This is a genomic window from Methanosarcina sp. UBA289 (genome assembly GCA_002496565.1).
Classification (GTDB): Archaea; Halobacteriota; Methanosarcinia; order Methanosarcinales; family Methanosarcinaceae; genus Methanosarcina.
Window position 1 is genome coordinate 173,015 of the sequence record DAKJ01000018.1, and the last position, 208,411, is coordinate 381,425.

The 208,411-nt window shown below is 39.9% G+C and carries 176 protein-coding genes, 3 tRNA genes, 2 pseudogenes and 1 CRISPR repeat array; of the genes and pseudogenes, 94 read left to right on the plus strand and 87 right to left on the minus strand.

Annotated elements, in window-relative coordinates:
- Positions 1-349: 349 nt before the first annotated feature.
- The 4 genes from BP549_RS08680 to BP549_RS08695 form a co-directional block, all read right to left on the minus strand.
- Entirely contained in the window at positions 350-724 is a 375-nt protein-coding gene (locus BP549_RS08680) for a hypothetical protein (protein WP_292373371.1), read from the minus strand.
- Positions 725-833: 109 nt separating this feature from the next.
- Positions 834-1,340 (minus strand): hypothetical protein, encoded by a 507-nt coding sequence (locus tag BP549_RS08685; protein WP_292379848.1) that lies wholly within the window; start codon positions 1,338-1,340, stop codon positions 834-836.
- A gap of 98 nt (positions 1,341-1,438) precedes the next feature.
- On the minus strand, positions 1,439-3,235 hold the full coding sequence (locus BP549_RS08690; protein ID WP_292379850.1) for a glycosyltransferase family 4 protein: 1,797 nt from the start codon (positions 3,233-3,235) through the stop codon (positions 1,439-1,441).
- A gap of 198 nt (positions 3,236-3,433) precedes the next feature.
- Complete coding sequence (locus BP549_RS08695) at positions 3,434-4,261, minus strand: ABC transporter ATP-binding protein (RefSeq protein WP_394339074.1); 828 nt, start codon at positions 4,259-4,261, stop codon at positions 3,434-3,436.
- A 375-nt stretch (positions 4,262-4,636) separates the two neighbouring features.
- Here BP549_RS08695 and BP549_RS08700 point away from each other — a divergent pair, with 375 nt between their 5' ends.
- Positions 4,637-4,993, plus strand: coding sequence for a hypothetical protein (locus BP549_RS08700; protein ID WP_292379855.1), 357 nt, complete (start codon positions 4,637-4,639; stop codon positions 4,991-4,993).
- Between the two features lie 86 nt (positions 4,994-5,079).
- Here BP549_RS08700 and BP549_RS08705 read toward each other — a convergent pair whose 3' ends face one another.
- The gene (locus BP549_RS08705) at positions 5,080-5,574 is read right to left on the minus strand and encodes a GNAT family N-acetyltransferase (protein WP_292373363.1); all 495 of its coding nucleotides are present in this window, start codon (positions 5,572-5,574) and stop codon (positions 5,080-5,082) included.
- 145 nt (positions 5,575-5,719) lie between these two features.
- Here BP549_RS08705 and BP549_RS08710 point away from each other — a divergent pair, with 145 nt between their 5' ends.
- Positions 5,720-6,448, plus strand: coding sequence for a DNA alkylation repair protein (locus tag BP549_RS08710; protein ID WP_292379858.1), 729 nt, complete (start codon positions 5,720-5,722; stop codon positions 6,446-6,448).
- A gap of 46 nt (positions 6,449-6,494) precedes the next feature.
- On the opposite strand, the gene BP549_RS08715 is transcribed toward BP549_RS08710, so the two are convergent.
- Positions 6,495-6,644 (minus strand): hypothetical protein, encoded by a 150-nt coding sequence (locus tag BP549_RS08715; protein WP_292379860.1) that lies wholly within the window; start codon positions 6,642-6,644, stop codon positions 6,495-6,497.
- Between the two features lie 303 nt (positions 6,645-6,947).
- Positions 6,948-7,550 (minus strand): CRISPR-associated CARF protein Csa3, encoded by a 603-nt coding sequence (gene csa3, locus BP549_RS08720; protein WP_292379862.1) that lies wholly within the window; start codon positions 7,548-7,550, stop codon positions 6,948-6,950.
- A gap of 222 nt (positions 7,551-7,772) precedes the next feature.
- Here csa3 and BP549_RS08725 point away from each other — a divergent pair, with 222 nt between their 5' ends.
- The 8 genes from BP549_RS08725 to cas4 all read left to right on the plus strand — a co-directional run bounded on the left by BP549_RS08725 (position 7,773) and on the right by cas4 (position 16,477).
- A complete protein-coding gene (locus tag BP549_RS08725; protein ID WP_292379867.1) occupies positions 7,773-9,659 on the plus strand; it encodes a TIGR02556 family CRISPR-associated protein in 1,887 nt (628 codons plus the stop codon).
- Positions 9,634-10,638 carry a type I-B CRISPR-associated protein Cas7/Csh2 gene (cas7b, locus tag BP549_RS08730; protein WP_292379869.1) on the plus strand — a complete coding sequence of 335 codons (1,005 nt, stop codon included), beginning with the start codon at positions 9,634-9,636 and terminating at the stop codon, positions 10,636-10,638. The genes BP549_RS08725 and cas7b overlap by 26 nt, the downstream gene beginning before the upstream one ends.
- A 9-nt stretch (positions 10,639-10,647) precedes the next feature.
- A complete protein-coding gene (gene cas5b / locus BP549_RS08735; protein ID WP_292379871.1) occupies positions 10,648-11,349 on the plus strand; it encodes a type I-B CRISPR-associated protein Cas5b in 702 nt (233 codons plus the stop codon).
- Positions 11,324-13,759 carry a CRISPR-associated helicase Cas3' gene (gene cas3 / locus BP549_RS08740; RefSeq protein WP_292379873.1) on the plus strand — a complete coding sequence of 812 codons (2,436 nt, stop codon included), beginning with the start codon at positions 11,324-11,326 and terminating at the stop codon, positions 13,757-13,759. Before cas5b ends, cas3 begins: the two co-directional genes overlap by 26 nt.
- 1 nt (position 13,760) lies before the next feature.
- Entirely contained in the window at positions 13,761-14,420 is a 660-nt protein-coding gene (locus BP549_RS08745) for a CRISPR-associated endonuclease Cas6 (RefSeq protein ID WP_292379876.1), read from the plus strand.
- Positions 14,408-15,379, plus strand: a complete 972-nt coding sequence (gene cas1 / locus BP549_RS08750) for a CRISPR-associated endonuclease Cas1 (protein WP_292379878.1) — start codon at positions 14,408-14,410, stop codon at positions 15,377-15,379. The genes BP549_RS08745 and cas1 overlap by 13 nt, the downstream gene beginning before the upstream one ends.
- A gap of 73 nt (positions 15,380-15,452) precedes the next feature.
- Positions 15,453-15,758: a CRISPR-associated endonuclease Cas2 gene (gene cas2 / locus BP549_RS08755; protein ID WP_292379880.1), complete on the plus strand. Its 306-nt coding sequence runs from the start codon at positions 15,453-15,455 to the stop codon at positions 15,756-15,758.
- Positions 15,759-15,772: 14 nt separating this feature from the next.
- Positions 15,773-16,477 (plus strand): CRISPR-associated protein Cas4, encoded by a 705-nt coding sequence (cas4, locus tag BP549_RS08760; protein ID WP_292379882.1) that lies wholly within the window; start codon positions 15,773-15,775, stop codon positions 16,475-16,477.
- Positions 16,478-16,589: 112 nt separating this feature from the next.
- A CRISPR array of direct repeats spans positions 16,590-20,769; the repeat unit is 37 nt; unit sequence ATTCGTGAGCAAGATCCATTAAAACAAGGATTGAAAC.
- A 92-nt stretch (positions 20,770-20,861) separates the two neighbouring features.
- On the opposite strand, the gene BP549_RS08765 is transcribed toward cas4, so the two are convergent.
- Both BP549_RS08765 and BP549_RS08770 read right to left on the minus strand, forming a co-directional pair.
- Positions 20,862-22,637: an RNB domain-containing ribonuclease gene (locus BP549_RS08765; RefSeq protein ID WP_292379883.1), complete on the minus strand. Its 1,776-nt coding sequence runs from the start codon at positions 22,635-22,637 to the stop codon at positions 20,862-20,864.
- 534 nt (positions 22,638-23,171) lie between these two features.
- Positions 23,172-23,570: a cupin domain-containing protein gene (locus BP549_RS08770; protein ID WP_292379884.1), complete on the minus strand. Its 399-nt coding sequence runs from the start codon at positions 23,568-23,570 to the stop codon at positions 23,172-23,174.
- A gap of 221 nt (positions 23,571-23,791) precedes the next feature.
- Here BP549_RS08770 and BP549_RS08775 point away from each other — a divergent pair, with 221 nt between their 5' ends.
- The 3 genes from BP549_RS08775 (at position 23,792) to BP549_RS08785 (ending at position 26,198) form a co-directional block, all read left to right on the plus strand.
- A complete protein-coding gene (locus BP549_RS08775) occupies positions 23,792-24,112 on the plus strand; it encodes a hypothetical protein (protein ID WP_292379886.1) in 321 nt (106 codons plus the stop codon).
- A 427-nt stretch (positions 24,113-24,539) separates the two neighbouring features.
- Positions 24,540-24,896 (plus strand): hypothetical protein, encoded by a 357-nt coding sequence (locus tag BP549_RS08780; protein ID WP_292379889.1) that lies wholly within the window; start codon positions 24,540-24,542, stop codon positions 24,894-24,896.
- Between the two features lie 999 nt (positions 24,897-25,895).
- Positions 25,896-26,198, plus strand: a complete 303-nt coding sequence (locus BP549_RS08785; RefSeq protein WP_292379891.1) for a hypothetical protein — start codon at positions 25,896-25,898, stop codon at positions 26,196-26,198.
- A 1,189-nt stretch (positions 26,199-27,387) separates the two neighbouring features.
- Here the strand turns inward: BP549_RS08785 and BP549_RS08790 are convergent.
- Entirely contained in the window at positions 27,388-27,564 is a 177-nt protein-coding gene (locus BP549_RS08790) for a hypothetical protein (protein WP_292373995.1), read from the minus strand.
- Positions 27,565-27,894: 330 nt separating this feature from the next.
- Positions 27,895-29,130 carry a cation:proton antiporter gene (locus BP549_RS08795; protein WP_292379892.1) on the minus strand — a complete coding sequence of 412 codons (1,236 nt, stop codon included), beginning with the start codon at positions 29,128-29,130 and terminating at the stop codon, positions 27,895-27,897.
- Between the two features lie 608 nt (positions 29,131-29,738).
- Here BP549_RS08795 and BP549_RS08800 point away from each other — a divergent pair.
- From BP549_RS08800 to BP549_RS08825, 6 genes are all read left to right on the plus strand, one after another.
- Positions 29,739-29,999, plus strand: coding sequence for a hypothetical protein (locus tag BP549_RS08800; protein WP_292373992.1), 261 nt, complete (start codon positions 29,739-29,741; stop codon positions 29,997-29,999).
- 308 nt (positions 30,000-30,307) lie between these two features.
- Complete coding sequence (locus tag BP549_RS08805; RefSeq protein ID WP_292379894.1) at positions 30,308-30,439, plus strand: ChaB family protein; 132 nt, start codon at positions 30,308-30,310, stop codon at positions 30,437-30,439.
- Between the two features lie 791 nt (positions 30,440-31,230).
- Entirely contained in the window at positions 31,231-31,944 is a 714-nt protein-coding gene (locus tag BP549_RS08810; RefSeq protein WP_292379895.1) for a transglutaminase-like domain-containing protein, read from the plus strand.
- Positions 31,945-32,100: 156 nt separating this feature from the next.
- A complete protein-coding gene (locus BP549_RS08815) occupies positions 32,101-32,676 on the plus strand; it encodes a hypothetical protein (protein WP_292379898.1) in 576 nt (191 codons plus the stop codon).
- 242 nt (positions 32,677-32,918) lie between these two features.
- Positions 32,919-33,509, plus strand: coding sequence for a hypothetical protein (locus tag BP549_RS08820; protein WP_292379900.1), 591 nt, complete (start codon positions 32,919-32,921; stop codon positions 33,507-33,509).
- 214 nt (positions 33,510-33,723) lie between these two features.
- Positions 33,724-34,125, plus strand: coding sequence for a DUF2267 domain-containing protein (locus BP549_RS08825; protein ID WP_292373982.1), 402 nt, complete (start codon positions 33,724-33,726; stop codon positions 34,123-34,125).
- 242 nt (positions 34,126-34,367) lie between these two features.
- Here the strand turns inward: BP549_RS08825 and BP549_RS08830 are convergent, their stop codons facing one another.
- On the minus strand, positions 34,368-36,305 hold the full coding sequence (locus tag BP549_RS08830) for a heavy metal translocating P-type ATPase (RefSeq protein WP_292379902.1): 1,938 nt from the start codon (positions 36,303-36,305) through the stop codon (positions 34,368-34,370).
- A gap of 425 nt (positions 36,306-36,730) precedes the next feature.
- Here BP549_RS08830 and cfbA point away from each other — a divergent pair, with 425 nt between their 5' ends.
- From cfbA to BP549_RS08895, 13 genes are all read left to right on the plus strand, one after another.
- Entirely contained in the window at positions 36,731-37,123 is a 393-nt protein-coding gene (gene cfbA, locus BP549_RS08835) for a sirohydrochlorin nickelochelatase (RefSeq protein ID WP_292379903.1), read from the plus strand.
- 26 nt (positions 37,124-37,149) lie between these two features.
- Entirely contained in the window at positions 37,150-38,718 is a 1,569-nt protein-coding gene (gene cfbE, locus BP549_RS08840; protein WP_292379904.1) for a coenzyme F430 synthase, read from the plus strand.
- A gap of 328 nt (positions 38,719-39,046) precedes the next feature.
- Complete coding sequence (gene cfbD / locus BP549_RS08845; RefSeq protein WP_292373974.1) at positions 39,047-40,159, plus strand: Ni-sirohydrochlorin a,c-diamide reductive cyclase catalytic subunit; 1,113 nt, start codon at positions 39,047-39,049, stop codon at positions 40,157-40,159.
- A gap of 50 nt (positions 40,160-40,209) precedes the next feature.
- Positions 40,210-41,007, plus strand: coding sequence for a Ni-sirohydrochlorin a,c-diamide reductive cyclase ATP-dependent reductase subunit (cfbC, locus tag BP549_RS08850; protein ID WP_292373972.1), 798 nt, complete (start codon positions 40,210-40,212; stop codon positions 41,005-41,007).
- Between the two features lie 94 nt (positions 41,008-41,101).
- Complete coding sequence (cfbB, locus tag BP549_RS08855) at positions 41,102-42,601, plus strand: Ni-sirohydrochlorin a,c-diamide synthase (RefSeq protein WP_292379906.1); 1,500 nt, start codon at positions 41,102-41,104, stop codon at positions 42,599-42,601.
- Positions 42,602-42,865: 264 nt separating this feature from the next.
- Positions 42,866-43,918, plus strand: a complete 1,053-nt coding sequence (gene endA, locus BP549_RS08860; protein WP_292379908.1) for a tRNA-intron lyase — start codon at positions 42,866-42,868, stop codon at positions 43,916-43,918.
- Positions 43,919-44,078: 160 nt separating this feature from the next.
- Positions 44,079-44,474: a DUF2209 domain-containing protein gene (locus BP549_RS08865; RefSeq protein ID WP_292373966.1), complete on the plus strand. Its 396-nt coding sequence runs from the start codon at positions 44,079-44,081 to the stop codon at positions 44,472-44,474.
- Positions 44,471-45,781 carry a GTPase HflX gene (hflX, locus tag BP549_RS08870; RefSeq protein ID WP_292379910.1) on the plus strand — a complete coding sequence of 437 codons (1,311 nt, stop codon included), beginning with the start codon at positions 44,471-44,473 and terminating at the stop codon, positions 45,779-45,781. The genes BP549_RS08865 and hflX overlap by 4 nt, the downstream gene beginning before the upstream one ends.
- 457 nt (positions 45,782-46,238) lie before the next feature.
- Complete coding sequence (locus tag BP549_RS08875) at positions 46,239-46,913, plus strand: PHP domain-containing protein (RefSeq protein WP_292373963.1); 675 nt, start codon at positions 46,239-46,241, stop codon at positions 46,911-46,913.
- A gap of 766 nt (positions 46,914-47,679) precedes the next feature.
- Positions 47,680-48,009, plus strand: coding sequence for a hypothetical protein (locus BP549_RS08880; protein WP_292379911.1), 330 nt, complete (start codon positions 47,680-47,682; stop codon positions 48,007-48,009).
- A 496-nt stretch (positions 48,010-48,505) separates the two neighbouring features.
- Positions 48,506-48,868 (plus strand): hypothetical protein, encoded by a 363-nt coding sequence (locus BP549_RS08885; RefSeq protein ID WP_292373959.1) that lies wholly within the window; start codon positions 48,506-48,508, stop codon positions 48,866-48,868.
- 403 nt (positions 48,869-49,271) lie between these two features.
- On the plus strand, positions 49,272-51,197 hold the full coding sequence (locus BP549_RS08890; RefSeq protein ID WP_292379912.1) for a metallophosphoesterase family protein: 1,926 nt from the start codon (positions 49,272-49,274) through the stop codon (positions 51,195-51,197).
- Entirely contained in the window at positions 51,194-54,418 is a 3,225-nt protein-coding gene (locus BP549_RS08895) for a DNA double-strand break repair ATPase Rad50 (RefSeq protein ID WP_292379914.1), read from the plus strand. The genes BP549_RS08890 and BP549_RS08895 overlap by 4 nt, the downstream gene beginning before the upstream one ends.
- Before the next feature lie 171 nt (positions 54,419-54,589).
- Here the strand turns inward: BP549_RS08895 and BP549_RS08900 are convergent, their stop codons facing one another.
- From BP549_RS08900 to BP549_RS08925, 6 genes are all read right to left on the minus strand, one after another.
- Positions 54,590-55,378 carry a C15orf41 family protein gene (locus BP549_RS08900; protein WP_292379915.1) on the minus strand — a complete coding sequence of 263 codons (789 nt, stop codon included), beginning with the start codon at positions 55,376-55,378 and terminating at the stop codon, positions 54,590-54,592.
- Positions 55,379-55,885: 507 nt separating this feature from the next.
- Positions 55,886-56,599, minus strand: a complete 714-nt coding sequence (locus BP549_RS08905) for a hypothetical protein (protein ID WP_292379917.1) — start codon at positions 56,597-56,599, stop codon at positions 55,886-55,888.
- 60 nt (positions 56,600-56,659) lie between these two features.
- Positions 56,660-57,511, minus strand: a complete 852-nt coding sequence (locus BP549_RS08910) for a ribose-phosphate diphosphokinase (protein ID WP_292374007.1) — start codon at positions 57,509-57,511, stop codon at positions 56,660-56,662.
- Positions 57,512-57,587: 76 nt separating this feature from the next.
- The gene (gene moaC / locus BP549_RS08915; protein ID WP_292379918.1) at positions 57,588-58,055 is read right to left on the minus strand and encodes a cyclic pyranopterin monophosphate synthase MoaC; all 468 of its coding nucleotides are present in this window, start codon (positions 58,053-58,055) and stop codon (positions 57,588-57,590) included.
- A 186-nt stretch (positions 58,056-58,241) separates the two neighbouring features.
- Entirely contained in the window at positions 58,242-58,427 is a 186-nt protein-coding gene (locus BP549_RS08920; protein WP_292379920.1) for a hypothetical protein, read from the minus strand.
- A 21-nt stretch (positions 58,428-58,448) separates the two neighbouring features.
- Complete coding sequence (locus BP549_RS08925) at positions 58,449-59,957, minus strand: NAD(P)H-hydrate dehydratase (RefSeq protein ID WP_292380779.1); 1,509 nt, start codon at positions 59,955-59,957, stop codon at positions 58,449-58,451.
- Positions 59,958-60,414: 457 nt separating this feature from the next.
- Here BP549_RS08925 and BP549_RS08930 point away from each other — a divergent pair, with 457 nt between their 5' ends.
- The gene (locus BP549_RS08930; RefSeq protein ID WP_292374219.1) at positions 60,415-61,881 is read left to right on the plus strand and encodes a DHH family phosphoesterase; all 1,467 of its coding nucleotides are present in this window, start codon (positions 60,415-60,417) and stop codon (positions 61,879-61,881) included.
- Between the two features lie 238 nt (positions 61,882-62,119).
- Here the strand turns inward: BP549_RS08930 and BP549_RS08935 are convergent, their stop codons facing one another.
- Entirely contained in the window at positions 62,120-64,609 is a 2,490-nt protein-coding gene (locus BP549_RS08935) for an oligosaccharyl transferase, archaeosortase A system-associated (protein WP_292379922.1), read from the minus strand.
- Positions 64,610-65,403: 794 nt separating this feature from the next.
- Here BP549_RS08935 and BP549_RS08940 point away from each other — a divergent pair.
- The 8 genes from BP549_RS08940 to BP549_RS15880 all read left to right on the plus strand — a co-directional run bounded on the left by BP549_RS08940 (position 65,404) and on the right by BP549_RS15880 (position 75,422).
- Positions 65,404-66,501 carry a glycosyltransferase gene (locus tag BP549_RS08940; RefSeq protein WP_292379923.1) on the plus strand — a complete coding sequence of 366 codons (1,098 nt, stop codon included), beginning with the start codon at positions 65,404-65,406 and terminating at the stop codon, positions 66,499-66,501.
- 76 nt (positions 66,502-66,577) lie between these two features.
- Entirely contained in the window at positions 66,578-67,366 is a 789-nt protein-coding gene (locus BP549_RS08945; RefSeq protein ID WP_292379926.1) for an ABC transporter permease, read from the plus strand.
- A gap of 25 nt (positions 67,367-67,391) precedes the next feature.
- The gene (locus BP549_RS08950) at positions 67,392-68,645 is read left to right on the plus strand and encodes an ABC transporter ATP-binding protein (RefSeq protein ID WP_292379928.1); all 1,254 of its coding nucleotides are present in this window, start codon (positions 67,392-67,394) and stop codon (positions 68,643-68,645) included.
- 188 nt (positions 68,646-68,833) lie between these two features.
- Entirely contained in the window at positions 68,834-70,186 is a 1,353-nt protein-coding gene (locus tag BP549_RS08955; protein ID WP_292379930.1) for a class I SAM-dependent methyltransferase, read from the plus strand.
- A 64-nt stretch (positions 70,187-70,250) separates the two neighbouring features.
- Positions 70,251-71,420 (plus strand): glycosyltransferase family 4 protein, encoded by a 1,170-nt coding sequence (locus tag BP549_RS08960; RefSeq protein ID WP_292379932.1) that lies wholly within the window; start codon positions 70,251-70,253, stop codon positions 71,418-71,420.
- A 2-nt stretch (positions 71,421-71,422) separates the two neighbouring features.
- On the plus strand, positions 71,423-72,472 hold the full coding sequence (locus BP549_RS08965; protein WP_292379935.1) for a glycosyltransferase family 4 protein: 1,050 nt from the start codon (positions 71,423-71,425) through the stop codon (positions 72,470-72,472).
- The gene (locus BP549_RS08970) at positions 72,472-73,653 is read left to right on the plus strand and encodes a glycosyltransferase family 4 protein (protein WP_292379936.1); all 1,182 of its coding nucleotides are present in this window, start codon (positions 72,472-72,474) and stop codon (positions 73,651-73,653) included. Before BP549_RS08965 ends, BP549_RS08970 begins: the two co-directional genes overlap by 1 nt.
- A gap of 674 nt (positions 73,654-74,327) precedes the next feature.
- The gene (locus tag BP549_RS15880) at positions 74,328-75,422 is read left to right on the plus strand and encodes an acyltransferase (RefSeq protein ID WP_394339075.1); all 1,095 of its coding nucleotides are present in this window, start codon (positions 74,328-74,330) and stop codon (positions 75,420-75,422) included.
- Positions 75,423-75,823: 401 nt separating this feature from the next.
- Here the strand turns inward: BP549_RS15880 and BP549_RS08975 are convergent, their stop codons facing one another.
- The 5 genes from BP549_RS08975 to BP549_RS08995 form a co-directional block, all read right to left on the minus strand.
- Positions 75,824-76,231: a DUF1699 family protein gene (locus BP549_RS08975; protein ID WP_292379939.1), complete on the minus strand. Its 408-nt coding sequence runs from the start codon at positions 76,229-76,231 to the stop codon at positions 75,824-75,826.
- 676 nt (positions 76,232-76,907) lie between these two features.
- Entirely contained in the window at positions 76,908-77,762 is an 855-nt protein-coding gene (locus BP549_RS08980) for a helix-turn-helix transcriptional regulator (RefSeq protein WP_292379942.1), read from the minus strand.
- Between the two features lie 870 nt (positions 77,763-78,632).
- Positions 78,633-80,006: an MFS transporter gene (locus BP549_RS08985; RefSeq protein WP_292379944.1), complete on the minus strand. Its 1,374-nt coding sequence runs from the start codon at positions 80,004-80,006 to the stop codon at positions 78,633-78,635.
- Between the two features lie 179 nt (positions 80,007-80,185).
- The gene (locus BP549_RS08990; RefSeq protein WP_292374032.1) at positions 80,186-81,220 is read right to left on the minus strand and encodes a uroporphyrinogen decarboxylase family protein; all 1,035 of its coding nucleotides are present in this window, start codon (positions 81,218-81,220) and stop codon (positions 80,186-80,188) included.
- A gap of 75 nt (positions 81,221-81,295) precedes the next feature.
- Entirely contained in the window at positions 81,296-82,090 is a 795-nt protein-coding gene (locus BP549_RS08995) for a corrinoid protein (RefSeq protein WP_292379948.1), read from the minus strand.
- 561 nt (positions 82,091-82,651) lie between these two features.
- On the opposite strand from BP549_RS08995, the gene BP549_RS09000 reads away from it, so the two are divergent.
- Positions 82,652-83,905, plus strand: coding sequence for a chromosome segregation ATPase (locus BP549_RS09000; RefSeq protein ID WP_292379950.1), 1,254 nt, complete (start codon positions 82,652-82,654; stop codon positions 83,903-83,905).
- 33 nt (positions 83,906-83,938) lie between these two features.
- Here BP549_RS09000 and BP549_RS09005 read toward each other — a convergent pair whose 3' ends face one another.
- The 13 genes from BP549_RS09005 to BP549_RS09065 form a co-directional block, all read right to left on the minus strand.
- On the minus strand, positions 83,939-84,394 hold the full coding sequence (locus tag BP549_RS09005) for a DUF1699 family protein (RefSeq protein ID WP_292379953.1): 456 nt from the start codon (positions 84,392-84,394) through the stop codon (positions 83,939-83,941).
- 225 nt (positions 84,395-84,619) lie between these two features.
- Positions 84,620-86,917: a carbamoyltransferase HypF gene (hypF, locus tag BP549_RS09010; RefSeq protein ID WP_292379956.1), complete on the minus strand. Its 2,298-nt coding sequence runs from the start codon at positions 86,915-86,917 to the stop codon at positions 84,620-84,622.
- A gap of 427 nt (positions 86,918-87,344) precedes the next feature.
- Positions 87,345-87,971, minus strand: a complete 627-nt coding sequence (locus BP549_RS09015) for a V-type ATP synthase subunit D (RefSeq protein ID WP_292374042.1) — start codon at positions 87,969-87,971, stop codon at positions 87,345-87,347.
- Positions 87,972-87,976: 5 nt separating this feature from the next.
- On the minus strand, positions 87,977-89,359 hold the full coding sequence (locus tag BP549_RS09020; RefSeq protein WP_292374043.1) for an ATP synthase subunit B: 1,383 nt from the start codon (positions 89,357-89,359) through the stop codon (positions 87,977-87,979).
- A 2-nt stretch (positions 89,360-89,361) separates the two neighbouring features.
- Positions 89,362-91,098: an ATP synthase subunit A gene (locus BP549_RS09025; RefSeq protein ID WP_292374045.1), complete on the minus strand. Its 1,737-nt coding sequence runs from the start codon at positions 91,096-91,098 to the stop codon at positions 89,362-89,364.
- Positions 91,089-91,391 (minus strand): V-type ATP synthase subunit F, encoded by a 303-nt coding sequence (locus tag BP549_RS09030; RefSeq protein ID WP_292374046.1) that lies wholly within the window; start codon positions 91,389-91,391, stop codon positions 91,089-91,091. The genes BP549_RS09025 and BP549_RS09030 overlap by 10 nt, the downstream gene beginning before the upstream one ends.
- Positions 91,391-92,473 (minus strand): V-type ATP synthase subunit C, encoded by a 1,083-nt coding sequence (locus BP549_RS09035; RefSeq protein ID WP_292374048.1) that lies wholly within the window; start codon positions 92,471-92,473, stop codon positions 91,391-91,393. Before BP549_RS09035 ends, BP549_RS09030 begins: the two co-directional genes overlap by 1 nt.
- A gap of 6 nt (positions 92,474-92,479) precedes the next feature.
- The gene (locus BP549_RS09040; protein WP_292374050.1) at positions 92,480-93,031 is read right to left on the minus strand and encodes a V-type ATP synthase subunit E; all 552 of its coding nucleotides are present in this window, start codon (positions 93,029-93,031) and stop codon (positions 92,480-92,482) included.
- A 205-nt stretch (positions 93,032-93,236) separates the two neighbouring features.
- Positions 93,237-93,482 carry a V-type ATP synthase subunit K gene (locus tag BP549_RS09045; protein ID WP_292374052.1) on the minus strand — a complete coding sequence of 82 codons (246 nt, stop codon included), beginning with the start codon at positions 93,480-93,482 and terminating at the stop codon, positions 93,237-93,239.
- Positions 93,483-93,486: 4 nt separating this feature from the next.
- Entirely contained in the window at positions 93,487-95,433 is a 1,947-nt protein-coding gene (locus tag BP549_RS09050) for a V-type ATP synthase subunit I (RefSeq protein ID WP_292379957.1), read from the minus strand.
- Positions 95,426-95,755: an ATP synthase archaeal subunit H gene (gene ahaH / locus BP549_RS09055; protein ID WP_292379959.1), complete on the minus strand. Its 330-nt coding sequence runs from the start codon at positions 95,753-95,755 to the stop codon at positions 95,426-95,428. The genes BP549_RS09050 and ahaH overlap by 8 nt, the downstream gene beginning before the upstream one ends.
- 754 nt (positions 95,756-96,509) lie before the next feature.
- A complete protein-coding gene (locus BP549_RS09060; protein WP_292379961.1) occupies positions 96,510-97,691 on the minus strand; it encodes a radical SAM protein in 1,182 nt (393 codons plus the stop codon).
- 141 nt (positions 97,692-97,832) lie between these two features.
- Positions 97,833-98,720: a geranylfarnesyl diphosphate synthase gene (locus BP549_RS09065; RefSeq protein WP_292379963.1), complete on the minus strand. Its 888-nt coding sequence runs from the start codon at positions 98,718-98,720 to the stop codon at positions 97,833-97,835.
- A gap of 1,185 nt (positions 98,721-99,905) precedes the next feature.
- On the opposite strand from BP549_RS09065, the gene BP549_RS09070 reads away from it, so the two are divergent.
- The 4 genes from BP549_RS09070 (at position 99,906) to hdhA (BP549_RS09085) (ending at position 102,706) form a co-directional block, all read left to right on the plus strand.
- Positions 99,906-99,977, plus strand: a tRNA-Gly gene (locus BP549_RS09070).
- 82 nt (positions 99,978-100,059) lie between these two features.
- Positions 100,060-100,144 (plus strand) — tRNA-Leu (locus BP549_RS09075).
- A gap of 396 nt (positions 100,145-100,540) precedes the next feature.
- A complete protein-coding gene (gene hdhA, locus BP549_RS09080) occupies positions 100,541-101,320 on the plus strand; it encodes a 7-alpha-hydroxysteroid dehydrogenase (RefSeq protein WP_292379965.1) in 780 nt (259 codons plus the stop codon).
- Between the two features lie 618 nt (positions 101,321-101,938).
- The gene (hdhA, locus tag BP549_RS09085) at positions 101,939-102,706 is read left to right on the plus strand and encodes a 7-alpha-hydroxysteroid dehydrogenase (RefSeq protein WP_292379967.1); all 768 of its coding nucleotides are present in this window, start codon (positions 101,939-101,941) and stop codon (positions 102,704-102,706) included.
- A gap of 433 nt (positions 102,707-103,139) precedes the next feature.
- On the opposite strand, the gene BP549_RS09090 is transcribed toward hdhA (BP549_RS09085), so the two are convergent.
- A complete protein-coding gene (locus BP549_RS09090; protein WP_292374067.1) occupies positions 103,140-103,373 on the minus strand; it encodes a DUF2795 domain-containing protein in 234 nt (77 codons plus the stop codon).
- A 469-nt stretch (positions 103,374-103,842) separates the two neighbouring features.
- Between BP549_RS09090 and BP549_RS09095 the strand changes: the two genes are divergently transcribed.
- Positions 103,843-104,178 (plus strand): DUF2795 domain-containing protein, encoded by a 336-nt coding sequence (locus BP549_RS09095; RefSeq protein WP_292374069.1) that lies wholly within the window; start codon positions 103,843-103,845, stop codon positions 104,176-104,178.
- 312 nt (positions 104,179-104,490) lie between these two features.
- Here the strand turns inward: BP549_RS09095 and BP549_RS09100 are convergent, their stop codons facing one another.
- The 6 genes from BP549_RS09100 to BP549_RS09125 form a co-directional block, all read right to left on the minus strand.
- On the minus strand, positions 104,491-106,038 hold the full coding sequence (locus BP549_RS09100; RefSeq protein WP_292379969.1) for an MBL fold metallo-hydrolase: 1,548 nt from the start codon (positions 106,036-106,038) through the stop codon (positions 104,491-104,493).
- A 97-nt stretch (positions 106,039-106,135) separates the two neighbouring features.
- Positions 106,136-106,645, minus strand: coding sequence for a GIY-YIG nuclease family protein (locus BP549_RS09105; RefSeq protein WP_292379972.1), 510 nt, complete (start codon positions 106,643-106,645; stop codon positions 106,136-106,138).
- Between the two features lie 77 nt (positions 106,646-106,722).
- Positions 106,723-107,691 (minus strand): ADP-ribosylglycohydrolase family protein, encoded by a 969-nt coding sequence (locus BP549_RS09110; RefSeq protein ID WP_292379973.1) that lies wholly within the window; start codon positions 107,689-107,691, stop codon positions 106,723-106,725.
- Between the two features lie 1,189 nt (positions 107,692-108,880).
- On the minus strand, positions 108,881-109,597 hold the full coding sequence (locus BP549_RS09115) for a DUF4332 domain-containing protein (RefSeq protein WP_292379974.1): 717 nt from the start codon (positions 109,595-109,597) through the stop codon (positions 108,881-108,883).
- Positions 109,598-109,639: 42 nt separating this feature from the next.
- The gene (locus BP549_RS09120) at positions 109,640-109,960 is read right to left on the minus strand and encodes a hypothetical protein (RefSeq protein ID WP_292379976.1); all 321 of its coding nucleotides are present in this window, start codon (positions 109,958-109,960) and stop codon (positions 109,640-109,642) included.
- Positions 109,961-110,293: 333 nt separating this feature from the next.
- A complete protein-coding gene (locus BP549_RS09125; RefSeq protein ID WP_292379980.1) occupies positions 110,294-111,220 on the minus strand; it encodes a hypothetical protein in 927 nt (308 codons plus the stop codon).
- A 474-nt stretch (positions 111,221-111,694) separates the two neighbouring features.
- On the opposite strand from BP549_RS09125, the gene BP549_RS09130 reads away from it, so the two are divergent.
- A complete protein-coding gene (locus BP549_RS09130) occupies positions 111,695-112,210 on the plus strand; it encodes a hypothetical protein (RefSeq protein WP_292379983.1) in 516 nt (171 codons plus the stop codon).
- 104 nt (positions 112,211-112,314) lie between these two features.
- Here BP549_RS09130 and BP549_RS09135 read toward each other — a convergent pair.
- Positions 112,315-112,389: transfer RNA gene (locus tag BP549_RS09135), tRNA-Glu, on the minus strand.
- A gap of 215 nt (positions 112,390-112,604) precedes the next feature.
- A complete protein-coding gene (locus BP549_RS09140) occupies positions 112,605-113,846 on the minus strand; it encodes a proteasome-activating nucleotidase (RefSeq protein ID WP_292374081.1) in 1,242 nt (413 codons plus the stop codon).
- A 762-nt stretch (positions 113,847-114,608) separates the two neighbouring features.
- Between BP549_RS09140 and BP549_RS09145 the strand changes: the two genes are divergently transcribed.
- From BP549_RS09145 to BP549_RS09155, 3 genes are all read left to right on the plus strand, one after another.
- Positions 114,609-114,857 carry a TIGR00304 family membrane protein gene (locus BP549_RS09145; protein WP_292374083.1) on the plus strand — a complete coding sequence of 83 codons (249 nt, stop codon included), beginning with the start codon at positions 114,609-114,611 and terminating at the stop codon, positions 114,855-114,857.
- Between the two features lie 11 nt (positions 114,858-114,868).
- Positions 114,869-115,219: a TIGR00304 family membrane protein gene (locus BP549_RS09150; protein ID WP_292379985.1), complete on the plus strand. Its 351-nt coding sequence runs from the start codon at positions 114,869-114,871 to the stop codon at positions 115,217-115,219.
- A gap of 567 nt (positions 115,220-115,786) precedes the next feature.
- Positions 115,787-117,061 carry an adenylosuccinate synthase gene (locus BP549_RS09155; RefSeq protein WP_292379987.1) on the plus strand — a complete coding sequence of 425 codons (1,275 nt, stop codon included), beginning with the start codon at positions 115,787-115,789 and terminating at the stop codon, positions 117,059-117,061.
- A gap of 254 nt (positions 117,062-117,315) precedes the next feature.
- On the opposite strand, the gene BP549_RS09160 is transcribed toward BP549_RS09155, so the two are convergent.
- From BP549_RS09160 to nadE, 4 genes are all read right to left on the minus strand, one after another.
- Entirely contained in the window at positions 117,316-120,969 is a 3,654-nt protein-coding gene (locus BP549_RS09160; protein WP_292379988.1) for a PAS domain S-box protein, read from the minus strand.
- A gap of 325 nt (positions 120,970-121,294) precedes the next feature.
- Positions 121,295-121,423 carry a hypothetical protein gene (locus tag BP549_RS09165; protein ID WP_292374091.1) on the minus strand — a complete coding sequence of 43 codons (129 nt, stop codon included), beginning with the start codon at positions 121,421-121,423 and terminating at the stop codon, positions 121,295-121,297.
- A 300-nt stretch (positions 121,424-121,723) separates the two neighbouring features.
- Positions 121,724-121,897 (minus strand): cation transporting ATPase C-terminal domain-containing protein, encoded by a 174-nt coding sequence (locus BP549_RS09170; RefSeq protein WP_292380781.1) that lies wholly within the window; start codon positions 121,895-121,897, stop codon positions 121,724-121,726.
- Positions 121,898-122,976: 1,079 nt separating this feature from the next.
- Entirely contained in the window at positions 122,977-123,933 is a 957-nt protein-coding gene (gene nadE, locus BP549_RS09175) for an NAD(+) synthase (RefSeq protein ID WP_292379991.1), read from the minus strand.
- 587 nt (positions 123,934-124,520) lie between these two features.
- Between nadE and BP549_RS09180 the strand changes: the two genes are divergently transcribed.
- The gene (locus tag BP549_RS09180; RefSeq protein ID WP_292379993.1) at positions 124,521-124,754 is read left to right on the plus strand and encodes a hypothetical protein; all 234 of its coding nucleotides are present in this window, start codon (positions 124,521-124,523) and stop codon (positions 124,752-124,754) included.
- Positions 124,755-124,929: 175 nt separating this feature from the next.
- Here the strand turns inward: BP549_RS09180 and BP549_RS09185 are convergent, their stop codons facing one another.
- A complete protein-coding gene (locus BP549_RS09185; RefSeq protein ID WP_292379995.1) occupies positions 124,930-125,604 on the minus strand; it encodes a nucleotidyltransferase domain-containing protein in 675 nt (224 codons plus the stop codon).
- Positions 125,605-126,246: 642 nt separating this feature from the next.
- On the opposite strand from BP549_RS09185, the gene BP549_RS09190 reads away from it, so the two are divergent.
- Positions 126,247-127,122: a hypothetical protein gene (locus tag BP549_RS09190; protein WP_292379998.1), complete on the plus strand. Its 876-nt coding sequence runs from the start codon at positions 126,247-126,249 to the stop codon at positions 127,120-127,122.
- A 68-nt stretch (positions 127,123-127,190) separates the two neighbouring features.
- On the opposite strand, the gene BP549_RS09195 is transcribed toward BP549_RS09190, so the two are convergent.
- Positions 127,191-127,415, minus strand: a complete 225-nt coding sequence (locus BP549_RS09195; RefSeq protein ID WP_292380001.1) for a hypothetical protein — start codon at positions 127,413-127,415, stop codon at positions 127,191-127,193.
- A 372-nt stretch (positions 127,416-127,787) separates the two neighbouring features.
- Here BP549_RS09195 and BP549_RS09200 point away from each other — a divergent pair, with 372 nt between their 5' ends.
- The 4 genes and pseudogenes from BP549_RS09200 (at position 127,788) to BP549_RS09215 (ending at position 132,480) form a co-directional block, all read left to right on the plus strand.
- The gene (locus BP549_RS09200; RefSeq protein ID WP_292380003.1) at positions 127,788-128,804 is read left to right on the plus strand and encodes a TIGR03557 family F420-dependent LLM class oxidoreductase; all 1,017 of its coding nucleotides are present in this window, start codon (positions 127,788-127,790) and stop codon (positions 128,802-128,804) included.
- A 45-nt stretch (positions 128,805-128,849) separates the two neighbouring features.
- Entirely contained in the window at positions 128,850-131,033 is a 2,184-nt protein-coding gene (locus BP549_RS09205) for an amylo-alpha-1,6-glucosidase (protein ID WP_292380005.1), read from the plus strand.
- A 64-nt stretch (positions 131,034-131,097) separates the two neighbouring features.
- Positions 131,098-131,376 carry a glutaredoxin family protein gene (locus tag BP549_RS09210; protein ID WP_292380007.1) on the plus strand — a complete coding sequence of 93 codons (279 nt, stop codon included), beginning with the start codon at positions 131,098-131,100 and terminating at the stop codon, positions 131,374-131,376.
- An 82-nt stretch (positions 131,377-131,458) separates the two neighbouring features.
- A pseudogene (locus BP549_RS09215) lies at positions 131,459-132,480 on the plus strand (alkene reductase).
- A 341-nt stretch (positions 132,481-132,821) separates the two neighbouring features.
- On the opposite strand, the gene BP549_RS09220 reads toward BP549_RS09215, so the two are convergent.
- A complete protein-coding gene (locus tag BP549_RS09220) occupies positions 132,822-133,886 on the minus strand; it encodes a pentapeptide repeat-containing protein (RefSeq protein ID WP_292380010.1) in 1,065 nt (354 codons plus the stop codon).
- A gap of 286 nt (positions 133,887-134,172) precedes the next feature.
- On the opposite strand from BP549_RS09220, the gene BP549_RS09225 reads away from it, so the two are divergent.
- Complete coding sequence (locus BP549_RS09225) at positions 134,173-134,775, plus strand: HPP family protein (RefSeq protein ID WP_292380012.1); 603 nt, start codon at positions 134,173-134,175, stop codon at positions 134,773-134,775.
- 273 nt (positions 134,776-135,048) lie between these two features.
- On the opposite strand, the gene BP549_RS09230 is transcribed toward BP549_RS09225, so the two are convergent.
- Together BP549_RS09230 and BP549_RS09235 are read right to left on the minus strand one after the other, a co-directional pair.
- A complete protein-coding gene (locus BP549_RS09230; RefSeq protein WP_292380014.1) occupies positions 135,049-135,369 on the minus strand; it encodes an antibiotic biosynthesis monooxygenase family protein in 321 nt (106 codons plus the stop codon).
- Between the two features lie 582 nt (positions 135,370-135,951).
- Entirely contained in the window at positions 135,952-136,209 is a 258-nt protein-coding gene (locus BP549_RS09235) for a hypothetical protein (protein WP_292374114.1), read from the minus strand.
- Positions 136,210-137,025: 816 nt separating this feature from the next.
- Here BP549_RS09235 and BP549_RS09240 point away from each other — a divergent pair.
- The gene (locus BP549_RS09240; RefSeq protein WP_292380017.1) at positions 137,026-137,436 is read left to right on the plus strand and encodes a hypothetical protein; all 411 of its coding nucleotides are present in this window, start codon (positions 137,026-137,028) and stop codon (positions 137,434-137,436) included.
- A 579-nt stretch (positions 137,437-138,015) separates the two neighbouring features.
- Here the strand turns inward: BP549_RS09240 and frhB are convergent.
- The 4 genes from frhB to frhA all read right to left on the minus strand — a co-directional run bounded on the left by frhB (position 138,016) and on the right by frhA (position 141,606).
- Positions 138,016-138,894, minus strand: coding sequence for a coenzyme F420 hydrogenase subunit beta (gene frhB, locus BP549_RS09245; RefSeq protein ID WP_292374128.1), 879 nt, complete (start codon positions 138,892-138,894; stop codon positions 138,016-138,018).
- Positions 138,884-139,663: a coenzyme F420 hydrogenase subunit gamma gene (frhG, locus tag BP549_RS09250; RefSeq protein ID WP_292374130.1), complete on the minus strand. Its 780-nt coding sequence runs from the start codon at positions 139,661-139,663 to the stop codon at positions 138,884-138,886. Before frhG ends, frhB begins: the two co-directional genes overlap by 11 nt.
- A gap of 87 nt (positions 139,664-139,750) precedes the next feature.
- On the minus strand, positions 139,751-140,230 hold the full coding sequence (gene frhD / locus BP549_RS09255) for a coenzyme F420-reducing hydrogenase, FrhD protein (RefSeq protein WP_292380782.1): 480 nt from the start codon (positions 140,228-140,230) through the stop codon (positions 139,751-139,753).
- A gap of 5 nt (positions 140,231-140,235) precedes the next feature.
- Positions 140,236-141,606, minus strand: a complete 1,371-nt coding sequence (frhA, locus tag BP549_RS09260; RefSeq protein WP_292380019.1) for a coenzyme F420 hydrogenase subunit alpha — start codon at positions 141,604-141,606, stop codon at positions 140,236-140,238.
- Positions 141,607-142,688: 1,082 nt separating this feature from the next.
- Between frhA and BP549_RS09265 the strand changes: the two genes are divergently transcribed.
- The 9 genes from BP549_RS09265 (at position 142,689) to ftsY (ending at position 147,663) form a co-directional block, all read left to right on the plus strand.
- The gene (locus BP549_RS09265; RefSeq protein ID WP_292374136.1) at positions 142,689-143,138 is read left to right on the plus strand and encodes a 30S ribosomal protein S19e; all 450 of its coding nucleotides are present in this window, start codon (positions 142,689-142,691) and stop codon (positions 143,136-143,138) included.
- 101 nt (positions 143,139-143,239) lie between these two features.
- Positions 143,240-143,608 (plus strand): DNA-binding protein, encoded by a 369-nt coding sequence (locus BP549_RS09270; protein ID WP_292374138.1) that lies wholly within the window; start codon positions 143,240-143,242, stop codon positions 143,606-143,608.
- A 5-nt stretch (positions 143,609-143,613) separates the two neighbouring features.
- Complete coding sequence (locus tag BP549_RS09275; RefSeq protein WP_292380021.1) at positions 143,614-144,231, plus strand: DUF7411 family protein; 618 nt, start codon at positions 143,614-143,616, stop codon at positions 144,229-144,231.
- 259 nt (positions 144,232-144,490) lie between these two features.
- Complete coding sequence (locus BP549_RS09280) at positions 144,491-144,646, plus strand: 50S ribosomal protein L39e (RefSeq protein WP_082086800.1); 156 nt, start codon at positions 144,491-144,493, stop codon at positions 144,644-144,646.
- A gap of 18 nt (positions 144,647-144,664) precedes the next feature.
- Entirely contained in the window at positions 144,665-144,934 is a 270-nt protein-coding gene (locus BP549_RS09285; RefSeq protein ID WP_292374144.1) for a 50S ribosomal protein L31e, read from the plus strand.
- A gap of 32 nt (positions 144,935-144,966) precedes the next feature.
- Entirely contained in the window at positions 144,967-145,626 is a 660-nt protein-coding gene (locus BP549_RS09290; RefSeq protein ID WP_292374146.1) for a translation initiation factor IF-6, read from the plus strand.
- 48 nt (positions 145,627-145,674) lie between these two features.
- Positions 145,675-145,851: a 50S ribosomal protein L18Ae gene (gene rpl18a, locus BP549_RS09295; protein WP_349681008.1), complete on the plus strand. Its 177-nt coding sequence runs from the start codon at positions 145,675-145,677 to the stop codon at positions 145,849-145,851.
- A gap of 5 nt (positions 145,852-145,856) precedes the next feature.
- A complete protein-coding gene (gene pfdA / locus BP549_RS09300) occupies positions 145,857-146,288 on the plus strand; it encodes a prefoldin subunit alpha (protein WP_292380024.1) in 432 nt (143 codons plus the stop codon).
- A 109-nt stretch (positions 146,289-146,397) separates the two neighbouring features.
- The gene (ftsY, locus tag BP549_RS09305) at positions 146,398-147,663 is read left to right on the plus strand and encodes a signal recognition particle-docking protein FtsY (RefSeq protein WP_292374150.1); all 1,266 of its coding nucleotides are present in this window, start codon (positions 146,398-146,400) and stop codon (positions 147,661-147,663) included.
- A gap of 144 nt (positions 147,664-147,807) precedes the next feature.
- On the opposite strand, the gene BP549_RS09310 is transcribed toward ftsY, so the two are convergent.
- The 4 genes from BP549_RS09310 to BP549_RS09325 all read right to left on the minus strand — a co-directional run bounded on the left by BP549_RS09310 (position 147,808) and on the right by BP549_RS09325 (position 151,667).
- Positions 147,808-147,996 carry a PspC domain-containing protein gene (locus BP549_RS09310; RefSeq protein ID WP_292380027.1) on the minus strand — a complete coding sequence of 63 codons (189 nt, stop codon included), beginning with the start codon at positions 147,994-147,996 and terminating at the stop codon, positions 147,808-147,810.
- Positions 147,997-148,309: 313 nt separating this feature from the next.
- Positions 148,310-148,951 carry a serine O-acetyltransferase gene (locus BP549_RS09315; RefSeq protein ID WP_292374154.1) on the minus strand — a complete coding sequence of 214 codons (642 nt, stop codon included), beginning with the start codon at positions 148,949-148,951 and terminating at the stop codon, positions 148,310-148,312.
- A 605-nt stretch (positions 148,952-149,556) separates the two neighbouring features.
- Entirely contained in the window at positions 149,557-150,648 is a 1,092-nt protein-coding gene (locus tag BP549_RS09320; RefSeq protein ID WP_292374156.1) for a hypothetical protein, read from the minus strand.
- A 35-nt stretch (positions 150,649-150,683) separates the two neighbouring features.
- A complete protein-coding gene (locus tag BP549_RS09325) occupies positions 150,684-151,667 on the minus strand; it encodes a YbgA family protein (protein WP_292380030.1) in 984 nt (327 codons plus the stop codon).
- 414 nt (positions 151,668-152,081) lie between these two features.
- Here BP549_RS09325 and BP549_RS09330 point away from each other — a divergent pair, with 414 nt between their 5' ends.
- Complete coding sequence (locus BP549_RS09330) at positions 152,082-152,771, plus strand: peroxiredoxin (protein ID WP_292380033.1); 690 nt, start codon at positions 152,082-152,084, stop codon at positions 152,769-152,771.
- Between the two features lie 223 nt (positions 152,772-152,994).
- Here BP549_RS09330 and proC read toward each other — a convergent pair whose 3' ends face one another.
- From proC to BP549_RS09345, 3 genes are all read right to left on the minus strand, one after another.
- Positions 152,995-153,813 carry a pyrroline-5-carboxylate reductase gene (proC, locus tag BP549_RS09335; protein ID WP_292380036.1) on the minus strand — a complete coding sequence of 273 codons (819 nt, stop codon included), beginning with the start codon at positions 153,811-153,813 and terminating at the stop codon, positions 152,995-152,997.
- A 223-nt stretch (positions 153,814-154,036) separates the two neighbouring features.
- Positions 154,037-155,194 carry a glutamate 5-kinase gene (proB, locus tag BP549_RS09340; protein WP_292374164.1) on the minus strand — a complete coding sequence of 386 codons (1,158 nt, stop codon included), beginning with the start codon at positions 155,192-155,194 and terminating at the stop codon, positions 154,037-154,039.
- Positions 155,195-155,334: 140 nt separating this feature from the next.
- Complete coding sequence (locus BP549_RS09345) at positions 155,335-156,678, minus strand: glutamate-5-semialdehyde dehydrogenase (protein WP_292380038.1); 1,344 nt, start codon at positions 156,676-156,678, stop codon at positions 155,335-155,337.
- Positions 156,679-157,755: 1,077 nt separating this feature from the next.
- On the opposite strand from BP549_RS09345, the gene BP549_RS09350 reads away from it, so the two are divergent.
- Positions 157,756-158,172, plus strand: coding sequence for a DUF356 domain-containing protein (locus BP549_RS09350; protein WP_292374168.1), 417 nt, complete (start codon positions 157,756-157,758; stop codon positions 158,170-158,172).
- Positions 158,173-158,263: 91 nt separating this feature from the next.
- Here BP549_RS09350 and BP549_RS09355 read toward each other — a convergent pair whose 3' ends face one another.
- The gene (locus BP549_RS09355) at positions 158,264-158,695 is read right to left on the minus strand and encodes a toprim domain-containing protein (protein WP_292374170.1); all 432 of its coding nucleotides are present in this window, start codon (positions 158,693-158,695) and stop codon (positions 158,264-158,266) included.
- 138 nt (positions 158,696-158,833) lie between these two features.
- Positions 158,834-159,151 carry a DUF167 domain-containing protein gene (locus tag BP549_RS09360; RefSeq protein ID WP_394339076.1) on the minus strand — a complete coding sequence of 106 codons (318 nt, stop codon included), beginning with the start codon at positions 159,149-159,151 and terminating at the stop codon, positions 158,834-158,836.
- A gap of 859 nt (positions 159,152-160,010) precedes the next feature.
- Here BP549_RS09360 and BP549_RS09365 point away from each other — a divergent pair.
- The 4 genes from BP549_RS09365 to BP549_RS09380 all read left to right on the plus strand — a co-directional run bounded on the left by BP549_RS09365 (position 160,011) and on the right by BP549_RS09380 (position 163,397).
- Positions 160,011-161,120 (plus strand): amidohydrolase family protein, encoded by a 1,110-nt coding sequence (locus BP549_RS09365; RefSeq protein WP_292380041.1) that lies wholly within the window; start codon positions 160,011-160,013, stop codon positions 161,118-161,120.
- Positions 161,121-161,138: 18 nt separating this feature from the next.
- On the plus strand, positions 161,139-161,591 hold the full coding sequence (locus BP549_RS09370; protein ID WP_292374174.1) for a universal stress protein: 453 nt from the start codon (positions 161,139-161,141) through the stop codon (positions 161,589-161,591).
- Positions 161,592-161,676: 85 nt separating this feature from the next.
- On the plus strand, positions 161,677-162,531 hold the full coding sequence (locus BP549_RS09375; RefSeq protein ID WP_292374176.1) for a CBS domain-containing protein: 855 nt from the start codon (positions 161,677-161,679) through the stop codon (positions 162,529-162,531).
- Positions 162,532-162,707: 176 nt separating this feature from the next.
- Positions 162,708-163,397 carry a 2,5-diamino-6-(ribosylamino)-4(3H)-pyrimidinone 5'-phosphate reductase gene (locus BP549_RS09380; RefSeq protein ID WP_292374178.1) on the plus strand — a complete coding sequence of 230 codons (690 nt, stop codon included), beginning with the start codon at positions 162,708-162,710 and terminating at the stop codon, positions 163,395-163,397.
- A gap of 89 nt (positions 163,398-163,486) precedes the next feature.
- Here BP549_RS09380 and BP549_RS09385 read toward each other — a convergent pair whose 3' ends face one another.
- Entirely contained in the window at positions 163,487-164,203 is a 717-nt protein-coding gene (locus tag BP549_RS09385; protein ID WP_292380042.1) for a YkgJ family cysteine cluster protein, read from the minus strand.
- Positions 164,204-164,561: 358 nt separating this feature from the next.
- On the opposite strand from BP549_RS09385, the gene BP549_RS09390 reads away from it, so the two are divergent.
- Complete coding sequence (locus tag BP549_RS09390; protein WP_292374182.1) at positions 164,562-164,735, plus strand: DUF5350 domain-containing protein; 174 nt, start codon at positions 164,562-164,564, stop codon at positions 164,733-164,735.
- Between the two features lie 157 nt (positions 164,736-164,892).
- On the opposite strand, the gene crcB (BP549_RS09395) is transcribed toward BP549_RS09390, so the two are convergent.
- The 4 genes from crcB (BP549_RS09395) to BP549_RS09410 all read right to left on the minus strand — a co-directional run bounded on the left by crcB (BP549_RS09395) (position 164,893) and on the right by BP549_RS09410 (position 167,457).
- Entirely contained in the window at positions 164,893-165,261 is a 369-nt protein-coding gene (gene crcB, locus BP549_RS09395; protein ID WP_292380045.1) for a fluoride efflux transporter CrcB, read from the minus strand.
- A 4-nt stretch (positions 165,262-165,265) separates the two neighbouring features.
- Positions 165,266-165,646: a fluoride efflux transporter CrcB gene (gene crcB, locus BP549_RS09400; RefSeq protein WP_292380787.1), complete on the minus strand. Its 381-nt coding sequence runs from the start codon at positions 165,644-165,646 to the stop codon at positions 165,266-165,268.
- Positions 165,647-165,949: 303 nt separating this feature from the next.
- Positions 165,950-167,143, minus strand: a complete 1,194-nt coding sequence (glp, locus tag BP549_RS09405) for a gephyrin-like molybdotransferase Glp (protein ID WP_292380048.1) — start codon at positions 167,141-167,143, stop codon at positions 165,950-165,952.
- A gap of 20 nt (positions 167,144-167,163) precedes the next feature.
- On the minus strand, positions 167,164-167,457 hold the full coding sequence (locus BP549_RS09410) for a ubiquitin-like small modifier protein 1 (protein ID WP_292380049.1): 294 nt from the start codon (positions 167,455-167,457) through the stop codon (positions 167,164-167,166).
- A 77-nt stretch (positions 167,458-167,534) separates the two neighbouring features.
- Between BP549_RS09410 and BP549_RS09415 the strand changes: the two genes are divergently transcribed.
- From BP549_RS09415 to BP549_RS09425, 3 genes are all read left to right on the plus strand, one after another.
- Complete coding sequence (locus tag BP549_RS09415; RefSeq protein ID WP_292380051.1) at positions 167,535-169,163, plus strand: flippase activity-associated protein Agl23; 1,629 nt, start codon at positions 167,535-167,537, stop codon at positions 169,161-169,163.
- Positions 169,164-169,251: 88 nt separating this feature from the next.
- Positions 169,252-169,869, plus strand: coding sequence for an HPP family protein (locus tag BP549_RS09420; protein WP_292380054.1), 618 nt, complete (start codon positions 169,252-169,254; stop codon positions 169,867-169,869).
- A gap of 85 nt (positions 169,870-169,954) precedes the next feature.
- The gene (locus BP549_RS09425) at positions 169,955-171,145 is read left to right on the plus strand and encodes a cation:proton antiporter (RefSeq protein WP_292380056.1); all 1,191 of its coding nucleotides are present in this window, start codon (positions 169,955-169,957) and stop codon (positions 171,143-171,145) included.
- A gap of 45 nt (positions 171,146-171,190) precedes the next feature.
- Here BP549_RS09425 and BP549_RS09430 read toward each other — a convergent pair whose 3' ends face one another.
- Entirely contained in the window at positions 171,191-173,956 is a 2,766-nt protein-coding gene (locus BP549_RS09430; RefSeq protein ID WP_292380058.1) for a cation-translocating P-type ATPase, read from the minus strand.
- 259 nt (positions 173,957-174,215) lie between these two features.
- On the opposite strand from BP549_RS09430, the gene BP549_RS09435 reads away from it, so the two are divergent.
- Together BP549_RS09435 and BP549_RS09440 are read left to right on the plus strand one after the other, a co-directional pair.
- On the plus strand, positions 174,216-175,550 hold the full coding sequence (locus tag BP549_RS09435; protein WP_292380060.1) for an NAD(P)/FAD-dependent oxidoreductase: 1,335 nt from the start codon (positions 174,216-174,218) through the stop codon (positions 175,548-175,550).
- Positions 175,551-175,983: 433 nt separating this feature from the next.
- A complete protein-coding gene (locus BP549_RS09440; protein ID WP_292380061.1) occupies positions 175,984-176,256 on the plus strand; it encodes a DUF3303 domain-containing protein in 273 nt (90 codons plus the stop codon).
- 169 nt (positions 176,257-176,425) lie between these two features.
- On the opposite strand, the gene BP549_RS09445 is transcribed toward BP549_RS09440, so the two are convergent.
- The 3 genes from BP549_RS09445 to BP549_RS09455 all read right to left on the minus strand — a co-directional run bounded on the left by BP549_RS09445 (position 176,426) and on the right by BP549_RS09455 (position 179,766).
- Positions 176,426-177,856: an aldehyde dehydrogenase family protein gene (locus BP549_RS09445; protein ID WP_292380064.1), complete on the minus strand. Its 1,431-nt coding sequence runs from the start codon at positions 177,854-177,856 to the stop codon at positions 176,426-176,428.
- Positions 177,857-178,027: 171 nt separating this feature from the next.
- On the minus strand, positions 178,028-178,432 hold the full coding sequence (locus BP549_RS09450) for a MarR family winged helix-turn-helix transcriptional regulator (RefSeq protein ID WP_292380066.1): 405 nt from the start codon (positions 178,430-178,432) through the stop codon (positions 178,028-178,030).
- Between the two features lie 131 nt (positions 178,433-178,563).
- Complete coding sequence (locus BP549_RS09455) at positions 178,564-179,766, minus strand: MFS transporter (protein WP_292380067.1); 1,203 nt, start codon at positions 179,764-179,766, stop codon at positions 178,564-178,566.
- An 816-nt stretch (positions 179,767-180,582) separates the two neighbouring features.
- Here BP549_RS09455 and BP549_RS09460 point away from each other — a divergent pair.
- On the plus strand, positions 180,583-182,748 hold the full coding sequence (locus tag BP549_RS09460; protein ID WP_292380069.1) for a DUF2298 domain-containing protein: 2,166 nt from the start codon (positions 180,583-180,585) through the stop codon (positions 182,746-182,748).
- 124 nt (positions 182,749-182,872) lie between these two features.
- Positions 182,873-184,597 carry a flippase-like domain-containing protein gene (locus tag BP549_RS09465; RefSeq protein ID WP_292380070.1) on the plus strand — a complete coding sequence of 575 codons (1,725 nt, stop codon included), beginning with the start codon at positions 182,873-182,875 and terminating at the stop codon, positions 184,595-184,597.
- Positions 184,598-184,959: 362 nt separating this feature from the next.
- Here BP549_RS09465 and nikR read toward each other — a convergent pair whose 3' ends face one another.
- A complete protein-coding gene (nikR, locus tag BP549_RS09470; protein WP_292373957.1) occupies positions 184,960-185,382 on the minus strand; it encodes a nickel-responsive transcriptional regulator NikR in 423 nt (140 codons plus the stop codon).
- Positions 185,383-185,947: 565 nt separating this feature from the next.
- Complete coding sequence (ftsA, locus tag BP549_RS09475; protein WP_292380072.1) at positions 185,948-187,306, minus strand: coenzyme F390 synthetase; 1,359 nt, start codon at positions 187,304-187,306, stop codon at positions 185,948-185,950.
- A 247-nt stretch (positions 187,307-187,553) separates the two neighbouring features.
- Here ftsA and BP549_RS09480 point away from each other — a divergent pair.
- Positions 187,554-187,853 (plus strand): annotated as a pseudogene (locus BP549_RS09480) (DUF134 domain-containing protein); the annotation flags it as partial.
- Positions 187,854-188,070: 217 nt separating this feature from the next.
- On the plus strand, positions 188,071-188,445 hold the full coding sequence (locus BP549_RS09485) for a NifB/NifX family molybdenum-iron cluster-binding protein (protein WP_292380074.1): 375 nt from the start codon (positions 188,071-188,073) through the stop codon (positions 188,443-188,445).
- Between the two features lie 204 nt (positions 188,446-188,649).
- Here BP549_RS09485 and BP549_RS09490 read toward each other — a convergent pair whose 3' ends face one another.
- Positions 188,650-188,979: a pyrimidine dimer DNA glycosylase/endonuclease V gene (locus BP549_RS09490; RefSeq protein ID WP_292380077.1), complete on the minus strand. Its 330-nt coding sequence runs from the start codon at positions 188,977-188,979 to the stop codon at positions 188,650-188,652.
- 141 nt (positions 188,980-189,120) lie between these two features.
- On the opposite strand from BP549_RS09490, the gene BP549_RS09495 reads away from it, so the two are divergent.
- Together BP549_RS09495 and BP549_RS09500 are read left to right on the plus strand one after the other, a co-directional pair.
- Positions 189,121-190,137 (plus strand): hypothetical protein, encoded by a 1,017-nt coding sequence (locus BP549_RS09495; RefSeq protein ID WP_292380079.1) that lies wholly within the window; start codon positions 189,121-189,123, stop codon positions 190,135-190,137.
- A gap of 252 nt (positions 190,138-190,389) precedes the next feature.
- Positions 190,390-190,872, plus strand: a complete 483-nt coding sequence (locus tag BP549_RS09500) for a peroxiredoxin (protein WP_292380081.1) — start codon at positions 190,390-190,392, stop codon at positions 190,870-190,872.
- Positions 190,873-191,123: 251 nt separating this feature from the next.
- On the opposite strand, the gene BP549_RS09505 is transcribed toward BP549_RS09500, so the two are convergent.
- The 3 genes from BP549_RS09505 to BP549_RS09515 all read right to left on the minus strand — a co-directional run bounded on the left by BP549_RS09505 (position 191,124) and on the right by BP549_RS09515 (position 194,354).
- The gene (locus BP549_RS09505) at positions 191,124-191,357 is read right to left on the minus strand and encodes a DUF378 domain-containing protein (protein ID WP_292373948.1); all 234 of its coding nucleotides are present in this window, start codon (positions 191,355-191,357) and stop codon (positions 191,124-191,126) included.
- A gap of 974 nt (positions 191,358-192,331) precedes the next feature.
- Positions 192,332-193,072 (minus strand): MBL fold metallo-hydrolase, encoded by a 741-nt coding sequence (locus BP549_RS09510; RefSeq protein WP_292373947.1) that lies wholly within the window; start codon positions 193,070-193,072, stop codon positions 192,332-192,334.
- 1 nt (position 193,073) lies between these two features.
- Positions 193,074-194,354: an AAA family ATPase gene (locus BP549_RS09515; protein ID WP_292373946.1), complete on the minus strand. Its 1,281-nt coding sequence runs from the start codon at positions 194,352-194,354 to the stop codon at positions 193,074-193,076.
- A 481-nt stretch (positions 194,355-194,835) separates the two neighbouring features.
- On the opposite strand from BP549_RS09515, the gene purC reads away from it, so the two are divergent.
- Entirely contained in the window at positions 194,836-195,549 is a 714-nt protein-coding gene (gene purC / locus BP549_RS09520) for a phosphoribosylaminoimidazolesuccinocarboxamide synthase (protein WP_292380084.1), read from the plus strand.
- 147 nt (positions 195,550-195,696) lie between these two features.
- Here the strand turns inward: purC and BP549_RS09525 are convergent, their stop codons facing one another.
- From BP549_RS09525 to yciH, 3 genes are all read right to left on the minus strand, one after another.
- On the minus strand, positions 195,697-196,923 hold the full coding sequence (locus BP549_RS09525; RefSeq protein WP_292380087.1) for an Nre family DNA repair protein: 1,227 nt from the start codon (positions 196,921-196,923) through the stop codon (positions 195,697-195,699).
- Positions 196,920-197,285 carry a transcriptional regulator gene (locus BP549_RS09530; protein WP_292380090.1) on the minus strand — a complete coding sequence of 122 codons (366 nt, stop codon included), beginning with the start codon at positions 197,283-197,285 and terminating at the stop codon, positions 196,920-196,922. Before BP549_RS09530 ends, BP549_RS09525 begins: the two co-directional genes overlap by 4 nt.
- Before the next feature lie 216 nt (positions 197,286-197,501).
- Positions 197,502-197,810: a stress response translation initiation inhibitor YciH gene (gene yciH, locus BP549_RS09535; RefSeq protein ID WP_011032808.1), complete on the minus strand. Its 309-nt coding sequence runs from the start codon at positions 197,808-197,810 to the stop codon at positions 197,502-197,504.
- Positions 197,811-198,334: 524 nt separating this feature from the next.
- Here yciH and BP549_RS09540 point away from each other — a divergent pair.
- The 7 genes from BP549_RS09540 (at position 198,335) to BP549_RS09570 (ending at position 206,768) form a co-directional block, all read left to right on the plus strand.
- On the plus strand, positions 198,335-198,583 hold the full coding sequence (locus tag BP549_RS09540) for a transcriptional regulator (RefSeq protein ID WP_292372084.1): 249 nt from the start codon (positions 198,335-198,337) through the stop codon (positions 198,581-198,583).
- A 335-nt stretch (positions 198,584-198,918) separates the two neighbouring features.
- Positions 198,919-199,074 (plus strand): hypothetical protein, encoded by a 156-nt coding sequence (locus BP549_RS09545; protein WP_292380141.1) that lies wholly within the window; start codon positions 198,919-198,921, stop codon positions 199,072-199,074.
- Between the two features lie 141 nt (positions 199,075-199,215).
- Positions 199,216-201,363, plus strand: a complete 2,148-nt coding sequence (gene purL / locus BP549_RS09550) for a phosphoribosylformylglycinamidine synthase subunit PurL (RefSeq protein WP_292380143.1) — start codon at positions 199,216-199,218, stop codon at positions 201,361-201,363.
- A 230-nt stretch (positions 201,364-201,593) separates the two neighbouring features.
- Positions 201,594-202,709 carry a glycoside hydrolase family 57 protein gene (locus tag BP549_RS09555; protein ID WP_292380145.1) on the plus strand — a complete coding sequence of 372 codons (1,116 nt, stop codon included), beginning with the start codon at positions 201,594-201,596 and terminating at the stop codon, positions 202,707-202,709.
- Positions 202,706-203,902: a glycoside hydrolase family 57 protein gene (locus BP549_RS09560; protein ID WP_292380147.1), complete on the plus strand. Its 1,197-nt coding sequence runs from the start codon at positions 202,706-202,708 to the stop codon at positions 203,900-203,902. Before BP549_RS09555 ends, BP549_RS09560 begins: the two co-directional genes overlap by 4 nt.
- 38 nt (positions 203,903-203,940) lie before the next feature.
- On the plus strand, positions 203,941-204,750 hold the full coding sequence (locus tag BP549_RS09565; protein WP_292380149.1) for a V4R domain-containing protein: 810 nt from the start codon (positions 203,941-203,943) through the stop codon (positions 204,748-204,750).
- Complete coding sequence (locus BP549_RS09570) at positions 204,747-206,768, plus strand: glycoside hydrolase family 15 protein (RefSeq protein ID WP_292380153.1); 2,022 nt, start codon at positions 204,747-204,749, stop codon at positions 206,766-206,768. Before BP549_RS09565 ends, BP549_RS09570 begins: the two co-directional genes overlap by 4 nt.
- A 54-nt stretch (positions 206,769-206,822) precedes the next feature.
- On the opposite strand, the gene sppA is transcribed toward BP549_RS09570, so the two are convergent.
- Entirely contained in the window at positions 206,823-208,004 is a 1,182-nt protein-coding gene (gene sppA, locus BP549_RS09575; RefSeq protein ID WP_292380156.1) for a signal peptide peptidase SppA, read from the minus strand.
- Positions 208,005-208,411 lie beyond the last annotated feature (407 nt).

The following is a 208,411-nucleotide window of genomic DNA, read 5'->3' on the forward strand; positions in this document are numbered from 1 at the left end:
GAATTCAGCTGTATTAATTAGGTAATCAGTTATATTAATTAGGTAATCAGCTATATTAATCAATTTTATTAATCCCAAGTTTACTGAACTTAGGTCATTGCAGTCTTTCCTAATACTATGCTCCTTAATCCTTCAATCGGCTATATAAAGTCAAAAAGGGCATAGTTTTGATTATATGATATAAAAATGGTTTTCACGTTAAGGATACAGATTTTATACTTCCCTAACTTTATTCCTTTTTAATGGTAGATAAACATATCTGTTAATATTTCATACAACTTTGTCTAAAAATTTAATAACTGTTCTCAGCTTTTCTTTTTGAGTTTATTTTACAGACTTCATTCTATACTCATAAAATCTCCCTCAAATAATAGGCTGCCCTTTCCGGAGAAACCGTATTGATATAAGTTCCTGTACCCAGTTCAAAACCTGCGTTAACGGAAATTCTCGGGAACAACCTGATGTTCAGGTGATATTCAGGAGCTTCGGAGAGCTGGTAAAACATATAGTTGAATGCTGGATTTCCGAGAACTCGTCCGTAACTTTTGAGAATATTTTTAAGGATGTTCCCTAGAGCAAAAAGTAATTTATCACTGCAATCTCCAAGATAACTATAATGCTTTCTGGGAAGAATCCATACTTCAAATGGCCCCATTGAGGAATAAGGAGTAAAGGCTATCCATTCGTTATTCTCAAATATCAGACGGGGAGATGCCTTTTCCATATCAAAGATAACACATTATGGGCATATCTCTTTTTTACTGATAACCTCCAATTCCCTTGCCAGAAGAGGGGGGCAAAACGGAAGGGCAATAAGCTGGCTATAAAGGTGGTTAATCGAAGCCCCTGTTTTTTCCCAGAATTTTTGAACAGGGAAACATAGCGTATCTTTTTACGGGTGGTAAGCTGCATGTACGGTCTCTATAAACCTTCATAAGTCTTGAGATTTCAGAATCGGAAAAGTCATCGAGCCGTCTCCCATGCAAAGGCGATTCTACGATGATTTCATGAAAACCATATCCAGATTCGACTTCTTGACCATTTTCCTGTTTCTCCGGAGATTCCGGAGATGGCGAAAAGACAGGATAAAGATTAGGAAAGCAGCGAAAATCCCAGTTGCTTACCCTTTTTTCAGGGTTATCGGAATAGATTTTCCCACTTTTATATACAGCAGTAGCAAGCGGAGTGTTTTCCTCGGCACCTCCGCAGAAAAGACAGGTTTCAGAGTCGTTTTTTCCATGATCTTTATCTGCGACTGCAAGGTCCGAAGGCCTTTTAGCTCTTTCTTCAGCAATTATACAGTACTCGGAAAGAAAGTAATGCTTTCTGATTTCTGACATTTTAGGAAAACCTCATTAGATCTTGTTTCCTTATTCAGAAGAATTAAATTATCCTCTTATTCAGAAGAATTAAATTATCCTCTTATTCACTGCCAGCATCATTTTTCTTCTTTACAGAATCGGGCCCCACTTATAAGCTCATAATATTGTTCAGTAGGAACTTCCCAGTCCATATCTTTTGCAAGGAGGAAGGCTTCCCTACAGAGCAATTTGTACTTTACCCTATCTTCTATAAAATTCCGTGTAAAATAGCTGACTGCCAAGGCATAATCAAGGACTGTTTCGTAGTAGGAAAGATTAATATTGTCTACTACTATCACTCCTCCAAGTACTTCTTTAAGAGACTCAATGGTCTTTATGGCGTCACTGAATCCACAGACCCGGCTTACCACGCTTGGGGTCCCTTCTTTTCCGGCTTCAAGCCCTGTGAGTAAGAAAGGATCGTAGCGCGATGGAAAAATGCCTGCACAACAACCTGCCATAAACTCCCCGACTTCCATGCCCAGCCCTCCATCGGAGCTTGAAAGGATCTGGGGATATAGAAGTGCTGCAACCGAGCGTTTTCCCCTCACCATTTTCGAAAAATCAAGTCCCTTTTCCTCGATCATCTGCTGAATTCTCAGCTCGCTTCCTACAAGCACTTCTTTTGGCAGGTTCACAGGAAATCCCAATGGGAGGTTCCTTTTGGGCCCTTCTGCCGTAACAAGGAAACAGATTACCCTTATTCCCTCCTGCAGATGTCCTTCGAGAATGCTGTTCTTTATTATATGCTCAAGATCAACAAGAGAATCCAGAAGGTCAGGATACCCTTTATTTTCCACTTCCAGACGGGAGATTGTAAAAATCGGGATTATTTTTTCAGGTTCTATCCTTTCCCCTCCATGATATTTGTACAGATTTTCGGAAAGGAATTTTCGGATTCGTTCAAGGGAACTTTCTTTCAGGTCCCAGTCTATTTTATCGGATTCTATAGTTATTCCGTTTCGGATCACAATCCCGTTAATGCCGTAAAAGAGTTTGGCTTCCTGTCGAGTCGACTCCCCGACTGCAGTAACCGTATCGGCATATGAAGCAAGAGCCTCCAAAGCAGCCAGGTTTTCAGGTACGCCTGGAGGCCATGTTCTATCATTATTCCTTCTTTTCAGGATGGAATTATACCCTGCAGTCCTCCCGGGCAAAGTTGCATGCAGGGTTGCAACCGTATTTACAGGAATTCCGAGTTTCTTAAGCCTGGCTGGCGCATAAAACACCCCAAATTCGTGGCAGTGTAGAGATACACCGGGACAGGGAATGAAATCCTGAGTTGAAACTGCGCCGGAGGTTTCGGAATTTTCCGATGCTGTACTTATAAGGAGCCGAACAAGCTCAGAAATCGCATAGGAAAGGCAGAGGTAATGGGTATATTCAGGTCCGTTTGGCATGTTCTCGTATCTCAGAGAATCAAGCCCAAGATGCTCATAGGCTTCAGCTTTTATCCTGCTTTCAAGGGTCATCTCTCTTCCCAGATACATTGAGCGGATTTTCCCAAAATCCGAGGTTTGAAACTGCAAATAGCCTATCTTCTTTTTTCCTACGAACTTGCTTCCTGTAAATACCTTGATACCTGATTTTTCAAGGGATTCAAGGCTTTTCTGGAGTTCCTCGCCAGGATTGAGGGAGTCAAACTCTCCCATATCCGTAATCCGGTTCAACCCCCTATTCCAGTCCGCACCCCTGTGCGCATAATAAGGGCCCACAACAAGGATCTCTTTGTCTTCTTTTGTATCGAGTTTACCAGAATCGAAAAGGGCGGCAAGAGTTTGTGCTTCTTCATGAATAACATTCCAGATTCCGCCCATTTTATTAGATTTAGGGCCTGCTTCTTCTCCGGCAATTATAACAAAATGTTTTCCCAAATCTTAATCCCCCAAGACCTTTTGCCGTTTCAGGTGTAATTTATATTTTTAATTCACCTGTGAATATTAAAATGTATCAATCAAAAGATAAATTTGTAAGGGATGAAGCATGCATGAAGAAACGATTGAAACTTGTAACTTCGGTCTGAGGGAAGAATTGGGAGATAGATAGAAGTTAAAGAGAAAAAGGAAAATTACTTAGATCAAGGCCTGGTAGTAACCGTTCTTTTCCATGACTTCGACCGGCAGGGAAAAAAGTTCTGAGAGGTTTGCATCGGTCAGGATTTCTTTCTTTTCTCCATCCATGAAGATTTTTCCATTTTTTATGAGGATTACACGGTTAATTTCGGGAATGATATCTTCAAGGGTGTGAGTAACGAGAATAATACTCTTTCCCGAGCCTGCAATTTTCCGGACACTTTCACGGAAGCTGTGAAGGGCTTTGAGATCAAGGCTATTTGCAGGCTCATCTAAAATAAGGGCTTGTGGATCATGAACAAGGGCTCTCCCTATAAGTACCCTTCTGGCTTCTCCTGAGGAAAGTTCGGACATCAACCTGTCTGCAAGGTGGGAAATCTCAAGAAACTCAAGCACGTCCCGTGCTATGGTTTCCATTTCAGGAGTAACTTTATGGTTATAGTAAATTCCTATGCTGCTGAAAAACCCTGAAAGTACAACATCCAGCACACTTACTTGGCGGCAGTACGTCTGTTGAAGATCGCCGGAGACAATTCCCAGTAATTTCCTGAGCTCAAAAACATTCCAAGTTCCTTTGCCCATGATATTCAGAACAAGTCCATCTGCTGCTGCAAGAGGGTGATATTCCTTTGTAAATGTCTTGATGAGGGAAGATTTTCCCGAACCATTAGGCCCTATTATTGCAACATGTTCTCCCTGCTCAATAGACAGGGATATCGAATCAAGGATTTTTCTCCCGCTTCTGACAACGGTTACATTATTCAGTTCCAGCAAGGAAGGAGAATCAGACTTCCCTAGAGAATCCATGTTTTGAGTCATTTTTACCATCTATCTGAAAATCTAGATAAAAATTTCACGAACGCTGTGAATTTAAGATTCCACTCATTTTTTCTATGAGCAAACTAGCCTATACTATTAATATTAAGTGTTTACAGTTAACTATTTCAAAAGGTAATAACAAGGAAAATAAACCTGAATAAATCTATGAGTACAACAACTGACAAGCGTAACAAGTTCACTGATTATACTTACACCCTTTTAACACGTTTTTGTGCTCTGAATTGTCCAAAGATTCTTTACAGGCCCTTTCTAAAAATTATTAACCTCTATTTTAGTTTCTTGTTTTTGTTTCTTGCGTTTATATAATCTTATAATATAGTTTTGCTTCTACTGAAAAACGGGGAAGTTCTGGGGGGTTCTTCGTTGGAAGCTTGCAATACTCGGGGTTCGTTCAGTTCCTACCTTTACGAGATACGTTTTATTATTCTGTTCTATGTAATAGGAGATTGGGCCTCTACTGTTTACGCCCTACCGAGAGGAACAGAATATAATCCGGTTCCTGCCATGATTCTGGAAAATTACGGGATTTATCATCTTCTACTTGTAAAAGTAGGGTTTATCTTCCTGCTTTTTTATGTAGCTCCCGTGATAAAAGCATCAAGAGAAAGATGGGTCTTTACAAAACATATCATAGAATCCGTTGGTATTTTTGTAACCGTAAATAATCTTATGGTTATTTGGTATGGGAACAGCCTAGTACAGGCTATTGGGCTTGTCTGATCAGATCCAGGTATTCTGCATATTTATCCTTCTTTACAGGCTGATCTGAATTTTTCCAACCTGTATAACATTTTTTTCTTTCTGGCTTACCTAGTTTTCGCATACAAGAAACAGTCGTAATAATCTTCCCCAACACGATGGACTCTTTTCATAATTCCTTCTTTTTCGTACCTGCATTTCTGGGCCACTCGCTCGCTTGCAAGATTTCGTGTATCCATAAGAATAACAATCCTCTGTAAATCCAGTTTTTCAAATCCAAATTTTTCAAGCTGTCTTACAGCCTCAGTTGCAATCCCCTTTCCCTGATATTCCCTGTCAATAAAATACCCGATTTCTCCTATCCAGGGCCTATGCTGGTCAACCCTGATCCCACAGGCACCCACAAGTTTTCCGTAATAGAGAATGGAAAAATTGTGCTCAAAGTTAGCCTCTCTTTTAGCTTCATTCAGCTGCAGAAAATACCTTTCTTCTTCAAGAGTTTTTATAGGAAACTCAATGAACTCAAGGTTTGTGTGTGTAATTATGTCAAAGAGACGCTCGGCATCAAAGAGTTCCTGAGGACGAATTTTTACTTTGGGCATAAACAGAAATTGAATTTCCCTCATGAAAAACTTTTTCAGAATCTGTTTTAATTTATCTTCTTTTTTATTTTCTCCGGAAGCTCAAAATAAAAATATGGTTAATATATAAATAAAAATAAATACACCTCTTATTAAATAGAAGAGTGTGGAACCTAATATTATACTCAGAATCAGAGAGGACCTGACCTTCAATGTAGATGAGAAAACGAAAGCCAGCTCTTCTCGTTTTTTTAAAGAAGAAGTCCGCTGCTATGGGATAAAGACTGCAATTGTGGGAAGAATTGCGAAAAATTACTTTAATGAGATAGAGTCTGAAAGCAAAAAAGAGATCTTTGCCCTATGCGAAGAACTCTTTCGGTCTGATTACTGCGAAGAAGCCTACATTGCAGCCGAGTGGGCCTACCAGGTAAGAAATGATTACTCTGAGGACGATTTCTTTACTTTTGAGCGTTGGGTTGAAAACTATATCAACAACTGGGCTAAATGTGACACTCTCTGCAATCATTCAGTGGGATATTTTATAGAGAAATTTCCCAAGTATGTGGAAAATCTTAAAGCCTGGACCCAATCGGATAACAGGTGGGTAAGGCGGGCAGCCACAGTAACCCTGATCCTGCCTGCCCGAAAAGGCAATTTCCTTAACGAGGTTTTTGAAATCTCAGATCTCCTGCTCAAAGACAAGGATGACCTGGTCCAGAAAGGTTACGGCTGGATGCTCAAAGAAGCCAGCAAACTCCACAGGCAGGAAGTCTTCGAATATGTCATGAATAACAAAAAAGAAATGCCTAGAACCGCTCTCAGATACGCAATAGAGAAAATGCCAGAAGATTTGAGAGCTAAAGCTATGGAAAAAAACTGGAAAAAACGAAGCTAAGTACGGGAAATTTTACAGAAGACCAAAAATGAAAAGATATTAAAAATTAGAGACGAAAAGTGAGAGGTAGAAGGGAGTAAGAAACTTTTCCGACACAGTACCCCCATACTGCATCTTTGCCCCTTACTCCCCGGGTGTTCCCCTTTATTCCTGTATCTTTTGCCTGCAATTCAATTCTGCAGGAGCTCTCATTCATACAATTTTGGTCTACGTTACAGTTAAAAGGATCTCTTCACAAGTATTTTGTTCTATTTACCCAGCTATGATACGAGTTTAACATTTAGAAACGTTTTAATAATAACGTTCTCTTCATCTTGATTTTTTAGAGATTACTTTAACTGCATAGGATTTTTAACACTTTCGTTATTAGTTTTTTGAGAAAAAATGTGAATGATTAGGGAGAAAAGTAAGAAAATAGGCTATTGAGAGTTTTATCCGATCAAGAAAGGCATTCCTTGATTGATCTGCCGAAATGATTTTTAAAGCCTCATTCTCAAAATCAAATCGATGCTATTCTTCCGGCATCCGTAATAATGTATCCGTTTTCTCCATCGGCTATATATCCCATTGATTTGAGTTCCCGAAGGTGGTTGTAAGTCATTCCTTTAGAAATTCCGGCAGTCGCCGCAATCTGGGTAACCGAAGAAACTCCTTTCTGGATCTCTTCAAGTATTAATTTCTTTGTTTCCGAGAGATTAAAACTCAACACAGGAAAATCAATCATGAAACTGTCTTCTTCAGTTACATACACAACTCTCTGCACCATATCGTTCCTTGCATAAGCCCCGAAAAGTGCTCCAAAAGCCTGTGGCTTCCGCCCGCCAGACACATTTACAATTACCTGGTTGCCCCTATCATGTTCCTGTTCAATTAGTTCAGCAACATCCTTTGCCACGCGCACTGTGTCATAAACAGATGTGTACTTTTTTTCAATCTCAAGCGCGTTTTTAAACGTTTTTTCGATCATTTCCTCAGACTGCATCTTCTTTTCAGGCGCCCCTTCCTCTGACAGCAGTATAATTTTTGAAGGGGAAAGCCTAGTCACGCAGATGATGACAGGCTCAAGGGAATAGATTGTGGAGATAAGTGTAAGTTTTGACATTAAGTGCTTAGTATTGCGGGGTTGGGTTAAATGGTTTACTATGTGAGTAGTATCCTACATATTAATTTAATTCATTTGTTATTATAATTAATATTAGAAATAGATATATACAATGTAAACAATGAACGTTTATGGTTCACAAGCTCAATCTAAATTTGAAAAATACAGTCTTAATAAATAAAGTAGAAATATTGTTAGACTTTCCATGAGGGTGTAATTTCTGTGATCGAAGCGATGAAAGAAATTGGTGAGTATGCGCTCGAAAAAGAAAACAAGGATTTAAATGATTTTGTGTCAATTCTAGTTGAAAACCCTGCAAGCAATGAAACTTATAAACATGTATTTTGCATTAAGTTGGTTTCTTGCCAAAATAGTTTTGAGTTTAAAGAAATCGAGCATCAGGAGTACTCAAAAGAAAAAATTGTAAAATATCTCTATAAGAGAGGGTCCTCCAATGGTCCAGACATTACTCCTACTGCGCGAGTCACAGAAATCAAAAAAACGTTCTCTAACAAGATTATAGGCTGGTTTTCAAAACCCTTGAAAGAAGCAAAGCCTATATTAAATAGTGGAGAAATCCAATTTTTGGAGCTTCTTGGAAAGTGTATAAAAGAGAATGAAGAGAAAATACTCTTAGATCTGGAACCTAAAGTTAATTCCGTTGATGCAAAGGAGAATTCGATATTAACCTTAGTTCTTGAAGAAAATAACTTCACCAGATATGTCGGAGATTTTGAAGTATTTCGTAAGATCCTTAAGAACAATGGGGCTTCCAAGTTTTACAGTAAATATGATATTATTTCTAAAGCCGATAATAAAACATGTTCTGTTTGCAAGACACATAAAGAAGTTTATGGTTTCGTTACGCCCTATGAATTTTATACTGTAGATAAAAGGGGATTTGTTAGTGGAGGATTTGACCAAAGTAAGGCATGGAGAAACAATCCCGTTTGCCTAGAATGCGCCTTGAAAATAACAGCGGGAAAAGAATATATTGAAAAATATATGTCTTTTGGTTTTTATGGATTCAATTTCCTCCTTATTCCTAAGCTACTTAATAATAGCACTAGCGAGAATCTTTTTGATATTTTTGAGAAATTCAATGAGAAGAAATTCACATTTAGTAAAGAGTATAAGAATTTCTTACAGGCCAATGAAAGCGATATCCTTGAAATTCTAAGTGAGGAGGACGATTATCTTAACCTTAATTTTCAGTTTTATGAAAAATCCAATTCAGCATATAGAATTCTTTTGTATATAGAGGACATCCTTCCTTCAAGATTAAGAGAGCTTTTCGAATCCAAAGAAATCGTTGACAAAAGAAGAATATTTAGTAATTATGTGTCTAACGATACTGAAGTAAAATCCATCCAGTTCACATTAGGTAATGTAAGATGGTTCTTCCCGAATACTCTAGATGACCCTGATTTAAATAAATATTTTTTAGAAATCACAAACGGGATATTTGCAGGAACATCAATTGATTATAATTTTCTGTTAAAGTATGTTATGCAGCGTATTAGAAAAGATTTCAGGAATGAAAATCCAACAAGGTACTCTCTATTTCTGGGATTCCAAATGTTAGACTTTTTAAGTAATTTATGTTTGCTTGGGAATTATACAGGAGGTAATTGTGTGAACTCTAAGAATTTATCGACTTTATTAGGTGACATGACACAAAAGGAAAACAATGGTTATGAGGTGCGAACAAATGTTCTCTTTTCGGAATTTGAACATTTCTTCAATACCGATTCAAAGAAAGCTATTTTTTTAGAAGGCACGCTTGTCCAGTATCTGCTAAACATTCAAAAATTCCAGCGTGGGAGCACCCCTTTTAGAACTAAACTTCGAGGCCTGAATCTTGATGAACGTTATGTGAAGAAAATCCTCCCAGAGATTGAAAATAAACTAGAAGAGTATGATTCCAACTATTATAAAGAACTCGAAACTCTGATCTCAAAATACATGATTCAATCTGGAACTGATTGGAAAATGTCAAATGATGAAATCAGTTTCTATTTTGTTTTAGGTATGAATATGTCAAATCTCTTAAAGTCACCGAAATCTGAAAAGGAGATAGAAAATGACGGAAGTAAGCAGAAGATCTGAAATTGTATTCTTATATGATATAAAAGATGGGAACCCAAACGGAGATCCACTTGATGAAAACAAACCGAGGGTTGACGAAGAGACAGGGATAAACCTTGTAACGGATGTTAGGCTCAAGAGAACCATCAGAGATTATCTCAATAAGTTTAGAGATGCAGAAATTTTTGTGAGAGAAATTTCAGACGAGAAGGGAGATATCCAAGATGCAAAACTGAGAGCTAGAGATTTTTTAACGATCAAAGAGCCTCTCGATGCTTTTGAAACAGGGAAAAAGAATATTGACGAAAATATTTTGAATAAATGTATTGATACTCGTCTTTTTGGTTGTACCGTACCTATAGAACTCAAAGTCCAAAACAAAAAAGACAAAGACAAAGACAAGGAAAAAGAGAAAACCGGCTCTATAACTCATACTGGTCCTGTACAGTTTAAGATTGGTAGATCAATGCACAAGGTCTTTATGAAGCATTTCCGCGGAACAGGAGCTTTTGCTTCAAAGGAAGGAGCCAGTCAGAAAACGTTCCGTGAAGAGGATTTCTTACCTTATTCTTTGATAAGTTTTTACGGAATTATTAATGAAAATGCTGCTAAGGATACAAAACTTTCAGAGGAAGATATAGATCTGCTTCTTGATGGAATGTGGAATGGAACTAAGAACCTTATTTCCAGGTCAAAAGTCGGCCAGGTTCCCCGTCTCCTGTTCAAAGTAAATTACAAAGAAGGAAATTATCATATTGGGGATCTGAACAACCTTTTCAGTCTTAAATCTGATTTGATAGATGAAGAGATTCGAGAGATTTCACAGGTAAAGATTGAGGTCCATAGGCTGATTGATATGTTGGGTAAAAACAAAGAAAAAATTGAAAATGCCCAGATTTGCTCGGATGAGTCGATTACGTTTACATACGACGGAGAAGAGATTGACTTTGAAAAAAGCCTAATGGAAGCTGGGATAAATACTGAAATATTGTCAATGTGAGCTAAGAACATGAAAGTATTAGTGTTCGATGTATGGGGAGAATTCGGCCATTTCCGAAAACACTATACTACAACCTCTCCCCTTACATATTCTATTCCTCCTAGGACGGCTATTGCGGGAATGATTGGTGCCATAGAAGGATTTGGAAAAGATGAGTATCTGCAGTATTTCTCTAAAGAAAAGGCAAATATTGCGGTAAAAATAAGTCATCCTATCAAAAAGACCAGAATTGCAGAAAATTTAATAGATACTAAAATTGCTCCTTTAATGAGCAGGATAAAGACCAGAACCCAGATAAGATTCGAAGTATTAAAAGATGTAAAATATAGGGTTTATGTTTCTCATTCCTCTGAAGAAGTATATAACAAACTTTACTCTATGTTAAAAGAACACAAATCGGTGTATACTCTGTGCCTCGGTCTGAGTGAACACATTGCTAATTATGAATTCATAGGAGAAATGGAAGCTGTCAGTGAACTTTCAGATTACGAGGGAGAAATTCATTCTGTAATTCCTGAAAAAGATCTAATAAAAATCAGTTTTGAAGAAGGAAAAGAGTATTTTTCAGAAACTATTCCACTAGAAATGCTTCCAAATAGGGAAGTTACAGAATATGGCAAAATTTTGTTTGAAAAAAATGCAAAATGCATTCTTGCTAATGTAAGTAATCTCTGGAGGCTTGAGAATGGAGAAGGAATTGTCTTCATGTGATTTCCATCTCCGTTCCCATCCCGATAAACTATTGTTTAAACACTTATCCAACGTAGGAAACAAATCTAGTTCGACCAGTGAGGAGAAAAGTTTATCACTGGAAAAGTTTGGAATTGATGAAAATGTTTTTTCTAAAATAACATTTCTTATAGGGATTTGTCACGATTTTGGGAAAGGCACAGAGTATTTTCAAAGATATCTTTTGGAGACTAATCCTTCCATCCAAAGGAGCTTAAAAAATAAAAAAGAATACCATCATGGCCTTATCTCAGCTATTTTTACCTATTACATATTAAAAAAGTATGTAAATTCACTCAATGATAAAAATATTCTGGAATATATTCCTATCATAGGATACCTAATTGTAAAAAGGCATCATGGGAACTTAAAAGACGCCGAAGATGAAATAAGAGAACTAATAGATGAAAATACTCTTGAAATTATTGATCTTCAAATAAAGTCATTAGATACAAGTGAATTGAAAACAATATATGAAGAGTTACTCGATGAGTATGATATTTCTCTTGACATAGATACTTTCTGCAATGAGTACCATTCCATTGCTAAAGAAATTTTAAAAAATAGAAGGAAATTCATAAAATTGCTCAAAGAGGAGCAATTTACAGGCTATTATTTAGTTACATTAACTCTTTACTCAATTCTTATAAACTCTGATAAGATAGATGCATCTTCTATCGATGTTTCCAGTGAAATCGAAATTTCACCTGAACTTGTGGATAAGTATAAGGTGGAAAAGGGTTTCCAAAATAATGAAGGTATAATGAATAAAGTTCGTAACGCAATTTATGAGGAAGTCACAGAAAATATCGAGAAGCTTGATCTTGATAATAAAATATATTCAATAAGTGTCCCTACAGGTTCAGGAAAAACTCTCACATCACTTTCTTTTGCATTAAAATTGAGAGCAAAATTAAGAGAGGAAAAAAGAACCAAGGCAAAAATAATTTATTCTCTACCTTTTCTGAGCATCATAGACCAGAACTACGATGTTTTTGAAGATGTCTTTAAAATAGTTGAGACTGCAAATCCTTCTGAGGAGGTGTTACTTAAACATCATCACCTTGCAGATATATTTTATAGAACGCAAGACGATGAAGAATTTGAAGGTCTTAAAGGTTTATTTTTAATCGAGGGGTGGAACGCTGAGATAATCGTAACTACATTTGTCCAGTTTTTTCACACAATTGTGTCTAATAAAAATCGCTCACTCAGGAAATTTCATACAATTGCAAATTCGATTGTAATACTTGATGAGATCCAGTCAATTCCTCATAAGTACTGGCTATTGTTAAAACGGATCATTTCGGGTTTTGCAGAATATTTTAATACGTACTTCATTTTTGTAACAGCAACTCAACCCCTCATTTTTGATCCTGATAAGGGAGAAATTGTTGAGCTGGTAAAAAATAAAGATACGTATTTCAGAGAATTTGACCGAGTTAAGTTAAATATAAATCTGAATCCAATGGATATGGATCATTTCAAGGAAATAATTGAGTCTGAAGTCAAAAATAATTCTGAAAAGGACTTTTTGTTTGTATTGAACACTGTTAAATCTTCGCTTGAGGTGTTTAACCATTTAAAAAATTTAGAATTTGAAAATAGTGATTATTATTATCTTTCTACTAACATTATCCCAAAAGAGAGGCTTAAGAAAATTAAGAAGATTAAAGAAAAGTCGGAAAAAAGAAAAATTATTGTTAGCACTCAGCTTATAGAAGCTGGAGTAGATATCGACGTGGATGTTGTTTACAGGGATTTTGCCACAATTGACTCGCTAAATCAGGTTTCAGGGAGATGTAACAGGAACTCTTCCAAGAATTATCAAGGACAAGTAAACATTGTGGTTCTGAAAGATGAAAGGAAAGAGTTTCATCGATATATATATTCGAGTTTTCTCATTGACAAAACAAAGGAAGTATTGAAAGAATTTCCTTCAGAAATTTATGAAAAAGACCTGCTTTTTTTAAATAACAACTATTTCAGGAAAGTTAAAGATACTTCAAGTGAAGATGAGTCCAAAGAGCTACTCTCATACATAAATGAGCTTAAATTCAAAACTCTTACATCCGATTTCAGGCTAATAGATGATAAAACAGGATACGAAAAAATAGATGTATTTGTAGAAAAAGATGAAGAAGCTGCTGAAATCTGGAAAGAATACCTCGTAATGAAATCTCTTAAAAATCCACTGGATAGAAAAGAGAAATTTCTATCCATCAGGAAAAAATTCAATGAATACGTCATCTCGGTGCCTAAAAAAGACTTTTTCTGTGAAGAACTAGAGGATCTCAATATAGGATATATTCCTTTTGAACAAATAAAACATTATTATGATTCTGAAACCGGTTTTGCCTTTGAATTGAAGCCCACCATGATGTGTGATTAACATGAAAGTTGAAACGCTAACTTTAACTCTCGTTCCTGACCGAAAAGTAGAAACAAACGCCTCAAAACTTCGAGGGTTTTTCGCAACCCGATTTAATGAATACACACTTTTGCATCAACATACTTGTGATAAAGTAATTTACATGTATCCTTTAGTTCAATATAAAATTTTGAAAGGTATTCCTCTAGTTCTCGGGATAAATGAGGGCGTAGAAGTCCTGCAGGAAATTTTCAATAAATATGAAAAAATCGAGCTAGATGAATCGACATATGAAATCCTGGAAAAGAAAATATCTTTTAAAGAACAGGATTTCGGCATTTCAGACAAATTCCATACCTATAGATTTGAGACTCCCTGGTTTGCTCTCAATCAGGAAAATTTTACCGATCGATACAAGAAAATAGGAACTGCCGAACAAAAAGAACTCCTTCGAAAGACCCTAGTCGGAAATATACTTTCAATGTCCAAGTCCCTTAGTTATACTGTTCCGAAACAGATCAAATGCGAGATTAATTTGAACCCAAGTTCTAGTAAAATGAAAGGAATGGAAATCGCTACGTTCAAAGGGGAGTTTATGGTAAATTTTCTTATCCCTGACTATTTCGGCCTTGGAAAATCCGTATCTCGCGGTTTTGGAACGGTGAAAAGATGCAGCTTGTAATCAACACCCACGGCTCCTATCTTAAAAAACAAAACAACTGTTTTCTTGTAAAAGTTGACGACAAGACCTTCGAAGTCTCTGAAAGGAAAGTTGAAAGCATTTTAATTACAACATCTGCAACCATAACAACCGATGCGATCAAATTTGCAGTAGAAAACAATATCGACATCATTTTTCTGGATAACTTCGGGGACCCTTACGGCAGAGTCTGGCACTCAAAACTTGGAAGCACAACTTACATAAGAAGAAGGCAGCTTGAAATTTCGGAAGAGCCGGAAGGGTTCAGGCTTGCAAAAGGCTGGATTGAACAGAAGATTGACAGCCAGATCCTTTTCTTGAAAGACCTCAAAAAGAACAGGCCTGACCAGAAGGACGAGCTTGATGATTATATTTCCGGAATGGAAGATATGAAAGCCCAGCTTGAAGCTCTTGAGGGAAAACTTGATGAGATGAGGGGAAAAATAATGGGCCTTGAAGGAATGGCTTCCAGGCACTATTTTGAGGCTTTGAGTTTTCTTTTGCCTGACAGGTGGAAATTCAATGGCAGAAGCCGAAATCCTGCAAAGGATGAGTTCAATTGCCTTTTAAATTATGGATATGGGGTTTTGTATTCAAAGGTGGAAAAAGCGTGCATTATAGCAGGGCTTGACCCTTATGTAGGTTTTAACCACACAGATGACTATAATAAGAAATCTTTTGTGTTTGACCTTATTGAGATGTATCGCATCCACATTGACAGGACAGTTTTCAACCTTTTTTCGAAAAAGCAGGTTTCGGACAGCTTTTTTGATGAGATCCCGAATGGCATGACCCTCAATAAGGAAGGTAAAGCCGTCCTCATCCAGGCTGTCAATGAAACTTTTGATAAAGAAATAAGCTACAAGGGAAGGAACATAAAAATTGGAAACACAATCCAGTTCGATTGCCACAGGATTGCAAACAGCCTGATCGGGAAATAAAATTTTTAACGCGATAAGTTTGTGAAATGATAACATAATAATTTGATAGAGTAATAATTCGATAAAAGTAAAAATGAGGGGACTGGGTTTGCTTGTCTGGGTAATATATGACATTACGGATAACAGGACTCGCCAAAAAGTAAGTGACCGTTGTAAAAGCTATGGGCTTTACAGGGTTCAGAAAAGTGTATTTTTAGGAGACCTGAACACAAATGACAGAGACTCTCTGGGCCTTGAGTGCGAAGAACTAATTGACGCCGAACATGATTCTGTATATATTTTCCCGATGGACGAGCAGTCATTCAAGAAAGTCCAGCTGCTTGGTCAGGCTTTTGATAAGGAGCTTGTCAGTGATGAAGTGATTACCAAATTCTTCTGAGTTTTGAGGTATTTATGACGAATTCTGAATGTACGGTAAGTAATCAGCGGGCTGAAATAGGCTGTGAAGAAATAGCTCTTGAAAATGACCCCGATGGTGAAGAAAGGACATATATTGAGCCTGATTCTGATAAAGATTCCGGGTCAATAATTAGAATTTCGGATGTGCTTGAATACCTTTTTTGCCCCCGCTTTATCTACTATATGTACTGTCTCGATATTCCCCAGCATGAAGAGAAAAGGTTCAAGGTTATCAAAGGCCGCGAGGTCCATGAAACAAGGAAACTAACCAACAGGGATTACGTGAGGAAAAAACTTAACTGCATGAGGAAAGAAAGTGACGTCTTCATTGCTTCAAAACAACACCATATAAAGGGAATAGTTGACGAGGTGCTTTTTCTTGAAGACGAGACTGCTGCTCCTCTTGAATACAAATTTGCCGAGTATAAAGACAAGATTTTTAAAACCTATAAGTTTCAGCTGGTTTTGCAGGCTCTTTTGATCCGGGAAAATTACAATATTGAAGTAAACCGTGCTTACATCTGTTTCACTCGCAGCAACAGCCTGGTCAAAGAAATGGAGATTACTATTTCTGATTTCAAAAAGGCTGAGAAAATTATCGAAGAAATACTCGATATCGTTCAAAAAGGCTTATATCCCAAGACTTCCAGATCTTCTAGAAAATGCGTAGATTGCTGTTATCGGAATATCTGCGTATGAGAAGTTTTTCTTGTATTTATAAAGGGTTTGATAATTTTCCAGCAAGAATTTTAGTCCCAAAAAAGGGCTCATTTCAGGCCTTTTCTGGCCAAATAGCGGAAAATTTTGCCCTATTCGTGAGCAAGATCCATTAAAACAAGGATTGAAACAATTCATTAAACGCTCTTCCTATGTAATATGACCATTCGTGAGCAAGATCCATTAAAACAAGGATTGAAACTACAGCTTCATGTCGTGAATTCGGATGTTTTTTGCATTCGTGAGCAAGATCCATTAAAACAAGGATTGAAACATATTTTTTACCTCGATTTCAATAACTATTTTCTTATTCGTGAGCAAGATCCATTAAAACAAGGATTGAAACTTTAGAGGCCCTATCTGAGCAGTCAATACAGCATCAATTCGTGAGCAAGATCCATTAAAACAAGGATTGAAACTGAATTACATCACGTCTTCCAAACATCGATCTTGGATTCGTGAGCAAGATCCATTAAAACAAGGATTGAAACTTATGAAAATAAAGAGTCCTCGAAAGGTTATACAAGCATTCGTGAGCAAGATCCATTAAAACAAGGATTGAAACTCTCCGAGAAGGTGATCCCATACGCCATCGACAGGAGAATTCGTGAGCAAGATCCATTAAAACAAGGATTGAAACATGAATTTGGGACAGGCGTTGGCACAGAAACAAACGGGATTCGTGAGCAAGATCCATTAAAACAAGGATTGAAACACTTTTGGGGATAATCAACCCCTTCTTTTTTTGGAGTATTCGTGAGCAAGATCCATTAAAACAAGGATTGAAACATTGTTCAATGTCAGCATCAGGATCAAGAGCAAGTGTATTCGTGAGCAAGATCCATTAAAACAAGGATTGAAACTAAGTGAATGTATACTCCATGATATATCATCCTGATTATTCGTGAGCAAGATCCATTAAAACAAGGATTGAAACGTTTTACCGGCATCTCTACCAGTCTGAAGAGCCTTAATTCGTGAGCAAGATCCATTAAAACAAGGATTGAAACAAGGATAATATGCCTTTGTTCTTTTTCCTGGATGAAATTCGTGAGCAAGATCCATTAAAACAAGGATTGAAACATTACTAATGCATCTACAATTCCGTCTGGGTCATTATTCGTGAGCAAGATCCATTAAAACAAGGATTGAAACCATTATAAGTGGGGTAAATTATGTTTGGTATCTTGATTATTCGTGAGCAAGATCCATTAAAACAAGGATTGAAACCTGTCTTTCGATTTTTGAACCGATTTGACAACACATTCGTGAGCAAGATCCATTAAAACAAGGATTGAAACTCGAATGTGGAGAAATCGTATACAGTCGAGGTATTATTCGTGAGCAAGATCCATTAAAACAAGGATTGAAACAATCTGAAGTACATGGTTTTGGTGCAAGTGGGCGGATTCGTGAGCAAGATCCATTAAAACAAGGATTGAAACGACCCTAACAAATTGCAGATACCTGTACCTGATGCAATTCGTGAGCAAGATCCATTAAAACAAGGATTGAAACCCTTATCAGTTTCCAGATTCAATACAAAATCTGATTCGTGAGCAAGATCCATTAAAACAAGGATTGAAACTTTTATCGATGTGATATTATTAAATGGTGAATCTATATTCGTGAGCAAGATCCATTAAAACAAGGATTGAAACATGTTTTATTCGCGTCCATACTATCCATACACTACAAATTCGTGAGCAAGATCCATTAAAACAAGGATTGAAACTGGCTTTTTCGTATGAAGTAGCCTTATTAAAAATTCGTGAGCAAGATCCATTAAAACAAGGATTGAAACCAGGCGAAAGTTCGTCAACTGCCTCAAATAATAATTCGTGAGCAAGATCCATTAAAACAAGGATTGAAACGACGAAATTGGGGCAATGGAATTTCAAGCGGGAATTTATTCGTGAGCAAGATCCATTAAAACAAGGATTGAAACTGGCGATTCAAAAACGAAAATCTGAAGAACAAAATTCGTGAGCAAGATCCATTAAAACAAGGATTGAAACATTACGGAATGTTATTTTTTTTCCGGTTATAATTCAAATTCGTGAGCAAGATCCATTAAAACAAGGATTGAAACTTGTATCGGATAATGACGAAATGACTCCAAACTGTATTCGTGAGCAAGATCCATTAAAACAAGGATTGAAACTATTAGTCAGCTCATACCCGAATATCCTGCGATAAAATTCGTGAGCAAGATCCATTAAAACAAGGATTGAAACTTCTCCTGAAGTGCGTGAGAAAGAAGAGGCGAAAAATTCGTGAGCAAGATCCATTAAAACAAGGATTGAAACCTCGTACGGCACTGCATTATCGTATGGGAAAGATTCGTGAGCAAGATCCATTAAAACAAGGATTGAAACTCAAACCGTCGATGGAATCAGTCAGATCCTCTCTGAAAATTCGTGAGCAAGATCCATTAAAACAAGGATTGAAACCGCATTCAAGGAACTCGGGCAAACTACTAAATCTTCATTCGTGAGCAAGATCCATTAAAACAAGGATTGAAACACTTTATAAATGGAGATAAATTTATGTTTGGTATCATTCGTGAGCAAGATCCATTAAAACAAGGATTGAAACCACAATCGAACGCATACGTTCAATATATAATCTCCAAAAATTCGTGAGCAAGATCCATTAAAACAAGGATTGAAACACACGTTCAGGAAAGTAAGTAATAGTTCTTTTTTCAATTCGTGAGCAAGATCCATTAAAACAAGGATTGAAACCTAAATAATAAAAACGCTGTTAAATTCCTACAACTCATTCGTGAGCAAGATCCATTAAAACAAGGATTGAAACCATTTTCTGCTTCATTCAATGTTAGACCATGGCCTATTCGTGAGCAAGATCCATTAAAACAAGGATTGAAACGTATAAATGTTTTTAATTTTTGAAACATTTTAGTGAATTCGTGAGCAAGATCCATTAAAACAAGGATTGAAACATAGCAAGTCCATTTTCCACACTATTTGAGAATCTATTCGTGAGCAAGATCCATTAAAACAAGGATTGAAACTTTTATTTTCCAAACGATTTAGAGTCGGAAACAAATTCGTGAGCAAGATCCATTAAAACAAGGATTGAAACATCACCCTCTATAATCTTAAATCCAAGAATATTACTCATTCGTGAGCAAGATCCATTAAAACAAGGATTGAAACTCTTGGGGAGCACGGAGGTACAGCGAGAAGGCCTTGATTCGTGAGCAAGATCCATTAAAACAAGGATTGAAACAATCGGTCTCGTTTTTCTTCAGTCAAGGGTGTAGTATTCGTGAGCAAGATCCATTAAAACAAGGATTGAAACTATTGCAACCTTGTTTTGTATGTTTGTGGACAGGATTCGTGAGCAAGATCCATTAAAACAAGGATTGAAACCAGATGACAATGCTTTGACAGTACTTGTGTTTTCCACATTCGTGAGCAAGATCCATTAAAACAAGGATTGAAACAGAGTTGCAACATCACAAGTATAGATTTCGGATCTATTCGTGAGCAAGATCCATTAAAACAAGGATTGAAACATGTTTTCTGTACATGGATTATTATAAGGTTACTTATTCGTGAGCAAGATCCATTAAAACAAGGATTGAAACTGGAATAGTTCAGACTATATGAGGAGGCCAGGCCGTGGATTCGTGAGCAAGATCCATTAAAACAAGGATTGAAACTAAAAATGACCCAGTTGCCCCAATTTTTCAGATTGTATTCGTGAGCAAGATCCATTAAAACAAGGATTGAAACCTGAGTCGCTTCGCGCATTGCCCGCTGGAGCGCCTCAAACTATTCGTGAGCAAGATCCATTAAAACAAGGATTGAAACACATAATAATTTTCGGAGAACAGAACATATGATAAATTCGTGAGCAAGATCCATTAAAACAAGGATTGAAACATAGTTTAACATTTTCCAACTCGTATAACCCAATGTATTCGTGAGCAAGATCCATTAAAACAAGGATTGAAACTTTCCAACATTCGCAAGATCCAACGGCAAAACAACATATTCGTGAGCAAGATCCATTAAAACAAGGATTGAAACAGGCTCCCGCCCGAAGCATACAGTTCAAAAAAGAATTCGTGAGCAAGATCCATTAAAACAAGGATTGAAACCTTCTTCCTGAGTCTGAGATCCCTCGCTTTCCAAATTCGTGAGCAAGATCCATTAAAACAAGGATTGAAACTACAAGGTTTAGCGATCCCACTCGGAGTAAAAAAATTCGTGAGCAAGATCCACTAAAACAAGGATTGAAACAGGGATAGTTTTCGGGCTATCCAACAAAATTCTTATTCGTGAGCAAGACCCATTGAACCACGGCGCTTCCCATTACAACCTCGAACTCGATATCAACTTCCGGACACTAAAGTGTATATCATTTCTCTAGCCGCTAGCCGTTTAGCCCTTTGCTTTTTTCCTGCCTGTCCGAGGCTAGTCGAGGAGCCAAAGGTGCAGGTACAGGTAAAGATAGGTTTGCAGGTAGGCCCTTCCGCCTTAAATGAATAAGCTGGCAAGGGAAGTTTCTTTGCCTGACAATACTCCTGCAAGGCAAAAATCGGATCTTTTGATGTGTTAATCGTCACTTCTTCATTACTGGCCGACGAATCTATTATCATGATCTCCAAGTCCGGAGCTGGTAAGCCCAGAACAGCCGCGAGCAGGCCTACGGATGCCCGCTGAGTGGCGCCTTTCTTTGTCAAGTCCTCGTATACAGCAGACTGGTACTCTCTATTACTTATTCTGATGGCGCTCTGGGCAGTGAACACCGGTAAATTGCCACGGATATTTTTGGTTACTTCGTATACGGGCATCTGCCAGCCCAGTATATGTTGCGCAATGTCGAAGATCGAGACCGCCTTGTGAGGAGCAGTTGCAATTTCCTCCAGCAATGCTCTTCTAAGTTCAGTCCATCTTTCGCCATCAGGGGCTTGCAATAGTACTAGCTCTGCACAGATGATCGGCAGCTTGCCAAGGCGTTTCCGGAAAGCATCGCAGTAGGCCTCGGGGCAGTCCTCCCCTCCACGAATAAGGAGTTTGGTGATGCGCTCGAAGTCTGTATCGCTTGCATCCTCTATCCAATTCCTCAGGATGGCCGACTCAGCTTTTCTATACGCCTTTTCCTTCATGTACTTGCTTTTAGCTCTGTCGTTTTCAAGGTGCATCAGATTGATATGCGATGCAATTGCCTGAATCTTCTCTTTAGAATGGGGCAAGGGTTCGTTCTGGATGTACGCCCGGATCTGTTGGTGATTCACAAGATCAGCATACCTTCGGATGGGCGAGGTGAAGTGGGTATACGCACCGAGGTTCAGTCCGAAATGGCCCAAGATGACGGGGCCATATTCCGCTCTGTTGAGCATCATGTACGTAGTATGCCTGACAGTAGCTATGTTTACCTCGGGGATGACAGTGATGCTTTCGAGCAACTTCATTAAATCCCCCCGCTCAGGGGTAGCGCTCCGGGCTGTATGGTTACGGAAAAGGATAGGAATGTTATTTTTGACTGCGTACTCAGCTACGGCCATATTAGCGAGAATCATCAGCTCCTGGATGATGATGTAGCCGATGGTATCCTCCCTGTGTCTCAGTTGCCTCAGAGATCCTTCTTCGTTTGTCACCAACCCCCGCCCTAAATCGTAGAATGCCAGAGCACCACGGTTGCGGCGCTGCGTTAAAAGGTCATTCGCGAGCTGGCTTGCGAGCTTGATGAGAGCGTGCTGCGTGTGCTCCCTATCAGAGAGAATGTGGGGGATGTCAGAAAAGGCTAACTGGGCTTCGCTGATCATAACAGTCCGCAAAAGCCTTGTTTCGAGGATTGACAAGTTCATGCCGAGGACGATATCCACGGCGAGGACATACTTCGACTCTTCTGGCCACAGGGAAAGCTTCTCGTCTGCAAGCCGCAGGGGTAACATCGGGCTGTTACCATTTGCATAATACCTGGTCTCAATCCGAGACATTGCAAGTCGATCAAGCTCTGAATGCTTGGAAATTACCTTTGCGACATCCGCGATCATAACTACGACGTGCCAGCCACCGTTTTCCGTGATTTCCACCCAGATTGCATCATCCATATCTCGGGTTGTCACGTCATCGATCGTAATGCCTCTGAGCATATCTGGCATAGTACCACTTAGATGCAAAATTGGGTATGCTTTCCTTATATGTATATTGGTCAGTAAAAAAATGGTAAGAGATGACCATATTTATAAGTCATTGTTTCTGCCGCGCCGAAGTGATGAAAAAAGAAATGTTGTTCCATCGTGGTAAATTATTCCAGATCTGAGAGCAAGATCCATTAAAACAAGGGTTGAAACTATCTATCACTAATTTTCGTTGATATACGATCATTTAATCGCGAGCAAGATCCATTAAAAAAAGGATTGAAACTTCGCAAGTTTCGTCAAAACAATGGCAATCGCAAACTTTATTCGCGAGCAAGATCCATTAAAACAAGGATTGAAACATCGATGGGTTGGACGCAAACGTATCCGGGCTAAATTCGCGAGCAAAATCTACTAAGTATAGAGACAAAAGATAGTTACAAAAAAGAAGAAAAAAATAAAAGTGCTTCATAATAAAAGCACTTAATGCTACATATTCTGTTGTATCTTCAATGACCGTAGCAGGAATTAATCGTTATTCCCGCTCCCTAGACCTTATTCTGTAGTTATTCCGTCGAATTCGGCTTCATTGGCTTCGGCTTCTTCTTTCGTGGCACGCACAATTCCATCCTTGTGATGTGCCGGCGAATAGATCGTATAGAGCTTCAGCTCTTCCGTTTCCGAAGTGTTGATGATATTGTGCTGAGCACCGGCTGGCACAACTACCGCAACTCCGTCACTCAGTTCGTATTCATTGCCGTCAATTATGCATTTCCCCTTCCCCTGTTCAAAACGGAAAAACTGATCATTTTCCTCATGCACTTCCATCCCGATTTCTTCCCCGGGCTTGAGGCTCATAAGTACCAGCTGGCTATACTTTGAGGTATAGAGTACCTTGCGGAAATTGCCATTCTCCAGAGTGGCTTCTTCAATATTTATAGAAAATCCTTTCATATATTTAAATTTCTAGTTATTTGTATATAAAATTATTTGTGAGCAAACTTTTCTAAATACATACCATGATCAATATTGAGGAAATTAGTTGCTCAGCTTTAACCCAAGTTACTTATTTATATTTTTGAATATAATCATTAAAGCGAGTATAGATGTAAATAATCAGCTTCAGGAGTCTATAAAAGTGTATAATGTTAAGTTAAATGGGAGTAAAAGGCGGCATGAAAGAGACACGTGATATTCCCTCCCTCGAAAAGAAATTAAGAAAATATTACGCATGGATTTTTATAATAGCTTGCTACTCAGTGTTCAATCTGTATATAGACCAGGGATGGCAGCAATCTCTATATCCTACAATTTTTATTTTTGCTCTTATGGAACTCTCCCTTTGCTGGTGCATCAAGAAGACAAATGACACTATTAAAAACGGTGGGATGGATCCCAGTGGACCGTTCAAATTAAAATTTAAAACTCAATCTCAGGCAAGGATCGCATTAATAGGATTTTTCCTGTGTGGAATGCTTTTTTTGCGTATCTCATAATTAATTTTGTGGAACTTTCTAAAAACTATATTTATGGATTGACCGGGTTTGTTGCAAGTGGGTTTCTGATGCGTATAATTTATGTAGATAATGATGGGACTTTCTAGATACTCATTAAAATTATTTCCTATATTTTAGTTAGATCTGAAATACGATAGTCTCCAATTATATCTCAAAAGTTTAATATACCTGTAAATACTATTTTTATATATAAGAATTTATTTTAATGCCGTACATTTTTTTTATGCAAAGTGCAAAAAGTACCTGATTTAATTTTTTTACGATAACTAATATTCAAGACTCATAATTTAAACTTGTAGTTTAGTGTTTCTACAAATTTGAAATTCTTGTAAACCCTGTATTTTCAACCTAAAAAAGTAGTTTAAAAATCAAAATCATTAAAAAAGGAAAAAAGGAAGCGAGGATTTTGGATACACAAGAAATAAAGAATCTAATTAGGAAATTTAACACTTATATTGAAATGAATAAAGATTATCAGGCTTATTCAGACTTTAAAGAGGGAATTAATAAAGGCTTGGATATAGCCAAATATACTTTCGAGGATAATTTGGAAAAACTTTCTCTTTCCGTCCCGGACGATGATCCGGCTGAAAAAGTAAGAGACCTAGAGAACAACTTTAACCAGCTCTTAGATGGCATCGCCCTGTCAAAAAAACCGAACTGTTCGGAGCAGCGTTTGGACGGAGTACATACTGGATTTGAAAGATCTAAAAAAATATTTAAAGAATTCATACAAGAATCATTTCTTCCAGAGAATACATAAAAATTTTCACAGCCGTTATTTAGCTTAAAAGCTCTATTATTTTTTGGATTGAGCTTAGAATTTTTACTGTTATTGAGTGTAATCGTCGCTACAGAAAATAAGGAAGGAATAGAAATCTAGAAGAAGGGTATTCGAAAATCGAAGGAAAGAAACAGGCCAGGTAAGAGAAGAAGCTAAGTTTATGGAAGAATCCAGGTAGATTGAAAAGGAACCTTTGAACTCACTCCTGGGAACCCAGAGTGTAGGGATATTACAAATTTGTAAAGTATCGCCAGAACCAGCCCGCTAGTCGAGGAAAAAAGCTAAGTTTGAAGCCTTCTGGAAGATTATCACCTGCGGAAACTGCAACCCTGCCAGAAAAAAAATCCGAAAAATAAGAATATTCACAAGCAAGAGCCAGTAAAACCAGGATTAAGCGAACTTCTTCCGAATCTACCTTGCCGGCTGTAAAGGTACTTAAATAGATTTGAAATCTTTAAAGAGAGATACATACCGAAAATAATAAATAAGGATGTACAATATCGTGCTCTTAATACTATATTGAAGGTAAGAAGGAGCAAGTAAAACGTCGCCGATCGAAATACAAATCTCAATATGCACATTGTTGTTTTTGTCTATATGTTTTACAATTTTGTTCTGCAGCTGTAAGCTTTTTGCCTGGAGATGTTTGAAATATAGTAAAATAGAAGGAAAGAATTAATCTAATTTTTAGATCTGGATAAAACCAGCTTTACCTATTTAATTCTCTAAATTTTTCTTCATTTTATACTTTTTATATTCTTTACATTTTTCTTGATTATCTACGCTTTCTGCATTCTCCAATTAAAATGAAGATATGCACTATTCTGAAAAGCAAGTAGAATAATGTCAAAATGTGCGAGCAAGGGAAATTAAAAAATATTGAAATTCAGACAAAAATAGATATATAAAATGGAATATATAATTTCCTATGCAATATTTAGATGAATTGGAATTTTTTCAGTCATAAAGGGGGAAGTTATGGACCAGAAAGAAGAACAGACAATATTCGGAGTATGTCCGAACTGCGGAAAACCATTCAGGATAGAATCAACAGGCGGTGGGGAAGAATGGCGGTACTGTGCAGATGTTTGCATAAACCCTGTAGCAATACCAACAGGAGCAAGACTGCAGCCAGATCAGGCTACATTACGCTTCGTAGACGGAAATATGAATGAGTATATGCGGGAAGAATATATCAAAGTTCATGGCATTGATCCTCTGCCCATCTGGAAAGCAATGGAAAAATGGCGTGAAGAGCAGATGAAGAAGTGGAAGAGGTAAACTTAATATTTATAAATTTCCCTTTCTATTTTTATCTTAGATTATATTTCACTTCTCTCTGCTTTTTAATTTTTTAAACTTCACTTTTTAGCTTGCATTATATTTTTTATTTAACATAGGCTGTTTCCAAATATTTTTATATTTGCATATGTTGATAGAAAATATCATAAGCTTTCCCTTTACTTTATAATTTTTCTCATCTCTCAATTTTTCAATTCTATTTTCCCAAGTATGCCAAATTATAGAAGGCTTTAGAGACTGCAAAGTGGAATAATCGTTATAAAGTTGTATTACTAACCGGAAGAAAAGAAGAAAGCGCATTCAGATTATATGAACGAGTTGGATTTGAAAGAGGGGTAGAAGCAGAATCTATGAAAAGTTTATAATTTAAAAAGGAAAGTTAATCCATTTAAAAGCAAAAATTCCTGAAACTGGAACTGAATAAAGTATAATAAATAGTGTATCAATTAATTATCTGGAAACAAGATTAATTTAAGCAGGGGTCAAGACTTCTTCTATGGCATGAATAGTTTTTTTGTTTTTAAAAATAGGGAGAGGGTAAATTGAAGGAGCAAAAAGCTAAAGATGCAGTCAAAGTATTCAGTAAGCTGATTTAGAGGAATAAAGAGAGACAACCTTATTCAGATTATAAAGAAGGAATAAACTAAGGACTTGAAATAGCTAAGGATACTTTTGAAGAGAATGCGGAAAAATTTGTTTATTTCAATCTAAAAGAAGATTGGAATTCAAAGATAAAGAGCTTACAAGATAGATTTGGCCTTCTTTTAGGCACAATCGTTTTTGAAAAACTACATCATACCGAAGATTACCTAGATGGGATAAGCAAAGGATTCGAGGAATCTAAAAAATTGTTTGCAGAGTTTATAAAACATTTCGTATAATAGAATTAAAGCTGAATTATTTTCTACTTATTTGGCATAAAAATACTCTCAAGTATTTTCACTTATTTGTGCTCATCATTCGAAGAATCTCATGGCCTTTCTAATAATAGTGATCTTTATTTTTTAGTTTGATATAAGGGATTAAGTTGGCACATCAATATTTTGGACTATACCTACGTTCATAGATTTTCATTTATTGATAATATTCTCCAATTGATACCAAGTTTCATATAATGACATTAAATACATATAGTAGCGTAAATACTCACTTATTTTCACATATAGACTCATTTATTGTCATTTAAAGCCACACCCCTTATTTCTAAGAGCTCAGATAATCTGTTCAAAGCATATTTTTTTTCGTTTATCATAATTTGCAATTTATTAACCTCAGCTTCTAACTGCGAAATTTCTATTTTTAGCTGTAGTATCTGCTCTTTAATAAGATCATTACTTTGCATCATATCCGCCCAATAACTATGTATTAACCCCTTAATTCAATGATATTGGTTATGTATAAATCGGTATTATGTATAAACCAATTCGTTATCACTTTTTAGATATTAACTTTACTGTATTTGTATTGCCATTATTGTTTTTCTAGTCATACTCGCGCCAGTTCAAACCACTAATAGAAATTATGGATAAGATCTGGTAAAACAGGAATTGGGATCTCGACATTTCCGTGAAAATTTTTCTAAATATTAAAAAGATTCCTGAAATAGGAAGAGAACTACTTCCTAAACAGGAATAAAAATAAAAAATTTCTTGGCTTTAAAAAAGCTTGATAACATTTAATCAGCCTCATAATGACCAAAACCACTTAATCGGCTGACTGCCGGGCCTGTTAATAAGGATGTAAGCAGCGCCATAATAATCAAAGCCACGAACACTTGGTCGTCGATAAGTCCAGCATCCTTGGCAACGGTAGCAAGTATCATCTCCATAGCACCCCTTGCGTTCATGGCAACGCCTATGACGGCAGACTGCCTCAGTGGTAGTTTACTGATTATCAAACCAAGTGTCACACCGAATATCTTTCCTATACATGCGATCATAAGAACTGCAAGCACAAGAGTTAGGTCAAAAGATGCCACAAAATCCGCTCGCAGCCCAATTGAAACAAAGTAAAGAGGGGCAAAAAAATACATGACAAACTGGTGAATCATTTCATGCGCATCATCACGCTTTTCCAGACCTTGGGAAAATGCCAGACCTACCAAGAAAGCGCCAAAGACAGCGTGTATCCCAATTGCTTCAGCACAAGCTGCAGCTAATAGAATAAAAACTGTTGTAATTCCGAGGAAAGAACCCGGCCAAGTCAGAGAAAACTCCAACCGTTTTTGAACTTTCTGAGCCAAGGTTCTACCTACCGTGAGCATGAAAGCAAATAGCAAAAATACCAGAACGAAGGTCATGTAAGGAGGGATGTCTAATATGCTCTCAGGTGCGAAATTGCTCAAAATAAAGGCAAATAATGACCATCCTACAAGATCATCGATGGTTGCGGCGCCGGTAATGATCATTCCCATGTCTGTCTTCATCAAATCCAGATCCATAAGAGTTCTAGCGATAACCGGAAGGGCGGATATTGATAGTGCTGTACCCATGAACATTGCGAAAAACATTAATTTACCCTGGAAATGATCTCTCCATATATCCGGGAACAGGAAAATCATCCCGAAACCCAATACAAACGGTATCACTATGCCCATCAAACTTGCCCAGGCTATGTTAACGCTCCGTTTCTTAACCAAGCTCAGGTTCATCTCCAAGCCTGCTGCAAATAAAAAGAACAACATGCAGATCTGGATAAGGGCATCCCTGCCATAGAAAATGGCCCCTGATTCTGGGAATAACCAGTTATAAGTGCTTGGACTGAGCCATCCCCAGACTGTCGGCCCGAGGATGATACCACCAAAGAGTTCTCCAAGGACTGCAGGAAGGCGAAGCATACGCATTCCTTGTCCGCATAATAGTGCCATAAAGAGCATTACAGCGATCTCTAGGAAAAAGATCATCATATCCATCGGTGCTATAAAAATTCACCTCAATTTTTTACATTTACCCCGGCTATTTTTTAAAATCATGAATACATAATGGAGTTATACGACAATTAGTATAATATTAACTCGTTGATTACAGATAAGGAGTGTTCCCGCTTACTACTATTGATTTGGGGGTAAAATTAGTGTCAATTCAAACATAAAAGGGATATTTATATTTTTCCAGCCTTATATGAAGAATAAGAATAAATATCAAAATAGGATACGTTGATACACAAACATGGAAAAAAACTGCAGACTTTAATAAGTGTATGCTAGGTCTTTTAATCTGCTTATAAGGGCCATAAATCCCAGAAACCAGAAATTTACAGTTCTAAACCACTAAAACCAATTCTGGAATCTGTAAAAATGTAAGTTTCTCGCAGTGAATCCTCTTTTCGCCTGACTCTTTCTTCTTAAAATATATACTTATAGTTTGAAAGTTGAGTTATATATGAGAGAAGGACAATATAAGACTAGTATAATACTATAGGCAAAAGCTTATAATAATAATTAAATTTGATAATTAATGAGTTTTTATTTTTTGAGTGTGAAGTCTGAATGGACAATGCACATTTGAGAGGGGGTACACTATGTCAGTTAAAATCGAATGGCAAATTTTTGAAGCCGAGACCCGGAGCGACGGCACCTGGAGCTCGAACAGCCCTGCACTTGCGGAGCTGCTCAATGCCATAGCAGGCCCGGATAAGATTAGGGAGCCTGCATCCGATATTGAGGATGCTATGGCCCATCTGGCCATCAGAGGGCTGCCATATTTCAAAATAACCGAGGTCACTTCCAAGAATACCAGGGGGAAAAACATCAATAAAAAGTCTTCAGGAGCTATATACTAAATAAACTCTTACAGGAAAAAATCAATAAAAGCAGTTCATTGGTGTTAAAATATAGCCCGAAGGAAATGTGTTATTTTCGTTGTTTTCATTAGCTTATAGTATTAAAATGGATAAAATATTATAATATTTACATAAAGTTAGTATTTATTAATTTTATTATTTTTACATTATATGTAACCTTTAATTTGGTACGGCGCACTTGTAATACGAGTGTCAATTATATAAGTATCAAAAAGCTGCGAGAGATAGAAAGTTGTTTCCTACTGTTCCCTGAGTTTATACTGTCGAGCCCGACAAAATCAGTTTTTTTGGCAAAAAACGCTGAGAGGCCCTTTGTGCCATTCTTTACAAGAGAAGAGACTGCATATAAGATTGCTTGGAGCAAGGTTAAGAAAGTATACGAGAAGAATTCCAAAGGAAACTGGGCAAAACGAGATTGAGTTTTTGATTTCGACGTTCTACCTATTCATCTTTTTAGATTTAAATGGATGCTTTTTTCCTAAATCAGCAAAATAGTCAGCTTGAAGATAACCTATGATGCTGCTTAATTAATAGAAGCTGAAATTAAGGCAATATAAACGAAGATATAAACAAGATCAGGGATATGGAACATTTTATATATCTAAACAAAGTATATAATATATGTTGGAAAGTGTAAAAATGAGCATACTATCCTTTATAATGAAAAATAAATGCGAATATCGCACTTCATGTCCCAATTTTCAAAAGGGTGGGAAATATTGTGAAGGATTGGATTACTGTAAGTGTGGGCTTTTTTTGAAAAATAAAAGAAGAATTTAAAAGTTTTAAGTTTCATTCTTGAAGTACAAACTCTCCATCATAATCAAATATTTTTAAAAATGTAAATTTACAGAGCTTTCAGCTTATAGTATGGATTTATAAGCAACTGTTACAAATTATAGCTTACAAGACCGTACTTATAAATTTATTTAGCAATGAAAGAGCTTACAAATTTATACTTTGTATGTTTTATAGCATAAACCTGCAGATATAAATTAAGACCTTGTTTATGTGTATGTATTTATTCATATTGATCTAGGAAGTCGACAAAGTGATCAGGACGAAATTTTTCAAGTTATTAAGTTTCCTTTTTCTTATTATATTTGCTTCCGGATGTATAGGTCCTACCGCTACTGATGATAACATTCCAATTTCAGATCTGAACCCCGAAGATCTGGTAAAGAGTTTACAGGAGTTAATACCCGGCAGAATGGATAGCCCTTTGCCCGATGAGACAGGCTTAGGAGAACAAAACAAGACCGAGGAAAATGATAGCACTGCACACCTGGCTGATTACATTTCTCCTGAGGTACCAGAGATCCCGACTTATACCGAAGAAAAATCAAATGTCGTTTATCCCAAAGAATACAGACGACTATCCCTAAACTTCCAGAGAGGCATCGTGTCAGACGATGAGAAAATTGCATCTGAAGTTTTCAATATAACCGGAAAGACTTCAGGATACAATATTAAAGACGCCTGTAATGTTTTCGATTACGTGAACCAGCACTGGGAATACCGTTATGAAAAAAACTCGGATTTTTTCTTTAAGGCCTCTCAGACTATAAATGAAGGTTATAAAGGGGATTGTGACGACTACTCTATAGTAATATCTGCCCTTTTAAAAAATATGGGGTTCAATACAAGAGTCGTAACTGCAACAAATGAGACTTACGGGCACGCCTATCCCGAACTTTACATAGGAAATAACCAGGAAACTTTATCTGAAATTCTCGGGTATGTACAGAGCAGATATTACTATGCCGAAAATATCTGGTATTCAAATCGAGAGCTTGAAGACGGCGAAATTCAATACTGGCTGAACTTTGACTGGAGTGGATCAAACGAATACAGGCATCCTGGAGGCGTATATTTTGAAGGAGTGGAAGTAATTTACTATCCTACTGGATTGATCGAATTCTGAGACAGGAGGTAAACCTGAAATTATCCTTCAGGATTTATCCTCTGTGCATAAAAATGCATTTTTCTCTTTGCAGTGACTAAGAAAATAAGAAATGGGAAAAAGTGCATTTAACTCTTTTATTTCTATTACAAAAACGAGTATTGAAAGTTCATTTTTATGATTAAATTTATATGGGCTTATATCTACTTTCTTTTAATAAAAGGTAACTTAGGTCTATATACTGAAAAATGGTTATTAAGAGGGGGGAATTTAATCGAAATGATCGATTACAGCGAGCTCATTAGAGGAGACAGGGTACGGGCTAATACGCCTCCTGAGATTAATCAGGCAATCGATACAGAGATAGCTGCAATGGTCAGGTTTTATGCGAGTAAGACTGATTATGAAATAAGCAAAAGAATTGAAGAACTTGATATGGAGTGGGATATCGGACGTTATATTGAAGTCCGTGCATCTATGATTTCTTTAGTAGGGTTGGTACTTGGCTTAAAAAAAAGTAGAATATGGTTCACTTTACCTGCAATAGCTTCAACCTTTATGCTTCAGTACGCCATACAGGGCTGGTGCCCTCCCGTATCTATACTCAGGAGATTTGGCATTCGAACGAGGCAGGAAATAGATTTAGAAAAATACGCACTTAAAGCTTTGCGTGGGGATTTTGACGAGATATCGTCAACTGATAAAAATACGGATCGCGCAAAGAAAGCTTTCAATGAAAGTAAATGTGTTTAAGATAGATCACATAACTAAAGCTTATTTTTGATATTCAAAAAGGTTAATTTTTAATTTACATATTTTTACAATTAAGTATCTCGATATTCATGATATCAATCTGCCTTCTTGTGAATCTCTGATGACATAATTATAATTATATAAGGTCACATATTTGGAATTATGTCACATGTTAGGGATTATATCACTATTTGGAATATAATTCTCACCTAAAAAGTAAAAAAATTAGGTAGCGTGGAAACATGAGAAAGCTTGTATATGTAAGGATTGTCCACACCTCTGCAGATATGGGATCTTTAGGTGAAAAACTAATACAGGAGACTATTTCTAAAATTGGCAGGGAAAAATGGGAAGAAAATAAGAGGCTTATCGAAAAATTCTGGGAGGAACTTGAAAAGGAAATTTTTCAACTCAATTTGGATCTTGAGCATACTATAATTTATCAAGACGGCTTACCATGTGGAGGGGAAATAGGGATGAAAATTGTTCACAATACAGCAGAGCTTGGAAGTAAAAATTATCAGATTATCGAAAAAATGGTAGCAAAGGGAGCCAAGATCACTGCCACTGAGAATCCCGAGCTTCTGATTGAAGAACGTAATCTATTGCTTGAGATTTTAAAGGATTCTTCCACGAAAGAAAAGGAAGAGGCAAAAATGAAATACATTGCAAAAAAAGAATTTTTACTTGAACAAAGAGATGCATACATAGCTTCAAGGATAAACAAGACCCTAGATAATGAACAAACCGGGATATTATTTATAGGAGCTGAGCACAACGTGATTTCAAAATTGAATGATGACATAGAAGTTCTTGATCTGGTAAAGCATTGAAATACCTTGCTGATCTGTTAAACCAGAGCGTCTTTTTCAGCCTATTAATTATGAGATCTGGCTGTGCCCCGGATATTCCTTTTCTAATTTTGTTCTTAGATATTATTTATATAAATACAGATCGTAATTTAATTCTGCCAAACGATATTTATTTTTAATCTAAGGGGGATTTGAAACGAGTACAGGAGTAAGGAATCTTGACAATAGTATCGACTTGACCAATATATGGCTCAGGGATATTCTGAGCCAATTAAGATGGCAGAGTAAAGAAAGTGCATATCAGGCACTGAGGGGTACACTGCATGCAATAAGAGACAGGCTGCCGGCAGAAGAGGCGGTTGATCTCGCGGCACAGTTGCCCCTTCTAGTTAAAGGGATGTATTATGACGGCTGGACTCTCAGAGATAAACCAGAGAAGTTTAAGAAAGAGGAGTTTGCAAGAAGGGTGCATGCTCAGTTTGAGTTCGATGACAATGTAAACCCGGCTGAAGTAATTCGGGCTGTTCTGCGGGTTATGTACAGGCACATGAGTGAAGGGGAACTTCGGGATGTAAAATTCAATATGCCAAAAGAGATTCAGGAGTGGTTCCCTGAAGAGCTTGCGCCGAAAGGATGAAAACGCGTGTATTTAAACTGAAATTTTCTCAGGAATCCCTTAACCTTTTTATCTATTTAGGGTTTCTCTTCTTCCTTCTCTTTCTTGTAAAAATGTCTTTCTTCAGATCCTTATAGACGGCCTCCAGCTATTGTTTTTTCAGAAAGATTACATTTCCTTATGGATGAGAAAAGCCGTATATATCAACCACCTGCTAATGCCCAACCAAGAAGAAATAGACCTGATAGAATTTTAGTTCATTCTCAGTCTTTTGGACTATATGTAATTAGTCTTGCTGAGTTCATTATCACTGGAATTGATGAGAGTTCATGTAGTAATGCTCCTGTTACGGGTGTAAGTATGCCCGGTATAGTCAATATAACTGCCATTGAGAGCACGCTAAGCGAGAATACAACGTTTTGCCAGATCGTACTTATTGCCTTCTTGGATACACTTATAAGATATGGAATTTTTAAAAGGTCATCGGATAATAGTCCAACTTCCGCTGTTTCTATTGCCACATCTGTTCCTGTAAGTCCCATGGCTATTCCTACATCAGCCGTGACAAGGGCCGGACCATCATTAACACCATCGCCTACGAAGATAATTTTATGGCCTTCAAGCTGTAGACGTTTTACGATTTCGACTTTTTCCTGGGGCATTACTTCAGCATATACCTCATTTATATCAAGAGTTTTAGCTGTCTGTTTCGCAACTACTTTGCTGTCACCTGTGATCATTATTGTCTTTATTCCGAGTCTATGAAGATTCATTACAGACTTTTTTGACTCCGGCCTAATTTTATCCTCAAACGTTAGCAACCCGGCGATTTCATAATCAATTCCTATCATGACTACATTATGACCCGTTTGAGATTGTTTTGTAATGCTTTCTTCAACTTCATTAGAGATTGATACATTAAATTCAGATGCTTGTTTTAGACGGCCTACAAAAATGCTTTTTCCGTTGGTTTTAACCCTTATGCCTATTCCTGATATGGATTCAAATGATTCTGGATCCGGGACTAATAATCCCTTCTCTTCCGCAGCTTTGACAATAGCTTTTCCAAGCGGATGCTCACTGAATTTCTCTGCGATGGCAGCCAGTAACAATAAGTCTTCATCTTTATTGTTATTCAATGCTATGATACTGGCAAGTTTTGGTTCACCTTGGGTAAGTGTACCCGTCTTATCAAAAATAACGGTATCTATCTTGGCCATAGATTCTATCGTAGCTCCTTTTTTAATAAGATTACCTCTTAACGCTGCGTTACCAACCGAAGCCACCAGTGCTGTAGGCGTAGCAAGTACCATCACGCATGGACAAAATACGATAAGCATAGTTATTGCTCGTGTCAGATCCCCACTCCACCACCAAAGCAAGCCGCCTAAGATAATTGCAGTAGGGGTGTAAAATTTAGCATGTTTGTTCAGGAGTCTTTCTACGTTTGGTTTCTGAGTCTGCGCTTCCTCAATCAAACGATGGATTTGTCCAAGAGTCATTTCACTTCCAACTTTAGTGGCCAATATTTCCATTGCACCTACTTCATTAAGAGTGCCTGCAAAAACAGTATCTCCTTCCTGTTTATCGATTGGCAGACTTTCGCCGGTAATAGCAGCCTGATTTACTGAAGCAGTGCCTGAAAGAACAGTTCCATCAACAGCAATACGTTCTCCCGACTTGACCAAGATAATATCCCCTACTTTAACTTCCTCAAGAGGCACTACAATATCATGTCCGTCACGCCTGACTGTGACTCTATCAGGCAATAGTTTCGCCAGAGATTCAAGCGCCTTTCCTGCCCTCGCAGAAACAAGCTCCTCCAGCATACTCCCAAGAAGCAAAAGTACGGCTACGACTGCAGCAGCTGAATACTGCCCGATAGCAATAGCAGCAATTGTTGCGATAGTAACCGGGATATCAGCAGTAAAGTCCCTTTCTTTAATCCCCTGGTAGGCAGACCACCATATAAACGATGATCCAACCAGTGCAGATAATAGATATAACCAGTTACCTTCATCCGTGCTATTTCCTTCTGACAGCATGTTTTCTGGATAAGCAGCTATCGCTATTATAAGCAAGACCCCGCTTGCCACAGTAAACAATGTTCCGGGATCAAGTAAAAAATCCTGATAACGAACTGCCAGATTACGGATGCTGCTCCAAAAGTCTCTAGTATGACTATAAGTGTTGTCTGTCATGTTATCTACCCAAATAAAAACAAAATTTTAGATGTTAAAATCTTTAAATATTAATAACATAAAACTATTACGATTTAATACGAAATAATAAAATTTGATTTAATAGTAAGAAACTAAAGTTGCGCTGGCGAGAATAGATCCAAAGCGCCTATGGGAATTCGACTGAAATAACAACTTTAGCTCCAGGGCAAATGGCGCTTATCAAAATTGAAAACAAAAAACCTGAAATCAACCAGATAAATGTAGACAGTTACATTACGAATTTTATATAACTGTTGGTTATGCCCAGATCTACCAAAACTTTCTCCCGTTGTTACTTTCTCAAAAGGATTATATCATATAAATCCTAACTATGTTAAACTCTTCATTATTACAAATCCGAACGATTGTGTTAAGCCTGAATAGACAAGATTGAGGTTTTAAAAATGACAGAAAAACTCGGAATTTTGGCCATAGGCCACGGGAGTAAGCTGCCTTACAATAAGGAAGTAGTTACCCAGATCGCAGATTATATCGCACAGAAGCACTCTGACATTGTTGTAAGAGCAGGCTTTATGGAAAATAGTGAGCCAACCCTTGAAAAAGCAATTGAAGGCTTTTCTGGTACTGGAGTGACAAAAATTGCAGCAGTGCCGGTTTTCCTGGCTTCTGGAGTTCATATCACAAAGGATATCCCCGAGATCCTGAGCCTTGACGAAAAGGGCTGTGGTACCCTGGAGATTGATGGAAAAGCAGTCCCTCTGTGCTATGCAAAGCCTCTTGGGGCCGATGAACTTATCGCTGACCTTGTGTTCAAAAGGGCTCAGGAAGCCCTTTAAATTTATACATAGGGTCCGGTTTTATCATGGACCTAGACAGAAAGAAGCTTGCCGTACTCGATTTGACTCACGGCGGCATTTCTATTTCAAAATGTCTTGCAGCCGCTGGAAGCGAAGTAACCGGAATAGATGTCTATGGGACAGTGGAGCCTGGAACACTGCTTGAACTTGAGGATAAATACAGGATACACTGTTCAAAAACTTCTCTTCCTGTCTCTGGATTCGATATTTTGGTAGCGCCTGTGCACCTTGATTCTACCTATCCGATGCTTGTAGAAGCTAGGACGCAGGGAAAAAAAATCCTCTCGCACCATGAAATTGTCGGAGAAATCCTCAAAGGCGACTCAAGACTATCTGACATAAAGACGGTTGAGGTTACAGGCGTAAAAGCAAAAACGAGTACTGCCTCCCTCCTTGCTGATATGCTCTCCAGGCAGTTTGAAGTAGTACTGCACACTTCACGGGGGCTCGAGTACTGGAAAGCGGGTACTTCTTCCCTTATTTACAGAGGCCTGAGCATAACTCCCGGAAGCATTCTGGTTGCAGTTGAGAAAGCTTTCAAAGCCGGGTTCAGACCAAATTTTTTTGTCTTTGAGATCTCAATAGGAGGCACAGGCACTGCTGATTTAGGGATTCTTACAACCCTTTCGCCGGACTATGGGATTGCAAACAATAAAGCCCTTGCAAGCGAAGCAAAACTCCAGCTTATCAGGCACGCAGAACCTGGAAGTACCCTTCTCATTAATGCAGGAGCCGAAAAAGCCCTCAAAGCTGCAAAAACGACTGAAACTAAAGTTCTAACCTTCAAAGATCCGTTCATTGCTGAACTTTCCATAACCCCAGACCAGGTAGCCGACTTTGTGCTGGAAACCGGACTCAAGCCTGAAGCACTAGCAGTCTCTTCAGAGTTGGAAATGCTCTCAAGCCCATCAGGGTTATCAGAGTCAGCCAATCTATCAGGTTCGTCGAGATCAACCAATCTATCAGATTCATCAAAGTCAGCAGGCTCACCCGAGCTCCAGGCTTCGCCGATGTCCTCAGATTCTGGTATTCGCTTCATGCACAAGGAAAAAGAAATATTTTCAGCTTCCTTGCGACCAGGGTATAATATTTCGGCTTACAGGACTGCCTTTGTTGCGGCGTCGGCAGCTGCCCTCGAACTTGGAATTGACCCTGAAGCTATTATATCGGTAATTGAAGGATTCAAGGGGCTTTCAGGCAGGATGCAGGAAAGGGAAATGAACGGCATCTCCCTTATAGATAACTCTAACTCCGGCATGGATATCCTCTCAGCCGAAAAAGCCCTTGAGCATGCTCTCCTTAAGAAAAAGGACGAAAAAAAGGAAGGCATCATCCTCGTGCTGGGAGAAGAAGCTTCTCAAGTCTGTGAAGGATTACCCCCTGAACTCGTGCAGTGCTTTGTAGAAAAGTTCGGAAGAAAATGCAGGCAGGTCATTCTAGTAGGAGAACGGATGAAGGCAGTAGCTGGCGAAAACATATCTTATGCACAGGATCTTCCGGAAGGACTCTCAAAAGCCTTGGGATTTGCAGAAGACGAAGATATAATACTCTCTTCGGTAAAATGCTTCCGTTAAGAATTCCGTTTATGGAGGATTTTCACTGAGGAATTATTGAGAAACTATTCTCCGATGTGACCATATAAATTGGACATAAACTAGGGTCAGGCTGCAGGCGTTTTGCCGAAATTTTGATGATAGAGTTTTATACAGGCTCTTCCAATCTGTACTCGTTTCCATTACTCGTATAAAGTTCAACTGATCGTGTTTCACAACCCCGTTTGTGGTACAGGAAGTAATCCAAATTCCGTAGGGTACATTAACTTTCAGAAGGAAATGCATTATTTCAGAAGGAAATGCATTATTATTCTTATCAGCACCAATTATCTGAAAAAGAGGATTTTTCATGGCTGGAAAAGAGATTTCAATTATTCATCCCCGTCCAAGTTCCATAGTAGCGGCTCTTTACACTCTGAGAGACTTAAATGTCGATGTCGCTATCCTGCACGGGCCTCCAGGATGTTCCTTTAAACATGCAAGGCTGCTCGAAGAAGATGGTATACATGTCGTTACCACAGGCCTTGATGAGAACGGTTTCGTTTTCGGAGGGCATGACAGGCTTGTACAACTTATTAACAAATCCGTGGAACTCTTTAACCCTAAAGTTATCGGGGTTGTAGGAACCTGCGCCAGCATGATTATCGGGGAAGAAATGCACGAAGCCGTGCTCGAGGCAAATCCAGATGTCCCTGTAATCGAAGTTGAGGTGCACGCAGGCTATCACAATAATACAAAAGGAGTGCTCTTTGCCCTGGAATCCGCACTCGATGCAGGGATTATTGACCATAAAGAATTCGAGCGTCAGGAATACCTCCTTGCAAAAGCCACAGATGTGGAAAAAAGGTTTGGGGCTGCTAGCCGGGAATACCTTGCCCCCTCCCGCGGGGATGTCAAATATAAAGCTGCAAAGCGTGTAATTCAACTCCTCAAGGAAGGCAAGAAAGGCCTTGTCATCATGAATGCCAAAAAAGAAACCGGCTACATGTTTGCAGACATTACCCTTGCAGTCAATGAAGTTGCAGCAGCTCTCGGGAAAAAAGAAAACCTTATCAACATGGCAAATATCGACCCAAAGCTCGGGCTTCCCAGAGTAAGGCAGCATGCCGAGTATATAATGAGAGACCTCAAAGCACACGGGGTTGAGGTGCATGAAATTATTGGCGGTATGGATGAGTACCCGATTGCAGGCGAAAAGGTAAGCGAATTAATAAAGGAAAAATACAGTGATTTTGATTTTGCGGTCATTACGGGTGTTCCGCACGCAATCCCTATGGAGCACATAAGGAACATGGAGCTGATTTCGGTTACTAACGGCCCGAGACAGGTCCTGCCCTTAAAGGAAATGGGGCATGAGTATGTGCTAGTAGAAATTGACCTCCACCCAAAAACGCTGGGAGTCAGTGAGATTGTAGAATCCGAGTTTGGGGCTACCTTAAGGGAAGTTGCAAAGGAAGCCTGAACAAGAAGAGCCAGGATAAAGAACCAGAAAAAAATCAGGAGGAAAATCCTTTGAAAAACCAGAAGGTCATAGCGATCTACGGAAAAGGCGGCATAGGCAAATCGAGTACGGCTTCAAACGTTGCCGCCGCTTGCGCCGAGGCAGGAAAGAAGGTCATGATCATAGGCTGCGATCCTAAAAGTGACTCATCAATCACCCTGCTTGGAGGCAGGAGAATTCCAACCATTCTCGACCTCCTGCGTGAGGGTGTGGATGTAAAAGAAGAAGATGTAGTCTTTGAAGGATACGCAGGAGTCAAATGCGTAGAAGCCGGCGGCCCCGAGCCCGGCATAGGGTGTGCAGGGCGAGGAATTATTGTTGCCATCCAGAAACTGAAAAGCATTTCAGGAGAGCTCTTAAAAGAGCAAGATTTGATCATTTACGACGTGCCCGGAGACATAGTCTGCGGAGGGTTTGTTGCCCCTGTCAGGAAAGGGTTTGTAAATGAGGCTTACGTCCTGACCTCAGGTGAGTACATGCCCCTTTATGCAGCAAATAATATCTGCAAAGGCCTGTCGAAGATAGGAATGCCGCTTAGCGGGGTAATCTGTAATTCCAGAAATGCGAGCAGGGAAGAGGAAATCGTCTCGAAGTTTTCGGAAGAGATAGGCAGCCAGCTTATGGCTTTTATCCCTAAGAGACAGGCAGTTCAGGATTGTGAAAGGGAAGGTTACTCGGTAATGGAAAAAGCTCCCGAGTCAGATATTGCAGATATATATCGCAAGCTTGGGAAAACAATTCTTGAAAACGAAAAAAGAGTTACAGCCGATTCCCTGAGCGATGAGCGGCTGAGGGAATTGACAAAATAAACCAGAGCGACAAAGGTCGACGAAATTTCCGTTAAGAAGTGCAAAAGTAGTTAACTACTAGCCGTCGTGTAAAACAAATCAGGGGTATCGAAAAATGCTTAATGACAGGCAACCCATTACAGGGATTCCAAGGGTTCTCATTTCCGCAGACCGTTCCTCTTCAGGCAAGACTACAATCTCTATGGGTCTGATGGCTGCTCTGGTTTCAAGGGGATACAAAGTCCAGCCCTTTAAGGTCGCCCTGGATTATATAGATCCAAGTTACCATACTGAAATAACTGGCAGGTTCTGCCGGAACCTTGACGGCTACCTTATGGATGAGAATGGGATTCTGGATGTCTATACCCATGCCTGCGAGGCCGGCGAAAAGGCTGATATTGCAATTATAGAAGGGGTTCGCGGGCTTTATGAAGGTTTTGAAAGCTTAAGCGACCTTGGAAGCACTGCCCAGATCGCAAAGATCCTTAATTGCCCTGTAATTTTTGTAATCAATGCACGGAGTATTACCCGTTCAAGTGCTGCCCTTGTCAACGGATATAAGAACTTCGACCCTGATGTGGAAATTGCAGGCGTTATTCTTAATAACATAGGAAGCCGCCGCCATGCCGAAAAAGCAAAGGAAGCAATCGAGTATTACACTGGCATTCCGGTAATAGGAATAATTCCAAGAGACCCCTCGATGCAGATCTCCATGCGCCATCTCGGACTTATACCAGCTCTTGAAGGCCGAAGGCGATTTGGGGATGGAAACTTTGAAGCCCGCCTTCACGGTATCGAGGAAATCATCAATAAAGGAATTGATGTGGACCGCTTCCTGGAAATTGCAAAAAGCGCAAAGCCCCTGAAAAGTCCTGAAAACAGTGTTTTTTCTTCGGTTTCCGATTCCGGAGCATCCAGACCAAAGATAGGGGTAGCCCTGGATGAGGCTTTCAACTTTTACTATCGCGATAACATCGATCTTCTGAAACTTGCAGGTGCAGAAATCGTTTACTTCAGCCCTGTTAAAGACCCAACTCTGCCTGAGGTTGACGGGCTCTATATAGGGGGCGGTTATCCCGAACTCTTTGCAGCCGAACTTGAAGCTAACGAGTCCATGCGCCAGGATATAAAAAAGGCGTCTACTGCAGGCATGCCTATTTATGCCGAGTGCGGGGGGCTTATGTACCTTACGGAAAAAATAAGCACAGGCATCCCCGGAAAAGGCACCTATCATGATGCCTCAATGCCGGCCTCCACATATTCAATGGTTGGGGCGCTCCCAGGGCATACCATTATGGGCCAAACAAGAGTAGTCAGTTACAATATCGGAACCCTTAATAAGGACTGCATTCTCGGGAAAAAAGGCAACAGCTTCAAGGGACACGAATTCCACCATTCAGAGATAAGGGAAATTCCTGAAAACGCTGAATTTGCAATAACCCTGTCAAGGGGAACAGGCATAAAGAATGACATGGACGGGCTGATTTCTGGAAATACCCTTGGCTCTTATGCCCACCTGCACGGAGTTGCATATAGGGAGCTTGCGAGCTCACTTGTAGAGACTGCAAGAAAGTTTCGTGATCCAGGCTTATTCCGTGATGCGTGCATTCCGTGACATCTCCAGGCTTCGTCAACAACGTCTACAAGTCCTGCCCCTTCTATATGCCGGTCGAAAAAGCAATATTATATTAATCGATTATAACAAGATTAGATTACAGCAGATTAGATTACAATAAACTGGATTACAACAAACTTGATAATAACAAATTATGTAATTAGACTCCAGATTAAGAGAAATTACGCTATAATAAATTAGACTGCAGCAAACCAGACAGGTAAAGAACTTATTTTCATTTCATTTTCTTTTCAGGTGAATCTATTGAAAACACAACTTAAAGGAGACCGGGTCCTTGCCGGAAAGGAAGCGGTAGCCGAACTTTATAAAACTGGGTACTTCGGGCGTCCTAAAGGTGAAGGACTTGAACTCTCACTTGTAGAAGCTGCTTTTCTTCTATCCAGAGGAAAGCTCGATATCGAACTCGAAGGTATACTGCTCGATTTTAGAGCCTTTTTCGAACAGGCTTCTTTGAGACAGCCGAATTTTGAGCTGAAATATATAGTTTATAAGGATCTTAAAGAGAGAGGGTATTATGTCCAGCCGTCAGCTGCTGATTTCCGGGTGTATCCCAGAGGCAGCCACCCTGGCAAAAGTGCGGCAAATATTTTTGTCCACGTCCAGTCGGAAAGGCAGCTCCTTTCTGTAAAACTCCTTCAGGACTCGGTTGCCTCGGCAGAGAATGTGCATAAACAGTTCATCCTTGCTGTGGTGGATGAAGAAAGTGACCTTACTTTCTATGAAGTTAAAACCGTAGTTCCTAAAGGTGGAATGCCTGAGCCGTATCCTGCCGTCAAAACCGATGCAACTTTCCTGGAAGACAGAGTAATAGTCTGGGATGCTCAGGCTTCGGAAACTCTCTATTCCAAGGGCTTTTACGGGAAAATGCTGGACTCCGAAAGGCTTCAGCTTTCCCTGGTAGAATCCCTTTACCTCTTTTCCAGAGGCGTAATAACGGTTCGAGACAGGAAAGGTAAAGTGTTTTCGTTCGAAGAGTTTATCGAAAAAGCCTCGGAGATTGAAAGCTCCTTCCTGAGAAAGTACAATGCATATAAAAATCTCAGGGATTCGGGGCATGTGGTCAAAACCGGTTTTAAATTCGGGACGAATTTCAGGGTATACCGAAAGGTAGAGTCAATAGAAAAAATTCCGCATTCTGAATACCTTGTAAACGCCATTCCTGCGGATTTCGAGTTCAGGCTTTCGGTTATGTCCGGAGCGATCAGGCTTGCAAACAGTGTTAGGAAAACAATGCTTTTTGCGGTAGAGAAAGGGGAAGAAATCGAATACCTGGATATCAGCCGAACGAAAATGTAAGATTTGGATATGATATTCTAATCTGACATTTTGATATGAGATCAGAATCTGAGATTCTAGTCTGGTATTTTGAGGGGATTTTTCCCAGATATTAATCTTTCTTAATTTCATAGCAATCAGAATTTCGTAACAGTCAGATATTCAGCCGAGGGTGAAGTATATGTGGGATATTATTGCAGTAGACATCTCTGGAAGGCATAGGATTAAAGGAGGTTATTATATGGTATGTGCAGCCGCAGCGCTTACGGTTTCGGCTAGCCATATCGAAAAGGTCAAGCAGATCAAAATCCTTCCCCTCTGGCAAAAAAGAGCTCCCCGCTTGCTAGATGTCGTGCAGCTAATCGAAGATACGGCTGACCAGCTTTCCTTTGAAGGTACGATTGTGGCAGAAAAGGGGGATATGTATAATAAACCCATATGGGTGACCGAAAGTATGTTTTCCAGGGCTTTTAAGTATCAGGAATCGATTGCCGAGAGACGGTCAATTGAACTCGTGCACCATATTTCCCTGAGCGCCCGTAATCTACTGATAAAGGAACTTGAAATCGAGGCATGAAAATTTTAGCTGAAAAAAAATCCAGTAACGGATCCAATAACGGGAACAGGGTAATTCTCGTTAAAAGAACAATTCCCAATTCGGACCCTGAAAGTGAAGAATATCTCATTCAGGAACTCCGAGAGCTTACAAAAGCTGCAGGTTACCTGACGGTTGGGGAGCTTAAGCAAACCAGGTATCCCGACTCAAAGTACCAGCTCGGCAGGGGAAAAATTGAGGAACTTGCCGAACTTGTCAGGAGTACGGGTGCAGAGAAAGTGATTTTCTATAACAGGCTCTCTACAACCCAGCTTTTCAATGTCTCGGAAATCTGCAGATGCCAGGTTATAGATAAATTCCAGCTTATCCTTGAAATCTTTGCAAAAAGGGCAACGACTCACCGCTCGAAACTCCAGGTTGAACTGGCAAGATTGAGATACGAGGTACCTAGGGCAAGAGCGGTTGTTTCTCTCCTTAAAAAGGAGGAAAGGGCAGGCTTCATGGGGCTTGGAGACTACGAGGACTCTTATGAACAGGACCTGAAAAAGAGGATTACAAGGATTCAGAATGAACTCGAATCTGCAGAAAAGGATGATGAGTCCCTGCGGGTTTTAAGGCACAGGAAAGGCTTTTCCTTAATTTCCCTTGCAGGATACACAAATGCCGGAAAAAGCACGCTTTTCAACGCTATTGTAAATGAAAGTGTCGAGGCAAAGGATATGCTTTTCACAACGCTTGTGCCCATGACCCGAGCTCTGGACCTTGGAGGACGAAAAGCTCTTTTGACCGATACCGTGGGATTTATAGAGGATCTTCCTCACTGGCTGGTTGATGCCTTCAAGTCTACTCTTGACGAAATTTTTCTCTCGGATCTTATACTCCTGGTCGTGGATGCAAGCGAAAAACCCGAAACGATCCTGCAGAAACTTTCAACATCTCACGATACTCTCTGGGACCGGATTCAGGGAGTGCCCATCATTACCGTGCTTAACAAGGCCGATCTGGTTGAGGAATCTGAATTTGACGCCATTATGGAACAGATAGGCTATATGGCCCCTAATCCTGTCTTTGTTTCCGCAAAAAAAGGCATCGGCATGACTGCACTAAAAGCCGAGATAATAAAACACCTACCCCCCTGGTGTTTTTGCTCTCTTTCCCTTCCTAATTCGGAAAAAGGAATGTCAATTCTCTCCTGGTTGTATGAAGAAGGAATCGTACACAGGGTTGAATTCGGAGAGAGGATACTTGTGGATTATGAAGCAAGAACCGAGATAATTAACCGGGTACATGCTCTCCTTGAACCTCAGGAAACCATAAGGGAAGAATGATTTTTATCCAAATTTTAAAAGGACAAAGTCTGGGAACGCGTAACATTCCCAGACTTTTCTGAAGAGTATAAAGCTTTTTGAATATTATAAAAATTACTGGAATATTGACAGAGCATTTTCCAATATCTTTTTATCAGAGAGTTTATCGTATGACCGGAATACAGTTCGTATATTTACGAAAGATATTTATATCCAGAAGTTGTTTGTTTACATGCGAACGGGTGTCTACTGAAGACATCAGACCCTCCTAATATCCTAAACTACACCCTTAAAACCAGATTTTTGCTATGTTTCTGCCCGTTCGCAATTCCTCTAGGATTTTTCTCTCATTTCTAAGAAAATGTTGTTCATGAATAAACAAACATTTTGTATTTCTTAAGCATTGTTATAAAAAATACATGCAGAGTAAATTCCTTTTCAAAATTTATATAAATTCATCTATCATTCACCTGTTAGCATGAAATTCGATCTGCATGTACATTCCGAGTATTCAAAAGACAGCAAATCAAGACACGACGACATCCTTGAAGTCGCACGTAAAAAGGGGCTTGATGGGTTTGCTCTCTGTGATCACGATACTGTGGAAGGCGGGCTTGCCTGTGAAAAAAAGGCTCTGGATCTTGGCCTTGAGCTTACGGTTATTCCAGGCGTGGAGGTTACTTCTTCAAAAGGGCATATCCTTGTTCTTGGAATCAGACAGAATATCGAGCCTTTTTTGAGCCCCGAAGAAACGATCGAGAGAGCTAGGAAACTCGGGGGCACGGTTATTGTTCCTCACCCATTCAAGCGCAGTTCCCATGGAATAGGGAGTTTCGAAGGGCTTGACATTGATGCCGTTGAGGTTTTTAACTCCCGCTGCCTTTTTAATAAAGCCAACCGAAAAGCCACAATAGAGGCAAAGAGACTTGGAATCCCAGGCGTTGCAGGAAGCGATTCCCATATTCCCGAAATGGTAGGACAAGCATACACCGAGATCGATGCGTCGGAAAATACCCTAAAAGCCGTGCTGGAAGCAATTCGTGAAGGAAAAGTTGCTCCTGCAGGAAAAAATACGCCCACGCCCATTATTCTTAAACAGATGTCAGGCAGTGCAAGGCGAAAAATTAAGAAAAAACTGTTTCGTAAAGACTGAAGGAGTCAAAATGAAATTTTAACATTGTCTGGGACTTTAGAGGAATTGCAATTTCCTTACAATTGTTTATTTACGATTGATTAACTGTCAATCCCATTTTAACTTACGGAGTAATTTAACGATCACTACCACAAATATGACAGGTATAATTACATTGAGCGCAATCGCTATTATTTCATTGACTCCCATCATTTTACAGCCTCCACTTTATTCTTAATTCCATTTTAACTTAAAAAGCAGCCTCAAAATTAATACTAAGAGTATAAGAGATATTATGTTGAACACAATTATTTCAGAGATCCCTATCATCTTATCCTCTCATTTATATCAATTATAAAGTAAAATTATACTGTGTTTAATAATATATTTTTTACTACCATATACTACTTCCTGTGCTTCCTCTTCACTGATATCGGTGGGTAATAGAGTATTATAACCATCGGCCCAACAGCGTTTTTGTGATATTAGGAGATCAAATCCCATTTTTTAATCTATCTAGATTATTATTATTCATTCTTTTCTATAATTAATAAATGTAAGGAGAATTTCTTCTATCCTTCTTATATACCCCCCAGTGATATGAATATAAGTTGAACAGCAATTGAAATCCAGGTTTATTAATCTCAAAGTAGGGCTAATCTAACCGATGAAGATTAAAAAATTGCTGTGAACGCGATAAATATTCAGAGGTTTAAAACACCAATCGTAGTAAAATGGATGACTAAAAAATCTAGATAAAATTAAACAAAAAATTGGAGGGTAAAGAATGGGAAAACAAATATCTAAAAGAATAAGAAAGACATTAAGTATTCTTCTGTTAGTTCTTTTTGTAGCTTCGATGGTGGCTTCGTCCGTAAGCGCAGCTGCATCTGTAAAATATGAAAAAAACAATGACAGCTATGATCGCGGCTACTGGGAAGGATACTTAAAAGGGTACAGTGCCGGGTTTATAGATGGTATAACCGGTAAAGATCCGCGAATGTTCCTCGCGATCTACTATGGGCCGGATTCCGGATATGATGGCGGATATTTTAATGGGTTTAAAGACGGATACGGTGCAGGATACAGTGTCGGAAAGAAGTTATACGATTTGTGATCCGGTACTCTCACTACTGTGTCCCCCTGTGGAGTGTTTCTTTCAATGACATCCCCTGAGACGATAATTCATACCTGAACAAAAAGAAATAGGCAAAAAGAAACATACAAACAGAAATACAAATCGAGATCTACGCAGTTGACACAATACAAGACACGATAGACATTACAGTTAAACTCATATCCTGGACACATTAAAAGATGTCTTAAGTATTTTTGAGGTTACGTACTACAATTTTCCACTTCAATTGCTTAGATCTTAACTTATTTTTCTTTTGTTTACTTGTTTTTCTTTTGTTTACTTATTTTTCTTTGTTTAAGAATTCAGTTCAATTATACAGTCAGATTTGTTTTTATCTAGTTTGAGAATCCAAAACTTTTGTAGAAAAGGGATTTCTAACATAGTTTTCTCAAAAGAAAAGAACTTATCGATTACGGTCATATCATTTCTATAAGCTCAAAACCTATTAAACCGAATGTTTAGTTGGGGGTAAACAATGGTAGAAACAACTGACCAGAACAAGCCCATGATCTGGAAAGAACTCGTACTTGGATTCGTTGTGGTTGAATCGTGCATGTATCACTCGATTCGTACAATACCTATTGTGACTGCAAGCAGTGCCGAAGAAGTACTTTTTACTGAGAATCTTACCAGGCTTACGAAACTTGAAGGTGACGAGACTGTAAAAGGAGTCCTCCAGGTTCCGTTTCCAACGTATGAAGTAACCGGGTATGTGCCGGTTGAAGACGAAGAGTTAAGCGAGGTCCTTCTTTTAGGATATGAATACCCCGGCGTGCAGGCTCCGGATTGGATGGAAATTCTTAAAAAAGAGGTCGCAAACCCGAGACGGTGTGTATAAAACTGGTTTGTAAAATATACATTTCTATTTTTCAGAAAAAATAATTTGCAGGACGAATTCTTTCTTTTCCTCGTTAACATTCCTTCATTTTTTAAAAGAACTTCTAACTGGACATGTGGAGACATACGGTTTTATTTATCGAAACCCAGGCTCTAGCCGTGAATATGCGCGAAACAAAACAAACAAAAAACATCATTATGGTCTTCTTGCGTTGATATTAACATTTAGACTGTTGCCACAGAAAGCTTATCCTTGATTTTTATGTCAGGTTTATGTCAAATAGTCAGCATTCCGGCATGAAAGATGTTAACTCCCTTATTTAGAGAAGTCTGTTTTCTGTGGAAATTAGTTAATTACTAATATAGAAACCCTTATAGGGTAAAAATTAGAGACTGATAAAACCATGGCCAGGGAAATAAGGATACTCCACACTGCAGACACGCATCTGGGATACAGGCAATACCACAACGAAGTCCGGAGAAAGGATTTTTTTGAAGCTTTCGAGCTTGTTGTAAACGATGCTGTTGAGATGCAGGTTGATGCCGTAGTGCATGCGGGAGACCTTTTTGATTCGAGAAACCCGATCCTTGAAGATCTTCTTGAGACAATGAATATCCTTTCCAGGCTGAAGGCGGCTGACATACCTTTTTTCGGAATTGTCGGAAACCATGAGAGCAAGCAGAATACCCAATGGCTTGACCTTTTTGAGGAGATGGGGCTTGCGGCAAGGCTCGGGAAAAATCCGCATATGGTAGGCAATGTGGCAATCTATGGGATCGACAGTGTCCCGAAATCAAAAATTCCTATATTCGACTATTCAGTGTTTGAAGCGCCTGATTCTCCCGCCGGTTTTGCCCCTGAGGAAAACGGCTGGAAACTGCTTGTAATGCACCAGATAATGAGTCCTTTTCCATATGCTGAATGGGATTGTGATGAGGTTCTTGAGAACCTTCCTTTCAAGGTTGATGCAGTTCTTCTTGGCGACTACCATGAACATGCAATAGTTAAAAATAAGACAGGTGAGACCTGGATAACCTACCCTGGCAGTACGGAACGAAACAGCTTGTCCGAAAATGAAGCCCGTTCCTATAATATTATTACACTTTCCGAAAAAGGTCTTGAAATTAGCAAACGCACGATTCCTACCCGGAATTTCCTTTCAATTCAAGTAAATTTGACCGGGGAAGATGAGCCCTATGAGCAGATTTTTTCTGCAGTAAATGAGCATCTTGAAGAAATTCCTGAATCCGTGGTCTTTCTGGAAATATTCGGGGATTCGAGCACAGTCCTGTCACAGAGCGAGCTTGAGGAATACCTGCTTAATAAAGGAGCTCTTGTGTCAAATGTTAAAGACCGGAGGATAAAAGAATCCTTCCCAGAGGAAGTTTTAAAAGTAACCTTTTCTGACCCTGACCATGCCGTTGCAAACGAGATCAAAAGAATGAACTTAAATGACGGCGGGCTGATTATTGATGAAATTGTCCGGAGCCCGAATATCTCAAGGTCAAGAGTGGACGAAGAGACCGAAGGCCGACTTTCTAATCTTATTGAAGCTAAAGTTATGGACTTCAAAAGCCCTGATTTTAGGATAGAGATTCCCTCCAATACGACCAGCTCAGATGAGCCTGCTTACACTTCCGGTTCTGCCAGCTCTGCCACCACTGCTAGATTTCTGGAATTTGAGGAAATAAACGCCGATGATGCGGGAGAGGCAGGGTTTGCAGGAAAAAAAAGGCCAGCGGGGATAGTTACCGGAAAGCTTGAAATTACTGAACTCTCAGGAATTCTGAGGACTTCAGACAAAATAAATAATACTGAAAAAAAGAGTACTGAAGCTTCAAAGAGCATGGAAGTCTCAAAGAGCATTGAGACTTCAGCCGTGAGTCCAGATAGTTCAGGATTGGCATCAGAATCAAGTTCTCAATGTATATCTAATTCGGAGTCTCTGATACCGCCGGATTCGGGATTAATAGAGCTATCCAGCGAATCAATAGCCTCTCCAGAATTGAATTTCCCGCAGGAAAGTTCCAGGACTCCGGGAAAAGCTCAAGAAGCAAGAATAGAGTTTCGGAAAGACAAAGAAAGTGAACCCGAAGTTAAACCTGAAAATCAAGCCGAAAGTAAACTTCCTGAAAAGGGGCCTGAGAAGAAGATTAGAAAGCTGTCTGAGCTCAAGGTTAAGGGCAAACCAGGCAAAGCCAGAAAGCTGCCTGAAGAGGAACCTGCCCAGACTACGGATCTAACCGGAAAAACGGAGAAGGCAGGGCAAAAAAAAGGAAAAAGAAAGACTGCTGTACCCCGACAGTACAATCTTGGTGATTACCTGTGAAGCTCAAAAACCTGTATATTGAAAACATCCGGAGTTATAAAAAACTGGATTTTACGTTTGAAGATGGAGTTACAGTTATTTCTGGGGTAAACGGGAGCGGGAAGTCCAGTCTGCTTGAAGCCTGTTTTATGGGGCTTTTCGGGAGCAAAATTCTTTCAAAGGATTTTGTGCTTGCGGATGTAATCTTCAAAGGAGCTGAAAATGCAAAAATAAGCCTGGGTTTTGAGCATCTAGGGCAGGATTACCTTATCGAACAGGCTTTCAGGTATTCCCCTAAAAGTGAGAACGCCTCGAATTCGAAATGCGTACTCTATGCCAATGGGGAAAGTATTGTCGACCAGGCTACACGGACTTATGAAGAGATCTGCTTCCTTCTAAATATGGATGAAGAGGCGTACAGGAACTGCGCTTACATCAGACAGGGCGAAATTGACGTACTCATTAATGCAAAACCAAAAGATAGGCAACGAATGATAGACGGCCTGTTGCAACTTGGAAAGCTCGAAGAATATAGAGAAAGGGCAGGCAGCGCAAAAACGGCTATCAGAAGGCTTCAAAGGGACACAAGTAACAGCCTTTCAGGCATAAAAACCAAAATAGAGGAAATAGAAAGTACAGAACCGCATGCCGTACTTAATGGGCTCAGGCAGAAAATAAAGGAAAGCGATACTGTCTTAAAAAAGCTTAATGAAAACAAGGAGGCTGCCACTGCTCAGAAGGAAAAACTAGACCTGATGATTAAAGAGCACAGGGAACGCCTCCAGGAAATCCAGACTCTAAAGCAGGCACTAGTTAAATCCCAGGAAAACAAAGCTGGCTGTATCCGGGAAAAAGAAATCTTCGCCGGAGAAGCCCACGAGCAAAGGCAGTCTCTGCTTTCATTAGGAGAAGAAAATAACATTATTAGGGAAAAATGCGGCTTTGGAGACCTAGATATTGAGACTCTGAGCTTGCAACAGGAAAAAGAGGAGTTTCTTGCCAGGGAAAAAGTAAATACCATCTCAAAAGAACTTGCTCTTCTTCTCAGGGAAGAAGAAGTTCACACTCAGGCTCTATATGACCTCGAAAACGAAAAGTCTGAAACTGAACATATTTTGACGCAGTGCAGGGTAGATATTGGGGCTACAAATGGGGAAATTGAAGAAAATAGGAAAAATATACTAAGAATCGAGGACGAGAACAAAAAGCTAAAAGAAGCTGCAAAAGAAACTATAGGTTTTATAGACACTTATGAGATTCCTTTGTTTATAAAGGAGCTGGAAGAAAAAGAAAGTCTTCTGCGTGAACGGAAAAACGAAGCCTCAACAAAGCTTGCGCTTGCTTTCAAAGAAAAAGAAACAGAAGACATAAATCTTCTCACGCTTGATAAGGAACTTCAAAATTATAAGGTCGCAGTTCGTAAAGGTAAAACCGAGATTGAAATTCTTGAAGAGGAGCTCAGGGAGAATGAAAAGGCATCTCTGGGAGTTCAGGAGCAAAAATCCGAAGCTTCTGCAGGGTTAAAAGGACTTGGCTTTACCGGAGAACAACTTGAAGATCTGGAATATCTCAGCGAACTTCTGCTGGAAAATAAAAACAGGCTGCATGGGCGGGAAAAAGAGCTTGAAACTACCCTCAGGGAGCTTGAGAAAGTCCTCAGTAAAAACCGGCAGCTACTTGCCGAAGGAAAATGCCCTACCTGCGGGCAGGAACTTAAAGGCTCTGAGATTGCGTGTACAACCGGAGAATCAGAACAGAAGAAAGAAAAACTTGCAGCAGAACTTCTCGAGATAAAGGTCCAGCAAGCTGAGATAGAGAAAAAAATCAACCGGCTCAAGGATGCAAAAAAGCTGGAGAAACGGATTTCGGATTACGACCTGGAAACTGAAAAGCTCAGAAATAAGGCAAGGGACCTGCAAGAAAGGATAGGGATCCATAGAACCCGGATTGAGGAAGATTCACTTAAACTCGAAGGTCTTAATAAACAAAAGGAGGAACTTGAGGCTAAAATGGGCAAGCTCCTTCCGGATATTAAAGCTCTGCAGGGCTGGGAGGAGGCAGCTCAAAAAGCCCATAGTGAGAGCGAAAAAGCGCTTCGAGAGGCAAAAGCCTTTGAGAATAAAATTGCTGAGAATGCCTCAGAAATTGAGAGCCTGAATGGAAAAATAAGGACTTCCCTTGCGCTGATCGAAAATTATGGGCAGAGACTTGGAGAGCTCAATGAGAAAATAAAAGGGCTTGCCGAACGGGAGATTCTGGAAAAGGAAAAACTTAAAGCTCTTGGGGTTGAGCTTGAGGCTCTGCGGAAAAAAGAAGACCTGGCAAAGAAAAATCATGAAGAAAGTGAAAAGCGCCTCTTGCAGACAAAAAAACTCGGGGCAAATCTGATCCGCATGGACAACGTAAAATACAAGATCTCCGAGCTTGAGGCTTCAATCAGGAACCTTGCCGAAAAAGTCGGCTTCTTTGACCGGGAAATCCTTGAAAGAAAGGAGAGAGTAAAACAGCTTGAAGAAAAACTGCAGGGAAGCAGGCTCGAGGATCTTCAGTTAAAACGTACACAGCTTGAAGAGTATCAGACAAGTCTTAACGAAAAAATCCGACAAATAACGGCTGCAAAAGACACGCTTTTAAAAGAGGTAGGTATGGTCGAGAACAGCCTAAAACGCCGCAATGAGCTGAGAGATGAACTCAAAGCTCTTGAAAACAGGCAGCAGTATCTCGAAGCCGTATATAGCAATGCTGAGGAGCTTGAGAGCATGTATATGCGCGTGCGGGCTGATATGCGAGCAAGAAATATAGGGTCCCTTTCTACCCTTTTAAATGAAATGTTCAGCCTCATGTACACAAACAATGCCTATTCCCATATCGAACTCGACCCGGAATACAATCTCACGGTTTACAGAAAAGACGGCACTCCCCTTGAACCGAAACTCCTTAGCGGAGGAGAACGGGCGATCTTTAACCTTGTCCTGCGCTGTGCAATTTATAGACTTCTGGCTATGGGTTTCGGCGGAGATAGGGCAGATGGGCTTCCACCAATGATCCTTGATGAACCCACGGTTTTCCTGGACCGCGGGCATATAAACCAGCTTTTGAAACTCATAGACATGATGCGCGGAATAGGCGTAGGCCAGATAATTGTGGTCTCCCATGACGAATCCCTTATAGACTCGGCAGACCATGTATTCCAGGTAGAAAAAGATCCCATTACAAATATGTCGTCTATTGTAAAGCTTTAATACAACCGTTGCGCCGGTTGATCACGCGATAGGGTTTGGAATAAGGTTATCAAACTCAAAGGTCGCCAGAGGGATTTTCGCTCAAGCCTTTTTTGAAAAGGCTTGCAGGCAAACAATTTTTTTGAAAAGATTTGTGCGTAAATCTTTTTTTGAAAAGGCTTGCGAGAGAGATTACCAGTACACCAGATAATTAAATAGCTCGTCAATTTCCTCTTTATACTCATGAAAAAAGCTGTAGTTCTTTACAAGATAGCCCTCGGTAGGAAGATCTTCGAGATAGCCGTACCAGTAGACAACCATGCCTTCTCCGAAAATCTCTGCATACTCCCGAAACTGCTTCTTAGAATAATGCTCGTGTTCGAAGTCGTCTCCGAAGAGTGCTTTGCTTTCAATCCAGTTGACCATGAGATTGTCTATGCATACAGGGTTTTCCAGGACAAAATCTGGAGTCTTGCCTTCTCCCTTAGCCCGAATGTCTGCTTCGGTACAGTAAGGGATTTCCCTATCATCAAGCCATTTCTGGATAATTACTTCTCCCATTTCACCTTTCTTACACTGCATCTCATGGGCGTGAGGAGAAAAGAAGTGATCGGCCTCAAGAGCTTTTTTGACTTCCCTTCGAAGGCGGCGGTTTTCGATTAAATCCACATTTTTGAAAAGCCAGTTTATACTTTTTTTGGAAATTTGACAGTTTTTCATAATAAGTGATGCCATAAGGGTAGGAGGAAAACCTGTGTATTCTGCAAGATCAAGGATCGGACGTCCTTGTTTCCATTTTAAAAAAAGTTCATTCTCCCGGGAATAAATTCTCCTGTGTTTGAATCGAGTTTTTTTTACGACTTTCTGGTTGAGTATTGTTGCAAGCACGCCTACTGGTTTAGAATATTCCTCCGAAAGGCGGAAAACATCTTTAAAGTCATGCAGTGAGCTGTAGATTATCTGGTATGTCTGGCGGTCCATCCTGAATCATCATATCCTTTTTTGTTTCCTTCCAAGGCATGCAAAATGAAAGTCAAGCAACATGAAAAACAAGAATCTTAAGGTAGCAAAAGTATCTCTCAGACGTACTTGCTTTCTTTATAATTCTTTCTATGCTCATGGTTTATAATCATATCAATGTCTTAAAACCCGAAACAATAGGCATCTTAAAGAACTCAAGCAGGTCTACATCAGGAACTCCTAAATAAAGAAAATAATTTTTCCATCAAAGGAAGTGAACCCTTTCCAGAATGTCTGCCTGTGTGTCTGAGCTGCTTTCTCGGGCTGAGGGCTGTTAACCAAGCCTTTTCAAAAAAGGCTTGAGTGAAAACCTTTTTGAGAAAATTGCTTGACCGCAAGCCTTTTCAAAAAGGCTTGAACGAAAACGACTTGACGACGTGACAAAGCGGCTCAAAGACAATTGTTAAGCTGCGACTATTGAGCCGCAACGCTTGACTGAGAAACAGTCTTTTTCGGGTTGAGGGTGGTTTAACTCCAGAAATCATCATCATAAGTTTCAGGAAGGTCTATTTCCATCTCTTTATCAAGCTTTTTACGTTTTTCCCTATTTTCAGGAGAGTTTTCTGCTTTTTCTTCTCTCCCTGGTCGGTTCGAGTTATCTTTTTTGTCGGTATAAGGTGCAAAGATTGTAGTATGCCTATCTCTTGAAATGACTTTTTCCGGGCCCTTTGGCTTTTCCGGAATTTTGGGCTGAGTTTTTGCATATATAACTGGATTCTGTTCAGCAGACTCAGTTTTCAATCTGGATTCCAGACGTATGGAAGCTTTCTCTGCATCACTGGCAGCATACCTTTCTCTCAGCCTTTTGTCATGGTTTTCCTCAGGCTTCATCTCAGATATCTTTACAGATGTTTCCTGGGAATTCCGGCTCTGAGTAAAGCTTTCCTCCTTCCTTTCAACGGGTCTTTCTGGAAGTCTTTTTGTGAGCCTTGAAGGAATCCAGTCTCCTTTTTCAGAGACTTCTTTTCTTTTGGAGAGGGGCTGCCTGCCTAGTTTCCGGAAAGTCTCTTCAGCATAGGTATCCCTGTTACGGTCAGCTTTTCCGGATTTGACTTTACTCGTTGTGCTGTAGCCTATAAGGCAGGTGGGTTCCCTCGTTCTCCACTCAAGGCAGAAGAGGTGACATTCCCGCCCTTTACATGTCTGGCTTTCATCAAGTGGACAGGCTTCTGGAAGAGTCATAATACTAAGAACAACAGAACATAAAAAATAGTTAACGGTAATAAAATTAAACTATTTTAATCAGAGGTCTTTTAGGGCCCCGGCAATAAGAGGGGCAACGCTCAGCCTGCTTTCTGCTTTTTCAAGGGTGTCAGTTCCGATAATGTCCTTTACGCCCGCATTGAAGAGCCTTAAAGCTGCGTTCCGTGCAAGTACAGGATGTACACAGGCAATGTGAACGTCTAATGCTCCCTGGGCTCTGAGCATACGGATAGATTCGGCCATTGTCCCGCCCGTTGCAATCATATCATCTACAAGGACAACATGCCTGCCCGTTACATCAAGATTCTTTGTCTTGATTACAACTGTATCCCCGCTAAGTCTTGTTTTCTCCAGGTGATCATAATCAAAGCCCAGACTTGACGAGACATGCTTTATAAGTTCTTCAGCTCCCGAATCCGGGGCAATCAAAAGTGGATTTTCCAGGTTAAGCCCTGCAATATACTCCCCAACAAGTTTAGCTGCATCGAGGTTTTCCGCAGGACCATGGAAATGTTCAAGCACGCTTTTTTCGTGGATATTTATCGTAAAAACGCGGTCAGCCCTGATACAGCGAGCAACTGCGCGGGCACTAATCGGCTCTCCGGACTTAAACTTTTTGTCTTGTCTGGCATATCCCATGTAAGGAATCACGACATTGAGCTCTTTTGACCCTTCACAGGCATCGATAAGCTGGATCAGGGAAACAAGGTCAGAATCAGTAGGCGTGCTCTGGATAAGGGTCACACGCTCGTTTTCGGTCTCTTCTGCGATTCTGAGATAAAGTTCCCCATCAGGAAAACGATTAAACTCGGAAAGTACAGGCTCTGTCCCTAAAGCCCGGGCAGTGCGGCTGGCAAGTAACTGTGATGCTGGTCCACCTATTATCTTCAAGATATATACCTCAGTCTGCCGTCTTGATATATCCCATCCTTTAAAAAGCTTATTTTTTATGGGCTTATTCTGGGCTTTATCCTTTGAGCTTTTCAAGTACCCTGATATTTTGTATTGAAGTATTTGGATAATTCCCGCTCTCATCTTTTTCCACAGATTTCACCATATCCCAGATAGTCAGCAACGCTGCTGAAACTCCTGTGAGAGCTTCCATTTCAACCCCCGTTTTTCCGACAGTCCGGACTTCTACCTCCGCTGAAATCATCCCTTTGCCGATTTTGAAATCTACATCTATGGCAGTGATCGGGATCTGGTGGCACATTGGGATTATCTCAGGGGTCTTTTTAATCGCAAGCACGGCCGCAACCCGCGCAGTTGCAAGCACATTGCCTTTTTCCACATTTCCGGTTTTTATCTTCTCTATAGTCTCCCCGGAAAGTATAATCTCCCCTACAGCTCGCGCCAATCTTGGGACCTCACGCTTTTCGCTGATGTCTACCATATGCGCTCTGCCGGACTCAATATGAGTAAATTGCTTTTCCACAAAACCACCGCGTTTTTCGTATTTTATATTGAGTTTGATCTATCTGATTCAAGCCAATCTAATTTTCAATTTCCTTTTTCTAGAATTTCAGTGCCTTATTCTAGCATTTCAATTATTTTTTCTAACATTTTAGTTCTTTCTTGGCACCTTATGCCTATTTGGCATTTTAACGCATTTATTCTCTGATCAATCGATCCTGATTTGCTTTCTTTGTGAATAGTCTTCAAGTGCTTTATCCAGATCTTTCCGAAGTTCTCTGGCTTCTTCAAGGTTGAGTTTTATGACCTGTTCGTCTTCCCCGTGAAAAATCGTAACTCTTATCCGATTTCGTTCAATTTCCAGCTCGATTTTCCTTTCAATTTCATGTATCATGCGAATTTCCTCCCCATTATTTTACCCGATATTGAACTCTTTAATTATTTCAGGAATTTTTTTGAGAACATCCGTTGCAAGCAGCCCATTTCCTGCATTCTCAAAAGCCAGATCACCGGCTGCCCCGTTGATATGTGCAGCACAAGCTGCCGCGAGGAACGCGGGATTTCTAGAAAAAAGCGATCCAGTAAGCCCTGCAAGAACGTCTCCAGTCCCTCCCACGGTCATGCCTGGATTTCCTGTCCTGTTCAACAGGGTCTGTTTTCCGTCCGAAATAATATCTATTTTTCCTTTGAGAAGCGTTACAACCCCTTTTTCCTCCGAAAATTCCCTGACAGCTTTAATACGGGACTCCTGGCTCTCAGGAGTTTCCATATTTCTCAGGCGAGCAAATTCTCCTGAATGCGGAGTTACTATGAGTTCGCAGTTGCCTGCAAGGCTTTCAAAGATAGCACCTGAGAGAGCTGAAAGAGCATCGGCATCAAGAACGGCTTTCCTGCAAAAGGGCAGTATTTTCCGAACGGCTTCCAGGGTTTCTGCCGCTCTCCCCAACCCCATGCCCATCACGACTACATCATGAGAATTTATAAGGTCCAGAAGGATGGAAAGATCATCCGGACAGAGAACACTCGAAGAGAGTTTTCGGACGATCAGGTTCGGAGAATATGATGCCACGATTTCGGCTACAGGGACAGGGACTGCTACACTTACAAGGTCTGCCCCGGCTTTTAGGGCTGCAAGGGCTGCAAGGGCCGGAGCTCCTGAATACGGGCCGCCCCCTATAACAAGAATTTTTCCGGAATCGCCCTTGTGTCCCTCAGACTTCCGCCTGTGTAGCATCATAAGATCTCCGGGACCAACGTACTGTTCGGCATCGGCACAGATTCCAATATCTGCAACCTTTATCACGCCAGTGTATTCTTTTGCCTTCTCGCTCAAAAGCCCTATCTTCATATGGTGAAAAGTGACCGTAAACCCTGCATGCACAGCTTTTTCGAAATCTCCGCCGTCAGGATCAAGTCCTGAGGGAATGTCAACCGAGATTACGGTTTTTCCGGCTTTTCCTTCTTGGTTTATAAGGTCAATAGCTGTCAATTCTGGCTCTCTGATTTTTCCCTTTATTCCGGTTCCGAATATTGCATCTACGAGTAGATCAGCTTCCAGGAACCAGTCCGAAGCCTCAGCTTCAAGCTGGCTTGAGTCCGTTATTTCAAGCAGATCCACACGGCTGAACTTCAGTAGAGAAAAGTTGTGGAAAGCTTCTTTAGTTCCTACGTCCCTGACTTTTCCCAGCAGAATTACCTTTACAGTGTATCCTGAAGAGCCTGCAAGGTGCCTGGCGGCTACAAAAGCATCTCCCCCATTGTTTCCCCTCCCTGCGATAAAAAGTACCCTGCCGCTTTCAAGCTTTTCCCGCACGTTCTGTGCAATAATAGCTCCTGCGTTTTCCATTAACTGGACAGGTAGAAGCCCCAGGCATTCGCAATTTTTGTCTATTGCCTTCATTCTCAAAGAACTTATACACTTCATAATAATTACCTGCCGGTCTATCTCGTTTGGTTTCCTGTTGACTGTTTTAATCATTCAAATGTTTCTGCAAGTCTGAATTCTACAGTTTATAGATTGTCTCAGAAATTGTTATATATCTCCAGAGTAAATGAGATGCTTTATTTATTATATATTTACACCGAGGAAAACTTATTTGAGGTTACTAAGTATATACGCTACATTTCAATATAACTTAATATACCGAAATTATTTAATTTTCCGTAAAAAAGGCATTAATTCTTTAAGACTATGATTCATAAAATGTATTTTGTAAGAATATTTAATCAGCAATATTTAATCAGCAAAAAAAGCAGTCAAAAAAAATATAGCCAGCATTACAATTAGCTAACTGCGATAAAATGTGAATAGGCAGGATTCTGATCAAATGTTTGCTTTCCTTTGCACGTGTCTGGACTAAATAAAACAGGGAGGACTATTTCTGATTAATTTTTCAAAAGATGCGGATGGCAATCTTAAAAGTACAGTCAAACCCAGATACCTTGTTCTGGGCAGTGGAAGTGTAGGTTTTGCGCTTGCAAAAGAGCTCAGGGAAAGCAATAAGCTCGTAATCATTGTAGATAAAGACGAAGCTAAGGTTGAAACTCTCAGGGAGGAAGGCTTTGAAGCGATTGTAGGTGATATTGCCGATCCTGAGCTTGTCGATAAGATTGACCTTAAAAATGTTGTTGTTATACTTTTCCTGACTTCCAATAACGAAGCTAACAGAAAAGGCATTGAAAATTTCAAGAAAGCGATTAACCCTGATGTTCAGCTCTTTTCCCGGGCCTCAGACATTATCAATAAAGAAAAAATGGAAGATCTTGGGGCAGATTATGTATTTATGCCTTCCAAACTTGTTGCGACTTCCCTTTCCCGTTCCCTTGAGAGAGCTGAGTCGGTTCACAGGGGCAACCGGCTTGCACGGTGGTTGAAGGGAATAAGGGATAAAAGACTTGCTATTGTAATTCACGATAACCCTGATCCTGATGCTATTTCTAGCGGGCTGGCCCTGAAAGAGATTGCAAAGAGCATAGGGGTTGAAGCAAACATCCTCTACCATGGCAGAATAGGGCATCAAGAAAACAAAGCCTTTGTAAACCTGCTCGGGATTGACCTCGGCAAGATGGAAGAGAATGGCCTCAAAGGCTTTGATGAAATCGCCCTGATAGACTGTTCTATTCCTGGCGTTAATAATATGGTTCCTCCTAACTCATATGTTGGGGTTGTAATTGACCATCACCCACCCGGAGAAGCTGAAATAAAGGCTGAGTACATAGATATTAGGCCTAACTTCGGGGCGACGGCTACCATAATGACAAAGTACCTGCAGCAACTTAATATCAATATCTCCAAGACGCTGGCAACGGCCCTGCTTTATGGGATACGGACTGACACGCAGGATTTCAAGAGAAAGACCGACCCTGCAGACCTCTCAGCTGCTTCGTACCTGTACCCTCTTTCGAACCATGGGATCCTAGATCAGCTTGAACAACCTTCAATGGCGATAGAAACCCTTGAAGTGCTTGGAGAAGCTATCCGGAATCGGCAGGTGATAGGAAGTTATCTTCTATCAAATGTCGGAAACATACGAGATAGAGATACGCTCCCGCAGGCTGCAGATTATCTTTTGAGCCTTGAGGGGATTTCTACAACTGTGGTTTTTGGGGTTACTGAAGATCGCATTTATATTTCCGGGCGAAGTAACGATATAAGAATTAACCTTGGAGAAGTTATGCGCCAGGCTTTCGGCGAAGATGCAGGTGGACACGCAAACGCAGCAGGAGCCCAGATTCCCCTTGGAGTTTTCAGCGCTACAAAAGACCGGCAGACACTACTTAGGCTGGTTAATGAAGCCGTGGTAAAAAGGTTCCTGAGCGCAGTAGGAGTCGAAAGTGCCGTAGAATGAAATCTCCGATGATATTCCAAGGATTGAGATTACTTTTATAAAATATTGAGTAAAGTATTTTCAGGAAGTAGCAAGAAAAATAGAACAGGAAAAAGGTAAAAGAGAAAGAAGGGAAAAAGGTATTTTCTTTTTCCCTTATTTTTTTAAAGATCCCAATTTATCTGAAATTCTAATTTTTACATTCATGTTTTACTTTAGTTTCTGTTTTCACGTTTAAAAATAAATTGAGGAGAATGCCTCAGTTCGCATCTGGGACTTTCACCTCTACCGTTTTCCCTTCCAAGATATCATTATCCGTTACTTGGATATCTGATACTGTAACATTTTCTCCTGCATTCAGGGAATAAGCCGACAGAGCACCGACTCCACCTTCCATATTTTCGGTCGAGTAAGGCACGGTTATTTCAAATGAGCCGTTTTTATCTGACACGACTTTGTTCTGATATGTGAATTTTCTGCCTGTGTTCGAACTGAGCTCAAGGGTAGCAGTAATATTTTGCTCCGGGCCTGCAGTACCTGAAAGCCTGGCTCCGGGAACAAATTCGAATACCTTTACGTTATTCTTTATGCCGTTCTTTTCCTTAAGGGCATCACTTTCATGGACAAGCCTCAGGTTTCCAAGATTTGATCCGTCAAGTTCATGAAGTTTGTATACCTCGGTTTCTGTAAACTCTTTTTTAGCAGTTGCAACGGTTTCAAGCCCTCTTTTTCCATTGACGGTTTCAATATTTAGGTACTTGCTTATATCCTCGCCTGCAAGCTTAACAATAGCTCCAAACTTGCCGCTTGCCATCATTTTATCGGTTATTACATACTTTACGTTGAGCTTTTCCAAAATTGTCTTTGCTTCTTCCTCAGAGCTAGTTGTGAAGAAGAGTGAAGAATCCTCTATGCCGGTCTGGAAATTGTTTGAAACTGCAGGTCTTTTGGCCACGTAGGTTATCCAATTTCCATAGTCCCACCAACTTAAAACCCCATATTCAGGAGTCTCGGATGGCTCAAGGTAGTAAGAAGTTTTAGGGCTTGAGGCTTCAAGCCAGGTAAGTGAGTCCTTCCATCCAGGATCAATCGAACCTTCTTCTTTTGCAAAAGCAAAATCTGCCCACAGGCAGGGTATAAACACAAGCCCTATCAGTACTATGGATGAGACGATTTTGAAGTAGTCGGGCTGAAGATCCTTTTTTGAGCTTGATATAGTATTTTTCGACTTTGATTTTGCTTTTGACTTTGTTTCTTTCCCTGCCTTAAGTGCAGGTTCAGAGTTTTTCCTGGGAATCTGGCCGGATTTCACCAGCTTTCTTACTTCAGTCTCAAAGTTAAAAGACTCAAGTAAAACCCAGAGGAAGTATGCGGTAAGGATTGAGACGTTTACTGCAAACAGGTATGAAAAGCGCCTCTGAGAAATCATTAAATATGCAAAAAAGACTGACCATAAGAGGAAAAACACCCCTTCAGGTTTTGATTTTTCCCCTTTCCACTCAAGGCTGAGAAGGAAAAACCCTCCCAGAGCAGCAAGGAAGCAAAGCCCGAGACTTCCAAATACCTGCGAAAAAGTAAGTTTTCCCTCTGTAGTTAAAAATATTGGCAGTGCTTCAGAAATCGTGCCTATGTATTCACCTTTTCCGAGGAAGAACCTCATTCCTTCAACTACAAAAGCATAGGATTCGGCGGAAAGAATCTTGAGGGACAGAAGCCCTGCCACAGAAACCAGTATTAAGATGGCTGGATAGTACTTCCAATCCAGATCTTTTTTCGAGATATATAAGGAAAAGCCCCAGAGGATTAAGGTTCCGGCTAACATGCTGAGCACATAGAAGACCTGGAACCATGAAAGATACATCGCACTCATCTCCAGACCCGGGCGTAAGGACCCTGCGGACAGGGGAATGGTAAAGATAAGTGTTGCAAGAAGGGCTACGGAACATATAAGATTATAGTCGGAGTTTTTTCCAGCCTTAAGGTCGATTGTGGTCTGTATGAATGCGTAAAGTAAAATAAAGCTTACAAAGGCAAGGGCTCCTATCCATGTGAAAATAAGGAGTGCAAAGAATAGTCCGGATGCTCCTGCTAAAGCTAGTGATTTTATCAGTTTCTTATTGGAAGAGATAGTTTTCAGAGAAGTAAGGGAGAGAGAGCCTTCTTTTGCCCACTTTAAAGCAAGAATGAAACATGCATAAGCTGAGGTTGAGAGGAGGGTCTCTGCTACGTGATGGTCAACTGCTCCAAACCTCGAGATGTAGAGATGAGCCGGAAGCACTGCAAAAATCAAGGCTCCAAGAAGTGCAGTTTTTCGGTCAAATAGCGAGACCGCTGCTATATACAATGGAACTATTGTCAGAACTCCCAGAAGCACTGGAAGCAGGGCTCCTGCAAATTCGATAGTATATAAATCCGGCTGGCCTCCTCCCAGGATTTTCGCAAGCAACGCACCCAGGAAGTCAAAAAAAGGCGGCCACCCGACTTCAAAACCATTAGGATAATTGATGTAAGAATCAAAATTAAGGGGATGAGGAAAGTTGGAAGCTGTATATAAAATGCGCCGCATATGGTAGAAGCTGTCATATCCACTGAAGTTTATGCTTCCGTTTGCAGTAACCATGGAATATGAAATCATGCGCATGAGAAAAGCAACTAATACAATTGCGGTCAAAGAAATAATACCGAATTTTAATCTATGAGCGGGCCGTTTTGCCATCGGACATCCCATGCCTTTGTTCGTAGTAACCATCTCTTTCAGTTTTTAACTCTTAAATTTATTGCATATTTAAGTATATTAGTCTTTGATAGTAGTCGAAATAATATAATAACTTTAAGGTTGTTATAAGATCGAGGTGATAACGTGAGTATTCTTAATAAATATAAAACGTAGACTGTAATATTAGCCGAAGTATTAAACTTGTTCTATTTAGGTCGATCAAATAAATGAGAGTAAATGAGAGTAAATATCACTGAAGTAACTGAAGTGATGCTTAAAGGGCCAAACAATCCAGAGTAAAGTTTTTTTCATTTTTGAGTAAATGTCGCTAAAGTGACGCTTAAAGTGGATGTTACTTGATTAAAATAAAATAAAAGCTATTCTTCTAAAATAAATTGATGTTGGACTATTTTTAGATAAATTGAGGGTTAACTGTTATAAATATAGAATGGACTTTCTCGCTATCTGACGAACCATCTAGTGATCTAGCGAACAATTTCATCTGGCAAGTATTATATATATCTAATGAACCATTTCGTTTAGCAAGTATTATATATCTCCTAATGTTGAGATACGATTTTCAATATATTTATAACCGTTGAGTTTAATGGATTGTTGAAATCCTGAAGAAAATATGGAATTCTTAATCGAAAATTCAGTACTACTGACAAATTTCGTACTCCTAATTAAAAGACAAATTCGGAATCTCAGAATATAAAAATCATATACTTTACTCTTCCCACTCCTGGGGAACTCAAGAGTTATATTTATAATTTTTTAGCCTCTTATTGCATTTTGTTTAAACCCCTGAAAAAAGTGAGAAATCGATGAAAGTAGCCATATTTCATGATTATTTTGGAGCCATTGGCGGCGGTGAAAAACTTGTACTCATGCTCGCAAAATACTTCAAAGCAGATGTTATTACTACTGACTTAAACATGGAATCAATAAAAAAGATGGGCTATTCCGATATACGTATAATCAGCCTGGGAAAAACCCCAAAAGTGCCTCCTCTGAAGCAGATAGCAGCATCTTTTTACTTTGCAGCCTGTGACTTTTCAAAAGAATATGATTTCTTCATTTTTTCAGGTAACTGGGCACATTTCGCGGCAAAGAAACATAAGCCTAACCTGTATTACTGCCATACTCCCACAAGAGCTTTTTATGACCTTTACGAGACCTTCATTAGTAGACAACCCTTCTTGATCTCGATCTTCTTTCGGATCTGGGTAAGGCTTCACAGGCCAGTTTCCGAATACTACCTTTCCCATGTCTGTAAAATCGTAACTAACTCTAGAAATACCTCAACAAGAATCAAAAAGTATTTCCACAGGGATGCTGAAGTTATCTACCCCCCTGTAGAAACTTCAAAATTCACCTGTAAAGAGTATGGAGACTTCTGGCTCTCAGTAAACCGCCTCTATCCTGAAAAAAGAGTAGAAATTCAAATTGAAGCATTCAAAAAAATGCCCGAAGAAAAGCTTGTCATTGTTGGAGGATATTCAAAAGGAGACCATGCAAAAGGTTACGCAAAAAATATTCTTGATAATTTACCGGAAAACGTAAAAGTTCTTGGAGAAGTCTCTGAGACTGAATTACTTGATCTTTATTCTCGCTGTAAAGGGTTTATCTGCACTGCCATGGATGAGGACTTCGGGATGACACCTGTAGAAGCTATGGCAAGTGGAAAACCTGTAGTAGCCGTAAACGAAGGTGGATTTAAAGAAACTGTAATCGGCGGGAAAACCGGAATGCTTGTGGAAGCAGATATTCAAAATATAATCAGGGAAGTAAAGAATATCTCGAAAAATCCATCAAGATATGGAAACGAATGCTTTAAGAGAGCAGCTATGTTCGACCTCTCGAATTTTGAAAATGCTATGAAAAAAAGTGTTGCTCGCGAAAATTGGTATAAAAACAAATAATCACGTAATAAAGCAGGTAAGCCTGTAATAATTAGATCCTTGACAATAGAATATAATTTTCTTCCATTTTTGGCAAGTGGCAATAGGAGATATTAATTTGAATCTAAGTTTAATTCTCGAATTAGCAAAAAGAGATATTACTGAAAAGTACTCTGGGTCTACTTTAGGAGCTTTGTGGAACTTTATTTATCCACTTGTAGATATTTTTATCTTTACTGTCATATTTGCTAATCTTATGGGATCGCGTCTGCCGGGTTCATCTTCGGTCTACGCGTACGGATTTTATCTGACTTCTGGTGTAATTGCATGGAATGCTTTTTCAAATACTGTCACAAGAACATCTACTGTTTTTTTAGATAAAAAATACATCATATCCAAAGTCAAGGTTGATCTTTCCTCATTTCCTCTCTATATTGCTGTCTCGGAGAGTATTACTTATGTTGTGACAATGGGAATATTCCTGTTCTTACTTCTTATCAGTGGTTATGGAGTCAGCCGTGTAATTTTATTCGTTCCATTTATATATATTATACAGCAAATCTTCGCTTATTCCCTTGGATTTTTTGTTGGAGTATTTGTTGTCTTCGTAAGGGACTTAAAAGAAATTGTAGGAATTATGTTTAAGATCTGGTTTTGGTTTACTCCAATTGTGTATCTTTATGATGTACTTCCAGATATTGTCAAAAAACTTATGGTTTATAATCCGGCGTTTTCATTCATTCACTTATATCAAACTATATTTATATACAAAGAAATCCCGAGTTTAAAGCCTATTTTATATCTGCTTTTGTTAAGTCTTGTAATTCTGTTCTTTGCAGGAATTATCTTCAAAAAGCTAGAAAAAGATATTCGAGATTTCATGTAATTAAAATCACGAGTTGTGACTCAATATGATCAAAGTATCAGGTGTCTCAAAAAAGTTCAAGTTGTATCATACACCCACTGACAGATTAAAAGAGAAAATCTTAAGGAAAAAATACCATAGAGAGATCACTGCATTAGAAAATATTTCTTTTGAAGTGAAGGAAGGACAAACCCTCGGGATAGTAGGGCAAAACGGAGCTGGCAAATCTACAATATTAAAGGTACTTTCTGGTGTCATGCTTCCTGACGATGGCTTGATAGAAGTTGACGGAAAAATCACCGGCTTACTTGAATTGGGAACAGGTTTTGATCAAGAACTTACAGGCATTGAAAATATATTCATGAATGGGACATTTCTAGGAATGGATAAAAACGAAATTGAAAGGAAAAAAGACGATATTATTGATTTCACAGAGCTTGGGGATTTTATTTATGACCCGATCAAAACATATTCTTCGGGTATGCTTATGAGGCTTGCATTCTCAATAGCAATGCATGCAGAACCAAAGTGCTTTTTGGTCGATGAAGCGCTCTCTGTAGGAGACGCATATTTTCAGCAAAAATGCATGAGAAAGATTCTGGAATTTAAAAACAATGGTGGATCTATTATTTTTGTATCTCACGACATGAATGCTGTGAAAACTATATGTGATTCAGCAATATTATTAGACCACGGTCATATAATTAGTTCCGGCGACCCAAAAGATATAATTGATTATTATCATGGAATGATCTTGCAAAAAGCACATATGGGAGACGCAGAGGTAATAGTGAATGAAGTAAAAGATCGTACAGATCATAAAACTCCAAACGTCTCAACCGGGGAAGTTGAACTGCTTTCTTTTAAAGTTCTGAACTCAAAGGACGAAGAAATATTACACATAGAGAGCGAGCAGGTAATTAAAGTTATATATCAAGTCAAAGCCCTAAAAGAGTTATCAGATCCTCATTTTGGCCTTCACGTACGGAATAATCTTGGTGTCTCAGTATTTGAAACAAATACATATTGTATTGGTGCTAAAACTTTTAGTTTAAAAAAAGGACAAATTGCAGAATTAAAATGGGAATTCTTTTTTCCACTTTCAGCAGGAGATTATTCGTTTTCTGTCGGTGTGGCAAACAAGGGTTATGGAAGAGATGCTTTTGAAGAATACTTACTTATGGCTCATGATATAGAAGTTCTAAAAGTAATACCTAATAGCAGTTCAATAATCTATACCGGAGTTTTCAATATGAAACCCAAAGTAACAATTCAAGAAGGGATCGACAGCAGTTGTTAAACCAATTTTGGGTTATGAAATATTTTTCTCTAATCAATAATCACGGAAGACGGACATGATATTCTAAGGAGTAAATGTTCAAAAAAGAAAATAGCTTCGGATTAACAAGACTTCATCCCATATAATAATAAGTCATATACTTTGGAAATGGATTGTTTGTGAAAATCGGATTCAATGAGGGATCGAAATTGGATACATTCGAAATTAAAGATGAAGAAATAAATGTTGAGAAAATCATGGAAAAAATCCGTGAAAATATAAAAAAGAGAAAAGAAGAAGGCGTTTATACGGAAAATGAACCCGAAATAATGAATAAGACATTTTCCGCAATATCTTCCAAAGGAGATGTTCCTGAAGGTCTCGAATTTATAAATAACTGTGATATTTCTAATGAAAGTTATACCATAAGTTCTCACCGCCCGGTAATCGGGAAATTTCTAATAGAGGGAAGAAAAATCGTTCATGGAGAAGTCCGTAGATACGTCGATCCAATGTTTCAAAAACAAAGAGAGTTTAACTTTAATACGGCAGACTTGGCTAAAAATTTGAAAAATAACGTTGAAGATTTAAATGCGGGTTTCAATTCTTTAAAAATTGATGCTGAAAAATCAAAAACTGACATCGTACATTTAAACACTAATGTAGAAAATTTGAGTAACGACGTCAAATGTTTAAAATCGAACGTTGAATCTTTTAAAAGCGATTCTCTGAAAAACATAAGACATGAAGTTAATAGTGTTATTTCTGCAATCGATATGGACCTTGATAAAAAGGGCTGGCTCAATAGTGTACTTAAAAATCATTTAAAAGAAAACCTGCGAAACCACGAAGTAAAGAAACCAGAAGACAATGAATCTGAAATAAATTATTATGCCTTTGAAGAACATTTTAGAGGCCCAAGGAATAATATTCAACAACATCAAGAGGTATTTTTAGATTATTTCAAAGGCTGTAAAAATGTATTGGATATCGGTTGTGGAAGAGGAGAATTTTTAGAATTAGCCAGGCAGAATGACATTGTTGCAAGAGGAATAGATATTGATGAAGACATGATAAATTTCTGCAAATCTAAAGGCTTTAATGTAGAGTTAAAAGACGCGATTGAAATTCTTGAAGGCATGAAAGACAAAAGTTTAGATGGAATTTTCATCAGTCAGGTCGTTGAGCATCTTGCTCCTGATTATCTTGTTAAAATGCTAAATCTTTGCAATAAAAAACTTAAATACGGTTTTCATATAGTAGTAGAAACTGTAAATCCTCTATCATTCTTCTCTTTTGCCAATTTTTACATAGACCTTACTCATATAAAACCGGTACATCCTGAGACTCTAAAGTTTTTATTGAGCGCAGTTGGTTTCCGCGAAATAGAAACGAAATTTATTTCTCCCGTTCCGGATAGTATGAGATTAAAGAAGTTGCCGGAATGCGATGATTTAGAAAACAAAGAAAAGATTATATTTGAAACTTATAATCAAAATATCGATATGTTAAATAATATCTTATACGGTGCGCAGGATTATGCAATCATCGGAAAAAAGTGAGATACGAGTATCAATATTTGACTTATTATCATAATTTTATGCTGCGTGATCGGGATACGTTAGTATGAAACTGGCATTTGTAACTCCTTGGTACGGGAATATTCCTGGTGGAGCAGAAAGTGAATGTAGAAGAACAGTTGAAAACCTAAAAAAACATGGTGTTGAAGTTGAAATACTTACTACTTGCGTCAAAGAATTTTTGAGTGATTGGAGTACCAACTTCTATAAAGAAGGAACTTATGATCTAAATGGGGTTACTATACGCAGGTTCATGGTTCGTAAGAGAGATACTGTTCGCTTTGATAAAATAAACTACAAACTTATGCGTAATCTTAAGATATCTACAGAGGAAGAGCAAATTTTTATGCGGGAAATGGTTAACAGTCCCAATCTCTATTCTTATATTTCTGAACACGGTACAGATTATGATTACTTTTTATTTATTCCATATATGTTTGGTACTGCTTATTATGGATCTCGCATATACCCTGAAAAGTCAATCCTAATTCCATGCCTTCACGATGAGAGCTATGCTTACTTAGAGATTTATAAGACAATGTTTGAGAACGTTAAAGGCATCATTTTTCATGCACCCCCTGAAAAAGTTTTGGCAAACAGGCTTTATAATCTAAGTAATAAGCAAACTGTTTTAGGAGAGGGAATTGATATGAATTTTGCATATGAACCGGACAGGTTCAGAGAAAAATATGGCATAAAAAATGACTTTATTCTTTATGCAGGCAGAAAGGAAGCCGGTAAAAATGTCCCTCTTCTGATTGATTTTTTCTGTAGATATAAAAAACATAATAAGAATGAATTGAAGCTTGTTCTTATTGGAAGTGGAACAATAGAAATACCCTCTGAAAATAAAAACGATATTATCGATCTTGGTTTTGTACCGCTTCAGAACAAGTATGATGCATATGCGGCGGCCACCTTTCTGTGTCAGCCGTCTCTAAATGAAAGTTTTTCTATCGTAATAATGGAGTCGTGGTTATGTAAATCTCCTGTACTGGTGCATGGGGATTGTGCTGTAACAAAAGACCACTGCATCAAATGTAATGGTGGTCTTTATTTTAATGACTACTATGAATTTGAAGGGTGCCTCGATTTTTATCTGGAAAATCCTGAAACCAGAAAGATTATGGCTGAGAACGGGATGTCTTACGTTGTTGGAAATTTTAGCTGGGATAAAATTGTAGAAAAATATATTGAGTTTTTAGGGGGACTTTGAAAATGGAGATTCACCAGATCTTGCCAACAATTTCTCCGGGGGACGCCATAGGTAATGAAGTCCAAGAAATTAAAAGAGTCCTGAATGAATGGGGATACAAATCAGAAATATACGCTCAAAATATACATCCCAAAATTAATGCAAAGAAATACACCGAATATAAAAAGGTTTCTTCAAAAGAGAATATATTAATCTTTCATTTTTCTATCGGTTCAGAAGTCTCGGAGTTTGTTAAAAAACTTCCCGACAAAAAAATAATGATTTACCATAACATTACCCCTCCGGAATATTTTTGTGGGGTCAATGAAACTCTTGTAAACTTACTAGGAAATGGAAAAAAGGAGCTCAGATCACTTGTTGATCACATAGACCTTGCTGTTGGAGTCTCCGAATACAACAGGTTGGAACTTCAAGAAATGGGCTTTAAAAATACAGATGTTTTGCCCATAATAATAAACTTTCATGAGTACAGCAGCCCGAATGAAAAATTGCTGTCGAAATATGATGATGATTTTGTAAATCTCTTATTTGTGGGAAGAGTAACCCCACATAAAAGGCAGGAAGACGTAATAAAAGTATTTTATTATTATAAACTTATTAACCCAAAATCAAGGCTCTTCCTGGCTGGCAGTTATGAAGGCTGTGAAATTTATTCAGATTATTTGAAAAAGCTAATTCAGGATTTAAATCTAAAAGATGTTCATTTATTAGGTAAAATAGGTTTTAATGACCTGATTTCTTACTATAAATTAGCTGATATTTTTATCTGTATGAGCGAGCATGAAGGTTTTTGTGTTCCTATACTCGAAAGTATGTATTTTGAAGTTCCAATAATAGCATACAAATCTACAGCTATCCCCTTCACTCTTGAAGATACTGGAATTCTGGTTAAAGAAAAGAATTATTGTGAAATTGCTGAGATGGTAAATGTATTAATAGAGGATGAGGAATTGCGATCAACTCTTGTTAAGAAGCAGAAAGATAGATTGGAGAATTTCAAAAGAGAAAAAATAATCTCTCAGCTCGAAAGCATCTTATCTAAGGTGAAATAATGCCTGCAAATAAGGTAGCGCTCGTAGTCCAGAGATACGGTCTGGAAGTTAACGGAGGGGCTGAATTCCATTGCAGATTAATAGCTGAGCATTTATCAAAATACTATAAAGTAGAGGTATTAACTACCTGTGCAATAAATTACACAACGTGGAAAAATGACTATCCTGAAGGGGTTGAAACCTTAAATGGAGTGCAGATAAGGAGATTTCCTGTTGATTATGAAAGAGATGTACTGAAATTTAATAAATTCTCTGAGAAAATTTTCGGTAAGATTCACAATTATGAAGACGAAATTGAATGGATGAAATTGCAGGGTCCTTATTCAACAAAACTCTTAAATTACATAAAAAATACTAAAGATGATTATACTTGTTTTATATTTTTTACTTATCTTTACTGTACTACCTTTTTCGGTCTTCCACTGGTAAAAGAAAAAGCTCTGCTTGTTCCTACAGCGCATGATGAGCCTCCTATCTATTTGTCAATATTCAATTCTCTCTTTAATTGCCCAAGAAGGTTTATTTACAACACAGAGGAAGAGAAAAATTTTGTCATCTCAAAATTCCGGGTCTCAAATATACCTTCTGATGTTGTGGGTGTAGGTATAGATATTCCGGATAAAATTGATACAGCTTCATTTGTCCAGAAGTATAACCTGGATAATTTCATTGTATATGTTGGAAGAGTAGAAGAGTCTAAAGGTTGTCAAGAACTATTTGATTATTTCCTTCGGTATAAAAAGGAAAAGAAGTCTTCTATTAAACTCGCATTAATGGGAAAACAGATAATGAAAATTCCTCAAAATCCCGATATTATTTCCTTAGGTTTTGTCACGGAACAGGATAAATTTAATGGGATCAAATCGGCGAAATTATTAATAATGCCCTCAAAGTACGAAAGTTTGTCTATGGTCCTGCTGGAATCCTGGCTATGTAATACTCCTGTACTTGTAAATGGAAAATGTGACGTATTAAAAGGTCAGTGTATCAGAGGCAATGCAGGCCTGTACTATGAAAACTATGAGGAGTTTGAGGCATGCCTGGATATTCTCCTGGCAAGTGACGAAATGAGGAATGCTATGGGTAAAAACGGGATGAAATTTGTTTTGCAGAATTATTCATGGGAAAATATAGAGAAAAAGTATATTTCAATATTGCAGCAGATTGAAAACAAGCATTAATCCATTGATATTTCAAGGAGATGTAAAATTTAGAGAAACACAGATACTTGATGTTACTTAATGTAATAATTTGTGTTCTTTGCACTTTCTTGAGATTTATTATTTCAGCGGTTTTTCTATAAAGATCTTATAGAGTATTATCCCAATTTATATTCAGTTTCGTGGAAGACTGATACTTAGTCTTATCTTTTTGTAGTCACAAACAGAAGAGAGATTGCTCAAAACATCCAAAATAGATACATTTTTATTGTATTCCAAGAGTTCTACAAAAGACTCTTCCAAGAATAGTTCCAGGCTTAAGAAATCTAGGGCTTTGTTCTGATAAAAATTTATTCATTGAGTAAAATTTACCAGCTCCTTTAAAATTAAACTTATTGGTAAACTTATGGTTGACTAATCCTATCAATACCAGTCCAATCAATACCTACCGAGATCAAGGCTCTTGCTGTAATGCTAGCCAGATATTACGACAGTTGAGTTTTCAAAAAATATAGTGTTAAGACTTAACCCGACAAAATATAGGCTCTTGTCGAAAGTTATAAAGATTTTTATGTGTTTTTAATTATATGTTAGGTAGTGCAAAGCAAAAAAAGCCTATTTTTCGCTAGGTTTCAAAGTCAGAATCTATAGGATTTTCACAGGAGATTATAACTAGTCCAGAAGGAGAATTCGTTGTGAATAAAAACAATCAGAATTGGTTCACAGAAATTGATTATTTACGAGCTATTGCAATTATAGCAGTACTCATTATACATACCACTGACGATACTCTTGGAGTAAAACAACTTACAGGATTGACATTTTCTCTTATGTATATCGAAGAATTAGTCAGATTTGCTGTACCAATGTTTGTGTTCGTATCTGGTTTTGTTCTATACAATAAATATAAATTAGAATTGCCAATGAAGGATTTTTATAAAAAAAGATTTATGGTTATACTTATTCCTTATCTCATTTTCTCAGTAATCTACTATGTAGTAAATTCACACTTAGGTTTACTTCCAACTATAACATTGGATTTATTAATTACTAGTATTTTTAATTTCGACGCAGCAGGTCATTTTTGGTATATTAAGATGATATTGACATTTTATATTTTTTACCCTGCAATTATTGCTTATTACGAAATAATAAAAGAAAGTTTTAAAAGATATACACTCCCAGCACTTTTTTCGTCCATACTAATAATGTATTTCTTGGGATCTTTTATACCTTCATTCGGATTTGCACTCGACACTCCGTTTAAGTATTTGATATATTTCATATTCGGAATATATATAAACGATAATTATAAGCAAGTATGCCAAAGTTTAGAGAGATTGTCGTTGAAAAAAGTTATATTAATAAGCGTTTTAATCATCAGCCTGCCGTTTTTTTCTATGTTTCTTTGTGTAGATCCAAGATGTAATACACAGTTCTCACAGTCTATTCCTTATTATTACCAGCTGACATTGATAAGTACACACGTACTCCATATATGTGTGTTTATGCTTTGTTTGTACCTAATACTACTATTTAAGCCCAAAATTCCAGTACTGCAAAGAATAGGAGAATACTCTTATGGAATATATTTAGTTCATGCGATTTTTCATAACTTCCTCATTATAGATGTATTTCCTAAATTTTCCATTTTGTCCATGAACCTATTGTACTACGCTATTTTATTTCCAGTAATGCTGGTAGCGAGTTATTACACAGTAAAACTAATGCTAACTAACAATCTCACAACTTATATCATCACGGGAAAGTTATATTCCTATCGGCACTAGTGTCTCTCCAATCTTCAAAAATTTAACTACTATAAATAGTTATAACCTACTTTATACAATATTTTATAGATTACTCAACATAGAGTTTATCCTATTCGATTTGGTTTGTACCATGAACGTACACAAAAAATTGGAAAGTGTTTCCCTAGAAAATAAAGGAATAAAATAAATAAAAGGATAATAAAAATTTTGAAGTATTAAAAAGAATAGAATAACAAAATTTGGGAAGCTAATAAAGTAAAAAAATACGGAAGAACGGGATTATAAAAAGGCAAATATTTTAAAGAAGATTAGATTACAGAAGAAGTGGGATTATAATAAGAACATAAACATAGAATAAAGGAAACTAAACGTAAAAAGAAATAAAAATGAGGAAAAGTTAAAGCTACTGCTTCATCTTTTCAGGCTGTAACATCCTTTCTAATAATGTAAGCAACCATCTCAGGATTAAGTTTGCTTTCCCTTGAGACCTTTTCCTCAATAGCCTCAGTGGATTTTCCTTCAATTTTCAGTTCTCTTATTTCTTCAATTATTGACGAAGGAATACGGTAGTACTCGTTTATGTCCTTCCTGTGGCCCCATACATCGCCTTCTATGAGCTGGATACGCTGCATTTCAAGGAACATTTCTATGGACTTTGAGACGGTGCGCCTGTAAGATTTCGGAAGCTGTATGACCTCAATCTTAGGACAGTTCTCAACCAGTGAAAAAATATCCTTGTTTGAAGGCCTGAAGGCCAGATGCACTATTCTCTCATTTGGATTCAGTGTAAAGATTTCTTCTCTTGAACTCACAACCCTTATTTTCAAAGTTTAACCTCCAGATTTATCTATTTTTTTCACTTGATAGTAAAAAATTCTTCATTAAATATTTTTCTATAATTACCGGAATCATTTAAAAAGAACATCTATTTTTGTTCTTTCAGGAATTTTGCAAGATTTCAATCTAGGCAATAAAAATCAATATGTGGAACAGTATTTTTAGTGAAACTTAACGAAATATTTAAGAATATTTTGCAGGTAACTTGAAGAAGGAATTAGCAGAAAAATCAGAATTTTGTTAGGAGATAATTTATTTTACGCAGGTCAGGGCAAGTTTAATATCCAATAGATTAACTTTTGTAAAGTAAACTAGTATTTATCAATAATTTGACATTTATTAATAATTTAACTTTTATTAAATAATAGAACTTTGGTTTAAGGATTTACCCTTTGTCAAATAAGTAAGCTTTTATTAAAATGGCATGAATTTTATAAGAAAGTTAATTTTAATCTATATTAAAAATTATACCCAAAGTTAAAATTTTCTTTAAGCTTGTAAATAAATAGGTCTACTATCATGAGGTAGAAACTTAAGAAAAAGAAGGAAAAGGAATTCAGGAAAAGGAAAAAGAACAAAGGACCCAAGAGTGATTGGAACAAAATAGAGAATCCAAAAAATGAATCGACTCCAGAATGTCCCGATAAAACTTCAAAAGCTAACAGATCAAAACATATTGGTCTTTGTAATATTGTATCCGGTGACTTCCATTTTTTCGGTATCATGGTCGATATAAACCATGTTTGAGATACTGGAATAATAAGTAAAAAGTTCCTGGCCCCATTTAAGAGCACTTTTTTCGTAGCTTATTAAAGTAGTCCCATCAAACCTTCCTTTCTTGTCAAAAAGCCAGAGGGCCATAAAGGTATCCGTGACAACAAGAGTAAGCGGTCCAATATGCCCACTACGAATGGAAATGCTCATATGTTCATGAGACAAGAAACATTTAAACTGTTCAGGGAAATCATCTAGAAATTTATAAAAAATCAACTCAGTAAATACAACCGATATTTTGCAATTATTTTTGAGAAGTTTTGAAAACAGACTTACAGTCTGAGGTTGGAAGGTAGAACTGGTCATCATAATATGTTTAGAATTAATGAGATTGTCAACAAAAGTCGGATGGAATTCGAAAAGACAATCACGATCAGCTACCAGAAGTTCGCAGTGCGTCAGATTCCCAATCCGCTTCCTCATATGATAGGGGATTTCACTAAGGTCACGTGTCTCCCAGTATTCATGATTTTCCGCATAAATATTTACAATATTGAGGAACTCTTCAATTTTTTCAACAATAAGAGCTCCCATATCTGAAAGTTTATATACATCCTCTGCGGAATCGTAAGTAACTAGGTCCCATTTAAGAAGCTTCTTAATCTGGGGCATCAATGCACTTGAACTAACATCAAGTGCATCCTTGATTTCATCTATTTTCTTAGGTCCTTCCCTTAACAATAGAACCAGTACATTTTTTCTTTTTTCAGAGAAGAAGATTGTTTTTATTAGGCATGAAGGGTCCAATCTCAATCACCAGAGTTTATAAATGACCTTCAAATCGAAATAACTTCAAACGCAATAAAGCAACGGCATGAATTTCTATAACAAAATAGTCAAGAATTTTAATAATAAAGAATATATATACAGATCCAATATTTACAAATTAATATGGAGATCTTATATTAAAAAGATTATTATTTTTGTGTGATCAAAAATAATATAAAACATTAAGACAGAAGATAGTATCTTTTTTATATTAAGTAAAACTTAAAAACTTTCCTTCAACTTAGAAACCAAATTGAAATTTTTGATACCCGAATTTGTAAAGAGGTCTTTTATGAAAAAAAATAATCAGAGATGAATAGATAATTAGTCCAGAATGGCGAAACCTCAAAATGACAAATACTTACGTAGACACTTAGATAGGCACTTGAAAATAGAAAAATAAATGCTGCAAAAAAACAATAGATATTATGACTAATTTTTGGAGAATAAAATAGGAAATATAATGACAGTTCCTGTAAAATAAAATTATAGAAACTGCCACCAGCGTTTAATTTTGTATCCATCTTTACATAGTTAAGTTCACTTTCTTCTTAGGAGGAAGAATCAACCTTATCCTGAAAGGATAAAGTGTAAATAAAACTCTTCGCTTTTTTGCAGGATTGAATTCACACTTATTTTACAGGACTGGATTTATTTATTACACGGATATAGTATCTGTAATAAGGAACCATTCCTTTACTTCAATTTTATACTTTTGGGAAAGTAGCTATTCCTACAAATTGAGCGAAGAGCAATTTACCTTGAGTTTTGAGTTTTTACATTGTTGGAAGACCTGTTTAAGTACTGGAGACTTTGTTTAAGTACTGAAGATTTAAAGTCATTTAACTTTCACCTATATCTCTGCGTACTTGCAGATGCTTCGTTTATATCATTAACTTTTACGGGTACTGCAGCTTCTTCTGAACCTTTCTCTTTAGAGACCAGAAGACAGAGGAATGCAAAAATCATGCATGCGAACATAAGAAGCCAAACAGACTTATACTGGGCTACGGAAGCGGTAGTCCCGCTAGGAACTTCCATCATCTTCCCTGTTATGGTCATGAAGATAGCCCCACCAAGGAAGGGGAAAATATTATATGCACCTGTTGAGGTTCCTACGATCGATGCAGGGAACCATTCCTTAACCTGGGCATAGGAGACAACAAAGAAACCACCGAAGAACCCGAAAAGGAAGTGAATAAGGATATAAGCAGTGGTACTTGTAATGTTTCCTGCCTGAGACCAGATTACGCCCCAGAGTACAATATAAACAGCTGTACCTGCAATCAAGACTTTTTTTCTGGACTTAAGCACCTTGTCCGAAAGGTAACCGGCAATCGGGCAGCCAAAGATCATACCAACTGCAATTAAGGAAAGGATACCTGCAGAAGTTGCATTGTCCCAACCAAGTACGTCCCTTAAAAAGGGCCCTCCCCAAAGTCCCTGGTAGACCATAAGGCTCCCATACATGAAGAAAAACCAGATTGAAATGGGCCAGAACTTCATTCCAGCGCTGAAAGTCTGCCTGAGAGCTTCTCCCATGGGGACCTTTGAAACACCCTTTGGAGCAACATAGTTTTCCCCTTTTTCTTGTGCTTCAATCTCGGCAATAGAAGGACAGCCCATATCCTCAGGCTTTTCTTTTACAAGCGTGAAAATACCAATTGCAAGTAGTACTGAAAAGATCCCAAGCATCAAGAAGACCTTTTGCCAGTCTCCGAAGAAAGCAGCCATCATTGCAAGAGGACCTGCAGCACTCAAAGCACCAATGTTTCCGACTGCAAGTAAAACTCCTGACATAGAGGCAAACTCATTTTTCTTAAACCAGATTGCAAGAACCTTCATTACGGGAATGTAGACCATTCCTACACCGATTCCGATGAGTACTCTTCCAAGAAGAACCATTGTGAAGCTAGATGCAACACCTGTAAGGATAGCTCCCAGGGCAGCCAAAAGCGTAAAAACGCCTGCAGTCTTTTTGACACCCCAGATATCAGTAAGAATACCACTTGGAAGTTGCATTGCAGTATATGCATAGAAGTAAGCAGAACCAAGAAGCCCTATAGATGCAGCTCCGACTCCGAATGTACTCATAATATCAGATGCAACTACTGAAGTAGAAACACGGTGGAAATATACGAAGAAATATGCGAGAGCCAAAATGACAAATACTACCCAGCGATATTTCATTACTTTGCTCACTTGATCTTGATTTATTCCCATAGCTATCGCTCCCTAGAGCTGTAAATAAAAATAATAAATGAGATAAAGGCATCTAAATTTCAGGCATCCTTTAAAGGAAAAGCCAGATATTTAGACACTTTTTTTCAGGATGAAAACCCGATAATACTTTGATAATTATTATCTTTGAAACAGCCGTTTTCAAATCTTATAGAACCTGATCAGAGTTTTTCTGCTGACCAGTCAGCTACAGCTTTGACCCAGGTTTTGAGCCTGTCAGAAGTGCTGAGAGGGGGAGTTCCACAACCAAGCATACTTCCCTTTGCTCCACCATCAAGGGCTTTCCTAACTGCTCCTGTGATCTGTTCTTCCGTGCCTTCTACCATAAGTAGAGGAGTAAGATTTCCAACAACAGGAACTTCACCTGCAATCTTTGTAACTTCACTCATGTTGACTGCCTGCTCAACACTGAGACAATTTGCACCCGTAGCTGACATTCCTTCAACAATAGGAGTAGTATCCCCACAAATATGAAGTTCCCAAGGGCAACCAAGGGAGTGAACAAAATCTCCAAGCTCCTTTTCCGCTGGAACGCCTATTTCATAGTAGAACTCAGGCATTACCAGATTAGGGGACGCGGATGCGTCTGAATAATAAAGAGCATCTGCACCGGCTTCAATACAGGCTCTAGCATAAATCTTGTTAATCTCGAGGGCAACAGAGATCCATTCCTTCATCTTCTGCATCTGTTTTTCCTTCTGAAGACATTTGATGCTAAGCATGGAAAGATTCTCAGCTCCCATAAGGTCGCCTGCAAGTGTTACGGGAGCAACGAGAAAAGCAGTGATAGCTGCATCTGGGAATTTTTCTTTTGCCAGCTTAATAGCATCAAGGGTAGTCTTCACATACTTATCTTCGAGGAAGTTGTCGTATTTTACCTCTTCTGGCTTACTGAAAAAGCTCCTTACTGAGGGCTGGATATCGATTCTTCCCATTTTTACATCAAGGCCAAGAGCATGAGACTCTATAAACATACCAAAAGGCACGACAACGTTGTCAAGCCCGGCATCTGTATGCATGAGACCTGCAGTATTGACCATCATCTCTGCATTCGAGTGGTAATCAGGCCAGGAACCTCCGCTTTTCTCGATATATTCCTTGACCATGGTAGAACCTGTAATCGCAGGAATCCTGTCAACCTGTTTTCTGTTAAGCATTGCAAGGACCCTTTCTTTTGAGGTCATCTCAGCTACCATTTATTATCTCCTTTTCTTTTTGTGTTAATATTTGAAGCAAGAATAAGTATTCCTGAAAACAAAACATATAGGTACTCAATTCCATCTTTCACATTCAGGCGGGAAATCATTGACAGATGACTTTAACCAGGTTGCTGCACTAGCTGCATCATGGGGGGAAACATCTGCCCCTACCTGAGAAGCATATTCTGTTGTTACCGGAGCACCGCCAACCATCACCATTACTTTATCCCTTATGCCTTCTTCTTTAAGCATTTTAATAACCCTTGGCATCTCAGCCATAGTAGTGGTCATCAAGGTGCTCATGGAGATCGCTGTTGCCCTATTTTCCTTTGCAGCTTCAATAAACTTTGAAGCAGGGACGTCATTTCCAAGATCAACACAGTTGAAGCCGTTTGCACTTAGCAGGGTTTTTACAAGGCTTTTCCCTATATCATGGACGTCACCCTCAACAGTACCGATAACAACAGTCACAGGCTTTGAAGTGTGGCCTTTTTCCCGTTTCAGATAAGGTTCAAGAAGATCCATACCACTATACATTGCACTTGAAGCTATCAGAAGTTGAGGAACGAAAGCTTCTCCTTGTTCGTATTTCTTACCAATGAGGTTCATGCCCTCAGCAAGTCCCTCGATAAGGGTCTTAAAGGGATCGAGACCAACCTGAATTGCCACCCTTGTCCAACCCTGAGCCATTTCTTCCTCACCTTCCATCACGAGAAAAGAGAGTTTTTTAAGAGTGATTGCTTCCAGATCAACTCCCGTTTTCAAAAGCTTCTGAGTAAGATCTTCGATTTTATCCAGATCCTCATCTTCTGCTGCTTCATCTAGTTCTTCGATTAATCCTTGGACTTCTTCCGGCAAATCCTCCATTTCGACACCTCATAAAATTATACTAATACTCCACATTTAAAGATTCAAGAACTTACAATGCGTACGAAAAATAATTGGGAAACGATCCGGATCTTCCTGGGTTCTCATAAAAGCAATTTAGTATAAGATTCAAAAATAGATATAGTAACCGTCATCGAAAAAGCGCAGATCTTTAATAAAATGAAAGTTACCTACTAAAATAAAAAAGGTATTAAAAAATCACTATTATTTAATAAATCAAGTAATAGGCATAAAATTAAAGAGCTGTTTTTCAAAAGAGCCCAGAATAAAAAAGAAAGGATAGAGAAAAGAGAAAGATCCTTTGAATAGAGAACTCGTGAATTCTGCGAACAGCCCCTTAAAAAAGCTGAACTACTGATTCTTTATCAGGTCGTTTACAGAATCAACGTAGTTGATTTTTCAATAAGGCATTGATTTTGAAAAAGAAAAAGAAGAGATTATTTTTTTAATTTTCCTTATTCTGTAAAGCGTAAAATCACACAACTTTTATAAAATGACATATTCAATATACTTCAGGTATCATTTTGAAGAGGCTCATGCATGGAAGATCCTGTTATCTCAAAAATAAAAAATCAATTTGATAAGAAAGGAAATCCGGCAAAGATTCCGCTGATGAGCGGGAAGCAATTTTTTGAAGCCCGATCCGAAGCGGATGGAGTCTACGTTGACAATCTAAAAAAAGATCCATTCTTACCCTGGAATATTTTTTCAGAATCCGTCAACTGTATAAAGGAAAACGGCGGGAAAGTAAAGAAGGGAAACGCAACAAACTCGAGATTAGGAGACCCAAATCTTGGCCTAGATACCCTTGAGGGTTATATTGCCAGCAAAGTTTATGACTGCAAGGTAGGCGATGCGGTTTTTAAGAGAATAAATGCGGTAGCTTCCGTCCTTGCTTGGGCTGAGATTTGTGAAAACACAAGAGGGCAGATCAGTCTCCTCGAAGAGGAAAAAGAATTGAAGACTTGCGAAAGTGAAAACGAAATTTCTCCGACTTTTAGCGCAGAAGAGAATAAAGAAAGTCTAAGAATAAATTCATTTTATCTTCATCCTGACAGCAAGCAGACTGAACTGAGAAATATGGAAATAGAGATTGAAGTAAAAATCCAGAAAATAAAAGAACTTGAAGAGCAGGTTGCAGATAGAGACGAAGAAATAGGCAGGCTAAAAATAGAGCTTAAAGCACGTGAAAACTTTCTTCTCGAAAAGGATTCGGAACTGCAAGTCCTTCAAGAAAAGTTTACTGATAAGAGTGAAGAAGCCCGACGTCTTGAGTCCAGGCTCATAGAAAAAGAAGAGGAGCTCGAGGGCTTTACTGAAAAACTAAGGGAAAAAGTGGAAAATATAAAGACCCTTACAGAAGAACTCTCAGCAAAAGAAAGAGAAATAGAAGAATTTGAGGTAAGTATCTCCATAAAAGATAAAGATCTTAAGACCCTGGCTGAAGAGGTTATTACAAAGGCCGGGGAGATGAGGAAAATTGAAGAGAAACTTGCCTTGAAAGAAAGAAAAATAAACACTATGGAAAGTATGCTTGCTACAACTGGAGAAAAAGTTAAAAAGCTTGAGAAGCAGCTCTCAGCCATTGAAGGAGAAGAAAAACTGGCAGTCCAGCTAAGAGAAAAGGAAGAATTTATAAAACAATTAAAAGGAACCCTAGCAAGCAAAGAAGAAGCATTTTCAAAAGTTAGTGAGGAAAATCGAAAATACCGGATGCAGCAGAAATTAGCATCTGAGGGGTTAAGACAGATAGAAGAACAGAAAGCCTCAAGGAAATGGTGGAAACGCCTGTAAGCCACCTGAAGAAGTAAGCCAGAATTATTATATTTAAACTTTGTTCATTCGTGGCCGCTCCGGGCCTGAAGGCAGAAAAGAGCTATGTAGCAAGTGCAGAATCATATCAGGGCTAATTTTTCTTATATTTATAATTTCACCAATTATTTCTTCCTCGGTTCTTCCTTGAACTTTTAATTCGTTTATTTTTTCAAGCACGTAAGCAGGTATTACGAAATAATTATTAAGATCGTGCCAGTGCCCGCTGACATCTCCTTTTATCAGATGAATACCTGAAGAAGTGAGGTACATCTTGATAAATTTAGAAAGTCCTTCGTAGGAAGATGCGGGAAGCTGAAGCAATTCTATCCCGGGACATGTCTTTACCAGACTAAACAGATCTCGGTCCGAAGGTCTAAAAGCAAGATGTACTGCCTTTTCCTCTGCCTCCAGGCCGGGAATCTCATCCCTGCTTGTTACGACTCTGATGCGTACACTACCTAGCCCCATTTATGCTCCCTTTCTTATCTAAGCATGTATCATTTATTTAATTTTGTATTTCAGTTTTTCTGATCAAATTTCAGTATAATCATTATATTAATACACGAGATTTACGAAAAAAGAATAAATGAGTAGAGGAATGCTGGAAAGTTTCTAAATCCAAACTTTCTAATGAAAAAATAAACATAGTTACTAAGAAATAGAGAGAGAAGTGGATAGGAAAGCTTTTAAAACTTATTCTCTGGTATTTATGTTCAATCCTGCCGCAAGAGCCTGCCCAAATGAAATACATCCGTCTCCACAAGGAACTTGGCGGTGGGCTAGGAATTCAAAACCTGCTTCTGTAACAGTTCCTGCAATGCATGAAGTGATGTGATTATTATAAGCAACTCCACCACTCAGACCTATCTTTTCAAGCCCCTTTTTTGTGGCAAGCGAGATGGCAAGTTCAGAAATTCCCCTAGCAAGGTTCTCTTCAACTGCAAAAGCAAGATCAGCAGGAGAATACTTGCCGGAAAGCTCATATACCCCCAAAAGAAGCTCGGTGGTATCAAGTACAGGAACTTCGGAGGCTTTTTCTTTTCTGAAGACTACAGGAAGATCTACGACATGGGTACTCTTCGTTGCGGCAGATTCGAGTTTCATTGCCGGTTCCCCTTCATAGGTTCTCATCTTGCATATACCGAGCAAGGCAGCCGCTGCATCTAGTACTCGTCCTGTACTGCTGCTTCGGACAACATTAACTCCAGTTTCAAGTTGTTTCATTACTGTTGAGAACTCCATAGATCCTTGAGGGAACTCAAGAGGGAGTTTTTCCAGTTCAGCTCTTCCAAGTTTCTCAAAAAGGATTCCCAGAACCATCCTTGAAGGTACCCTAGAGGCAAGATCTCCCCCTGGCATCGGCTGAGGGAGTAAATGCCCGATGCGCTCATATCCAAAGTAAGAGGATTCAAAGAGTTCCCCTCCCCAGATGGTACCATCAGCGCCATATCCTACTCCGTCAAGAGCAATTCCGAGAATTCGAGAATCGATAGGTAGCGAGTTGTCAGCCATAAGAGCCAACATGTGGGCTTGATGATGTTGAACCTGAAGGGTATTCTCCCCTCCCATTTTTAGTGCAAAGCGAGTTGTGTTAAATGAAGGATGAAGATCACAGCCCCAATAAAGGGGCTCGATTCCGGTAAGTCGGATAAGGTGCCTGACAACCTCGGAGTGATACCTGAAAGTTTCCACATGACTGGTATTTCCTATATACTGAGAGATATAGGCAAGCTTTCCTTTCGACACAGTAACCGTAGAATTCATTTCAGCCCCCACTCCTATAGAAGCTTCGACTTCAAAAGGTAACTCTATAGGTTCAGGCACAAAGCCCCGGGAACGCCGAATAAATGCTGCCCTTCCATTCACAATCCGGATAACAGTATCATCGTTTCTATTTGCAATAACCCTGTTATGCAGCAGGTAATAATCGACAATCCCTTTAAGTTTCTCAAGTGCCTCGTTATTTTCGACAACCATAGGCCTTCCGGGAAGGTTTGCTGAAGTCATAACATATGCAGCATCATGTACGCAGTCAAAAAGCAGATTCTGCGTGCCTGTATAAGGAAGCATGATCCCTATATTGTGCAGGCCAGGAGTAACCGATTCTGCCAGACTGGGTTCCTTTGACCTTGGAAGCACGGTAATAGGCCGGCGGTGGGAAGTTAAATATTCCCTGCCTGCGCCTTCAAGTTCTGCAAAGGTTTCTGCAACAGCAGCATTTTTTACCATAACCGCAAAAGGTTGTTCCGGACGTCTTAACCGTCTTCTAAGTTCCTTTACAGGTTCCTCCTTTCGTGCATTACAGGCAATATGGAAGCCTCCAAATCCTTTTATAGCAAGAATTGAACCCTGCTGGAGGAGGGCCGAGGCCTCAGTAATTGCTTCATACCCTTTTGCCAAGACATTTCCTTTGGAATCCGAAAGCCAGATCTCTGGCCCACACTTTGGGCAGCATACAGGCTGGGCATGGTATCTACGATTGAGAGGGTCAGTATACTCGGCTTCGCACTCAGGGCAAAGAGGAAAATCTACCATTGTCGTATTTTCCCGGTCATAAGGAAGAGTTCGGACTGTTGTATATCTGGGCCCGCAGTTTGTGCAGACTGTAAAGGGATAATGGTAATATCTGGAAGAAGGATCAAAAATCTCAGACCTGCACTGTTCACAAATTGCCGTATCAGGAGGAATTATTGAGTTTTCAAAAACTCCGGATTCGCTGGACACAATAATAAATTTAGAATATCCGGAAAACGGAACATTTTTTGTTTTTATTTCTGTAATTTTGGCAAGAGGAGGTTTTTTTTTCGGAAGATCTCCAACAAAATTGTCAAGGCTTTCCTGGTTCCCCTCTATGAGGATTTCCACATAATTTCCCAGATTTTTCACGTATCCGAAAAGCCCATGAGATTTTGCAAGCTGATATATAAAAGGGCGAAAACCTACTCCCTGTACAGTACCAGTAATATGGAGAAGCCTTGCTTCGTTTTGCATATAAATTAGAGATTACTGTTTGTCGTTAAAATAGCTTTCTAAATAATAAAAGTGTCCAACAATATAAGAAGTGGATTAAGATTTCAACTGCGGATTGTAAGCATAGAAGACATGCAAACTTCAATCTAACTACACCAAAATAAGGACATTTGTTAAAAATAAGCATAGAAATAATATCTTAAATGGAACAATTTCGACTAAAAACAGAAATCTGTGGCTGAATTCAGGATATGAATCATCCTGAAATTCAGGTCACAGAAAGTCTGGATTAATTGTTCTTATTATAATGATGAACCCCAGAACCATCATAAGAAGAGAAATTCTCCAGGCCACCTGCAATAGGCGGGCCTGGTTTTTGGGTTCAGCTAATTTAAATACTGCTCTTTCAACCAGATTAGGTTGATCATCACACGCTGCCATATTCAAATCAAGATTTAGTTCTTGCTTTGATTCTCTTCAACCGGAACGTATTCTCCCTTTCCATCTCTTCAAGAGTAAAGCGGATAAACTTCATGGTTGCAATGAGGTCTGGAATCACTTTGAATTCAAGAGCATTTACACGCCTTTTTGTCTTCTCGATTTCATCAAGAAGTCTCTTCATTGTAGTTTCCAGCTCTGCTGCCGTTATAATCTTTTCTACCAGGACCTCATAGGCATCTGCAGACTCATCAATGTATGAATTTGTCCCAACGATACCGTAACCTCTCTCAATGAGAGATTTGTGGACGCCTGTAGAACTGATTTTTGGCACCACGACACCCATGATGTTGTGGCCTGAAAGCTGGATTTCGGGAGATTCCTTCGCTGTAAAAGCGGTTGATTTGACCGCAACCATTCCGTTTACAGCAGAGGCGAGATTGATTTTTTCTGCAGCGCTTAGATAGGCAGCATCCAGTTCGGTTCTGACGTTCCTTGCCTCGTTAAGGATCTTAAAGAACTCAAGAATAAGACCATCTCTCTTCATCTTAAGGAGCTTGTGGCCACTTTCAGAGAGCTTGATTTTTTTCTTGAGCTCGATTAGCTCCGATCGAGTTGGTTTTACGTCTTGAGCCATGGTAATCACTGACCCTTTCTGTGTGCAGGATGGTATTTCTGGATGTACTTGTTGTCAATCCTACCCAGCTGGTTTTCAGGCAGGTGTGCAAGAATATTCCATCCAATATCCAGTGTATCTGCAATTGTCCTGTTTTCGTTTCTGCCCTGTGTAACGAACTTCTGTTCGAAGAGGTCGGCAAACTCAAGGAACTTGATATCTCTCTCAGACAGAGCTTCTTTACCGACGATAGCCACTAGACCTCTCAGGTCACGCCCTTCTGCATAACCTGCGTACATCTGGTCAGAAACTGCCTTGTGGTCTTCCCTGGTCTTGCCTGCTCCGATACCGGAGTTCATCAGCCTTGATAGGGATGGCAACACATTAATTGGTGGGTAGATACCTTTCCTATGCAATTCTCTTGAAACCACAATCTGTCCTTCAGTAATATACCCGGACAGGTCAGGAATCGGGTGGGTAATATCGTCACCAGGCATCGAAAGAATTGGAATCTGCGTAACTGATCCCTTTGCTCCCTTTACAATACCTGCGCGCTCGTAGAGAGTTGCAAGGTCAGTGTACATGTAACCAGGATACCCACGACGGCCAGGAACTTCGTTACGGGCGGCACCCATCTGACGGAGAGCTTCTGCATAGTTAGTAATGTCGGTCAGAATAACAAGAACGTGCATGCCGTGTTCGTATGCCAGATATTCAGCTGCAGTCAGAGCCATACGAGGAGTGACAATACGTTCGACAGCAGGGTCATCTGCCAGATTCAGGAACACCACAGCCCTTTCAAGAGCGCCGGTCTTTTCGAAGTCGCTCATGAAGTACTGGGCTTCTTCATTGGTAATACCCATTGCTGCGAAAACTACTGCGAAAGCCGCTTCTGATCCAGGCACAGCCGCCTGTCTTGCAATCTGCAGAGCAATTTCGTTGTGTGGGAGACCTGAAGCTGAGAAAATAGGCAGTTTCTGTCCACGGACAAGGGTGTTTGTTCCGTCGATTGTGGAGATACCAGTCTGAATGAAATCCTTTGGAGGCAGCCTGGCGTATGGGTTCATTGCCGCTCCGTTGATATCCAGAAGCTGGTCAGGCACAATCCTGGGCCCGCCGTCAAGAGGTTCTCCTGAACCTGAAAGGATCCTTCCAAGGAGATCGATGGATGCAGGGAGCTTCAGGGTTTCCCCTGTGAAGACTACACCACATTCCTTGTCCAGACTACCAGTACCTTCAAAAATCTGGATAACGACAATATCTGTAGATGAGTCCAGCACCTCGCCTCTTCGGGTTGTTCCATCAGGAAGGTTGATAGTAACGATTTCTTTATAGCCTACAGGCTCTGTTTTTTCAACAAAGACAAGAGGTCCTGCAATCTGAGTGATTGTCTTATACTCTTTTACCATGCTTACCTACCTCTCAGGGATGCAAACTCTTTATCCATCTTTGCCAGTACAGCATTCATAGCAGCATCGAAGTTCTCCTCGAACTTAACCTTCGGAAGCTCATCCTTGGACGACATCTTGACAATTTCCGAGACTGGAACACCTGATTTCAAAGCTTCCTGTGCAGCATCTCCGTACTTCATTATTGCCTGCATGATCCTGTACTGCTCAGAGAAGGGGCTGTAGGTATCTATTGGGTGGAATGCATTCTGCTGCAGGAAGATTTCCCTTATCATACGGCAAATTTCAAGCAGAAGCTGCTGATCGTCTGGCAGAGCGTCGGAACCTACGAGCTGCACGATTTCCTGCAGTTCGGATTCTGTCTGAAGCATTTCCATTGCTCTTTCTCTCAGAGCCACATAGTCAGGAGCCACATTGTCTGTAAACCAGTCGTTAAGGCTTTCCTTGTACAGACTGTAACTGTTCAGCCAGTTGATAGCCGGGAAGTGACGCCTCTGAGATAGCTTGGCATCGAGAGCCCAGAACACTTTCACGATACGCAGGGTATTCTGCGTAACAGGCTCTGAGAAGTCACCGCCAGGTGGAGATACTGCTCCAATGACAGTAATGGAACCTTTCTCACCGCAAAGTGATTCTGCAACACCGGAACGCTCGTAGAATTCGGCAAGTCTTGCAGACAGGTATGCTGGGTAACCTTCTTCACCAGGCATTTCTTCCAGACGTGAGGAAATTTCTCTCATAGCTTCTGCCCACCTTGAGGTGGAGTCTGCCATAAGGGAGACATCTAATCCCATGTCACGGAAGTATTCTGCAATGGTAATTCCGGTGTACACAGATGCTTCTCTTGCAGCCACAGGCATGTTTGAAGTGTTAGCGATAAGAACAGTACGCTCCATCAGTGGACGGCCGGTCTGCGGGTCTTCGAGTTCTGGGAATTCACTAAGAACGTCTGCCATTTCGTTTCCGCGCTCACCACAACCGATGTAAACCACAATTTCAGTGTCACTCCACTTTGCAAGCTGCTGCTGAGTAACAGTCTTTCCAGATCCGAAAGGTCCGGGAATTGCAGCAGTTCCGCCTTTTGCTACAGGGAAAAGACCGTCAAGGATTCTCTGTCCTGTAACCAGAGGCCTTTCTGGAGTAAGTTTTGCCCTTACAGGCCTGGGTCTCCTGACAGGCCACTTCTGCATCATCTGCAATTCGGTCCCATCAGTAAGGGTACAGACTGTATCTATTACCGTAAAGCTTCCGCTCTTAATGTCGGCAATTGTACCTGAGATGTCAGGAGGCACCATGATCTTATGTTCAATATTCACGGTTTCCTGTACAACACCGATTACTTCTCCACCTTTTACGATGTCGCCTTTCTTGACAATGGGTTTGAACTCCCAGAGTTTCTTGTGATCAAGCCCATCTGCGCTGACACCTCTCTGAATGAAGTTACCCATCTTCTCAAGCAGGACGTGTAGAGGCCTTTGAACACCGTCATAAATACTGGAAAGAAGACCCGGACCAAGCTCCACGGACAGAGACATACCTGTAGATACACAGGGTTCTCCTGGCTTGATGCCTGCGGTTTCTTCGTATACCTGGATGATGGTCTTGGGCCCCAATATCTGGATGACTTCACCCATTAAACCTTCATTACCGACTTTGACCAGGTCATACATTTTTGCCTGCAAGCCGATAGCGGTGACGACAGGCCCAGCCACACGATAAATTTCACCTTTTACTTCCACAGATCAACACCTACCGCTTGTTTTATCTTATCTCTTAAACTCGAGCCTGATCCGCTGCCTCCCAGGGCTACTACTGTAGGCTGGACAGACTCATTCAAGTTTTTCCTTAGAATTTCCGGCAGATTACCAATGTCATCATTATGCATTACAAGAATCCCGATACTCTTATCTTCAAGCACAGATTTTACAATGGACTCAGTGGCCGCGATATCCGCGGCTTCATAAACCTTCCTGACACCAGCCAGTCTGAATCCTGTAACAAACTCGCTCTTTCCGATCACCGCTAATTCCATTAGATAACCACCAACTGGTCTTTGATTAACTCATCATTGAGGCCAACTTCTTTACTCCTGAAAATGATCCGGAGATTAGTAGCCTCATTATTTTTATGAATAATATAGTCCAGAATAGGTACAACTGAGATCGGAGATACATGCGAAAGAATGGTTGAAGATTCAAGATAATATCTTGTGAGCCTGCTTTCAAGAGTAGTCAAAGAAGTTATATCCGGACCCGTAACGCCCGAAATTGCATCCCAGTACTGAGTTCTTTGAAGCTCATTGACAAATTCGTCATATGAGAGAGACGCCAGTTTCTCGGGCTTTAACTCAAGACCGCCTTCAATCATGAGAGGCATGATTTCGTCGAGCTGCGTAACTCCTGCTTTTTTCAGCCTGAAAAGGTTAATTAAATTCTTAACGTCTACTTCCAATCTGACAACTTTAACAAAGAGCTTGCGATCCTTAGATCTTGGTTTTCCGATTGCTTCAAACAAGATTGTATAATATAACTTATCAAGCTCGTTTTCTACGTATGCCAGGTTAGTTCCGTCAAACTTCTGCAGCAAGGGGTAATACTCGGTATATTTTAAGCCCTCAATGACTTCTTGATATGTGGCCTTTGCTGCAAGTTCTGACATAGAAGTGTAAGTAAACTCCCCGGCAGCAATCAGAGACTCCATGATATCTTCAGCAGATGCGTTGTAGATTTTACCACGAAGAAGTGTCTTTATGTTCCAGATGTCATATCTTTTCAGATATGCGACAATCAGGTAATTCAACTCTCCGGAGGTGATTCTTACCAACTTATCATAGGTGAGCGCAAGATTCCTGTTCAATGCATGTTCTGCCAGATCGCCACCACTATATTTCATTGCCAGTTCGTCAACGTCGTTTTTATATTCAGACTCTTGGATAAAGCGGGTAATTTCATCAATCCCCATATTAAGAAGCCGGGGATACGATTCTTTAGGGAGCAGCTTGCTCTTCATAGCGCGGACACGGGTTACGGCATAAGGATAGTTAGAAGTGCCTTTTTTTTTCTTATCGGATTTTCGTGAGGGTTTTTGTCCCCAGAGTCTCTCCAAAAGCCGCATCGAACATCACCCGTATAATAGATCAGATATCTGCTTCAATGAACGCTCATACACGTTTTTCAGGATTGAATCGTATGTGAAATCTAACCTGACTGTCCCATCTTCGTTTTCCAGAACAACTCCGCCAATCGAATCAATATTGCCAGCGTAAGATAGAGAAGTTAACTTCTTGACAATATCTTCTGAATCCTTAGAAGAGTAAACTCTAGCACCACTAGCTTCGTGCTTGTTGAGAATATATTTCAACAGCTCTTCTTTTTTGGATGCCGGCATTGACTTGATTTTTTCAACTGTCTGGATATAAACCTTATCTAGAAGATCCTTACGCTTGTTAAGCGTAATTCTTTTCACTTCCAGATTTGCACTTGATATGACCTGCTGGTGCAGATTTTGGAGGTCCTCTTCCGCTTTAGCTAGGCTATCCCCGAGCATTTTTTTCTGTATTTCTTTAGCTTCATTTATGATCTCGGAGGCCTTTGCATCGCCTTCGGCTTTTATACGGGAAACCTCAGCTCTTGCACCCTCTTGGATGTCTTTTACAACGATCTCTAGTCCCATGCTTACACCTCCAAATAAATTTAGAGCAAAAAAGTGCTCTAAAGCCTAGAGAAAAAAACTCTAAGCTGCTTAGAGTGCAACGATACTTAAGGGGGAACTTAGAGCATACAACCGCTTTAAGTCTGCCTGACGAGAAAAAAGTCCAGGTAGACTTAAAGACTTAAAAGCAATGCTCTAAGAAATTTAAGAGCGGGAGCTCTTAAATTTAAGCAGAATTGATAAGCAGTGCGACGACGAGACCGAAGATAACAATGGTTTCTGGAATGACAGTAAGGATCAGACCCTTACCGAATAATCCTTCGTTTTCTGCCATTGCGCCGATTGCTGCTGTACCAATATCTTTCTCAGCTATTGCAGATGCATATCCAGTAATTGCGATTGCGATTGCTGCACCGAGTGCTTTCATTCCTGCTGCGTCAAGAAAAAGACCTGTTGTTGCTCCATCTACCATGTTTTTATTCCTCCGTGTATTTTCTTATATATCCGAATGGGTTGAATTTTCTGCCCCCGCCTTGATAGAATTTTCCAAAGAATTCTACATACTGCAACCTGAGTGCATGCAGTCCGGGAGCGATAATACTCAGAACAGTGTTAAGGCCATGTCCGAGTATAAATACGAGAATTGCAGCTACGGCTGCGAAACCAATCTGAGAATGATCAGACCAGATCATTCCGAAGGCGATGTCATTGACTGTACCTGCGATATAAATCGAAGATAGACCGACTGCGATAATACGGGCATACGAGAGAGCGTTACCCATAAGAGATGGCAATTCGACCACACCAGCGATACCCTCGCCCATGGCGAGCATCACAATTCCCAGAACAAGAACAATAGCACCGACATACATCAATGCTGAACCGCCAAGATAACCAGCTGCTGCAAGGATTGCACCAAGCTCAATAATCATCCAACTGCCTTTTTCAAGAATAGCGTGTTTCATCCCGTGGTGCCTTAAGATGTTTGAAAATCCGAACAGGTACCCAAGATTTAAGTGAAGCAGTCCGACAAAAACGCTTAGTCCAATCATAGTCATTACCATGTGAGACCTGTGAATCGGGAAAGTAAATTCTTCTCCTCCAATACTCTCAAAGAGAGTGATAGTTTCCCAACCTGGAATCAAGCCCGGCGTTACTCCATGTACTGTATGTAAGCTCGCAAGCGAGAATCCAAGGAACTCACCATAAAGAACTCCAAAGATAATTGCTGAGATCTGACAATAAATGAGAATATTCATGAGATCATTCACTGCATCTGACTTCATTGCCTTCTTGATAGCCAGTGCAATTGTTCCCAGTATCAATGCGTATCCGATGTCTCCGAGAATCATTCCATAGATCAGCGGGAAGGTAATGAAAATCGCTGAGGATGGATCAATTTCAGTATATTTAGGCCTAGAGTACAGATCCATAACCTGCTGCAACGGTGCCACAACTTTTGAGTTGTTGTACTCGACAGGGGCACTTTCTTCTTCTTCCTCGTGGACTTCGAGGCTAGTGACGTATGCCTTGCCTTTAGTGGCACTGTTAACTACACTGACAAGTTTGTCATAACTCTCGGTGGGAGTCCATCCATCAATTATGAACGCGTTTTCAGATGTAGCTATTCTAAGAGGCAGCTCTGCTTTCTGACTCTCGATACTCAGAACCTCGTCGCTTGCAAGGATAAAATCGGCGTACCTTGTTTTCAAGGACTCGATCTCGCCCTTAAAGGATTCGATCCTTCTGGTGACTTCGGCTTCTCTCTGTTCAATGGATCTTAAAAGTTCGCTTGGGACACCACCTCTTTCCGGAACTCTAAGCTCTTTGAATCCAAGACCCTGAAGTAATTCGTAAACTTTGTCGGCATCATTTTTAGCTACAAACAGTACCACTGCTTTTGATTGAGGGTCAAAGTACAGTTCGTAAGCTTGGGTGATACTTGAAATCTGACTTGCTTCCAGGTTACTTTTTAAAGTGCCCGCGAAAACCTTGAGGCTTTCGTAGCCACGGTAATATTCAAAGTCAAGATCAATGGACAGATAAGGCAGGATTTCCCTTTTCTGGGAGTCCATATCTTTTAATTCATTTTCAAGCTGGGAAATAGATTCCGTTTTAGCTGAAATTGTCCTGTCCAGTTCATTTAACTTCGAGTCAAGTTCACGCAGAACAGCGTCAGATTTCTGAACTACCGGTTTTTTGCTTTCAATCCCCAAATAATTGGCGATAGAGCGGATCTTCACAAGCTTTTTAGAGACTTCTTCTCCGTTTTTAAATGGCTTGCTGATCTTAAAACCAGACTCGTCTTCGACAAAATCTTCGATATGAAAAAGATTTGTATCATGCAATGCATCGATGGTTTCTTTTAGAATGCTTTTGTGCCCGACAATAACGGCCCTTGTCATCTCTTTAGGTCTACTCATTAAGGACCGCCCTCTCAAACTCCTGTACAAGGTAATTGACGGATTTGTCGATGTTAGCTTGAGCTTTTTGGGACATGGCTAATGCGTTTTTTTCACCATCGTTTATGATCTTATCTCTTTCCTCCAGGATCTTTTTTTCACCCTCTTTAAAAGAGTCTTGTGCAGCTTTATGTGCATCGATTTCGGCCTGTTTCAGGATTTCCCTGGCTTCAGCCCGAGCTTCGGAGATACGCCTGCTTTTAGCTTCAATGGCTTCGTCAACCATTGATTTAGCGCTTCCCTCTGCTTTTTTTATTTCAGATAAGATTTCATTTTTAGCCATGTGAATCTCCGTCTCTCAAAATTTAATATATAAATTAATAATTAAAAATCCCTACTCCAATGGAGATAGTTAACAAATCCTTCGCAAAAGAACTATATAACAGCTTCGGTTTTATCAAAGAAGAGTGTAAGAACTATAATGAAAAATCATGATGTATATAGAGTATAAGAATTTTTTAAGAAGAAAATAATTATAAATAGCAAGATATATGAGTAAAATGAAAAAGATTAAATATAACAGTAAAAAATAATTAGATACTGACAGTGAAATATAATTAAGTACTGAAAAATTTCAGATAAAATGCTCAAAAATAAAATGTGAAGCGCAACCCGAATGAGTTGAGTAAAATCTGTAGAGTATATTCAAAATTCTATTAAAATCAGTTGAAAAATTATAAATGGATCATATTACACAAGCCAGTTTAGCTTCTTTTTTTCCAAATAAAAGGATATCAAGGATTTTTTAAGCACGAAATGAAAGTTATTTCGTTTGGTTAACGCTATAAAATTTTTTAATAAATAAATCCATTTTCGAGAAAAATCAAGCAATTCAAAAGCTAACTTTCTAAAATTGACTTCTATCCAAGCTCTGAAGAAGTATGGATCTGGTATGCAGATATCAGTAGTAAATATTTAGATTAGGAAAATAAACTCATTATCAGAGAAAAAGGAGAGTTTTAAGAAAATAATCCCTGAAAATACTTATTCTCCACACTGACAATTAAAAAATAAAATAAAAAATAACATAAAGAATGTTATTTTATCCTGTAAGGGATCTTTGCGCCCTGAGGTATTGTATGAATATATTCCTTCCGGAAATCAGGGTTGCGCATCATGCAATAAGCGGAATTATCCTTTTTGTAGGCATTATGCTTACCCATATGCTTCCAGATAGCTTCCAGGGATTCTTCACAGATATTTCCGAAGGAGAGCGGAGTGTAGGCACACGGCATTACTTCTCCATCCGAAGCAACATGTATCCATCTTCTGCCTGCAAAACACCCAAAAAGACTCGGACCCATAAAGTACGGGAATGCGGTGACTCTGGGACCCTCAGGTTTAGCATTCATCTTTTTCTGGAATTTCTCGAGCCGAGAGACATCCTTTTCCCCTATTACCTCATCCTCGTGATCAAGCCAACGTCCTACTGCAATAATCTCATAGATAGAGAGTTCATGCATTCCAAGATTAACTGCAAGGTTATAAAATTCCTCAAGGTCGTCAATATTGTGAGGGGAAACGACCACAAACATATCAGTGAGGATCCCGGCAGTTTTCGCATTCTTGATTCCAATGATTGCGTCTTTGTATGCCCCCTCTCGACCCCGAATACGGTCATGTTCGGCTTCAAACGGGCTGTCTATACTAATTCTTGAAGCGTATAGACCTGCGGCTTTAAGCTCTCTTGCCCTTTCTTCGGAAAGCCTGAAACCTGATGTGAAGCAGGTGGCAATTGCCCTGGATTTATCTACTCTGGCTACCATTTCAACAAGATCATTCCGGAGCATTGTCTCCCCGCCATCGAAAGAAATAAGATAAGAACCAAGATCCAGGCTTTGGTCTACAGCTCCTGAGATTTCATCAAGGGTCAATTCCCTTTCTGGCTTGATACCAGCTGCTCCGCAATGAATACAGCGGTTGGGACAGCGAGCAGTGATTCCTATTGAGAACTGGTCAGGAACTCTTTTTTTTCGGATAGCTGCAATCTCAGCACTTATCACACGGCTGAAAATAGGCCCAGGAATAGGCGGGATCCATGTGGAGAAAATAATCTCATTTTCATCCATTGAAATGGGTTTTTCTTCCGCAAAAATATTGTTTATACGCTTGAGGATGGGTTTTGCAAGCTGGGAAAGAGGACCTTCTGCATCAAGCACTATTTTTTCGTTTTCTGTACTGGCATTTACCTTAATCAACGGACTTTCATATACTCGCATGGATACACCTGGTAAAGTTGTTAGCAAAAATGGAAGACTAATTAGAGACTTATTAAAATAGATAGAAGCTAGTAATATTATTTTCATTATATAGAGGAATTCAATAGAGCTACAATTCATTTTTCAGGAAGAGCTGAGTAATTAAACATTCTCAAGCATATCGATAGTTATATAATCTGTAATCTGAAAAAGTTTATCCCTTGCCGGACATGCTTTGACTGTCACAAGGGTTTCTTTTGCTGCATTAACACGAAGTTTTACGGCATCTATGGATTTTTGTACTGCTTCTTCCTTTGACATACTCTTCATGTATACATGAGGCAGAGTTTCAGATGTAAATTTTGATTCTTTGCCTTCGACTACTTCCAGAAACTCAAGAATATCGTCAACAATCTGGTATGCAGTTCCCAAGCAATTTCCGAAGAAACTAAAACGACCGGCCAGGACTTCATCAGCCCCTCCAATATATGCCCCAATAGAAGCGCTGATCGCAAATAGAGAGGCCGTTTTCTTGTAAATGCACTCGAAATAGTTGCTCTCCTCGAAATTGTTCTTATCGAGTCTCAGATCGAGAACTTCTCCTTCAGCCATGTCCATTCCTGCTTTTCCAAAATCTCTGACTACTTTTTCCCCATAAGGAGAAATAAACTCAAAACATTTTGCAATTAAATAGTCACCACAAAGAAGCGCCTTAGAAGGGCCAAATTTTTCAGGGGCTGAAGGCAGATTTCTTCTAACAAGCCCCTGATCCAGCAGGTCATCATGGATGAGGGAAGCCGAGTGCATCATTTCAATAGCAAGAGCTGCATCGAGGCTCTGACGGTACGAACCCGAGCAGATCTCACTGGATAGAAGGAGAATAATTGGTCTGATTCTCTTTCCTCCGGTATTACAGACATGCTCGACCATTTTTTTTAAGCTGGACTCATTCATTTGAGCAATGAAGTTATTTATTCCTAATTCGACATATCTGTATTCTTCCCACTCTTCAATATTCATCAATATTACTCCGTATACTTGAACGGGCATCCGATAACGATCTTATACGACTCAAACTTAAGTTCAGAAACACAGCTTAGTAAATATCTACTATTTCCTTCAACAAGGTAAGAAGGAAGCTGCCTGTATATTCTAGATGAACCTTCAAGTTATCATTGTTTTCGTCCCTTAGTTCAAAAACTGTCATTGTGGGGCCATCTCAAGATTCCATATTAAATAATTTTCTAGAATTTACTTTTATTTTCTGGGATTTTGTAATTAATTATGAAACTTTACTTTTGCCCGACACACCAAAACACACACGCCAGAAAAGACCAGCAGTAAGAAAAAGTGCGAGCAGTATTTTCTTTTGTATTCGTTTAAAACTCCGTATAACGCAATCATTACATTAACTTTTTGTTAAGCTCTGAATATTTATAAGTTACAAAATGAGTATGCAAAATATTGGAAGAAAACTTGACCAAAAATCTCTAAATAGAGACCAAGTAAACTATGCCCAGAGTAGAACCACTTTCAGGTCACGCAAAAATTTGCATTCTTATAGAAGAGATATCCATAAGATATCGGAGAAACATCCTGATAGAAAACTGAAAGAAAAAAATACCCATCCAAGAGTGTATAAAAAAATAATGTTTGTTTTTCCACTAAGACAATAAAATTACTTTCACATTTATACTGTCGCGTATCTTCAAATGTTAAATAATAATTTTTTGAAAGATAGACACAGGAAAAAATGTGCTTTTATTAAAAAATTATAAAAAATAGAGAATTTAACAAGGAATCAGAGTAATAAAATAAGATTATTAAGAGTATATTTTTTTGAATATACTCTTAAATATATGTGTTCAAAAAGTCCTTCTTACACAAAAGGGAGGTTGACAATAAGATATAACTAAGCATATAAAATTAAGATATATAACAGATCAATGATATAAACGGGAGTTTATACCCATTAATGGCAGATTTTATAATTATATCTTATTCTATCCCTCTATCAGACAATTTGAAGCAAAGGACTGTGATTAATTCGTCCAGCTATTATATTTAAAAAATGCATGTGTAGAGGAGGTCATTATAATATTTTCAACTGCGGACGCCACTAAGCCAGAGAATATGTAGAGATAAATTTTCCGTAGAGCTCTATTAAAAAGGCTTGTGGAGCTTGAGTAGCGAAAAGAATATATATAACAAATACCTCTAGATGTGTTGCAGTTTGCGTTGATGGTCTAGCGGCTATGACTTGGGCCTTCCAAGCCCAAAACCCGGGTTCGAATCCCGGTCGGCGCATTTAATTTTTCTTTAAAAATCTAAATTGCTCTTTTTATTTTTTATATTAAACTAAATACATTAAATGAAATCGAGCATTAGTGCGAGGGTTGCCCAGCCAGGTCAAAGGCGATGGGCTTAGGACCCATTTTCGTAGGAATTCGTGCGTTCGAATCGCACCCCTCGCATATATTTTCAGGGATAGATACGATTTCTAAAAAATATCGTCTTCTCCTACTATGATGTTGTTCTTCTCATACATGTATCACTTATGTTATATATTAAAGAGTTTTTAAGAAAAATGGAAAGAGTCGGTTTTAGTAGTATCAACCGTAGAAGATATATTAAAATTGGAAGATATATTTAAATCGTAAGATATATTTAAATTGGTGGAGAAAACATACCTTAATGGGGGGATTTGCTTAGTTGTAGGAAGCATTCTGCCTTGAAGTCTGCCTTGAAGTACTTTCTTTGCCTTACTTTTAAGTAGAGATTACTATAATTACGGATTAACAAAAAAGTAACTATACAGATCTCTAAACAAAAAATAAGTAGAAGATAATATCTGTTGAGGAGGGGAGATAATGAAATTTGAAGATTTATTTGGATTGAAGGACGAAGTTGTCATTGTAACAGGCGGTGGGGCTGGAATTGGACGAGCTATATGTCATTTATTTGCAAAAGCTGGTGCTTCTGTTGCTGTAAGTGATATAAATACTGAGGCAGCATACAAAGTAGCTGATGAGATCAAAGCAGATGGCGGAAAAGCCTTTGGAAAATCCTGTGATGTTGGAAAAGAAGAAGATCTTGTAGATCTTGTTGATGAAACCATTGAAAAATTTGGAAAAATAACTATTCTTGTTAATAATGCCTCTGGCGGAGGTCCTAAACCTTTTGATATGCCTATGGATGATTTTATATTGGCATATAAAATAAATGTTTTTGCGAATTTCAGATTGAGTCAATTGTGTGTTCCTTATATGGAAAAGATAAGGCATGGGTGCATTTTGAATATTAGTTCTATGGCCTCCGAAGGCATAAATTATAATATGACCTCATATTCATCAGCAAAAGCCGCTGTCAATCATCTTACTAGAAACATGGCTTTTGAGCTTGGCCATAAGGGTATAAGGGTCAATGCAATAGCTCCTGGAGTCACTATGACTGAAGGACTTAAAGCGATTTTAACACCTGAAATTGAAAAAAATATGCTCAAAAGAATTCCGCTTGGTAGATTAGGCTATCCTGAGGATATTGCTCAGGCTGCTTTGTTTTTATGTTCTCCTGCGGCTTCCTGGATAAGCGGACAAGTTCTAACCGTCGGCGGTGGAAGTGGTGGGAATGTTCAAGACTGGACGGGTTAATTATTTTTGTAATGTTTAGTTTAAAACTATGACTGTCAATATACAAAGTGATACATTGAACAGATCTGTTACTAATAATGGAATAAATGTTATACTCTTGCTCAGAATGTTATACTCTTACTCATGTACTTTTTCAGCAGCAGAAAGCATATTTGTAAAATAAATAGTTGAGGTTTTTTATCCGACCTTCCACAGATATATTCGAAAAATAACATTTTTCTTGTTATCTTTATTGGAAAACTATTGGAAAATCTACAGTTATTATTCCAAAGTGGTATGCAGAATATGTTGAGAAATGTTCATTTTCCAGTGCAAACAGTATGCAGAATAACTAATGAAAGTACAGTTTCTTTCAAAGTCATAAAATGAGAATGGATTCCGAACAGAACGAACCTTCTTCATGTTAGGGATATTCGGATTGGTGGAGAAAACATACCTTAATGGGGGGATTTGCTTAGTTGTAAGAAGCATTCTGCCTTGAAGTCTGCCTTGAAGTACTTTCTTTGCCTTACTTTTAAGTAGAGATTACTATAATTACGGATTAACAAAAAAGTAACTATACAGATCTCTAAACAAAAAATAAGTAGAAGATAATATCTGTTGGGGAGGGGGAAAATAATGAAATTTGAAGATTTGTTTGGATTGAAGGACGAAGTTGCCATTGTGACAGGTAGTGGAGCTGGAATTGGACGAGCTATATGCCGTTTATTTGCAAAAGCTGGTGCCTCTGTTGTTGTAAGTGATTTGGATACTGAGGCAGCATACAAAGTAGCTGATGAGATCAAAGCAAATGGTGACAAAGCCTTTGGAAAATCCTGTGATGTTACAAAAGAAGAAGAGCTTGCAAATCTTGTTGATGAAACCATTGAAAAATTTGGGAAAATAACTATTCTTGTTAATAACGTTGGTGGTGGAGGTCCTAAACCTTTTGATATGCCTATGGATGATTTTATATGGGCATATAAACTAAATGTCTTTTCGGGATTCAGATTGAGCCAATTATGTGTTCCTTATATGGAAAAGATAAGGCATGGATCCATTTTGAATATTAGTTCTATGGCTGCCGAAAATATAAATGTAAATATGACCTCATATTCCTCATCAAAAGCCGCTGTCAACCATCTTACTCGAAATATGGCTTTTGAGCTTGGCCCTAAGGGCATACGCGTTAATGCAGTAGCTCCTGGAGCCATTATGACTCAAGCACTTGAAACAGTTTTAACACCTGAGATTGAGAATAATATGCTCAAAAAAACTCCACTTGGCAGATTAGGTTATCCTGATGATATTGCCCAGGCGGCTTTGTTCTTATGTTCCCCTGCAGCTTCCTGGATAAGCGGACAAATTCTAACTGTCAGCGGTGGAGGAACTCAAGAACTGGACTAATAAAAAGAAAATATTAATGTGAAAACAATCAATCACATCCTTTAGGAATAGATTATCTCAGAATTTTCACGCTTACTTTTGCAAATGACTGCTCAAAATAGTCTCAACTTTTCTTCAATTTGAAAAAAATGGATGTTGAATTGCTATTGTATCGCCTATTGAACTTTCAAATAGTTTTGAATCTGCGAAATCATTTTAGGATACAACAATTCACAAAATAATTGGGTCTATTATAGTATTAATAATTGGCTCTTCGTTATTTTGAGTGAGTAATTACATCAATTCCCCATATGGAAATAGCATGCATAAAATTGATCCATGTGTTGTTAAAAATCACATTCAATCTCGATAATTCTCATTTAGACCGGCCAATTTTTTAACTAAGTGATTATTCTCAACCCATGAAAATCGAAGAGCCAATAAGTTATGCTTTTTAGGATGAGATCCCGATATAAATATTGTGAAGTTCCTTGGCGACATCCTCAGCGCTATCATATTTTCTGTCTGGAAGCATGCCAAGTTCCTGCAGTATATCCGGGATCGCTCCACTCTTCCTTTCTTGTTCAATAATGTCTTTCCTGTTTACAGGAAAATCTATATTTGCTAATATTTTCTGAATTTCCATTGGAAGTTCTTTAATACTTCCATCCTTACTATCAGTTTCCACGATATCCCCTTTGCTTTTGTTTAGTTTCCTTTAAACTCCTTGACAATATCCGTAGCTTTTGTATACTCCTTCTCTGGAGTTATTTATACTCCACAGAATATCGTCGCGCTATTTTCCTTAGCACTTAACAAAATCTTCCTTCTTTGCAGCAAAATCAATACTTATTAAAGCTTTCTGAAGGAAGCCGAACTTGTCAGTATGAATATATGTTGATTTACTATATGAATGTTAACATTTATTTATAAAATTATGTTAAAAATTAGCAAATAACAAAATGTTAGTATTAATATATAATATATTTTTGTAAAAAAAGTTACATATTCTGAAAAAATAATTAATTTTTCTCTTTTTGAGCTTAAATTCTTGAGAAGAATTTCCAGCATCAAAAGAAATGTTTTCAAATAATATAATTAAGTATTTATTTATATAATTAATATAATTATACGATTTGGGGGTAAATCCATAAAACATGCGGAAAGTGAAAGGTATGAGAGCAAGTGCCAGCAGTATGCAGGATATATTAAGAAATGTACATTTTCCAATTAGAAAAGAACAAGTTTTAGAGCATGCTAGAAAGCAAAATCTTTCCGAAGAGGTAATTAAACAGATAGAAATGATTCCCGACGAGGAATACAAGTCAGCTGACTCCCTTATGCAAGCGATAGATGCAGCCAGCCAAAAAATCGGTGGGGGTGGAGGAGGAAAAAGCCAGTCATTCGGTGGAACCGGAGTTGGTGAAACTGGAGAAGGTGGTCCCTCGTCAGGAGGAAGTAGTCAGGGTTTCGGAGGGAGAGGAGGAGAATAAGCAAATTCCTCCAGAATAGTCATTGACAGATTATTTGCATCGGATTTGGAGTATAAAAGAGATTGGACTTGCCCCCAGTTAATAATAACGGCCGATTTTGCAAAGTTACAATCTAAATTAATTCTGAATAAAAATTAACAGAATATAGATCTTTGGTCTGTAGATCTTTAGTTTTTTGATTATGATTATTCAATCTTTGATCTCGATCTTTGATTTTTTATGTTTAATAATATTATTTTTGATTATTCAATTTTGACATTAGATCTATGACACTCAACTTTTGATGATTTCAGGATTTCTTTGTCGAAATATTCACAAATATTCTAGAGAGATACATTTTTGCCCTGCAAAATATCTCTCTGAACCTGTGTACTCGAAAAGTTTTCCATTATCCAGTACGGATATCGAACCATGTCCGCAGCAGATCATGCATTTTCGGTTTTTTTTGGAGAGCTTATTATCAATCTCTGAAATGAGGGAAAGAAGAGCCTGTCTTTCCTCTCGTGCAAGCTTGCTGTCAACATTCACTGATGTCATAAGATAATCAGCCAGAACATTATATTCCGTTCTCTCAGGGCTCAAGCTTTTGAAATTGATCATTGCGTCTTCAGGAAAGAGCAGCCCCTCTTCAGGACAGAGATAGAAGATTTCTCCATGCATGTGCCCGCCCATACCTGCAAGAGCTTCGAACTCCAAGTCACCAATAAGAAAACGAGCAACAATAGGAAATTCACCCCGTTTTTCGATTGTTTCATCTAATAAGGAGACTTCTGGAAAGAGAACTGTATTTGTAGGAGGAGTAAACCTTGAAAAAAGGTTAATTATCTTCGTATAAACCTCTTCCAGAATACAATCCTGGTTGCTTGATCCATAAGCTCTGCTGGTTTCCCGCGTGATCAAAAAAGTTTCGCGATTAAGATAGGATGGCGCGGGAAAAAAACCTGCAGCTCCACAATGATCAGCATCGGCATGGGTAATATAAATCCTTTTAAGCCGGCTCAAATCCCCAAGTCCGTAGTGCTGGAACATATTCACAATGTCCTGAAAATAAATTCCATAACCAGTGTCAATCATGACCCTTTCGGAAGAAGTATCAAAGAGATAGATGTTTCCCCCACAGGGAGGTTGAAAACAGAAAAGTTCAATATCATCCTTTATTCTGACTCTCTGCACGTCGGCATAAAATTTGTCTCCTGACGTCTGGTTAAGGCATTCCCCTACTTTCAAAATGCTCTCAAAAACCTCAATAGGGTCTTTCTGAAGGTTTGAGAGTTCCTGAGTAATATGATTAATGTCATGCAGGAATCGCATCAAAAAAGCATCTTCGGCGCTCCCAATAAACGATCTGAGCTTCTGCGCCAAGCGAAGGTAAAATACCGTATCATCAAGCTTCTCCCCGGTTGTATCATATTCTAAAATCTCTAGCCTGTATCTGGACTTAAGCTGATTCAGAAGGGCATCTATCATGTTAGGGTTCTCGATGTGAAGACCTACAACGAGCCTTTCAGGATGCTGTCCCCGATCATCAAAATCAAGATAAGTAATGTTTGATCTCGATGAGGTTATATAATTCAGGAATTCAAATAAAGCACCAGGACAATTCGGGAGGTAAACGTGGAATTTCAGAAACGCTACTGACTGAAGGGAAGTCTGGAGATATCCTATTTTTTCAAGCTCTTCACGGATTTTTTCATAAGCCTGCGGAAGAGCCTTCACTTCAAAAAAAACAGTATGTGTATCTATCCTGCGGTCGTACTGAATCCTGTTAATATTTCCCTCGTAGCGTGTGATAATTTCGGCTGCCCTGTGCAATGCCCCGGGTATATCAGGCATGCAGGCAATAAAAGAGAATTGTTCCATTGGATATCCCCTTATTAAACAATCCTATTTTTGATAATTAGATAAATCCTGTTTTACCTTAAGCTTTCCTGCTGTACAGAAAATAGAAAATTGAGGGTTAAATTTCTAGTATAAAGGCAGAAAGTCCTAGAGTTTCAAAAGCTTCACTGATCTCTAAAAGAGGATTTTTGGTTCTATAGAAAAGATGAGAGCTGCATTTACAGTCTGTGCACCCGAAGCCGGACACCGAATTCCCTCCAATCCTGCTGGCAAGTTCACATTCAAGCCGCGCAGAAGTAAATGCATAAACCGCTGAAACCAACCTGAAAGCATGATTCAGATGAAGATAATCTACGTGCCATTTAGGATTTCGATCTCGATTCTGAGATAGATCGATGTGTCTCTTTACCCTTTTAAGGCCTCCTGAACCCAGAGCCGATCCCACATATATATGAAATCCCGGATAGAAAGAGAACTCGCCCTTTTTGCCTACCTCAATATTACAGGCTTGATTTTGGAATATCAAACAGTAGACGCCTTTTCCGGAAAAAATATCTTTTTCAGAATAATCATTTTTTTCAGAGTAAAAACTTTTCTCGGAATATCCACTTTCTTCGGAAAAATTCATTTAGATACCTCAATTTGACTTCAAGACCTCAGCTTAACTTCAAGACCTAAACTTAACTTCAAAACCGCAATTTAATTTCAAGACCTGGATTTAATCTCTGAAAGCTGAAAATATTTTTCAAGCAGAGGACCGACCATTTTCTCCAGTATTTCTTTCTCCTTAAGCGCTTCAATCCAGGAAACCGGTATGGCTTCAATTCCCAGCCTGGCCCCAAGAATACCTCCTGCCACGCTCGCAACCGAGTCTGAGTCTCCGGTAATATTCACTGCGGTCTGTACTGCTTTTTTGTAGTCATTTGGATAGCGTAATATGCAGAAGTATGCAAGGGCAAAAGTTTCGTCTGCATACCAGCCCTGCCCGAGTTTCTTCAAACCTTCTTCATCTTCAATGCCACTATAAGCCATATAATAAGAGTTTTCCAGTGCCTGAGTGAACTCCTGAGAGATTCCCTGAGTTACCTCAAGAAGCAGTTTAAACATTTCTCTGGGTTCCAACCCGTCAAGGATCAGTTTAACTGCGTATGACCCTGCGATGGAAGCAGCTTCTGAAACTGGATGGGAGTGAGTGATTCGGCCTGAAATCTGGGCAACTTTAATCAGTTTTTCAGGGTTATTCCTATAAACAAAACCGATGATTCCAGCTCTCATAAGGCTTCCGCAGGTTTTGGAGCTGATTCCGGATTTGCTCCAGGGAATACCATCCTTAAGGCTCAGGGCTGCTCCTCTGGTAGTCGCCCCAGCACCCAGGTCAGGCTCATCCAGCCAGAGTACAAGTTCCTCTGCTATCTTGCCCATAAGCTCAGGAACTTCAAGTTCTGCTCCTCGAAGCAGACCCCTGGCAAGTACAAGCATCAACTGGGTATCATCAGTCCAAGGAGAACTAGGAAGGAGTTCAAGGATTCCTTTTTCCCCATACTTCATTTTTATTTGCTCAAGGGTTAGATGTTCTACAGGGCGCCCGAGAGCATCTGCGCAGGCTGTACCAAATAGGTAGCCGCGGAGTTCTTTTTCGAGATAAGGAGAGTCCTGTATATTTTCTGTCTTCATCGTTCCACTCCATTCATCTCTTAGTTACACGTTTAGATACTATCTCAATATGTGATTATTTATATAGAAATGAATGATCCTTATTTTTTAAATTAAATATTTTTTGATCTCTCTTAAAAGTTTCAGATAAAAGTAAGATTTTATGACCTCATTCCAAACTCAAAAATTAACCTTGAATCCTAAAATGGGAAAAGTATTTAAAATACTGCCGTATTGAGAAAATAAGTAGTATTTTTGTGAGTATTTGCGAAATGTCATATATAGCTTTGTGATTTTGAGCTTATTCAGATTTTGACAGTTTACGATTAAAAAATTACCCAAAAAGTATTGTGACCTACTATAACTTGCATTATAATAAAAAACCAGAATAAATACTCTGATGTTACAGATCTATTTAGATTTTCGATATGCACCAATGACTTTTAGGTGGCATTTAATACAAGTACTTTCTAATTTTCACTATGGAAGTTTTAGTTAATTGTAGTTTGCCAAAATTAATGAAAATGCTTTAAATACAGATAAACAGCCTATGATTTCTTTTTTAGCTAAAAAATTACATCTAATGCCTTTAAAATATCACCGTTAAAAAGAGCTTAATACAGAATTCAGCGAAGAGACTTAACTAATATTGCATCTATTTAGGAAAATCACATTTTATATGATTTTTTCCGCAAAATTGCACAAAATTACAAATATTAATGATGTATTTAAAATTCAAATCGGGTTTTTTCCTTTAGTTTCGGATTAAAAATCTCTATAATGAGAATAAACAGCATAAAATTTCATTAAATTGATTTTAAATTGTCCTAAACACATTTTTTTGCAAAATAGACAATTTTATCAAATATTATTGAAAATAAAGAAATTTGGTGGAAAATGGCAAGACCTCAATTAATTAATACTGTTCGTAATAGAGTTCCAATTACCGTAGCTGTAGTAAAGATGTTTTGTATATTGTAGTAAGTGGGGCCGGAATCAAGTTTCATCCAAGGTTTATCTACATTTGAATAAGAGCCAATCCGAAAAGTCAGTAATGCATATTGAAAAGTTACAATAGGTTTATAATATCAACGTATCCGTTCCAGTTTTGCATATGCATATTGTAAAAGTGATAGTAGTAACCACTTTTCAGATAGGTCCTAAGTGCATAAGCCTAAACTCATTTAGATAGTAATATTTCAACGTTCGATTACTTATTTGGTAAGCGTAGTTTAGTAAGTTGCCTAATAGAAGACTGGAATTTAAGAACATCTTCTTGAGTCAGCATAGTATCCAATCTACCTTCAAGCTGTTTATTTATCTCCTCTGTTAAACTCTTGCTATCGCGTGTCACCAGATCCATTGGTGAAGTAATACCAATTTGTACCAGAGTAATAGCTAAAGAAGGCGTGACATCTGGAAGGGTGAATAATGTTGCACGATCAATTACGGAGTTGAGCTTAATGTCAGGAAGCATTTTCTGCACAGCACTTTGTCCTGCAGTATTACGGGTAATACGCAAAAAGTCCTCAACTGAAAAAACTCGTAATTCCTCTAACTGTTTAATAGCATTTGAAGGTAATACATCCCCCAGAGCAGATAGTGGTTTATCAGCTGACAGAGGTACAGACTGAGTTGTCCCTAGTACTGGCCGAACACGCAAGTGTATCTTTGTAAGTCCTTGATTATCTTGAGCATCATTAACTGTACACACTCGAAGCTGACCAATCTTGTCGACACGTAAACGAGCTGGAATTGTAATCTCCACTTCATCTAAAACATATGAACCTAGTTCGTTTGGGTATCTCGCTAGCTCATTTTGAACTGTCGCAATGCTTATAGCCAAGCCCTCTCCTAGTTCATGTAGTGCTATTTCGGTTGATTTTAAAGGTGTTTGCAACGTGGGTAATTCGATTTTTTTTTCCATAATATACTGCTCCACAACTGGTTAGGTAACCAGAAACACAGATTAATCAGGCACACTATAAACTTCGGGTAATGGTAAATATCGAACAGTCAATTTAAGATTACCAATACTTTCCATACGTGGTGATACCATAATATGCGTTTTGTTGCTAACATGATACTTTGATTGAAATTGTAATGCAAGAGGAAAATCTAGTCGATACTCGCTCCATACAAATGCACTTGGAGGAACGCCGATTTGTTGGTATCGAATTAAACTCTCACGGGCACGTTCATCTAACATGGATTGGGCTTCAACAAAGCCCCTTGAGATCCCTGCTAGAAGGTTTTGCATTGGTAAGCTTGCTTGAATTGTAAATATCACATTTTTTCACCATTCTAAAATTAATAGGAATGTATCGAAGTATTAGCAATATAAGACGTAGTAAAATATATTTATATCTAGCAAGATCGGTGGAATTTATTCCTTTTTTCATAAACTTGTTCTAAATACTTAATTAAAGCTTTTAGCAATAAAAATTAACACATTATTTTTTTCTATTAGTTTGTACTGAACTATCAATTTTTAAAATTAGTATCAATAGACCGATTTCTCATAAGGTGAATAGTTACTAATCTTCATTTATCTTATATTCTTATTTCTTGGTTTTACTTTAAAATTATAGGTGGGATGCTTTCAGCATCCATCTAGTGCAATTTAAATACTAACCAATACCTGCTGCGTGATCAAACCAAGCCAAGTTTTTACAGTTATTGGCTCTGGTGGTTTATCTTTGTCATAAGCACTGCCTTCCCGTCTTAATTCAATTTTCAGTATGCCATCATCACCTGTGTTACCATTCTTATTTTCTGTGTCATCACTATTCAAGAACGTGTAATTAATAAGAGGTTCGCTTATTTGAACAGAAATGTGCTTGCCTTTCAGTGGATCATTTACTACGTTACGCAATTCTACAGTCAAGGTGACTTTCCTCCCAATAGTCTCGCTATCTTGTTCCTCTCCTTTGATATTCTCACGCGGCCCAGCTGTTACTTTCATTCTAGGCCCTTTCTGAACAACAAACGGCTGTGGTGGTTTAATATCTGGACGAGGCTCAAGTGTGGCTTCCATATGAAGCCATCCAGCAGCTGCATTCGCTGAGAGTGAGGCAGTCTGTTCAAAACTAGTTTCTCCACTGCTGCTGGTACTTGCTCGCGTACCTAGAAGTTCAGCTAATTCTCCGCCCATTCCTTCTTCGGTCTCAGTTTTATATGAACCCTTAATATTGAAACCATTGGCTACATTGAACTTTGCTACATACATATCAGCCCTAAGTATAACTTGTTTCCATTGATAGGCCGTGGGCATAATATATGTAACGAGAGGTAGTTTTTCTTTAATGGGTTTACCTTCTTCCATCTCTCCGTCATCATTAATTTTCTGTTCCCAAATAGCAACTACTTCAATATCCTTATCAGCTAGAGCGACTGCAGTAGATACTAATGTCTCATCTAAACTCTTCTGTGCTTCAGCTATCGCAGAACCCACTTTTGAGACAAAAGAGCCGAAAGCTGGCCCGCCATTTGCCATTTCGTCAGAGACAGCTGATTCAGATGCCTTAACAGGTGCATATTCCTCTGGCATTGTTTAATTTCTCCTATTATTTTCAAAGTATTTTCTGGTTCTTTCCTAATTTTAAAAGTGGTGGAATTTTATACAAACTTATCAAATCACTGTTTTCACTTCTGGATATTTTTGAGTTCATCCTAAAACTCTAAATTTGCCTCTTTAGTCTTGAGAAAGACTACGCACTGAAGTTAAAAAAATCAAGTATAACGGCTGAGTTTAAGCTTAAGCCTGAAATAACTATAGGCTTAAAGTCGTTGATTTTTCAATCCAACTGTGTAAGTCCCACAGCAATTTGCTGATGTTAGCATGCTAGTATAGAATACTCATTTAAAAATAGGTGATCCAGATGGCATGCGTTTGGTATGCGCATAATTTAGTTTGCATACGTATAGGAAAACTTTTGAATTAAATGAGAGGTATAAAAATGGGTGTAGTACTTTGAAAACGCATCGCATTTCTACAACGATCTCGCAAAAACACTGGGAATTGTTGAAAAAGCACACGGAAGAATTTGGAACACAGCAAAAAGTATTAGAACTCGCGCTGGAAAGCCTGGAAAACAGCTCAAAACAGAGTCCAGAGTTATCAAGGGAAGAGAGAATTTGGCTGACTCAAAAATCGATGAAAACGATATGTTCTATCCTGAAAGATAATTTAAAAGTACTATTGGAAACTGCTAATATTGAGATGTTTAATGAGTACTTGAACAAGTATAAACCCCTGGAATACACAATGGAGTACTACTTTCAGAAGCCTCTTAAGGAAATTAGTCTAAAAGAGCTCCTTGATGGAGTAGTTATTACGGGGGGTATGTCAAACTGGTTCGATACGATAGATTATACGGATGATGGAAACCATTATACGATGCTAATTACTCACAGTTTGGGACTTAATAATTCAAAAATAAACAAAATGGGGATTGAAAGCATGTTTGAAACTTATGGAGTCAGAGTTGAGAGTACAATTTCTGAAAAAACGATTTTTATGAAGATATTTAAGAATTAACAACTAGATTTTTAGATTTTTAAAATTCAATGTGTTGATTTTTTTAAGTTTAACTGTGGAAGTCCTAAATATACAACATCAAAAAAAGTCATAAAAATGAAAAATGCTCCGATGGGGATTTGAACCCCAGTCGCAGGAGTGAGAGTCCTGAATGATTGGCCGAGCTACACTATCGGAGCAGCTTGTTATCTTGTAATTATGCGTTGCCTCTAAGGCAGCATATCTTCAAGTAATTTATAAAATATAAACCTTTCGTCTGAATTTTTAAAAAATAGAGGGAATTGCCGGGAGGATATTATCCCATCCGGCAAGTTTAAGAAAATATTTTTAAAGATTTCCTTAAACTTAAAGGTTATTTGGTTCCAACCTTCAGATTTTGGCTATCAGAATGGCTTTATACAAACATAGCCTGGGGAATTGTGGGTTCCTCAGTATTTACGACCTTTTCGTGTGCTTTCAGGAAGTCTGCCATGGTAATCTGTTTACCACGCCTGCGAAGCACAAAAATTCCGGCTTCCTTGACGATAACGCTGATTTCTGCCCCGCTCATGCCTGTTGTGACTTTTGCGAGTTTCTCGAAATCCACATCATCTGCGAGGTTCATCTTGCGGGTGTGAATCTTAAGGATTTCAGCCCTTCCTTTCTCGTCAGGAAGTGGAACTTCGATAGACCTGTCAAACCTACCAGGCCTGAGGAGCGCAGGATCAAGCAGGTCAATCCTGTTGGTTGCAGCAACGACCTTTACATTGCCTTTAGGATCAAAACCGTCCATCTCCGCAAGGAGCTGAAGCATTGTCCTGTTGACTTCGGCCGAGCCGCTTGTTCCGTCATAAGTCCTCATGCTGCCGACAGCATCGATCTCATCTATAAAAAGAATGCTTGGAGACTTATCCCGCGCAAGCTGGAAAATGTCTTTGACAAGCCTTGAGCCTTCACCTACGAATTTCTGGACAAGGTCCGAACCCGACATCCGGATGAAAGTTGCTTTTGCCTGAGAGGCTATAGCCTTTGCAATAAGGGTCTTGCCCGTTCCCGGAGCGCCATGCAGAAGGACACCTGATGGGGGTTCAATTCCGAGATCCTCAAAAAGTTCGGGCTCGGTAAGTGGCAATTCAACGCTTTCCCGGACTTCCTGAAGTACGTCGTCAAGCCCGCCAATCATGCTGTAATCCACCCCAGGAGAGTTAATGAGTTCCATTACCTGAGCCCGAACATCGGCAGCCCTGCTGACTATAGAGATAATTGAGTATGCTCCGTTTACTGCAACTCTCATACCGGGTTCAATCTTTCCAATGCACTCTTCAGGGATCTGAGTAAGAACCTCCTGGTTATTCCCATGTTGCCTTATAAGCGCGATTTCCCCATTTACCTCAAGAATAGTAGCAATAAAGAGAGGAGGCTCGGTAAGTTGTTCCAGATGAGCTTTCAATTTATTGATTTCCTGAAGGTGCCTTCCCGTTGCTACACTTGCTTCAAGAAGCCGAGCCTTCATATTCTCATTCTGGATCCTCATGATTTCTATTTCGGTTAAGAGAGATTTCACATCTTCAGCATTGATCTTCCCGCATTCAAGCTGGAACTCTACCCTCGTTTTGATATCTTCCAGAGAAGATCTTATTGCACTGTCTTCTGACACTTGAAACCACCTTTTTTATCGCGTGAAATTGAGTTTATATCTAGTCTAAAGATTGGTTCATTCAGGAATTATTAATTTATAATAAAATGATTTGAAGGCAAACTAGCCTGCCGGATATATAACGCAGGTTCATGACCAGTTAATTAGTCGTAACCCGTTATCCGATCAAACTTTAAGCGTTTTTATTTTCCAGAGAGGTTATTCACCTATATAGTTTATCTCAGGGTGATTACATTTTATCCTGGCCTTTAAAGGATTAAAGCAAGAGTAAAGTCTGAGAAACGGGAAAATCAAGAATCCTTTCATAAAATCCCCCGTTTATAGTATGACTTACAAGTCAAAGGTTAAAATGACATTTAAAATGGTAATCTTACTTTTTACAATATAGGTTAAGATTAGGTTAAGATGTTGGAATTAAATACTTATATAAATATAAAAAGGGTATATATAAGTTCCTGCAACACCTGTAACCATTTTAATATCCTTACTACCTATTTAGTATCCCTATTAAGGACTTATGCAATTCTTTGATTAAATCGCTTTCGAACACTCTCTTGAGATTTGTTGATATTTGTATTCCTTTCAGTCATCATACTTCTTTTTTCTATATTACATGTGCTGTTGTATTTTCTGGATTTCAGCAAATTATCCAAGAAGTAACCAGACAGAAAAACTTGACTAAATCAAAAATGAACAGAACAAGAAATATACGTAAAAAGTTAGAAAGATAGATTTAATAATAAAAGCATTATATCATTTTACATGCGTACATCGCAGGATTTTCTAAAAGTAGGCACAGCAATCATATTTGTTGGTTTTACTATATTAGTATTAGGTGTAATTCTTACCATTATAGATCATCCTGCAAGCAGCCAGATGGGTGGACTGATAATGATTGGTCCAATTCCTATAGTTTTTGGATCTTCTCCTGAAATAACAACAAATATGCTGGGACTCGGGTTAATAATCTCAATACTCTATATATTATTCCTATGGAAAACTAAACATTGATTGATGGAAACATGCTTTTTTCGATTGGAGTTCTCACAATACTCATTGGATTTCTAGTGATTACAATTGGCATAGCTCTAAGCATGTACCAGGAATCCAGATCAACGCAGAGCTACTCAAGCCGGACAGATACATCCGGAAGAGCCCGCCGCTTTGAAAGCACTTTAGATTCTGAGAGCTCTCTCCATGAAAAACCCCCCTCAAGAAAAGTCGAATCCGAAGTCAAAGCCGGAGGAGTTATCATGCTTGGCCCGATCCCAATCATTTTCGGAAGCGACAAAGAAAGTGCGAAAACCGCTGCAATCCTTGCAATAATACTCATGCTTCTTAGCCTACTGATCCTCAGAGCCTCGTTCTTCTAAATCCTATTGCCGTCTTTTCTGTCGGTTTCAAAAAAGCTGTTTTGAGTCTGCCTGAAAAAACATTAATTCTGAGTAGTTCTCGACTGATTAAAGCGGCCTATATTATAGTCTCTCAGCTTCTGCATTATAATTTAGTCGTCTTGAGCGCAATCGTTGAGCTGCAACCGCTGAGACGCAACCGTTGCGCCGGTTGATCACGCCGTTGTTCGGAATTTTCAATTTAGCAAGATTTTTCGCTCAAGCCTTTTTTGAAAAGGCTTGTGATCACGTCGGATAGGGTTTGGGATAAGCTCCTCAAAATTAAACATTGCTAAGGATTTTCGCTCAAGCCTTTTTTGAAAAGGGTTGTGACCACATGATCCAAAGAGAAATTCAAATAAATGAGAACCCTATGCTAGTCGAAAATCAGTATTTCTTTCACTAAATTAGTCCTCTTCGCTTAGCTAAATATCTTCATTATAATTCAGCCCTCTTGAGCGAACGAAGTGAGCGAAAAGGGCACCGTCCTCCCGAGACGGGACTCGGGAAACAAAAAGTTATTAATGGTTAAGCCCGAATCAGGGCTTTATGTTTACGATAATCACAGGCTCGCAGTTCGGTGACGAGGGAAAAGGCAAAATTGTTGACCTTCTTTCAAAGGATTTTGACATCGTTGCCCGTTTCCAGGGAGGGAACAACGCAGGCCATACGGTGAAGGTAGGAGATGAGGTTTACAAATTGCACCTGATTCCTTCAGGTATTCTGCTTGATTCTAGAGTTCTGATAGGGCCTGGGGTTGTCCTGAATCCTGAGGTGCTTGCCGAAGAAATTGAGATGTTTGAGAAACACGGCATAAAAGTAAATGCTGAAAAACTCGGAGTCGATGCAAAGACAAGCATAATCATGCCTTACCACATAGAACTGGATGGGCTAAGAGAAGCATCCAGGGAAAAGAAAATAGGAACTACAAAACGCGGAATAGGCTATGCTTATATCGATAAAGTGGCAAGAGACGAATTCCGCATGGCTGAGCTTGTAGATAAGGAACGTTTTCTTGCAAGACTTGAGGAACTTGCTCCCCAGAAAGAAAAGGAAATAGCAGCACTGGGAGGAGATCCCAAAATCGTCAGAGACCCTGCGCTAATAGAAAGATATCTTGAGCTTGGAAAGCAGTTTGCTACTTATGTAACAGACGTTTCTAGGGAAATCAATAAGGCTCTTGATGAAGGAAAACATGTAATGGCTGAAGCTGCCCAGGGTACACATCTTGATGTTATACACGGAACTCAGAAATTCGTAACTTCTTCTTCTACAATTGCAGGCTCTGCATGTGCCAACCTCGGAGTTGGCCCTACAAGAGTAAATAATGTAATTGCCATAGTAAAAGCGTATATCACAAGAGTCGGTGAAGGCCCACTTCCCACTGAGCTATCAGGAGAATTGGGGGAAAGATTACAGAAAGCCGGAGGAGAATTCGGGACAACTACCGGCAGGGGCAGAAGATGTGGATGGTTCGATTTGCCTCTTCTGAAGAAAGCTATTGCTCTTAACGGATATACCGAGATTTCCCTGACCAAACTGGATGTACTCACAGGCCTTAACCCGATCAGGATATGTACCAGCTACACCTGCAAAGGAGAAAATCTTGACTATCCTCCTGAACTTACAGAGGATCTTGCTGAATGCAAGCCTGTTTACGAAGATCTTCCTGGCTGGGAAACTGACCTTACTGAAGTCAAAGCCTTCGAAGAGCTTCCGGAAAATGCCAGAAATTATGTCAAAAGACTGGAAGAACTGATGAAGGTACCCATTAGTTACATTTCAGTAGGTCCTGGAAGGGCACAAACTTTTAGAAAAGAATGAGTCTATATAGTAGACTTGCCAGGCCGATTACCTAAAAAGTAGAAATTAACTATAGTTAGAAATTAAGGTTAGAAATCAACTGTGATTATAAATTGGCTATATTAGCTGTAGTGGATATGTAATAAAGCTGTAGTGGATATGTAATAAAGCTGTAGTGGATATGTAATAATATACATATCCAATTCAGTTTATAGCGGAACAATTATCGAGTTTTTTATACATTTTCCAATTCCTTTAAGCCAACTTAAGCCAGATTATCTTTTTTCTACCACTGTAAATCTCATAGTGAACTCTGTGCCATTGTTCCTTTTCAATTCAAACTCCCCATCTAATTGATCTACAAGAGAAGTTACAAGCTGAAATCCAAGACTGTCAAGATTTTCAATTTCAAGATTTTCAGGAATGCCTATGCCATTATCTGAAACGGTTAGAGTGAAGTTAGTGCTTTTACAAGCTCCAGTTATGCTTTTTGCATATTCTTCGTTTTTGTCTCGATTGAGTTTAATTCGGATTTCTCCTTTATCTCTGTCAGGAAATGCATGCTTGAGAGAGTTAGAGACAAGTTCATTGACAATCATTCCTAATGGGACAGCAGTATCTATATCAAAGAAAAGATTTTCTTCCAGATCCATCTTTAAGCTGATCTCAGTATATCCAAGGCTGTATGTCTGGAAAAGAGTATTAGCGAGTTCCTTAATGTACGGCGAAAAGTTTAGTGTTTCGAATTTCTCACCTTTGTACAATTCTTCATGGATAAGAGCCATAGATATCACTCTATCCTGGCTTTCTCTAAAGGCTTTGAGAACCTCCGAATCCCTAATATCGTTGCGGTTTCTGAACTGTTCAGCCTGAAGATCAAGCAGGGAGGAAATGACCTGAAGATTATTCTTAATTCTATGATGGATTTCCTTTTTACGGGCAATCTCAATGTTTGCCAGACTTTCTTCTGCCTTTTTGCGTTCGGTAATATCCTGAACTATTCCTCTCATTCGAACAGGCTTATGTTTCTCATCAAAAAGAACTTCGCCTTCAGAATAGATTATACGTTCTTCTCCATCAGGTAAGATTATTCTATAATCAATGTGATATGGCTTTCCGTTTAATGCTTCGTTAATAGCATTATTTACATAATCTAAACCATCTGGGTGTATACGATTTAAAAATATGTTGTGGTTCAGTTCAAATTGGGGGTCAAGCCCAAAAATATGATATAGTTCATCAGACCAGTATTCCTCATTAGTTACAATATTCCAGTCCCAATTTCCAATATGAGCTGTTTTTTGAGAGTCAGCAAGACGTTCTTCACTTTCCTTCAACGAATTATAAGCTTCTTGAAGTTCAGCTGTCCGCTCTTTAACTTTTTCTTCTAAAGTATCGCGTGCTTTCTTAAGGGCATCCTCGGCCCGCTTCCTTTCAGTGATGTCCTGGTTGGTACCATACATCAAAACTACCTTTCCCGATTCATCCTTGACGATTTCACATTCACTCAACAAAATTCTCGGCGTACCATCATTGCGTATGATATTGTAGGTGATATTGTACTTATGACCGCTCTCAATGGCCTTCTGGATCTCCCTGTCGACCCTTTCCCGGCCATCGGGCACGATGAAGCTCAAGAACAGCTCATACGAAGGCTTTACTTCACCCGGCACCAGCCCATAGTTCCGGTACGATTGTTCAGACCATCTGATCTCATTAATAATAAGGTCCCAAGTCCAGCTACCAATCTGAGATATCTGTTGCGCCCTAGCAAGCTCTGCCTCACTCATTTGGAGGGCCTCTTCGGCCCGCTTTCGTTCGGTGATATCATGGTAGGTGCAAATTACCCTGTATATGTGGCCGTCTTCTTTCAGAACAGGTTCGGCACTTATCAGCATCCAGGTGAGCTCATTTGACCCGGGATTCCTCACGGAAACAAGCTGGCCTTTCACAGGTTTGCCGGTCCTTACTGCTTTCCGAACGGGATGATTGTCGACATCCAAAAGTTTACCATCCTCTCCATAGACTTCCCATTGACTCCAATCACGACTATTAATGTTGAGAATGTCGAGTTCATTATTCAGGCCGAACATCTGCATAAGTGACGGGTTGACTACCGCAAACCTGCCGGTTTCATCGATGAGCGCAACTCCGACCTTCACATTCTGGAGGAGACTCCGAAACTGATCTTCACTATAGCGAAGCGTTTCCAGCGCCGTCTTACGCTCTTCCTCCACTCTCTTGAGCTCGGTGATATCACGTGCGGTTGCAAAAACCCCAATAATCTTACCATTCTCGTCTCTATAAACTGAAGCATTGTACAAAACAGGAGTTATGTATCCATCTTTATGTTGAATCTCTAGAGAATAATCCCGAACCTCACCACGCATGAATACTTGCTGATAGACTGCACGAGCTTTCCCAGGTTCAGTAAAGTAATCTGAAAAATCAGTCCCAATCAACTCATTTCTGGAATATCCGGTAACCTTTTCTGTAGCATTATTTACATCGGTAATCTTACCATCACGCCCAATAGTTACCAGGGGATCCAGACTGGCTTCAATCAGGCTCCGGTTATAAAGGTTTGACAACCTGATAGTTTCTTCAATTTTCTTGCGTTCGGTAATATCTATGAATGCAGAAACGGATCCGCGTAACTTACCCTGTTCGTCGCGTAAAGGTCTTGCATTGCCCAAAACATGCCTTATCTGGCCGTCAGCTGATACGATATCCAGTTCGCAGTCATTTATCTCTATGCCCGTAGCCGACAACTGCGACGGCATTTTTGAAGATGGGATCTCTACTCCGTCCTTGAATAATTTAAACATCTCGGACTTCTCTCCCTCAGGGGCAGACTTAGAAAAGTTTGTACCTACAGGAACTTGTAACCATTCGCAGGAGAGCCTGTTACCTGTTATCTGAAGCGCCTGAGGGTCATGTGCTATGTAAACGGATACAGGAACTGCATCCAATACTACTGCCAGCTCATCCGAACGATCTCGCTCACGCTTCTCGCTCTCTAGCAGTGCGTCCACAACTGCATCACGTTCGGCCAGTGATTGAGATAGCTTGATATTGCTGTAGCTTAGTTGTGAGATCATATTAGCAAAAGTCATAAAGAAGGCCATGCTTGTATCCACAGCTTTCCTGCTAAGCCGAGGAACTTTTTCAAGAGCTTTTATGTATTCCTCCTCATCGAAGCCATATTGTCTAGCTTGAGACCGAAAGATCTCATAATTTAGAGGCTCGTCATCAAAAAAGAACTGTCCTGAGAAGATATTGCCGACGTGCTGCCCTTCTACCATAATTGGAGTTACTACGTCCCACATGTTGTTTTTACATTTATATAGCTTATATCCTCCCGGAGCAACGCCCGCAGTTAACTTTAGGTCACTTTCTAAGCAATGCTTGCAGGCTTCAGGATAAAACCTATGGAATTTTGTACAAATCTCCTGCCATCCAACACTTACCAGAATATTGCCTTTAAGATCAAGTAGGGCCATAGGGACATGAGCAAGCGTATAAAAGTCACTCATAAGGGACTGAATCGCTTTAGTATCAATAATCCTGGCAAGCTCCAAGTTTGCCTCTTCTTGAGTTTCACTTTCCTGAAGTTTTCCCTCAAGCTTTTTACGGCCACTTATGTCAAATCCGTAAATGTTTACGCATTCTTGTTCAGGCAAGAAGTGAAAAACAATAAAGTATATTTTTTTGCCCATAGTAATTTCTATTTTTTCAATACTTTTCCGGGAAATGGCCCTTTGAACAAAAATTTCGAGATGTAAAGGCAATTTTTCTCCGATACTCACACCCCAGTCATGCAATAAGGGCTCCCCCGCCTTATTGGAGTAAAGAATAACTCCATCCTTTGCCACACTGAGCACAGGATTCGAATTTATTGCTGAAAATTGCTCCGTTTTAGCTGTCATTATCCCCTTGGTCTCCCTCTCTTAAATGACAAAATTTTAGGCGACAAAATACCTAACCTAAATTCTAATTGTTACTTACGAACTGTTTCTTGATGTTATACTACTCTTTGTTGTACTATTTATTATTTCTTTGTATATAATAAAATATCAAAGAATTAAAGAAGTAATTTTTAACTTTAAAATAACTCAATAGTGGTATCTCTTGATATGTATTATTATGTTAGGTCTTCTTTCATTTATATTGCCTAACAATGTATAACCAAAATATAATATTTTTGGACTTATAAAAACATGCAATTGACACCATTAAATACTCGCTTTTGATTCATAAAAATATAGCAGCAGCGATACCGCATGCATAGGCCATCACGAAGACAAGGCCGTCGCCCGAATCAGAGACACTTTCAGTCTGGAATATGCATTTTTTCGAGTAATAGTCTCCTTCTTCCGGCATGTAGTTCGATTTTCAACGATCAAACACCTTATTTATTTCCCTCAGTCACAGGTTTCAATGTATAATCCAATAATAAAATCCACATCTGTTTTGTCATTTCGGCCTAATTCCATTCTCGCACTAATTTTTTCAACTCTTGGTTTTGCTTAAATAATCTAATTCATCGATATTTTTTAACTATGATAATGAATGTCTAGCGAGACGACCTTAAAGCATATCCGAAAAATGTTATAATCTATTGTAATTTTTAAAGTAAGCAATACACAATCAAGCTGGATCACAATAACTTTCAGTATGCCATTATTGACTTTCCCTATAGGTTCGAAGTGTCGTTTTCAGCAGACACATTCTTTTAAAAATCTCCATCACAAATATAATCATACTTACTATTATGAAAGAAATTAACCAGTTTTCAAATGAAACCGGATTTATACTTAGAAGCTCATGCATAAAAGGTATATGCATGGCAAAAATATGAAGTCTCTACATCAGAACAACACCTATAACCAGAAAGTAATTATTCCTAAGAGGCACTCGAAACACAGACTGATATTCTGAACGGCAGATGTTTTGAAAATGAGTGATATTTTATGGTGTAAACAGAGTCGATAAGAAGCATTAATTATACATACAAACAATAATGAAAACTTTAGAAAAAGGCATGTATTTTCTCTATCTTTTAAGTTAGATCCGAGACAAACGCTCTTTATTTTTCCCAAATGCCATTATTAAGGTTTAAAGGTTGACTTAAGCAAAAAACTTAACAAAAGCCTACATAGGTTTTTCTGATGTCAAATGGAAATCGTAAAAGTAATCCAAACATCCCTAATATTGCTCTGACCTTTTATGACGTTCTAGGCAGAGTAACCCCATACATCCTGATGTACTTCGAAAGTATGGAATTAAAGCCACGTTTTTTTGCCTTGGTTACTTGTATTGACAAAAATATTGTTGCTCAGGATTATACGGACAAATACATAACATGCAGAGAAATTATCAAATATGAAAATGCTGAGGGTCATCTAATTCATCTAATAGCTGTTCGTTCTTAGATCATCTAGATCTTCTTGGACTTACTGATGAGGAAGTTCTTAATAATGAATTGTCCAGAACCAAAAGTACAATCGTCAATTTGGTCGGAAAAAACCCAGTGTATTTCCTTCCTCTCCATGCTAGCATTAACAACAAGTAAATAACGTAGCAAAAGTGCTTGACCTCAAAACCGTTTTAGGGATTGTATCGGCTCTAGGCAGAGCTATCCCGGAATTACAGCAAAAGGGATTTTATTTTGTAACAATAGATGGCTTACTGGCGACTGGAAATCACATAATCCAGGATTGAAAATGAGATTTTCCTTTGTCTACTTTTAAATAAAAAGTATAAGTGAAGAGTACTTTACGTATACCTTCAAAGGATTTCTTAAACATATAAAATGACATTATTATTTAACAGCGGGCAGCATTACTACTACCAGAAAATCCTCCGTATAATCTCTCAGGACCTGATCCCCCGATTAATATTCGACTACTTATTTGTACGCTATAGGAGAGTATTCAATCCTTTTTAGGTGGAGGCAGAGATAGCGGCAAACTTGCAACAAAAATGGCATCTTTCATTGCCTTCCTGACAGATTCCACTACGTCCGGTTGTACGCCCGACTTGTTGGAAATAACGTCATCGGTGACGCCACTTCTTATACCGCAAAGGATGTCATCCAACTTTAGATAAGATAGACCGATTAACTCCTCGTTGGGCATGCTCATTCCGAAAAGGTCAGCGGAAGATGGCTTGTTTACGATATAATCAGGTACCCCAATGTGCTTTGCCAGCTGCTTTATCTGTGTTTTGTACAGATGCTTCAGGATGGAAATGTCGCTGGCGATGTCGCCGTACCGGTCGTATACGCCGATGCTGAACTCGGATAGATCGGTGGTGCCCACCAACAGATAATTCATAACGGTGGCATGAAAGTACAATACTATCATTCGCGTGCGTGTTTTGGCTGTCCCAAAAGCAACGAACTGGTCCTTGATCGGCATCGACAAGGATGATCCGGGGACAATCGTTGGGCTGAAAAGCTCGGTGGAAGGCTCCTTCCCAGCGATTATTCGAGCGCGTTCTGCGGCATGCTCTATGGCTGTCCTGTCCGATACCTCTTCGTGGGACATAAGGTCGTACGCGCCCAGATCTCTTATAATGGGGGAGATGTCGATCTTCTGGTGGGGTATGCCGAGACTCTTAGCTAAGTTCATAGCATCATCGGTATTCTGCGGGTCAGAGTCCCGCTCAGGCAGTATCAGGCCCATAACTTTGTCCTTGCCCAGTGCCTCAGCACACAGGTATGCAACCGTAGACGAGTCCAACCCGCCCGATAAGCCTACCAGCACGCCGTCCTTCCCAAAATTTATTACCTCATTCCGCACAAACTCCACGATGTCCTGCCGGGCTTTTTCCACATCAAATTCAAGACAATCCGCAAAGCCTAACTGTTCTCTTTCCACTCCCATCATAAAAAACACTTCAATATATTATTATTATCATTATCATCATTATTATTTCGCAGATAATATAAATAAGGTGAGCAGATTTAGGCTCTGTAGAAATTCTCGAAATTGTGCTATCTCACTGTCATTTTATATTTATCATATTACAATGTAACTCTTTATTTTACCCTATATATCGGGCGGCCACCGGCAAAAATAAGAAAAGAAGAATTGGCAGCTGCCATAAAATTATGGACTGATTTCCTGAAGATTTGTCTACAGGTTTGGAAGAAAGGCTTTTAACTAAGAGGATGTAATTCATTAATTTACTTACAGGATGAAAAGAAAAGTGAGAGAATAAACAAGCAGGCTAAGATCAGTCTACAAAATCCGTAATAAGCATCTGCCTCTCGTCTATTTATCTAAGTTTACTAAACTCCACACCAACCAATCTTATATCTTGCCTTTATAAAAATTCCAAGAGAAGTTAGATGACTGTCCTATTCATCACAAAATATCCAAATCCAAATAAGATAGTCTTTTAGCCTGTATAAGTGAAAAAATCCTCAAAAAGCACTGTAAGTATTATTGTCTTAAAGAGAAAACGATGCTTAATGAGAGAACTATACACACTCCCAACAAGCATTTCCAAAGCCTATATTATTTTGAATCCTCAGGCCCAACAATTGCAAGTTCATCAAGTTTTTGATATCCAAAAGCTTTTACTTCTCTGCTTTTTCTTTTTTGCCAGTGACCGCCCGGTATCTGCTGCTTTGCAGCATGCGGGCGTGGAGAGAGTTTATAAATATTTTAAAATGTTTTTTGATCGTGCACTATTAGTTAGTTGATATTAGTTCCAAAACATATTTAGTGGCGCATCATACCTTTTTTGCAATTCAGTAAGGTCAATAACATGCTTGATGCACGAAACATAAGGCATTTCTAGCACTGGGAAATAAATCATGAAAACATCAACCGCATAATGATGGACGACCAGTTTTTACCGAAGATATATCTTTGAAATTATTTGTTCATGAAATCTTCTATGTGTTTTACTCTATCCATCCTTTCCCTTCTTTTGTTTACGTTTATTTGAAGTTCCAAAGGAGGGACCTTTATCTCGTATCCGTTCCACTCTATAGTCTCAAGGTTCTGTTTTGCATACGGACCACAGTCTACTGGCTCAGGAATGTCCAGGATGTCTTGTGGTTCAGATGCGATATCTATTCTTGCATGCAGAAAAATTACCCCGAAATCCTTAGTTAACCATCCGTTTGTATCAACAATGGGTTCAATTAAATAGTCTGAGAAAACGTCGGTAATTTCTTCAATGCTCTTGGAATCAGTCATAATGTCTACATCATGAGGATTCATTTTTATGCCGCGAATACACGCAGCACAACTTCCAGTTAACCACCAGTTAATATCTGTCCCTTGAGTTCTCTGGCAAAACTCTTTTAATGCTTTTTCCCATGGAACAGGAGCTAAATAACCAAGTTGATCAAACATCAACTTTGCATTATCAAAATATCGCTTTTTTATCTTATCTAAATATTTAGCATCCGTTGGATAGATTTTAATGTATCCCTTGCCATCGTTTTCATAATAGCACATTTGCAAGATTTCTTCGTATTTTGGGTGGAACTCTGAAATCCTGAATATTACCTTCCCGTCTTCTTCTTCAAAAGACACTCTCATCTACTCAATCTCCTAATCCGATATAGTTTCTTAACCCTCCTAGAGCTCATTTAGAAAGGGTTATGAAAATATAACACTTACGGAAGTATGCACAATCCAGATAGTGATGTAACGAAATTACTATAAATTCTAACTCTAAATGACTTCATAACTCTTTTTGATTGGTACGGTGACGACATTCCCGCGCTTGGTGTAGATTTCAGTTGAGACTAACCGAAGTCGGCATAAAGGAATTAATTAGTGAATTAAATTTGGCGTTATTTCTCTTTTATAAGTCATAATATTGGATAAAATTCAATCTTATTTAAGTTTCAAAATAATTATAATAATTTATAAGATTTGATAAACTTTTTAGAAGAAAAACGATTTTATAAGTAGATAACAATAAGTAAATAATCATACATTTCTTTTAATTTACACATTTGAAGACAATTATAATTTTTTGGAAATTAATAATCTTTAAGTAATATATTTAGCATCCGTTAAATAAAAAATTTTATAATGAATAAAAAATTTTGTAATTTTTTCTGGCATTTTGGGATTTAAGAAAGGCATATCCTGCAAAATAATGAGAAATCATAGGTTTTTAAAATGAGTAAATCTCTCAAAATTTTAGAATATTTGTTACTAGTAACTGCAGGTTTGGCTGTACTTCTCTTTGTGGGCTTCTTTGGGTTTCTTATGTTAATGACTATTAATGATCAAGCCTCTTATTCTGGAGATACTGTTGATGTCGGACCAATTGATTACAATTCCATTGTCACAAAAGCAGAAAAGGCCGGATATGATCTCAGTGGACCTTATACCAAGCTGGATGAAGCAAATTTAATAGAACCGGGAAATGTTGAATCTCTTGAAGACAGGTTTAAAACAGACTACAGGGTATCAAGAATCGCTCTCTACTACAACTTAAATACATACCTCGAATTTACAAAAGATGAGAAAAATCAAACGCTTGTAACACTCTATAATTATTCTCATTATGATGACGCCGGTGATATTACACCACAGATGCCTTCCATGTTTCCGGAGGACTCCTGGATGCTTAAGATGCTCGGAATGAGTTTAGGACTTAACGAAACTGATTCTGGGGAATTTCTTAAAAAGCTAAAGAATGAGGCATCAACCCAGAAAGGGGTTCAGAAAGGAGTCGCGAGTCTGACTACAAAAGAAAATGTGGATTTTCCGGCAGTCTATGCTTATCTTAACCAGAGCAAAACAACAACTTTCATAGGGTCTGAAGACAAATTTTACAGAAGCGATACGAAACTTGGGTGCGTAAGATTTGTTATCCCCGAAACTACCATCACTCAGAAACATCATTTCAATAAATACGAGATCTATGTGAGCAGTTCGGGACTTATACGTGTAGATATTATGATGCCCATAGGCAGCGCCGGAAAAGAAATTTCTGAAGAAGAATACAGAACAGTATTCAGGGAAATGTTCGAAAACGTTGGCCTACCTGTCGAGAAGCTGGATGAAATCGAATTCAATTACACTCCAAGTATCTGGTGAGACCAATTTCCTCGTCTTTATCTTTGTTTATTGATGTTGCAGGCGGCAGGCAGCTACAAAGAGGAGTTTCAGTCCACAGGAAATAATGATGAGCCTTCTACGTCATTCGGATCCCCGTGATATTCCCGATAAATTACATACTTGCCTTTTGTCTTTTTTATGCACTTGGATCCAAGCCCATTCTTTTTCCACATCAATTTACGCTTTTCTGCATCTGATTTACAAACACCGGAATAGCTGAACTCATCAAGCATGAAGATTTTACCATTAAATTTTCGGAAAGTTTTTTGCATTGAAATCAATCCTGGAAATTCGCCCCAATCCGGCAGACTACACAGTACCTTTGATTTGGTGATTTAAATACCCAACAATTATCAGGCAAGCTACGAATAGTTAAATAAAAATGCCGTAATAACTATCTGGTAAGTTTTTACCCATAACTCGTATTCAGTGATTCAAGGTTAAATTATAAGCGTTGCACAGTGGGGTAGTGCTAAGCGTTGAGACAATGACCAGAATCAATTCAATGATTGCAGGAGCATTGAAGAGATCAGTGACATTCTAAGAATCCAGCTAAAAAGGTAGTTACTGATTTTGCAGGCTTATGCAATACGCATAGTCTCATAGTCTAATAATAAACCAGACATGCACAGAGGTGATGAGGAATGGTAATATTAGGATGGAATGCGGCTTCGGAACAATATGACCCGCTCGACATGCTTGACCAGGCTGTTGCTGCCGAAAAGGCGGGTTTTGAATCGATCTCCGCAAGTGATCACTTTCATCCCTGGGACCCATCTGGAGAATCGTGCAATATTTGGACGTGGCTGGGCGCGGCTGCTGCGAAGCTGAATGGCATCGAGATCGGAACCGGCGTCACCTGTCCCATATTGCGCTATAATCCGGCGATCCTCGCCCAGGCGACAGCGACCGTCGACAGGATGAACAAAGGCGGTTTTTATCTCGGAGTCGGCACCGGGGAAGCGATGAACGAGTACCCGACTACTGGGTTATGGCCTGGCTATGATAAACGCCAGGATATGATGCGGGAAGCCATCGAACTGATGCGATTGCTTTGGAGCGGGGACGAGGTGACCTTCAATGGGGAATACTATGTGACGAAGAAAGCAAAACTGTACACGATGCCCCGGCGGCGCATCCCCATATACATCTCGGCGCTCGTCCCGAACAGCGCGTTCTTCGCGGGATACTACGGCGACGGTCTGATCACTGTCACTAACCCGCCCGAGGTAATGAAAGCAATTGTCGATAACTTCGAGGCTGGTGCCCGGAAGGCTGGAAAGGATCCAGAGAAGATGCCAAAGCAGGTAGAAATATGGGTGGCTTACACCGACGACGCGGATGCCACTGCAAAGGTATTTAAGCAGTACTGGGCCGGCACAATGATCTTTGCGACACATCTCCAGAACATCTATACGCCGGAAATGGTGGCCATGAACGGAGCGGTCGTGGGAAGCGACGTGATCAAGAACCGGCAATGCATCTCCAGTGACCCCGACGTGCACGCGAAGTTTGCACAACGGTTCATTGATGAGGGCTTTAACCGGCTTTACTTTCATTCGGCGGGCCCGAATCAGTACGAGTTCATCGAAGGATACGGACGAGATGTGCTTCCGATCATCCGGAAAATGAACCGTCCGAGGGCTGCAGCCATTGTATAAACGGAATCATTGTATAAACTGGATACTTGATTGTGAGGAATTTGCGTGCCCGAGCCTTCCGAACAAGAGGAAATCCATGAAGCATGGGACATATACAAGAAGCATACCCTGTCCAACAGCATTATCAACAAAATGGTCATACGGGACGGCGAGCTGACGCTCGTAATGCAAGAGGATGGCGAGATACCTATTACAGAAAATTACGGGTATGGTCTCTATTACCGTGATTGCAGGTACTTGAGCGGTTTTCTCATAAGACTCATGGATACGCCTCCTACGCGGGTTCTGTCCAGTGACGAGAGAGGTTTCAGATCGACGCTCATGGTCACCAACCCGGCACTAAAGGATTGTACGGGAACCACCATCCCTAAAGAAACGCTCCTCGGCACTCTGGCCATGGTCATACCGGGCTGCATCCGGCATAGCCAGATCATCCGAAACTTCAACGCATTCCCCGTGACCTTAAACCTGACTTATGAGTTCGATGCAGATTTCGCAGATACGTTCACCATCAGGGGCATCGCCCCTCCGACAACTGGGAAAGTGTTGCCGGCTAGGTTCGATGGTAAAAACCTTTACTTATCCTATGAGGGGGAGGACAAGCATCATCGCAACACAATCATCGCATTTGACCCATCACCCATGAGGGTGGAAGGGAAAGTATGCATCTTCGAGCTGAAGATAGCCCCTCGCGGGTTGCAGACGGTTAACGTGGAAATCTCCGTCGAGGAGATTAATCCTGGTCATGAACCGGAGCGACCAGTGAAAAATCCCGATCAGCGAATGAACCAGATTATGAGGTCCTACGTCGCGACCCTAGAATGCTGCGACAACATACCGACCAGCAACAACATTTTCAACAGCATCATGGTGCGCTCGCTTACCGACCTTAACATGATGCGCATGAGCCTTAACGGAGACGTATTCCATTCGGCAGGGGTGCCCTGGTATGACACATTATTCGGGCGAGATAGCATCATTTCGGCACTTCAGCTATTGCCGCTCAAGGCTGAACTGGCAAAAAGCACGCTGCTGGTAAATGCAAAGTTCCAAAGCAACAGATCAGATGACTGGAGGGACCAAGAGCCCGGAAAAGTGCTTCACGAGCTGAGGCTGGGCGAACTGGCTAACCTGAACCTGATCCCACAGACACCCTACTACGGCACTGTAGACGCCACACCTCTGTTCCTGATTCTCCTGACCGAATATGTGAACTGGACGGGGGATATCGAATTGGTCAAGCAGCTAGAAGGCAATGTGGACCAGGCCCTGAAATGGATCGATATCCACGCCAACATGGAAGGAAATGGCTTTGCCTACTATGCGGTGAAATCTCCATTGGGCATTTACAACCAGGGCTGGAAGGACTCGCCCGATTCGATCAGCCGTTCAGATGGAACGCTGGCAAAACAACCGATCGCCGTTGCCGAAGTACAGGGATATGTTTACATGGCTAAAAGAAGCCTTGCGCCACTGTTCAGGCAGCTGGGTCGGGAAAGCGACGCGTCCAGGCTGAAAAAGGAGGCTGGAGAACTGAAAGAGAGGTTCAACCGAGATTTCTGGATGAAAGACAGGCAATTTTTCGCCCAGGCACTGGATGCGGAGGGCATATGCGATGTGATATCATCGAACCCGGCACAGTGCCTGTGGACAGGAATCATCGATCAAAAATACGTAAAATACCTGGTAGACAGGATCTTCAGAGAAGACATGTTCACCGAATGGGGCATTCGCACATTGTCCTCTAAAGAGCAGCGGTATAATCCGCTAGGGTACCACAACGGTACGGTCTGGCCGCATGACAACGCGATAATTGCTATGGGCTTGAGAAAATATGGGTTCGTCAATGAGATGTCCTTATTGTTCACGGGCATGTATGAGGCGGCCAGGTCGTTTGAGGACTACCGTCTACCTGAGTGCTTCGGTGGGCTGACTCGCTCGGAATACGGCATCCCTGTGAAATACCCGGTAGCCTGTAGCCCGCAGGCTTGGGCTTCTGGGACCATGCCGTTTATGCTCACCGCCAGCCTGGGAATAGCTCCCGACGCCTTGAATAACCGACTTGTCATCAATAAGCCTCATCTGCCTTCATGGCTGGACAACGTGCAATTTAACAACGTCAAAGTCGGCAAGACGCAGACCGATCTGAATTTCAAACGCGTCGAAGAGGAGACGCTGGTCAATGTATCCAAGAAGAGCGGAGACATCAATGCGCTCATCGAGTACTAACTAGCCAGGAATTAAACGGAAAAAATTGAAGGAAGCAGGATTAACAATAGAATTAGGAGAGCATATGGCAAAAGTATCAATGTACACCATAAGCACCTGCCCGGTGTGCCGGAAAACAAAGGAATATTTCCGGGCCAGAAACATACCATTCGATTTTATCGATTACGACCTCGCCAGTGAGAGCGAGCAAAACAAGATAGCGGCCGAGATGATGAAGGGTACCGGTAATATCGGCTTCCCGTTTGTCAGGATCGGCGATGTTGTAGTCATCGGGTTCAATCCAGAGAGGTTTGAGCAACTTTTGAAATCTGAGGAGCTCGAACCAACAACCAGCCAGGCCTAACGAGATGGTCATCATGGCAGGAGACATGGATCTTTTTTCACAGTATCGGATGGGCGATCTCACGCTGCCAAACCGCATAGTGATGGCGCCGATGACCCGCAACCGCGCAGGGGAAGCCGACGTCCCGGTCTCACTGACGGTTACTTATTATGTGCAGCGAGCCTCGGCCGGTATGATCATCACAGAGGGCTCGCAGGTTAGCCACAGGGGGTAGGCTATGTGCATACGCCAGGCATATACTCTGAGCCACAAATCGCCGGCTGGAAGAAAGTTACGGATGCTGTCCACCGGGCTGGAGGCAGGATTTTTATCCAGCTCTGGCACGTAGGGCGGGTATCCCACGCCGACTTCCTGGGCGGCAATCTGCCGGTCGCACCATCCGCGCTGCCCGTCGAAGGCTTTGTCCATACACCCAGTGGAAAAAAGCCAATTCCTGTGCCCAGGGTCCTGAAGACCGACGAGGTGCCTGAGATAGTCAGGCAATTCCGACAGGCGGCTGAGAATGCCAGAACCGCCGGCTTCGATGGTGTAGAAATTCATGGCGCTAACGGCTACCTGCTGGACCAATTCCTGCGGAGCGGATCGAACAAGCGAACCGATAAGTACGGAGGTAGCCTTGAGAACCGAGCCCGTCTGCCGCTTGAGGTTACGAAAGCCGTCATAGAGGTATGGGGCGGCGACCGTGTCGGCTACCGCATCTCTCCGCACAATACCGCTCATTCTATGTCGGACGTCAATCCCAGGGAGACCTTTTCCTATTTCACCAGAGAGCTGGATAAAACGGGCCTAGGCTACCTTCATTTAATCGAGCCCATAGGAGGCCGGGCTGGGTTCGTGCCACCTGAGGCACGGCTTGGATCTACCCTGCGCAGGATTTTCGAAAGGACATTCATACTAAACGGCGGCTATGGACTTCAAAGTGGAAACGAGGCAATTGCCAGGGGTGAAGCAGACCTAATAGTCTTTGGAGTGCCGTTCCTGGCCAATCCTGACCTTCCAGAGCGTTTCATGCAGAATGCACCGTTAAACGAGCCGGATGTGGCCACCTTCTACGCGGGCGGCGAGAAAGGCTACACAGACTATCCGGCCATGGTCAATAGATAATGTGGCTCAAAGCACGTTAGTGTAAGGTATTCGAGAAATGAGAATTTTTATAAGCCAGTGTATAACCTATAAACATATCGTCTTTTCAAGACTTTGCAGTACTGGATATTTTATAGGACTTACATACTTTAGGTTCAAAATCAATATCAATTAGCATCACTATTAAACCGATACTTTAGACAGCTGAAGGTTTAATGCCGTTGATTATTCAGTTCAACTGCGTAAATCCTATTTTATTCAAATTATGTATATTTCGGAACGTAAACGCAATGTATGTTTCTTAGTGTTATACGCAATAATCGATTACTTTTAATATATTACTGATAAGTATAACACAATAGTCATACTTTAAAGAGAGCAGGATATTTTTCTTTTAGTGGTATGAGAAGTTCACTATCTATTTTTGCATTATATAGCGTTTCCACCTTCGAAAGTTGGTCAAGTGAGAGATTCTGAGCTCTTTCAAGGTTAACTCCTTCTAGTTTAGTTCCTAAAAGATTAGCTCCTTCAAGATTAGCTCCTTCAAGATCAGCACTATTAAGATAAGCCTCCGTAAGGTCAGCGCCTTCAAGATTAGCTTTTACAAGAATAGTTTCTGTAAGGCTAGCTCCGTAAAGGTTAGCTCTTTTAAGATTTACTCCGTAAAGGTTAGCTCCTTCAAGATGAGCCCCTTTAAGGCGAGCGCCTTCAAGGTTAGCTCCTTTAAGATGAGCCTTATTAAGATGAGCCCATTCAAGATCAGCCCTTTTAAGCTTAATTCCTTCAAGTTTAGCACCTTCAAGGTAAACTCCTTTGAGTTTAGCTCCTTCAAGATTAGCCTTCTCAAGATTGGCATTTTGAAGGTTAACTCCTTCAAGGTGAGCCCTTTTAAGAAAAACCCCATGAAGATCGAATTCTATAAGGTCAGTCCCTTCAAGCTTAATTCCTTCAAGTTTAGCACCTTCAAGTTTAGTTCCCTTGAGTTTAACCCCTTTAAGTTTAGCCTCTTGAAAGTCAGCTCCAAAAAGGTTAGTCATTTGAAGATTAGCCCCTACGAGATTAGCCCCTTGAAGATTAGCTCTTTCAAGGTTAGCTCCTTCAAGGTTCGCTTCTATAAGATTAGCCCTTTCAAGGTTAGCTCCTTTAAGGTTAGAACCTTCAAGCTTAGCCCTTTGAAGATTAGCTCTTTCAAGGTTAGCTCCTTTAAGGTTAGCTGCTATAACGTAAGTATCTTTTAGGTTAGCTCCTTGAAGACTAGCTTCTTTAAGGTTAGCCCCAATAAGGTTAGCCCCTTCAAGGTTCGCTTCTATAAGATTAGCTCTTTCAAGGTTAGCCCCTTCAAGGTTCGCTTCTATAAGATTAGCTCCTTCAAGGCTAGCACCTTTAAGGTTAGCTCCTCGAAGGTCTTTTCTCTCCAACACACCCATTTACAGTAATAAACTTTGAATTAAAATAAGCGTTACTATACTCGGAAGTATCTCTGTTCGGTATTTAGTATTAAAGTTGTATCGTACAAAACTGGGGTTGACCTACGGATTGGCTTCAGAGCTTACTGAAAATTTATCGTGCCCGTCATAGACTACATAGTACCTTACTTTTATCTTTATTTATCTATACAGGGAAAGTTGTCTCTTGGTGGAAGGCGGGGTAAGGACACAGCTACATTTGAAGTCACCTCATAATCTGTTAGTCCCAACATAACACAGCTTTCCAATGGAGATAATGGAAAAGAGGCATTTTAACATGAATCCAACCAGTGGCCAACACGAGGCTAAAAACGCTCCCTCCAGAGCACGGCGAGCCCTCAGCATCCTGTTAAGATCAGTGTTGGGTGGCTTGCTTGCGCTTTTAGCCGGGGGGCTAGGCTATATTACCGGAAACCTGTGGCTCTTCCCCAGCCTTGGCCCGTCCATTTTCATGATGGTTGAATCACCTCATATAAAGTCATCCAGCTTATACAATATGACTGTAGGCCACTTGGTCGGCATCATTAGCGGCTACTCCATTGCTATCATAACTGGTGCTGCTTACGTTCAATCTGTATTCGAGGTCGGCCATCTACAACTATCGCATGTTGTGGCATCATGCATTGCCATAGCGCTTGTAATACTAATTCATATACCTCTTAAAGCATCACACCCTCCGGCTGTTGCCACTACCTTTCTGATTACCCTTGGTAGTTTTAAGGCGACGTGGCACGATCTGTCTGCGATCCTGATAGGCATAGTGATAATAGCCATCGCCGGTGAAATTACGAGGCATATGATACTTTCCATGGAGCGCCGCGGCCTTATAGAAGTAATAGGGAGTGGGTAAGGATGATGTCAATTGATTCTATAGAATCTTCCGTTGACATATAAAGATTCTATAGAGCCTTAGGTTGATACCTAAATTCAGGCATTATTTCAACGGCGTTGTCTCACGCAATCTTAGAAGAGATAAGGTGCTATAAATGATTCCAACGCTCCGAAATAGTAAGCCCCCAAGTAATGATAGATCCAAAATTGTATAAAATAAAGTCAATGATTTGGGGACAAATCTTTTTTTAGCCCTTATTTTTCTTTTCATAAATACATCGTCAGTTTTACATCACATAGTGTCTTGTGGAATATTATACACGCTTTCCATCGTGCTTGTTTTTATCTCGTCACATACTTCTTTTAGTTTCATAAAAGCTGCTTTAAATTCTGGTTGTTGCCGCCATGCTTGCACGCATGCTGAAGTTTTCCACGGACCAAATGACATAAACAGATTCTTTTGCTCTAAATCTTGCAACAAGATAACGCTAATGCTACACATCTCATTAGCCTTAGTCCAATTAGCCAAATTTGTCCAAATTTTCAGAAATTCTTCTTCTTTCCCTTGCTTTACAGACCAAATTTCAACAGCATATGTAAATTCGCCAGCCATATCATTTTCCCCAAATCAGCAATTTCATTTTCCCCACATAGGCTTGTGAAATACGCATACATATACTTATGGCTGTTATTTTATCCAGAAGTTATTTCGCGTTTCCCATGTTAGTTATAATCCCTTTTCTGTTTGAAACTTAGAGCCTATAAGGAAATTATTTTTCCCTCTGTATTTAATAATAGGCAGTATATAAAATAGACAAACTTCCCTCCACGACCACATGCTCACCAAGTGGGCAGATATCGGGCGGACACTGGCAAAAAAGAAGAAAAGGAGAATTGTCAGCTGCCATAAAAAGCATTTTATTATTAGAAATGAAAAATCGTGAAAAATAGACCTGTTTGCCGTCCTGATGTTTAGGTTAACAATGACCCTCTGTGCAACAACTATTTTCATAAATATATGCATTTTAGCACGTTCTGCGTGAATTCCAGAGCAAATTGTAGGGAATATTGGGCATATGCACAGTTTTTACTTCAAAAGTTATGCACCAAAAATTTGTAAAAATTACGGATACGTTTTTGGAGTATTTGCTTTTCTTTCTTCACAGCCATTCGATTTCAACATTCTTTACAATCTTTAATATTCACTAGTTTCTTCGGGGTGTGCAGTAAAAGGGAACGCTTCAGCCCATCCAAACCCGCCAGGAATAAGAATATGGAAAGTTTCCCTTCTTTCCCCTTTCTCTACTTCCAGCTTTTCAATATGATTCAGATTTGTTTCAAAACCCTCTTTAGGGTCCTCGAAATCCTTGAGATCTTCAAGGTCAAACATTCCACTGGAACAATACAACGTTTGAACATTATCTAAAATCCATCTCTTACTCACCGATACCATAATCCCACCACTCTATAATTTAATTTTTGAACCGCTAAACACTCCTTGATTACTCCTCAAATACCGAGCATGGCACACTTCGGTAATGATAAATCGTTTCTCCGGATCTCTATTTAATGTTTAAGGATCTAAAAATATAATGGAATTCAATTTTTTGTGTATACACATAGTTTATCAGATTCATCAGATAAAACTCAGGCATTTAATCTGGTTTCGTTGCAAAAATAGAAGGCGTAAAGTAAGGTATTAAAAATGAGAAGGATTAAAACCAGGCACAGAGGTCCATAACAGCACCTGGGAAGGGAACCCCGGGCAAAAGGAAGAGAACAAACCCGAGGCATGTTTACTGTAAGAGGATGATCCAAATATACTACGAACAATTTGTTATGTTATGCTCTGCTATATATATATTGACTATGTAATAATTTTTGAGAGATTAATATAATTTTAAAATATTAAATTAAAAAATAATAAAAATGTGGAGTAGATAATCTACAGATATTAAACTTATCCCAAAACCTAGTTTTATTCCTAATTATTTGAATTACTCAGGATTGCTTTCATGATCAGAAGCCTGATTGATCACTTAAGATATGAGATCCAAAGAAGCAAATCTTGATTTTTGGGATCGGCTTATTCCATACTGAAACCACTTTTCAGTGTATATCAAATCTCTATAGTGACTTGACCTTAAAAACGTAGCAGAATTCAAAATCGAAAATCTTTAATCTTATTAGTCAGTCGATATTACATTAGAGTTTTTTTTAATTTTATATAATTAAATGAAAAAAGGAAGAGAATTTTAGAGGTACTATTATGAAGAGAATGTTAAAGATTATGGCAATGCTCCTTGTTATTGCTACTGTTGTTTTTGCAGCCGGCTGTTCTGAGAAGGCTGACACTAATAGTACAGATAAGGGAGCTGCAGAAGAAGCGAATAATGAAGGCGCAGCAGCCAATGAAAATGTGACTGAATCCGAAAATGTAGCTAACGCTCCAACTGATACAAATATAACTGATAATACCACCCCGGCTGCAAATGTGAGTAATATTGATAATAATACATCACCAGTTATTGCTGAAACATCTACAGAAACACCTGTAGTGACAAACAACACTACTGAAAATGTAACTGGAAACGTCACTCACATGAATAGCGCTCAGCGCAAAATGGCTATAGCACAATCTCACCAGAAGAGTTCTGGCACACAAAACGTCAGCCAGTAAAGAATTCAAAAGCCTTGAGTTAACAGCATAATAAAAGAAATACGTAAGTAGCCTTTTAAAAGGCTACAACTTTTTAGGAAATAAGTAAATTAATCCCTTCTATCAACTAATAAAGACTCTTAAATTAAAAATTCCACATATAAAAAGAACAAATTACAAGCAGCATACAAAAAGTTGACTTCGAATTTACAGCAAATTCGCGACACTGCTATAATTTACGTATTCTTTTCAATCTTTTTTGTGGACTTGATTTGTTTTCTGGTATAGGCATCGTTGCGTTGCTTATTTTTAGTCTTTGAATTCTGTTTTAGGTTTTGTACTTTCTTATTGTGTAACATTATGGATTATATCGAGTATTATTTATAGTAAAAAATAAAGAAAAAAGATAAACAATTCCATTTTTATTTAATTGTTTATATAAAAGCCATATCTGAACTAATGAAAATACTGCAATATCAATATAAATTTTACAGAAATTTTAGTACGCTTTCGGTGGAATCATCTTGGGGATGAGAACCTGTCCCATCCCCGTATTCAGCGTAGATAACGCGAATTACTTTTTCGATGATGAAAAAAAAATTAGGCGTAGGGGTTCCGCAACGCCTTGTTGACGCCGAAGGTCTTGCGCTCCTCGATCGTCTTCTGGTTCTTGTCGATCTTCTCTTTAGCAAGCTTCCTGAGGAGATCGAGGCCGGGTTTGACTTCCTCGATGGGCTTCGTCTCGAACATGCCATCTGCAACCGCCCTGGACCAAATCTCGTTCCCTACCTTGGTGCGGATAAAGACAGTAGACCAGCCGTCTGGGCTTCCGACCGAACCGGTCGAGATGTCGCCTAGGTTAGAGACATAGTCGAGGCAGACGTGGCAGCCAGGCTGCTCGTACTTGTGGGTATCCTTGAGCGGCACGGTAGCGACGTTTCCGCGCTCGGTATAGACCCAGAACTTGCCTTTCGTGATCTCCATCTTCTTCACGGAGCTGAGGCTTTGAGCCGCGTGGTCCTCGACAATGCTCTGCATAGACTTATATGGGAAGTTCTCCATGCAGAAGAGCCCTACTGTGAAGGCGACCTTGCCCGGGATATCACGCATGTTGATGGGATAGAGCTGAGCCTTCCTGACGGCCTGCATCTGGCAGCAGACACCGGTGATCCCTACCTTATCAAGACCGTAGGACCGGGTTGCCTCCTTGAGCCAGGAGATCTGCGGGCTGATGTTGTACTTTGTCCCTTGTGCTTTGAGAATATCCTCACGGCTCATCGCGACGGCCGGCTTTGACTGCCAGGGTCGGTCGCCCTCGCCTGCCACAATGGTCCCGTCGATGATTCCCTGCTCGAGGGCATAGACCATGAGAGCAGTGGCGATACCGCCGTCCTGTGCCTTCTTGAGAATCTCCTTGTCCGTGCTCCGTGCTGAGACGCAGGTCACGTATCTACCGAGATATGGATCTTCAATCATCATTCTCACCTAACTTAAGCGCTTCAGCGATAATCTCGTTGATACCTTCGAATTCATCAATCACTTCGAAGTTGAAGAACGACCTCGGGCAGGCGCCGTAGCAGGAGCCGCACTTGATGCAGAGGTCACGTTCTCCCTGCGGCTTCCCAAACTCGATGGTGATCGCACGCACAGGGCAGGATGCAGCGCAGGTGCCGCAGCCCATGCAGAGTCCCTGGTTAATCACATCGTCCATCAGGTCGCAGAAGCATCCGGTCGTGCCGCGCTTCGCAAGGTCCATGAGGGGCTTTAAGTACTTGCCTGCAAGGGCTTTCTGGTCCTCGTTCCCCTCAAGGAGCAGGTATGCCATGACAGCGACGTTCCTTATGAGTTCCGGGCTCGGAGGGCATCCGGGGATGTAGACATCCACATCGATGAGATCTCCAATAGGGAGGAAGGACTCGTGCTGTGGCTGGTTGTGCTGCCCGCCGCGGCAGAACCGCGTGATGTTCCCATAACTCGAGCAGGAACCGAGAGCCACCACGATCTTGGACTTCTTCCGTGTCTCCTTGATCTCCTCTACCGATTCATGGTCCTGGATGCAGACCGACCCCTCGACAAGCGCCACATCCATCTCTGGGATATGACGAACGTCGGCGAGTGTGAGACTGTAGACGAGATCGGCGTAGTCGTCCAGGATCTTGATGAGTCCTAAGTTGTTGTCGGCCAAGGACACGAGGCAGCCGGTACAGCCACTCATGTGCACATGCCCGATCTTGATCTTATTTGTCACTGTTTTGTCTCCTTTGTAGCTTCCACCTTCTTCTCCATCGAAACCTGAACGGGATTTGCTCCCCCGCATATGGTTTTCTTGATGGAGTTAAGCAGTTTCATAGTTCATCCCGATTTCTTTCAGTATCTCGGATACGGCTCCGGGAATGGCTCTCTGTACCTCGTCTGTAATCCCGATGACCATTTCAGGGTCAGAAACGTATTTCTTCTGGCATGCAAGGATCCGGATCCGGATATTGTCCTTGATAAGCTGGAGCGGCTCTGTAAGATCCCATGAGTGGGCATCCCGGTAGCTCCCCACGGGGAGCTCGTCAACATCGAGCCACCTGAGCTCGCCAGGTTCCCCCCCGAAGTCCGCTATGTCCACGATGATAAGAGTCTTTGTGGACTCAGGATTGAGGAGAGTAAAGATAAAATGGGGGCCCCCGAGCCCTGCGTCAACTACCGTGACGTTCTCGGGGAGCTTAATATCCTTGAGACTCTCCACGACTGCGGGTCCGAACCCATCATCCGCAAAAAGAGGGTTCCCGCAGCCTGCCACCACGATCTCGGAGTACAGCGTTTCCATTCCCTTCACCACTGCATGAGCTTCTGGGCGACTATCTTGTTCTCCTCGTCTAGCACGATCATGTGGGTTGCGCATGAGACGCACGGGTCATAGGCCCGAACGACCATCTCGGCGATCTCCCAGGGCGCTCCAGCCAAAGCGCGGCTGCAGGTAGGGAAGTTCCAGGTAGTGGGCACAAGCATTTCGTACCACAACACCCGTCCATCTTTCACCTTTGCAAGGTGGACATCGGTCCCGCGTGGGGCCTCGTTTGCAGCCCATCCCAAGGATCCGTCTCCCAGGGGAATGTTGTCGGCGACTACCTTGCCCGAGGTATTCAGGTCGTCAAGGCACTTGAGGATGGTATAGCAGCAGTCAGGGTACTCCATCTGCCTAGCGATGTGCTGAGCGAAGGTGCCCTTTTCGTCGAAGTTCTTGAAGGTGGATAGCCTTGCCCTCGGACCGACCTCAACTGGCTGGCCGTCATACATAGGAACACCGTTGCAGGCCTCCATCCGGGGATTGGCCTTGGTGCCGACCTTAGTTGTGCCTCCTAATGGGTAGCTCGGATCCTCAAGATCGATGGTTACCTCACCCATGTACCAGTCCCATGGCCGGGTTTCCTTCCACCGGGCGATATCCCACATGGGTTTCTCATCCAGACTAGATGAGCCGTACATAGGAGATGTGGCCATGACTCCCTGATTATGGTACCCGAGTGTCTTTGGAATAGGGATCTGCTTGCCCCCTACCTCGACGAAACCCCGGTTCTGCATGTTCCTTATGACCTCGAGCATGAACTCCATCTGCTCGTGGGCAAGGACAAGACCTTCCTTTGCCAAGTCCGCCATTTTCTGCTTTGCCCGGGAGCTCACATTTTGGTACATCCCGCCGATCCTAGGGTTGGAGGGATGAATCGCCTCGCCGCCTGTGATGGCTCCAATTGTCTGTCCGATCTCTCGGATGCGGGCAATCCTTGCCATAACGCTCCTAGCAGGCTCCTCCTTGGTGAACATGTTGAACTTTGTCTCTGTTCCAGGAATGTAAAAGTCCGGGAGGATCAAAATGTTGTGCAGGGCAATGCTGTGGAGGCGGTTCGCTGCATGGAGAATTACCCGCAGAAGCTTTGCATCTTCAGGGATCTCGCAGCCGATAGAGGCCTCCATGGCCTCGGTACTTGCCAGGGTGTGGGCAATAGGACAGATACCGCAGACCCTAGAAGCAATCTTCGGGACCTGTTCCATCGTCTTACCTATGGCGAGCTTCTCAATACCCCTAACCGGGGTGATGGAGAGCCAATCTCCTCGCTCGACAATACCCTGATCATCTACTTTCAGGGTGAGCTTTGAGTGGCCTTCATGTCTCGTGGTTGGAGAGATTTCTACAACTTTCGTCAATGGTATGCCTCGTTTTCTATTTGATATCCTTCAGGCTGTACCCTGATTAAGGCACTCTCTGTGCAATTATTGTAAAAGTAGTTGTCCATACATAAAGTACGTTAACCCTTTTCTTTCTCTAGCGCGTAGTACCTCAGTAATTAATATTTAATTACAATGAAAAATAGTTGAAAACATGATATTACATAAATCCTTCTATCTATATAATGAAAGAAAATATAATAAAAATTATATTTTATCTGATTCATAAATGAGTTTCATATTAATATTTGTCCTTTCTATGGTAAGGAAGCCCTTAAAATTATGAAAACATAAAAGTTATAAATATACGCAATAAGTAATATTGCAGCACTGAGCCTTTGTCAGAGCTTGAAGCCTACAGAAGAAGATATTATCTTGAAAAATACGATAAAACGGCATGTATTATAGCATGTAGTATAATTACTAAACTCCTGGTAAGACATAATAAAATAAGTTAATATAAGGGATAAAAATAAAGAATATGATAATAATGTAATGCCTTTGTTCAAAGGTCAAAGGCAGGTCTTACCGAAGCAGAAATCTTTAAAAATTAATAATATGCACTTTAATACGCCTCTGTCTCATCAATAAGCCAGACGTAATTCCCTTTTCAGATTCCAGAATAAATTCAACTGAGGTTTTTATGAATCCGCAAAATGCTTTTATATCTTGAAAATAATTACGCTGGATGTTCGCACTTGCGTCAATCGACAAAAGTCAATTCGATACAATTAGATCGTTTTTCAGTTTGAAATTTTTCACGCTATAAGTTACCTGATCGATTGTATACAGATATCTAATAGATATCTAAACACAGTAATTGATAAATATGTCAACTTCCTTCCAGTTTAAACTAAAATCACATTTACCGGCTTATCGGGCCTGAAAGCCCAAACCATTAGAGTCCATAAATCCAGCTATAAGGATAAGAAAGGACCTCTCGAAAGAGAATGAGTTACCTCGTTTCGGGAAAAAGTAGATTTCTGGCAGCCAGGGAGAAGAATCGGCACTATCTCTCAGGATCTGCAAAGAAAACCTAATTTAGAAAAGGTGTGGAGAGCATGACAACAGTATTTGATGTCCCTGCAATGGAACTCATCGAAAAGGTTGCAGGCATTCTTAAAGAAAATGAAAATATCGTTCCCCCTGAATGGGCAAAGAACGTAAAGACCGGGGTTCACAAGGAACTCCCACCGAACAATGATGATTGGTGGTATATCAGAACCGCTGCGATCCTGAGGAAAATCTATACCGATGGGCCTGTAGGAATTGAAAGGCTTCGCTCAGTATACGGTGGAAAAAAGGATAACGGATCAAAACCAGGAACCAAAGCAAAAGGCAGCGGTTCGGTTGCCAGAAAGGCAGTACAGCAGCTTGAGGCTGCAGGTTACCTGCAAAAAGTAAAGGACGGAAGAACTGTATCTGCAAAGGGACGTTCCATGCTTGATAATGCAGCCAATGATCTCAAGCACGAACTTCTTGAGAAAATCCCTGAACTTGCAAAATACTGAGAATATTTTCCATCTGAAGGGGGCCTGAAAAATTACTTAGGATTCCCTTTCAAATATTATTAATCTTAATCTCGATTGCTCCGGAAAACCGGTTTTATTAGATGATTGCCATGTCTACAATGGATGACGAACTCAACGAAATTCGGAAGAGACGGCTTGCAGAAATCCAGAGACAGCAGGCACAGAACCAGCCATCTGACATCCAGGCAGCTTACCAGCAGGAACAGGCCAAAGCTGAAATGGAAGCTCAGAAACAGTCCATCCTGAGACAGATCCTGACTCCAGAAGCTAGAGAACGTCTTACAACCTTAAAAATGTCAAGACCGGCTCTTGGGGAACAGCTTGAAATGCAGCTGATCTCGCTTGCTCAGAGTGGAAGGCTCCCGTCTCAAATCAGTGACGAACAGCTTAAAACACTCCTGATGAGGATGCAGCCAAAAAAGCGTAAGACGTCTATAACCAGGGTTTAAAAGCAATGAAAATTTCGGTCCTATTTAGCGGAGGCAAGGACAGTTCGCTCTCTGCCCTTATAATGGAACCGCTTTTTGAGATTGAACTCGTAACCTGCAGCTTCGGTCTGCTCCCCAATGGCGAGCTGGCAGCAAAAACTGCAAAAAACTTAGGGTTCCCTCACAGAGTTATATCTCTGGAATGGGAAATCCTTGAAAAAGCTTACGAGAAAATAATGAAAGACGGGTTCCCAAAAAGTGCAATTAATTATATCCACGAAAAAGCCGTAGAAACTCTTGCTTTGGATCCGGAAGTTAAACTAATTGCTGATGGGACCAGAAGGGACGATAGAGTTCCTGTACTCTCGATCTCACAGATACGAAGTATTGAAGATCGATTGGGAGTTCAGTATATATGCCCTTTAAAGGGATATGGTAAAAAAACCGTGAGTATTCTTGTAGAGCATTATCTAAAAATTGAAGAGGGCCCGAGTGAGAATACTCAAAAAGCCGATTATGAAACCGAACTCAGGGAGCTAATCAGGCAGAGAGACGGCGAGGAAAAAATAAAGGAACTGTTTCCTGCCCATATCCAGTCCCATGTGATTTCCAGGAAAAACTGCCCTGAAGAAAGTGTGTCTTGAAATCAGGAAGTCTTCCGGAAGGGGAAAAAATTCTGGAATAAAGATTTATACAATAATCGAGTTATATTCAACCCTTATACTGCTGCATATTAACCGAGACCCTCATAGAATTTACCGGATATGGTTTTAAAAACTGCCTTTTAACTGGCAGGAAAAAAACCTCGATTATCCAAGGGTTAAAATCACAATCAGCTAATTATCGGATATAACCGGAAATTAACGAAATTAAGTCATTTACAGGTCAACAGGTGTGATCCACTTGAGTCATAACATGAAAGGACAGAAGAGGCGTCTTGCAAAGGCGCACAAACAGAACACACGCGTTCCAGTGTGGGTCATTGTGAAAACTAACCGGAAGGTCGTGAGTCATCCCAGACGCAGGCACTGGAGAAGAAGAAGCCTGGATGTGAAGTAAGCGAGGAAGGTGGGAAAAATGGCCGACGACATGGTAAAAGAACAGATATACACAATCCCTCTTAGGAAGGTAAAGAACGTACCTGCATGGAAAAGAGCAAACAGAGCAGTTACTGAAGTAAGAGGTTTTCTCGTAAAGCACATGAAGGTTGATTCTGTGCAGGTCAAACTGGACAAATCAATTAATGAGCGCCTCTGGGAAAAAGGCTGTGAAAAGCCTCCTCTCTCCATCCGGGTCAGAGCTGTAAAATTCGCTGATGGCGAGGTACAGGCAGAACTCGCCCAGTAAAATATACTAGAAGACGCGAAGCTTCAAAGAATATGATTAGAACAGTGGATATCTACGACACCCCAATGATAGGGGTCTTTGCAACCTGCACAGAAGATGTTATTCTCGTTCCTCCCGGAACAAAACCCGAAACCTGTGCCATACTAGAGGATTCACTCGATGTAAATGTCATTGAGACTCTTGTAAACGGAAGCGTTGTTATCGGAGCCCTTTCCAGAGGAAACTCAAATGGCTTCCTTTTTTCATACGGAACTGATACCAAGAAGATGAAGGAGCTAACAGGAGTTAAGGCTGAGATCCTTCCGGACAAGCTGAATGCAGTCGGAAACATTGTACTTGCAAATGATTCCGCGGCCCTTGTCCATCCCGAACTGTCAGACAAGGCTATTGAGACAATTGCCAGTACCCTCAAAGTAGAAGTTTACAGGGGAACGATTGCCGGGATAAAGAATGTAGGGATGGCAGGCGTTGTTACCAACAAAGGGCTTCTGGTGCACCCGAAAGTAACATCTTCAGAAATAGAAATTCTGGAAAAGCTTTTCGAGCTTCCAGTAAATATAGGGACTACGAACTTTGGGACTCAGATGCTAGGCTCAGGCCTGCTTGCAAATTCAAAAAGTTATCTGGCAGGTTCAGACACTACAGGACCCGAACTTGGGAGAATCGAGGAAGCCCTCGGATTCTTAGAGTGATATTAATCCACCTGTTTCGTAAAAATTACAGCAAGAGTGGTGACCAAGATGAAGAGTTTTATTGTTAAAGGCAAATTTAAAGCAGGACATTCCTGGGAAAAATTCACAAAGCAAATCGAAAGTCAGAATGAAAAGAACGCAACAGATAAGGTCTATTCTGTCTTCGGAAGCAAGCATGGAATTAAAAGAAGCCAGATCCAGATCGAAAGCATTGCTGAGGAGTGAAGGATATGGCAGAAGTCAGTGAAGATATCAGAAATATAGCAGCCAGGCATCAGGAATTCCAGAGACAGGCCGAAGCCTTGAGGCAGCAGATGAACATGGTTCAGGCTTCTATTACAAGCTGTGACCAGACAATCGTAACCATCGACGAGCTTAAGACCGCTTCAGCTGAAGACAAGACTGCCGAAACGATGGTACCGGTTGGATTTGGCTCATTCGTTTATGCCGAAATAAAAAATGCAGATAAGGTTGTTGTGGACCTTGGAGCAGGCTTCAGTGCTGAAAAGACTGCTGATGAAGCCGTTGAAACCCTGAACCGCCGCAAAGAGCAGCTTATGAAAATTCTCGAACAGATGAATGCTTCACTGACTAACTATGTACAGGGTATGCAGGCCCTGGAATCTGAGGCTGCAAGGCTTCAGCAACCTGGCCAGGCCTAAAAGACCTGGCTCAAATAAAAAAGGATGGGCTCAAAACCCAGATTTGAGGACGAACTTTTTACTTTGAATAAATTACTATTTTTTATTGAATTTTTTGGGATGGGATCCTGTGTTCAACAAATTCAAAGAGAAACTTGGGAATTTTAAAAAGGCGCTCAGCAAAACTATTGACGATAAAGCAGTAGATATCGAACCGGTGGTTGAGCCTGTACCTGAGGCCGAAGAAGGCTTTGAAGAGGATATTGAGCCCATTCCAGAGGAAGAAGCTCTTGAAAAGCTAACGGAAGAGGATAGTTACGAAGCCGAACCCGTAGAAGTTAAACCTGTAGCAACTGCACCTGCAACTGTCGGGATAGAAGACAGAAAAAAAGCTGAATACAGGAAGAAACTTGAAGACAGAAAAAAGACGGTAGAGAGCAAACCTGAGGAAGAAAACTTACCTGAAGAAAAAAAGTCCTTTTTTAAAAGATTCTCAAATATCGGATTTACACAAAAAGCAAAGGCTCTAGTCTTTAATAGAGAAGTCTATCTGGACAGTAAAGATCTGGAAGAGCCTCTCTGGGAACTTGAAATGGGACTTCTTGAAAGCGACCTTGCCCTCTCAGTTTCCGAGGCAATTGTGGAGTCCGTAAAAAAACAGCTCACAGGAACCACAAAACGCATTGGCAGCAATACCGGAGAAATTGTAGAGGAAGCCCTGAAAAAAGCTATCCTTGATGTAGTGTCTGCTAATACTTTTGATTTTGATGAATATGTAAGGGACAAGGAAAAACCTGTCCATATAGTCTTTGTAGGAATTAACGGGACAGGAAAAACGACATCTATTGCAAAAATGACGCGCTACCTGCTCAAATCAGATTATTCGGTAGTTCTCGCTGCAGGAGATACTTTCAGAGCAGGTGCCATTGACCAGCTTGGAATCCATGCTGACAGACTTGGAGTAAAGATGATTAAACATCAGCCTGGAGCCGATCCTGCTGCAGTTATTTACGATGCTGTGCAGTATGCAAAAGCACATAAAATTGATTTTGTGCTTTCCGACACCGCAGGTAGAATGCATACAAACCTTAACCTTATGTCGCAGATGGAAAAAATCTGCAGGGTAAGCACTCCGGACCTTATAATTTTTGTAGATGAAGCCGTAGCAGGAAACGATGCAGTTGAAAGGGCTGCACAGTTCAATGAAGCTGTCCCAATTGATGGATCCATTCTGACAAAAATAGACGCTGATGCAAAAGGAGGAGCTGCGATATCCATTGCTTATATTACAGGCAAACCCATCCTCTTTTTCGGGATAGGACAGGGCTATGAAGACTTAAAAAAGTTCGATCCCCAATGGTTTATAGACCAGCTTTTCAACCAGCAAACCGCTTAAGCTTCAAAACAACAGAAAATGATAAATCTCCCGAATTACTTCGGGAGCACTATTTCATAAACTCTGCGGACTATGCTAGAGAAATTTTGGCTTTTTCCAAAATTTTGGTTATTCCAGAAGAGTACTTAGATTTTTCTCAAAAGTTCAGGGCTCCTCAGGAATTATAATCCATGCTATTGCATAGGCGATTATACCGCTTCCCGCACTCATTACAGAAATGAGTAACCATAAAAGCCTTATAAGCGTAGGATCAACGTTAAAGTATTCACCTATCCCACCACATACACCTGCAATAATTCTGTTCTTCTTTGATCTATACAGTTTTTTGTTCATTTGACCACCCCTAAGTGCAAAATGCTTTAATAAACTAATAATGCTTTAGTAAGCTAATAATAGATTGCTTATATTCGATTTATAAGTAACTCCGAAAATAAGAAATTTATTGAGAAACTCATACGTTTGCAGGTTCTCCATACTTTTGCAGGTATAAGTTAGTTGACATGAAAGTAGCTCTTATTTTTAATTCTTGACCTTATTCCCAACTCTCGGTTATGCTGCCAATGTTGCATTTTTGTCCGGTTGAATTAAAGCTAGGATACGGAATGTGGACATTAAAACCTTTCGTCTTCACGTAATAACAAGCAAACTACTGAGGAGGCTTATAGAATCCTCTTAAAATATCCGTAGCTTTATAGTAACATTTATCAAATCCTTCATTACTAACTTTTTTTGCTGGAACTCCTGCTATTGTAATACCTTCTTCTTTAAAGGATTTGTTTACTACTGAATTCGCACCTATTGCGATATTATCTGCAATTTCAATATCTCCAAAGATTTTAACGCCGGGACCAATATATACATTATTTCCTATTTTTGGCACAGGCAATACAAAATCCGGTCTTAATTTGTACTCCCTACTAAAGACATTTGTTCCAATATTTACGCCAGTATGAATGCGACAATTTTCACCAATTTTTGCATTGCTATTTACAATTAAAGTACCTTTATGAGCAATAGATAATCCAGGCCCGAATACATTTGGAGGTATAGTAAATCCTAATTTCGTGCTTAATCTTTGGAATTTAAAATAAAGATACAGATGATACGGTTTATATATAATACTTTTTTTACAATTTATATAGTACTCTCTTTTCCTTAGTAATCTCTCAAATTTCCAGATATCATCCAAAAAATAATCCCTATAATACTGAATTGTACCTCTTTTTTTCCTAAGTGCAATCTCATCTGCTTTTAAGTGAAATATATAATCCTTCTTTGATTTAATCATAAAAACTCGCCCATTAATTACCTAGATAGTCATTGAAAATAATTTTTTAGGATATATATTTTTCTAGTTTTTTAGTTATAATTATATAAAGCTGTTTATCAAGCAAATGGATATTAAATAAACATAAGTCAATTTTTCTATTTAAACTGTTAATATTTATGCCAGAAATACGCATCTGGAAAAAGATGTCAATAAAAAATCTGTATTGTTGCGTTTTTAGATTTGTACGTATTGGCAGGAAAGTCTCTCTCACTTCGTATTCTGAACATTATTTTCAAACTTCGCCTCATGTTGGAAGCCAATATCACATCTTTATCCAGTTAAATTGAAGCCAGAATCCAGAATGTGGATATGAGGAACTTTGTCTTCGTGTAATGTCAGGTTCCTTCTTGTTTACAATCTCAAGAATAATTCGCTAATATTGAAATATGCTCATCAACCGAGAAAGCCTCACTCTTAACAATCTTTCTCTTTTGAATTCTCTTTTTTTCGAAGGCATCGTAAAAGTTAGAAGTCTCTAATTAATTTAGGCTTTTACAAAGCTTTCTAAGTTAGATTGTTACGTGCGTTCTTTTTTATACAACTCTTTCCAGAGATCCGGATTCTCAGACAATGGCCCACTCGCTATTTATGTTCTCAGGTACTGAGTTCTCTCCAGATGCCTGCACGTATACCCTGAACTTTTTTCCTGCAGGAACTGTAAGGCCTTTTGCAGTATAATTATAAACCCCTTCCGGTTCAACGGTAACTGGAGAACTTTCAATTTCATCCCATAAGGAGAGCTTGTCTTCAGCCTGAAGGGAAACGTAGATGGTTGTATTTTCAGATCTTTCCGAACCCACGTTTCTTATTGTTACGTTAACATCGACAATTCCTTCTGTTTTTGAGTATTCGCATTGCGCTTTGAAATCAAGCTTAATCATAGGCCTTCTGTAAACAGGCACAACCTGTACAGGCTGGTCTGCATATTCTTCAGGGATTTCCCCTATCTGCCAGTCGTTGCCTGTAGTTTCCAGATAGTAATAATTACTGCCTTCGTACTCAAAACACCTGCCTTTTTGCTCAGTGTCACACTTTATCCCGAGAGCCATATGCTCGGGAAGTTCCAGAAGGACAGCATCGTAACCCATCTCCTGAAGAATTGCCACGGAGAGAATTGAGGTATCTTCACAGTCCCCGCCGTTCTCATAGAGAGTTTCATAAGGGAAACGTGGATACTGAGCGTAACCCGAACTTTCTAGATCCGAGGTATAGTTCAGGGATTGTACAAAAGAAATGCAGAGTCCCGGAATTTGCCATTTTTCAAGCCCGTGAGCTTTTGAAAGAGAAAGTAAAGCCTCTGCAATGTCTTCAATTAGCCAGTCATCATATGGATCCGAAGCGAATAGGTCATAATCCCGGTTTCTAGTCTTAGATGTATACATTTCATACAGTTGATCGTCAAGAGGCAGGGTGAGCTGCCAGCGGCTACCTTCGTAGTCCCAAGAATAAGTTCGGGAAAAGGTATCAGAAGTAATTGACTCCTCTGTAATTGAAGCACCGTAAGGTTCAGAATTTACAATATCTACTCCTATCAGACTTTCCCCAGGATCGCCTATATAGGAATCCACGGAAGTTTCAGAGCAAGTCCAGCTTAAGAGAGATTCTCCCAGATAAAAGAGTAAAAAGAAATAAAGCAAAGCAGTTACACTTTTCATAAACTATCCCATCCAGAATTCCATAGTCTGCAAGTTCATTCCCAGAGGTCTGCCCTGAGGTGAGAGTCTATGTGGTCGACTTCCATCAGGCCTTCTGGATAGGGTTCAAATAGAGTTTGATTCGTAAGGTACTGGTCTTGAAAGCGCACGGCCCACGACCTGATGGTACTAATTGCAGGGCAAAGAGAAGCTTTTCCATCCCTATATTTTTGGATCCAATCAAAAAATAGCGCTTTTTCCTGGCTTGAGAGCTTCTCTGAAAAATGCCCGAAGGCGTGCATGAGCACATTTATACTTGAAGTATACTTCGGAGGTCTGGAAAGGGCACTGTAAAGATGCTTTTCATACTCAGAAACCAATTCTTGAAATGTCTTCTTCTCTTTATTTGCAACAATAGTTCCCAGTTTCCGGAGTTCCTCCTGGCTATACACCATGAGCAGATACTTATTTTCGGAATGGAATGTGACAATATCTCTCATGCGACCTTCAGATTTTACATTTCGGAAAGAGGCAAGCATAAAGAGCCTGGTCATGAAATGTTCTTTTATACGAGAATTCCTTAGCCTTCCTTCATCCTCGACAGGAAGGTAAGGAAACGCTTTTAGGACTGCCCCTCCGAAGTATCCTGAAGATTTCCCAATTACTGCTGATTTGAGCGTTGCACTTTGGTAAACTTTTACGTCCTTAATGCCGCAGGAAGGAGATCTGTATTTCAGGATAAAACCGTCAATCTCTCCTGCGGAACCGAGAAAATCAGTACAAAATGCATCCATAGCTTCAGTTACATCCCTGCCGCTTGTGGACTGGATAAGCCTGTGTTCCCCGTTCTCAAGAATAATTCTTAACGGGTCTCTTGGGACACCAAGCCCGATCTCCACTTCCGGGCAGACCGGCAGGAACTCAACATACTCCATGAGGTTCGCCACTATCGGACTGCTGATTATACCCCCATTATATCTACAGTGGTCAAACCCAAGGCACCTACTAACCACAACCTTTGGCCGAACAAACTTCCTCATTTAACCCCCATATAACAAAGAAGTTCTAGGATAAATTATTTTCCAAAAGAAAGGAGTAGAAGACTTTTTTTTTAAAAATAAGATGTTAGGAGGTTAGAATTTTTTAAAAGAGGCATTAAAATACATAAATAAGAAAAATAAAAAGTATTAATAGAAAATGACTCAAAAATAAGTGTATAGTACTTATCTTGAAAAAAAATAAAATATAGAAGAGAATAAGATTTTAAAAAGAGTAATTTTAACAAAATAAATTTTTTGTCCTCTTTTCAGAACAGATATATAAGAATGAAAGTAATAATAAGGTAATTTTAGGACGGTTGAGGGAAGGAAGGCTTTTAAGGGGTAAGCTTCCGAACTTGCACTCAGTTTCCGATCCTGAAAGAAAACTGCATGAGATAAAAAATAGGTGAAAATATGGTAGAAGCTGAGTATGAACAGATACACATGCCTCTGATTGGGGATGATGCGCCCTCATTTACAGCAGTGACAACTCAGGGACAAATCAACTTCCCTGATGATTACAAAGGCAAATGGGTTATACTTTTCAGCCATCCTGCAGATTTCACACCTGTATGCACTACCGAATTCATGACCTTTGCCAGTATGCAGGATGAATTCCAAGAAATAAATACTGAGCTTATAGGACTTTCTATAGACAGCGTGTTCTCCCATATTGCATGGCTTAAAAGGATTGAAGAAAAAATCGAGTATAACGGGATGAAAAACCTAGAGATCAAGTTCCCAGTAATTGCTGACCTGAAAATGGAAGTCGCAAAGAAATACGGAATGATCCAACCAAATGCTTCAACCACACAGGCTGTAAGAGCCGTATTCATTATAGATCCCGAGGCAAAGATAAGAGCAATGCTTTATTATCCTCAGTCAGCCGGAAGAAATATGCAGGAAATAAAGAGACTTGTGACCGCTCTGCAGAAAAATGAAGCAGAGAAAGTGGCAACGCCTGCAAACTGGCAGCCTGGAGATGATGTCATAATTCCGGCTCCTAGCTCGATGGAAGCCGTAAAAGAAAGACTTGGTAAGTCAGAAGATAACATGTACTGTCTTGACTGGTTTTTATGCCTGAAGAAGGAAAGCAAAGAATAATTCGGGAAAAATGGATTATATTAAAAATTATATTCAAGCAAAAAATTGTTTAACGTAAAAATTTCAAGCTCATTATAGTTATTTTCTAAGTAGGGCATACGTATTTGAACTGAAAAACAGTTTTTGAGAGTAAAATTGGTTTTAGGATGAGCTCAATAAGAAAGTAGACAAAAAAAGCAAATAAAAGGAAATAAAAAGTAGAATAAAGTGGAAAAAAGAAAATTTACTTCTTTCCAAGCTCTTTTGAGCGTTCTGTTGCCCTTATAACTGCATTCATAAATGCAGCCCGGATTCCGGCTTCTTCAAGGGCATGGACGCCCTGAATGGTGGTTCCGGCAGGAGAAGTAACCATATCCTTGAGTTCTCCGGGATGCAGGCCTGTTTCAAGCATCATTTTTGCAGCTCCAAGTACAGTCTGGGCTGCAAGAGTAAGGGCACTTTTCCTGTCCATTCCTTCAAGAACTGCTCCATCGGCCATTGCCTCAATCACTGGAAAGATAAATGCCGGCCCACTGCCTGAAAGACCTGTAACGGCATCCATCAGGGACTCAGGCTCCTGGACTGCAGTACCTACTGCAGAAAAGATCTCAAGAGCAATTTTCATATCTTCAGAAGTAGCGTTCTTCCCAGGAGAAACTCCTGAAGCGGCTTCGGAAACTGTGGCTGCAATGTTTGGCATTACACGTACAACTCTTGTGCCCTCGGGAAGGGCACTCTCGTAAGTTGCAAGAGGCACACCGGCTGCAATTGAGATTATAAGTTTATCGGAAGTTATGTAAGGTTTAAGATTTTCGAGTACCGAGCCCAGAGTCTGGGGTTTTACCGCAAGAATAAGAACATCGGATGCCTGAGCAATAACAGCATTGTCAGTCGATACGTTTATGCCCAGCTGTGCCTTCAGATCGTTCAAAAAAGGTTCGTACACATCGCTTGCACCAAGATTCTCAGGCTTTACAATTCCAGCCTTTAGAATTCCCTGCATGAGAGCAGAACCCATTTTTCCTGCTCCGATAAATCCTATCTTTCGGTTCTTAACTGTCATATATCATTTCTCCTATTTTAGAGATAAATTTAAACACCGAGGCGGTTGCCCCAAAAATTATCTGCAGATAATATCGAGTAATCTCAAGAGATTTGGTAATTTAAAGGAATTTAGAGTTTAAAAGAACTTAACAGATTAATAAGGGATTCCAGAATGCAAGAAATCACATCAAGTCCTTCAAGAATCCCGACAAATCATTTTAATCCTCGGATACATTGGAAAGTTAATTAAATTCTTTAAGTATGCCAATATTCTCTTTTTTTATTACATTACTGTAATTATTATAGCCCAGAATACCCTCAATTTCATCGGTATGGGCTCCTTTAATTTTCATAAGTTCTTCAGAGGTGTAGTCGGTAATTCCTTTCGCAAAGATCATGCCTTCGCACTCAAGCCTAACCACATCGCCTCTATCAAAATTTCCCTCAACTTCGACAACTCCTGCAGGAAGAAGACTATTTTTCTCGAGGATTGCGGCTTTTGCCCCTGTGTCTACACGGACAGTGCCTGACGCCCTTGCAAGAATGATCCAACGTGCACGGTTCTTCTGGATATGCCTTTCAGCCAGAAAAAGAGTGCCTATATCTTCTCCCGATAGAACCTTCAAAAGTACATCATTAATTTCACTATTTACAATCAAGACATAGCAACCTGCCATGCTACAGATCTTTGCAGCTTTTATTTTGGTTCTCATTCCCCCTACGCCCTTGAAGCTAGTAGGGTCACCCCCATAACTTTCGATTTCTGGTGTGATTTTTTCTACAAGGGATATGAGTCTGGCGTCATTGTGCGTCTTTGGGTTTTTGTCAAAAAGGCCATCTATATCCGAGAGAATTATCAGGAGATCAGCATCGATTTTGCTTGCAACCATCGCAGAGAGCCTGTCATTATCTCCGAAGATCGCGTCAATCTCGTTTGTACAGGTGCAGTCGTTTTCATTTATTATGGGAACTACCCCATATTCTAGAAGGGTGGAGATACTATTCCTGAGGTTAAGGTAAGATACCCGATCAGAATAGAATTCGTAAGTAAGAAGGATCTGAGCTACTTTTATCCCATATTTTGAGAAAGCTTCGCTCCAGTACTGCATCAGGATACTCTGTCCGACCGCTGCCGCTGCCTGCCTGATAGGAATTTCACGAGGCTTTGGGGCAATGCCTAGTTCGTAAAGTCCTACACCTATTGCCCCCGAACTTACTACAATAACTTCTTTTCCGAGCTTTCGAAGTTCAAAGACCTGGGCTGCAATACTTTCCATAAAGGTAGGATCAATACTGCAATTTTCTTTTGTACTATCACAGTTCTGTTTTGTAATTGAGGAAGTACCGATCTTGAGAACGATTTTATTAACATCATTGAGGAATTCATTTCTATCTGTCAATCACAAGGCCTCGTAAAGTATTTTGGAACTGCAGTTGAAATAAAGTAACAGCCGCAATCTGGAGTTCCATCGCTTTCACTCAATTTGCGCTGGTATTTCAATTCAGCTATATAAATATATCATAATTTTCAATATGGTTTTCAATTTACATCTTCAAACTTAAGATCAAGTTTCCTGTGTGTATAGGGCTTTGCATTTTCTCCTGCGTAGTCTGCAACAACCTGCCCTTTCCCGAGCAAGATATATTTATAGATCAGTAGACCTTCCATGCCTACAGGCCCACGGGAATGGATTTTGTTTGTACTGATTCCGACCTCGGCTCCTTTTCCATAACGATAGCCGTCTGCAAAACGGGTTGAGGCATTTACCATAACACTTGACGAATCAACAAGCGCTGTAAACTCTTTTCTTCGTGAAGCATTCTCGGTTATTATTCCATCGGTGTGATGGGAACCAAACGTGTTTATGTGATCAATGGCTTCCTTTATCGTATCAACGAGTTTTATCGAAAGGATAAGATCATTGTATTCAAGACTCCAGTCATCTTCCGTAGCTCTTGAGAGAGGAGAAAGCCCTCTTTTTTCAAGCAGAGTATAACTGTCTTCATCACAGCGCAATTCAACCCCTGCACCAAGGTACATCTCTGCCATTTTCGGCAGGAAAGCATCCGCAATTTTACGGTTTACCAGAAGGGTTTCAATGGCATTGCAGACTGCTGGATACTGTACTTTCGCATCGAAGCAGACCTTCCAGGCTGTATCGAGATCTGCATACTCATCCACATAGATATGACAGATCCCGCTGGTATGCCCAAGTACCGGGATTTTCGTATTTTCCTGGATAAACTTAACAAACTCATTTGAACCTCTGGGAATAAGGAGATCTACATAGGCATCAAGACTCAAAAGATCCATTATCTCTTCTCTGGTTTCCATAAGCTGGAAAGCCCCTGCCGGCATGCCGTCGGTAGATTCTATAGCTTTTACAAGAATCTGGAAAATAGTACGGTTAGACTCTTTGGCTTCACTTCCGCCTTTGAAGATGGTCGCGTTTCCACTCTTAAGGCAAAGAGACATGACCTGAGGCACCACGTCAGGTCTGGATTCAAAGATAACCCCTATAAGGCCGATTGGACAGCTCACCTGGTAGAGAATAAGATCTTTGTCCAGCTCAAGAGTAGAAATGGTATCGCCTACAGGATCCTTGAGTTTAATTACATCTCTGATTCCTGCTATCATTCCGTCAATTTTTGAGTCATTCACTTTAAGCCTGTCTACAAGAGCCTGAGTGAGCTTCCCTTTCTTTTTCAGTTCCACTGCATATTCAAGATCTTTTGAATTTGCGTCTAGAATAGCTTTCCTTTCATTGTCAAGAGCCTGAGCCATGGCCTCAAGTGCTCGATTTTTTATTTCCGTACTAACACTGGAAAGTTCAATCGATGCCTTTTTTTCCTTTATTACTTTAGCTTTAATATCTTCAGCCATATAATCACCATTTGATAATAATAACTTCTGAATGCCCTAATTCGGAAGCTGAGCAGCCAAATATATTAATTGTATCAGTCAACTCACAGGAGATTTGGTGCTACTGTGTATAAGTAATACATCTGATTATTGAATTACAGATTCATTATTGAATAATAGTGTTGAACTAGATTGAATATTGTAATGATATTGTAATTAAACTAAAGATAATTTTTTTCTTTAAATATTAATGATATACTCATAATTCTGTTGATGTATTAATTCTTCCCGCTGCGTTCAGAAATAGATATGGAAGAAAAGAGAGTAAAGAAAGTTCTATTTTTTAAATTCATCTGAAGTAGGGCTTTATCTTATTAAAGTTTATTTTTAATTCTAGTAAGGTTGGCAATTAACCCTAAGTAGCTCGATGAACCAAATAAAACCACTCTCTGATAATTTTAGTAAAGTCAGTATAATTATATAATTTGTGAAATTGAATCTTATTATATAGAATTAAAAAGTAATAATATATAGAAACCCGGAAAAGGAGAAACTCAAAAAAAAACATTTCTTATTGGGAGATGAAAACTTTCTTATTGAGAAATATTATTGGTTTTTTTGTCTTGGGAAGATTGGAAATAATTACCCAGTTAAAAAGTAATCACTCTAAATAGGTAAACATCTCTCTAGGATATGTTTTTGTAAACAAATTGTTTTCTATGTTGCCCATATCTAGAGAGTAACTATAACTCACTTATTCTAAACACCTAAGAGCCGATATTATTTCAAAACGAATATATATACGAGGAATATAACTATAGAATACGTGACTTCATAACTGGAAGCGTATACTACATCTGAAAAAAGAAATTGCAAGGAACCCTTATAATTTTTGAAAATCTCATAAATGAGAGAAATAAATTTTACAGCCCGGAGCCTAGACTATTTATAGTACCATAAAAGCGCTAAAAAGGTCATAGGAAACCAGTAATTTTCGAAATCCCTGGCTGTTCAGCATATCTCATACACAAAGATTATTATAGGGGTAAATCCATATCGAAATGGGGATAACTTCAGTATATTGGTGGTGTGTAAAAAATGAAATCATTCGCATTAGTCCGGGCAGACGACTCGGATAAGGTAAAAATAGCCTTACATGATCTAGAACGATACGGACATATTCAATTTTCAGCTACTCCAAAATGCATAGAACCAAACTATGCTGATGAACTTCTTGTTAGTGTAATGGGTGTATCCCTTAAGTCAAAATGTAATTCTGCAGCACTGGTGGAATTGAATAATCATGCAGGGGCGGCAATTAGTAGGTTAAAGAAAATTCATCCTCCTGCTCATATAATCATTATCAGTCCAAGACACAAAATGTTTGAAGAGCTGGCTGGCAAGTTTCCAAAATATCCGGAATTTGACCGAACATTCAATCATCAGAAGAATCCACAAAGTATGGAAATGATTCAGGAAAAAGGAGAAACTTCCAATCCCATGCATAAAGAATGAAAGAACTTCGCCAGTTATAGATATAAATTTAAATACTAAGTTTAATATTAATTTTTGAGTTTGACTCTTAATTTCTTTTTTAAGATATAAATTATTTGAAACCCTTATTTGAGCGGGAGCCAGTTTTCATTCTCAGCTTGGAAACATAGGAGTATAGGCTTTCTACATCTTTGATTTCCTTCTGAGAGATGAACCGAAGTTTATTTCGGATTTCAAGCTCGGGTTTCAAACCAAAACTTTGGAAATATCCTGAAAGCTTTATAGCCAGTATGTCACCTCGTCTGTCCCAATCGGTTAATATAATTACTTCGCTACCAAGCTGGGCAATTCTCTCGGAGAAATTAAAAAGAGAGTGTTGAGTTGCAAGTTCAAAATTGCCTTCAATTCCAAGCCTTTTTAGTGAAAGGACATCTCTTTTTCCTTCAACAATAATAATTGCTCCCTTTTCTGAATACTCGGAGAGTTCGGAGAGTATCTCTTCAATTCTTTCAAGCCTTTTTCGGTAAGTTTCAACATCAGCCACGTTGTCTGCAACCTTTTTATTAATTAAAACTGTAAAAGAACTGCAATTTAAAGAGAACTTCCTTTTGCTTGGTAGGAGATAGAAAAGTTACTCTTAAAATCCGGTTCTTTTTTAAATACTGTCTTTTTGAATCCGAAGTTATTTTTTTAAATGAGCTCCAAAAATTGAAATTGCCTGTTGATATGAAACTCCTTTTAACAATAAGGACTTCTTACTGCTTGTTGCCCCGCTGTGTATAAGAATATTCGAACTGCTAATTCCAAAGAGTTTAGCTAGGCATTCTACAAGCTGTTCGTTTGCCTTTCCTTTCTGGGCATTTTTAGTTAGCTTTACTTCAATTCGCTTGCGCCACTCATTATAACCGCTCGGAACTGAAATCGATTTAGAACCGGGAGTAACCTCTATATCAACAATTATACTGGATCCCAGATCTGTTATTGCCTCTTCAAAGGACATATCTATTATCTTTCTGAAGGTATTATATAAATCAATAACGGATTGACCCATTAAAGTAAAGAAATAACCGGAAACAATAGTAGATATAAAATTAAAAGATTTCAGACAGATGAGATTGGCTATGTAGAAGTCCTCTGGAAAAGTTACGCTGGCTTATCCGACTGCAAGCTAGCGGAATATTAGGCTAAAATAAAAATTAGATTCCATTACTCAAAGAACACCTGAAAAAATTTTTAAAATAAGGAGAAAAATAGTGCTGTAGCCCTGGCGCACTAACTCCGAAAGCTCATCCTCTGGTTTTCCGCAGTCACTTTCAGTTACCCTCGTGCAGGGCCAGTGTCACACTATCGATGTACCGCATTGGGGTTGTCTGTACACTCACAGTCAGGATTTTCCATTACCTCATGCAAGGACCTATACAATGCGACGGAACTATATTACATATACAATAATATATAAAAATATCGGAGAACTATGGATTTACTATCTTGCATATATTTTTAAGGAGGCATTTATATTAAAGACCTATTTATCTCAAGAGATAATGGTTTCAACTCGAAGAGCAACATAAAGCAACCTGAGAACGTGGAAAGATAGTTTGAATAAATACAGAATAACTGTAAATTATAAATAATGACAGGCGTTCATTAAACTATTTAAAAAGGAAAAAAGTAATAAGCAATTTAAATCCTTAAAAAATCATATTTTCAGAAATTGGATTCTTAAAAAGTAAAACTTTAAAAGATACATTCTAAAAAGAGTATAACATAAAAAATTTGAAGAAAACCTTATATATTATGTATATATTTGCTCTACAAATTTAGCACAGGTGCTTAATGGATAGCTGAGGTGCGTATATATGTACGGCACTGAACAGATAATTCCCGGGATAATTATTGCAGGCCCTGAACTAGAACCGATTGAGGGTTACGTCTGCATAAAGAAAGGAATAATTACTGAAATTGGGGAAGAGCGTACATCCTCTACGAACATAATTGCTCCCTGTTTTGTCAATGCACATACTCACCTTGGAGATTCGGTATTCAAAGATCCCCCTCTGGGAAAAGTCTCCGGATTTCGGATTCAAAGAGACCTAGATACTCTTGTAAAGCCTCCTGACGGGTTAAAGCATAAGATATTAAGAGAAACACCATACAAAACTCTGATCGAGTGCATGAGAAAGTCCCTGCTGGACATGATAGAAACCGGAACCTGTGCTTTTGCTGATTTCAGAGAAGGGGGTGTTGTAGGGGTATCCGCTCTGAATAAGGCGCTCGAAGGACTTAAACTTCACTCCATGGTACTTGGTAGACCTGCAGAGCCTGAATTGCCTCTTCAGGTCGTGCTGTCTGAAGTAAAAAGGATTTTTCTGCGTTCCACCGGACTTGGAATGAGTGGGGCAAATGACCTTGATCTCGAATTATTGGAGGAGATTGCTACTTTTACACGACAGCACAAAAAATTATTTGCAATCCATGCAGGAGAAAAAGATACGAGTGATATAGAAAAAGCATTGTCTCTGGAACCGGATCTCCTGATTCATTTGACAAATGCTACAAAAAGAGATATTGAATACGTAGCTGATGCGAAGATTCCGGTTGTTGTCTGTCCCAGATCGAACCTTATTACTGGAGTGGGAATGGCACCTATTGCCGAAATGCTGGAAGCTGGAATAACAGTAGCTGCAGGAACGGATAATGTAATGTTAAATTCTGTAAATATGTTTGCTGAAATGGAATTTATGTCTAAAATTTATTCAATTGACGATAGGCAAGTATTTAAAATTTGTACACTTAATGGTTCCTTTGTAATGGGATCTGATTCTACGGGTTCAATACAAAAGGGGAATAAAGCTAATCTCATGATCCTGAATGGAAGTTCCAATAATCTTGCAGGAATAAAGAACCCCATAAGTGGAATCACAAGAAGGGCAAGACCCGATGATATACTATCGGTATTTCATTCGTAAAACAAATGGAGAACAAATATGATGAGCGAATTTTACCGGAACATAGTGATTGCAACAGACGGATCTGAAAACACCCTGAGAGCTATTTCTTACGGTATTGAGCTTGCAAAACTCAGCGGGGCCACAGTTCACGCTCTTTACGTAATAGATATGACTTCTTTTTCTTCGATACCTATGGATGCGGGCTGGGAAGAAATGTATAATATCCTGAGAGAAGAGGGGGAGAAAGCAATATCCGTGGTAAAGGAACGCGGAAAGGTCTCAGGAGTTGAAGTTAGAGAAATGATTTTGGAAGGTCACCCAAGCAATGAGATTATAGATTTTGCAGAGAAAAATAATGTTGATCTGATAGTTGTAGGTACCCTTGGCAAAACCGGGCTCGACAGATTTCTGATGGGGAGCGTTGCGGATAAAGTAGTAAGAGGCTCGAAAGTCCCTGTCCTGGTAGTCCGGAGTGAAAAACAAAGTTAAGACTTTCTGTTGACTGGAAGCCTTTTGAGAGAAGAGACATAGTAGAAGAAAACCAGGATTCAAAATACATAAAGGTGTAGATTACATGCCAAAAAGCATCTTCATTGAAGATATCATGGTAAGGGATGTAGCAAGCGCAACCCTTCCAGGTTCAAGGGACGAAGTTCTTAAAATTCTAAAGAACAAACACATTTCAGGAGTTCCGGTACTTAAAGATTCTAAAGTTGTGGGAATTGTAACCAGGACAAATCTTTTACAGAACCCTGAAGAAGAGCAACTAGCTCTTCTTATGACACGGGATCCGATAACCATATCCCCTGGGTCAGATCTGCAGACTGCAGCACGCTTACTTTTGGAACATGGCATAAGAAGGCTTCCGGTAGTAGATGACGGGAAGCTTGTAGGGCTTGTTACCGTGGCAGACGTTGTAGGCGCAATTGCAGATATGAACATTGATATTCCGATTAAGGACTATGTAGAAAAAGAAGTCGTTGCAATTTACAGTGAAACACCTCTGCCTGTTGCTGCCAGGATTATGGAGCTTGCAGTTGTTAAAGCCGTTCCAGTACTCGATGCAAACTTAGAGCTCGTAGGAATAATTTCAGACCGTGACGTTATTGCTGCCAGCATAATTGAAGATAGTGTAGAGATGTCAGACATGTCTGCAGGTCAGGATGACGATGCTTGGACCTGGGAGTCAATGCGAGACACCATGAGCATCTATTACAGTGTATCAAGAATTAAGGTTCCCAACCTTATCGGAAGCGATATAATGATCAAGGAACCAATCACTGCCACGTATATTGCATCGGTCAGTGACTGTGCACGGAAAATGAAGCGGAACAGGATCGACCAGGTCCCGATCATTAATTCAAACCGTAAACTTCAGGGACTTTTGAGAGACCACGATCTCCTGAAGCCTCTAATAGAAATCGAATAAGTTCAGATTAAATTTCGTTTCAAAGAATTGTTAAACCTTTTAACTTGAAGCGAAGAAGAAAAAAACTGTTTAAGAAAAAAATAAGGCTATTTGATGCCTATTCAAGAATTTTTCAAGAAAGGAGGCAAGTTTCCCGAGAAACACCTCCTAAGCTACTTTTTTCAGGAGCTAGAAAAATGGACAGACCTTTTGTTTTTATAAATTCTGCTATGTCAGCCGACGGCAAACTCTCAACAAAAAAAAGAAAACAGGTCAGAATCTCCGGAAAACTTGATTTTGAAAGGGTCGACGAACTCCGAGCCCAAATAGATGCAATTATGGTGGGAATAGGAACCGTCCTTTCAGACGATCCGAGCTTAACTGTAAAGTCTCCAGAAAGAAGAGCAGCGAGAAAAGCTGCTGGAAAAAGTGAAAATCCGGTAAGGATTATTGTTGACAGTTCAGCAAGGACTCCTCTTGATGCCGATATTTTCAAAAAAGGAGAGGGAATGAAGATAATCGCAGTTTCAAATTCTGCTCCTGCCGAAAAGATAAAAAAACTGGAAGAAAAAGCTCTCGTTATTAAAGCAGGGACTGAAAAAGTTGACCTTCCTGAGCTTGCAGTAAGATTAAAGGAAATGGGTATAAATACACTTATGGTAGAGGGAGGAGCAACCCTCAACTGGGGAATGCTTTCTGCAGGCCTTGTTGATGAAATTTACACCTTTATAGGAAACCTTATTATAGGCGGCGCTACAGCCCCAACTTTCACTGACGGAGAAGGATTTTCAGAAACTGAAATCCCTGAGCTGGAGCTGTCTTCAGCCGAAAAAATCGAAGATGGGATACTCCTTAAATGGAAGGTAAAAGACAAAAAAGCAAGGTAAAAAGGAAGATAATATTTATAATCCCTTTTTTTCATTTAAACAGTTGTTTGAATTTTTAAATCTGCTTTTTTATCTATTAGATTCTGTTCTTAATCAGCATCAGGCTTGAGATCGCATTTTTCAAACCCGCCCTTATAGCATACAAACACTTCAAGTTCGCACTTGCCCTTAAGAAATTCACGTATTTTGCGGTCATATATGCTTTGAACGTGTTTCAGGCCATTTTTTCTGAAGTGGGCTTCCACAGCTTCAAGAAACCCGATCATCTGTATAAGGTAAGCCTCTTCATAGGCTCTGGTTTCTCGCGCAATTGCTTCACATTCGGAGTTGTCAAGTTCGGAATAATAGCTTCCATGCTCGTTTAAGCCGCTTATCTGGCGCCAGTCCACCTTGCCTGAGTCGTCAGCTTCCCGATGGAGCATATAAGGATAAACCCTGCAGATTGAAGGACGTTTATCATAAATTTTGCAGCGCTTATTCTCAAGGAAAATACAGGAACCGTCTGGCTTTGTTTTCAGGGCGTAGCCTGAAACATAAAACCTGCCCTTTTGGTCACAAAACTCGTAATAAGGAGCAGGAGTGATGGAATCCGGATTTATTTGCCTTATAATGACCAGATCGGCATCTAGCAGGAAAACATGGTCGTTAAACTCTTTGGTACAACAGCGTGCGCAGAGTTCACACCTGAATCCCAGTTCTTTAATAATGCCTATAAATTCAGAGTCAGGAAATTTCTTTACGCCTGCAAGTTCTTCCTGTGCATCTGCAAGCCTTGTTTCAATGTCATTCTTTTTTACGCTAATCACCTTTTTAAGAAAAAGAATCCTGCAAGTCTACCTGATTTTAATCCAATGTCCGTAACATTTAATTACTAGCATTTCTTTCTATGATAAACCCAAGGCTTGATGACATTTATAATTTCGCACTTTCAGGCTTTTAAGGAATATTAGATATTCTTCAAAATCATTGAGAATTATCGATTTAACACTATCGAACCAGGAAATACCTGCTTAAATATCTGTTTATTGAGACCCTGCCGAGGAGAAGAAAAAAATCCGCGGCAACCGGCAGTGTCCAGCAATAAGCGAATACCTGGATATATTACGTGATAAATTACAAATAAATTCAGAGAATATTAAAATTAAAGTTTAACGAGGAATGATAATGGGCAAAACCGGCAGTATTGATTGGGTAAAAGTAAAAGGCAGAAAAGGCAGAGTAATCAAGGTCCAGAAGTCACAGGCTCAAAAAGCACACCCAGGACCTGCACAGCGCTTCACTTCTTCAGGTCACAAGAGGCGCTTTATCAGAAGATCTGCAAAAGCTCTTGTAAAATGATTTTAAGAGCTTTTTAATTTAACTTTTTTGAGTTACTTTTTTAACTTAACTTTTTTGAATTTTCTTTTGAAATCTTCGTTTTTATAAAGTAGCTTTTTAGATGCATTTACATTGTACTTACTTCGGGAGTCCATTACGGGCTTGGGCGATTTCAAGCTCACAAACCGACAATCAGATCTGCAATGCTTACCCCTGCGAGGCAGAGTGCAACGTTAAGAAAAATATTCAGGAAAAACGAGAGATTTTTTCCTTCTTCAAGCAATTTGAAAGTTTCATACGCGAAGGTAGAAAACGTGGTAAAGGAACCTAAAATTCCCATATTTACAAAATAAACCATAGATTGTGGCTCAGAAGAAAAAGTGAGAATGGCAAGCATAATAGTACCTAAGAGGTTCACGATAAGTGTGCCTGCAGGGATGTTCTTGATCCTGGGAACCCGGCTTAAAACCGTATATCTAAGGCATGCCCCTATGAAACCGCCCATACCTATCAAAAAGAGTTTTCCCAGTCCTGGAAAGGAGAACATCTCTTTATTTCTCCCTGCCTGAAAGGGCTTTTATTGTGCTCCTTCCCATAAACACACCAGCTAGGGTAAGAAACAGGTTGACGCTAATATTTCCTAGAGCAGGGAGAAAGGGTAGGTTGAAAGACTGAACTGCAAACGTGGAAAATGTTGTAAAGGCTCCAATAAACCCGGTCCCGAAAGCAAGCTTTCCTTTTGGGCCTATAAACCCAATATACTCCGTGTCGTACATTAGCAGGCCGAGCAGAAAACTTCCTAACACATTCACAGAAAGGGTACCGAGATGTGCTTCCATGGGCTCACAGAGTAAAAACCGGCAGATTGCTCCAAGGAACCCACCGACCCCTATGAGAAAAATCTTATCCAGATCTTTATACGTGGAAGGCATCATTTTCACTTAAAGAATCGCTTGAAAATTTAGATTTTAGTCTGAACAATTAGCTCAAAACATTTTAGATAAGAATATTTAGCTCGGGTTTCTCTGCTTAATTAGCCCTTGAAGTATAAAACTTTATCTAAGAAAGGGGAAGAGTCCTTCCGGAACTTCGAAGGAGAAAAGAAGAGTAATTCACCTATAATTTAACCTGTTTTCATAAAAGAAGCAGAATAAAAGTTACTGTAACTCTTTTCCATAAAACAATAAGACTAAACAATAAGATCAAAAAAGGTATTTTGAGAGAAAAAGAGAGTATTACTCGATTAAGAAGACATCTACCTCTTCTCCTTCTTCATACCCTTCAATGTTTTCTGGCACAAGTACATACCCATCAGCCTTTGCAACTGAACTCAGAACCCCGGATTTGGCTCCGGTCAAAGGGCGAACCCTATCTCCTTCAAAGACAACGCGGATGAAATTAACGTACCCTATTTTCGAACTGATTTTTGCAGCCAGGCGCCTTTTAAGAATAAGCTCGGGAATCTCCGGAATTGTGGCCAGTTTCCTTAGACCGGGGCGGACAAAGAAATAGAGGGCAACAAGGCTGGCAACAGGGTAACCGGGCAGACAAACGACAGGGATATTGTTTATAATTCCAAGAGCTGCCGGTTTTCCAGGACTGACGCCTATGCCATGTACGAGTAGTTCTCCGAGAGACGCTACAACCTCAGGGGCATGATCTCTTTTTCCTACTGAGGTTCCGCCTGAAAGAATGATCATATCGGCATCCAGGTTCGATTTTATGGCCTTTTTTATACTATCCGGGTTATCAGGCACTATATCGAGATATTGGGGAATCCCACCCCATTTTTTCACATAAAGGACCGACATTAGCCCATTAGTCTCAAGCACCATACCCTGAGGAGGAACACCCACGCTCTTTTTACGGCTTACTAGCTCGTCTCCTGTAGGAATAACTGCAATAACAGGCTTTTCGAAAACCTTCACCCTATCAAACCCAAGAGATGCCAGCACAGCTACATCACACGGGCGGAGAAAGTGTCCCTCTTCAAAAACCCTATCTTCTTTTTTTATATCTTCTCCGATCTGTCCTACATTTCTGTTCGGGTAGACCTGAGCTCTGATCTCGACAAGGTTTCCTGCAGTAGAGGTATCCTCAACCACTACGACAGCATCGGTTCCTTCAGGCATTGCAGCCCCGGTATGGACCCAGATCGTACTTCCTTCCTCTATCCGGTCAGAAAGCTGCAGCATTACCGGATTTGTAGGAGAAGCTCCCATAGTGTCGGAAGCCCTTACCGCGTACCCATCCATAGCAGCACGCCGATAATGAGGCACATTCCTTTCCGAGATTACAGCTTCTGCAAGTACCCTGCCTGCACAGGTTTCGAGTGAAATTTCTTCTGTTTTCTTCAGAGCAGAAATACGCTCGAGAAAAAGTTTCAAAGCTTGATCAACCGAAGTTCGCTCTTTGAATATCCTGCCCATGATCTCCCTTCCCGAAAGAATTAGCCTCCTGAAACCGGAGGCAGGACTGCAAGCTCATCGCCATCCGAAAGAAGGGTATCAAGCCCGTCTAGATGCCGGACATTGTTTCCGTTTATAAGGACATTAATTGAACCGCACATAACAGGAACTTCACTTTCTCCTTCGGGTTTCTCAAAAATAAGATGCTTTAACTCGGGATATCTTTCAGTAAGGGACAAAAGGATATCAATAACCTTTTCTCCCGACAGTTGCAGCTCCGATGCGCCTGCCTTTTCACGTAAATTTGCAAATAATTTGATTTTTACCTCAGCCATGAGAGACTATTCCATCCTATCCCTTAAATATATGTATGCTTATAAAGAAACAGCTACACTGAAGGGTTTGGGGAATAATGCAGCAAGGTCAGGATTACAATATCGAAAACTCACCAGGGCTTTCTGAAAAAAAATATAAAATACTGGGATTTCTGATCCTCCTTTTTGCCCTGTTAATAAAATTGTTTGACCTGGGGGATCGAATATTTCATCACGATGAAAGCGTACATGCCAGTTTTACCCTTAAACTTCTAGAAACCGGGCAATACAAATATGATCCGGCTTATCATGGCCCTTTTCTGTTCCATTCTACAGCAGTTATCTTTCACTTTCTGGGGATAAACGACACAACCGCACGCCTGATCCCTGTATTCTTCGGAGTAGCGACAATCCTCCTGATCTTTTTACTTAAGAAGGAACTTGGGAAAAGAGGTGTACTCTGGTCGGCCTTCTTGCTATCTTTTTCTCCGAGTATGGTATATTTCTCAAGATTCTTCAGGAATGATCTAATCATTGTTTTCTGTACTCTGGCTACTGTTATAGGGGGTATTCGCTACCTTGAGAACCTTCACAGCCCAAAGCGATACCAATATCTAATCCTTGCCGCTTCTTCTCTTGCTGTTGCCGTATCCTCAAAAGAGAATGCTTATCTAATCATTCTCATGTTCGGAGCTTATGCAGGGGTTTATTCTTTATACAGGTTTTATTCCGGCTGGAAAAAAGAAAAATTGAGCCTTAAAAGGGCCATTTTTCTTAAAAGCTCGGCTATTTCCCCATTCCTGCCGGAAATTCTGATTTCAGGCACTCTATTCATTTTTATAATGATGATATTCTACACAAGCCTTTTTAGAATCCCGGAGACTATTTTTTCAATTGTGGGAAGAGCTTTTTCCCACTGGATGGAGATGCACAGAATTGAACGTATAGGGGGCCCTTTTTATTATTATATTCCTATTCTTCTTGTATACGAAAGTCCGATTCTGATCTTCGGAACTGCAGGTATTGTCCATTTTCTGAGAAAGAAGGGGAAAAATGCCTCCTTTTTCCTGTTTGTATCTTACTGGGCAATTGCGAGTTTACTGCTCTATTCTTATCTCCAGGAAAAAGTCCCCTGGCTTGTTGTACACATTGTCCTTCCCTTCGGGATTCTGGCAGGGGCTTACCTTGGGGATTTCTTTTCCAGGGAGCCTAGACGAAGACAGGAGAATTTGTCAGGCATAGAAGACATGAGTTCCGGAACAGGCAAAAATTCTGCTTCCGGGATAAGATATTCAAGAGCCCATATTCTTGTCGTTGGAATTCTAGCACTTACCCTGATAATATCCCTGACCCAGTGTATTTCCGTAAATTTTTACAGGAGCATGGAGCCTAATGAACTGATGACGTATTCACAGTCATCTCCGGATATCCGGCAAGTTATGGAGAAAATTGAAGGATTCAATCAGGGGCCTGAAACTCTAAAGATAGCCGTTGTAGATCCCGAAAATCTTTACTGGCCCCTGCCTTGGTACTTAAGGGACTATGAAAAAGCGTCATATTATACAGAGACTCCTGCTAATACGGAATACGATGCAGTAATCGTGCCTGCAGCATATCAAATGTATGAGGTACTTCCGGAAGAGAAGTATGCCTCATATATTTTCTCCTTACGCCCTGGAAAAAACTTTACCCTTTACTATGATAAAAAACTTGAGAAGGATAGATAATGTCTCAGGGAAGGGAAATTAAATTTTTACTAGCAGGGAAATAAAAGCATGTAAAAGGAATAAATATGTAAATGGGGGGAATTTTTAAGTGGGGGCGAATGTGGACAGAACTTTTGAGCTGGAGAATAGCTTTTCAAGGAGGAATTTTCCTCGGGGCAGTAGAAAGGAAGAAGAGACAGAAGATAGAGAGAAGAGAGGAAAACATTCTGGCAAGCATCGGAATTCTCCTGAACCCAGTCCTCCACCCAAATCTGTAAACGAAAGATTTGAAACCTGCCTCTGGATGACAATTGACGAACTCATGACCAGAGAGGTTGTAAAAATCTACGAAAACACACCTGTGGAAGAGATTTTGTCTCTTTATGGAAAATATCCTTACCATATCCTGCCTGTAGTGAATGATAAAAATGAACTTGTGGGCATTATAGATCTCGATATTATTCTTGAAATCCTTCTTTTGTGCCTGGTGCCCAGAGAAAAACATACCCTAATTACGGCAATTAGGTCACTTGGAGAAACAGCAAAAGAGATTATGATTACTCATCCGATAACAATCTCTTTAAACGCCACACTTAAGGATGCTTCCGACCTCATGATGAAGTACAGGCTGGACCGGATCTGCATTATTGAAGATAATAGACTTGTAGGAATAGTGTCCAAGAGAGACATTGTAGAAGAGATTTGCAGAAGAAAAACCAAAAGCTGAGAGAAAAGACAAATTAAAATCCAGACTTCTCGGGAAAAAGAAAATAAAACCAAGATTACCAGAAAAAAGGATTATTAAAAGTAAAATGTGGGGGCCAGCAGTAGTGAGTGCTCTACTTCAACTACTGTTCTTGATTATCAGTGTCAAAATCTTAGGGGAAGCTGCAGAGAGAATTGGTATCCCTTCAGTTACGGGAGAGATTCTGGCCGGAGTCTTACTTGGAACTCTTTTTCTTGATGTAGAAACCGATATAATAACTTTTTTTGCTGAACTGGGATCTATTTTTCTACTTTTCACTGCCGGATATAACGAAGTGAGCCTTAAGAACCTCAAATTTGAATCAATAACAGCGCTTGTTCCGACCCTCTCCCAGATAGTCTTTGCTTTTATCTTCGGCTTTGCGCTTGGAAGAATCTTTGACTTCAATTTTCTTGAAAGCTTTTTTCTGGGAGTAGCATTCAACCCAACAAGCATAGCAGTAGTACTCGGAACTCTTATAAACTTAAACTACCTTTCCAGCAGACCTGGGACGGCAATACTTTCATCTGCATTTCTGGACGATATTATAGCGCTTTTTTTCCTTTCAGTTGTTGTCAACTTCGCCCGTTTTAACCGTATTCCTCCGGTCCTGGGGATTCTTATCATCGCAGGAAAGATCCTGCTTTTTCTACTAATAATGTATATCCTTGGAAATTACCTGTTTCCCAGGCTTTTTATTTACGCGGAGAAGATGCATGCAAAAGAAGCTGTATTTTCCCTGGTGATTATAATAGCTCTTTTTTCTGCATATCTCGCAGAATTATTCGAACTGAGTCCAGCAATAGGAGCATTTACAGGAGGTATAGTGCTGTCGGAAATTCCCCTTGCCAAACTCCAGGATATCCAGAGCAAAGTTTACGGGCTGGCTCATGGAATCTTAATCCCTATTTTTTTCGCGTTTATAGGGTTTTTAATTGATCCGTATGCTCTGAGAAACGCAGGCAGTTTTACTCTTTTAGTTATTCTTGCAGCATTTTCAGGAAAATTAGCAGGAGGTTTTATCGGGTCAAAGGCGATAGGCTTCGATTCTTACGAAAGTTTGATCTTCGGCATAGGGGTTATGCCGAGAGCAGGAATCGAGCTTGTGATACTCACTATAGGACGAGAATTGCAAATAATTAACCAGGAAATATTTTCGGCAATGGTCTTGATGGTAATTGTATCCATCATTATTTCCCCAGCCTGTATGAAATGGGCAATTCAAGCCAGTAGACGAAGGGATAGGGGTAGGCAGTGACAAGGTTTGGAATTAAAATCTGCATTAGACATCTGATTAAAAGTCTTAAATGCGATCGGAATTCGTTTTTCTGGGATTTTTCCCCGGAGAACTTTTCCTTGAGAAATATTTTACAAGTTCCATAGATATGAGCGTGGTAGAAGCAAGAGCCAGTACTACTCCCCATTCAGACAGAGAAAGTGGAACAGTCCTGAACGCAGTCTGGAGAAAAGGAACATAAATTACCATCAGTTGCAGGATTATTGTGATCAGAACTGCATAAACCAGAGGTTTGTTTGTAAAAAGACCCAGAGAAAAGATAGAGTAACGATCAGACCTCCAGTTGAAGGCATTAAACATTTCTGAAAAAACCACAAGGGTAAAAATCAGAGTCTGCAATTTCTCAAGTGGAAAACCACTATCAACCGCCCAGGTTAAAACGATTAAAGCCTGAAGAGCAATTAGCCCTCCGAGTCCCAACCCGGCTGTAATTTCCCGCCGGGTGATAAGCCCTTCCTCAACGTTTCTTGGCTTCTGTCTCATAATACCATTGTCTGGAGGCTCAACTGATAGAGCCATTGGAGGAAGCCCGTCTGTAATCAGGTTAATCCAGAGGATCTGAACCGCAAGCAGAGGTAGGATCTGCCATCCCAGGATAGAAATAAGGACTATGAAAACCTCACCGCTATGAGCTGAGAGCCCGTAAGTGATGAAATTTCTTATGTTTTTGAATATATTTCGCCCTTCCTCAACTGCTGCAACGATGGACGCAAAGTTATCGTCCGTAAGGATCATGCTTGAGGCTTCTTTGCTGACATCCGTGCCTGTAATCCCCATAGCTATCCCCATATCTGCAGCTTTAAGGGCAGGAGCATCATTTACCCCATCCCCTGTCATCGCCACGACATAGCCCTTTTTCTTAAAGGCATCGATTACTCTCAATTTGTGGGTAGGGTAAACCCTAGCATAAACCGAAATCCTTTCGACTTTTTCCTCGAACTCGGCATCTCTAAGGTTATCAAGTTCTGAACCTGTAAGAGTGAGATCGTTTTCCTTTAAAATCCCGAGTTCCTTTGCAATTGCAGACGCCGTAATCTTATGGTCTCCTGTGATCATTACGGTTTTAATGCCTGCATCTGCACATTTCTGGATTGCAATCTTTACTTCCTCTCTAGGGGGGTCTCTCATACCCATTAAACCTGAAAAAGCCATATCTTTTTCAATTTCTTCTGAAGGGATTTCTCCTGAAGAAGTCTTTTCAAGAAACATATCCTCATCCAGAGGTTGGAATGAGAGAGCCATGACCCTGAGGGCTTGGTCAGCCATTTCCCTGACTTTTTCTGCAATCAACTTCTTTATTTCGGGAGATAAAGCCTTAATTTCACCATCAAGAAAAATCTTCGTACATGAGCCTAAAATTACCTCAGGGGCTCCCTTTGAGAAAGCAATAAGACCTTTAACAGGAAAGCTTTCAGACTCGATTTCCAGTTTATTGAAGGTGGTCATTCTTTTTCTTTCAGAGGAAAAGGGTATTTCTCCAAGACGAGGATACTTTTGATCAAGCTCAACTTTACGAAGCCCTGCCTTTGCCGCAGCAACCACAAGAGCTGCCTCAGTCGGATCTCCTTTAATTTCCCATTTCTCATTTTCTTTAAAAAAGTCAGCATCGTTACAAAGAACAGCTCCCAGCAAGAGAGTCTGAAGATGAAGTTCATCTCCAGTAACTTTTACATTTCCCTTAAAAAACTCTCCTTCAGGAGAATATCCTGCTCCTGTAATCTTTAAAATCTGCTCATTGACGCAGATTCTTTCAACTGTCATTTTGTTCTGGGTAAGTGTGCCTGTCTTATCCGAACAGATAACGTTTGTGGCTCCGAGAGTTTCTACAGACGGCAGTTTTCTCACAAGGGCGTGCCTTTTGACCATACGCCTTACCCCAAGCCCAAGCCCTACCGTAACAACTGCAGGAAGAGCTTCAGGGATTGCAGCAACCGCAAGGGCAACCCCCCATAAAAACATATCAAGCAGGGGAAAACCGTAGAAAACGCCAAGCATTGCAACAAAAGCTACAATTATAAGAGTTGCAGCTCCAATCCATCTACCGAACTTGTCAAGGCTTTCCTGTAAAGGAGTTCTGGATCTCTCTATTGTCCCCAAAAGCCCGGCTAGTTCCCCAAAAGTAGTATTCATCCCAGTTGCGGTAACAATCGCACTGCCTCTTCCGTAAGCAACTGAAGTTCCTGTATAAACCATATTTACCCTGTCAGATTCAGGAGTTTCGGAAGGAAGGACTTCAGTACTCTTCTGAACTGGCACGGATTCTCCCGTAAGAGAAGATTCATCAGTTTTGAGATTAAACCCTTTAATGACCCTGGCATCCGCTGGAATGCGGTCTCCAGTCTGAAGCAGAATAATGTCTCCAGGAACGAGCTTTTTTGAAGGAATTTCTTTTTCGACTCCATCCCTTATAACAGTCGCTTCTGGAGAGGTAAGAGACCTTAGAAGTTCAATGGCTTTTTCGGCTTGATATTCCTGCACGAAGCTGAGAATGCCTGCAAGAAAAACTGTAAAAAGAATCACTGTAGCATCGATCAGCTCCCCAAGAAGGACCGAAATGATAGAAGCAATTATCAAAATAACAATTAATATACTTGTAAACTGTGAAATGAAAAGTCGCAGGATCGAGACTTTTTCCTTTTCTTCAAGTTCATTTTCGCCATATTTTTTAAGTCTTTCTTCTGCTTCCTGAGAACTCAAACCTGATTCTGAGACCCCAAGTTCTTCAAAAACGGAGTTTATTTCCTGGTCGTAATACACCCCTTTATCCCTCAAGCCTCCGGGATTATCCGGAGGTATCTCTCAATTAATATATCCTCTTCTCTAATATAAGTTTCAAAGCATATATAGCGGTTAAGCATATCGATATGCTAAGAGATTTTTAAAGGAATATTGGTTATACGAAGCTTTGTGGAAAAAGAGATATAAAACTTTAGCAGTTTTTATACTAAGAAGGGGTCTAGAATCTGTTTGAAATCTTAAGGGACATTAAGATTCTGTTTAAAAGCTAAAACAGATAAGGGAAAAATTGGATATGAAAATCGTAATAATAGGAAGTGGGCTTGCAGGGTTGTCAGCCGGGTACAAGCTCTGCAAATCGAATGAAATTGTTATTTTTGAAAAAGATGAAGAAATTGGGGGGATGGCCGCAAGTTATTGCCAGGACTATAAAGGAAAAAAATATTTTATAGAGAAGTATTATCATCATATATTCAGGAGCGATTCGGAACTTCTTGACCTGATAAGGGAATTAGGACTTGAAATTCAAATGATGTGGCTTAAGGGGAAAAATGCCTATTTCGTAGACGGTAAAAATTATCCTATGAATACTCCTGCTGAAATTCTAAGATTTAAACCTCTTTCGTTTACGGATCTGGTAAAACTTGGGTTGCTGGTGCTTAGGATAAAGCTAATAAATGATACGACTTCCTACGACAGAATAAAGGCGAAAGACTGGATTCTTGATACTGCGGGACAATCTGTATACGAAAACTTTTTTGCTCCTCTCATGAAAAGCAAATTCGGTGAAAATGCCGAAAATGTTTCTGCAGCCTGGCTCATAGGGCGTGTGAAAATAAGGTCAGATAGAGGAAGTGAAGGAGAAAAACTGGGGTACCTGAGAGGAGGGTTCAATTCCCTGATAGAAGCTCTGGCAAGGGAAATCACTGCACAGGGGGGCAGGATCTTACAGAATAAAGCAATAACGGAAATTGTAATCAAAGACAATGCAGTGCAAGGAGTGGTCACAGATGGGGATTTCATACCCTGTGATGCTGTGATTTCAACGGTTGAACCCAGGGTACTGGATGCCCTCACAAAAGGCAAGCTTGGAGCCCTTCACACAACCCTGCAAAGCATCCGCTATCAGGGAACTGCGTGTGCACTTATAGGTCTTGACAAAGAACTTATGAAAGATGGAAATTACTGGTTGAACATAAAAGCTGACGTGCCTTTTGGAGCCGTAATCGAGCATACCAATTTTATGCCTTTTAAGGACTACGGAGAGCACCTTGTCTATGTGACCTCCTATTTCCAAGATGAAAACGATGCTCTCTGGCTAAAGAAGGAAGAAGAAGTCCTGGATTCCTACCTGAAGGGTCTGGAAAAGATGTTTCCTGATTTTTCAAGGGCAGATATCCATTGGGCGAAACTCTTCCGCAGAATGGATACTGCCCCTGTGTATGAACAGGGATACCTTGAAAAGGTTCTGCCGTTTGCTCCAGGACCATCCGGGCTTTACCTGGCAGGAATGTTCTCATCAACCAATTACCCGGAAAGAAGCATGAACGGCTCTGTAAAAGCCGGGTTTGAAGCTGCAAAGTTCTTCATGAAAAAAGACGATAAATGCGAGGTTTGCTGGCTCGACTGAGAGAGGTACCTCCTGTATTTTCATTTCCTGTATATTCATTAGAAGTTTTGTGTATCTGAAGAAGTCTCCGGACTTAATATAGTCTTTTAGGACGAACTATTATATAGACAAAGGGATGATAATATACTGTCTGTATCTACGTGCAGAAAGAAGTTCTGCATGATTACCTGTCCTTCCGGATTTATCATTCACGGGGATTTAAGAAATGATGGATTAGGAAAAGACAGTAATACTCTAAAGAATCTGGACTTCTGCCGTTAATCGGCATTTGGGGGCGTGCTGGTCAAATCCGCATTTGTGGAGATGGCGCAGGAGAATAGACTTGTTTTCCCTTGAGCTTGGCTCTCAAAAAGAGATCTCGGATGCTGTAAAAAGCTGCCCTGGCTTCCGGGAAGGGGTATTGGCAGCGTGAAAATAAGAGGAGTGGTAAAAGATGTTATTCATGGACGTTAGTACCTGGGACCCTTCGAACCGCGATAAGATCCTTGAACATTTTAAGAAACTGGAAATTCCAGAAGGAATCAATATCATAAACCAATGGGTTGACCTTTCTGGAAACCGGTATTATATTCTTTACGAAGCAGAAAGTGCCGAGGCTTATGGAGCTTTCAATCTGCCCTGGTCGGATATCTGCGTAATTGACAGCGTGCCGGTTATGGAAGCTTCCGAATTCATGCAGCTTCTGCCTAAATATTATAAAAAGTAAATTGTAGAACTTAGTATTTCTGTAATTTATTGATACGGTATTCAAAAAAGCCCGATGAGCTGCATATTAACTGGCTCATCGAAAAATCTTTATTTTATTGTTCTTAAATGACAGGGCTTTTTCATAGCTTATTTTTGCTCAGTGCATCAATTTTTTAGCACTACTACATTCAAATTTTTAGCATTAATGCTTTTAGATCAAGATATTCAGATAGAGCATCAGGCCCATTTTCTTTTCCTATTCCACTCTCTCCGGCACCACCGAAAGGAACTTCAGGAGCGACCTTAAGGTGCTGATTTATCCAGATAATTCCTGCATTCAGTTGTTCGCACCCTGTACGGACTCTATCAATATTTTTTGTCCAAATAGAGGCCCCAAGCCCATAACAGGTATTATTTGCCTCTTCAATTGCTTCCTCAAGATTTTTTACCTGCACTACAGGCAATACTGGGCCAAATACTTCTTCTTTCAAAAGCCTGGATTCCCTTTGTACATCTACAACAAGAGTGGGCTCGAAAAAATATCCCCTGCTGTAGGCGCTACCCTCTGGAACTCTGCCTCCTGCAACTATTCTTCCCTCGTCCTTTTCTTCGACATCTGCCACAAGCTCTTTTATATATTCCCACTGCCTGCAGTTATTAAGGGGTCCCATATCAATGTTTTCGTGTAGCCCATTTCCAACCTTTAAGTTCCGGATACTTGCTTCAAGTTTTTTTATGAACCCCTCAGCCACAGATTCAAAAACAAACAGTCTCTTTACAGCAGTACAGGTCTGTCCACAATTGTAAAATCTTCCCCGAAGTGCCCCTGAAACTGCGGTCTCAAGATTTGCATCATCACAGACGATCATGGGATCACTCCCCCCAAGCTCAAGGGTTACTCTTTTCATCCCACCGGCCGCAAGTTCGGCTACACGTTTCCCGGTTCTGGCTTCTCCAGTAAAGGAGATCTTTTTCACCTGAGGGCTCTTAACAAGACTTTCTCCCACAACCTCACCAGGGCCTGTAACGATATTGATCACACCTGGAGGAAGTCCTGCCTCACTCAGGATAGAAGCCAGGGTAAGGTTAGTAAGGGGAGTATTGCTTGCAGGTTTCAGGACAAGCGTATTTCCTGTAATTAGGGCAGGGCTTATCTTCCATGCCATAATAAGCGCAGGCATGTTCCAGGGAATTATGGCTGCACAGACCCCTAAAGGCTTCTTTATGGTAAAAGAGTACCCATTTTGTGGAACCGGAATGAAATCTCCGTGAAAACTGCTTGCAAGCCCGCAATAATACTCAAGGACATTTGCAAAACCTTCAATCTCGTTTTTGGATTCGGCAAAAGGTTTACCCTGTTCCCGGGTAAGCAGGATGGCAAGTTCGTCCTTCCTCTGTCTTACAATTCCTGCAGCTGTGTAAAGAATCCTGGCTCTTTGCTGCGGAGATGTGGAAGCCCAACAATTAAAAGCTGAAGATGCAGCTTCAACCGCTATCTCCACATCATATTCCGTGCCTTTCGGAACCTGGTCAATAAGTTCACCTGTTGCCGGGTTTATGATATAGAAAAACTCGCCGCTGTACGATTCTACAGCCTTTCCGTTAATCTGCATTTTCATATCTATCAGTATTCATAAAGATCTATATTAAGATAACAGGAGGTACTGGAGGTTATCTGAAAATCAGATAGTCGATGACAATAGAACAAATCCACTAACTTCTTATCGCGCTTATTCATCGATCAGCCTGTCAAAAATAAGGAGCTTGAATTCCGATTCATGAAATTTAAATTAAGCCTTACGTATCAACCGCCTGAGAAGTTCTCTTTCTTCCAGTGTGAAATCCGAAAGGAGCATATCGGCAAAAAGAACCAATTTTTCCAGAATCACCTTTCTTACTTCCTTTCCTTCTTCAGTCAGATAAACCCTGTAAGCCCAAAGGTCATTTTTATTTCTTTGTCTGTACACGTAACCTTCTTTTTCCAGGTTCTTGATCGCTCTTGTACTTGTTGCTTTACTAACTTTAAGCGTTTTTGCAAGAATTTCCTGAGATATGCCATCCTTGCGGTATAAAACCATTAAAAAATAAAATTGTCCGCTTCCGATCCTGTAAGCTTCGAGTTCTTTTGCCATACAAGCTAGATGGCTCCGGTAGATGATGGCGATCGAACCGAGGATTTCTCTTGGATCTGCCATGATTTTATCCTCCATTTTATAACACCGGGAAGTTTGCTTTGGAATAAGCTAGTTAAGAATTAATAACGAATGAAACTAATTTGAGATTATAATCGTAGATTTTTAGGTTTATATCTTCTTTCAGACACTATTTAGAAATGTCCAACGCCTTTGCTGCGCATAGCTTTTTTCCCATGTAATAAATAATACAATAGCAGGCACACCACCGCAAAAACTGCCATGCGCATGTATATTCCTCTGTAACCAGTAAAAGGAATAATAAATCCAACCATTAAAGGCCCAATTCCCATTCCTATGTCTGAAAACGCAAAATAGGTTGAATTCGCCAATCCCATACGGTGTTGTGGAGTTATTTTAACAGAAATGGCCTGAGTACTGGACTGTATAGCTCCAAATCCAAGCCCTATCAAAGCTGCGGCTAACAAAAGTGTATAACCGTGATGAGTTTGGCTAAACAGTATCATTCCAGCCGTAAATGTAAGAATTGCCGGGTACATGATTGCATTTTCACCTTTGGAGTCAAACAGTCGACCAATAATCGGCCTCGAAACTAAAATTACTGCGGCATATACTATGAAAAAGAAGCTGGCTGCATCCACGAGATGAATTTCCTTGGAGTACACTTCAAGGAAGGACACAACACTCGAATAACAGCTGAAAATAAACATACAAACAACTGAAATTGGAATTACCCTGGGTTCAAAGAAGTTGTTAAATTTAAATCCCTTCATTTTCTCCAGCTGTTCTTTTGTTAATTCCATTTTATGTAAGGATGATAAAAATGGCAGAATTACAAGACTGATTGCTGAGGCAACTGCACAAGTAGCAAAAATCATGACGAAACTGCCATACTGGCTAATGAACATACCTAAAAAGGGGCCGATAGCGGTTGCGAGTATCTGACTTAATCCGAAATAGGCAATCCCTTCACCCTTCCTTTCCATAGGAATAATATTTGCAACGATTGTAGCCGTTGCTGTAGTAGTAATACCAAATCCCATGCCATGAAGAAAGCGGACAGTAAACAGATGAAAAATATTATTAATCCTAAAATATAATAGCGTCATAATTAAGCTTAAAATAACTCCCGAGTAAAGGGTCTTCTTATGACCGACTTGTCCGATCCATTTTCCGACAAACAGACGTGCGATAAGTCCGCCAATTATGAATATGCTGGCAGAAAAGCCCGCTTCACCTGGGGATGAATTAAATTTACTCATCGCATATCCAGACATGACTATCATTAATAAGTAAAAACTTAAAGCAGCTATAAAATTTTCAACGAAGATGACTACAAAATCGTTAGTCCATAATCTTGATTTTTTTGAATTCATATATTATGTCTCGTTATGTCTCTTTTTTCTTTTGAAGATCTCTTAAGATTAGTAAAGCGTGCTACTTTTTGTGTATTTAAAAAGCCATAATCGAATTCGGAAAGCTAGCATGCAGGTTTACCGCATCTGTTTGGCGGCAGACTAGACCAGAGGTTGTTTCGATCTAGCCTTTTTTCATATGTTGAACTATTCTCGGATAACTTTTCTCGAACAACTATTCTCAGATAACTGTTCTCAGATAACTGTTCTCAGAGAATTATTCTAGAAGTACTATGTTTGAATTAGTTACATTGTGAAACTAATTTGATCTTTATACATTTTTAACGTATATATTAGTTACTAATGAAATCAAAATAGGATACGAATTAGCGAGATAAGAATTAGCAAAGCCGAACACAAAGAACAAAAACCTGAATACAAAGGAAATACAGAGGAATAGTGAATAATGAAGGCTTGTTACAGGCCTCTAGAGAGAATTCAATCATGTAAAATTTAAAAAAGATAAAATTGGAAGAAAAAGAAAATTTTTTCCATACGATAAAAATATAAATCTATTTACAAAATACATATTATTAAAATACATATTATCGGCACTTATGTCAGGTAAATAAAAGTTGGGGAACAGGAATACCGACTGCAAAAGTATTTGGAAGATTTCAATAACCTCTCAGAACCAATATTGACCTTTAGTGACCTTTCAGAACCAACAAAAAGCTCAGGCTTTGAATACAGGTTTTGTGCATGAAAAGTACACTTCAATAGAGTGGGGCTTTAGAAAGTGTACGTTAAAAAACCAATTTTAAAGGGAAGAGAGCTGTGTTAGAGTATCTTCATGTAATTTTCTGGTTTGTTTTCATTGAAGTACTGGGCTTGATTTCCATACCTCTTGCCGGAATAACTGGAAATCGGCTTGCTGACAGAGGATATTCTGCAGCGAAGACCCTGGGAATAGTGCTCGTTACGTATCTTGCCTGGCTTTTTTCTTATGTATGGGGTTTTAACAGACGCACGATCCTGATCTCAGTACTTTTACTTTGCCTTATATCGATAATTGTTTATCGAAAACAAAGGACTTTACCAGAAAAGAAGATTCTGTTATCAAATGAACTTTTATTCGCCGCAGGGTTCTTTTTTTTCCTGCTTGTACGCATGTATCTCCCTGAGATTTACAGGCATGAAAAGTTTATGGATTTTGCTTTTCTGAACACAGTAATGAGAACTTCTTCGTTTCCTCCGAGAGATCCCTGGTTTGCAGGCGGCTCCCTCGAATTTTATTATTACTTCGGATACCTTTCGGTTGGAGTTCCGGGAAAACTGCTTTCTGTCGAACCATCCATGCTCTTCAATCTGGCTATTGCACTCACTTTCGCCCTTTCCTTCAATCTCCTTTTCGGATTTGGATACAATCTTACTCATGGAAAAATCAGATGTGGGATCCTCACTTCAGTATCCGTAATCTTGCTAGGAAATTTACAGGGGCTTAAAGAATTCATATACGTATATTTTACCAAGGAGACAGTCCCAATGGGATACTACTGGAGCAGTTCGAGAGTTATCCCGTATACGATAAACGAGTTTCCGTACTTCAGTTTCATACACGGTGACCTGCATTCTCATATGCTTGCAATTCCTTTCCAGCTTCTGGTACTTGCTTTCCTCCTGAACATATATATCAGGAAAGATAGCAACCGAATCTTTGAAAGTATGCTGGCTCTTCTTATTTTTTCAATATCTTTTGGCTTTTTATTTCCTTCCAATTCCTGGGATTTCCCGATATATTTTGGCCTGATGTTTGCAGTTATTTTTGCTTTTTACTACGGGCATTATATCCGCAATAAAAGCTTATCTAGCTCCATTACCGGCTTTCTGGGAACAATTTTTCTAGTTTCTATTTTTAGCCTTCTTCCATATTTGCCTTTTTACCTATCTTTTAAACCTCAAGCCGCAGGTGGATTTGACTTTGTTCAGCCGGAAATCAGGACAACGATTGAAGAATTCCTTATCCTGTTCAGCCTCTTTCTTTTTTTGACCTTTTCTTTCCTTATCGCACGCATAGAATCCAAACGAAAAATACAATATTTCATCCTGTGGACAGGAATAGCTGCATTCTTTGCCAGAGAATGGGCTACTCCCCTGCTTGTGATCCTTCTCCCTTTACTTGTCCTTTCACTCTATTCCTTCATAAAAGACCTTCCGGAAAGGAGCAACGCAGGATTTGTATCTCTCCTTACAGCAGCAGCTGCATTTATAGCCCTTATCTGCGAAATAATCTTCCTAGATGACCCAATTTCTGGGAGCTTCGCCCGCATGAATACGGTTTTCAAATTTTACATGCATTTATGGATTTTTCTGGCTATTGCAGCTTCTTATTCATTCTATGAGCTTTATCTCCGCTACAGAACCATGAATGAGAGTAACCTTCCTTCGAGCATGATTTATGGAAAGAAAGTCTGGACGATCTCACTTTTGCTCCTAGTTCTCTCATGTAGTGTTTTTCCTATAGTAGCTACCATTACAAGAATAAAGGATATGAATGCAAAACCTACCCTTGACGGCATGGAATATATGAAAGGGATCGATAAGGGGGATTACGACGCTATAAAATGGGTTCAGGAAAATATCAAAGGTACTCCAGTAGTTCTTGAAGCTTCCTCAGATGATAGCAGTTATAGTTATATCTCCCGTGTCTCGACAAATACCGGGCTTCCTACAGTTATTGGCTGGTCAAGACATGAACAGTTCTGGGGAAGAAACCAAGAAGAAATCAGGAAAAGGCTTGAAGACGTAAATTCCATTTACAGTACCGGCAGTAAAAAAAAAGCTCTTGAGCTTATGAATAAATATAAAGTAAGCTATGTGTATATCGGTCAGCTTGAACGGCAGATGTATGATATAAGGACGGATAAGTTCGAGGACGAAACTTATTTTGAACTGGTTTACCAGGACTCAGTCCAGATTTATAAAGTAAAAAGAGAATTCTGAGTTTTCGGTTTTTAGGGGGAACCTTAAACTTGGGAGTTATATAAAAGTCTATTTATACAAATAGGAAATTCGCTCCTAATACTGGAATGAAAATTAAGGGGGGTTATCCATTACCAGCGTTTCGGTGGTTCTACCGGCGTATAACGAGGCAGCGAATATAGAGGAAGCTGTCTTAGTTACAGCTGAGACACTTTTAAAAATAACTGATCATTTCGAGATCATTATAGCCGAAGACGGTAGCACGGATGGTACTGATCGGATTGCTTCCAGTCTCTCGGAACAGTACTCTTACGTTGTCCACTTGCATTCGGACAAAAGGCAGGGACGGGGAAAAGCTCTTAACCGGGCTTTTAAGGCCGCTTCAGGAGAGGTCCTCTGCTATATTGATGTGGACCTTGCGACAGATATGAAATATCTGGAAAAGCTAATCCGGTCTGTAAGCACGGATGGCTATGATTTTGCAACAGGCTCAAGAATGATGCGCGAAAGCGATGCGAAAAGGCCTTTTAAGCGGGAGTTTGCAAGCAGAGGATATAATATTCTAGTGAGGCTTTTTCTGCACTCAAAACTCTATGATCACCAGTGTGGTTTTAAAGCTTTTAGAAGAGAAGCTCTCTTTGAATTCCTCGATGAGGTAGAGAATGAACACTGGTTCTGGGATACTGAAGTACTCGTAAGAGCCCATCACAAAGGATACAGGGTAATAGAATTTCCGGTTTACTGGAGACATGGAGGGTCAAGCAAGGTTAATCTGGCAAAAGATGTCAAAGGAATGGGGTCCGAAATATTCAGACTCAGGAGGGAACTCTCATTCCCACTTGAAGTATCAGGAAAAGGAAAATTCTTTTTAACAGCCACCCTCGCAATCCTGATCCTTGCATTTGTTGCAACCTTCCTGGGCGCATCCGATATTCTGGGAAATATAAAGCAGGCATCCTTCAGGACTCTGGGGCTTGCCTCTCTGGTATACTGTATTTCCTGGCCCATAAGAGGAGTCCGCTTCCAGCAGATCCTTAAAAGACTCGGAAATCAATACGGGCTTGGATTTCTTACAGGAAGCATTTTTATCAGCCAGTCCGCAAACGTTATTCTCCCGGCGCGGATAGGAGATCTAAGCAGGATGTATATCCTGAAAAAAAGCAAAGATCTTGACTATACAACTAGCTTTTCCTCACTAACTGTAGAAAGAGTCTTTGATGTAGTTGCAATTACTTCGATAGCAATACTTGCGTCTTCAGGTGCTGCTTCCCGTTTTAAACTCGCCCCATGGATGGACTCCCTGATAAAGCTGTCTGGACTTGCAGTAGTACTTTTCTTTTTAATTCTATTTGTTGTGTCTTTCCGAGAAAACTTCACTACAAAAATGTTGGGAACGGATAATTTCCAGAATGGGTTTTCTGGAAAAATAAAAAGCTTTGCAGCTACTTTTCTTCATCAGATGAGTATCGTTGCCGTACAGCCGAGTGCGTTTCTTGCAGTGACCGCATCTTCTCTTCTTATATGGGGAACAGATATACTCACCTGTTTCCTTGTCCTCAAATCTTTTCCGACAGTAGGGGTGAACATTTCATCTACATATATGATATCCCTGATTTTCCTGGCTGTAGCTCTAGGAAATATTGCAAAAACTTTTCCTATAACGCCTGGAGCTATAGGAACATATGAAGTTGCCCTTACTGCAGTCTTTGGAATTGGGGGAATCAACCCGGAAATCGGGTTTACGGCTGCCGTGCTTGACCATATTATAAAGAATTCAATTACTTTGATCGGAGGCGGCTTTTCCCTCTCGGAGCTAGGACTCAGGTGGAGAGAGGTACTTTGCACGGACAAGGAAGTTTTGAAAGGATGAGCAAATAACTGGTCAAAATGCTTTAAAAAATAAACCGTTGAAGCCTTTCAAAGAATGAAAGTGCTGGAGAAATCGCTATCCTGTTTAAAGTACGTGCAAATCAGACCCATCAAAGAATTTAAACTATAAAAAGAAGCAGGTCTTGTGGACTCGAGAAGAGATTGGAGTTTCTAGAGTTATGATCTCACGGAGCTCGGAAACGTACCCTGAAATATATAAGAAATTTGAAAAAGCGTCGATTGAAGAAATTAAGAGGAACTTTTTCCTCTTTGAAATCTTTCCCTTTTAGAACTTTTTTTCTCTATTCCAGTCTTTACTTTCCTCAATGCTTCGAGCGCAGATTCCTGCCCTGCTAGGGAAGATCAAATCTTTTCGTTTGAGGCTACAGTGGTAAGCTTAGAGAACTTTACCCCTTTGAGAGCCATTATAGCTTCGGCAAGCTCCTTAATCTCTTCGCCGTCTCCATCCAGAACGATTACTTCAAAGCAGTTATCATGATCAAGGTGGATATGCACTGAGGATTTAATCAGGTGAGAATATTGGTGCTGAATATCTGCAAGGGCATTTGAGAGCCCCCTTTTCGTGTGGTCGTAAATAACCGCAACGGTTCCGACACGGTAACCTTTAATGTCTCCCATCCATTCGTAATAAGAAATGTAGCTCCTGATGGCATCCCTAATGCCTTCCGAACGGGAAGAATAACCTCTTTTTTCGATGATCTCATCAAATTTACCCAAAAGGGTATCGGGAAGGGAAACCCCTATCCTCATAAGTTCTGTTTCCATAGTATCACCAAGTAATCTTGAACTTGTCTACAAGTTAATACTTTACTTAATTATACGTAGCAATATATATGTTTTTTTCACTTAGCCATTAATATAAAAGAGTTGATTACAAATATTCGTTCTTTACTAATATTAATCTTTGGGAATGGTTTACATTCGCCACGAGAGAAATAGACAGGCTTTTTTATTTTGGAAAAATTAATTATTCATCCTGGAGAAAACAACATCGATTACCATCGTTAGTAAGATTCAGGAGCAAATTCATTTGAGCTAGTTTTCTTCTATTATTGGCCATTAATTACGTTTTTACCTTATTTTGTCAGTTAGTAATCAGCTTTATCTATTATGAAAAAACAGATATCAGAAAACAGATTCTGGATAATTAGAATAGTCAAGGAAAAAATAATATAAAAATGTAACAGAAGGTAAAAAGAAAGTCTTAACTAGCTTTTTTTTCAACAAGACTTTAAGAAAATTTTATATATAGATTCCAGTACGAATAAAATTTCCAGCATAAGAATACCTTCTTGACACTTATTTCAACAGTCTTTGTGTCATTGCTCTCTTATCTCCTGTCCACAAGTCTTTTAGGTCTTCCCTTTATCCTGTTCAGTTCAAGCCCCATAGGGCCTGTGAAGTTAAATATGATTTTGAAAGTGCCTTCGGCATAAGCCCTGGAAAGCGGAGGCTTATACTTGAGAAAAGCATGAATAAAATTCTCTTCTACAAGAACCCGATCGCACATCTCAGGATTTTCACATTCCATACTGACTCTTAGTACAGTTTCTTCCTCATCCTCTGCGCCATAAAGAAAAGCCTCATACTCTCCGGTCAGGTAGTCCATGTTTTCACGCTGGAAAACTCCCCTTTCCACATCTACTCGGTTAAAAGGAGCACCTTCTACCCATACTGTTTCGGCCTCCCGCTGTGGAGTCATGATTTTCATATGCGTCCTTCCGCAGGGGCATTGTTTGCGCGTAAGCACTACAGTTGTGTCTTCAGTATCATAGTTTAAAAGAAGGTTTCCCGCTTTTGCTCCAACAGGCAGCAATGTGCTCAGGATGACTCTTCCGCATTCTCCATCAGGCACATAATTCTCGAGATGGGGATCGTAAATGTCAACGTGGACGAGATCTTCAGGCACATGCAGACCCGACACTTCGTCACATTCCCCACACATCGTGCCTTCCGTGCTCCCGTAGGTGTTATACACAGGACATCCCCAGATTTCGGAAAGATAGTTCCTCGATTCGTCAGCAAAAGATTCTCCTCCCACGACCAGTTTATCTATGCCTGACTCCCAAGGATTAGTACCCTCTACCCGTAACCTTCTGGCGAGATTCAGGAGTTTAAATACGCTGCCTACTATACCTGTAGGCCTGTAAGCCTCGATAACACGCAGGGGAAACGTACATTTGCCCTCAGGAATAATGCTCATTCCAAGCTGCCTGGCTGCAAGGGTCATAGTGTTTGCCCCTATATTCATCCCGTAAGAAGCACAGACAACAACCCTGTCTCCAGGACCAAATCCCTGTGACCTAAAAATACGGGCGTATTTTTCCGAATACCGTTCCCAATCTTCCCATGTAAGAAAGAAGCTTTTTGGAATTCCGCTGGTTCCACTGGTCTCATGAACTGTGAAAACGTCCTCCCATCCCACGCTCCTGAACATGAATTCCCCTGCCTCAGGCGGCTGGTTTTCGCGGATAGTTTTCCCAGAGATTATGGGAAGATCCAGAAGGTCCTCATGGGTTTTAATCTCAGCCGGGGCTACGCCCTGTTTTTCAAACCACTTTCTGTAAAAAGGAGAATTTTCTGCCGCATATTTTACAGTGTACCGTACCCGCTCCTCTATGAGAGCATCCAGTTCTTCTCTGCCCATGGTTTCGATTTCAGGATTGAAATAAGTTTTTAACTTGTCCATAGAAAGCACCCCCAAACGGAAAATAAAATATAGAATGATAAACTGAAGGAAAAGCTTGTTATTTATTGGTTTTAAACATGAAACACTTTTGGGTAAATAAAAAATTTAAAATTTTTGTTTAGAATTAAGAAAGAAATCTCATACACATATTTTCAATCAATATCATCAGTGATAATTTTTTTAAAGTTATTACACAGAGTTTAAAACTGATTACTGCGAATAGTAAATTATATATAATACGTCGCATATGTGTATTTTGATGGTCAATAGGGTTAAGCGTAGGGTATCATGCCTCCCAAAAGCTACATATTATAAGCCAAGGGAGGTTCCTCTCTGCGATCTCGAAATTATCAATCTGTCCATAGAAGAGCTTGAGAGTATCCGCCTTTGCGATTTCCTTCAAGTCGAGCAGAACGAGGCCGCAGATATGATGGGCATCTCCAGAAAAACCTTCTGGAGTGACCTGCAGAAGGCTCGAAAGAAAGTGGTAGATGCACTTGTTAACGGCAAAGCGATAGAAATCTCTGGAGGAGAGTACGTAAATAGTGGCGAGTGCAAGGTCGAATTCCTCTGTAATGGATGCAAGAATAAGTGGGAATTACAATGCAATGAGGATCGTCCTACTAGCTGTCCTAAATGCGGCTCCAAGATAATTTATCGAGTCGGCGGCGACGGAAGAGGAAAAAGGTTCATTGAGAATAATTACTGCTGCCCCAAAAATAAGGGTAAAGCGGTAGTAAATGATAAAACAGGAAGTGTAGAAAATGACAAAAATTGCAATACCGTCGATGAGTGACAGTGGACTGGAATCTGATGTTTGTGCTCACTATGGCTCATGCGAATATTTTACTATAGTAGATGTAGATAATAAAAATATTGTAAGCTTTAAATCGATAAGCAATCTGTCTCCTGAAGGAAAGCATAACTGCGCTGCTCCTTCAATAATCCTGAAATCACACAATGTTGATGCTGTACTCATCTCGGGAATCGGCGGAAGGCCATTAATGTCATTGGTTGAAAAGAATATCAAAGTATTTGCAGGAGCAACTGGAAAGGTTTCCAATGCAGTTGAGAACTATAACAATGGATTGCTGCGAGAAATATCTACTAATGGCACCTGCAGTTGCTCTCATCACTAAAGTAAGGCAATAAACAAAAGCGGCATTTAAAGTAGCAGTTATCCTTTACTTTATTCCTCTATTCCTTCTTTTCTTCATTTATTGGTTTGTATTTCCGATTTCTAAATTTTACCCTATTGGCCTAATAATTGAAAAAAATAGAATAAGTTGAAAACCGGAAATCTCTTCATGAGAGCTGAATCCAGTTATCCTGAGAAAACCGATTCAAACCCTGCAATCACATCCTCTTTCTTTAAGGAGACGGACCTGTTCTTCGTAAGAATCAACAAACTCGTCTTGAACGGCTTTTCCTATCGCAAAGGCAGGGTCAAGAGGAGTATGATGTTTATATCCTCGCTCTGCCATCTCATGAACAAGCGATTCATGTCTCAGGTAAAGAGCTTTGAGCTTTCCTCTCCAACGCATCGTTTCTGGATGATGAGCATAAGCTTTCTTATTATTGGTGATTATAGACCAGAGAGCATGTAACTCACGGTGTTCTCCTAGAAGATGCTGCCTGCATAATCTCTCAGGAGGTATATCCCAGATTCTCATAATATGAATTTCGAGCACATTTAAGAAAGAGTTTCCGGAAAGAGAAAAGAGTTTTACTTAACGCGAAAATTGAGTCTCATGTTCTGTGTCTGATCCCTTGTTCTTATATCTATTTACATACTACTTGAGAAAAAATAGTCCATGAGACAGGAAACATTCTGGCTTTCTGGAATTTTTCTGCTGGCTATTGTATACTTTTTATTAATTCCTGTACTTGCCCACGTACCGATTTTCGGAGGGGAGGGGAAAAATCCTGGAACAGCAATTCAGGTTGAAGATCCTTCGAAATCAAGAGTGTTTTACGGGCAGCTTGCTTCCGGGGAACTCAATTATTATAGTTTTAAAATGGAAAAAGAAGAGAGAATTGTACTTGGGCTTACAATTCCCGTTGAAGAAGGAAACAAGGGTTTTACCCCAAACCTGATTCTTATCGGGCCGGGAATTGAGGATGAGGGAAAAATACCCGATAGCTTGGAAGTGCCCGAAGGAGATGGAGCAAAAGTGCTCTCCGATAGCCTGCCTAAAAGTCCTGTATATGAAGGATTTACCCCAAGCGCCTTCTACTCGCTTGATAAGCTCGATATCAAAGCTCCGGAAAGCGGAACATATTATGTTGTTGTAGGTGCAATACAGGAAGCGGGTTTGATAGAGGGAGAAGATCCAATACAGGGAAAAAGTATACATGAAAGAGAAATCCCAAAAAAAGGGAATTATGGAATAGTTATAGGATACAGAGAAACTTTCACCTTGAAAGAATGGATATCCATACCCCTGAACCAGGTAAAGATTTACCGTTGGGAAGGGCAAAGCCTGATATTGATCTTTACTCCACTTGCGATAACTCTAGCAGCCGGGCTTCTGGCAATTTTCTTACGAAGAGAAACTGTCGCCAGTTTCAATCCCGAACGCATCTCAGGAATACTTGCAGGCCTTTTCTTTCTGAGTACAGGAGTAACATACATTTTTCAGATGTTAATTTCGTTGAGTGAAAGTTCATATTCCTCAGGAATCGTTATTACTATCACTTTAATCCTGATCAGTATAGGAATCGGAGTTGCTGCAATAGCTTTAAGTCTCAAAGATGAAAATTACGGTAAAACATCAGGAAGAAAACGACTTTACTTCTTTATTTTAGGAATATCCGGACTTCTATTTTGATCAGGGTGGTTAATAGGCCCTCTTCTGGCTTTTGAAGCTGCTGTCCTCCCCTGGAAGCATAAATGATAAAATTTTAGAGCCGAAAGAAACAGTTGATTAATATAATTGAAATGATACGAATGAAATGATACGAATAATATATAATTATTAAATAATTATTAAGTAACTGATTTTTAGAATAATTATAAACGATTTATTTTTAAATAGTAATTAAGTAACCTCATTAATATAACATGACTTCGGGGGAAAAATATGGTAAAAACTTCACTGAAAGTAGGGCAATCTGCTCCGGATTTTTGCCTTCTCGACCAGGAAGGGAATAAGACATGCCTTGAAGACCTGAGAGGGAAATGGGTAATCCTTTACTTTTATCCGAGAGATAATACGCCAGGGTGCAGCCTTGAAGCAAAAAACTTCAGTTGCTTAAGAAAAGATTTTGAAGCCGAAAATGCTGTGATTATTGGGGTTAGCAGAGATAGTGTAGAATCCCACAGGCGGTTTATTGAAAAGAAAGAACTTAAAATAAAGCTTCTCGCGGACGAGCAGGCAAGCGTCCATAAAATATACGACGTCCTGCACCCAAAACACTTCCGGGGCAAAGAAGTCACAAGCGCTGTCAGAACCACCTTTCTCATAGATCCCGAAGGAGAAATCGTCAGAGTATGGGATAATGTTAAAGCCGCAGAGCATGCGGAGAAAGTGCTTTCTGAATTGAAGACTCTGAAAGAGAGGTGAAATGAGAACACATTATAAAATAAACTATAATGAGTTTATATATAAACCGTTAATTTTTGCAAATCCGATTTATTATGATCGAAAAATTAGTTAAAAATAAGGATAAAAGGAATAAAAATAAATTCCTAAAAAACAAAAATAACTTTATCTCAATTTTATTTCCAGCCTGAGAAATTATAGCTGGTTAAGGCCTTTTTCAAAGTGTTATACCGGTCTGTTATACCGGTCAAGAGGTTTGCAGATTTTTTTACTTAGTGATGTACTGCGGCCTCACGCGTATAATAAGTCTCAGCTCTTGCAGCGAAGTAAATTGTATAAAGCGCTGCAAGCCCAACAATTATGTATACAATTCTCGAAAGGGTACTTCCTACCCCGAAGATAGCATCTACAACGTTAAAATTGAAGAGCCCTACAAGCCCCCAGTTTAATCCGCCTATTATAACAAGTATAAGTGCTATCAAGTCTACTGGATTTCTTACTGCCATAGATGTCACTCCCTTTTTGCTTTATTTTCCTTTTTTATAAAAGGAAAAAATATAAAAAATCCAATATTAAATTAGAGATACTTGTATTTATATATGACTAATCTAAAAATTAGAGCACCTTAGAGAAAAAGATAGTAAATAAAAATTAAATCTAAAAGAGTTTAAAAAATTAAATTTAAAAGAGTTGAGAATCCCATAATGATTTTTGGGCTCATACTTTTTTGTAGGCTGATTGTAAACCTTTGAGATATATTAACTCATTAAAGCCATGCTCTAGAGTCTAAATTAAATAGTCAACTCCTTAGTGAAAGCCCACTGGCGGTGTCAGAGCGCACCAAATAGACCAGATACTAAATATATAGAGATTATATAAAAAATTGAGTTTATAAATACCTTACCAGCTTTATAGTCAGACTTGGCCTGATACTCGTTATCATATAACTCAACGTATAATCTGTAATCTATTGATTTTCGATTCCAGTTATCAATGAACATACAAAATGCTCCTACTAACAGAATAAGAAAGCTAACTTCTGTTGCTAAATTAACAACAACAGGATAACTCTCTATTAGTAAGAAAGTAAGTATAATACCGTCAAGACCTATGAGATACTTATAACAATCATCCAAAGAAAAGTAATTTTGAGTCATACTTATACACCGTATAAAAATCCTTTCGTGACATAAAAATATAATGAGGAATATAAATTTAATGCTCCAACACAAATTATGTTTGCCCGCTGATTGGTGAGTTTGAAAGCTGGTCTATCTAAGGAAATAGATTCATTTTAAACTCTACTTCGGAGGCAGACGAAATACTTTAATCATCTGAGAATATTCAGCAAGCTCTTTATGCACAAGGAGCTCAGTAAGAGAGACTCCTTTTTACTCCAGACCAGCTTTTTTCTACTTTGCCTTTGAGCACAAACTCATATTGTCTTAATAGCTCATAGAAATCTAATTTACCAAGCAATTTAAAAGTCAAAAACCTGCCCGTCATATCCAAGGGGCAAAAACATCGCTTCAATATGGTGAGGACGAAACAGATGACTTAGATGGGTCAAAGCTATTTCTTTTGCATTGAGCTGCTCTGCAAGTGCCATGGCCTCTTCTGAATTCATGTGTTTTTTGATATGGATATTGGGTGGGACTATAGCATCGGCGATAAGAAGATCCGGGTTTTCCATAAGCTCCAGACTGGATGCGGGAATCTCAGAGTTCGTGTCTCCTGTTATCACTATTTTTTTATCACCATCACGGATTATAACCCCTATCGGAACCTCTACAGGAGGATGGTTGACCTTAAAAAGGGTAAACTGCAACCCAATTAACTCGAATGGCTCATAAAGTTTTACGTAATGATACCTGGGTTTAAGAAAGGAAACGTACCGGTCTATGTACTCAAGCGTTTCCTGAACCCCATAGACATCAACCTTATTTTGAACCCTGTAGAACTCTCCGAATCCAGAGTAATGATCGTAGTGTCCATGCGTCCAGATCACTCCGTCCACACAGGACAGGTTTTGCTTGAGGAATTGTTGCCTTAGATCAGGGCTGGTGTCAATAAGGATTTTACCCTTATCGGATTCTACTAGGATAGAAGAACGAAGACGCTGGCTCTTTCCACCTTTTCTGGCGTCTTCGCATGCAGGGCAATTACATCCAATTTTTGGAGTACCAACAGCGTCACCAGTCCCAAGCAATGTTAGCCTCATGTTACTTCTTCCGTTCGTACTCTTCGGATTTGAGATCAGCTCGTTCATTAAAAGAATTCACAGCTTCCAGAAGATCCTGCTGAGTAAGTATTTTACGTTCCTCAAGAAGAGCACTCAGAACAGCTTCCCTTATAACCATGCGCAGGTCTGAGCCTGAATAGCCTTCTGTTAATTCCGCAATTTCCCCTGTATTAAAGTCCCCTTCTATATGTCTGGTTACAATATCCAGGATATTTTTACGCATGTCGAGGTCAGGAAGAGGGAAATGAACTATTTCATCAAAACGCCTCCATGCCGCACTGTCAAGCATGCGTGGGTGGTTTGTCGCAGCAATAAGAAGAACTCCGTGCTCCACGAGGCTGATTTCATCTATGGCCTTAAGAAGGGTATTTACTGCCCTCTTGATGGCAGCATTCTCGTCAGACGTCCTTGCTTTTGCTACGAAATCAAGCTCATCTATGAAAAGAATGCACGGATTGAGCTTCTTCGCAAGCAAAAAGACTCTGTCAATGTTCTTTGCAGTCTCACCAAGATACTGATCTGTTATCATGGAGAGTTTGACCTCAACAAAAGGAATTGAAAGCTGTTCTGAAAGTGCACGGGCAACCGAGGTCTTTCCGGTTCCTGGAGGGCCGACAAACAGAAGTTTTCCAATATCATGCAGGCCGATCTCTCTCAGATATTCCCTGTACTGAATGGCTTTCATGATCTTTTCAACTTCGTTCTTCTGTTCCTCGGTGAGAACAAGATCCCTGACTTTTTGCTTCACATCCTCAGGGGCGAGAATGACTGCGAGTTTAAGCATCTCTTCGCTTTTGTCCTCTTTCCTAATCTCTGCTATCAGAGATTCTATCCATTCCCTGTCAACTTCCTTGGGCCTGATTTTCGCCTTTGCAAGTGCATAGTTTGCAGCCTCGTCCTTCTTTATTTCTCCAAAGTAATACGCCAAGACAGGATTATTTTCAATCCGTTCCTGGGAACCTTCCTGCTTTTCAAACCATTCCGCAGCCAGTTCGAAAGCACTCAGACGAAGTTCAAAATGAGACTTGTCAATATTTATGAAAGGGACATTTCTTACAATTTTCTCGATATCATTAAGCCCGTACAGTTTTTCAATTCGGATAAACGTGGCTGTGATAGGTTTGGGAACTGTTTTTTCTGTACTACTCCAGTAGTTTTTCCGAATGTTCTTGGGAAGATCATTTACATCCAGTTCTGGGTAGCGGTTATAGATCTCTGCTGTCAGCAGTAGTTCTACGATATCTAATATAGTGCCTGACATGTTTTTACCTGTTGCATGCTTGGACTAATCCACTATCAAGTGTTGGGCACTCAAATGCGGTAAGTTCTTAAATCTTTACTTAAGTTGTTAAACCTAGTAATTGATTCTCTTCGATGATAAAATTTACTAAGCAGCCGGCAGTAAAAGAAAAAGCTGACTGGAGATGATAACTTTATCTAGCAGAAGACGTTATCTACTCTATCTCTTTCGGGAATAAAAACATATTTTCGGAAAAAGCCTTTATCGCCTCCGGAAAATGTCTCACTTTCAGAGAGTGATTGTGAATTCCAGAAACCGTTTAATTGTCTCCGTGAGATATACTCACATTTAAGAGAGAATTCGATCTGTATAGCTTATTTCTGGAATGCCACAGCATTATCAAAACTTCTGCATTATCAGAACTAGTATATTAAAACTATCATTCCTAAGATATCTCTTAATCTGAGGAAAATCCAGAATTATCCCTAGAGAGGACCATTGCATGACAAGAGAACAGCTCTATTCAGGGAAAGCAAAAACAATCTATAAGACGGATGATCCTGACACCCTTATTACCGAATTCCGGAACAGTCTGACTGCATTTAACGGAGAGAAGAAAGGGGAAATGGAAAAGAAAGGGTATTACAACGCCCAGATCTCAAAAAAATTCTTTGAGATGCTCGAGGCCGAGGGAATAAAGACTCATTTTGTCGAAATGCTTTCTGACATCGATATGCTTGTGAAGAAAGTCGAAATTATAAAAATTGAAGTTATTGTCAGGAATATTGCCGCAGGTTCGATTACAAAAAGATACCCCATTAAAGAAGGCACGGTTTTCAAGTCCCCGGTACTTGTTTTTGACTTTAAAAACGATGAATACGGGGACCCAATGCTGAATGACGACATTGCTCTTGCACTTGGGCTTGCAACACCGGAAGAACTTACTACACTCCGGAAACTCGCTTTTAGAATCAACGACCTGCTTGTGCCCTATCTGGACAAAAGAGGTATCATACTTCCGGACTTCAAGCTAGAATTCGGGAGGAGAAACGGAGAAATCCTCCTTGCAGACGAGATTTCCTGCGATACCTGCCGGTTCTGGGACAAGAATACCGGACAGTCCATGGATAAAGATGTCTTCAGGTTTGACAAAGGCGACATTTCCAAGGCTTACGAAGAAGTTGCAAGGCGCATAGTGCCCGAAATATTTGAATAAACATGAAAAAAGGCCAGGAAACTTGGATTAACCAGATAAAAGGCTTCAAAGTTTTCCTACCTGCTTATTTTTGTTTTTATATTGCAGCAAGCAGTTTTTCTTTACTTACGCGATTTCTGTTTTGGCGCGATTCTGCTTTTAACATAGTTATGTTTTAAAAAAGGAATCCAGAGTCGTTTGAAAACGAAAGTCTGAAAGCGCTTTTGCCTGCTGCACCCATTCAGTTTTTGGTGTCCTGATCCTGCCCGCAAGATCGGAAACTGCGGCTTCGAGAGAATCAAATTTCCTTGAGGGATTCTGAAGAGCTTTTCTCATCCCCTCCCTGACAACCCAGACTCCAAGGGGAGCCCAGTAGTCCGGAGTTATTTCCCTGAGCACGAAAATCGAAGCCTGTCTTTTGATTTCTGTCAGGTATTCAAGCACAGGCAGCCGCGCAGCATAATAACCTCCAGCCAGGGGAGAATAGCCTTTTTTACCATCATACCCCTCGCTGTCTTCTCCAATCCAGCTTGATTCTCCAGACCAGACTGCTTTTGGGAGCCAGATTTCAATAAGCTCGAAGGTATAAACCCGTGGAAGAATAAGGACCTCAAAATGGTTTCCGAAATGGGTCCCGCTAAAAAGCTGGATCTCTGAGACCCAGGGAAAATCCTTTATTCGGTCTGCAAGTTCCTTTCCTGCCATATCATCCACGGCTGTAATTGACCAGCGCGTTGGCACGATTTTTCGTTCTCTTCCAAGCAGGCCAATCGAAAACAGGCGAGTAATATGTTCGGCCGAAATATCCCCCTTATAGAGTTCAAGCACCGCGTCTTTTGCCAGAGCATCAGTGTCATAGACAAGGTAATCCACTTTTTTCGGAACATTTGGATTTTCTGCAAGCTCAAAGTTTTTCACAAGCCCTGAGGGGCCCATAGGCGTGAGCACAGCATCGAATTTAAGTTCCTGTTTTGGAGCTTTGAAAAACCAGGCTTCGGTATCCACTGGCTTTCTTGAGAGGGCAAGTTCCTGAGCCTTTAAAAGGAGAGGGTTTTCTTTGTTACGGGCGTCTTTTACACGGAAATTTGTGTTTGCCCTGACCATACGGGAACGCATGGAAATAATATCCTCAATCTGCATGTTTGCCCAAGCTGAGGGGTCTTCAAAAAGCGAGGCTTCGCTCTCTTTTGCCAGAGGGGGAATGAGCGGACCTGCCGAAACCCTAGGGTAACCGTAGCTTCCAACAAAAATAGCAGGAGGAGACGCTCCAAAAACTGAGTCACCTGAAATTACAGGTGCAATAGATTTTAAGGACTTGAATTTTTCAAGAATTGGGCAACGGGAACGCCCACAAAGTCCTTTTCCTTTACATTTAATGCACAGTGTACCATTCACTTTAAATCCGTATCCTCACAGATGATACAGGCTTTAACTCCAGGAGCATTCCTGTATAGCCAGCCGGATTTTTGGACAATACTACAAATGCCGCACATGCCTTTTGTCTTTTCCTGAGAGGATAAGTCTTGATTTAGAAGCACGGATGCAAATTTCCGAATTTCGTTCTGAGTCTCCTCGGAAAAGTCAACTTCAGCCCCACGTTTTTCGCTTACGTACTGAGATACCGCAGCTCTTGAGAGCTCTAGAATGTCCGCTACATCTTGCTGCGTACACCCATGCTCCAAAATCATTGTTCTGGAAAGTTCTGCCCGAATTGCGGGCAAGACTTTCTGTACCATAATTTCACATGTTGTTTTCATGGGAGACCAACACCACATAAATAAGGTAAATTTTACGAGAGATTCTCTTAATTGCTTATATTCATAGATTTCTGTTTTTTGGGTAGATAATGTGTCTCCCTTAATTTACCAAAAAAATGCATGCTATTGAAGTATCTATAAAATATACACAATTCCAAACCTGAAAACGTTATTACTACTTCTCAGATTCTATTTACTCCTGAAGCTAATCAGGACTTAGTTTTTAATCTGTTCAGCAGAGAAACCCTTTTCCATGAGGACTTCTTTCATGCGGGTCAGGTGATTACCCTGAAGTTCCACAGTATTTCCTTTTACCGTACCGCCACATGCAAACTTTGATTTAAGATAAGTGGACAGTTCGTGAAGATCAATTTCACTTGCGTCGAAACCTTCTACAACGGTAACTTCTTTTCCGTATCTTCTTCTGTTGACTTTTACGGTAATTCTCTGTTGCTCTTTGGCAACTTCTTCGCAAATGCAAAGTTCTTTTGGAAGCCCGCATACTGGGCACATTCCGCTGCTCATTTGTTGGTATATCCTCCGAATTTGTAATCATTGCATATGTAATTTACATCTAAAAATAACTAAATAGATATAAAGTACTTATCAATGATGATATTAAAGCCTAATGGTATTTTTCAGGCACTTTATATTGAATTTCAGTTAATAATCAGAAATTCTCAACAATATAAAAAGCCAGCCAGAGCTTATTATTTTTCAATTTTTTATATAATATTCGTTTGTAAACTATATAATAATATAATTTGGTAAAGAGTATAGACTAATAAAGACTACAAGTGAGAAAGATGGAAAAAACGTCTAAAAAATTCAAGAAATTGCCACTCCGGAAAAGTGCCTAAGCCAAAAAGTCAAAAAAGCTTAAAATCCCCGATTTTGCCGGAAAGAGCTTCTCTTATCCAGCAATAAGTTAGATATATCTTGAATCCCATCTTTTTCTACTAACCTGCAGTGCATATATATGCACTTCTATTATATAAATATAGCAGTATAAAAGTGTTAATTATATAAATAAAATTCGGGGGCACCTGATGAACGAATTGAACGATTTAATAGGTTTTGTAAACGGAAACAATATAAGACAAAAAGTGCTCTCCTTACTTTCTTCAAAAGGAGAAATGGAAGGGAAAAGAGTATCGAAAACCCTGAGAGTTGCACACCCTACCATCGCAAAAACTCTTGAAGAACTTGAACAGAAAGAATTAATTACAAAAAAAGATGAAATGTATGCTCTTACTGAATCCGGAGTAAAAGTGGAAAAAATGATCCAGCAGATCTAACCTTAAATTTCTTTAATCCACTTTATTTCAAATACTTTTTATCCATATATCTTTCCAAAACCAATTTAATTCTTAACCAGTAAAAATTCCAAGACGATTTTTCATAACCGAAATTCAGTCCTCTTGATTCAGCAAGTATCTTCATTATTATTTTAGTCCTCTTGAGTACAAATGTTTACCTGCAAGTGTGACGCCGGTTGATCACGCCGTCACGTCGTTTTAGATTAAGCTGGGATTTTCGGTCAAGCCTTTTTCAAAAAAGGGTTGTGATCACGCCACCCATAGGGGTTTTTCGCTCAAGCCTTTTTTAAAAAGGCTTGCAGGCAAGCAGTTTATTGAAAAAGATTGCAGGTAAATCAGCTTTCTTTAGCAAGTTGAAAAACACCTCTTCTTACCCCAAATTCAGCCCTCTTGAGCGAAGCGAAAAGGGCACCATCCTCCCGAGACGGGACTCGGGAAGCGGAAATCGGGAAGCGCAGTACGGATGTTAGAAATATTTATTTAATCCTTATTCCTTTATGTCGGCATAAGCTGTTAATACTAATACTGAAAAATCCGGAATTAGGGAATAATCTATTAGAGAAACCGAAGCTTCGGTATCCAAAAAAGGATTAAGCATCAGAGGCAAGGCAATGTTACCTGAAGAAGACCTTAAGATCATTAAAAAAGAACTCGGGCGAGAGCCCACCCTAGTAGAACAGGGCTGCTTTTTAAACTTATGGAGCGAACACTGTTCCTACCGCTCAAGTGCTCCTCTCCTAAAAACTTTTACCAGCACGGGGGAAAACGTAATTATCGGCCCCGGAGACGATGCTGCAATTATAAAATTCGAAGATGGATACGTGCTTGCTATAGGTATGGAAAGCCATAATCACCCTTCATATGTTGACCCCTATAATGGATCTGCTACCGGAGTAGGAGGCATCGTAAGGGATATAATATCAATGGGAGCCCGCCCAATAGCCCTTATGGATCCACTCTATTTTGGGCCTCTGGACACTCCAAAAAATATGTTCCTTTTTGAGCAGATAATTAAGGGAATCGCAGGATATGGAAACTGCATAGGAGTGCCTGTGGTCAATGGTGAGACTTTCTTTGACAGAAAATATAGTGGAAACCCTCTTGTGAATGTGGTTGCAGTAGGGCTCTGCCGGGAAGATGAGGTCATAACTGCTCGTTCCCAGAAAGCCGGAAACAAGCTTGTGCTTGCAGGTTCCAACACAGGAAGAGATGGCCTTGGAGGAGCTTCCTTTGCTTCCAGAGACCTTTCAGAATCAGCCGAAGCCGAAGACCGTCCAAGCGTCCAGGTGGGAGACCCATATACCGAAAAACTTGTAATCGAAATGACGCTGGAAGCAATGGAGAAAGGCTATATAAAATCCTGCAAAGATCTCGGAGCGGCGGGTCTTGGAGGAGCAAGCTCAGAACTGGCTGCAAAGGGAGGACTTGGAGCCCACATTATTGCAGATGCAGTGCCCCAGCGCGAACCAAACATGAACGCGTATGAAATCCTGCTTGCAGAGTCTCAGGAACGCATGGTCTTTGAAGTAGCTCCTGAAGACGTTGATGCAGTACTTGCTCTGGTAGCAAAATACGACCTTAATGGAGCTGTAGTGGGATACTTGACAGAGAAGCCAAATTATACGGTTGAATTCAAAGGGGAAATTGTTGCGGATATTCCAATAGATCTTCTAACAGGCGGAGCTCCGACCTGTGAAAAACCCTCAGTAACTCCTATTCCCAAGATTGAAGAAAGTAAAGCCCCCGAAACTCCGGAAGATCTAAAAACAGCTTTCCTGAAAGTCCTGTCTTCCTATAATATCGCCTCAAAAGAATGGATTTACAGGCAATACGACCATGAAGTCCAGTTGAGAACAGTTGTCAAACCTGGAGAAGACTCTGGCGTTCTAAGAATTACCGATAAAAGAGGAATTGCACTTTCCTGCGGCTGCCAGCCAAGAGCCACTCTTCTTGACCCCTATAACGGAGGAAAGACTGCAGTAATCGAAAACGTCATGAACCTTGCAGTAAAAGGCGCTGAAGGGCTTGCCATTGTAAACTGTCTGAACTTTGGAAATCCAGATCGCCCGGAGATCTACTGGCAATTCAAAAATGCCGTACTTGGGCTTGGAGACCAGGCACGGGAACTTTCAATCCCGGTAGTTGGAGGAAATGTTTCGCTATATAATGAAAGTGATGAGTTAAAGACTGCAATTCTCCCAACCCCTTCAATAGGAATGATAGGAAAAGTTAACCTTGAAACTCCTCTCCCTTCAGGCTTCTTTGCAAAATCCGGAGATACCATCTTCTTGGTAGGAGAAACAACTGCAGATATGGGAGGTTCCGAATATTACACCTGTTTAGGAGCCCAGAATGCCGGAAAAGTCCCCCATGTCCCGGAAAATACTCCTGAGATAATAAAAGCCGTAATCGAAGCTGCAAGGAGTGGGAAACTCAGTTCGGCACATGATCTATCCCTTGGAGGAATTGCTGCCGGACTTGCAAGGATGTGCAGGAATTCCGGTGCAAAGATAGACCTGAGTGAAATTGCAGAATTGAAAACTGAGGAACTGTTATTCTCAGAAACTCCAGCAAGAGCTCTACTTGCAACAGGCGAACCTGAGGCTGTACTGGAAATTCTCAAAGACGTGCCTCATAAGATAATCGGCAATGTAGGAGGAAATTCCCTTGAGGTTAAAGGAAAAGATTTCGAGATTTCCCTGTCCCTCAAAGAAATCTCCGATGCATACGGCAGCCTTACAAGGTTTATGATGGGATAAAGTCCCTTTTGTTTTTAGATTTCATCCCATTTTTTTTATTTTTACAACTCTTTTTTTACAATAGTTCATTCTGAAAATTAAAAAATTTGCTTTTTGATCTTATCCTCAGTATTTCTAATCCTGCTGCAAGTTAAAATTTGGCATAAAGATAGTTATGAGTTAACCAAAACAATAGTTTTTAGTAGGTTTCCGCACTAGATTATTTTGTTATGAAAGCTGTATGTATTTGTATGGGAGTGCATCTACCTTACAGTCCCAAGTGGTACTGGCCTGTAGAAGGGTTTTGCGGGATGCCTGAAATGGACCGGTATTTTGACCGGAATAATATTTTTTCAAAATTTTTAAAAACAAGTCAGCAGTTTCTGCGTCTCAATGATTTGATTCTGGAATCTGTTGAAAGGGGAGGAAAATATTCCTTTGATTTGTCCGGGCCTTTTCTTGAACAGTGTCGGTGGGATCCCGAACTTCTCGAATCATTCCGCGAACTTGGGGAAAGCAGGAGCGTAGAATTTACAGGGAGTTGTAATTATCACTCCCTGAGTTCAGTGTATCCTGACCTTTCCTGGTTTAAGGAGGAAGTGCTCATGTACAGGGAAATTCTTAAGGAATTACTGAGTATCACACCCAAGGTTTTCGTAAATACCGAACTTCTGTACACTGAAAGAGTAGGAAAAATTCTTTCCGACCTGGGTTTTAAGGGTCTTATCGCCGAGGGATCCAGGAACCTTATGAATGGATATGATCCTGTAAATGTCTTTGAGAACCGTCTTCTGACTTTGCTGAGGCACATAAACCTTAGCGAAGACCTTGAACTGCGCTTTTCGGAAAAAAACTGGCAAGGTTATCCTCTTATTCCTGAAAAATTCGTGGACTGGATTGCCAGTATGGAAGGTGACGTCCTGACCCTCTATTTTAATTACGCAAATCTCTGCTGTCATTACAGAAATGAAAGTATGATAGCTGAGTTTATCCGTAAGTTACCAGAAGCCCTCGAATCAAGAAGTATCGAGATGCTAACACCATCTGAGGCTGTCAAGCGGTTTGAGCCCTTCAAACTTCCTACCCTGGGAACCGAACAGACAATCCGTTATGGGATGCATAATGCATTAGGAAACCATGCTCAGCAGCTTTACCTGCGAGAACTGGTGAGAATCGGAGAAGAACTTTCAGGAATTAAGGAAAACAAGAACTATCGCGAACTTAAACAGATATTCGGTTACCTTCAGCAGAGTGAAATCTTTTTTTCCATGAATTCTGGGAATATCAGAGAAGGGTATGAAAAGGCTGTCAATTATTTTTCCATCCTTTCCGATTTCAGGAGAGCTGTGCTGGAGGAGGGAGCATGACCTCGGTTTGCATATACTTCCAGGTACATCAACCATTTAGATTGCGCAGGTTCTGGCCTGATGACCGATCAGGTTTTTTCCGTTATTTTGACGAGAGAAGCAACAGGGAGATCTTTGAAAGAGTAGCCCAGAAATGCTATATTCCTACAAACAGGCTCCTCCTTGACGCTCTTGACGAACATAAAGGAGAATTCAGGTTTTCTCTTTCGGTTACAGGAACCCTGCTCGAACAAAGCGAACTCTGGGGAAAAGATGTCCCAGAAAGCTTCCGACAGATGGCTGAAACCGGGGCAGTGGAATTCCTGGACGAAACCTTTTATCATTCCCTTTCAAGCCTTTTTGAAGACAAAACAGAATTTGTTGAGGAGATAAAGGAACACAGAGAACTTATGTTTGATCTTCTGGGAGTTAAACCTCAGGTCTTCCGGAACACCGAACTGCTTTACAATAACACGATAGCAAAGCTTGTATCGGATCTAGGGTACAGGGCAATCCTTACCGAAGGTGCAGACCATATGCTTGACGGAAGGTCTCCCAATGTGCTTTACAGGGCAAAAGGTTCGGGACTTCCCATAATCTTCAGGAACTACAAGCTAAGTGACGATATCGGATACAGGTTTTCGGCAAGGTGGTGGGATGGATATCCCCTGACTGCAGAGAAATGGGCCTCATGGGCTTCAGGAAATAAAGAAGACTGTGTCAATATATTTATGGATTATGAGACATTCGGAGAGCATCAGTGGGAAGAAACAGGAATATTTTCCTTCCTGAAAGAGCTCCCCGGGGAAGTGCTCAAGACTAACCTGGATTTCAGCACTCCTACTGAGCTTGTCGAGAAATACTCCCCTGTAGACGAGATCGATATTGGGGATTTCTCCACAATTTCCTGGGCTGATATGGAACGTGATACCAGCGCATGGCTTGGTAACGATATGCAAAGGCGTTGTTTTGAAGAAATAAAGCTGCTTGAGCCCTTTGTAAGGAAGACAGGAGACCCTGAAATCTTGCGTATATGGAAGCACATGCTGACTTCGGATCATTACTACTATATGTGTACCAAATGGCTCGGAGATGGGGATGTACATTCATATTTTAGTGTCCACTCGACACCTTTCGATGCAGCGGTCAATTTCATGGCTGTACTTATGGATTTTAAAGCACAGGTATTCAGGAAACTTAGCGCAATGTCTTAACTAAATGAATACATACTAATTCATAGGAGTCAGGTCACATGGTAAGGGACTTATTCATGTTTGCAGGCTTCAATGAAAGCTCGCAGATTGTATGGTTTAAAATAATTTATTCGAAAGAACCAGGAGCTCTGTCTTTAATAACCGATTTTCTCGAAAAAGAGAACGCGTTCATAATGTTTGGTCATCTGGATAATATCACACAGAAAACCGGAGAATACTCGGTATTTACCGAACTTAACAAAGATGTTGATCCGGACAATTTTGCCCGAAAAATAAAGGAACTTGAGGTTGTAAGCGAGGTAGAGTATGGAATTTCAGAATACGGGATGGTTTATTCCGTGGACTTTCCTCTAAATGTTATAGGGGTAAGGGGAGTTATGGCAAGGGCACTTACAATTGTTGATATTATAAAAACTCTCAACCAGAGTGCACCGCATGCAGAGGGACTTCTTACAATTTCAGGACTTAAGGGAGGGATTCACGCAGCCAAGTATTTCAAGAGTATTCTGAACCTTAATGACAGTAATTTTGCAAGCGTGCTTGCAGAACTCTACAAAGGTGTAGGGTGGGGAATTCTGGAAATCGAATGTGATCCAAAGACGTATGAAGGAAAAATCATTGTGAAAGACTCGTTTATAGCTGATGTTTATGGAGGGTCTGACCAACCAGTTTGTGCCTTTATGAGTGGCTATTTTGCAGGTTACCTGACTGAATACTTCGGGAAAAATATAAGTGTTAGGGAAGTAAGCTGTAAAGCTACAGGAAAGAAGGTCTGCGAGCACATAATCTCGCTGGCACCGTCGGGCGGTACAAGTCAGGAATACCAGCTGAGAGGGGAGAAGCGGTGATAAAGCAACCCAATGTCATTCTCGGAAATGACGAGCTGCTTGTAACAATGGGTAAAAAGGGGGAAATTTTAGGTTTTTTTTATCCTCGGCGAGACCATGCTCAGCATGTTGAAGAGTCCGTTGCCTGTATCCATACAGGAGAAAGGCTTCTCTGGACCAACGATAACGACTGGCATAGCGTCCAGAACTATATAGAGGACACAAATATCGTGTCCACAAAACTGTATCATGAGTCGGGAATCCGAATTTCTATTCTTGATCTTGTACACCCTGAAGTGCCCGTACTTATCCGCAGGTTTAAGATCCAGTCTCAGAAAAAAATTTCAGGAAAATTCTTTTATTATTCAAATTTCGATGTAGGGGAAACCTCCAAGAAAAACTCCGGTTTTTGTGATACCGAGACTCATTTGCTCGTACAGTACTGGCAAAATTATCATATAGGGATATACTCCCAGCCAGAATTTACGGAGTGGCAAATTGGAAAGGCAATGGATACCATATGGTGGACGAATTCCAAATATGATATGGAAGACGGAAAACTCCAGGGGAACAAAGAAGACATAGGAAATATCAATAACGTGGCTGGCTGGGACCTTGAGCTGGAAGCTGACGGAGCAAACGAGTTTGTTATCCTTATAGGAGCTGCTTCTTCCAGACGCCTCCTGCATAAAAGGATACAAGAGGTCTCAAAAATGCCTCTTGAATATATTTTTGAAAAAACGCGAGAACACTGGGTTATGTGGCTTTCCAGAAAGCAGGTAATCAAAATTCCTGGGCTTGAGGAATACAATAACCTGCGTCAGGAACTGTTCAACGCCTACAACCGGGCTCTTCTCATGCTTTACCTCCTTAATGACCACGAATATGGATCTTTCGTGGCTGCTCCGGAATTTGACTCAAACTTCGAGAAATGCGGAGGATATGGATTCTGCTGGAATAGAGATGCCGCAGAAATCGTGCTCGCATTAAAGCACTCAGGCTATCCGGAGTATTGCGATATATTTTTCAAATGGTGCATCCGGACTCAGCTTTCTGATGGTTCCTGGTTTCAACGCTACTGGCTTAACGGAGATATAGCTCCCTCCTGGGGCAATTTTGACTACTCGACTCAGATCGACGAAACCGGATCCACGCTCTATGCTATGGACGTTTATTATAGGATTCTCGAAGGCCTGAAAAAAGCTGAGTTTCTTGAAGAAGTCTGGGTGTCTATACTCAGGGCTGCCGAATACCTAATGAAGCGGACCAAGTCAGGAATTCACGAAAGCTGTATGGATCTCTGGGAGACTTACTATGGAATTTTCACCTATACGAATGCCTCAATTTATGCCGGGCTCATGGGAGCTTCCCACCTGGCTGAAGAAAACGGGGAGGCTGGTATGGCAAGACGCTGGAAAAAGAGGGCAGAGTTCATCAAGCAGGCTACAATTGACCGTTTCTGGCTTCAGGAAGGTTATTTTGCAAAAGGAGTTATTAACGAGAAACTGGATAAAATCGTGGATGCAAGTATTCTCGGCACTTATGTTCCTTTTGGAATGCTCTCTCCAAAAAATCCTGTCGAGAGAGATATGATCCAGTTTATGATAGAAAACATTCAGAAAAAGCTTTCAATATCCGTCAATCTCGGTTACGGCATCAAAAGGTATGAAAATGACAGTTACATAAACGGAAATCCGTGGATAGTAACTACACTCTGGCTTTCGGAAGCAATGTTTTCTCTTGCCCTTGACCTCTCATATGAAAAAGCAATGCTTACTCCCATGAATAAGATTCCCGATAAAAATGAAGAAGGGTATGATGAAAACATGAAAAGGCTGACCGATGAAGGAATTGAATGCCTTAAATGGGCTCTTGCCGGAGCAACCAGTACAGGACTTCTTCCTGAACAGGTGGATCAGTCTACGGGCAATCCTGCCTGGGCAATTCCTCTAGGCTGGAGCGGATCTCTTATACTTAATAACATTCTGCTTCTGGACAAAATTTGCAGGAGAAAAGTCGGGAACACAAAGGAAGGTTAAAGGAAAAAGGAATTAAAAATAAATAAATTGAAAAAAAGGAGAGTTAAAAATAATTCAGGCAAGGATTCTTCCATATGGATTTTCTTCAAAGGAACTGACAAATTGTTCAGCTGTCTCATTCGATCCTCCGGATCCTGAACCTAAAAGCAGCTTTGAAAGACTTGCCTTGTTCATATATTCAACTTTGGGTTCTCCTGAAATTCCTCCAAGTTTCGCAGCCTTGTCAATTGCATCATAAAGATTTCCAAAATCATCCACAAGCCCAAGTTCCTTTGCCTTGGTTCCGGTATATATGCGACCATCGGCAAGGGCTTTTACTTCACTTCTGGACATGTTGCGCCCCTCGGAAACTTCGGTTACGAAATTTTCGTAGCATTCCATAACCACGGAATCAGCATACTCTTTTTCCGTATCAGTAAGCCCTCTCCAGGTACTTCCCATATCTTTCATTTCTCCTGATTTTGCAACGTAATAATCTACACCTGTTTCATTATAAGAGGCAGACATGTTCTGGAAGATCCAGATCACTCCAATAGATCCGGTATTCGTAGAGGGGTTTGCAATAATGTAATCGGTCGGCGCAGAGATATAATATGCTGCACTGGCTGCAAGATCTCCCATGGACACAACCACAGGAATTCCTTTTGCCTGAACTTTTTTAATTTCTTCTACGACTTCCTGGGCTGCTGCCGGAGACCCTCCAGGACTGTCAATTCTAAGCACAATTGCCTTGACTCCGTCGTCTGCGGCAGCCCTGTGGATATTTCCTGTAATCTCTTCGGAAGTAGCATAACCAAGCCCTTCAGCAACGTTTCCGGAAAATATGGTGCCCTGGACGTAGATAACAGCTACCTTCTCCGGACTTCCCAAGCTTTCCCCAATACCGAGATTGGAAGAAATTACCGCAAGACTCACCATTATGACAGAAACAAGAGCTAGGACGACCAGCATGTAGGGCATCCATCTACGCTTTTTGTTCTGAGGATACGGATTGGGATTCATGTTTAAACTCTTATTTATTTCTTTATTATCAGAAGTCTCAACCTGGGTTCTCTGATTAACCGTTTTTTCCGAATCATCAGGGGCAGACCCGTTGAAGGAGTTATCACTCGTACCGTAAGTTCCATTATCAGGTACGGAGTTTTCTCTTCCGTTGTGAGGACTGCTTTCTAAGTTGTCATCTCCAGATAGATCTTTTGAGTTGGTGCCTTCAGGGTTTATGTTTTTATCGTTCATATCTGATAGAACCCGTATATTTTAGGACCGTATATTTTAGATTTGTTGCTTTAGTCTGTGGTCTTAAAAATCATTTACATGTTTAATTACACAAGTACATATATTATTATAGCAGGCGATGCAAGAAGGAGAACTTACAGAAATCTACAGGCAATATAACTTGTTTAACAGCTGAGGCTGTCGGAGTTATTATTAACTTGTGTCTATATCTCATCCTTCTTTATATAGAATTATTAACTATCCCTCAAATAAGTTACCTTGTAAAACATAGTAGCAAAATATTTAGAATTACAATACTTTTTCGAAAAAAGTTTGATCAAAAGTATGAGCGAAATATATTTCAAAATTGCAACAAACTTTTTTCAAAAAAGTTTGATCAAAAAGTATGAGCGAAATATATTTCTGAA

Bases quoted from the DNA above. Each gene is read 5' to 3' on its own strand.
- BP549_RS09230 (WP_292380014.1), bottom strand. From the start codon at position 135,369: ATGGCTGGCGAATTTACATATGCTGTTGAAATTTGGTCTGTAAAGCAA.
- BP549_RS09005 (WP_292379953.1), bottom strand. From the start codon at position 84,394: ATGGGGCTAGGTAGTGTACGCATCAGAGTCGTAACAAGCAGGGATGAG.
- BP549_RS09515 (WP_292373946.1), bottom strand. From the start codon at position 194,354: ATGTCAGGCACTATATTAGATATCGTAGAACTACTGCTGACAGCAGAG.
- cas7b (WP_292379869.1), top strand. From the start codon at position 9,634: ATGACGGAAGTAAGCAGAAGATCTGAAATTGTATTCTTATATGATATA.
- sppA (WP_292380156.1), bottom strand. From the start codon at position 208,004: ATGAACGATAAAAACATAAACCCTGAAGGCACCAACTCAAAAGATCTA.
- BP549_RS09030 (WP_292374046.1), bottom strand. From the start codon at position 91,391: ATGGAATTAGCGGTGATCGGAAAGAGCGAGTTTGTTACAGGATTCAGA.
- purC (WP_292380084.1), top strand. From the start codon at position 194,836: ATGACAAGAGAACAGCTCTATTCAGGGAAAGCAAAAACAATCTATAAG.
- BP549_RS09180 (WP_292379993.1), top strand. From the start codon at position 124,521: ATGAGAGAACTATACACACTCCCAACAAGCATTTCCAAAGCCTATATT.
- BP549_RS09415 (WP_292380051.1), top strand. From the start codon at position 167,535: ATGCAGCAAGGTCAGGATTACAATATCGAAAACTCACCAGGGCTTTCT.
- hdhA (WP_292379967.1), top strand. From the start codon at position 101,939: ATGAAATTTGAAGATTTGTTTGGATTGAAGGACGAAGTTGCCATTGTG.
- BP549_RS09290 (WP_292374146.1), top strand. From the start codon at position 144,967: ATGATTAGAACAGTGGATATCTACGACACCCCAATGATAGGGGTCTTT.
- BP549_RS08890 (WP_292379912.1), top strand. From the start codon at position 49,272: ATGGCCAGGGAAATAAGGATACTCCACACTGCAGACACGCATCTGGGA.
- BP549_RS09060 (WP_292379961.1), bottom strand. From the start codon at position 97,691: ATGCGAGTATATGAAAGTCCGTTGATTAAGGTAAATGCCAGTACAGAA.
- BP549_RS08900 (WP_292379915.1), bottom strand. From the start codon at position 55,378: ATGGACCGCCAGACATACCAGATAATCTACAGCTCACTGCATGACTTT.
- BP549_RS09185 (WP_292379995.1), bottom strand. From the start codon at position 125,604: ATGAGAGTGTCTTTTGAAGAAGAAGACGGGAAGGTAATATTCAGGATT.
- BP549_RS08715 (WP_292379860.1), bottom strand. From the start codon at position 6,644: ATGAATGAGAGCTCCTGCAGAATTGAATTGCAGGCAAAAGATACAGGA.
- yciH (WP_011032808.1), bottom strand. From the start codon at position 197,810: ATGAGCAGCGGAATGTGCCCAGTATGCGGGCTTCCAAAAGAACTTTGC.
- BP549_RS09020 (WP_292374043.1), bottom strand. From the start codon at position 89,359: ATGGTAAAAGAGTATAAGACAATCACTCAGATTGCAGGACCTCTTGTC.
- BP549_RS09050 (WP_292379957.1), bottom strand. From the start codon at position 95,433: ATGAGTAGACCTAAAGAGATGACAAGGGCCGTTATTGTCGGGCACAAA.
- BP549_RS09445 (WP_292380064.1), bottom strand. From the start codon at position 177,856: ATGAAAATGCAGATTAACGGAAAGGCTGTAGAATCGTACAGCGGCGAG.
- crcB (WP_292380045.1), bottom strand. From the start codon at position 165,261: ATGTTCTCCTTTCCAGGACTGGGAAAACTCTTTTTGATAGGTATGGGC.
- cas5b (WP_292379871.1), top strand. From the start codon at position 10,648: ATGAAAGTATTAGTGTTCGATGTATGGGGAGAATTCGGCCATTTCCGA.
- BP549_RS08810 (WP_292379895.1), top strand. From the start codon at position 31,231: ATGGATAGCCCTTTGCCCGATGAGACAGGCTTAGGAGAACAAAACAAG.
- frhD (WP_292380782.1), bottom strand. From the start codon at position 140,230: ATGGAAACGCTGTACTCCGAGATCGTGGTGGCAGGCTGCGGGAACCCT.
- ahaH (WP_292379959.1), bottom strand. From the start codon at position 95,755: ATGGCTAAAAATGAAATCTTATCTGAAATAAAAAAAGCAGAGGGAAGC.
- BP549_RS09165 (WP_292374091.1), bottom strand. From the start codon at position 121,423: ATGCCGGAAGAAGGAGACTATTACTCGAAAAAATGCATATTCCAGACT.
- BP549_RS08985 (WP_292379944.1), bottom strand. From the start codon at position 80,006: ATGGGAATAAATCAAGATCAAGTGAGCAAAGTAATGAAATATCGCTGG.
- hflX (WP_292379910.1), top strand. From the start codon at position 44,471: ATGAAAATTTTAGCTGAAAAAAAATCCAGTAACGGATCCAATAACGGG.
- BP549_RS09100 (WP_292379969.1), bottom strand. From the start codon at position 106,038: ATGGAACAATTCTCTTTTATTGCCTGCATGCCTGATATACCCGGGGCA.
- BP549_RS09065 (WP_292379963.1), bottom strand. From the start codon at position 98,720: ATGCCCGTTCAAGTATACGGAGTAATATTGATGAATATTGAAGAGTGG.
- BP549_RS09565 (WP_292380149.1), top strand. From the start codon at position 203,941: ATGGTAAGGGACTTATTCATGTTTGCAGGCTTCAATGAAAGCTCGCAG.
- proC (WP_292380036.1), bottom strand. From the start codon at position 153,813: ATGACAGTTAAGAACCGAAAGATAGGATTTATCGGAGCAGGAAAAATG.
- BP549_RS09500 (WP_292380081.1), top strand. From the start codon at position 190,390: ATGGTAAAAACTTCACTGAAAGTAGGGCAATCTGCTCCGGATTTTTGC.
- BP549_RS09410 (WP_292380049.1), bottom strand. From the start codon at position 167,457: ATGGCTGAGGTAAAAATCAAATTATTTGCAAATTTACGTGAAAAGGCA.
- crcB (WP_292380787.1), bottom strand. From the start codon at position 165,646: ATGCCTTCCACGTATAAAGATCTGGATAAGATTTTTCTCATAGGGGTC.
- BP549_RS09505 (WP_292373948.1), bottom strand. From the start codon at position 191,357: ATGGCAGTAAGAAATCCAGTAGACTTGATAGCACTTATACTTGTTATA.
- BP549_RS09000 (WP_292379950.1), top strand. From the start codon at position 82,652: ATGGAAGATCCTGTTATCTCAAAAATAAAAAATCAATTTGATAAGAAA.
- csa3 (WP_292379862.1), bottom strand. From the start codon at position 7,550: ATGTCAAAACTTACACTTATCTCCACAATCTATTCCCTTGAGCCTGTC.
- cfbA (WP_292379903.1), top strand. From the start codon at position 36,731: ATGACAGAAAAACTCGGAATTTTGGCCATAGGCCACGGGAGTAAGCTG.
- BP549_RS08770 (WP_292379884.1), bottom strand. From the start codon at position 23,570: ATGAAAGGATTTTCTATAAATATTGAAGAAGCCACTCTGGAGAATGGC.
- BP549_RS08990 (WP_292374032.1), bottom strand. From the start codon at position 81,220: ATGGTAGCTGAGATGACCTCAAAAGAAAGGGTCCTTGCAATGCTTAAC.
- BP549_RS09440 (WP_292380061.1), top strand. From the start codon at position 175,984: ATGTTATTCATGGACGTTAGTACCTGGGACCCTTCGAACCGCGATAAG.
- pfdA (WP_292380024.1), top strand. From the start codon at position 145,857: ATGGCAGAAGTCAGTGAAGATATCAGAAATATAGCAGCCAGGCATCAG.
- BP549_RS08940 (WP_292379923.1), top strand. From the start codon at position 65,404: ATGAAAGTAGCCATATTTCATGATTATTTTGGAGCCATTGGCGGCGGT.
- nikR (WP_292373957.1), bottom strand. From the start codon at position 185,382: ATGGAAACAGAACTTATGAGGATAGGGGTTTCCCTTCCCGATACCCTT.
- cas2 (WP_292379880.1), top strand. From the start codon at position 15,453: ATGAGGGGACTGGGTTTGCTTGTCTGGGTAATATATGACATTACGGAT.
- BP549_RS09220 (WP_292380010.1), bottom strand. From the start codon at position 133,886: ATGGGTGTGTTGGAGAGAAAAGACCTTCGAGGAGCTAACCTTAAAGGT.
- BP549_RS08705 (WP_292373363.1), bottom strand. From the start codon at position 5,574: ATGCCCAAAGTAAAAATTCGTCCTCAGGAACTCTTTGATGCCGAGCGT.
- BP549_RS08680 (WP_292373371.1), bottom strand. From the start codon at position 724: ATGGAAAAGGCATCTCCCCGTCTGATATTTGAGAATAACGAATGGATA.
- BP549_RS08875 (WP_292373963.1), top strand. From the start codon at position 46,239: ATGAAATTCGATCTGCATGTACATTCCGAGTATTCAAAAGACAGCAAA.
- hdhA (WP_292379965.1), top strand. From the start codon at position 100,541: ATGAAATTTGAAGATTTATTTGGATTGAAGGACGAAGTTGTCATTGTA.
- BP549_RS09275 (WP_292380021.1), top strand. From the start codon at position 143,614: ATGAAAATTTCGGTCCTATTTAGCGGAGGCAAGGACAGTTCGCTCTCT.
- BP549_RS09425 (WP_292380056.1), top strand. From the start codon at position 169,955: ATGTGGGGGCCAGCAGTAGTGAGTGCTCTACTTCAACTACTGTTCTTG.
- BP549_RS09485 (WP_292380074.1), top strand. From the start codon at position 188,071: ATGACAAAAATTGCAATACCGTCGATGAGTGACAGTGGACTGGAATCT.
- BP549_RS09315 (WP_292374154.1), bottom strand. From the start codon at position 148,951: ATGATTAAATCAAAGAAGGATTATATATTTCACTTAAAAGCAGATGAG.
- BP549_RS08800 (WP_292373992.1), top strand. From the start codon at position 29,739: ATGTCAGTTAAAATCGAATGGCAAATTTTTGAAGCCGAGACCCGGAGC.
- BP549_RS09270 (WP_292374138.1), top strand. From the start codon at position 143,240: ATGATTGCCATGTCTACAATGGATGACGAACTCAACGAAATTCGGAAG.
- BP549_RS08880 (WP_292379911.1), top strand. From the start codon at position 47,680: ATGGGAAAACAAATATCTAAAAGAATAAGAAAGACATTAAGTATTCTT.
- nadE (WP_292379991.1), bottom strand. From the start codon at position 123,933: ATGATGGGAGTGGAAAGAGAACAGTTAGGCTTTGCGGATTGTCTTGAA.
- BP549_RS09210 (WP_292380007.1), top strand. From the start codon at position 131,098: ATGGCAAAAGTATCAATGTACACCATAAGCACCTGCCCGGTGTGCCGG.
- BP549_RS09115 (WP_292379974.1), bottom strand. From the start codon at position 109,597: ATGGAAAAAAAAATCGAATTACCCACGTTGCAAACACCTTTAAAATCA.
- BP549_RS09150 (WP_292379985.1), top strand. From the start codon at position 114,869: ATGCTTTTTTCGATTGGAGTTCTCACAATACTCATTGGATTTCTAGTG.
- BP549_RS08905 (WP_292379917.1), bottom strand. From the start codon at position 56,599: ATGACTCTTCCAGAAGCCTGTCCACTTGATGAAAGCCAGACATGTAAA.
- cas4 (WP_292379882.1), top strand. From the start codon at position 15,773: ATGACGAATTCTGAATGTACGGTAAGTAATCAGCGGGCTGAAATAGGC.
- rpl18a (WP_349681008.1), top strand. From the start codon at position 145,675: ATGAAGAGTTTTATTGTTAAAGGCAAATTTAAAGCAGGACATTCCTGG.
- BP549_RS08820 (WP_292379900.1), top strand. From the start codon at position 32,919: ATGAGAAAGCTTGTATATGTAAGGATTGTCCACACCTCTGCAGATATG.
- BP549_RS08885 (WP_292373959.1), top strand. From the start codon at position 48,506: ATGGTAGAAACAACTGACCAGAACAAGCCCATGATCTGGAAAGAACTC.
- BP549_RS09360 (WP_394339076.1), bottom strand. From the start codon at position 159,151: ATGTCCTTTGAAGAGGCAATAACAGATCTGGGATCCAGTATAATTGTT.
- cfbB (WP_292379906.1), top strand. From the start codon at position 41,102: ATGCTTAATGACAGGCAACCCATTACAGGGATTCCAAGGGTTCTCATT.
- BP549_RS09455 (WP_292380067.1), bottom strand. From the start codon at position 179,766: ATGAATTCAAAAAAATCAAGATTATGGACTAACGATTTTGTAGTCATC.
- BP549_RS09555 (WP_292380145.1), top strand. From the start codon at position 201,594: ATGGGAGTGCATCTACCTTACAGTCCCAAGTGGTACTGGCCTGTAGAA.
- BP549_RS09320 (WP_292374156.1), bottom strand. From the start codon at position 150,648: ATGAAAAGTGTAACTGCTTTGCTTTATTTCTTTTTACTCTTTTATCTG.
- cas3 (WP_292379873.1), top strand. From the start codon at position 11,324: ATGGAGAAGGAATTGTCTTCATGTGATTTCCATCTCCGTTCCCATCCC.
- BP549_RS09560 (WP_292380147.1), top strand. From the start codon at position 202,706: ATGACCTCGGTTTGCATATACTTCCAGGTACATCAACCATTTAGATTG.
- cfbE (WP_292379904.1), top strand. From the start codon at position 37,150: ATGGACCTAGACAGAAAGAAGCTTGCCGTACTCGATTTGACTCACGGC.
- BP549_RS09345 (WP_292380038.1), bottom strand. From the start codon at position 156,678: ATGGCTGAAGATATTAAAGCTAAAGTAATAAAGGAAAAAAAGGCATCG.
- BP549_RS09450 (WP_292380066.1), bottom strand. From the start codon at position 178,432: ATGGCAGATCCAAGAGAAATCCTCGGTTCGATCGCCATCATCTACCGG.
- BP549_RS09495 (WP_292380079.1), top strand. From the start codon at position 189,121: ATGAGACAGGAAACATTCTGGCTTTCTGGAATTTTTCTGCTGGCTATT.
- BP549_RS08785 (WP_292379891.1), top strand. From the start codon at position 25,896: ATGGACCAGAAAGAAGAACAGACAATATTCGGAGTATGTCCGAACTGC.
- BP549_RS09370 (WP_292374174.1), top strand. From the start codon at position 161,139: ATGATGAGCGAATTTTACCGGAACATAGTGATTGCAACAGACGGATCT.
- BP549_RS09035 (WP_292374048.1), bottom strand. From the start codon at position 92,473: ATGCGGCTTTTGGAGAGACTCTGGGGACAAAAACCCTCACGAAAATCC.
- BP549_RS09045 (WP_292374052.1), bottom strand. From the start codon at position 93,482: ATGGTAGATGGAGCAACAACAGGTCTTTTTCTTGACGCAGCAGGAATG.
- BP549_RS09225 (WP_292380012.1), top strand. From the start codon at position 134,173: ATGGAGATAATGGAAAAGAGGCATTTTAACATGAATCCAACCAGTGGC.
- BP549_RS08775 (WP_292379886.1), top strand. From the start codon at position 23,792: ATGAAAGAGACACGTGATATTCCCTCCCTCGAAAAGAAATTAAGAAAA.
- BP549_RS08765 (WP_292379883.1), bottom strand. From the start codon at position 22,637: ATGCCAGATATGCTCAGAGGCATTACGATCGATGACGTGACAACCCGA.
- BP549_RS08695 (WP_394339074.1), bottom strand. From the start codon at position 4,261: ATGGTAAAAATGACTCAAAACATGGATTCTCTAGGGAAGTCTGATTCT.
- BP549_RS09435 (WP_292380060.1), top strand. From the start codon at position 174,216: ATGAAAATCGTAATAATAGGAAGTGGGCTTGCAGGGTTGTCAGCCGGG.
- BP549_RS08865 (WP_292373966.1), top strand. From the start codon at position 44,079: ATGTGGGATATTATTGCAGTAGACATCTCTGGAAGGCATAGGATTAAA.
- BP549_RS09265 (WP_292374136.1), top strand. From the start codon at position 142,689: ATGACAACAGTATTTGATGTCCCTGCAATGGAACTCATCGAAAAGGTT.
- BP549_RS09330 (WP_292380033.1), top strand. From the start codon at position 152,082: ATGGTAGAAGCTGAGTATGAACAGATACACATGCCTCTGATTGGGGAT.
- BP549_RS08965 (WP_292379935.1), top strand. From the start codon at position 71,423: ATGGAGATTCACCAGATCTTGCCAACAATTTCTCCGGGGGACGCCATA.
- BP549_RS08920 (WP_292379920.1), bottom strand. From the start codon at position 58,427: ATGATACATGAAATTGAAAGGAAAATCGAGCTGGAAATTGAACGAAAT.
- cfbD (WP_292373974.1), top strand. From the start codon at position 39,047: ATGGCTGGAAAAGAGATTTCAATTATTCATCCCCGTCCAAGTTCCATA.
- BP549_RS09040 (WP_292374050.1), bottom strand. From the start codon at position 93,031: ATGGGACTAGAGATCGTTGTAAAAGACATCCAAGAGGGTGCAAGAGCT.
- purL (WP_292380143.1), top strand. From the start codon at position 199,216: ATGTTACCTGAAGAAGACCTTAAGATCATTAAAAAAGAACTCGGGCGA.
- BP549_RS08830 (WP_292379902.1), bottom strand. From the start codon at position 36,305: ATGACAGACAACACTTATAGTCATACTAGAGACTTTTGGAGCAGCATC.
- BP549_RS09350 (WP_292374168.1), top strand. From the start codon at position 157,756: ATGAAATCATTCGCATTAGTCCGGGCAGACGACTCGGATAAGGTAAAA.
- BP549_RS09015 (WP_292374042.1), bottom strand. From the start codon at position 87,971: ATGGCTCAAGACGTAAAACCAACTCGATCGGAGCTAATCGAGCTCAAG.
- BP549_RS09310 (WP_292380027.1), bottom strand. From the start codon at position 147,996: ATGAACAAAAAACTGTATAGATCAAAGAAGAACAGAATTATTGCAGGT.
- BP549_RS08685 (WP_292379848.1), bottom strand. From the start codon at position 1,340: ATGTCAGAAATCAGAAAGCATTACTTTCTTTCCGAGTACTGTATAATT.
- BP549_RS08950 (WP_292379928.1), top strand. From the start codon at position 67,392: ATGATCAAAGTATCAGGTGTCTCAAAAAAGTTCAAGTTGTATCATACA.
- BP549_RS09110 (WP_292379973.1), bottom strand. From the start codon at position 107,691: ATGAAGACAGAAAATATACAGGACTCTCCTTATCTCGAAAAAGAACTC.
- BP549_RS08790 (WP_292373995.1), bottom strand. From the start codon at position 27,564: ATGATGCAAAGTAATGATCTTATTAAAGAGCAGATACTACAGCTAAAA.
- BP549_RS09510 (WP_292373947.1), bottom strand. From the start codon at position 193,072: ATGAGGCTAACATTGCTTGGGACTGGTGACGCTGTTGGTACTCCAAAA.
- BP549_RS09365 (WP_292380041.1), top strand. From the start codon at position 160,011: ATGTACGGCACTGAACAGATAATTCCCGGGATAATTATTGCAGGCCCT.
- BP549_RS09240 (WP_292380017.1), top strand. From the start codon at position 137,026: ATGAAGAGAATGTTAAAGATTATGGCAATGCTCCTTGTTATTGCTACT.
- BP549_RS08745 (WP_292379876.1), top strand. From the start codon at position 13,761: ATGAAAGTTGAAACGCTAACTTTAACTCTCGTTCCTGACCGAAAAGTA.
- glp (WP_292380048.1), bottom strand. From the start codon at position 167,143: ATGGGCAGGATATTCAAAGAGCGAACTTCGGTTGATCAAGCTTTGAAA.
- BP549_RS09160 (WP_292379988.1), bottom strand. From the start codon at position 120,969: ATGACAGCTAAAACGGAGCAATTTTCAGCAATAAATTCGAATCCTGTG.
- BP549_RS09235 (WP_292374114.1), bottom strand. From the start codon at position 136,209: ATGGTATCGGTGAGTAAGAGATGGATTTTAGATAATGTTCAAACGTTG.
- BP549_RS09105 (WP_292379972.1), bottom strand. From the start codon at position 106,645: ATGAATTTTTCCGAAGAAAGTGGATATTCCGAGAAAAGTTTTTACTCT.
- BP549_RS09375 (WP_292374176.1), top strand. From the start codon at position 161,677: ATGCCAAAAAGCATCTTCATTGAAGATATCATGGTAAGGGATGTAGCA.
- BP549_RS09530 (WP_292380090.1), bottom strand. From the start codon at position 197,285: ATGAAAACAACATGTGAAATTATGGTACAGAAAGTCTTGCCCGCAATT.
- BP549_RS08960 (WP_292379932.1), top strand. From the start codon at position 70,251: ATGAAACTGGCATTTGTAACTCCTTGGTACGGGAATATTCCTGGTGGA.
- ftsA (WP_292380072.1), bottom strand. From the start codon at position 187,306: ATGGACAAGTTAAAAACTTATTTCAATCCTGAAATCGAAACCATGGGC.
- BP549_RS08970 (WP_292379936.1), top strand. From the start codon at position 72,472: ATGCCTGCAAATAAGGTAGCGCTCGTAGTCCAGAGATACGGTCTGGAA.
- BP549_RS09390 (WP_292374182.1), top strand. From the start codon at position 164,562: ATGGGCAAAACCGGCAGTATTGATTGGGTAAAAGTAAAAGGCAGAAAA.
- BP549_RS09195 (WP_292380001.1), bottom strand. From the start codon at position 127,415: ATGCAAAAAACTTTCCGAAAATTTAATGGTAAAATCTTCATGCTTGAT.
- BP549_RS08995 (WP_292379948.1), bottom strand. From the start codon at position 82,090: ATGGAGGATTTGCCGGAAGAAGTCCAAGGATTAATCGAAGAACTAGAT.
- BP549_RS09125 (WP_292379980.1), bottom strand. From the start codon at position 111,220: ATGCCAGAGGAATATGCACCTGTTAAGGCATCTGAATCAGCTGTCTCT.
- BP549_RS09095 (WP_292374069.1), top strand. From the start codon at position 103,843: ATGCGGAAAGTGAAAGGTATGAGAGCAAGTGCCAGCAGTATGCAGGAT.
- BP549_RS09145 (WP_292374083.1), top strand. From the start codon at position 114,609: ATGCGTACATCGCAGGATTTTCTAAAAGTAGGCACAGCAATCATATTT.
- cas1 (WP_292379878.1), top strand. From the start codon at position 14,408: ATGCAGCTTGTAATCAACACCCACGGCTCCTATCTTAAAAAACAAAAC.
- BP549_RS09200 (WP_292380003.1), top strand. From the start codon at position 127,788: ATGGTAATATTAGGATGGAATGCGGCTTCGGAACAATATGACCCGCTC.
- BP549_RS09490 (WP_292380077.1), bottom strand. From the start codon at position 188,979: ATGAGAATCTGGGATATACCTCCTGAGAGATTATGCAGGCAGCATCTT.
- BP549_RS08795 (WP_292379892.1), bottom strand. From the start codon at position 29,130: ATGGATATGATGATCTTTTTCCTAGAGATCGCTGTAATGCTCTTTATG.
- frhB (WP_292374128.1), bottom strand. From the start codon at position 138,894: ATGATGATTGAAGATCCATATCTCGGTAGATACGTGACCTGCGTCTCA.
- BP549_RS09325 (WP_292380030.1), bottom strand. From the start codon at position 151,667: ATGAGGAAGTTTGTTCGGCCAAAGGTTGTGGTTAGTAGGTGCCTTGGG.
- BP549_RS09540 (WP_292372084.1), top strand. From the start codon at position 198,335: ATGAACGAATTGAACGATTTAATAGGTTTTGTAAACGGAAACAATATA.
- hypF (WP_292379956.1), bottom strand. From the start codon at position 86,917: ATGCAAAACGAAGCAAGGCTTCTCCATATTACTGGTACTGTACAGGGA.
- BP549_RS09155 (WP_292379987.1), top strand. From the start codon at position 115,787: ATGTTTACGATAATCACAGGCTCGCAGTTCGGTGACGAGGGAAAAGGC.
- BP549_RS08935 (WP_292379922.1), bottom strand. From the start codon at position 64,609: ATGGTTACTACGAACAAAGGCATGGGATGTCCGATGGCAAAACGGCCC.
- BP549_RS09380 (WP_292374178.1), top strand. From the start codon at position 162,708: ATGGACAGACCTTTTGTTTTTATAAATTCTGCTATGTCAGCCGACGGC.
- BP549_RS08925 (WP_292380779.1), bottom strand. From the start codon at position 59,957: ATGAAGTGTATAAGTTCTTTGAGAATGAAGGCAATAGACAAAAATTGC.
- BP549_RS08815 (WP_292379898.1), top strand. From the start codon at position 32,101: ATGATTAAATTTATATGGGCTTATATCTACTTTCTTTTAATAAAAGGT.
- BP549_RS09285 (WP_292374144.1), top strand. From the start codon at position 144,665: ATGGCCGACGACATGGTAAAAGAACAGATATACACAATCCCTCTTAGG.